Origin of the sequence: Sulfitobacter sp. 1A13421 (assembly GCF_043557285.1) — a bacterium.
GTDB classification, from domain to species: Bacteria; Pseudomonadota; Alphaproteobacteria; order Rhodobacterales; family Rhodobacteraceae; genus Sulfitobacter; species Sulfitobacter faviae.
In genome coordinates this window covers 1-215423 of record NZ_JBIFFQ010000003.1, presented here as the reverse complement: position 1 = coordinate 215423, position 215423 = coordinate 1, and the positions used below count along the sequence as shown (strand labels likewise).

The following is a 215423-nucleotide window of genomic DNA, read 5'->3' as shown; positions in this document are numbered from 1 at the left end:
AACGGCTGCCGCGCGAGAATGAGGTGATCTGCACCCTGCGCGACCCCTCGGTGCCGGATTTGGCCGCGAAGATGAGCAACACACGCTCTGCCGCCGCGCTGGAACTGTGGCGGCCCCATCTGCAAGGTGCTGTGGTGGCCATCGGCAATGCGCCCACGGCGCTGTTTCACCTGCTCAACATGCTCGAAGACCCCGATTGCCCGCGCCCGGCGGCGATCATCGGCTGTCCGGTGGGCTTCATCGGCGCGGCGGAATCGAAAGAAGCCTTGATGCAAGATTTGCCCGTGCCTTCGATGATTGTGCAGGGGCGTTTGGGCGGCTCGGCGATCACCGTGGCGGCGGTGAACGCGCTGGCAAGCAGGGTGGAATGACGATGGGCAAGGTAATCTGCGCGGGCCTTGGCCCCGGCGACCCCGAGCTGATGAGCGTGAAATCCGACCGTGCCATTCGCGGCGCGCGGCATCTGGCCTATTTTCGCAAGAAAGGCCGCGCGGGCCAAGCACGCCGGATCGTTGAGGGGATGCTGCGCGACGACGTCATCGAATATGCGATGGAATATCCCGTCACCACCGAGTTGCGCTTTGATTCGCCCGAGTATCGCGCCCAGATGGTCGCATTTTACGAGGAATGGGCCGACCGGCTAGAAGCCTTGGCGCAGGATCACGAGGTCGTCGTGCTCTGCGAAGGTGATCCTTTCTTCTACGGCTCTTTCATGCATCTGCACACCCGGCTTCAGGGCCGCGCCGAGGTTGAGGTGCTGCCCGCGATCCCCGGCATGGTGGGCTGCTGGAACGCGCTGGATACCCCCTTCACTTGGGGCGATGACGTGGTGACCGTGCTGATGGGCACGCTGCCCGAGGCCGAGTTGACCGACCACATGAAACGCGCCGATGCGCTGGTGGTGATGAAGACGGGCCGCAACCTGCCCAGCGTGCGCCGCGCGCTGGCGGCGGCGGGCAAGTTGGAGGACGCTTGGCTGGTCGAACGCGGCACCATGCCCGACCAGCGGGTGGCGAGGCTTTCTGACGTGGCGGATGACGACTGCCCCTATTTCGCGATCGTCTTGGTCCATGGTCAAGGCCGCAGACCGGAGGCGGAGACATGAGCGGCATCCTTCATATCGCGGGCCTCGGCCCCGGCGACGATGCGCTTGTCACGCCCGAGGTGACCGAGGCCTTGGCGCAGGCCACTGACGTTATCGGCTATATCCCTTACGTCGCCCGCGTTGCCCCGCGCGACGGGCTGACCCTGCACCCCAGCGACAACCGGGTGGAGTTGGACCGGGCGACCCATGCGCTGCAACTGGCGCAGGCGGGCGCGCGGGTGGTGGTGGTGTCTTCGGGCGATCCGGGTGTCTTTGCCATGGCCTCAGCCGTGTTCGAGGCGGTGGAGCGGGATCCGGCGTTTGAAAGCGTCGACATCCGCGTGCTGCCCGGCATCACGGCGATGCTGGCGGCGGCGGCGCGGCTTGGGGCGCCCTTGGGCCATGATTTCTGCGCGATCAACCTCAGCGACAACCTTAAGCCCTGGGCGATGGTGGAGCACCGTTTGCGGATGGCCGCGCGGGCGGATTTCGCCATGGCCTTCTACAACCCCCGCAGCAAATCCCGCCTGCACCAATTCGCCGAGGCGTTGGACATCCTGCGCGCCGAATGCGGGCCGGACCGGCTGATCACCTTCGCCCGCGCCGTGACCACATCCGAAGAGGCGTTCAACACCGTCACATTGGGCGAGGCGACGCCCGAGATGGCAGATATGCGCACCGTGGTGATCGTCGGCAATTCCGCGACGCGGCGGGTCGGGCGCTATGTCTATACGCCGCGCAGCGCGGTATGATGTAGCCAATGCATCACCTCGGTCACATCATTGGCGGCCACCTCGCCCGGCAGTTTCGGCCGCTCGGCCAAGATCACCGGCAGGCCAAGGCTGCGGGCTGCATCCAGCTTGGCCCGCGCGCCGGAGCCTCCGGCGTTCTTGGCGACCACATGGGTGATCGCATGGGTCTGCATCAGCGCGGTATCGCCCGCCACGTCGAAGGGCCCGCGCGCCAACACGACCGTCGCCCGCGGCAGCGGCAGCGGGCCGCGTGGCGGATCGACGAGGCGCAGGAGGTAGCGGTGCTGCGGTTTCGCGGCGAAAAGCGCCAGTTGCTGCTTGCCGATGGCCAGAAACACCCGCGCCGGGCTGTCGGGCAGGGCGGCGGGCAGCGCGGTGAGGTCGGGCACGAAGGTCCAGTTGTCCCCCTCCTGCGGCTCCCACGCGGGGCGCTCGAACCGCACCAGCGGCAGGTCCTGCCGGGCGCAGGCGACAAAGGCATTGTTGCTCATCCCCGCGGCGAAGGGATGGGTGGCGTCGACGACATGGGTGATCGCTTCGGCTTCGAGATAGGCCACCAGCCCCGCCACGCCCCCGAAGCCGCCGACGCGGGTGGGCAGGGGCTGGGCCACGGGGCTGTCGGTGCGTCCGGCATAGGAAAACACCGCGTCGATTCCAGCTTTGGCCAAGGCGCGGGCCAAGGCGCTGGCTTCGGTGGTGCCACCCAAAAGAAGGACGCGCATGATGGGTGATCCTTGGCTCAGCATCATCGGAATGCCCGACGATAGCGCGGATGCCTTGCCCGCGGCAAGCCGCGCGGCGCTGGCAGAGGCCGAGGTGATCTTTGGCGGGCCGCGTCATCTGGAGCGGGCAGGCGCAGGCGCGCGCGGGCGGGCTTGGCCGGTGCCTTTCTCGGTCGAGCCGGTGTTGGCCGAGCGCGGCAAGCGCGTGGTGATGCTGGTGTCGGGCGATCCCTTCTGGTTCGGCGCGGGCGGCAGCATCGTCGGCGCGTTGCAGCCCGACGAATGGCACAGCCTGCCCGCGCCCTCGACCTTCTCGCTGGTGGCCAATGCGCTTGGCTGGCGGTTGGAGGAGGTCACCTGCCATGGGCTTCACGCCGCACCGCTGGCGCAGTTGCGCGGTGCCCTGCGTCCCAAGGGGCGGATGATCTGTCTGCTGCGCGATGGGGAGGCCCCGGCGACGCTGGCGGAGTTTCTTTGCACACAGGGCGCAGGCGCGGCCACGCTGTATGTGGCCGAACGGCTGGGCGGCCCCGATGCGCGGGTGCGGGCGGTGCGGGCGGATGGCTTTGATCTGACGGATGTGCAAGCGCCGGTGGCGGTCGGGGTGGAATTGCCCAAGGGCATCGGCCTGCCGCGCACCCCCGGCCTGTCGGATGACCATTTTGCCAGCGACGGCCAAATCACCAAGGCGCCGGTGCGGGCGCTGACGCTGTCGGCCCTCGCCCCCCGGCCCGGCGAGTTGCTGTGGGACATCGGCGCGGGCAGCGGCTCGGTCTCGGTCGAGTTCTGTCTCGCCGGTGGGCGCGCCATCGCCTTTGAGCAACACGCGGCGCGGATCGAGAATATCACCCGTAACATCGCAGATTTCGGCCTGAACGCGCGTATGCAAACAATTCATGGCCGCGCGCCGGAGGGCTGGGCGGGGCACCCTCTGCCTGACGTGGTCTTTGTCGGCGGCGGCGGGAACGCGGCGCTTTACGATGCCCTCCTGCCTGCGCTACCAGCGGGCACGCGGCTGGTCGCCAACGGTGTGACGCTGGAAACCGAAGCGCTTTTGGCGCAGTTGCAAGCGGAGCATGGCGGTAACCTGTTGCGGATCGAACTGGCGCAGGCCGCACCTTTGGGCCGGATGCGCGGCTGGCAGCCGCTGCGGCCCGTGGTACAATGGAGCGTGACACTATGAGGATGGCCGGGATCGGATTTCGGGGCGCGGCAAGCGTGGCGTCATTGCGCGACGCGCTGGAGCGGGCCAACCCCGATGGCACCAAGATCGACGCGTTGGTGACCGAAGCCGCCAAGGCCCGCGCCACCGTCTTCCGCGAGTTCGCGCAAGAGTTGGGCGTGCCGGGGCTGGGCATCACCACCGAAGACTTGGCCCGCATGATAACCCCCACGCAATCGGCCCGGATCGAAGACCGTTTCGGCACCGGCTCCCTGTCCGAGGCCGCCGCATTGGCCGCCGCCGGGCCGGGGGCGGTATTGGTTGCCGAACGCGTCGTTTCGGGCGATGCCATGGCCACCGCGGCGATTGCCGAGAGGAAAGGATAGATACCGTGACTGTACATTTCATCGGGGCCGGGCCGGGGGCGGCGGATCTCATCACCCTGCGCGGACGCGACCTGATCGCGGCCTGCCCGGTCTGCCTCTATGCCGGGTCGCTGGTGCCCGAGGCGTTGCTGAGCCACTGCCCCGAAGGGGCGCGGATCGTCAACACCGCGCGGCTGTCGTTGGATGACATCATGGAGGAAATCGCCGCCGCCGATGCCGCAGGCCATGACGTGGCGCGGCTGCATTCGGGCGACCTGTCGGTCTGGTCGGCGATGGGCGAACAGCTGCGCCGCTTGCGCGAGATGGGCATCGCCTATGACGTGACGCCCGGGGTGCCATCCTTTGCCGCCGCCGCCGCGGAACTGGGGGCCGAGTTGACCCTGCCGGGCGTGGCGCAATCGGTGATCCTGACCCGCACCTCGGGCCGCGCCACGGCGATGCCCGAAGGCGAGACGCTGGCCAATTTCGCCCGCACCGGGGCGACGCTGGCCATCCACCTGTCGGTGCATGTGCTTGATAAAGTCGTCGAAGAACTGACCCCGCATTACGGTGCCGATTGCCCCGTCGCCGTGGTCTGGCGTGCAAGCTGGCCCGATCAGCGCATCGTCAAGGCAACGCTTGCGACCCTGCGCACCGAGGTGGGCGAAGAGATGGCCCGCACCGCGTTGATCCTCGTAGGCCATGCCATTGGCGCCGAAGATTTCGGTGAAAGCCGCCTGTACGCCGCCGACTATGACCGCCGTTTCCGCCCCGTCGGGGCCGAGCCGCGCTTTCCGGAGACTTCCTCATGATCCCGCCCGGCCTGCTGATCTCCGCCCCGGCCTCCGGCACCGGCAAGACAACCCTCATGCTGGGGCTGTTGGCCGCGCTGCGCGCCGAAGGTGTCGCGGTGCAGCCGTTCAAAAGCGGCCCTGATTACATCGACCCTGCCTTTCACACGGCGGCCTCGGGCCGGGCGTCTTTCAACCTCGACAGTTGGTCGATGGACCGCGCGCGGATCGAAGGGCTGGTCGGCAATGCCGATGGGGCCGAGTTGATCCTCGGCGAAGGGTCGATGGGGCTGTTTGACGGGGTGGCCAAACCGGGGGCCTGCGGCAATGGCGCCAGCGCCGATGTCGCGGCGCTGATGGGCTGGCCGGTGGTGCTGGTGCTCGACGTATCGGGGGCGGCGCAATCGGTGGCGGCCACGGCGCTCGGCTTTCGCGAGATGCGGCCCGATGTGGAACTGGCGGGCGTGGTGTTGAACCGCGTCGCCTCCCCCCGGCATGAGACGCTGGTGCGCGCGGGGATGGAGGCTGTCGGGATCAAAGTCTTCGGCGCGCTGCCGCGCCGGGTGGAGATCGAAATGCCCGAGCGTCACCTCGGGCTGGTGCAGGCCGGAGAGCAGGAAAACCTGCCCGATCTGTTGGGGCAGGCGGCGGCATTCGTCGCGGCCCATGTCGATGTCCCCGCCCTGCGGGCCGCCGCGCGGGGCACGTTGCAGAACCCACCCGCACCGGCGCAGATCACCCCGCCCGGACAGCACATTGCGCTGGCGCAGGACAACGCGTTTGCCTTTGTCTATCCGCACCTTTTAGCCGGATGGCGCGCAGCAGGGGCCGAGATTTTGCCCTTCTCCCCGCTGGCGGATGAAGCCCCCGATGACAGCGCCGATTGCTGCTGGCTGCCCGGCGGCTATCCTGAGCTTCATGCGGGCAAACTCGCCGCCGCCGCGCATTTCCGCAAAGGATTGCGCGCCTTTGCCGAGACCCGCCCCGTGCACGGCGAATGCGGGGGCTATATGGCGATGGGCGCGGGCCTCATCGACAAAGAGGGCGCCCGGCACGAGATGGCGGGGCTTTTGGGGCTGGAGACCTCTTTCGCCAAACGCAAGATGCATCTGGGCTACCGTCAAGCCGATCTCAACGCGCCGATCCCCGGCCATTCCGCACGGGCCGAATTGCGCGGGCATGAGTTCCACTATGCCACGATCCTTGCAGAGCCGGATGCTCCGCTGGCCCGGATCACCGATGCCAATGATCTTGAAGTGCCCGAGACCGGCTCGGTCCGCGATTTCGCGGGGGGCGGGCGTGCCACGGGCACCTTCTTTCACATGATCGCGGCGCTGTGATGGGGGGCTTTGTTTCCTTCGTCTCCTCCGGCCCCGGCGACCCGGAGCTCTTGACCGTCAAGGCCGTGGCGCGGTTGCAGGCGGCGGATGTGGTGCTCTTCGATGACCTCAGCGCAGGCCCGATTTTAGAGCACGCGCGGCCCGATGCGGACCTGATCGGGGTCGGCAAACGGGCCGGGCGCGCCTCGCCCAAGCAAGACCATGTAAGCCGGGTTCTGGTCGATCATGCGGAAGCCGGGCTGAAGGTCGTGCGGTTGAAATCCGGTGACAGCGGCATGTTCGGACGGCTGGAGGAAGAGATCATCGCCCTGCGCGCGGCGGATATCCCTTTCGAGATCGTGCCGGGTGTGACCGCCGCCTCTGCCGCCGCCGCCACCGCGGGCATCCCGCTGACCCGCCGCATGACGGCGCGGCGGGTGCAATTCATCACCGGCGCGGATGTGACCGGCGAATTGCCGCGCGACGTGAACATGGCCGCCTTGGCCGATCCGATGGCGACCACCGTGGTCTATATGGGCAAACGCACCTTTGCGGGCCTTGCCGCACGATTGGTCGAACACGGGCTCCCCGGCAGCACGCCCGCGCTGCTGGCCGAGGCGGTCTCGACCCCGGCGGAGAAGGTGCAGCGCTTCACGATCGAAACGTTGGCACGCCATCTGGAAAGCACCAGCAGCACCACGCCCGCGCTGATCTTTTACGGACCATTGGCCGAGTTCGAGACGTGAAGGCGTTTGTCTGCACCTCCTGCACCGCCGATGGCGGCTTTCTGGATGTGGTCCGCGCGGGTCTGTCCGAGGTGGAGGTCGGAGGCATCGACTGTATGTCAGGCTGCACGCGGGCGCAGACCATCGCCTTTCGCGCGCCGGGCAAGGTGGCCTATCTGTTTGGAGAGATCACCGAGGCGGATATGGATGACCTGCGCCGTTTCGTGATGCTCTACCGCGCGTCGCCGGATGGCAAATTTCCTGATGCGCGGGTGCTCGGCGGGCTGCGGTTGAAAGCGATTGCGAGGATACCGGGATGAGCGCGCTTGAACTCACTTTGATCGGCATCGGCACCGGCAACCCTGAGCATCTGACCCTGCAAGCGATCCGGGCGATGAACGCGCAAGACCTGATCTTGATCCCGCAAAAGGGCGCGGGCAAGGATGATCTGGCGGGGCTGCGGCGGAGCATCTGCGACGAGGTGTTGACCAATGAGGCGGTGCAGGTCGTCGGCTTCGATCTGCCCGTGCGCGACCCGGCGATCGAGGATTACCGCGCCCGTGTCGACCACTGGCATGATGCGATTGCCGAGGCATGGCGCGGGGCGATGGCCCAGCATCCGACCGCCCGGCGGGTGGCGCTGCTGGTCTGGGGCGACCCGTCGCTTTATGACAGCACCCTGCGCATCGCCGCGCGGCTGGAACCTGCGCCCCGCATCACCGTGATCCCCGGCATCACCTCATTGCAAGGGCTGACGGCGGCTCATGCGATACCGCTGAATGAAATCGGCGCGCCCTTCATGGTGACCACCGGGCGGCAGTTGCGCGATCACGGCTGGCCGGAAGGGGTCGATACGCTGGTGATCATGCTTGATGGCGATTGCGCCTTTCAGACCTTGCCGCCTGCGGGGGTGACGATCTGGTGGGGCGCCTACGTTGGCATGGCCGAAGAGATCATCCGCCATGGCCCGTTGGCCGAGGTGGCCGAAGACATCATTGCCACCCGTGCCGCCGCCCGCGCGGCGCATGGTTGGATCATGGACATCTACCTTCTGCGGCGCGGCTGATCCTTAACCGTCGGGATCGACCTTGCCGCGCATCGCCTTGACCTCGCCGCGCACCTTTTTGGCCTTGAGACGGCGCTTTTTCGACCCCAGCGTCGGGCGGGTGGCGATGCGGCGTTTCGGCGGGGTGAGGGCGCGGCGGATCAACTCGGCCAGACGCTCGCGCACCAACTCGCGGTTGCGGGCCTGACTGCGGGTCTCGTCACATTGCAGCACCAATGCGCCTTCGGTCGTCCAGCGCCGCCCGGCCAGACGGCGCAGGCGATTTTTCACCGGTTGCGGCAGGGAGGGCGAGGTGGCGGCCTCGAACCGCAATTCCACCGCCGAGGAGACCTTGTTCACATTCTGCCCGCCGGGGCCGGAGGCACGCATGAAGCTTTCCGTCAGCTCCCAATCCTGAATGGCGATGTCATCGTTGATGTGCAGCATGGGCTCTCCTTGCCCCGCAACATGCCAGCCCGCGTCCTGAGGGTGAAGGGGGAATGCGAAATGGGCCGCCCCTTGCGGAGCGGCCCAATCGAATGGTTTCAGGAGGGGGATCGGTTAGACCGACGTCCACCAGGTGGTTGCATTGCCAGGGGCTGCCCTAGCAGGAAACCCCGCTGGCTGTTCCAACACCTCGCTCCAATACCTTTCTTGACACTGGATCACCTCCTTTACATTTGTTGAACTCACCCTGAGCGTTGCACAGGTTTTGAAATTCGCAAAGCGTTTTTTTTAAGGGGCGCGGCGGCAGGGGGTGGCCCCCTGCGCCGGTATCACGCGCGGGCGGTCAGCCGTGCGGTCAGCAGCCGGAAGGGGATCAGCGCGATCAGCGCGATGGCCAGTTTGACCGACCAATCCGCCACGGCGAGCGAGACCCAAAGCGGCGCGAGCGGGCCCGTGCCCAAAAGCGGCAGCGTCTCGGCGGCCCAAGCCACATCGGTGGCGGGGTGGATGAACGACAGGCTGGCCGAAAAGGCGATGGAGAAAAACAGCGCCGTGTCGATCGCGCTGCTGATCAAGGTGCTGACCAAGGGCGCGCGCCACCATGCGCCATCGCGGAAACGGTTAAAGATCGTCACGTCCAACAGCTGCGCGACGAGGAAGGCGGTGCCCGAAGCCACGGCGATGCGGATCGTCACCAGCGGGCCGAACTCGCCCATGATCTGCGACCCAATGAGCGAGCAGATCAGGCCCACGACAAAGCCCACCAACACGACCCGGCGCGCGGCAGAGGCGCCGTAGAGACGGTTCATCACATCGGTGACGAGGAAGGCGAGCGGATAGGTGAAAGCCCCCCATGTCAGCCATTGGCCAAAGAGAAACTGAACAAGGATATTCGAGGCCACGACGATGGCGGCCATGGCAAGAATGCCGGGAAGATAGGTGCGTGTCATATGTGAACCGTTTTGTGCAAGGGTGCGGCGACTTGGCCTGCGGGGATCGCAGACGGGATGGCTTTAGTCGCCGGAACCCGGTTTGGCAAGGATCAGCTCGACCACCTCATTGCGCTGCATGACGAAGAAGTTGTCGTCCGACAGCAGGGTCAGCCGGGTTTGCCCCGCCGCATCCTGCCAAGTGCTGAGCGCTTCGAGGTTGTCATATTGACCGGGGCCGGAGGTCAGCAGTGTCTCTTCGCCAAGCCCGGGCGCGGTGAGGTCGAAGCTGCGGATGCGGCTGCGAAACCCCAGCGGCGTGATCGTCCGCTCCAGCAGATAGAGCGTACCGTCTTGGGCAAAATCGGCATCCACTGGCAGGAACGGCCCCCGGCGCGGGATCTCTGCGGTGATCGTCCAACTGCTGCCGTCAAAGGCATAGAGCGGGAAATCACCCGAGGCCGGGCCGCCGCCTTCGGGGGTCGCAAAGAGCCGCCCATCGGGGTGGGCGGCCAAAGTCTCCATCCCCGCGTTTGGCTCGAACTTGGCGAAGTCGTCGTGTCTGGGCAGCGGGGTGGTGACGCCGCTCTTGGGCGACAGCCGCGCGACATGGTGGTCGTGTTCGAATGAGACGTAGAGTTGCCCGCTGTCGTCACGCGCCAGCGCTTCGGCATCGCGCATCTTGTCGCGCAGGGGCTTGCCATCGGCATCTTTGAGCGGCGCATCCTCCTCAATCTCAAGCGACACCAGACGGCCCGCCTCGCGCAGCATGCGCGCTTGCACGACGCGGCCCCGGTCCGACACCGCCGTGAGGCGGGTGCCATCGGCATTCACCTCAACCCCGGAAAAGCCGCCGAACCACGGCGCCGGATGGCGCCATGTCAGCACGCTGTCCACTTGCACCACCGGCCCTGTCTGCGCGGCGGGGGCCACGCAGGCGATGAGCAGGAAGAACGGGAGGCAGGCGCGGATCAGTTTGCGTTCAGAACGGCGTTGCATTGGGCAGGCAGGTCCGCAAGCAGGATGTCGCGCTTGGGCTTGGGTTTTACTTTGGGCGCATTCGGGTCGGGCTTTGGCGGGTTCAGGATATTGGCCTGCCACTGGCGCGCATCGGCGCAGCCGTCACCGGGCGGGGGCGGGGCCTGATCCACGCAGCCGCGCGCGCCCTTGGGGCAGCTGATGCGGATGTGGAAATGGTAGTGATGCCCGTACCAAGGCCGGATTTTGCGCAGATAGCTGCGGTCGCCTTTCTCATCGGCGCACATCTGCACCTTGGCGCCGGGGAAGACGAAGATACGCGCGGTGCGGGGGTCTTGGGCCGCAGCCTTGATCACCTCGTGATGCGCAGGTGTCCAAGAGGAATTCACATAGGCCCCGCTCGCCCGGCGCATGGAGATCGACGAGATGTTCTCGCGCTGCGCCCGGCTGAGGTTCAGGGATTTGGGCGGCAGCATCCAGATGTCGGCATCAAGCCCGATCTGGTGGCTGGCGTGGCCGGTCAACATTGGCCCGCCGCGCGGCTGGCTCATATCGCCGACATAGACGCCTTCCCAACCGGGCTGCTGCGCGGCCTTGCGGCTGAGCTTTTTAACCATGTCGATCATCTCGGGATGGGCCCAGTTGCGGTTGCGCGATAGGCGCATGGCCTGCCATGTCGGACCTGTCTCGGGCAATTGCTCGGCCCCGGCAAGGCAGCCTTTGGAATAGCTGCCGAAAGCCGCCGGAGATTGCGCGGAGGCAAAGTTCTTGGCGCCGAAAAGCCGCTTGGCCTCAACCGTGCTCAATGCGCCGCCCGAAGAGCCGATGGTCGGCAGGGCGACCTTCTCATCGCTGATGTCGGTCTCGGTCCGACCGCCCCCGCAAGAGGCAAGCGCAAAGGCCAGCGCCACGGAGGTGAGGGTGCGAAGCAGCGTCATGTGGCGAAATCTCCCTTGGGTTTGACCCAGGCTAACAGGATCAAGCCGACGATGAAAAGCCCCACGACGGGGGTGATCCCCAGCCTTTGGCTGCCGGTGAGGTCGCTGGTCAGGGCAATCAGCGCCGGTGCGAGGAACGAGGTGGCCTTGCCCGAGAGGGCGTAAAGGCCAAACGCCTCGGTCATCCGATCGGGGTTTCCCTGCCGGGTCAGCATGTTACGCGATGACGCCTGTAGCGCCCCGCCCGCCGCGCCGATAGAGGCCCCGGCGACGTAGAACAGGATATCCGGCAGGGCGGAGCCTTCGGGCAAAGAAACGCCCATGACGGAATTCGGCCCCAGAGAGACGATCAGGCAGGCGGTGGCGATGAGGATGACGCAGCAGGCCACGATCACCGGCATCGGGCCGATGCGCCGGTCGATCCGCCCGCCCAGCACGCAGAACACCGCGCCCGAGATGGCGGCGAGGATGCCGAAGATTCCGATCTCTTGGATCGACCAATCCAGCACCCCAAGCGCATAGACCCCGCCAAAGGTATACATCCCGTTCAGCGCGTCGCGGTAGAACATCGACGAGCCGAGATAGGCCAGAAGCGACGGGTGTTTCGGCAGCCCCCGCAGGGTGCGCACCAAATCCGCAAGACCCGCGCCCACGCGATAGCGCACGGCGCCGGGTTTCGGCCTGTCGCGCACATAGAGGAAGAAGGGGATCATAAAAACCGCGTACCAGATGGCCGTCAGCGGCCCGACGATGCGGGTGTCGGCCTTTGTCGCCGGGTCCAGCCCGAAAAGCGGCGTCAGCCCCGCCATGGTGCGCCCATTCGCGCCGCTTTGAAACAGGGCGATCATCGCGATCAGCGCCAGCACCCCGCCCGCATAGCCAAAGGCCCAGCCATCGCCGGAAATGCGCCCCCGCTCATCCGCGTCGGGGTGCAACTCGGGCAGGTAGGCATTGGTAAAGATCGTCGCGAACTCCATCCCGACCAAGCCGATGCCGAAGAAGAAAAGCGCCCAAAGCAGCGAGAAATCTCCCGGGGCCGTCCACCACAGCGCGCCCGCGCCGACCACATACATGGCCGAGAACAGCCAGATCCAAGGCATCCGCCGCCCCGAGGAATCCGCCACCGCGCCCAAGATCGGGGCCAATATGGCAATCGCAACGCCCGCGAGGGCCAGACCATAGCCCCAGTATGCCTGCGCTTGGGCTTTGGCGGCGGAAAGCTCCATCCCGCCCTCGACCAGCGCATTGGTCGCGGTCTGGGCGAAATAGGGGCCAAAGATGAAGGTCAGTAGCAGGGTGTTGTAAGGCTGGCTGGCCCAGTCGAAGAAATACCATCCCCAGATGCGCTTGCGCCCGCCTGTCTGTGCCATGTTGCGCCCTTTCGCGGCCTGCCCTTTTTCAAGTTAGAGCAGGGCAGGGCGCAAGGCGCAAGCGTCTGTAAGGGCGGGGGTGAGGCAGAGGAGGGCGGTCGGCTCAGGCCGAAAGCGGCCCTGCCGCAGCGGGGGCCGGGGCCGCGTCCTGCATCGGCGGCCAGGTGCGGTGCGCATCGGCGCGGATCCATTCGGCCACCCAGCCCGGCACCTCAGGCGAAGCTTGCTGCCGCCCCATCGCTTGCAAGACCTTTTCCGGCGGGATCAGCCCGTTACGATCGGTGACGGCGGAACGGTAGAGCACATGGCTCGCGCATTCGCCGTTCTTCTTCCACATGGATTGCTCAAGGTAGATGAACTTGTCGTCCCAACACAGGGTCCGGCTGCGCATCTCGAACTTTTCGAACATGCGGATGCGGCGGCGGAACCGCGTGCTGGAGCCCGCGATGGTGATCGCCCATTTGTTCTGCCGCAGCAGCGTGATCAGCCCGGCCCGCTGCGCCATGGCGGTGCGGCCCAGATCATAAAGCGACAGCGCCCGCCCGTTGTTCAACTCCATCCAGATATCGAGGTCATGCGGCCAGCAGATGTGGTGGCTGACATGGGTATCGGTCAGATTGTCCAGCGGCGCCTGCCGCGCGGCGACGATGACGTCTTTGGCCATGCGGATGATCGGGAACATGAGGCTTTCCTTTGTCGTGACGCCGCGGATCTGCGGCGGAAGCGGTGCGTGGTCAAGCATATACGTCGCGGCACTCTTGCCCTTTGAGGGCGGGGCGCTTAACTGTCTTGCGTCAAACCAAGGGGATATTCCATGACGTCGCTGTTCCAGATCCTGATGCTGCTTTTGAACATCGTTTGGTTCATCGTCATCGCTCATGTCATTATGTCTTGGTTGATCAACTTTCAGGTGCTGAACCTGCGCCAACCGCTGGTGGCGCAGATCTGGGACGGGCTGAACCGCATTCTTGAGCCGGTCTATAGCCGCGTGCGCAATGTGATCCCGCCGATGGGCGGTCTGGACCTCGCCCCCCTGATCGTGCTGATCGCCGTAGCCATGGCGCGGATCGTGCTGACCAACAACGCAGCGGCCTTCTACTGACGCGTGGCTCGGCCCGCCCGCGCGCCGATGTCGCGGGCATCTGGCCTTGTTCACGCTTTGTTAGTGTGGGAGTCTGCATAAAAAGAGCAGACAATCTTACAGGTTCTCCATGACAGGCGCTGCCACGCTTCTTCGTGATGTTTTCGGTTTCGACGGGTTCCGCCCCGGCCAGCAAGAGATTGTTGAGGCCGTGACCGAGGGCGAAAACGTGCTGGCCATCATGCCCACAGGCGGCGGCAAATCCCTGTGTTTCCAATTGCCTGCGCTGATGCGCGAGGGCGTGACGGTGGTCATCTCGCCGCTGATCGCCCTGATGCGTGATCAGGTCCGCAGCCTGCAAGAAGCAGGCGTCGCGGCAGGCGCGCTCACCTCAGGCAACACGCCCGAAGAGACCGATGCGGTTTGGGAGGCGCTGGAAGCTGGCACGCTCAAACTGCTCTACATGGCGCCGGAACGGCTGGCGGCAGGCTCCGCCATGGGGATGCTGCGGCGCGTTGGCGTCAATCTCATCGCCGTGGACGAGGCGCATTGCGTCAGCCAATGGGGCCATGACTTCCGCCCCGATTACCTGCGCATCGGTGAGCTGCGCCGCACGCTCGACGTGCCACTGGCGGCCTTCACCGCCACGGCGGATGCCGAGACTCAGGCCGAGATTGTCGAGAAGCTCTTCGACGGTACCCCGCCGCGCGCCTTCCTGCGCGGTTTCGACCGGCCCAACATCCACCTCGCCTTCGCCGCAAAGAACAAGCCGCGCGACCAGATCCTCGCCTTTGCAGGGGCGCGGCGCGGCCAGTCGGGCATCGTCTATTGCGGCACCCGCGCCAAGACCGAGGGGCTGGCCAAGGCGCTGCGCGATCAGGGGCAGGAGGCGCTGCATTACCACGGCGGGATGGAGGCAGAGGACCGCCGCATCGCCGAGCGCCGCTTTCAGCAAGAGGACGGGCTGATCGTCTGCGCCACCGTGGCCTTTGGCATGGGCGTCGACAAGCCCGACATTCGATGGGTCGCCCATGCCGATCTGCCCAAGTCGATCGAGGCTTACTACCAAGAGATCGGCCGCGCCGGGCGCGACGGGGCACCTGCCGAGACGCTGACGCTTTTCGGCCCCGATGACATCCGTCTGCGCCGCGCCCAGATCGACGAAGGCCTCGCCCCGCCCGAACGCCGTGCCGCCGATCACGGGCGGCTGAACGCGCTTTTGGGTCTGGCCGAAGCGCTGGAGTGTCGTCGCAAGACGCTTCTGGGATATTTCGACGAGGCCGAAGTCACCTGCGGACGTTGCGACCTTTGCGATAGTCCGGCGGAGGTGTTCGACGGCACCACGGCGGTGCGCAAGGCGCTTTCGGCCATGCTGCGCACCGACGAATGGTTTGGCGCGGGCCATCTCATCGACATCCTCTTGGGCAACGAGACCGAGAAGGTCCGCCAGCGCGGCCACCAGTCGCTGCCGACCTATGGCGTGGGCGGGGAATACAGTCGCAACGAATGGCAGGCGGTGTTCCGGCAGATGATGGGCCATGACCTCGTGCGCCCGGATGCCGAGCGCCACGGCGCGCTGCGCATGACCGACGCGGCCCTGCCGATCCTGCGTGGCGAGGCCAGCATCAACCTGCGCCGCGACACGATCAAGGCGGCGGCGGCCAACCGGCGGCCCGCGGTCAAGGCGATGGTCAGCGACGAGGATGCGCCGCTCCTCTCGGCGCTCAAGGCCAAGCGCCGCGCACTGGCCGAGGCGGCGCGCGTGCCCGCCTATATCATCTTCACCGACCGGACATTGATCGAGATGGCCGAGGCGCGCCCGCAAAACCTCGACGCCATGGCGCGGATCGGCGGCGTGGGGGCCAAGAAGCTGGAAAATTACGGTGCGGCCTTCCTCGAAGTCATCAACGGCGAGGCGCAGCCGATGCATAAGGCGCGGCGCAAGCTGGCGGGGCGCGAGGCGGGCAATGTCTATGACCAGCTGTTGCAGGTGCAGGCCGATCTGGCGCGCGGCGAACAGGGGACCGAAAAGCCGCTGAGCTGTTCTGCCGCGATGCTTGCGAAAGTGGCCCAACTGCGCAGCGCCGACCCTTCGGCCATCGAACGATTGCTCGGCGACAAACGCGCCGAACGCTTTGGCCCCGCCTTTCTGGACGTTCTGCGCGACGCGGGCTAGATCACCCCGAAACGCCCCCAAGGAGACTGCCATGCTCGTCGTTATTTCCCCCGCCAAACGCCTTGATTGGGCCGAGCGCAATGTCGCCGTCACCCAGCCTGATTTTCAGGAAGACGCCGTGCGGCTGGCGACGACTGCGCGCAATCTCAGCTTGGGCGATCTTAAAAGCCTGATGGGGCTGAGTGACGATCTGGCGCGGCTTAACCGCGACCGCTTCCAGGCGTTCGAGGCTGAGCCCTCAGCCGAGGTCACCCGCCCCGCCGCGCTGGCCTTCGCCGGCGACACCTATCAGGGGCTGGAGGCCACGAGCCTTGATGCCGATGAGATGACCTATGCCCAAGATTACCTGCGCATCCTGTCGGGCCTTTACGGCGTGCTGCGCCCGCTCGACGCGATCCAAGCCTACCGGCTAGAGATGGGCAGCAAGCTGAAAACCCGCCGGGGCGGCAACCTTTATGACTATTGGCGCGACAGCCTGTCAAAGGCGTTGAACGCACAGGCCGAGGCGACCGGAAGCGATGTTCTGGTGAACTGCGCCAGTCAGGAATACTTTGGCGCGGTGGACCTCAAGGCGCTGAAACTGCGGGTGATCACCCCGCAGTTCATGGAAGATAAGGGCGATGGCAAGGGGCCGAAGATCGTCAGCTTCTTCGCCAAGAAAGCCCGCGGTGCCATGGCCCGCTACATCGTGCAGCACCGGGTGAACGACCCGGAAGGCTTGCAGGATTTCGACAGCGGCGGCTATGCCTATCAGCCCGACGCCTCCACGCCCGAGCGTCCGGTCTTTGTCCGGCCCTACCCGTCGAACTGACCTGCTGGCGGGGCGGCGATGCGCGCCTTCCCGCCGTGCGCCGCCCGCCGGGCGATTGCCGCGCTTGCCGAAGGCGCGTAGACCTAGCGCCATGAAATACCCGCTTGTCACCGCCGCTCTCCTCGCCTGCGCCACACCGCTTGGCGCGCATCCGCATATCTTCGTCGATACCGGGTTCGAGGTGATCGTTGATGCCAAGGGTCGGTTGACCCATCTGCAGATCACATGGGCCTATGACGAATTCTACTCTCTCTTGGTGACCGAGGATCGCGGGCTCGACCCCGACTACGACGGCGTGTTGACCGAGGCGGAGGTCGCCTCTCTCAACGGGTTCGACATGCAGTGGATCGAAGGGTTCAACGGCGATACGGTCTTGCTGGACGGGGGCGAAGAGCTCGCGCTCTCGGGTCCGCAGGACGTGGAAACCCGCTTTGCCGAAGGCCGCATCATCTCCAGCCATCTGCGCGCGGTTGAAGGCCCGGCGCCGGATGCCGATGGACTGGTCATCAAACCCTATGATCCGACCTATTACACCGCCTATGAGGTGACCCAGAAAGTGACCATCCAGGGCAGTGACACCTGCCGCGCGCGGGTCAAGATGCCGGATATGAATGCCGATCTGCGCGCCCTTCAGCAGGATCTGAGCGCGCTGGACGCCAATACCGATCCAAGCGATGTGGGCCTGCCGGAGATCGGCGAAGCCTTGGCCAATGAAGTGGTGATCACATGCGACGCATCATAGCGCTGGCGGCATTGGCGACCCTGTTGGCGCTGGCGGCACTGTGGTGGTCGGGCGGGTTCAACGCCCTTGCCCATTGGGCCGCGGGGCAGCAGCGCGGGTTTCAAAACAGCATCGCCAGCGGGCTGCGCGCCACGCGGGGCGGCGATACGGCGGCGTTCTGGACGGTGCTTTTGGCGTCTTTTGCCTATGGCGTCGTCCATGCGGCGGGGCCGGGGCACGGCAAGATCGTGATCGGCGGCTATGGGTTGGCGCGCGCGGTGCCGGTGCTGCGGCTCACGCTGATCGCGCTCGCGGCATCTTTGGGCCAAGCGGTGACCGCCGTGGTTCTGGTCTATGCGGGGATCCTCCTCCTAGGTCTTGGGCGGGAGGCGCTGGTCGGCGTGACCGAAGACATCATGGCCCCGGCAAGCTATGGCGCGATTGCCCTCATCGGGTTTTGGCTGATCTGGCGCGGGCTGCGCCATGCGCGGCAGGACAGATCGGCGCATTCCGGTGAAGTATGCAGCCATTGCGGCCATGCCCATGGGCCCAGTCTGGCGCAGGTTCAGCGCGCGGGCAGGCTGCGCGACGCGCTGCTTTTGATCGGTGGGATCGCCATACGGCCCTGCACCGGCGCGCTTTTCGTGTTGGTGATCACTTGGCATATGGGGATCGGCGGGGTCGGCATCTTGGGGGCCTTTGCCATGGCGCTCGGCACCGGCTTGATCACCATCGCCACCGGCTTGGCCGCCACGGGTCTGCGCGCCGGGGTCTTGGGCGGCCTCGCCGGATCGCCGAGGCTGGCCCAAGCCGCAGCGGTGGCCGAGTTGACAGCGGGCTTGGTCGTGGTGACGCTGGCGGGCGGCTTGCTGCTGCGGGCGCTTTAGCGGCGGCCCTCGCGCAGCCATGCGGCAATGATGAAGAGCGCCGAAAGCAAGAGCACCAGCCACCCCGGCAGCAGCGGCGTTTGTCGCACATCGCGCGTCTCGTAAGCGCCGCGCGGGGTCAGCCCCAGCCAGCCGCGCCCGGCGGCAGGGCGGCCAAGGCGCACGTCGCGCAGACGGGGGAGCCCATCCTCCACCCGTGCCACCCCACCGCGCAGGCTGTCGATCGCCGGGCGCAGGGCCGCGTCGCTGGCGATGGTCTCGACAAACTCGCGCGGGGCGGCGGGGCCGAGGCCGATGACGGTGACCTCATCGCCGTTCTCCAGCCGGTAGAGGCCGATCTCTTCGCCGGTATATTCCGCCTCGAACCGGCCCGGCTCGGCGGGGGCGAGGGGCAGCTCGGTCGTGCTGCCATCGGGGGCGGTGATCGTGACGGGGGGCACGGTCTCGTCCAAGGTGCGGCGGGTGATGCGCATGGTCCGGCCTTGGGCAGAGGCCATCAGCGCCTCTTCCTCAAGCTCGGGTTCCTTCATCATCCAATGGGCCAGACGACGCAGCAATTCCAACTGCGGGCCGCCGCCCTCATAGCCGCGGTTCCACAGCCATGCGTGGTCAGAGGCGAGCAGCGCCACGCGCCCCTCATCCACCCGGTCCAGCACCAGAAGCGGGCGGTCGTCCGCGCCGGTCATCACCACGTCGCCGCTGTCAGCGGTCACGTCGATCTGGCGCAGCCAGCGGCCCCAGTCGCCCTTGCCGGGCAGGTCTGAGGTGACGGGATGGCGCTGGCCGATGTCGGTGACGACCGGGGGGAAGGCTTCCTCCAACACCCGCGCGGTGGGGGTGGCTGGCAGCACCGTGCCGAGCGGCGACCGGTAGAGGCTGTCGGCACTGGCAAAATCCGGCCCGGCGGCGACCAGCACCGCCCCGCCCTTGCGCACATATTGCGCCACATTATCAAGGTAAAGCGCAGGCAGGATGCCGCGCCGTTGGTAGCGGTCAAAGATGATGAGATCGAAGTCGTCGATCTTTTCCATGAACAATTCGCGCGTCGGAAAGGCGATAAGCGACAGCTCGTTCACCGGCACCCCATCCTGTTTGTCGGGCGGGCGCAGAATAGTGAAATGCACCAGATCGACCGCGCTGTCGGACTTCAGCAAGTTGCGCCAAGTGCGCCCGCCGGGATGCGGCTCGCCTGAGACCAAGAGCACGCTGAGCCGGTCGCGCACGCCGTTCATCTGGATCAGCGCGGCATTGTTGCGGTCGGTCAACTCCCCCTCGGCTTCGGGCAGGGAGAAGCGGATCACGTTGCGCCCGCCGTGGGGCAGGGCCACGGGCAGTTCAAGGTCTTGGCCAATCGGCACGTTGAAGCTTTGCGGTTCTTCCCCATCGACAGAGATATCAAGCTGAGTCAGCCCGCCGCTCTCGGGCGCGGCCCCCAGATCGTCGATGCGCAGGGTCAGGGTCACCGGCTCTCCGATGATGGCAAAAGCCGGGGCGTTGCGCACGGTCAGGCGGCGGTCCCAATCCTCGGCCCGGCCGGTCTGCAGCAGATGCAGCGGCGCGGGCAGGTCGAGCGGCAGATCGGCGTCATGCACCCGGCCATCGCTGAGCGCCAGAATGCCCGCGATCCGCGCGCGTGGCTCTTCGGCTAGCGCATCGGCCAGCGTGGTCATCAGCCGGGTGCCGGCATCCTCGGCCCCGTCGGGCACGGTGATCCGGCGCAGCTCCGTATTGGGGCGGGCGGCGATGCGGGCAGAGAGCGCCTCTGCCGCCGCGTCGGTCTGTGCGGCGCGGTCGGAGAGCCCCTGGCTGGCGCTTTCGTCTTCCAAAAGCAGCACGATGTCCGACAGCGGCGCGCGGTCTTCGGTCTGGTAGGATGGCCCGGCGAGCGCGGCCAGAACCACCGCCGCCGCCAAGCCCCGCAGGGCCCAGCCCGACAGGCCGCGCCACAGCGCCAGCAGAAGGCCGAGCGCGGCCAGCACCGCAAGGCCGATCAGCAGCGGCAGGGGGATCAGCGGGTCGAAAAGCACGGTTCCGGTCATTGGCCCAACCTATCCAGCAGCGCAGGCACATGGACCTGATCGGATTTGTAGTTGCCGGTCAGCACATGCATGACAAGGTTCACGCCAAAGCGATAGGCCAGTTCGCGCTGCCGCTCTCCGGCAAAGCCGCGCCCGATGGGCAAAAGCGGCGCGCCATCGCGGCGCACGGCCCAAGCGGCGGCCCAGTCGTTGCCTCCGATCACCACCGGCGTCACCCCGTCATTGAGGTTGCGAAAGGGCATCCCCTCAATCCGTTCCGCATCGGGCGGCGCAGCCTCGACCCAGACATCGCGGCTGCTGTAGCGGCCCGGGTAGTCTTGCAACAGGTAGAAGGTGCGCGTCAGAACGTGATCGCCGGGCAGCGGCTCCAGCGGCGGAATGTCGAGCGGCGCGGCCAGTTCTTGCAGCTTGCGCCCGTTTGGGCTGGCGGCACCGTAGCTGGCGATATCCGCGTCCCGCGTATCGAACAGGATCAGCCCGCCCGAGCGGAGGTAGTCGTTCAGCTTGCCATAAGCCTCGGACGAGGGCTGCGGTTGGTCGGGGGTCACCGGCCAATAGAGGATCGGAAAGAAGGCCAGTTCGTCCTGCTCAAGATCAACGCCGGTGGGCAGGTCAGGCTCCACCGTGGTGCGGAAGTAAAGCGTGTCCGACAGGCCGATCAGCCCGGCGCGGGCGATCTCGTCAACGTCGCTGTTGCCGGTCAGCACATGGGCCAGCGTCACCTCCGAGGCCGAGCGTATGGCAAAGTTTTCGGGGTCATTCTCTTGCGCGTCGCCCATCTGGGGGGCGATGGCCAGCCCCAAGGCCAGCGCCAAGCTGCCGGTGGAGCGGCGCAGCAGCAGCCCCGAAAGGGCGAGGGAAGCCAGTACATCGGCCACCAACAGCAGGATAGCGAGGCTCAGAAGCGCCCCGGCGAGTGGTTGTTCTGGTGGCAGAGCGAGACCGCGCAGTGGCACATCGGCGGGCCATGTGGCGGGGGTAAGGGCAGTCTCGGTGGTCAGCACATTGCGCGCAAGCCGCCGATCTTCGGCGCCGTAGATTCCGGGCGGCAGGGCGGGGCCTGCGGGGGCCGAGATCAGGTCAGGCCCCGCGACTCCGGGCAGATTGCCCGCGTCCGACAGGATGCCGAAACCGTCCATCACCCGCAGGGGCGTCCATGTGGTGCCCTCAAGGCTCTCGGCCTCGGGGGCGCTGGCACCCGATGACACGGCCAGCCGTTCCATCATCTGCACGAAAAGACCCGACAGAGGCAGGGTGGACCATTCCGCCGTGGCGGTGACGTGGAACAGCACGATCTGCCCCTGACCCACCGCTTTGCGCGTGACCAGCGGGGTGCCATCGCTCAGCGCGGCGATCACCCGGTCGGCCAACGTTGGGTCGGGTTGGGCCACGACTTGGGCCGAAACGGTCACGTCATCGGGCACCGTCAGCCCGAAGAAAGGCGACCCGTTGCGGAAGGGGGCCAGCGCCTTGGGCTCCCCCCAAGACATCGCGCCGCCGACACTGCGGCCCCCGGCGCGCAGGCGCACGGGCATCAGCGGGTCTTCGTCGATACGGCTGACATCGCTTGCCGCCACGCGCGGCCCGGCGAAACGGATGAGCATGCCGCCCGCGTCGATCCACTCTTGCATCGGCTCGGCCTCGGCGGGGGCGAGGGTGGCCACATCCGCCAGCACGATCACATCGGGGTTGGCGGGCAGCACCTCGGTCAGGGTGCCGTCGATCAGATCTGCACTCGGGGCCAGCGCCTGTTCGATGTAATGCAGCGGCGAGAGCAGTTGCAGCCCCTCCTGCGCCCCGCGCCCCCGGATCAGCGCGACTTCGCGGCGGCGCAGCCCGTCATCGACCAAGCTGCGCGCCCCGGCGGAGCGTTGGCCCGCAATGTCGAAAGAGGTCAGCCGCGCGCGCATTTCGGCAGGCAGCGAGAGGGAGGTGCGGGCCTCGGTCGCGCCCGCCTCGAATGTCGCATTGGCGGTGGCGAGCACGCGGGCGTTGCCCGCCGGATCGCGGCCATGGGCCTGCACCACCGCCGCTCGTTCCGGTCCGGGCGCGGCGCGGCGCAGGGTCAGGTCGATCACGCCATCTTGGTAGACTGCGGGCGCGATGCCGATGACATTGCCCGCGGATTGATGCACCTCGACCGCACCTTTGGATTGCAGCGCGGCAAGCAGGGCAGCGCGGCCCGGATAGTCTAGCCCGTCGCTGAACCACAGGGTGTCGAAGGCGGGCAGGGCCGCCACGATCTCGGCCGCGCGGGTCAGCTCTGTCGGGGCCGGTTGCCACGGCGCGGGGGTGAACCCGGCCAGACGGCTGCGCCACGCATCGGCGGATTGGAAGGTCGGCACCTGCGGGTCGGTGAGGCTGAGGATGCCCACCGTCCGCTCGGCCCGCCCGGCGCGGGTGAGTTGCGCGTCAACGGCGGCCATCTGTCGGTCCCAGCCGCTGGCCCCGGCCCATGAGCCGTCCAGCAGGATCAGCAGCGGACCGCTGCCTTCTTCGGTTTCCGCCTGAGGGTTCAACACCGGCCCGGCAAGGCCGATGATGATCGCGGCGACGGCGAACATCCGCAACAGGAGCAGCCACCACGGCGTGCGGTCGCTGGTGCTGTCGTCATCCGCCAACCCCAGAAGCAGCGCCACGCCGGGAAAGCGGCGGCGAACCGGCGCGGGCGGCACGGCCCGCAGGATCAGCCAAAGGATCGGCAGCGCCAGCAGGGCCAGCAGCAGCCAAGGCGCGGTGAAACCGATGCCGCCGAAAACGCTCATGCCGCACTCCCCTGCCGCGCGTCCAACGCGCCATAGAGCCAGAGCAGCGCCGACTGCGCCGTGGCATCGGTGTGGTGCAGCCCATAGCGCCAGCCGGTCCGGGCGCAGAGTTGCTGCAAGGCGTCTTTGCGCGCCGCCAGCCGGTCGAGGTAGCGGTCACGCAGGTCATTTGCCTTGAGCGTCTCATGCCGCAGGCTGCCGCCGACGCTTTCGAAAATGGTTCGACCCGCGAAGGGGAAAGCCTCCTCCGCCGGGTCCAGCAGGTGATAGAGCACGCCGCGCACGCCACGGTCGGCGGCCTTGGTCAGCGCGGTCTGTACCGGGTCGAGATCGCCCATGAAGTCCGAGATGAAGACCGCCCGCGCATGGGGGATCATGCCGCGATGTTCTGGCGGGGCGTAGTCTTGGCCATCGTCTTGGCAGAGCAATTCGGCCAGTCGCAGCACCTGCGGATTGCCGCGCCGTGGGGGCAGGGCGGTGCCGGTCAGGCCCACACGCTCCCCCCCGCGCAGCAGCAGGATTGCCAGCGCGAGGCCCAAAAGGCGGGCGCGGTCGGCCTTGTCAGGCAGCGCCTTGTCCGAGGCAAAGCGCATCGAGGCCCCCTGATCCACCCAGAGCATGACGGACTGCGCGATCTGCCATTCGCGCTCGCGCACGAACTCCTGATCGCCACGGGCCGAGCGGCGGTGGTCGACCATGCGGCGGCTGTCACCGATTTGCGCCGGGCGGTATTGCCAGAAATCATCCCCCGTCCCTGCGCGGCGGCGGCCATGGGCGCCGGGCAGAACGGCACCGGCCAAATGCTCGGCCCGCGCCAGCAGGGCGGGCAGCCGGGCCGCTTCGCCCTCGGCGCTGGCTCTGAGGGACAGGGGGCTATGGGTCACGCGGCGGCCTTTTTCCCGATCAATTGACCGGCGGTGGCGTCGATCAGGTTTTGCAGGCTTTCGCCCCTTGCGCGGGCGGCAAAGTTCAGCGCCATCCGGTGGCTCAGCACCGGGCGGGCCATGGCGAGCACATCTTCGGCGGAGGGGGCCAACCGCCCCTCCAGCAGCGCACGGGCGCGCACGGTCAGCATCAGCGCCTGCGCGGCACGGGGGCCGGGGCCCCAAGCGACGCTGTCGCGCACGGGCTGGGTTGCCTCAGGCTCATCGGGGCGGAAGGCGCGGACAAGGTCGAGGATCAGTTCCACCACGCTGTCGCCCACCGGCATCCGCCGCAGCAGGGTCTGGGCAGAGAGCAGGCCTTCGGTGGTGAAGACCGGGCGCACCGCGCCCTCTTCGACGCCGGTGGTGGCCAGCAGAATGTCCCGCTCTGTCGCGCGGTCGGGGTAGGCCACGTCGATCTGCACGAGGAAACGGTCAAGCTGCGCTTCGGGCAGGGGGTAGGTGCCTTCCTGTTCGATCGGGTTTTGCGTGGCCAGCACATGGAAGGGCTGGCCAAGCGCGCGGTCCTGCCCCGCGACGGTCACAGTCTTCTCCTGCATCGCCTGCAACAGCGCGGATTGCGTGCGCGGGCTGGCGCGGTTGATCTCATCGGCCATCAGAAGCTGGCAAAAGATCGGCCCTTCGACAAAGCGGAAGGCGCGGCTGCCGTCTGGCGCGGTGTCGAGCACTTCGGAACCCAGAATATCGGCGGGCATGAGGTCGGGGGTGAATTGCACCCGGTTGCCATGCAGGCCCATGACCGTGCTCAATGTCTCAACCAGCCGCGTTTTGCCTAAGCCCGGCAGCCCGATCAGCAGGCCGTGCCCGCCACAGAGCAGCGCCGTCAGCGCAAGGTCGACGACCTGCTCTTGCCCGACGAAACGCCCGGTGATCGACTGTTTCGCCGCGGCGAGCTTTTCGGTCAGCGCTTCGATTTGCGCGATCAGATCATCCGCTTCGGCCATGACATTTCTTTCCCCGGAGTTATATCTTTCAGGTGTAAGTGTATCGCGACCAAAGGGAATGGCAAAACCAATGAGCGGACAAAATACCGTGACACCCACGGCAGACAGTTTGATCGAAGCCGCCAAGGCCGCAAAGGCGCGCGGAACCCCGCCGCTTGAGAAGTGGAACCCGGAATTTTGCGGCGATCTGGACATGCAGGTCAAACGCGACGGGACGTGGTTCTATCAAGGCACACCCATTGGCCGGATCGAAATGGTTAGGTTGTTCGCATCGATTCTCTGGCGCGAGGGGGATGATTATTTCCTCAAAACCCCGGTGGAGAAGGTCGGCATCACCGTCGAAGATGCACCATTCGTCGCCGTGGACTTCGAGGCCGAGGGCGCAGGCGAGGCGCAGCAGTTGCGGTTTTTGACCAATCTGGGCGACGTGGCCGAGGCGGGCGCGGCGCATCCGATCCGCGTGGTCTGCGATGAAGAGACGGGCGAGCCTGCGCCCTATGTGCTGGTGCGCCGCAATCTGGAGGCGCTGATCGACCGCAAGAGCTTTTATCGCTTGGTCGATCTGGGCCAGCACCGCGATGGCTGGTTTGGTGTCTGGTCGGGTGGGGAATTCTTTGGCATCATCCCTTCGGAAGACCTGCCGTAAGTTGACCGAAAGACCCGAATGCCGATTACCCCTGCCGCCAATCTGTCGCTGCTTTGGTCCGAACTGCCCTATCTGGACCGGTTCGACGCGGCGGCGGGGGCGGGGTTTGGCGCGGTCGAGGTCTTGTTCCCCTATGACATGCCCGCGAAAGAGACGCAGCGCGCCTTGCTGCGCAATGGCTTAACGCTCGCCCTGATCAACGCGCCGCCGCCGAATTACACGGGCGGTCCGCCCGGTTTCGCCGCCCTGCCGGGAGGGGAGGCGCGTTTCGCCCATGATATGCGCCGGGTCTGGCGCTATGTGGAGGCGCTGCGGCCCCAGATGGTGCATGTCATGGCCGGGGAGGCCGAAGGGCCAGCGGCGGCAAAGGCTTTCGTGGCGAACCTGCGCCATGCCGCGGCAGAGGCGCCGCCAGGGGTCACCTTGATGATCGAACCGCTCTGCCCGCAGGCCAAACCGGGGTATTTTTTGAACGACTACGCGCAGGCGGCGGAGCTGCTGGCGGCGGTGGATGCGCCCAATGTAGCGCTGCAATTCGACAGTTTTCACGCGCAGATGATCCATGGCGATGCCGTGGCGGTTTTCGAGGAATATCGCCCCCTGATCCGCCATGTGCAGCTAGGTGACACGCCAAAGCGCGGCGCGCCGGGCAGCGGTGATGTCGATTTCGGCGGGCTCTTTGCCGCGCTGCGGGCGGGCTATGACGGTTTTGTCAGCGGGGAGTATATTCCGGGCGGCCCGACCGAGCGGTCCTTGGGGTGGGTGACCGCCTTAGGGGAATGACACCGGCGTATCTCCGGGCTGCCACTGGGGGTATTTGTCCATCACGCTTTCGAAGCGGTGCGAGGCGAGGAAGCGGTCGAGCCAGCCGCGCAGGGCGGGGCAGTCCTGCGCGTCGAACCAAGCGCGGTCGATAAAGGCGAACTGCCGGACGAAGGGCAGGATTGCGTAATCCGCCAGCGTAGGGCGGTCAAAGATCCAGTCCCCCAGTTGCGCGTCGAGGTCATGGAGGAAGGTTGCCGCCTTGGCGCGTTGCTCTTCGGGGTCCGCCTCGGGGTAGCGGGTGGCGTATTTGGTGCGGTCCAGCGCGTCTTTGAACGGGCCGTCGGCGCGGGCGATCCAGTCGTGGCCTTCGGGCGGCATGTCGCGCCAGCCCTCGGGATCGTTCTGGGCCAGCGCCCATTTCATGATGTCGAGGCTTTCGTCGATGGGGCCGGTTTCGGTGACGAGGCAGGGCACGGTGGCGGTGGGTGAGGCGTCAAGGAAAGCTTGCGGTTTGTCCCGGAGGACGACTTCGCGGAGGTGGACGGGGGTTTGCGCGGCCGCAAGGGCGAGACGCGCGCGCATGGCATAGGGGCAGCGGCGGAAGGAGTAGAGGATTGGGGTCATGCTAGATGATCTAGCGCATAGGGGACGCGTGTACAAAGGGCCATCGCCCGAGAATGGGGCCGGCCCGGAATCAAGCCGGAGGCGCCGGCCATCGCCTGCCCGCTCCACCGGGTAGGCGATTTGGTGAGGCTGGGCGTAACCTTGAGGCCGCACATCATGGCTGAGAGATTAAGTGGCAGGAACTGAGCTTGGATCGCCAACCCGCGGGCAGGCGATGGCCCTCCACCCTACTGAAACGGCGTCGGCGGCAGCCCCTTGCCGGCAAAGCGCGCCACGTCATCCACCCGCTTTGACCGCGCCGTCGTGGTCCGTGCCGCGTCGATCCACGCCAGTGCATCGGCGCGCAATTCGGCATTGTAGCTGTCCCAGCCCGCCTGCGCGCCGGTCTCTTCCAACGCTTGGGCAAGGTCTTCGGGAAGGGCCGCGTCTTCCATCAATGCGCCTCCGCCCAATTGGCACCCACACCGGCGTCGACGATCAGCTTCACATCCAGCTTCACCACCGGATCATTGGCATTCTCCATCACCTCACGTGCGGCGGCGATCAGTGCGTCTTCGGCACCCTTTTCCACCTCGAACAGCAGTTCATCGTGCACCTGCAACAGCATGGTCGCGGGCAGATCGGCGATCGCCTCGGGCATCCGCACCATGGCGCGGCGGATCACGTCGGCAGCGGTGCCTTGGATCGGCGCGTTGATCGCGGCGCGGGCGGCGAAACCGGCCTGCGGCCCCTTGGCGCCGATGTTGGGCGTGTTGATCTTGCGGCCAAAGAGCGTCTGCACATAGCCATGCTCTTTCGCAAAGGCTTTGGTTTCATCCATGTAAGTGCGGATGCCGGGGAAGCGCTCGAAATAGCGGTCGATGAAGCCCTGCGCCTCGGCCCGTGGAATGCGCAGGTTGCGCGCAAGTCCGAAGCCCGAGATGCCGTAGATCACGCCGAAGTTGATCGCCTTGGCGTTGCGGCGAATTTCCGGCGTCATCTGATCCATCGGCACGTCGAACATCTCGGAAGCGGTCATGGCGTGGATGTCATCGCCGCGTTGGAAGGCTTCCTTGAGCGCGTCGATCTGGGCGATATGCGCCAGAATCCGCAGCTCGATCTGGCTGTAGTCCAGCGCCACCAGCACCTTGCCCTCGGGGGCGACGAAAGCCTCGCGGATGCGGCGGCCTTCCTCGGAACGGATCGGGATGTTCTGCAAGTTCGGATCGGTCGAGGCGAGCCGCCCCGTCGCCGCCCCGGCGATGGAATAGCAGGTGTGCACGCGACCCGTCTCGGCGTTCACATGGTCTTGCAGCGCATCGGTATAGGTCGATTTCAGCTTGGACAGCTGCCGCCAGTCCAGCACCCGGCGGGCGAGGTCATGTTCGGTTGCCAAATCCTCCAGCACATCCGCGCCAGTAGAGTATTTCCCGGTCTTGCCCTTCTTGCCGCCGGGCAGCCCCATTTTGCCAAAGAGGATTTCACCAAGCTGGGCGGGGGAGCCGACGTTGAAGCTCTCGCCCGCCAACGCGTGAATATCCGCCTCCAGCCCGGCCATTTTCTGGGCAAAGGCGTTGGACATGCGGCTGAGCGTATCGCGGTCAACCTCGATGCCCGCCCGCTCCATCTGCGCCAGTACTGGCACCAGCGGGCGCTCCAGCGTTTCATAAACCTTGGTCACTTCGGCGCGGTGCAGCTGCGGTTTGAACAGCAGCCACAGGCGCAGGGTGACATCGGCATCCTCGGCCGCATAGGGTCCGGCGTCTGCCAGCGGTACCTTATCAAAGGTCACGGCAGATTTGCCGCTGCCCAAGAGCGGTTTGATCGGCAGGGGCGTGTGGCCGAGGTAGCGTTCGGAAAGCGTGTCCATTCCGTGCCCGTGCAGACCTGCGTGCATGGCGTAGGACATCAGCATGGTGTCGTCGATGGGGGCGACCGCGATGCCCAGTTGAGCGAATATCTTGCTGTCGTATTTCATGTTCTGCCCGATCTTGAGGATCGCGGGATCCTCAAGCATCGGGGTCAACAGTTGCAGCGCCTCTTCGACCGGCATCTGACCGGGGGCTAGCCCCTCTCCGCCGAAGAGGTCATCGTCGCGGCTGGCTTTGTGGGTCAGCGGGATGTAGCAGGCCTGCCCGGGCTCTACGGCCAGTGAAACGCCGACCAGTTCCGCGGTCATCTCATTGAGGCCGGTGGTCTCGGTATCGACCGCGACATAGCCCCGCTCGTAAATCCGATTGAGCCAGACGCGCAGCGCTTCGGCGTCGCCGACCTGTTCGTATTTGCCGTGGTCAAAGGCCACCTCGGCCACCTGCGGCGCATCGGCCACGGCGGGGGCGGGCGCTTCGGGGATGGTGGGGGCCTCGCGGCCCAGCACCTCGGCCACGCGTTTCGACAGGGTGCGGAACTCCATCTCGGACAAGAACCCCAGCAGGCGGTCCGCATCGGGGTCGCGCACTTCGAGGTCGTCGATGGTGAAGTCGAGCGGCGTGTTCTCATCCAGCAGGACAAGATTGCGGCTCAGGCGGATTTGCTCGGCATGGTCGATCAGGGTCTGGCGGCGCTTGGGTTGTTTAATCTCGCCCGCCCGTTCAAGCAGCGCATCCAGATCGCCGTATTCATTGATCAAAAGCGCCGCCGTCTTAATCCCGATGCCGGGCGCACCGGGGACGTTGTCGACCGAATCGCCCGCCAGCGCTTGCACGTCGACGACGCGTTCGGGATAGACGCCGAACTTCTCGAACACCCCATCACGGTCGATGGTCTTGTTCTTCATCGCGTCGAGCATTTCCACCCCGTCGCCTACAAGCTGCATCAGGTCCTTGTCGGAGCTGATGATGGTGCAACGCCCCCCGGCAGCGCGGGCCTGTACGGCGAGGGTGGCGATGATGTCATCGGCCTCATAGCCCTCAAGCTCTTTGCAGGCGATGTTGAAGGCTTCGGTCGCGGTGCGGGTCAGCGGGATCTGCGGGCGCAGGTCTTCGGGCATCGCATCGCGGTTGGCCTTGTACTGGTCGTACATGTCGTTGCGGAAGGTGTGGCTGCCCTTGTCAAAGATCACGGCGACATGGGTGGGCGCGTTGGGGCCGGTGTTGCCCTCTACATAGCGGTGCAGCATGTTGCAGAAGCCCGCCACGGCGCCAATCGGCAAGCCATCGGATTTGCGCGTCAGCGGCGGCAGGGCGTGATAGGCGCGAAAGATGAAGGCAGAGCCGTCGATCAGATGCAGGTGGTGGCCTTTGCCGAATGTCATAGGAATGCTCCGCTGGGTTGGCGACCCTTTTGCCACGAAGCATGGCCCACGGCCAGACGCCAATGCGCCGCGCGGGCAGGTTCGTGCCGTCGGTTCAGATGTTCAGTTGTGGGCCGGAAAGGCTCAGACTTTGCCTTCGAAATCCGCATGCACGAATTTACAGTCGCAATAGCCGCATTCGACCCAGCCGCGATCTTGGGGGATTTGCAGCCAGACGCGCGGGTGGCCAAGCGCGCCTTCACTGCCGTCGCAGGCCACGCGCCAAGTGTTCACGATGCGGGTTTCGGGCGCTTGCAGGGTCATGGAGTTGGTCCTCGGCTCAGGCGAAAGTTGCCACTCGTTATGACCAAAGCAGCCGCGCGGGGCAAGGGCTCTGCGCGGGAATGGGGGGCTTGTGCACAAAGTGGTTCAAGTGCCAGCCCACAAGGGGTAAAAGGCGCTGAACAGCCACCAAGCCGGAGCAACAGTCTGATGAGCGCCCCCAAACCTGTCGTATTGTGCATCCTTGACGGTTGGGGCCTGAGCGAGGTGCGGGAAGGCAACGCGCCCTTGCTGGCCAAGACGCCGAATTTCGACCGGATCATGCAGGCGGGGCCGAAGGCGCAGTTGATCACCCATGGCCCCGATGTGGGTCTGCCGCGCGGGCAGATGGGCAATTCCGAGGTCGGGCACACCAATATTGGCGCGGGCCGGGTGGTGGCGATGGATCTGGGGCAGATCGATCTGGCCATCGAAGAGGGCAGCTTTGCCGAGAATGAGCGCCTGCAAGATTTCATCGCCAAGCTCAAGGAAACCGGCGGCACCGCGCATCTGATGGGCGTCGTCTCGGACGGGGGGGTGCATGGGCATCTCAGCCATATGATTGCCGCCGCCCGCGCGCTGGATGTGGCGGGGCTGCCGGTGGTGATCCACGCGGTGACAGATGGGCGCGACGTGGCGCCGTCCTCTGCCCTTGGCTATTTCGAGACGCTAGAGGCGGCGCTGCCCGAGGCCGTGAAGATCGTCACCGTGACGGGGCGCTATTTCGCGATGGACCGCGACAACCGTTGGGACCGGGTCGGCAAGGCTTCGGCGGCGATCCTGCATGGCGAAGGGGAGGGGTTTCCCGATCCCCGCGCGGCGGTTGAGGCGGCCTATGGGCGGGGCGAGACGGATGAATTCATCACCGCCAGCGTGATCGAGGGCTACGCGGGGGCGGCTTCTGGCGACGGATTCTTCTGCCTCAACTTCCGCGCCGATCGCGCGCGAGAAATCATGGCGGCTTTGGGCGAGCCGGGCTTTGACGCCTATGACACCGGCGCGCGCCCCGATTGGGCGGCGCTGATGGGCATGGCGGAATATTCCAAGGACCACGCCGCCTATATGACCACGATGTATCCCAAGCCGGACATCAAGAACACGCTGGGCGATTGGGTGGCGCAGCAGGGGCTGCGGCAGTTCCGGCTGGCCGAGACCGAGAAATATCCTCATGTGACCTTCTTCCTCAACGGCGGGGTAGAGACCCCGGCCACGGGGGAGGACCGCAACATGCCCAAATCGCCTAATGTGGCGACCTATGACATGCAGCCCGAGATGTCCTCCGCCGAGGTGACGGATCAATTCGTGCAGGCGATCGAGGCGGGCTATGACCTGATCGTGGTGAACTACGCCAATCCCGATATGGTCGGCCATACCGGCGATCTTGAGGCGGCGATTGCGGCTTGTGAGGCGGTGGATGCGGGGCTGGGCCGGGTGCTCAAGGCGCTGGAGGCCGCAGGCGGCGCGATGATCGTCACCGCGGATCACGGCAATTGCGAGATGATGATCGACCCCGAGACCGGCGGCGCGCATACGGCCCATACGCTCAACCCCGTGCCGGTGGTGGCGGTGGGCGCGCCCGAAGGGGCGGCGCTGCGCGACGGGCGGCTGGCTGATCTGGCGCCCACGGTGCTTGATTTGATGGGCCTGCCGCAGCCTGAAGAAATGACCGGGAAAAGCCTGCTTTCATGAAACATCTTGCCGCGGCTGTCCTTTTTGCCTGTCTGCCCCTGATGGCACAGGCGCAGGCCGATGAGGCCGCCGCGGAGGCGCGCGCGGCGGCGACCGCCTTGGAGGTGGCATCGGCGCGGCTGGACCAAGCCGATGGCGCGCGCGACCGGGTCAAGGCGCTGACCGAGACGATTCAGGCGTTTGAGGCAGGTCTCGCGGCGATGCGGGCCGGGCTGCGGCAGGCCGCGATCAACGAGGCGCAGCTCAGCCGCAAGCTTCAGGCGCGCGAGGGTGAGGTGGCGCAGTTCTTGGGCGTCTTGCAAAGCATCGGCGGCGATCCGTCGCCCGTGGTGCTGCTGCACCCCGACGGCCCGATGGGCACCGCCCGCGCAGGCATGTTGCTGGCTGAATTGACGCCTGCGCTCAACGCCCGCGCCGATGCGCTGCGGCAGGACTATGAGGACATCAAGACCCTGCGCGCGCTCCAAACCGATGCGGCGCAGCGCCTGCAAGACGGGCTGACCGAGCTTCAGGCCGCGCGCACCGCGCTCAATCAGGCCATGGCCAACCGCACCGATCTGCCGATGCGCTTTACCGAAGACCCGGTGCGCACTGCGATCCTTATCGCCTCGACCGAGACGTTGGACGGCTTTGCCAGCGGCCTGTCCGAGATCACCACCGGTGCGGTTGAGCCTGCGCCGGTGAACCTCGACGGGCAGGTGGGCGATCTGCCCTTACCCGCGCAGGGGTTGGTGATCCGCAAGGCCGGAGAGACGGATTCGGCGGGCGTAACGCGGCCCGGCATGATCCTTGCCACCCGCCCGCGCGCCATCGTGACCAGCCCTTCGGCAGCGACGATCCGTTATGTCGGGCCGCTGCTTGATCTGGGCAATGTCGTGATCCTTGAGCCGCAGGTCGACACGCTTTTCGTGCTGGCGGGGCTGGATGTGGTTTACGGCCAAGCCGGGCAGGTGATTGCCGGTGGCACCCCCATCGGGTTGATGGGCGGGCCGGAAAGCGGCACAACATCTCAGATGTCACCAAATGGTGAAGCCACTGGCACTGACCGGACGGAAACGCTCTATATAGAAGTCAGGCAAGACAACACACCTCAGGATCCGGCAGACTGGTTCCGCACCGACAAGGATGGATAGCAGATGAAGAAATTCGTGATGGCAGCCGTTGCAGGCACGGTGGCGGGGGTGGTCGCCACCACTCAGATCGCCGGGCCGCTGCTGGCGCAAGAGGCCGAGAAGACGACCAATGTTTACGAACAGCTTGATCTTTTCGGTGATATTTTCGAACGCATCCGCGCCCAATATGTCGAAGATGTCGATCCCGGTGATCTGATTGAGGCGGCCATCAACGGCATGCTCACCTCGCTTGATCCGCATTCGTCCTACCTCTCGCCGAAAGACGCCGAGAAAATGCGCGAGCAGACGCGTGGCGAGTTTGGCGGGCTTGGCATTGAGGTCACCCAAGAAGAAGGTTTCGTCAAAGTCGTCTCCCCCATCGACGGCACGCCCGCCGCCGAAGCGGGGATCGAAGCGGGGGATTTCATCACCCATGTCGATGGCGAAAGCCTGCTGGGCCTCGGCCTCGACGACGCGGTTGAGATGATGCGCGGGCCGGTGGGGTCCGAGATCCTGATCACCGTGGTGCGGGAAGGGGAGCCTGAGCCCTTTGACGTCTCCATCGTGCGCGACACGATCCAATTGACCGCCGTGCGGGCCCGCACCGTGGGCGATACCGCCGTGCTGCGCCTGACCACCTTTAACGAGCAGACCTATCCGAAGATGAAGGAAGGGCTGGAGCAGCAGATCGAAGAGGCGGGCGGCATTGATAATCTCAACGGCATCGTCATCGACATGCGCAACAACCCCGGTGGCCTGCTCAATCAGGCAATTGCCGTGTCAGATGCCTTTCTTGAGGAAGGCGAGATCGTCAGTACCCGGGGCCGCGACATCGAAGACGGCGACCGGGTGAACGCCACGCCGGGTGATCTGGCGATGGGCAAGCCGATCGTCGTGCTAATCAACGGCGGTTCGGCCTCGGCTTCCGAGATTGTCGCCGGCGCTTTGCAGGACCACCGCCGCGCCATCGTCATCGGCACCAAAAGCTTTGGCAAAGGGTCTGTTCAGACCGTCATGCCGCTGCGCGGGGACGGGGCCATGCGTCTGACCACGGCGCGCTATTACACGCCCTCGGGGCGGTCGATCCAAGCGCTTGGCGTATCCCCCGACATCGTCGTGGCGCAGCCCCCGGCGGCACCCGAGACCGAGGAAGACGATGCATTGTCGGCACGCCCCCTCCGCTCCGAAGCCGATCTGCGGGGCCGGTTGAACAACGACAGCCTGACCGACGATCAGATCAAACAGATCGAAGACGACCGCGAAAAGGCCCGCAAAGCGGCGGAGCTGCGCGAAGAGGATTACCAGCTGGCCTATGCCATCGACATCCTCAAAGGGCTGTCGGCTCTGGGTCCGAACGAGTGATCTCTTTCACATAGATGCACAAAGCCCCGCTGGAGACAGCGGGGCTTTTTGTTGGGCGCAGCCCTGCGGGACGGCGTTTCGCTTATTCCGTCTCGCGGCAGTGCCGCCGAAAGGCGCGTTTCAGCATGTCGAGTTCGGCGCGCAGCAGGTCCATCTCGGCCCGTATGTCATCGCCGAGCGCTTCATCCGCGATCAGGGTCACATGACCCAAGAGCGCCCCGCTGGCCATTTCGGTAATGACGAGGGTCTGGACCCCATCGGCAATCGCCTCTGCCGGGACGGGGAAGGAAAGATGCCAGCGCCCCTCGGACCCTTCGGCCTCTAACGTGATACCCGTCACCTCCTTGCCCTCATGGGTCACGCTTATCTGCGACGTTTCTGCACCCTCTTTGGCGGTCAGCACGCCGTGCCAGACGCCTTGGCGCAGCACGGTTTTGGTCAGGTCATATCGGCTCATCACGGGGTCCTAGATCTGGGCGCGGGGGGAGCGGGAAAAAGTGAGGTCGCGCAGCACGACTTGGTTCATCTCCGGGCCTTCAAAGATCAGGTCGATCCATGCCGCCTCGATCCGCTTTTCGTTGAGTTTGCTATAGGCCAGATCGAATTCGACGCTGATGCTTTCCTGACCGACAGGCAGTTCGTGGACGATCTGTTCGGTGTTCGGCCCGTGGCGGATGTTGAGCCGGGCAAAGATCTCTAGCGGGTGCTCCAATTCCACAATCGTGTCCATGCGGATCAGGTGACGGCGTTTCAATCCGGTGATCGCCTCGGGCGGCAGATCGACCACCAGCGACAGGAATGACCCGTCGAATTTGAACACGTCGAGTTGCAGGCCAAAGGGGGCCAGGTCGGCTTCGCGCAGGTTGCGCAATTGGCGCAGGGTCAGTTCCGACCGCGCGCAATCGTGGAACAGGGTCACCTCTTCGCCCAGTTTGGATTTGGTCGCGACCGAGGACAGCCCCGGCGTGGCAAGCGGGCCGCGCCACAACTCGGGCCGCCATGCCCAATCGGCGTTATGTGGTTTCGGAAAGCCGCTGGCCCCGATGGCAGGCAGGGCAAGACGGTCTTCGGCGCGGTGGATCAGCCGGTCTAATTGGGTGCGCAGCAGCCGGGCGCGGCTGCGTTGGCGGCGCAGGGTGGCAAGGTCAGCCGTGGCCGCTTTGCGGGCCGCAACCGCCCAGCGTTGCAGCGCGCGGGCAAAGAGCTTGCCCTCAAGATAACCGCTGCGGAAGTTGACCATGGCCCTGCGCCTCTCGTTTGCTCGCAGTCTATGCAAGGCGGGGATTTCGTTCAAATGAATAGCCCCCGTGATTGTTTCCGGCCCCGGGCAGTGTTGCTGATTTGGAAACAAAGGCTGGTCAACTGCCGGGGGCGGTGGGCGTTGCGCTTTTGCTGCGGCTTTGCTGGATCAGCTCTGCCACCAGCGCGCGGCCCTCTTCGGAAATGGCGCGGCTTTGCGGCGCGCCGTAGAGGGTGACGCTGGCCACATGGCCGCCGATCCGCGCCATGCCGCGCCAGTGGCGGGGCGACATGCCTTCGGCGGGCGCCGGCCCTTGGGCGACAAAGATCGACGCGCCCTCGACGCGACCGGCCTCTTGCAACTGGCTCAGCCCTGCCGCTTCGGCCACCTGTTGCGGCGTGGGCAGGGGCGCGTCGGCCTCGGCTTCGATCAGCGCGAGGGTGAGAATGCCGCGCGGCGCAGCGCTGACCACATCAGGCAAGCCAAGCGCATCGCAACGCGCCATCAGCGCAAAGCGACGTTTGAGGCTTTTGGGGTCGATGCAATAGCCCTGCGGCGGCACAACCTGCACCGCGCCCCCGGCCAAAGCGGTTTGCAGCAGCGGTTTCTCAGGCGTGGCGGGGCTGCCGCCAAAGGAAAAACCCTGACCGCCTTCGCAGGCGGACAGGGTGAGCATTGCAAGCGCCGCGAGGGGGCTTTTAGAGGTCCATGTAATCATGGGTCTCCGCCTTGGCGCCGGGATGTGTTACCGCGCCAAGGTAGGTGGGGCCGACGAGTTTCGCGTATTTCCACAGCGCGCCGCTTTCGTAGTTGGTGGCACGCGGGCCAGCCCATGCCTTGCGGCGCTCGGCCAGTTCCTCGTCCGACAGATCCACGGTGATGCTGCCCTTGACCGCGTCGAGGGTGATCATGTCGCCGTTCTTCAGCAGTGCGATGGGGCCGCCATGCGCCGCTTCGGGGCCGACGTGGCCAACGCAGAAACCGCGGGTCGCGCCTGAGAAGCGTCCGTCGGTGATCAGCGCCACCTTCTTGCCCATGCCCTGACCCGAGAGCGCCGCCGTGGTCGCCAGCATCTCGCGCATGCCGGGGCCGCCAGCGGGGCCTTCGTTGCGGATCACGAAAACGTCGCCTTCCTTATAGGCGCGGTTCTGCACCGCCTCGAAGGCGTCCTGTTCGCATTCGAACACCAGCGCCGGACCGGTGAAGACGATGTCTTCCTCGGCCATGCCCGCGATCTTCACGATGGCGCCTTCGGGGGCGAGGTTGCCTTTCAGGCCCACGACGCCGCCGGTCTTGCTGATCGGGGTCGCGACCGAGTGGATCACCTTGCCGTCGGCCTCGCGGTCGATGCGGTCCAGTTCTTCGCCGATAGAACGGCCGGTGGCGGTCAGACAGTCGGTGTGCAAAAGCCCCGCCTTGCGCAGCTCCTTCATCACCACCGGCACGCCGCCCGCGTCGTAGAGGTCCTTGGCGACGTACTGACCGCCCGGCTTCATGTCGACGAAGTAAGGTGTGTCGCGGAAGATCTCGCAGACGTCTTCGAGGAAGAAATCGATCCCGGCCTCATGGGCCATCGCCGGAAGGTGCAGGCCCGCGTTGGTCGACCCGCCGGTGCAGGCCACGATGCGCGCCGCGTTTTCAAAGGCTTCGCGGGTGCAGATGTCGCGGGCGCGGATGTTCTTCTCGATCAGGTTCATCACCGCAGCACCCGAGGCCTCGGCATAGGCGTCGCGGCTCTCGTAAGGGGCGGGCATGCCGGAGGAGTTCGGCAGCGCAAGCCCGATCGCCTCGGAGACGCAGGCCATGGTGTTGGCGGTGAACTGGCCGCCGCAGGCCCCGGCAGAGGGGCAGGCGACGCGTTCGAGCACATCGAGCGCGGCTTGCGACATGGAGCCGTTCTGGAAGCGGCCCACGGCCTCGAACATGTCCTGCACAGTGAGATCGCGGGTGGCGAAATCTTCGGGAACGTCGGCGCCCGCAGGTGCTTTGCCTGGCAGGATCGACCCGCCGTAGAGGAAGACCGATGGCACGTTCAGCCGCAGCATCGCCATCATCATCCCCGGCAGCGACTTGTCGCAGCCCGCCAGCCCGACAATGGCGTCATAGCAATGGCCGCGCATGGTCAGTTCCACCGTGTCGGCAATCGCCTCACGCGAAGCCAGCGAGGAGCGCATGCCCTCATGCCCCATGGCGATGCCGTCGGTGACGGTGATGGTGGTGAACTCGCGCGGGGTGCCCTGTTCGGAATGCACACCTACTTTCACCGCCTGCGCCTGACGGTTCAGCGCGATGTTACAGGGGGCGGCTTCGTTCCAGCAGGTGGCGACGCCCACCAGCGGCTGGTGAATCTCTTCCTCGGTCATGCCCATGGCATAGTAGTAGGACCGGTGCGGCGCGCGGGCCGGGCCTTCGGTCACATGGCGGCTGGGCAGCCGGGATTTGTCGAAGCGGGGCGTGGTGGACATCGGTGGGCTCCTTGAAACGTCTTGAATGGAATAGTCGGGCGGCGGCTATGCTGCAAGGCTTTGGCGCGTATGAGGCGGGGGAACTGTTGTATTGCAGCGTGTTAGGGCATAGGTTCTGACCTTCTGGCGCGGTCGGTTCGGCCCGCCCGCAAGCGTGAAGGCCCGGCTTATGCTCTGCAAGCACCACCTCCGATTTGAACGGCGCCGCTGATGAACTGGCGGCCCGATTACAGCGCCCACGCGGCCTTTGTCGCGCCCGCGCGCAGCACCTCGGCACTGTGGCGGTTTTTTCTGGGGCTGTTCGTGGCGGTGGTGGCCTATGTCGCGCTGAACGAGCTTTACTTTCAAACGGTCTATAGGCTGGCGGGATCGGCTGCCCCGTCGCTGCATGGCGATCTTCTGAAAGGGGCCACGCCGCAGGCGATGTATCTGCTGCTGTTCAGCTTTGGCACCATGGCGATGGCCGTCGCCGTGACCGTGCGGATCGTGCACCGGCGCAGCGCGGGGAGCCTTTTCGGCCTGCCGGGGCGGCTCTGGCCGCATTTTCGCGCGGTGTCCCTTGCCATGCTGGCCCTTGGGGGTGCGCTGGCGGTCCTGCCGCCATGGGACATGGGTGGCGAGTTGACGCCGAACCTGCCGCTGGGCCGTTGGCTGCTGCTTTTGCCGCTGTCGCTGCTGGCCGTGCTGGTGCAGGTCAGCGCCGAAGAGATCGTCTTTCGCGGCTATGTGCAACAGCAACTCGCGGCGCGGTTCAACGCGCCGCTGATCTGGATGGTGCTGCCGTCGGCGCTGTTCGCAGCGGGCCATTACCTGCCTGCCGAGGCGGGGGAGAATGCGCTGATGGTGGCGCTTTGGGCGGGGGTTTTCGGCATCCTGATGGCGGACCTTACCGCGCGCTCCGGCTCGCTTGGGCCCGCGATCGCGGTGCATCTGTGGAACAATGTCTCAGCCATTCTCATTGTCTCTCTGCCGGATGATCTTTCGGGGCTGGCGCTCTATCTGACGCCCTTTTCAATGGATGACGCGGCGGCGTTGCGTTCATGGCTGCCGGTTGATTTCGCCTTGATGCTGGTCTCATGGCTGGCGGCGCGGCTGGCGATACGCCGCTGATTGCAATTTCCCCATGCGGGGATTATCTGGGACGGAACCACAGCAGAGGCCTGCCAATGAACTGGATCACGAACTACGTCCGCCCGCGAATCAACTCGATCTTCTCGCGCCGCGAGACGCCGGACAATCTGTGGACCAAGTGTAACGAATGCGGCACCATGCTGTTTCACCGTGAGTTGGCGGACAATCTGAACGTCTGCACCAATTGCGGCCACCACATGCACATCAGCCCCCGCGCGCGTTTCAAGGCGCTGTTCGACGGTGGCATCTTTACCGAGGTGAAGGTTCCGGCGCCCACACCCGACCCGCTGCATTTCAAAGACCAGAAGCGCTATCCCGACCGGATGAAGGCCGCGCAAAAGCAGACCGGTGAGCATGAGGCGATGCTGGTCGTGACCGGCGATATTGGTCGCACGCCGATCGTCGCCTGCGCGCAGGACTTCTCTTTCATGGGCGGCTCCATGGGCATGTATGTCGGCAATGCGATCATTGCCGCCGCCGAGGAAGCCGTGAAGCTGAAGCGCCCGCTGGTGCTGTTCTCCGCCGCCGGTGGCGCGCGCATGCAGGAGGGTATCCTCAGCCTGATGCAGATGCCGCGCACCACCGTCGCCGTGCAGATGCTGAAAGAGGCGGGGCTTCCTTACATCGTCGTGCTGACCCATCCCACCACCGGGGGCGTCACCGCGTCCTACGCAATGCTGGGCGACGTGCAGATCGCCGAGCCGAACGCGCTGATCTGTTTTGCCGGGCCGCGCGTGATCGAACAGACCATTCGCGAGAAACTGCCCGAAGGCTTCCAGCGCGCGGAATATCTGCTCGACCACGGGATGCTCGACCGGGTGACCAAACGCACCGAGATGCGTGATGAGTTGATCACCATCACCCGCATGCTGATGGGCCTGCCCCCTGCCGTGCGCGGCGACCTGCCCGCCCCCGAAGAGCTTGAGGTGGCCGAGGCCGCCGCCGCCGTTCAGGCCGCAGCGGATTTGCCCGCCGACACGCCAGAGAAGAAATGAGCACGCCTTCATCCGACGTCATCCTTGAACGGATGATGGCGCTGCACCCCAAGATCATCGACCTGACGCTCGACCGGATGTGGCGGCTGCTGGCGGCTTTGGGCAATCCGCAGAACGACCTGCCGCCGGTGATCCATATTGCGGGCACCAATGGCAAAGGCTCGACCCAAGCGATGATCCGCGCCGGGTTGGAGGCGGCGGGCAAGACAGTGCACGCCTATACCTCGCCGCATCTGGCGCGGTTTCACGAGCGTATTCGGGTGGCTGGCGAGTTGATCTCGGAGCCGGACCTCGCCGCCGTGCTGGACGAATGCCATGCTGCCAATGGCGGCGAAGAGATCACCTATTTTGAGATCACGACCTGTGCCGCGATCCTCGCTTTTTCGCGGGTGCCTGCCGATTATACGCTGCTTGAAGTCGGCCTTGGCGGGCGGCTCGACGCGACGAATGTGGTCGATCCCGCCTTGACCGTGATCACCCCGGTGTCGGTCGATCATCAGCAGTATCTTGGCGAAACACTGGCCGAGATCGCCGGCGAAAAGGCGGGTATCATCAAGCGGCTTGTCCCTTGCGTGGTCGGCCCGCAGGAAGACCCCGCGCTTGAGGTGATCGAAGACCGCGCTGCGAAACTCGGCGCGCCGCTTTTGGCCTATGGTCAGCAGTGGCATGTCGCGCCCGAAGCCGGGCGCGTGGTCTATCAGGATGAGCGCGGCCTGCTTGACCTCCCGCGCCCCAATCTGCCCGGCGACCATCAGCTCATGAACGCGGGGGCCGCGCTGGTCGCGCTGCGCCAGCTTGGCGTCGATGCAGAGGCCTGTGAGGCTGCCGTGACGCAGGCGCAATGGCCCGCGCGAATGCAGCGGCTGTCAGATGGGCCGCTTGCCCGTATGGCGCCCGAAGGCGAGTTGTGGCTCGATGGGGGCCATAATCCCGCGGCGGGGGCGGCATTGGCGGCCACGTTGGCGGCCTTGCCGAAACGCCCGACGCATCTGATTTGCGGCATGTTGAACACCAAGGATATCGCCGGATACCTGCGCCCGCTGGCAGCAGAGGCGGCAAGCCTCACCGCCGTGTCGATCCCCGGCGAGGCGGCGACCCTGCCTGCCGAGACGACGGCGAAAGTGGCGCGCGATGTAGGGTTCGAGACCGCAGAGGCCGAGACCGTCACGGCGGCGCTCAAGGCGATCATCGCCCGCGAACCCCATGCGCGTGTGCTGATCTGCGGCTCGCTCTACCTTGCCGGTAGCGTGTTGCGTGAAAACGTCTAATTAACCATATTTGGGTGTACCGCTGCTGCGAGGTGCAGATGTGGTATATCTTGGTCCATGGAAGTCTCCCCTTTCGAATTTGACCGAGGTGTCCCCATGCGCAATTTCAGCCGGTCCGCGCGTCACGATCAGGACGATGCACGGAAATTTCAATTTATCTTTATGGCCGTAGGCCTCGCAATTATCGCGGGCGGCCTGTGGTGGCTTTATGAGGTCGAACGGCCTTACCACCCTTTCCTGCAGGGCAATGACCTGCATATGCAGCCGGTCAGTGATTCCTGAATGGTTGGCCGGGGGCGGTCAGCGCCCCCAATCTTCCCCCTGCATCTCCCGCAGGCGGGAGGCTGTACGCTCAAATTCGAAAGTGCCTTCACCTTCGAGATAGAGCATTTCCGGGGCGGCGGCGGCGGAACAGATCAGCCGCACCTTCGCCTCATAAAGCGCGTCGATCAGGGTGACGAAACGCTTCGCCTCGTTAAAATTCGACCGGCCAAGAGTGGGGATGTTGTCCAGCAGCAGCACGCGCACAGCCTGCGCCAGCGCGAGGTAATCCGCCGCGCCCAAGGGCTGGCCGCAAAGCGCGTGAAAACCGGCGCGTGCCATGCCGTTGTGATATCGCGGAATGGTCACTTCGCGGCCCTTGACGTGTAGGGTCAGCGGTTCGCCCTCGGTGCCCGCCAGATCGTCCCAGACCGCGTCCATCGCGGCGCGGCTTTCGGCGTTGACGGGGGTAAAATAGACCTGGGACCCAGCCAGCCGGTCTTGGCGGTAGTCGGTCGGGCTAGCGAGTTCATGGACCACCATCCGCTCTTTAATGAGGTCGATGAAGGGGACGAAGACTTCGCGGTTGATACCGTTTTTATAAAGGTCATCGGGCAGGCGGTTCGAAGTGGTGACCACCACGACGCCCGCGGCGAAGAGCGCTTCGAACAGACGGCCCACGATCATCGCGTCGGTGATGTCGGTGATCTGCATTTCATCAAAGGCAAGCAAGCGGACGCTTTCCGCCACGTCGCGGGCCACGGGGGCGATGGCATCGTCCACGCCGGTCTTGCGGACCTCATGCATGGCGTTGTGGATTTCCTGCATGAAGGCGTGGAAATGCACGCGGCGCGCAGGCACGTCGGGCAGATGCGCCACGAACATGTCCATCAGCATGGATTTACCGCGCCCGACACCGCCCCAAAGGTACAGGCCCTTGGGAGGCTCTGGGGCTTTGCGGAAAAAGCTTTTCTTCGGCGGGTTGGCCAGCGCATCGCGGATGCGGTCGAACTCGGCCATGACGGTTTCTTGGGCCGGGTCGGCCTGTAGTTTGCCCTCGGCGACAAGCCGGGCGTAGGTTTCGCGCATGTTGCTCATGGCGGGAGAGATAGCGTGCTGGTGGGGGAGAGGAAAGCATTTCGCGAGGAGGGCCGTCGCCTGCCCGCGGGGCGGCGATCAGGCGGTATGGCGTCGCCACTTTATGGCTCAACCATTGTGTGCGTTCGCAAGGTCGTACCCAGCCTCGCTAAATCGCCTACCCGTCCGGGCGGGCAGGCGATGGCCCGGCGCCTACGGCTTGATTCCGGGCCAGATGGCAATATCGGCCGGGGGGCAGTCATGCGATGGCCCGGCGACCGCCACTCGTTCCGGCCAAGCGACATTCCCAACCCTTACCAGTCCGCTGGCCCCTTCTCGGCGAACTCATGCACCAGAAAGTCGATAAACGCCCGCACCTTCGGCTGCGTGAAACGGCCCGGCGGATAGACGGCGTAGATGCCCTGAGTCTCCAGCGGCAGATCGGGGATCGCGTCCTCGACCAGACCTTTCTCCATCGCCTCGGCGTAGAGGAAGCTTGGCAGATAGGCGATGCCCAACCCCGAGATCGCGGCGTTCAAAAGGCTCTGCCCATCATTGACCGAAAGCCAGCCCGCCGTGCGCACCTGCCGCTTCTCGCCCGAGGGCGCGGTCAGTTTCCACACGTTGCCCGAAGACTGGTTCGAATAATGCAGCAGCTTGTGATTGTTCAGATCGTCGATCTTTTCCGGCCGCCCGTATTGCTCGAAATACTTCGGGCTGGCGATCATGCGTTTGGTGGTCTCGGTCAATTTGCGCGCGCGCAGGGTGCTGTCTTCCAACTCCCCGATCCGCACGGCCATGTCGAAGCCTTCCGAGATCAACTCGACGTAGCGGTTGTTCAGCACCATGTTCACGGTGATATCGGGAAAGTCTTGCAAGAACTCCGACAGCGCGGGGGAGAGGTGGTTCACCCCAAAGTCCGTCGCGACCGAGATCCGCAGCAGCCCCGAAGGCGCGGATTGCATCGAGGTGACCAGCGCATCGGCCTCGCCCGCGTCGTTCAGCACCCGGCGGGCGCGGTCGTAGTAAGCAAGGCCAATCTCGGTGGGCGAGACGCGGCGGGTGGTGCGGTTCAGCAATCGTGCGCCCAAGCGCGCCTCGAGCGAGGAGACATGCTTTGAAACGGCGGATTTCGAGATCCCCATCTTCTTGGCAGCATCTGTAAAGCCGCCTTGATCCACCACAGTGGCAAACGCTTCCATTTCCGTAAGGCGGTCCATTGCCTGTCCCTTCGCATTGATCTTGTTGCGGTCAGGTATGGGCGTCAATTCGGGCAGGATCGGGGCGGAGGCAAGACAGTCCCGTGGTCTTTGCGGGGATCGTTCATGGCATGGAAACGGCAGAACAATCCGTTTCCCCGCCCGTCACAGCCAGCGCAGCCATTTCAACACGGCCAGCATGATGGCAGCGAGGCCGACCATGGCAAGACAAAGGATCGCGAAGGCGCGCGGATCATCCACGCCCGGCATCCCGCCCACGTTCACGCCGAAAAGTCCCGTTAGGAACCCTAGCGGCAAGAAGACCGCGGCGGCGATGGAGAGCATGTAGCTGTGCCGCGCCTGTCGCTGCGCGACCTGGTTGTCGTGTTCATCCTGCACCGTGACGATGCGTTCTTGCAGCGCGTCCAATTCCTCGACCACGATGGCGGTGCGGTTGGCCAGTTCGCGCAGCTTCATCGCGTCCACGTCGGGCACCAGCGGCAGGTTCAGCGTGGCTAGCCGCTCCAGCGCATGGCGCTGCGGGGCGAGGTAACGTTCCAGCCGGATCGCGCTGCGGCGGGTCACCGGCAGTTCCTTCGGCGGCGGTGTGCTGTGGTCCTCCAGATCGGCCTCGTAGAAGGCCGTCCGATCCGCCAGCCGCGCCACTTCGACCTGCACCCGCGCAGTCAGCCGAGAGACCAGCGCCTCGACAAAGGCCGAAGGCCGGGGTGGCGCGTTGTTCTCGGCGGCCAGCGCGCGCAGCTCATCTATGGCAAAGACCCGGCGCATCCGCACGGTGATCACCACCGCATCCGTCACCCACATCCGGACCGAAACCATTTGGTCGGCCTGTTGACCTTCGTTGAGGTTGATGCCGCGCAGGTTCAGGATCAGCCCGTCGTCATATTCGTCACAGCGCGGGCGGGTTTCGGGCTGTAGCAATGCGCCCGCCGGGATCTCGGGCAGGTGTTCGGCCAGCCACGGTGCCAGCGCCGGATCAGCCATGTCGTAGTGCCACCAGCGGTAGCGCCCCGGCCCGGTGAGGTTGTCGTCGGAGGGCACCTGCGCGGTGCCATCCTCATAGATGTCGAAGACGCAGAGGGGCATGGAGACCTTGGATCGTTTTGGCAATCCTGCGGCGATCTAGGGCGGGGCGCAAGGGGGCCAAGCGCCCGCCCCTCGCTTACAGCCCGGCGGCCAGCCGTGTGCCTTGGTTGATGGCGCGTTTCGCGTCCAGTTCCGCCGCCACATCCGCGCCGCCGATCACATGGCAGGTCTGCCCCCTCGCTTCCAGCGCATCGGCAAGGCTGCGCTCGGACAATTGCCCGGCGCAGAGCACGATGGTGTCGGCCTTGATCACCGTGGGGTTCTCGCGCGCTTCGCCAAAGGAGATATGCAGGCCCGCATCGTCGATCTGTTCGTAGTTCACACCCGCGATCATCTTCACGTCGCGCATGGTGAGCGAGGCGCGGTGAATCCAACCCGTGGTCTTGCCCAGACCCTTGCCGGGCTTGCTGGTTTTGCGTTGCAGCATGGTGATCTGGCGCGCAGGTGCTGGCGGTTGCGGCCCTTCGGGGGCGAGGCCGCTGCGGTGTTCGCCCGGGTCCGTGACACCCCATTCGCGCATCCATTCGGGCAGGTTCATCGTGCTGCTCTCGCCATCGTGCACCAGATGCTCCGACACGTCGAAGCCGATGCCGCCCGCGCCGATCACGGCGACCCGTTGGCCGACCTTCGCAGTGCCGTTCAGCACATCGATGTAGCTGACCACGTTGTCGCGGTTTTGCCCGGGGATCTGCGGATCGCGCGGCACAACGCCGGTGGCGATGATGACCTCGTCGAAGCCGCTGAGCGCCTCGCTCGTGGCTTCGGTCTCAAGCTGCACGGTCACGCCGTGCACGTCCAGCATGGTGCGGTACCAATCGACGAGGCCCCAGAACTCCTCCTTCCCCGCGACTTGTTTGGCGAGGTTGAGTTGCCCGCCGATCTCGCTTGCGCGGTCCATCAGGGTGACCTTGTGGCCCCGCTCCGCCGCCGTGATGGCCCCCGAGAGGCCGGCAGGCCCGGCGCCGACAACGGCAATGGATTTCGGGTTTGCGGCGGGTTCGATCCGCAATTCCGTCTCGTAACAGGCGCGAGGGTTTACAAGACAGGTGGATATCTTGCCGCCGAAGGTATGGTCGAGGCAGGCTTGGTTGCAGGCGATGCAGGGGGCGATGCGCTCGGCCTGACCGGCCTTCGCCTTGGCGAGGAAATCGGCATCTGCCAGCATTGGACGCGCGAGGCTGACCATGTCGGCGCAGCCCTCCGCCAGCACCTCTTCGGCCACTTGCGGCGTGTTGATCCGGTTCGAGGTGATCAGAGGGATACCCACCTTGCCCATCAGCTTTTTCGTGACCCATGCAAAGGCCGCGCGCGGCACCGAGGTGGCGATCGTGGGGATGCGCGCCTCGTGCCAGCCGATGCCGGTGTTGATGATATTGGCACCGGCCTTCTCGACCTCTTGCGCCAGTTGCACGACCTCTTCGAAGGTCGAGCCGTTGGGCACGAGGTCGATCATCGACAGGCGGTAGATCAGGATGAAATCCTCGCCCACCGTCTCGCGCACGCGGCGCACGACTTCCAGCGGCAGGCGCATCCGGTTCTCGTAGGAACCGCCCCAGCGGTCTTCGCGCTTGTTGGTATGGGTGACGAGGAACTGGTTCAGGAAATACCCCTCGGAGCCCATGATCTCGACCCCGTCATAGCCCGCCTCCCGCGCACGCAGGGCACAGGCGGCGATGTCGCTGATCTGTTTCTCGATGCCTTCTTCGTCCAACTCCTTGGGGGCGAACATGGAGATCGGCGATTTGATCGCGCTTGGTGCCACGCATTCAGGGGTGAAGGCATAGCGGCCCGCGTGCAGGATCTGCATGGCAATCTTGCCGCCCGCCTCATGCACCCGCTGGGTGATGATGCTGTGGTTGTCCACGTCCTTCTGGCTGACCATCATCGCCGCGCCATGGGCCACCGCGCCTTCGCGGTTCGGCCCGATGCCGCCCGTGACCATCAGCCCCGCATCGCCCCGCGCCCGTGCCGCGTAGAACTCCGCCACGCGGTTCCAATCGCCTGTCTCCTCCAGCCCGGTGTGCATCGAGCCCATCAGCAGCCGGTTCTTCAGCGTAGTGAAACCAAGGTCGAGCGGGGCAAGCAGGTGGGGATAGTCGGACATGGCTTTACCTTTCTGGGTGGGCTGGGTCACTGTGACACCATCGGAAACGGCAGGGCAAGTCACGCGAAACGCCGCGTCATCTGCCCGGCTCACGGCAGGTCAAGACGGGGTGCGGGATGGCGCGGGCAGAGGTGGCGTTGCGTGATGCGGCGATGGCGGATCATGACGCTTTGGGGCGGGTGATGTTCGACGCGATCCACCATGGCGCAAGCGCCTATAGCGCGGCGGAGCGTGCCGCGTGGCTCCCCGCTCGACCACGGGGGCCGCAGTGGACGGCCAAATTGGGCGGGCAGCAGGTGGTGCTGGCCGAACGGGCGGGGCAGGTGATCGGTTTCATGACGCGGGAGCGGGGCTATATCGATCTGGCGTTCATTGCCGCGACGGCGCAGGGCAGGGTGTCTTTCGCGCGCTCTATGGGCGGGTCGAACAGGCAGCGGTCGCCGGGGGCGAGAGCCGGTTGCACACCCATGCCAGCGTGATGGCGCGGCCCGCCTTTGAGGCTATGGGCTTTCGTGTTATCGCGGCAGAGCGCATCGCACGGTCGGGTGAATATCTGGACCGCTTTGAAATGGAGAAGATACTGACATGACCCCCGAAGAGATTGCCAAACTGCCCTACCGACCTTGCGTCGGCGTGATGCTGGTGAATGCCGAGGGCGAGGTTTTTGTTGGCCAGCGGCGCGACCGGGATCAGGACGCTTGGCAGATGCCCCAAGGCGGGGTCGACAAGGGCGAGGCCGCCCGCGATGCGGCCCTGCGTGAGCTAGAGGAAGAGACCGGCATCCCCAGCAATCTGGTGCGGATCGAAGCCGAGACGACAAGCTGGCTGCCCTATGATCTGCCCCATGAACTGGTGCCCAACATCTGGAAGGGCCGCTACCGGGGGCAGGAACAGAAGTGGTTTCTCATGCGTTTTCTGGGGCAGGACGATCAGGTCAACATCCAGACGGCTGAGCCTGAATTCTCGGAATGGCGCTGGATGCCCGCAGATCAACTGGTCGCGAATATCGTGCCGTTCAAACGTGCGGTCTATGCGGCGGTTCTTGAAGAGTTTGAGGAGAAGTTATGACACGGATCATCGCCTGCGCTCTTGTCACTTTGGCCCCGCTGCCCGCGCTTGCGCTCAGTTGCCTGCCCCATTCGGTCGAGGCGACCTATCAACGCGCGGCCAAGGCCGAGGAAAGCTATGTCGTGGTGCAGGGGCGTCTGACCTTTGACGCCAGCGCCCTGCCGAAGGGTGGCACCATCGGGATCAACCCACCCGAAGAGACGCCGATCCGGGCACAGATCAGTGGCAAGGCGCTGTCGGAAGGGGGCTTTGACGTGCCCTTTGACCAGCCTCTGACGCTCAATGTTCAGTGCTTTGGCCCGTGGTGCGGCTCTGCCGAGGAAGGGGATGTTCTGGCCTTTCTCGAACGCAAACCGGATGGGGCCTATGCACTGGAAAGCAACCCCTGCGGCGGCGACCTCTTTGGTTCGCCGAAGCCTGCGATGGTCGACAAGGTGATCGCCTGTTTCCAAGGCGCGGAGTGCACGCCGGTTCGATGATCCGGCGGCGGTCTTATGCCACGATAAGCGGCACTTGCGGTGCGGCATCGCGGGGCAGCAGCCCTGAGAGACGCGGATCGTCGTCGATCTCGACCTGACGGCGCACCGGGGTGAAACCTGACCGCACATAAAAGCCAAGGGCCTGCGGACTGTCGTTGGTGCAGGTGTGCAAGTGCAGCCGGGTGATCGGCTTTTCCCATGCCAGCGTGATCGCTTGGTTCATCAGATACCGCCCCGCGCCGCTGCCGATCAGCGCAGAGGTCAGCCCGAAATAGGCCAGCTCGCAGCTGCCGTCTTCGGGGAAGTTCAACTCAAGCAGCGCCTCGTCCTTGCCATCGCGGGTCAGCGTATAAAAGTCCCGCGCCGGGTCTTGCAGCAGCGCAGAGAGGGCCGCGTCATCCAGCTTGAGCCGCCCGTACCAGAGCCAATCCATCCCGACACGCCGGAAAATGTCCCGAAACCAGTCGGGCGTCGGTGTGACCTTTCGAAAGGTGACACCCTCAGACAGGGGCACCTCCCGCAGGCTGGGTTTGGCGTCCATCTCAAGATGGGTCACCACCACGGCGAGTTTGCCGGGGGGGACATCGTGAAAACCGTTCTCGATCATGGTCAGACCAGCCCTTCGGCCTTGAACAGGGCCATGATGTCAGTCTCGGGGCGGGGGCCGATGTGGCGGATCACTTCGCCCGCGCAGATGTTGCCCATGCGGCCACAGGTCTCAAGATCGCGGCCCGTGGCAAGGCCATAGAGGAAGCCCGCCGCGAATTGATCGCCTGCGCCCGTGGCATCCACCGGCACGACCTTTTCGACCGGCACGTCGACCCGTTCCTCGCCCCGCACCAGCGTGACACCGTCGCCCGACCGGGTGCAGACCACCAGCGGGCAAATCTCGGCGGTCTTGGCCAGCGCGGCTTCGGTGTCGTCGGTTTCCCAAAGGGCGCGAATCTCAGCTTCGTTGCCGATGACATAGCCCAGATCGTTTTCGATCAGCGCGAGGAAGTCGTCGCGGTGACGCTCCACGCAGAAGGGGTCGGAGATGGCGATGCCTGCCATGCCGCCGCCCGCCGTCGCTGCCCGCGCGGCTTCGCGAAAGGCGGTTTTGCCCGCCTCATGGTCAAAGAGGTAGCCTTCGAGGAACATCAGCTTGGCCTTCTCCGTCACCGCCTGCGGCACATCGGCCGAGGTCAGCCCGGTTGAGATGCCGAGGTAGGTGTTCAGTGACCGCTCCCCATCGGGGGTGACGAAGATCATGCAACGCGAGGTCGGGTTCTCGCCCTCGGCCACGGGGGCGTTGACGAAATCGATGCCGATATCGGTCATCGCCTTGGCATAGAACTGGCCCAACTCATCATCGCGCACCCGCCCGATAAAGGCGGTCTTGAGGCCCAGCGCGCCCGCGCCCGCGACGGTATTGGCGACCGAGCCGCCCGGCGTCTGCACCCGGTCTTGCATTGCGGCATAGAGGTCTTCGGCGCGGTCACGCTCGATCAACTGCATGATGCCTTTCTCGATACCGTTGTCGGCAAGAAAATTGTCATCGGCATGGGAGATCACGTCGACGACGGCGTTGCCGATGCCAACCACTTCGTATTGGGTCATTCTGTCTTGTCCTCGTATTGGCACAGGTCACGGATGATGCAGGTGCGGCACAGGGGTTTGCGGGCTTTACAGTGATAGCGGCCATGCAGGATCAGCCAGTGATGGGCATGGCGCTGGAAATCGGCGGGAATGTTGTCTTCGATAGCGCGCTCGACCGCGTCGACCGTCTTGCCCGGTGCGATCCCGGTGCGGTTGCCAACGCGGAAGATATGGGTGTCCACCGCCTGCGCGGGCTGGCCCCACCACATATTGAGCACGACATTCGCGGTCTTGCGCCCGACACCCGGCAGCGATTGCAGCGCGGCGCGGGAATTGGGCACCTCGCCGTCGTAATCGTCGACAAGGATTTGGCTTAGCTTGATGACGTTCTTGGCCTTCTGACGGTAGAGGCCGATGGTCTTGATATGGTCGATCAGCCCCTCAAGCCCCAGATCAAGCATCTTTTGCGGCGTGTCGGCGATTTTGAACAGCTCGCGCGTCGCCTTATTGACACCCGCGTCGGTCGATTGCGCGCTCAGCGCCACGGCCACAACCAGCGTATAGACGTTCACATGTTCCAACTCGCCCTCGGGCTCAGGCTCTGCCTGTTGGAAGCGGGCGAAGATCTCGCGGATGGTATGATAATCAAGTTGGCGGGCCATGGCTCAGGGTATGCGATGAATGGCGCGGCAGGGCAAGCGGGGGCGAGGCGTGGGGTGCGATGGCGCAAGAAACGGGTCGCACGGGGGCAGGGGCGCGGCTAATCTGGTGGCATGACACAGATCGCAAAGCTCTCTCCCGCGCCCGAAGATCAGGGGTACCACTATCAGGTGATGCGCCGCGCCATCGCCCTGATTGACGAGGCCGAGGACCCCAAGCAACTCGATTGGATCGCGGGCGAGATGGGCATGTCCGCCGCGCATTTCCAGCGGCTGTTCTCACGCTGGGTGGGGGTCTCGCCGAAGCGATACCAGCAGTATCTGATGCTGGATCAGGCCAAAGTCATGCTGCGCGACCGTTTCACCACGCTGGCGGCGGCGCATGAATTGGGGCTGTCGGGCAGCGGGCGGTTGCATGACCTTTTCCTGCGCTGGGAGGCGATGAGCCCCGGTGAGTTTGCCCGCAAGGGCGCGGGGCTGACGATCTACTGGGGTTGGTTTGACAGCCCCTTCGGCCCGACACTGGTGATGGGCACCGACAAGGGCATCTGCGGGCTCGCCCTGTCGTCGGAAGTGGGGGAGGATGCGGCGATGGCGGATCTTTGTGGCCGCTGGCCGCTCGCCGATTTCGTGGAGGCCCCCGCGCGGTTGCAGGCATGGGTCGACGCGGCCTTTGGGAGACGGAAGGAGCCCGAGGCGAAGGCGCCGCTCTACCTCATCGGTGCGCCCTTTCAGATCAAGGTCTGGGAGGCGCTGCTGAGCATCCCTTCGGGGCAGGTGACCACCTATTCCGAAATCGCACAGAGCATCGGCAGCCCCCGCGCCGTGCGTGCCGTGGGCACAGCAGTAGGGCGCAATCCGGTGAGTTGGCTGATCCCCTGTCACCGGGCGCTGCGCAAAAGCGGGGGCTTGGGCGGCTACCACTGGGGGCTGCCGGTGAAACGCGCAATGCTCGCCTTCGAGGCGGCGCGGGCAGAGGCGCAAACAGCCCCCTCTGGGCGGGTTTCTGCCGAATAGCGGTTATATGTAATGTTTTTGGGAACTTTGCGTGCCTATATTGCGTTCACGTCAAGATGCCCCGCCCGAACGGGGCCGCAAACATGAAGGCAGTAGACATGATTTCTTCGAAGATGACTTTGGCCGCCGCTCTGGCTGGCGCGATGACACTGGGTGCCTGTACGCAGCCGATGCAGCCGGGCAATGGCGATCCGAACCAGCGGACCAAGAATGGCGCTTTGATTGGTGCGGGCGTCGGGGCCCTTGCCGGTGCGATTTCCGAAGGTGACGGCAAAGGCGCGCTGAAAGGCGCATTGATCGGCGGCACGATCGGCGCAGGCGTGGGTTACTCGCTTGATAAGCAAGAAGCCGAGTTGCGCGCCGCGATGGACAGCCGTGTGGTCATTACCAACACCGGCGACCGTCTGATCGTGACCCTGCCGCAAGACATCCTCTTTGCGACCGACAGCACCAGCGTATCGCCCGCCCTGCGCGACGATCTGGCCGCGCTGGCGCAGAACGTGAACATCTATCAGAATTCCACCCTGCAAGTCGTGGGCCACACCGACAGCGATGGCGAAGCGGCCTATAACCAGCAGCTTTCCGAGCGTCGCGCGCAGGCCGTGGGCAATATCCTTCTGTCCAACGGCGTGCCACAGCAGCGTTTGCAGACATTCGGCCGTGGCGAAAGCCAGCCCGTGGCAAGCAACCTGAGCGCCGCCGGCAAAGCGCAAAACCGCCGGGTCGAGATCGTGATCCTGCCCAACGCGCGCTAAACGGCAGGTTGAGAGTGACAGAGAACCCCGGCCAGTGGCCGGGGTTTTTTGTTGGTCTAGAGGTTGTCCTCGACCCTGAAACCCTTGGGGATGGCATCGCGCCCTTCGAGCAGAAGATCGGCCATGACCTCTGCCACTTTGGGGGCCATGCCGAAGCCGATTTTGAAGCCGCCGTTGGCGATGTAATGCCCCGGTCTGCCCGGCCACGGGCCCAGCATCGGCGCGCGGCTACGGCTGCGCGGGCGCAGCCCGGGCCAGCGTTCGACAACCGGCGCGTCTTGCAACGCAGGCACCGCCGCGCGGGCCTTGGCGATCACCGCGTCGAGCTGTGCATCGGTGCCGTCAGGGCTGTCATATTCTCGCTCAGTGGTGCCGCCCACAGCCACCGTGCCATCTAGATGCGGGATCACATGGACCCCATCGGCAAAAAGCTGCGCCGCGCCGCCCCGGTCCAGCCGCAAGAGCGCGGCCTGCCCTTTGATGCCCGCGCCAACCAAACGCGGATGGCCCGCATTCAGCGCCTCCAGCCCCGCGACCCCAGTGGCCCAGAGGGTCAGGCCCGTATCGGGCGCCTCGGCCACGATCTCAACGCCTTTGGCCGCCAGCGCCGCGACCAGTGCCGCGCAGGCGTGGCGCGGGTGGACGAGGGCGCTTAGCGTATCGCGGATCAGCCAGCCCGTGGGGCTCTGCGGGGCCCAGTCGCTGCCCTCGGCGCGGATCAGCTCCCACCGGGCGCGGCCTTGCCAAAGTTCGGCTGCCGTGTCCTGCCGCTGCCGCGCCAGCGCGAGGGCTGCGTCATCTGCCACCGGCTGCACCCGCCCGCTGCGGATATAGCCGGGCGCGCGACCGCCCTCGGCCTCGACCTCGGCCCAGAAGGCTTCGGCGCTGAGCAGGCTCTCAAGCTGAAAGGCTTTCTTGGCGTTCCAATTCTCTGGCACATGCGGCGCCAGCGCGCCCACGATCCCGCCCGAAGCCCCCGCCGCCGGTCCTGCCGGATCGACCACACGGACCACCGCCCCGCGCCGGACGCAGGCCCAAGCCACCGATAGGCCAAAAATCCCGGCCCCTCTTATGGTTACATCCACCATTGCCATTCCCCGCCAGCTTGCGCAGTGTCTGCGCGACTTCTTCCCCTCTAGCAGGACGTGCCGTGCCAGACCAGAATGCCCAGATCACTTGGCGCGCGGGCCAAGTGCCCGTCTCGACCCAGTTCGATGATCCGTACTTCAGCTTAGAGGATGGCGCGGCAGAGACGGCCTATGTCTTTCTGGCGGGCAACGACCTGCCCGAGCGCTTCCGCCCCGGCTTTCACATCGCCGAGCTTGGCTTTGGCACCGGGCTGAACCTGCTGCTGGCATGGGACGCTTGGATGCGGGCGGGCCATGACGGGCCGCTGCATTTTACCAGTTTCGAAGCCTACCCGATGCGGCCTGAGGATATGGCGCGGGCCCATGCGGCTTTTCCCGCGCTCGACGGGCGGCGCGATGCGCTGACAGCGGCGTGGGATGGCGCGGGTGGCGTGTTGGAACTGCCCGGCCTGCAGGCCGAGATCATTATCGGGGACGCGCGCGAAACCCTGCCCGCGTGGCAGGGGCAGGCCGATGCTTGGTTCCTTGATGGGTTTTCACCGGCCAAGAACCCCGAGCTTTGGGGCGATGATCTGATGGCCGAGGTGGCCCGCCATACCGCACCGGGCGGCAGTGCGGCGACCTATACCGCCGCGGGCTTCGTGCGCCGGGCGCTCGCCGCGGGCGGTTTTGAGGTTGCCCGCATCCCCGGCTATGGCCGCAAACGCCACATGACCTGCGCACGGATGCCCGCATGAGCCAGTCCAACAATATCCCGCTCGGCATCATGCTGATGATCGCCACGACGATGGTCTTCGCCGTCCAAGACGGGCTGTCGCGCCATCTGGCCGAGAACTACAACGTGCTAATGGTGGTGATGATCCGCTATTGGTTTTTCGCGGCCTTCGTGATCGCGCTGGCATTGCGCAAGGCGGGCGGCATCCGCCGCGCCGCCGCCACGACACAGCCCGCGGTGCAAATCCTGCGGGGGGTGCTGCTCTCGGCGCAGATTTGCACGATGGTGCTGGGCTTCACTATTCTGGGGTTGGTGGAGAGCCATGCGGTCTTTACCTGCTACCCGCTTTTGGTGGCGGCGCTCTCCGGACCGATCTTGGGGGAGAAAGTCGGCTGGCGGCGGTGGGCCGCGATTGGTGTGGGCTTTGTCGGGGTGTTGGTCATCTTGCAACCCGGGCTTCGGGTGGTGGACCCTGCCGCCGCGATCCCGCTGGCGGGGGCGGCGATGTTCGCGGTCTATGGCCTGCTGACTCGCTATGTCGCGCGGCGCGACACGACGGCGACGAGTTTCTTCTGGACGGGCGTGACCGGTGCGGCGGTCATGACGGCAGTCGGCATCTGGTTTTGGGAGCCGATGACGCCGGGCAACTGGCTGTTGATGGGCACGCTTTGCATCACCGGGGTCACGGGCCATTGGCTGCTGATCCGTTGCTACGAGGTGGCCGAGGCCAGCGCGGTGCAGCCCTTCGCCTATACGCAGTTGATCTTTACCGTGATCATCGGCCTGTCTGTCTTTAACGAAGTGCTGCGCCCCAGCGTGGTGCTGGGCGCGGGCATGATCGTGGCGGCGGGGTTGTTCACCCTATGGCGCGAACGCCTTCAACGTCGATCCGGTTAACTCTTCGCTAAAGGGGATCGGCAGCGGGTCTTTTCCCAGACGCGCGCGATAGACGGGCAGGCTTTCGGTCACCCGCATGACGTAGTTCTGCGTCTCACGAAAGGGGATCATCTCGATCCAATCGACGATGTCGATCTCGCCCTTGCGCGGGTCGCCATAGGTCGCCATCCAGCGCCGCGGGCGGCTGGGGCCTGCGTTATAGGCCGCCGACATCATGGAGACATTGCCGTCGAAAAGCCCCGCCATCTGCGACAGATAGGTCGCGCCGAGCCGCGCGTTGTAATCGGGGTCGGCGGTCAGCCTGTCCGTCGTGTGCTGGCCTGAGATGCCCAGATCGCGTGCCACGTCCCGCGCCGTGGCGGGCATGATCTGCATCAAACCGCGCGCGCCGACGCCGCTTTGCACGTTCGGGTCGAACTCGCTTTCACGCCGCGCGATGGCGAGGGTCATCTCGGTCGCCATCGACAGGTCTTTCTCGACCAAGCTGTGCAGCGCGTAATAGGGGGCGGGCACCTCCAGCCCCCGCTGCGCCGCGCGTTTGCCGATCATGACCGCGATATGCGGCTGGCCCACGTCGATCGCGGCTTGCCCCAGCAGGGCGATGTCTTCGGGGACGAGTTGTTCGGCCAAATGGGTCCAGAACCGCTCGGCGGTGGACAGCTCGCCCGAGGCTTGCAGCAGCAGTCCGGCCTCAAACAGGGGCGCACGGGCCAGTGGAGAGCTGCGCCAGTCTTGATCAGGTGCGGCGCCTGCGAGCTTTTCATCAAAGGGGAGGCCGCCCCGTTCGGCGGCCAGCAGCCCGTAGAAGGAGGTTTGGTACTTCGCCCCCATGGCATAGGCTTTCGCCGCGCCTTCCGCATCGCCCATCGCCTCTAACGCGCGGCCCTGCCAATAGCCCGCGCGGCCTTGGCTGATGGGGGATTCCACGGCGTTGTCGTGGTTCTGGAAATGGCCCAGAGCGGTGGTGGGATCGTCCAAGAATCGCAGCGCGATATAGCCGGAGAGCCATTCGAGATCGGCATAGTTCGAGCCATCGGTCAAAAAATGCTGCGACGCCAGTCGGTAGGCCCTTTGCGCATCACCATTGCGCATTTCATCCCGTGCCAAGGCGCGACGGCGGTTGGCCCATTTGGGGGGCTGACCGAGCGCCACAGCCGAGGTCGAGCGCGCCAGCATCAAATCCTTGGCATCTTCGCGCAGCCCCTTGCGGATACGCCATTCAAAGCGGTCATGCGCCAGCCCCGGCGCATCGGATTTGGAGGAGGGGAGCGCGTCGATCTTGGCGTTCACGTCGCTTTCCAGCTTTTGCAGGGCGATGCGGGTTTCCGCCAGCGCCCTGTCGGGGCTTGAGACCAGATCGAACATTTGCCGCGCTTCGGAATGTTCGCGCTGCCAGAGCATCTCTTCGAGCCGCGCCGCGTGATGGGGGGCCAGAAGGCTGCCATGCGCCTCGACAAATAGCGCCTGACTGGTGGCGTTCATCGGCATGGTCCGCCACGCCAGTACGAGGTTCGCCTCGGCCTCACCGCGCTGCCCGCTGTTGATCAGCGCCTCGGCATGAGCCAGCACGCCGCGTGGGGTCTGCGGGGCCATGGCCGAGAAGAAATCCAGTATCTCGCTCTCACCCTGTCTGATGACCGCCGCTTCGCTCTGCCTGCGCAGATAAGCCTCACCGGGCCAGTCGGGTCTGCGGTTCAGGAAATCGCGCGTGTCGGCATAGGTGCCGCGCCCGGCGCGCAGCCGGTGCCATTCGATCACATCGGCGGCGACCTGCCCGTCGCGGGCCGCCAGCGCCGCGGCGGCGTCCCAATTGCCGCTGCGCATCGCATCCATCGCCCAGCCCAAAGGCCGTGGCCGCTGCGCCTCCGCAGGCACGGTCAGGACAAAAACACTCATGAGGATCGCCATCAGGCGCGTCATCGCTTGCATTTCCTACGTCTCCGAGGCTAGAGCCTTGCAACATATGGCTCGGGCGCCGTTTATCAAACCGTAGCGCCCGCAAAAGCCCTCATCCAGTCCGGTTTTCCACCGGCCAGCACTTAAGGAGCGTGCACATGTTCAAAGGCTCTCTGCCTGCCCTCGTCACGCCGTTTCGCAACGGCGCGCTGGATCTGGATACGCTCAAGAAACTTATCGAATGGCACATCGGCGAAGGGTCGAGCGGGCTTGTCCCCGTCGGCACCACCGGCGAATCCCCGACGCTGAGCCATGCCGAGCATGAGACCGTCGTCGAAGAGGTGGTCAAAGCCGTCGCGGGCCGCATTCCGGTCATCGCGGGTGCCGGGTCGAACAACACGGTCGAAAGCATCCGCCTTGCCCGTCACGCCGAAAAGGTCGGCGCGGATGCGCTGCTGGTGGTGACGCCCTATTACAACAAGCCCACGCAGCGCGGGTTGGTGGCGCATTTCACCGCCGTGCATGACTGCTGTGAGTTGCCGATCATCATCTACAACATCCCCGGCCGTTCGGTGGTGGATATGATGCCCGAAACGATGGGCGAACTGGCCCAGTTGCCGCGCATCGTCGGCGTCAAGGACGCCACCGGCGATCTGGCGCGCGTCTGCGATCAGCGCATCACCTGCGGCCCGGATTTCTGCCAGCTCTCCGGCGAAGACGCCACGGCGCATGGGTTCAACGCCCAAGGCGGCGTCGGCTGTATCTCGGTCACCGCCAATGTCGCGCCGCGCCTTGTGGCGCAGATGCAGGCCGCCTGTCTTGAGGGCGATTATGCCAAGGCGCTGGAGTTGCAGGACCGTCTGATGCCGCTGCACAAGGCGATCTTTACCGAGCCGGGGCTCGTGGGCGTGAAATACGCCATGTCGCGTCTCGACCTCTGCTCGGACGAGGTGCGTCTGCCGCTCACGGAACTGACCGACCCGACCAAGGAACTGGTCGATGCGGCCCTGCGCCACGCGGGGCTGATGAACTAAGCCTAGTGTAAACAGGTTGGCCGATACGAAGAGGGGGTGGAGACACCCCCTCTTTTGCGTTCAGCGTTTGCCGTAATAGAAGCCGACCACATGTTCGGCTTGGGCAAAGAACAGCCAGCGCGCGGTCAGCACCCCTGCCGCATGGCTGAGCACCGCGAGACCGGCGGCAAGGTGGTGAAACACAGGCGAGAGCAACAGCAGCAGCGGCAGCAGCACCATCAGCGCAATCGCGATCACCCGCAGTTTCAGCGCATGTTTGCGCCCGATCTGATAGACGAATTCCCGTAGCAGATAGTTGCTGCCAGTATGGGGTGGCTCAAAGGCGCGGACACTGCCCTGCGGCCCCAACCGCGTCGCGCTCGCGATATCGCTGTTTGAGGCCGCAAGCGCCCGATCCCCGCGCCACCATGTGGCGATCTGCACCGCCCCGGCCAGCGCCAGCAGGATCATCGCCGCCGTCACCTGCCCCGCCAGCAGGGCACCGCCCGCGATGCTGAGCGACAGGAAATTCAGCGGCGTCATCACGCTGTGCCAGCGCGGCACGGTTTTCATCTGGGTATAGATCATCGCCGTGGTCAGCACCGTCAGCAGCGACAGCGCCGCACCGATCACCCCCAAGGGCCAAAGCCGCGTGTCGTAAAACACCAACCCCGCGCCATAGGCGGCCATGACCAGCAGCGCCGCAACCGAGGCCCAAGCCTCGCGGCTGAGCCAAGAGCTGCGCCATTGGGTGAAGGCTTTGAGCGCACGCTCCGGGTGGCCGAGGTGGAAGGTCGAGGCGATGAGCCCGCCCACGGCCAAGAGATAGGCCAGCGCGAAGAAGACGAAAGCGACCCAGCCGGTCACGGCAGGCATGCCGATGCCGAGCCATGCCAATAGACCGAACCCCATGCCCGACAGGCTGCTGAACAGAATAACGGAAGGCGCCGGATGCATCAGAGCTTCTCCAAAGTGCGGTCGAGCCAGCCGAGGAAGCCCTTCGGCCCCTCGTCCACCGGGGCGAGGAAGGGGGCGAGCACGTCGATCTCGCCCTCGGGAGGGCCAAGCGTGTCACGCGGGCGCGGCGGCAGGTATTTGTTGACCGGTTTGGTGCCCTGTTCGGGCATCAGGTCCACGCCACCACGCTCTGCCACCAACTGGCTGACCGCGCTGTCCGGATCGCCCAGATCGCCGAAATGCCGCGCGCCCGCGGGGCAGGTGCGCACGCAGGCGGGCTGGCGGTCTTCCTCGGGCAGGTTCTCGTTGTAGATCCGGTCGACGCAGAGGGTGCATTTCTTCATCACGCCGGCTGCCTGATCCATCTCGCGCGCGCCGTAGGGGCAGGCCCAAGCGCAGAGGCCGCAGCCGATGCAATCGCTTTCGTTGACCAGCACGATGCCGTCCTCGACCCGCTTGTAGCTGGCCCCCGTCGGACAGACGGTGACGCAGGGCGCGTCCTCGCAATGCAGGCAGGATTTCGGGAAGTGGACCAGTTGAGCGGCACCGGCCTCGGGCTGGACCTCGTAGCTGTGCACCCGGTTGAGGAAGGTGCCCGAGGGGGCGCTGCCGTAGGCGTCTTGGTCCGACAGCGGCGCGCCGTAGTTTTCGGTGTTCCAGCCTTTGCAGGAGATCACGCAGGCATGACAGCCGACGCAGGTATCAAGGTCGATCACGAGGCCGAGTTTGCGGTCGGTCTGTTGCGGGAGCATGGTCATGTCTGGCGGTCCTGAAGGGTCGTTCTCGCGGCGCGGGGGGCGAAGGGGGTCATTTGCCCACCTTCCACGCGATGTCGCGCGGCGCGGGCGGGACAGGCGAGCGTTGCGGCGGGATCTCCGGTTGTGCCTCGGCAGGGGCCGCGGTCTTTTCAATATGGACCTTGAGGTCAAACCACGCGGCCTGTCCGGTGATCGGGTCGGAGTTGGACCAGCGCAGGCCGTCGCCTTTGGGCGGGAGAAGCTCGTGGATCAGGTGGTTGAGCAGGAAGCCCTTCGTCGCCTCTGGCGCGTCGCGGTCCAGCGCCCATGCGCCTTTGCGCTTGCCGATGGCGTTCCATGTCCAGACGGTATGGGGGTTCAGCGCGGCCATCTCCATCACTGGCACGGTGATCCCGCCATGGGGCGAGGTCACGCGCGCCCAATCGCCGTCCTTCAAACCCTTTGCCCGCATGATCGCGGTGGGCAGGTAGAGCGGGTTGCGCCCATGCAGCTGCCGCAGCCATGCGTTCTGGCTGCCCCAGGAGTGGTACATCGCCATGGGGCGTTGGGTGAGGGCGTGGACATCGTAGCCCTGCGTGCCCTCGGGGTCGCTCTCGTACCAATGCGGCAGCGGTGTCATGAACTGCTTGATGCGCTCGCGCAGATGGTCGGGGGGCTGGCGGTCGCCGTGGCCCTCGGCGGCCAGTTGGAAGCGGCGCAGCGGCTCCACGTAGAGCGAGAAGAGATAGGGTTGCGGTGCGTCGTAAATCCCCATGCCCACGGCCCAGTCCTGATAGGCGGCGTTCCACGGTTTGTAGTACTGCGCCTCGGCGGGAATGTGGTGGGCCGAGAAGCCGCCGTTCTTGATGTAGCGGGCGATCTGGTCGGGGTTCGGGGCGCCGCGGCCGCTTTGGGTGCCGTCCTCTCCGCGGAACCCGGCCAGCGGGCCGATGCCGGGGCGGCGTTCGTGGTTGGTGATGTAATCGGCGTAGTCGCGGTATTTCTGACTGCCGTCGTCATTCACGAAGCCGGGCAGCTCCAGCCGCGCGCCGAGATCGCAGAGCACCGATTGGAAGCCGCGCACGTCGCGGTTGGGTTCCACCACAGGCCAGCGGATCGCGTCGGCGGCGGCGTCGGCCTCGCTGATCGGCCGGTCGAGGAGCGAGATGCAATCGTGACGCTCCAGATAGGTCGTGTCGGGCAGGATCAGATCGGCATAGACCACCATTTCGGACGAATAGGCGTCGGAATAGATGATACGCGGGATCACGTAGTCGCCATTCTCATCCGTATCGGTCAGCATCTCCATCACCCCGCCGGGGTTCATGGATGAGTTCCACGACATATTCGCCATATAAAGAAACAGCGTGTCGATCTTGTAGGGATCGCCCGCATGGGCGTTTGAGATCACCATATGCATCAGCCCATGGGCCGACATCGGGTTTTCCCAAGTAAAGGCTTTGTCGATCCGCGCGGGGCTGCCATCAGGGCACAGCGCCAGATCGTCGGGGCCTTGCACGAAACCCAGATGCGGCCCGTCGAGCGGCCCGCCCGGCGTGGCCTTGCAATGGGGTTTGGGATGCGCCGTGGCGGGCTTGGGGTAGGGCGGTTTGAACCGGAAGCCGCCGGGCACTTCCACGGTGCCGAGGATGATCTGCAGCACATGCAGCGCACGGCAGGTCTGGAAGCCGTTGGCATGGGCCGAGATGCCGCGCATGGCGTGGAAGGACACCGGGCGGCCGGTCATCTTCTCGTGACGTTCGCCGCGGAAATCGGTCCAGGGCTGGTCGATCTCGAAGGCCTCGTCGAAAGCCACCCGCGCCAGTTCGGCGGCGATGGCGCGGATGCGCGGCGCCGGGATGCCGCAGCGCTCGGCCACGGCCTCGGGGGTGTAGTCCTCGCCAAGGTATTCTTCGGCCATCTTGTGGAACACCGGGCGGTGTGTGATCCCGCCCGCGCGGTAGGTCGCGGAGAGGTCGGGGCGGACGCCGGGTTGGTCGAAGGGGGTGAGCTTGCGGGTCTTGCGGTCGATCACCAGCGCCTTGCCGTCCGCGTCGCGCAGTTGCAGGCCGAATTCGGGCGACTTCGGGTCGCCGTTCAGCAGCACCGGCGCGTCGGTATAGCGCGCGAGGTAGTCCAGATCGATGCGCCCGGCCTTCATCAGGCAGTGGATCAGCGACAGGATGAACAGCCCGTCGGTCCCGGGCGTGATGCCGACCCAATCGTCGGCGATGGCGTTGTAGCCGGTGCGGATGGGGTTCACCCCGATCACCCGCGCGCCGCGTTTCTTCAGCTTGCCCAGTCCCATCTTGATCGGGTTGCTGTCGTGATCCTCGGCCACGCCGAAAAGCATGAAGAGCTTGGTGTGGTCCCAATCAGGCTGGCCGAACTCCCAGAAGGCGCCGCCCATGGTGTAGATCCCTGCCGTGGCCATGTTGACCGAGCAAAAGCCGCCATGTGCCGCGTAGTTCGGGGTGCCGAAAGCCTGCGCCCAGAGGGAGGTGAAGCTTTGCGACTGGTCACGCCCGGTGAAAAAGGCGAGCTTTTCCGGCGCCTCATTGCGTAGCGGCTCCAGCCAGCCGGTGGCGATCTCAAGCGCCTCAGCCCAGCTGATGTCCTCGAATTCGCCCGAGCCGCGGGGGCCCACGCGTTTCATCGGGTTGCGTAGGCGCGCGGGGGAATTGTGCTGCATGATCCCCGCCGAGCCCTTGGCGCAGAGCACGCCGCGATTCACGGGGTGGTCGCGGTTGCCCTCGATATAGGCGACCTTGCCCTTCTTCATATGCACGTTGATGCCGCAGCGGCAGGCGCACATGTAGCAGGTCGTGCGGCGGACCTCGTCCGAGACCTTGGGCGACAGATCGAGCGGCGGCTGGGAATGCGTCATGAGGGGGCGGGGGCTTTCAGCAGGGCAAGCGCTTGGCGCGCGATATGTTTCTCTTCGGCGGCGGGGATGACCCATGAGGGAATATTTCCCGCCCAGCGGAGGTTTGCAAGAACCTTTTCCCTTACTGCGGAATCGTTCTCGCCAATCCCGCCGGTGAAGGCGATGCCGTCGATCCCGCCCATGGCGGCGATCATCGACCCGGCCTGACGTGTGATCCAATAGCAAAAGTGGTCGCGGGCAAAGCTGTCGCTTTCGCTGCCGCTTTCCGCCAATTGCCGCATGTCGGCGGTCTGGCCCGACAGGCCGAGCAACCCGCTCTCGTGGTGCAGCAATCTCTGCGCGGCTTCCAGTCCGAGATCGCCCACCAGATGCAGCACCGCGCCCGCGTCGATCTCTCCCGCGCGGGTGCCCATGGTCAGCCCGCCCAAGGGTGAGAAGCCCATGGTGGTGGCGACCGAGCGGCCCTTGCGGATCGCGCAGAGCGATGCGCCATTGCCCAGATGCAGCGCCAGCAGGCGGTCGGGCAGGGGGGCGCCGGTTTGGGCGGTGAAATTCCGCACGAGGCTTTCGTAGCTGATGCCGTGGAAACCGTAGCGGCGCAGGGCGGCGGTCTCGGGCTTCTCGGGCAGCGCGTAGCGGCGCGCCACGTCCGGGTTGGTGCGGTGAAAGCCGGTGTCGAAAGCGGCGAATTGCGGCAACTCCGGCATCAGCGCTGCAAGGGCGTCGATTGCGTTAAGGTGATGCGGATTGTGCAGCGGGGCCAGCGGTTGCGCCGCGGCGATGGCGGCGCGCACGGCGGGGGTGACTTCCGTTGTCTCGGCCAAATCCGGGCCGCCGTGCACCACGCGATGCGCGGCGGCGCTGAGGTCAGCGGTTGCGATCCCCGCGTCACGCAGCCCTGCCAGAATGGCGGTGAAGGCGGTGCGGTGATCGGGCAGGGCAAGCGGCCGCGCCGGAGCTTTTCCTACCCGCAGGGCGCCGGACTGGCCGATGCCCTGCGCTTCGATCCGCAGGGTTTCAGACAGCCCGCCGTCGAAGACCGCCACCTTGATCGATGACGAGCCTGCATTGACGACGAGCACCAGCGCCATGGCTCAGACCCGTTGCGGGCGCATGTCATCCCGGCTGATCCCGGCGACGGAGACGGGTTTTTTCATCGCGTCGCGGCGGAAGGGCTCGCCCAGTTCCTGGTTCAGCAGCACTTCGATAAAGGTGGTCTTGCCCTCCTCCATCTGTGCCTTGATCGCGCGGTCGAGCGCCTCGGTCAGTTCTTCCATTGACGAGACTTGGACCCCTTCGACGCCACAAGCCTTGGCGATCCCGGCATAGCTCACGTCCTGCGCCAGTTCGGTGCCGACGAAGTTGTCGTCGAACCAAAGCGTCGTGTTCCGCTTCTCCGCGCCCCATTGGTAGTTGCGGAAGATTACCATGGTCACGGCGGGCCAGTCGTCGCGGTTCACGCTCACCATCTCATTCATGGAAATGCCAAAGGCCCCGTCGCCGGCAAAGCCCACCACGGGCGTGTCCGGGCAGGCGATCTTGGCGCCGCAGATCGCCGGGAAACCGTAACCGCAGGGGCCGAAAAGCCCGGGGGCGAGGTATTTGCGCCCCGCCTCAAAGGTCGGGTAGGCGTTGCCGATGGCGCAGTTGTTGCCGATGTCGGAGCTGATGATCGCCTCAGTGGGCAGGGCCTTCTGGATCGCGCGCCACGCCATGCGGGGCGAAATCTTTTCCGGCTCGCGGCTGCGCGCGCGTTCGTTCCAAGTCGTGCCGGGATCGTCGTCTTCGTGGTCCATCGAAGTCAGCTCCTGCGCCCATGCCGACTTGGTCTGGGCAATCAGGTTGCGGCGTTCCTCGCGGCCTGCGTCACCGGCGCTCTCGCTCAGCCGGTCGAGAAGGCTGCGCGCCACCTTGCCCGCATCGCCCAGGATGCCGACGCTCACCGGTTTGGTCAGGCCGATGCGGTCGGGGTTGATGTCGACCTGAATGATCTTGGCCTCCCGGGGCCAATAGTCGATGCCGTAGCCCGGCAGGGTCGAGAAGGGGTTCAGACGCGTGCCGAGCGCCAGCACCACATCGGCCTTGGCAATCAGCTCCATCGCCGCCTTGGACCCGTTGTAGCCCAGTGGCCCGACCGAGAGCGGATGCGAGCCGGGGAAGGCGTCGTTGTGTTGGTAGCCGCAGCAGACCGGCGCATCCAGCCGCTCGGCCAACTGCCGCGCGTCGTCGATGGCCCCGCCGATCACCACGCCCGCGCCGTTGAGGATCACCGGGAATTTCGCCTCCGAGAGCAGTTCCGCCGCCTCGGCGATGGCGGTCTCCCCGCCCGAGGGGCGTTCGAATTCAACGATGGCGGGCAACTCGATGTCGATCACCTGCGTCCAGAAATCGCGGGGGATGTTGATCTGCGCAGGGGCGGAGTGGCGCTTGGCTTGCAGGATCACGCGGTTCAGCGTCTCGGCGATGCGGCTGGGGTCGCGGACCTCCTCCTGATAGGCGACCATGTCGCGGAAGAGCGCCATCTGCTCGACCTCCTGAAAGCCGCCCTGACCGATGGTCTTGTTCGCCGCCTGCGGGGTCACCAGCAAAAGCGGCGTGTGGTTCCAGTAGGCGGTTTTCACCGGGGTCACGAAGTTGGTGATGCCCGGCCCGTTCTGGGCCACCATCATCGACATCCGCCCCGAGGCGCGGGTGTAGCCATCGGCCATCATGCCCGAATTGCACTCATGCGCGCCGTCATAAAAGGTGATCCCGGCGGCGGGGAAAAGGTCGGAAATCGGCATCATGGCCGAGCCGATAATGCCAAAGGCCGTGTCGATCCCATGCATCTGAAGGGTTTTGACGAAGGCTTCTTCGGTGGTCATTTTCATCGCGCGATCCTTTGGGCATGGGGCAAAGCTATCGGCAAATTACGAGCAGGTGCAGGCCGGGGTTAGGGCCAGAATTGCGCCAGCCCTAGGGCCAGATCAGCGCAGGTGGTCAATCTCTTGCGCGATCAGCCCGACGCCCTCTTCGATCCGCGCGGCGGGGATCGAAGAATAGGCCAGTCGGTAGTAATTCGTGGCCCTTTCAGCCCCGGCGAAAAAGGCATGGCCCGGCTCCAGCAGCACATCCTGCGCGCGCAGGTTTTCGGCCAGTTCCGCCGTGTCCACGCCTTCTGGTGCGCGCATCCAGAAGGACGAGCCGCCATAGGCCCCCCGGCCCGACACGCGCAGGCCATGGGTCTCTAGCGCCGCGTCCATGACCCGGCGGCGTTCGTGCAGCGCTAGCCCCATGCGGCGGATCTGGGCGTCGTAATGGCCAAGCGACAGGAAATAGGCGGCGGTGCGCTGGATATGCCCCGGCGGGTGCCGCAGGACCGAGGCGCGCAGCGCGCGGGCCTCCCGGATGAAGGGTTCGGACCCCACCAGATACCCCAGTCGCAGCCCCGGAAAGAGCGATTTGGAGAAACTGCCGACATAGATCACCCGCCCCTCGTCATCGAGCGATTTGAGCGCGGGCGAGGCGGGTTTGAGAAAGGACATCTCGAACTCATAGTCATCCTCGACGATCAGCGCCTCCAGCGCGCGGGCGCGGGACAGCAGTGCGCGGCGGCGGTCCATCGGCATGGTCGCATTGGTCGGGCATTGGTGGCTGGGGGTTGCGAAAATCACATCCGTATCGGGGGGGATCGCCTCGGGCGGGAGGCCGTCTTGATCCACCCGTACGGGCGTAATGTGGCAACGGGACTGGCTGAGAATACCGCTCAGCGCCGGATAGCACGGGTCTTCGAGCACGGCGCGGCGGCGTTGGGTCAGCAGCACCTGCGCGGTAAGCCAGAGCGCGTTCTGCGCGCCGAGGGTGATGAGGATCTGCTCGGGCCGGGCCGAGACGCCGCGCCGGGGCAGGATGTGGCGGGCGATGAACTCGATCAGCTGCGGGTCGTCCTGATCGTAGTAATCGGTCGTCATCGAGGTAAAGTCGCGCTGGCCGAGGGCTTGCAAGGCGCAAAGCCGCCAGTTGGCGTGATCAAAGAGCGTTGGGTCGGCTTGGCCATAGATGAACGGGTAGCGGTAGCTGGCCCAATCCTGCGGTTTGGCGGCCAACCCATTGGCGCTGAACCGCTGCCCGATGGCGCGGGTCCAGTCGATGGCGTCATCCGCCTCGGCCCGGGGGGCGAAGGCGGGCGGGGCGGGCGCGTTGTCCGAGACGAAATACCCCGACCGCCCGCGCGAGGTGAGGTAGTCATTCGCCAAAAGCTCGGTATAGGCGATGGTCACGGTGATCCGGCTGACGTCGAGATGCGCGGCGAGCCTGCGGGTCGAGGGCAGCTTCTCCCCCCGCTGGAACCGGCCCGAGAGGATGCCTTGGGCGATCATCTGCTGGATCTGCTGTTGCAGGGTGCCTTGCGCATCGGGGCGCAGGAAAAAGGTTTCGACGGGCAGGGCCATGGGGCGAAGGTTAGGCTGGCCTTAGGGGGAGTTCAATCTGGCATTACGGCTGGCCGAATTTATCCTCGGGGCCGCGCCCGCACTTCCGTTCGCCCGGCCCCTCGCCTAGAACGATCGCATGAGCATTTCCGCCCCCCTTTTGATCGCCGTGGACGGCGGTGGCACCGGTTGCCGTGCGGCCATCGGCACGCAGCGCGACGGTATCCTTGGCCGGGCCTGTGGCGGGCGGGCCAATATCGGCAATGACCCGGACCAGACCCTCATCAATATCCGCGCCACGGTCGAATCGGCGGCGGCCTCGGCGGGGCTGCCGGCCGCGGCGCTTGCCGGTGCCACTGCCTTTCTCGGCCTCGCCGGTATGAACGTCGTCCGCGACGCAGCGCGGCTGCGCGCGGCGCTGCCCTATGGCCGGATCATCGCGGAGGATGACCGCCCCGCCTGCGTGGTCGGCGCGCTTGGCGAAGGTGCGGCGGGCTGGGTCTTGGCCATTGGCACCGGCACGATCGTGGCCGCCACGGATGGCGCGGCGTTTCGCTATGTCGGCAGCTGGGGGTTCCATCTGGCGGATCAGGGATCGGGCGCTTGGCTGGGCCGCGGCGCGCTGGATCTGGCGCTGCAATGTCATGATGGGGTGTTGCCCCACAGCGACCTGACCCGCGCTTTGTTGGCGGATTTCGGAGATGATCCTGAGGCTTTCGTGGCCTTCAGCCTGACGGCGCAGCCGGGGGATTACGCGGCATTCGCGCCCAAGGTCATCGCGGCGGCTGAGGCCGGGGACCATCACGCGCAGGCGTTGATGCGGGAGGGCGCGGCCTATTACACCCGCGCGTTGAAGGCGCTGGATTTCGCGCCCGGCGATCCGCTCTGTCTGCTTGGCGGGGTCGGCCCGCATTATGCGCCTTTCCTGCCGGAAGACCATTTGGCAGGACGGATCTCGGCGCGGGGCACGGCGCTGGATGGGGCGTTTCATCTGGCCTGCAAGGCCGCAGCGGGGGAGGTTCTGTGATGAGCGAGATCGCAAAGGTTTTCACCGGGGCGCAGATCCACGACAGCACGCGGTTGCACCGCGGCATGGTGCTGGCGCAGATGCAGGACGGCAGCCGCCGCATCCTCACCGCCGAAGAGGTGCCGCAGGGCGTCGTGGCGGAGCCTATGGCGGGCGGCGTGCTTTGCCCCGGCTTCGTCGATCTTCAGGTCAACGGCGGCGGCGGGGTGATGTTCAATGACAGCCCCGATGTGGCGACCCTGCGGCGCATGGCCGACGCGCATCGCAGCACCGGTGTCGCGGCGCTCTTGCCCACATTGATCACCGACACGCCCGACAAGACCGAAGCCGCCATCGAGGCCGCTGTCGACGCTATCGCAGAAGGGGTGCCGGGCATTCTCGGGCTGCATCTGGAGGGACCGCATCTGGCGCTTTCGCGCAAGGGCGCGCATGACGGGGCGCTGATCCGCCCGATGCGTGAGGCCGACCTCGCCCTGATCCTACGTGCCGCCGGGCGTCTGCCGAATCTCATGGTCACCGTCGCGCCAGAGAACACCAGCACCGCGCAGATCTCCGCGATGGCCGAGGCGGGGGTCGTGGTCTCGCTCGGCCATAGCGATGCGGATTACGAGACCTGTATGGCGGCCTTCGACGCGGGCGCGTCCTGCGTCACCCATTTGTTCAACGCGATGAGCCAGATGGGCAACCGCGCGCCAGGGCTGGTCGGGGCGGCATTGGCGCGGGATGGGGTTCATGCCGGGCTGATCGCCGATGGCATCCATGTGCATCCCGCCTCCATGCGCAACGCGCTGGCGGCCAAGCCCGAGGGTATCTTCCTCGTGAGCGATGCCATGGCGACGGCTGGGTCGGATATCACGGGCTTCACCCTCAATGGGCGGGAGGTTTACCGCGCCGAGGGGCGGTTGACCTTGGCGGATGGCACGCTGGCGGGGGCGGATCTGGAAATGGGCCGCGCGGTGCATACGCTGACCCATGCGGTGGGGGAGCCGCTGGAGGTGGCCCTCGCGCGGGCGATCTCGGGGCCGGTTGCGCTGTTGCGCGATGACATGGGGCTGGGCCGGATCGAAAGCGCGGACCACGCCTTGGTGCTTTTTGATCCCGAAACCGGCGCGGCGCGGGTGGTGGACTAGCCCGTCACGAGCCGCCAGAAAAACACCGCGCTCATGCCGAACCCGATGGCGGCGATCAGCCAGCGCACGGTCTCTTTCGGCAAGGCCCGCGCCAAGGGCGCCCCGGCATAGCCGCCCGCCGTGGCCGCCAGCATCATCAGCAGCGCCTGCGGCCATGCAACCAGATCGGCCAAGGCAAAGACCGCCACAGAGATTGAGGAGAGCACGAAGCTCAGCCCGGTCTTGAGGCCGTTCATCCCGTGCAGATCGGTCATTCCCCAAAGCGCGAAAAGGGCCAGCAGAACGATGCCCAAGCCCCCGTTGAAATAGCCGCCATAGACACTGACCGCAAAGAGGCCGAGCGCGCCTTGGGGTGTCACGGCGCGGGCATGGGCGGCGGCGAAGGCGCGGATGCGGTCGCCCAGCAGAAACACCAGCGTCGCCGCAAGCAATAGGAAAGGCACGACAACGGAAAAGGCCGCGTTGGAAGAGATCAGAAGCAAGCCCGAGCCGACCACACCGCCCGCCAGCGTGATAAGGCACAGCCGCAGCAAGGCGCGGCGGTCGAAGTGGCCAAGCTCGTTGCGAAAGCCAAGAGCGCCTGCAAGGTAGCCCGGAAACACCGCCACGGCGCTGGTCGCATTGGCGGCCACCGGGGGCATGCCGGTAAAGACCAGCGCGGGAAAGGTCAGAAAGGTGCCGCCCCCGGCGATGGTGTTCAACACCCCCGCGCCGAAGGCCGCGATCAGCAAGATCGCGATATCGCTTAAAGTCGTCATGGTTCCTCCCCGCGCCCTTGGGGCGCTTGATCCCTGTTAGGATCAAATCATGCCGGTGCCAAGGTGAGGGGAGAGGCGGAAACGAAAAAGGGCTCCGACCGATGGTCGAAGCCCCGATAACGCGAAATCGCGCGATGTCAGCCGTTTATGGGCAAGCCGCGACGTAGCGCTGGCCGTTGGCGTTCTGGTACACGCATTTGCCGGACTGTGTCTGGCCGATGTAGTTGCCAGCTGCCGCACCTGCGAGACCGCCGATGATTGCGCCTTGAACCTTGTCGTCACCGCCTGAAACGGCAGCACCGGTGGCAGCTCCGAGAGCCGCGCCAGTCAGAGCACCTTGGTTGGAAGTGGTGCCGTCACAAGCGGCGAGACCGGCGATCATCGGAATTGCGATAAGAAACTTCTTCATGTCTTTCTCCCAGTTTACTCATTTGCCAACGCGGGGGGATTGGAAGAGGTTCCCACGAAGGCGCTACATTTTCAGAAAAATCCCGCGGGTTTCGACCTGCGGCGATCTTTCGGTGCGATGTCATGTTCGGGCAAGACAGGGGTTTAGATAGACGAAGGCGGCACCGGGTCAACCGATGCCGCCTGTCGCATGCCGCAAGACGCGGTTTTACGCCGAAGTGAAGACCCGGCCCAAGGCGCCATCGACCGCCGTGATGATCTCATCAATATCATCGCGGGTGGCGATCAGCGCGGGCGAGAAACACAGCGTGTTGTTCTTGCCGGGCAGGGAGCGGTTGGTGGCGCCGATGATCACGCCTTGGGCCATGCAATCGCCCACCACGGCCTGAATGCGCTTTTCCTCAACGGGGTCGCGGCTGTCGCGGTCAGTGACCAGTTCGGCGCCCAAGAACAGCCCCTTGCCGCGCACGTCGCCGATCACAGCGTGTTTGTCGGCCAGCGCGTGCAGCTGCTCCACCATGTAGTTGCCCATGTTGGTGGTGTTTTCCAACAGGTTCTCACGCTCGATGATGTTCATGTTTTCGATGCCCGCCGTCGGCCCTGCGGTGCAGCCGCCGAAGGTCGAGATGTCGCGGAAGTAGTTCAGCGGATCGCTGGCATCGTCCTTGAACATGTCGAAGACGGCGTCGGTCGTGACCAGACAGGCGATGGCGGCATAGCCCGAGGCGACACCCTTGGCCATGGTCACCATGTCGGGCTGGATGCCGTAGTGCTGATAGCCGAACCATGTGCCGGTGCGGCCCACGCCGCAGACGACCTCATCGATGTGCAGCAGGATGTCGTATTTGCGGCAAATCTCCTGCACGCGCTCCCAATAGCCCTCGGGCGGGCAGATCACGCCGCCGCCTGCTGTGACCGGTTCGAGACAGAGCGCGCCCACGGTTTCGGGGCCTTCGGCGAGGATCACCTTTTCGATCTGATCGGCGGCCCAGACACCGTAGTTTTCCTGTGGCGCGCCGTCCTGTTCGAAGCTGCGGTATTCAAGGCAATGCGGTACCCGCACGAACCCCGGTGCGAAGGGGCCGTATTGCGCGTTGCGCTCGTCCTGACCGCCTGCCGAGAGACAGCCAAGCGTGGTGCCATGGTAGTCGCGGTCGCGGTAGAGGATCTTGTGCTTCTTGCCGCCGTAGCGCTTGTGTGCGATCTGGCGGACCATTTTGAAGGCTTTCTCATTCGCCTCGGAGCCGGAGTTGCAATAGTAGACGCGGTCGAGCCCGGGCATCTTGTCGAGCAGCTTCTCGGCGAAATGGGAGCCGGGGATCGAGCCTGCGGAACCGGCGAAATAGTTTAGCTTGATCAATTGGTCGCGCACCGCATTGGCGATGCTTTCGCGGCCATAGCCGACGTTGACCGTCCAGACCCCGCCCGAGACGGCGTCGAGGTGTTCCTTGCCCTTCTGGTCCCAGACCCGGAGTCCTTTGCCTTCGACGATGATGCGCGGGTCGGTGGTTTCATAGGGTTTGTGCTGGCTCAGGTGGTGCCAGATATGCGCGCGGTCGGCTGCGACAACGCGGGAGATGTCGTTCTCGTTGAAATTGCCGTCCATGGGGCAAACCTTTCTTTACGGGTGGGCGAGCCCACGAATGAAGCCCGCGCAAAGGCGGGATAAACTGTTCCAAGAACACCGCGAATAGGCAAGATCCAGTAGTGCCAGTTTATCCCCTTCGGTGAGGCCAGAGGGGGCGATTTCTTTAAAGAAATGGCGCCGGATGCAAAAACGCCGGGGTGAGGCCCCGGCGTTTGGTCTTACTTCGATTTCGGGCCACCCTTGCCGCCCTGTTTGCCGATCTTATTCGGCGGGGTGAAGCGTTTGGACGGGTCGGAGGCCCGCTTGTAGGACTTCTCTCCGCCCGGCGTGGTGGCCGAGGTGGTCGGTTTGCCCTTGCCCTTGCGCGGGGCGTCGCCCGCGGGCTTTTCCTTTTTCCAAACGGCCTTTGCCTTGGGCTTGCCGCTCGCGTCGCCGCCCGATTTGGGCTTGGGCGTCGCGCCGGGTTTCATTGGGCTACGCTCGGTCTTATGCGACTTCGGCGGGCGCTCGCCCTTGGGCGCGCGGGGTTTGTCGAATTTCGGCTTGTCGAAAGACGCAGCACCGGGGCCGTCGCTGGATTTCGCGCGGGGTTTGCGCGGGGCGGGGGCGGCATCCGGGTCATAATCGCCGCGCGGTTTGCGCGGGCCGCGGTCGCCTTTGAAACCGCCCGGTTTCGGGCCGCGTTTGCCGCCGGGTTTGGGGCCGCGCGGCAGGTCCGGGGCCTTGTCCAACTTGGTCAGCACCACGCCGTCTTCCAGCGTCATTTCGCCGCCGAGCGTGTCGAGCAGGCCGGGCACCGAGGCTTCGGCCACCTCCACGAAACTATGGCTGTCTTGCACGCGAATCGCGCCGATGTCGTCCTTGGTCAGGTCGCCGCGGCGGCAGAGCATCGGCAGCAACATGCGCGGCTCGGCCCCGTCTTTGCGCCCGGTGGAGACCGAGAACCAGACCGATGGGCCAAAGTCGCGGCGCGGCTTGTCCTCGCCCGGCGCGCCGGGGTCGCTCAGCTCTTCCGGGGCGGACTGGCGCTTGCGGTAGAGGTTGACGAAAGCGGTGGCCAATTGCTCGGCGCTGAATTTCTCGACCAGCGAGGTGACGAATTCCGCCGCATCCTCGGGCGCAGGCTCCACCCATGCGGAATCGGCCAGCAGGCGGGCTTCGTCAGCGGCGTTGACCTCGGCGGCGGAGGGCGGTGCGGCCCATTCCACTTTCAGCTTGGCCCAGCCCAGAAGCCGGTTCGCCTTGCTGCGCATCTTGGGCGGCACGATCAGGGCCGAGACCCCCTTGCGCCCGGCGCGGCCTGTGCGGCCCGAACGGTGCAGCAGCGTGTCAGAGTTGCTGGGCAGGTCGGCGTGGATCACCAGTTCGAGGTTCGGCAGGTCGATGCCGCGTGCGGCCACATCCGTCGCGATACAGACCCGCGCGCGCCCGTCGCGCAGCGCTTGCAACGCGTTGGTGCGCTCGGACTGCGTCAGCTCACCCGAAAGCGCCACGACCGAAAAGCCGCGGTTGGTGAACCGCGTGGTTAGCCGCGCCACAGCGGCGCGGGTGTTGCAGAAGACGATGGCGTTCTTGGCCTCGTAGAAACGCAGCACGTTGATGATCGCGTTCTCGGTGTCGCGCGGATGCACGTTCAGCGCGCGATATTCGATGTCGCTGTGTTGCTTGGCTTCGCCCACAGTGGTGATGCGCTGCGCATCGCGCTGGTAGGATTGCGCCAGTTTGGCAATCGCCGCAGGTACGGTGGCCGAGAACAGCAGCGTGCGGCGCTCTTCGGGGGATTCCGACAGGATGAACTCAAGGTCTTCGCGGAAGCCGAGGTCAAGCATCTCATCCGCTTCGTCCAGCACCACGGCGCGGATCGCGTCGAGGTTGATGTTGTTGCGTTTGATGTGGTCGCAGAGGCGGCCCGGTGTGGCGACGACGATATGTGCGCCCCGGTCCAGTGCACGACGCTCGGTCCGGGTGTCCATGCCGCCGACGCAGGTGGTGACCACCGCGCCCGCTTTGCCGTAAAGCCAGGTCAACTCGCGGCTGACCTGCATGGCCAATTCGCGCGTCGGCGCGATGATCAGCGCCAGCGGCGCGCCCGCTTGGCCGAAATGCGTGTCCTCGCCCAGAAGCGTCGGCGCGATGGCAAGGCCGAAGCCCACCGTCTTGCCCGACCCGGTTTGGGCCGAAACCAGAAGGTCTTGATCGTTCAGCGCAGGGTCTGTGACGGCCTCCTGTACGGCGGTAAGTGTTTCATAACCCTGTTGGGCAAGGGCATCGGCAATAGTCTGGATCACGAAGGCTGTCCTGTCTTGAACGTTGTGCGGGGGGCGGGCACGTGGGGTGCTACCAGCCACGGCAAAGGAATCCGACCGTCGGTAGAGGGTCGGGGATGGAATGTACATGGGGGTTTTGTGGCGAATTGTCACCCTTTTTACCGGTTTGGCGGCTTTCCGGGCCTGAATGGGCGGGGAAGCGCCATTTCCGCTCTGATCCGGCCCGCTCACATCTCGGTCAGGCCGATGGCGCGGGCGGGTGGCTTGGGGTAGCTATGATCCAAAGCGGAAAGAGAGAGTGAGGCTATCTGGTGCAAAGCGATCTGCCCCTGACGCGGGATCTGGTGCTGGTGGGGGGCGGGCACGCCCATGCGCTGGTGCTGCGCAAATGGGGGATGGACCCGCTGCCCGGCGCACGGCTGACCGTCATCAACCCCGGCCCTACCGCGCCCTATACCGGCATGCTGCCCGGTCATATCGCCGGGCATTACGACCGCGATGCATTGGAGATCGACCTGATGCGCCTCTGCCGCCACGCCGGGGCTCGGTTGATCCTTGGGGCGGCAACGGGGATCGACCGCGCGGCGCGGGAGATCACGGTCGAAGGGCGCGGGGCCGTGGCCTATGACGTGGCGTCGATCGACATAGGTATCACGGCCAAGATGGACCTGCCGGGATTTGCCGCGCAGGCGGTCGGGGCCAAGCCGCTCGATCTCTATGCCGCGCGTTGGCGGGAGTTTCTCGCGGCGGTCAAGGCCGGGGAGCAGCCGCCCGAGGTGGCGGTGATCGGCGGCGGTGTGGCGGGCTGCGAGCTTGCCATGGCGATGGCCTTTGCCCTGCGCGACGCGGGGGGGCAGCCTGCGGTGACGGTGGTGGAACATGGGCCGCAGCTTTCCGGCATGGCCCCCCGGACCGAGGCGATGGTGCGGCGGCAGATGGCAGAGCTTGGGGTGACCGTGGCGCTTGAGGCCAAGGTCACGCAGATCACCGACCGGCAGGTGCTCTTGGCGGATGGTGCGCCGATCTCTGCGGCGCTTTGCGTGGGGGCTGCGGGGGCGGTGCCGCAGGGCTGGCTTGCCCAGACCGATCTGCCGCTGCACGCGGGGTTCATCCGCGTGGGGGCCGATCTGGGGGTGGTAGATGATGACAGGCTCTTCGCCGTTGGCGATTGCGCGCATATGGAGGCCAGCCCGCGCCCCAAGGCCGGTGTCTTTGCCGTGCGGGCGGCGCCGGTGCTGCACGACAACCTGCGCGCGGCGCTCAGCGGCGGGGCACGGCGGGCGTTCAAGCCGCAGCGGCATTATCTCAAGCTGATCTCACTCGGCGGGAAAGCCGCCGTGGCGGAGCGGAACGGGCTGGCCCTCGGCGGTGCGCTGCTGTGGCAATGGAAGGACCGGATCGACCGGAAGTTTATGGACGGGCTCGATGACCTGCCCGCGATGAAGACCGATGCGCTGGCGGGCCCGGTGGCCTCGGGCGTGCAGGAGGCGCTGGCGGGCAAGCCGCTCTGTGGTGGATGCGGGGCCAAGGTGGGCGGCGCGGTGCTGGGCGATCTCTTGGCCGAGGTGCAGCCGCCCGTCTCGGGCGATGTGCTCACCGGGGCGGGCGATGATGCGGCGGTGCTGCGCCGCCCCGGCGGCGGCTTTCAGGTGATGAGCACGGATCATTTGCGCGGCTTCATCGAAGACCCGGCCCTGATGACGCGGATCGCGGCGGTGCATGCCTTGGGCGACATCTGGGCGATGGGGGCCACACCGCAGGCGGCGCTGAGTTCGATCATCCTGCCTCGCATGTCGCCCGCATTGCAGGCCCGGACCCTGCGCGAAATCGCGGTGGCCGCGCAGGAGGTGATGGCGGGCGCAGGTGCGCAGATCGTGGGTGGCCATACGACCATGGGCGCGGAACTGACCATCGGCTTTACGGTCACCGGTACGCGGAACGTGATGCCCCTTGGCCACGGTGGCGCGCAGCCGGGCGATGTGCTGATGCTGACCCGGCCCATCGGGTCGGGGGTGATCCTTGCAGGCCATATGGCAGGGACCGCGCCGGGGCGGGTGGTGGCCGAAGCGCTCGGCGTCATGGCCACCCCGCAGGCGCGGGAGGCGGAGATTTTGAGCAAGGCCCATGCGATGACGGATGTAACGGGCTTTGGCCTTGCCGGACATGTGCAAGCGATCTGCCGCGCCTCGGGATTGGCGGCGGAGCTTTGGGGAGAGGCGGTGCCGATCTACCCCGGGGCGCAGACGCTGTCGGATAAGGGGGTGGCCTCTTCCTTGCTGGCTGTTAATCAGGCGGACGCCCCGATTGCGGCGGCAGACCCGGTGAACCCGCTTTTCCACGATCCGCAAACCGCCGGGGGGCTGCTGGCAGCCCTGCCCGAGGATGCGGCGAAAGCGGCGCAGACGCGGTTAAAGGCCGAAGGTTTGGCGGGCCATATCATCGGGCGGCTTGAGGCGGGGGTGCCCTCTATCCGCCTGCGGTGAAACGGCTGTGCAGCGCGGCGGCGGTTTCGGCCAATGTGCTGTCATCAAGCCGGTCGAGCGTCAGCCGGGCGCGCGGGGCGGGGTTGCGGCTGGCGGCCTTGGCATAGCGCGGATCGTAATGCTGGCCGATCAGCCCTTCGGCGAGGCTGGCCCAATCACCCGCGCGGGCTTGGGTCTGCCACTGGGTGATCGTCTCTCCGCTATGATAGGGCCGCAGCTTGTCGATGCGGTTTTCGAGCATGGCGGGGTCGGTGGTCAGGTCATCATAGGCCCGGCACAGAAAATCCGCCCGCGCGGCCAAGGGGGCGGCGATCTCAACCCGCGCGGCGTCGCGCATCGCGGCCCAAAGCGCAGGCGGAAGGGTGATGTCGCCGATCTTGCTGCTCTCGGCTTCGACCCATGTCACCTGCGCGGGGTCGAGCGGCAAAAGCGCTTGGGCGAGCCGGGATTCGAACATCTTTTGATGCGGCTGCCCGCCGTCCACCGCACCGAAAAGCGAGCCGCGGTGCTGCGCCAGCCCTTCGAGGTCAAGCACCTGCGCGCCTGCCTTGGCCAGATGGTGCAACAGCCGTGTCTTGGCCGTGCCGGTGCCGCCCTCGATCAGCATCAGCCGATGCGGCAGTGGCGTGTCGTAGAGCGTCGCGACCACGAGCCGCCGGTAGCTGCGATAACCGCCGCGCAGAAGTTGCACGCGCCAGCCGACCTGATCGAGGATCGTCGAAAAGGCCCCCGACCGCTGCCCGCCGCGCCAGCAATAGACCAGCGGCTGCCAGCTACCGTCTTTATCCGCCAGTGCCGTTTGCAAATGGTGGCCCGTGTTCTGCGCCACCAGCGCCCCGCCGATCTTGCGCGCGTCAAAGGGGCTGACCTGCTTGTAGATCGTGCCCACTTCGGCGCGCTCCGCGTCCGACAGCACGGGCAGGTTGATGGCACCGGGCAGATGATCCTCGGCAAACTCCATTGGCGCGCGCACGTCGATGATTGTGTCGACGTTGAGCGTGGCGAGGTCCGACAGGGCGGTGAGGGTGCAGGGGGTCATCTGGGAGGCCGACAAAGCCCCGCGCCCCGTAACAGGGCGCGGGGGGGATGGCTCAGGCTTTGGCGGCGATCACCAGCACTTCGACCAGATATTCCGGCGTGGCGAGTTTGGATTCGCCGCAGGCGCGGGCGGGGGCTTGGCCCTCGGGCACCCATGCGTCCCAGACGGCGTTCATGGCTTCGAAATCGGCCATGTCGGCCAGCCAGATGGTCGATTGCAGGATGTGGGTCTTGTCGCTGCCGACCTCTGCCAGCAGGGCGTCGACCTTATCGAGGCAATCTTGGGTCTGCTGGGCCACATCCGCGCCCGCCGTGCCGACCTGCCCGGCAAGGTAGATCACATCGCCATGCTCGACGATCTGGCTCATGCGGGTGTTGGTGTGGTGGCGTTTGATCTCGGTCATTCTGTCTCTCCTTTGACGTTGCAAAACTTGTGGCAGCTTTACGTGGGGGAGGCCAGATCAAAGCCTGCGCTTCAGGACCTCTCGATCGGGCCGCCCGCTTTTTCCCAGCCGCCGAAACCGTCCTTCAGGTGGGCCGCGTCAAAGCCCATGTCTTGCAACGTCGCGACCGAGATGGCCGAGCGCCAGCCAGAGGCGCAGTGAAAGACGAACTTCTTGTCTTGGGCAAAGACCTCTTTGAAATAGGGGCTGTCTGGGTCGATCCAGAACTCCAACATGCCGCGCGGGCAGTGGAAGGCACCGGGGATGAACCCGGTGCGTTCGCGTTCGCGGGGGTCACGCAGGTCGACGAATTGCACGTTTTCGTCCTCCAGCATGGCGATGGCCTCAGTGCTGTCGATCTCTTCGATCCGGGCGCGGGCTTCGGCGACCATTTGCGCGGCGGTTTTCTTGAGGGCCATCGGTCTTCTCCTTACAGTTTGTTCAGCAACTCAGGCGTGGGCCAGCCATCGACGGGCATGCCGAGACGTTCCTGCTCGGCCCGCACCGCACCGCGGGTGCCAGAGCCGAGGATGCCATCCACATCGCCCACGTCATAGCCCTTGGCTTGGAGTTTGCGTTGCAGCGTTTTCATCGCCTCGCCGCCCAGACCGGGGGCCGGGTTGCCCGCATCATAGACCTGCGCGCCTTCCAGCCGTGTGGCGAAATAGGCAGCGGTCATGACGTAGGTAAAGCTCTGGTTCCACTCGAAATAAACCCGAAAGTTCGGATAGGCGATGAAAGCAGGCCCGCCGCGCCCCTGCGGCAGCAGGACAGAGGCGGTTAGCCCCTCGGCCAACGGGCCGTTGCGGGGGGAGACACCCATCGCCTGCCATTCGCTGACGGGTTTTGTGGTCTCCAGCCCGGTTTGCGACCAGTCGAAATCCTGCGGCAGGGTGACCTCGGCCAACCAAGGCTCGCCCGCGCGCCAGCCGAGGCTTTGCAGCATCTTGGCACCCGACAGCAGCGCATCGGGGGCAGATGTCTTGAGCGAGACCGCGCCGTCGCCGTCGCCATCCATCCCGTTCTCTAGGATGTCGCGCGGCAGCATTTGCACCATGCCGATCTCACCGGCCCAAGCGCCGGTGGTGGTGGCCGGGTCGAACTCACCGCGCTCGAAAAGCTCCAGAGCAGCGAAAAGCTGCGGGCGGAACAGTTCGGGGCGCCGGCAGTCATGGGAAAGGGTCGCCAGCGCATTGGCAGTGTTAAAGTCGCCTTGGAACGCGCCGTAATCCGTTTCAAACGCCCAGAAGGCCAAAAGCACCCCACGGCTGACGCCGTATTCCGCCTCGATCCGGTCGAAGATGGCGTCGTATTTCTCGGCCATGGCGCGGCCCCGGTTGATCCGGTTTTCCGAGATTAGGCGACGCGAGAATTCGATGAAGGGCTTTTGAAACACCCCTTGGGCCTGATCGGCGCGCAGCACGGCGGGGTCTTGGCGCAGGCCGGCAAAGAAACGCTCGGCCTTGGCGGGATCGGCGCCGTTCGCCACGGCCTCGGCTTTGGCATCGGCGATGAAGCTAGCGAAATTCCCGCCGCATTTGGCTTGGGCATAGGCGCTGGCGGGAAGGGTGAGCGCCGCGAGTGCGGCAGCGAGAAACGTGGGGCGCATGGTTACCTCTTTGTCACAGACAGGCCAGAACTAGGGCGATTGCCCACATCACCAACCATGCCTGCCAGAGGCGGGTGATGGCCGCATCGATCTCCGCAGGTCCGATGACGCGCGCCCCCGCGCCATGCACCCAAGGAAACTGCTGCACCTGCCCATCATAACTGCGCGGACCGGCGAGGGCCACACCTATGGCCCGCGCCATGGCGGCTTCTGGCCAACCGGCGTTGGGCGAGCGGTGCAGCGCCGCGTCGCCCTTGATGTCGCGCCAGCGGTGCAGCACCCCACCGGGCAAGGCAATCAGCAGCGCGGTGAGCCGTGCGGGGGCGAGGTTCAGAAGGTCATCCATCCGCGCCGCGGCCCAGCCGAAATCGGCATAGCGCGGGGTCCGGTAGCCGATCATACTGTCGGCGGTGTTGACGATTTTATAGACCAGCAGCCCCGGCAGACCGCCCAGCAGGAACCAAAAGGCAGGGGCGATGATCCCGTCGCTGAGGTTCTCCGCCCCGCTTTCGATTGCCGAGCGGGCGACCGCATCTGCGGGCATCTCGCCAGTATCGCGGCTGACGATCATCGCCACGGCGCGGCGCCCTGCGGGCAAGGATTGGCGCAGCCCGTCGGCCACGGCGCGCAGGTGCTCAACGAGGGAGCGCTGCGCCAGCAGGATGGCGGCGAGGATGATCTCGATTAGGGGGCCAAACAGGCTGAGCGCCCAGCCGAGCAGCGCGGCCCCGATCATCAGCGCCAGCAGCAACGCCACGCCCTTGGCGCGGCGGGCTTGGCCGCGGTTCAACCGACGGTCCCCCCAGCCGATCAGCCGCCCCATCAGCACCGACGGATGCGGCATGCGACGCCAGAGCCAGTCCGGCTCACCAAGCGCGGCGTCCAGCAGCATGGCCAGCGCGAGGATCGCCGCCGTGCTCATGCCAGCGCCTGCTCCAACCGCGCCCAACCTATCGAGGGCGGCAGGCCAAGGCGCAGCCAGCGCGGATTGTAGGGGAAGACGCGGCTCCAGATCTGGTGCCGGGCAAGGCGGGTTTGCCAAGCCTGCGCGTCTTCGACCTCATAGAGCCGGAAAAGCGGTGTGCCGCCGACGATCTCTGCGCCTGCTGTGGTCATCAGCCCGTCGAGGCGCGTGGCCTCGGCCCCCAGCCGCGCCCGCGTGGCCTCGGCCCATGGTTGATCCCGAAGCGCCGCTGCACCGATATGCAGCGCGGGGCCACTGACCGGCCACGGCCCAAGCAACTGTTCAAGCCGTGCCACCAAGGCCGGATCGCCGATCACGAACCCCAGCCGCAGCCCGGCCAGCCCCCAGAATTTGCCAAAGCTCTTGAGGATCAGCGTGCCGGGCACCGTGGCCTGCGCCATCAGGGTGGCGTTGGGCGTGATGTCGCAAAAGCTCTCATCAATGATGCTGAGCGGGGCTGTCGTCTCTGCCAAAGGCCACAGGCGCCCGTCGGGGTTGTTGGGATGGACGTGAACGGCGGCTTCGGTCTCGCCCGTCTCGACCACTTGCCAGCCATTCTCGGCGAAGCTGGCGGCATGTTCGTTATAGGTCGGCCCGGGGATGCGCACGCGGCCTTTCGGGGCCAGCGCCGGGATTCGCGCGATGGCCGAGGAGGCCCCCGGCACGGCAAGGATCGCGGCGCCTTCGGGTACCTTCCAAAAGCCGCGGGCGGCGGTCAGCAGCGCGTCTTGCGCCGCGGCGTCGGGGAGGGCAGCCCATGCGCCCGCAGGCAGGGCAGGTATTGGGTAGGGCGCGGGGTTGATCCCAGTGGAAAGGTCGATCCAATCCGACCGCTCTCCGCCGAAACGCGCCGCTGCCGCATCGACACCGCCGCCGTGGTCGCGCTGGTCTGGCTTTTGCATGATCATCCCCCTGCCGTCGTCGCTGCGGTGAAAGCGCAAAAGCGCTGCGCGATCAAGCGCCTTCCACGCGGCAGGGGGAGGGGAGGTCAGCCGCGCCCGTGCGGCGCGTCGAAGTCCAGCACCGGATTGATCGGGATGATGCGGTGCGGGTTAATCGTATCATGGCTGTAGTGATAGTGCCGCACGATATGGTCGAAGTTCACCGTCTCGGCCACGCCCGGCACCTGATAGAGCTCGCGCGTATAGGCCCAGATGTTCGGGTAATCGACGATCCGGTGGCGGTTACATTTGAAGTGCAGGTGATAGACCTTGTCGAAGCGCACCAGCGTGGTGAAAAGCCGCCAGTCCGCCTCGGTCATCCGGTCGCCCGCGAGGTAGCGGTTCTGCGACAGGATGTCTTCGATCCAATCCAGCGTGTCGAAGAGCGGATGCACGGCGGCGTCATAGGCCTCTTGCGTGGTGGCGAAGCCGGCTTTGTAGACGCCGTTGTTCAGCGTGTCATAAACGCGGGCGTTCACCTCTTCGATGCGGTCGTGCAGGGGGGCGGGGTAATAGTCATCACTGTTGCCGGTGATCGCGTTGAAGGCGCTGTTGAACATGCGGATGATCTCGGCGCTCTCATTGCTGACGATGGTCTCGCGCTCTTTGTCCCAGAGGATCGGCACGGTGACGCGGCCCGTGAAATCGGGATCGGCGCGGGTGTAGATGTCGCGGGCATAGGGCAGGCCGAAGAGCGTGTCGCCCGTGGCGCCGGGGAAATCCGTGTCAAAGGTCCAGCCCTCGCCCAGCATATCGGGATGCACGACAGAGACACCGATGTGATCCTCAAGCCCCTTCAACTGGCGGAAGATCAGCGCGCGATGCGCCCATGGGCAGGCATAGCTGACGTAGAGGTGATAGCGCCCCGATTCTGCCTTGAACCCGCCTTCGCCGCTGGGTCCGGCGCTGCCGTCGGCGGCCACCCAGTTGCGAAACTTGGCCTCGCTGCGCTCGAATTTGCCGCCCGAGGATTTGGTGTCATACCATTTGTCTTGCCATTTACCATCGACCAATAGGCCCATCTTGTTCTCCTTTCCGCGTTTGAGGGTATATCTAGGGCAGGGCGCGGGGGCCGCCCATCTTCATAGGCGCGCAGCCGCTCTGCGCTGATGCAGACTGCCCAAACGTCACCAATTCTTAACTTGAATTTTCTACGCTTTCCGCCAGCTTAGAGGCATCAGCGGGGGGATTGCGCATGGAAGAATTTCTGTCGAAAGAAATACAGGCGGGGCTGGATGCCGCGCGTATGGCAAGCCTGCGCAAGGGCGCGCGCCTGCGGCTTGAGGCGGGCGGTGATGTCTACCGCGTGCTGCGCATGTGGAAGACCGGTTTCTCCGTCGATTTGGAGGATGCGCCGAAGCTGCGCGGGCTGGTCGATCTCTATGACGGCAGCCTGCATCTGTTCCAATGTCTGATCGTGGCGAGCGAGGAAGAAGCGGGCGAAATGCGCTATGAGTTCAAACGCGCGACTGCCGTGGCAGACCGTCCGCCGCTTGATTTCGAACGCCCCGCCGATGCGCCGCTGGGGCTGATCGAAGACGGCCGCACCTGATAGGGCGGCACGGCGGGGCTGCCCCGCCGCGCCGTTTCGTTACTGCAAATCACTGAAGGCTTTGGCGAGCCGGTCGCAGGCTTCCTCGACCCGTGCGCGCGGGGTGGCGAGGTTGAAGCGCATGAAGCTTTCGCCGCCGGTGCCAAAGGTGGCGCCGTGGTTGGCGGCGATGGCGGCGCTCTTCTCGACACGGTCCTGAAACTCCGCGGGCTCCATGCCGGTGCCCGAAAAGTCCACCCAAGCCAGATAGGTCGATTCCAGCGGCATTGAGTTTAGCCCCGGGATCGCGTTCACCGCCTCGTCGAAGAGCTGCCGGTTGCCGTCGAGATAGGCGGTCAACTCATCCACCCAAGCGGCCCCTTCGGGCGAATAGGCGGCGGTCGCCATGATCAGCCCGAAGGAGTTGGCCGAAACGCCCAAGGCCGCCATGCGCCGGGCAAAGCGCTCGCGCAGCTTAGGATCGTGGATGATGACGTTTCCGGTATGGCCGCCCGCGATGTTGAAGGTCTTGGTCGTGGCGGTCATCATCACCAGTCGGTCTTCGATCCCGTCGATCTGGGCCATGGGGATATGCTTGTGCCCCGGCATCACCAGATCGTGGTGGATCTCATCCGAGACCAGCACCAGATCGTGCCGCTTGGCGAAGTCGGCCACGCCTTGCAGTTCCTCACGGCTCCAGACCCGCCCGCCGGGGTTATGCGGCGAGCAGAGGATCACCATCTTCTCATCCCCGGTCATCAGGGCGTCATAGGCGTCAAAATCCATCTCGTAACGGCCCGAGGCATTGGTCAGCGGGCATTCCACCACCCGACGCTCGGCGGCGTTAATCACGCGGGCAAAGGCGTGATAGACCGGGGTGAACAGCACCACCCCATCGCCGGGCTGGGTGAAAGCGTCGACGCACATGGCGGTGCCGTTCACCAAGCCATGCGTGGTGAAGATCGCCTGCGGATCGACCTTCCAGCCGTGGCGGTTTTCCATCCACCATTGGATCGCGGCAAGGTATTTGCTGTCATCGCCGAAATACCCGTGCACCCCGTGATCAATCTGGGCCTGAAGCGCGTCCTGCACCACTTGCGGGGGGCGGAAATCCATGTCTGCCACCCACATGGCGATGCCACTATCCGCAGGCACGCCATAGATCGCTTCCATCTTGTCCCATTTCGCACAATGGGTGCCGCGCCGGTCGATGATGTCGTCAAAGCTCATGCTGGTCTCTCCTGATATTGCGGCCAAGCTAACGGCTGCCGCAGGCGCTGCAAGCCCCCGGTTGCGCGATGCACGGGCATGGCCTAAATGAGCGGGATGAAACGCCCGATCCTTTTGCACCCCGATCCACGGCTCAAGAAAGCCGCAGCCCCCGTCGCCGATCTCAGCGACGAGCTGCGCGTGCTGGGCGATGATATGTTGACCACCATGTATGATGCGCCGGGCATCGGCCTTGCCGCGCCGCAAATCGGCGTGTTGAGCCGGGTGATTGTGCTGGATTGCGTCAAGGAAGAGGGCGAAGCGCCCCGGCCCTTGCTGATGTTCAACCCCGAAATCGTGGCCTCTTCGGACGCGGTCAACACCTATGAAGAAGGCTGTCTCAGCATCCCCGACCAATATGCCGAGGTGACCCGCCCGGCGGAGGTTGAGGTGCGCTGGCTCGACCGCGATGGGAAAGAGCAGCAGGAGGCCTTTGACGGGCTTTGGGCGACCTGCGTGCAGCATGAGATCGACCACCTCGACGGCAAGCTTTTCATCGACTACCTCAAGCCGCTGAAGCGTCAGATGATCACCCGCAAGATGGTCAAGCTCAAGCGCGAGCTGGCGCGCGGATGAGCGTGCTGGAGGTTCTCCGCTGGCCCGACCCGCGACTGGCCGAGATCTGCGCCCCGGTCGAAGAGATCACGCCGGAGATTGAACGCCTTGCCGCCGATATGCTGGAAACGATGTATGCCGCACCGGGGCGTGGCCTTGCCGGGCCACAGGTGGGCGCGATGCTGCGGATCTTCGTGATGGATGCGGGCTGGAAAGAGGATAAGTCCGATCCGCTGGTCTGCATCAACCCGATGTTTCAAGAGATCGGCGAAGAGCGCGTGACCAATACCGAGGGCTGTCTTAGCATTCCCGGCATCAGCACCGACATCTCGCGCCCGTCGCAGGTGCAGATGGTCTGGACCGGGCTGAACGGGGGGCGCTATGTCCAAAGCCTTGAGGGCGCCGCGGCGCTGATCGCGCAGCATGAGCTGGATCACCTTGATGGCGTGGTGACCTTCGATCACCTCGACGCGGAGACCCGCGCCGCCAAGATTGCGGAGTTCAACGCACAATGACCCTACGCCGCTATGTTCCATGGCCCGACAAACGCCTGCGCAGCCCCGCCGAACCCATCGATGCGGTGACGGATGAAATCCGCACCCTCTGGGACGACATGATCGAGACGATGGACGCCATGCCCGGCGTCGGCCTTGCCGCGCCGCAGATCGGTGTGATGTTGCAGGTGGCGGTGGTCGATGCCTCGGAAGCGCGCAACAAGCGCATCCGGCTGGCGAACCCGGTGATCGTCGATGCCTCTGCCGTGTTGCATCCTTACGAGGAGGCCAGCCCCAATCTGCCCGGTTTCAGCGCCGTGATCCGCCGCCCGCGTGGGGTGAAGGTACGCTTTCTGGATGAGACGGGGGCCGAGGTGGAGCGTGATTTCGTCGGGCTGGAAGCGGTGAGCGTGCAGCACCAGATCGACCATTTGGCGGGCAAGATGTATTTCGACAACCTCAGCAAAACCAAGCGCGACATGCTGTTGCGCAAGGCACGCAAACAGAACGGCTGACGGCGCTCTCCAAGGCGCTGTCCGGCAGGAGTGAACAGATGCGACTGATCTTCATGGGCACGCCCGATTTCTCGGTGCCGATCCTCGATGCGCTGGTGCAGGGTGGGCATGAGATCTGTGCGGTCTATTGCCAACCGCCCCGCCCCGCCGGGCGCGGCAAGAAGCCCCGCCCCAGCCCGGTGCAGCAACGCGCCGAAGCGCTTGGACTGCTGGTGCGCCATCCGGTATCGCTCAAACATCCCGAGCCGCAGGAAGAGTTCGCCGCGCTTGAGGCCGATGCGGCGGTGGTCGTGGCCTACGGTCTGATCCTGCCGCAGCCCATTCTCGACGCGCCGAAACATGGCTGTTTGAACATCCACGCCAGCCTGCTGCCGCGCTGGCGCGGCGCGGCGCCCATTCACCGTGCGATCATGGCGGGCGACGAAAAGACCGGCGTGTGCATCATGCAGATGGAAGCGGGGCTTGATACCGGTCCGGTGCTGCTGTGCGAAGAGACCAAGATCGGCAGCGATGAGACGACGGCACAATTGCATGACCGGTTGAGCACCATGGGCGCGGTGGCGATCAACAAGGCGCTGTCGCAACTGGCCGATCTGACACCGCAGACCCAGCCCGAAGAGGGTGTCACCTATGCCGCCAAGATCGACAAGGCCGAAGCGCGCATCGACTGGACCCGCCCCGCGGTTGAGGTGGACCGGCTGATCCGCGGGCTTTCGCCCTTTCCAGGCGCGTGGTTCGAGATTGACGGCCAGCGGGTGAAAGTCCTCGGCTCGGTGCTGGACGAGGGCACCGGCGCGCCGGGTGAGGTGCTGTCGGACGCGCTGCGCATTGCCTGTGGCGAGGGGGCGGTGCGGCTGACGCGGCTACAGCGCGCGGGCAAGGGCGTGCAGGAGGCGGATGTGTTTCAACGCGGTGCGCAGATCGCAGTGGGCGCGCGTCTTAGCTGAGGCCGGGGTTCAGCTTTTGGGCGGGGTGCTTTTGTAAACCGGCAGGTGCCAGCCGAAATAAAGCGACCCTGCGCGCAGCACCCAAGTCGTCGCGGCGCAGGCCAGCAGCGGGTAGAGCGTGCCATCGAAATAGGGCGCCAGCAGCACGGCGACGGCGGCACCGGAGAGCGCCGCGGTGGCGTAAAGCTCGCCTTGGGTCAGCACCAACGGCAATTGCCCCACCACCACATCGCGCATCAGCCCGCCCATACAGCCGGTGATCATGCCCATGACGATGATGATCGGGGCGGATTGCTCTTGCGCCATGGCGACACCAACCCCCGCCGCCACGGCAACGGCAAGGGCCAGACTGTCGAGCCAGATCAGCGTGCGAAAGCGACTTTCGAGCAGGTGAGCGGTGAAAAACACCACCAGCGCCGCGACGATGGCCACGCCCAACATGCTGGGGGTCTCGATCCAGAAAATCGGGTTGCGGTCGAGCAGGAGGTCACGGATCGTGCCGCCGCCAACGGCGGTCAGGCAGGCGATAAAGGCAAAGCCCACGATATCAAGCTGCGCCCGGCTGGCAACAAGCGCGCCGGTGATGGCAAAGACCAGCACGGCGGCATAGTCCAGCAGGGCCAGCAGGCTCACTTCTTGCCGCCCGGTTTGAAGGGGGCCATGCCCGCGCGGGCCAGTTCATCGGCGCGCTCGTTCTCGGGGTGGCCGGCGTGGCCCTTGACCCATTTCCACGTCACATTGTGCCGCGCATTCGCGGCGTCCAGCCGTTGCCAAAGCTCGGCATTCTTGACCGGCTTCTTGGCCGCGTTCTTCCAACCGTTCTTTTTCCAGCCGAAGATCCAGCCGGTGATGCCGTTTTTGACGTAGTTGCTATCGGTCACCAGCGTGATCTCGGTCGGGCGGCTGAGCGATTCCAGGGCCGAGATCGCGGCCATCAACTCCATGCGGTTGTTCGTGGTCTGCGCCTCGCCGCCCTTCAACTCGCGTTCCTTGACGATCTTATCGCCGTCCATCGCGCGCATCAGCACGCCCCAGCCGCCGGGGCCGGGATTGCCCGAACAGGCACCGTCAGTATAGGCGTAGAGGTCGGGCATGGATATCTCCGATAGTTTCCAGCGCGGTTTAGGCGGCTGGCGCGCGGCGGTCAATCAGGCGGGTTGGCGCAGAACGCGCGGCACCTTGAATTCCACGTTCTCCTGCGCGGTCTCGACCAGATCGGTGGTCACGTCATAGCGCGCTTTGAAGGCGTCGATCACCTCATTGATGAGCACTTCGGGGGCCGATGCGCCCGCCGTGATGCCGATGCTGCCGATGCCCTCCAGCGCGCGCCAATCGATGTCGTCCGCACGTTGCACCAGTTGCGCATAGGCGCAGCCCGCGCGGGCGCCGACTTCGACCAGCCGTTTGGAGTTCGAGGAATTCGGCGCGCCCACCACCAGCATCGCGTCGCATTTCGGCGCCATGGCTTTGACCGCTTCCTGCCGGTTGGTGGTGGCGTAGCAGATGTCTTCTTTATGCGGGCCGATAATGGCGGGGAAGCGCGCCTGTAGGGCGGCCACGATATCGGCGGTATCATCGACGCTAAGCGTGGTCTGGGTGACATAGGCCAAATGCGCGTCATCGCGCACGGCGACTGTGGCCACATTCTCAGGCGTTTCGACGAGCAGCACATCGCCCTCGGGCAGTTGGCCCATGGTGCCGATCGTCTCGGGGTGGCCCGCGTGGCCGATCATGATGATCTGAAGGCCGGCATCCGCATGGCGCTGCGCCTCGATATGCACTTTGGAGACCAGCGGGCAGGTCGCGTCGACATAGATCATGTTGCGCGCTTGCGCCGCCGAAGGCACGGATTTCGGCACGCCATGGGCCGAGAAGATCACCGGGCGGTCGTCGGGGCATTCGCTGAGTTCTTCGACAAAGACCGCGCCCTTGTCGCGCAGCCCATCGACGACGAATTTGTTGTGCACGATCTCATGGCGCACATAGACCGGCGCGCCCCATTTCTCGATCGCCATTTCGACGATCTTGATCGCCCGGTCCACGCCCGCACAGAATCCGCGCGGCGCGGCGAGGTAGAGGGTAAGAGGCGGTTTGGTCATGGCGAAATCTCCGGACGGTTGGCGCAGAGGTAAGGGCTTGGGCCCGCTTCGTCTAGCCCGTCAGTCCGACTTGGGCGCAGGCTCGCCCGCCGTGGCGTGCACCAGCGCGGCGGCTTGTGCCCGGTTGCGGATGCCGAGCTTGCGGTAGCCGGATTTCGCATAGTCCGACACGGTGTGGATAGAGAGGTTGCAGCGGTGCGCGGTCTGCTGGCGGGTGTAGCCATGGGCCAGCAGGTTCACCACTTCGGCTTCGCGCGGGCTGAGTTTGTCGAAGGCCGAAGGGTTTTCGGGCAGGGGCAGCGGCGCGGTGCCGGTCAGGTCTTCGATCCGGCGGTGCATCAGCAGGCAGAAGAGGCGCAGATCCTCGGCGATGTCGCTGAAGGCGCGCTCGAACTCTTCGGCCTCCATCCCGTTGCCGACGATGAAACCGCCAAAACGTTCGGAGCCCTTCAGCCGCATCGGCACGGCAAAGGCAGCATGCAGACCTTCGCGCCCCGCGCGGGCGATCAGCGAATGCTCAGACGGGGTGACATCGGGGTAGAGGTGGACGAAGGCTTGGCCGATCGTCAGCACATCATAACTGTTGCACGAGTGGTGCAGGAATGGATCATCCTCGGGCGGGAGGTCATCGTAAAGGTCGGGGATGGTCGACAGAAACTGAGCGTCTTTGAAATCCGCACCCACGCTGATGTGGATGGCGTGGGTAAAACCGGTCTTTCGAAATGTCTTTACGATCCCATCCCAAAGCGCGCTAACATCTTGCAGCTTTTCCAAACGTACAGCGGCATCGAACAGCATCTTCCCTCACTTTTACCCCCCTTTTTCGGGGGGTCGTCTACTTCTACGGGAGCAGGTAGTGTGGGATCAAGGGGAACGCATGGGTTCATGTGCTGTATTGTATCTTCCCTGGGGTATTTTAGAAATTTCACAGGCCAGTGACGCCACAGTCGCTGGCCTGGTATTCGTTTGCCCATCATCCAGACGCCACGCGCAGTAAGGCCGCTGCCGCACGGGGGCGGCATGGTTCTGCGCGAAACGGAGATGCGTCTTTTATTCGTGCGGTGCGGGGTCGCGCGGCGGGCGGCCGATCACATCACGCAGATCGTCAAGCTCGATAAAGTTGTCGGCTTGGCGGCGCAGGTCATCCGAGATCATCGGCGGCTGGCTGCGGATCGTGGAGACGACGGAGACGCGCACGCCTTGGCGTTGCAGGCTTTCCACCAGCGGGCGGAAATCACCATCGCCAGAGAAGATCACGATATGATCGACACGCGGGGCCAGTTCCATCGCATCGACGGCCAGCTCGATGTCCATGTCGCCTTTGACTTTGCGGCGGCCCATGCTGTCGGTGTATTCCTTGGCCGGTTTGGTGACCATGGAGAAGCCGTTGTAGTTCAACCAGTCGACGAGCGGGCGGATCGGCGAATATTCATCGTTTTCCAAAAGCGCGGTATAGTAGAAGGCGCGCAGCAGCTTGCCGCGGCGCATGAACTCTTGCCGCAGCAGCTTGTAGTCGATGTCGAAGCCCAGCGTCTTTGCCGCGGCGTAGAGGTTGGAGCCATCTATAAAAAGCGCCAACCGCTCATCTTTGTAGAACATTAAACTATCCTTTCGGCAGGCTTCGCCGTATTCCCGGTTTGAACTGTAATCGCCGCGGATTAATAAATCCGTGACCTCTGGCGATGCCCCCACATCAGGGTGCATAACTAAGGCTTTTTAACGATGTCGCAAGACCCCGAGGGTATGGAATTAAGCAGTAGAGACCCTATACGAAAGTATAGTCTTCTGGTTGCACTCGGCGGTAACCTTGCATCTTCTGTGGGTAAACCTCAGGAAACGCTAAAATCGGCTTTAAAGCTATTGCAGACGTCCGGCGCGGTGATTCGCGCCACAAGTGCATTCTATCACACTCCGGCCTTTCCCGCAGGGGCGGGGCCGGACTATGTGAATGCCGCCGCCTGGCTCGAAGCGCCATGGGATCCGCAGACCGCTCTTGGCGTCTTGCACCGGATCGAGGCGCAGATGGGCCGCGAGCGGGTGCAACGCTGGGGGCAGCGGACCTTGGATTTGGATCTTTTGGCCTGTGATGATATCGTGTTGCCAGACCGTCAGACCCACAAGATATGGCGCGAGTTGCCTTTGGAAGCACAGATTGGCCGCACGCCGGATCAATTGATTCTGCCGCATCCCCGGCTACAGGATCGGGCTTTTGTCTTGGTGCCGCTGGCCGATGTGGCCCCAGATTGGGTGCATCCGCTGCTTGGAAAGCCCGTGCGCGCCCTGCTTGAGGCTCTGCCTGAGCGGGATCGTGCCGAGGTGCGGCGGCTGCAATAACGGCTTGTAAATCTGCCCGAGGCGGCTTAAATACGGCACTTCTGGCAGCAAATGAGATATTGGAGGCTTCATGGCCCGCGTCACCGTCGAAGATTGTGTGGATAAGGTTCCGAACCGTTTCGAACTCGTCATGCTGGCCGCACATCGTGCCCGCGAGATCTCTGCCGGATCGCAGCTGACCGTTGACCGTGACAACGACAAGAACCCCGTCGTGTCCTTGCGCGAAATCGCCGAAGAAACACAGTCGGCCGATGATCTGCGCGAGCGTCTGATCGAAAGCAACCAGAGCCAGATCGAAGTCGACGAGCCCGAAGAAGACGCCATGGCGCTTTTGATGGGTGCCGAAGAGGACAAGCCCGAAGAAGACAGCATGTCCGAAGAAATGTTGCTGCGCCAGTTGATGGCCGCACAGGGGCAGGGCTGACCCCCGCGCCCCGGCCGGGGCTATGAGGCAGATGGCATGAACAGCGCCGACATCACTGCCGACGACCTGATCGCTCTCGTTCAAGGCTACAATCCGCGTACCAACGAACCCCTGATCCGCGCCGCTTTCGACTATGGGGCGCGGATGCATGAGGGGCAGTTTCGCCATTCCGGTGAGCCCTATTTCACCCATCCCGTCGCTGTCGCTGCGATCCTCACGGAACAGCAGCTGGACGATGCGACGATCATCACCGCCCTTCTGCACGACACGATCGAAGACACCAAAGCGTCTTATGCCGAGGTGCAAAGCCTCTTTGGCGGCGAAGTGGCAGAATTGGTCGATGGTGTCACTAAGCTGACCAACCTTCAGCTGAACTCGACCGAGACCAAACAGGCCGAGAATTTCCGCAAGCTTTTCATGGCGATGTCCAAGGACTTGCGCGTCATACTCGTCAAGCTCGCCGACCGTCTGCACAACATGCGCACGATCAAATCCATGCGCCCGGACAAGCAGATCAAAAAGGCGCGGGAGACGATGGACATCTATGCGCCGCTGGCGGGCCGCATGGGCATGCAGTGGATGCGCGAAGAGCTTGAAGACCTCGCCTTTCGGGTGCTCAACCCCGAGGCGCGCGCTTCGATCATTCGCCGGTTCATCACACTGCAACGCGACACCGGCGATGTGATCCAGCGCATCACCGGCGATATGCGGGTAGAGTTGGAAAAGGCGGATATCGAAGCCGAGGTCTTTGGCCGGGCCAAGAAACCCTATTCGATCTGGCGCAAGATGGAGGAGAAGGAGCAAAGCTTCTCCCGCCTGTCCGACATCTACGGCTTTCGCGTCATCACCGCGTCCGAGGAGGATTGCTATCGCACGCTCGGCGCGATCCACCGGCGCTGGCGCGCGGTGCCGGGGCGGTTCAAGGATTACATCAGCCAGCCCAAGACCAACGGTTACCGGTCGATCCACACAACCGTCTCGGGCCGCGATGGCAAACGGGTGGAGGTGCAGATCCGCACCCGCCAGATGCATGACGTGGCCGAGACCGGCGTCGCCGCCCATTGGTCCTACCGCGACGGTGTGCGCAGCCGGAACCCCTTTGCCGTCGATCCCGCCAAGTGGATCAGCCAGCTGACCGAGCAGTTCGACGCCGAGACCGATCACGAGGATTTCCTCGAAGCGGTGAAGCTTGAAATGTACGCCGATCAGGTCTTCTGCTTCACGCCCAAAGGCGATGTGGTAAAACTGCCGCGCGGCGCCACGCCGATTGATTTCGCCTATGCGATCCACACCCGTATCGGCAACGCCTGTGTGGGAGCCAAGGTCGACGGGATGCGCGTGCCGCTGTGGACCCGGATCAAAAACGGCCAGTCGATTGAGATCACCACCGCGCAGGGCCAGACGCCGCAGGTGACATGGCTCGACATTGCCACCACGGGTAAAGCCAAGTCGGCGATCCGGCGCTCCCTGCGTGAGGTCGACCGCGAGCGCTTTATCAAACTGGGCCGTGAATTGGCGCGTTCGGCCTTTGCGCAGGTCGGTAAAAAGGCCACCGATAAGGTGCTGCATACCGTGGCCAAGAACATGCGGCTGAATGGTCCTGATGAGGTGCTCGCCCGGCTTGGCAGTTCGGAGCTCACGGGCCGCGAAGTGGTGGAATGCGTCTATCCCGACCTTGCCCCGCAAAAGGGCGAACAGATCGACGTGCGCCGCGCGGTCGTGGGGCTGGAGCCGGGGCAGAGCTTTGACCGCGCGCCCTGCTGTACCCCGCTGCCCGGTGAGCGGATCGTCGGCATCACCTTCCGGGGCAAGGGCGTGACTGTCCATGCCATCGACTGTGACCGCCTCTCGGAATATGAGGACCAGCCCGAACGCTGGCTCGATCTGCGTTGGCATGATGGCAGCCATCCAGCGGTCTATACCTGCGCGCTGGACATCACCATCGGCAATGGCGCGGGCGTTCTGGGGCGGGTCTGCACTTTGATCGGCGAAGCCTCGGCCAATATTTCGGATCTGGAGTTTGTGGAGCGCAAGCCTGACTTTTACCGGCTGGTGGTCTATGTGGATCTCCGAGACGTGAGTCACCTGCATTCGCTGATGTCCACGCTCGAAGCCGAGAGTGAGGTCGCCGATGTCAGCAGGCACCGCAATATGAGCACGGGAAAGACTGTCGAAAAAACGACCTGACCCCGCGCAGACGAAACGCCGATACTGGACCTGAGACTTGATTTTCAAACGCCGCGATCCGAAACCGACCCTGCGCGCGCTGGCCGAGTTTCTGTGGCCGCGCGGTGGTTGGACGCGGGCGTTCCACTATGTCAAACACCGGATGCGGCGGCTGCCCGACAGCCCCGAGCGCATTGCGCGCGGCATCTGGGCCGGGGTCTTTACCACCTTTACGCCCTTCTACGGCCTGCATTTCATCGTGGCCGCGCTGATCGGGCGGGTGATGCGGGCCAATATCCTTGCTGCGCTGATGGCGACTTTCTTTGGCAACCCGCTGACCTATGTGCCCATCGGCATCGCGGCCCTGCAAACCGGGCATTGGATCCTCGGCGCGCCTGTGGCGCCGACGGCGCACCGCTCTTTCGGGGGTAAGTTTCTCGACGCCGGGCGCGATCTGAAAGAGAATTTCGTCGCGATCTTTACCGATACCCAGATGGATTGGACCGGGCTGACGGTGTTCTTCCATCAGGTCTTCTACCCCTATCTGATCGGGGGCATCCTGCCTGGGATGATCTGCGCCTCTATCGCCTATTACATCTCGGTCCCGGTGCTGCGCGCCTATCAAAAGCGGCGGCGCGGCATGATCAAAGCCAAGTTCGAGGCGCTCAAACATAAGGCGGCGCAAAAGGCCGACGCCAAGCGCCACGCGGACTGATCCTGTCGCGCCATCAATTTTCGGGAAAAATCGCTTCTCCCTATGGGGTTGGCGAAAGTTCCGACCTATGGTCGGGGCAAGTGATGCAAGGGGAATCGAGATGGCGGATCAACCAAAGCTGAGATTGGGCGTGAACATTGACCATGTGGCGACGGTGCGCAACGCACGGGGCGGCGCCTATCCCGACCCGCTGCGCGCGGCCAAGATCGCGGAAAAGGCCGGGGCCGATGGCATCACCGCGCATCTGCGCGAAGACCGGCGGCATATCTCCGACGCCGATATCGAAGGCTTGATGGAGGTGCTGTCGGTCCCGCTCAACTTCGAGATGGCCGCGACGGATGAGATGCAAAAGATCGCCCTGCGCCATAAGCCCCACGCGGTCTGCATTGTGCCCGAAAAGCGTGAAGAGCGGACCACCGAAGGCGGGCTGGAAGTCGCCCGGGAAGAGAACAAATTGGCCCATTTCATCGCGCCCCTGCGCGAGGCAGGCAGCCGGGTGTCGATCTTCATCGCAGCCGAGCGCGCGCAGATCGAAGCCGCCAACCGCATCGGCGCAGAGGTGATCGAACTGCACACCGGTGCCTATTGCGATGCCTTCGCCGAGGGCCGTTGGGATGAGGCGGATGTCGAACTCAACAAGCTGCGCGAGATGTCGCGTTTCGCCGACTCTCTCGGGCTTGAGGTGCACGCGGGCCACGGGCTGACCTATGACACCGTCACCCCGATCGCCGCTTTCCCCGAGGTGCGTGAGCTTAACATCGGGCATTTCCTGATTGGAGAGGCGATCTTCCTCGGGTTGGAACCCGCGATTGCCGAGATGCGCCGCCTGATGGATGAGGCCCGCGAGGGCTGAACCTGCCGCCCGCCGGTGGCGGAAAATCTCTCAAAGGGTGCCTCCCTTCGGACCTAAAGCGGCCTTGGCCGCGTTGGGCCGCCAGACTGGTTAACGAACCTAAGGAGGCACCAATGAGCGACCATATCGACACGCTGAAGAAACTGCACACCCGCCTGATCGACAGCCGCGACGGCTATCGTGAATCACGCAAGCAGGTCTCGGATGAAGCGGCATTTGTCGGCTTCTTCGACCAGCGCATCGCGGAACGTGAGAAGTTCCACACAGAACTGCACCGCCAGCTTGGCGTCGACGGTGTGGATGTATCCGAAGAAGGCTCTGCCGCCGCATCGGCTCACCGCGGTTGGCTGAAGCTGCGCGACGCGGTGACCGGCGACAACGAAGCTCTCTATGACGAGATCATCAACGGCGAATCCGCATTGGTCGAAAACTACGACGATGCGATCAAAGCCACTGCTGGCCGCCCCGGCTATGAATTCCTGACCGAGCAGCGCGCCGCCGTTCAGCGCGCAATTGACGAGGCAAAAGCCGAGAAGGCGCGCCACGTCGCAGCCTAAGCGCAGCGCCCTGTGGTAAATTCAACGCCGTCCCGTTCCCGCGGGGCGGCGTTTTCGCGTCGGATTGCCGCTTTTCCTCGCTTTCGCCGCGTGATCTATTGAGGGCAAAGGGCCACCGGCCCCGTCACGCGGCAAGAATGGCACTCAATGATCCTCGGCATCGGCACTGATCTGGCAAATATCGAGCGTATCCAAGGCACGCTGGACCGTTTTGGCGACCGGTTTCGCAACCGCGTTTTCACGGAAGTCGAGCAACACAAGGCCGAGCGTCGTCGCGATGTGGCGGGGACCTATGCCAAACGCTGGGCCGCGAAAGAGGCGTGCTCAAAGGCGCTTGGCACCGGACTGCGCATGGGCATCGCTTGGCGCGACATGGCCGTCAGCAACCTGCGCACCGGCCAGCCGGTGATGGAGGTCACGGGCTGGGCCGCGGACCGTCTCGCCGCGATGACCCCGCCGGGGCATGAGGCGATCATCCATGTGACCCTGACCGACGATCACCCTTGGGCGCAGGCTTTCGTGGTGATCGAAGCGCGCCCTCTTGCCGATCCGGCCTCTTAGACTGGCGCGCCCCGCCGTTTCGCGTCATATGCACGCGGGGCAGGCCGATCCGGCCCCGCGTCACTTGACTTGGCCCGCACGGCCCCGCATGTAACCCCAAACCTATATGTCAGGAGCGCCGCATGGCCGCTAAGGAAAAAACCGGCAACGCCTTTGTCGAAACCATCAAGACAATCTTTTGGGCGCTGCTGATCGCCGGTGTCTTTCGGACCCTGTTCTTCCAGCCCTTCTGGATTCCCTCCGGCTCCATGAAAGAGACGCTGCTGATCGGTGATTTCCTCTTCGTGAACAAGATGGCCTACGGCTATTCCTACGCCTCTTGCCCCAGCCTGATGCTGCCCGGTGTCGGGATCGAGATTGACGCCAAGGATGTCTGCGGTGTCTTTGATGGCGATAACGAGCGCCTCTTCGGTTCTGAGCCTGAGCGCGGCGATGTGGTCGTCTTCCGTCATCCTGTCTCGGGCCGCGACTATATCAAGCGCCTGATTGGCCTGCCGGGTGACAAGGTGCAAATTAGAAATGGTGTCATCAGCCTGAACGGCACCCCGGTCGAGGTCGAAGATGCGGGCACGTTTGAAGAGGTCATGGCCCCCCAAGGCCCGCAACAACTGCGCCCGCGCTGCGAAAACGGCCCCGTGGGCCAAGGGGCGACCTGCGTGAAAAGCCGCCAGATCGAAACCCTGCCCAATGGCGTGTCCTACCCGACCCTGAACATCACCAATCAGCAGTCGGACAACACGGGCGTCTATACCGTGCCCGAGGGGCATTACTTCTTCATGGGCGACAACCGCGACAACTCTGCCGACAGCCGGTTGGCGCAGCGCGCCGGGGGCGTGGGTTTTGTGCCCTTCGAAAACCTCATTGGCCGCGCGGATCGCATCATGTTCAGCTCTGCCGGGCGTTCGATGCTGTTCTTCTGGACATGGCGCGGCGACCGCTTCTTCGAAGCTGTCAGATGAAACTGAGCGGAGACCTCAAAGCCTTCGAGACCCGGATTGGTCATCACTTTGCCAAGCCGGAGCTGCTGGTGCGCGCGGTGACGCACGCCTCCATGTCCTCGGCCAATCGTGACGATAACCAGCGGTTGGAGTTTCTGGGCGACCGGGTGCTGGGCCTCGTCATGGCCGAGGCGCTGCTGGCGCTTGATCCCGGTGCTAGCGAAGGCCAGTTGGCCCCCCGTTTCAACGCATTGGTACGCAAGGAAACCTGCGCCGATGTGGCGCGTGAGATTGATCTGGGCAAGGTGCTCAAGCTCGGTCGGTCCGAGATGATCTCGGGCGGGCGGCGCAAACAGGCGCTTCTGGGCGACGCCATCGAGGCGGTGATTGCCGCGGTCTATCTGGACGGTGGTTTTGACGCCGCCAAAGACCTCGTGCTGCGGCTTTGGGGCGACCGCCTGAAAACCGTCAAGGAAGACGCGCGCGACGCCAAGACCGCTTTGCAGGAATGGGCGCAGGCCCGCGGGCTGAACCCGCCACGCTATGTGCAGACCGGGCGCAGCGGCCCGGATCACGCGCCCGTCTTTACCATTACCGCGCGGCTGGACAACGGGGCCGAGGCCGCCGCCACCGCGCCGTCGAAACGCGCCGCCGAACAGGCCGCCGCCAGCACGCTGCTGCGGCAATTGGAGAGCAACACATGACCACCCGTGCCGGATTCGTCGCCCTGATCGGAGAGCCCAACGCGGGCAAATCCACCCTGCTGAACCGCATGGTCGGGGCCAAGGTCTCGATCGTGACACATAAGGTCCAGACCACCCGCGCCCGCATCCGCGGCGTGGCGATGGAGGGCGATGCGCAGTTGGTCTTCGTCGACACGCCGGGCCTCTTCCAGCCGCGCCGCCGTCTGGACCGCGCCATGGTCGCCGCCGCTTGGGGCGGGGCCGCGGATGCCGATGTGATCGTGCTGCTGATCGAGGCGCACCGCGGCGTGACCGAGGGCGTGGAACGCATCCTCGAAGAGCTCGGCAACATCGCCAAGGGCCGCCGCGTGGCGCTGGCGATCAACAAGATCGACCGCGTCGAGGCGCCGGTGCTGCTGGGGTTGGCCGAAAAGATGAACGAGCGGTTTGAGTTTGCCGAAACCTTCATGATCTCCGCCGAACGTGGGCACGGCACTGACACCCTGCGCGAATGGCTGGCGGGCGAGGTGCCGGAAGGGCCGTGGCTCTACCCCGAGGACCAGATCGCCGACCTGCCGATGCGCAACATCGCCGCCGAGATCACGCGCGAGAAGCTGACCCTGCGCCTGCATCAGGAACTGCCCTACCAGCTCACCGTCGAGACCGAGAATTGGGAAGAGCGCAAGGACGGCTCGGCCCGGATCGACCAGTTGGTCTATGTCGTGCGCGACGGCCATAAGGGCATCGTGCTAGGCAATAAGGGCGAGACGATCAAGGCCGTGGGCAAGGCGGCGCGTGAGGAACTCGAAGAGTTCCTTGGCCGCAAGGTGCATCTGTTCTTGCAAGTGAAAGTCCGCGCCAACTGGCTGGAAGAGGCCGAGCGCTATTCCGAGATGGGCTTGGATTTCAAAGATGGCAACGACTGACCGTAAAGGCCAGCCATGCCCCGCCTGACCGCGCGTTTCTGGGTCGATGCCTATCTCGCGCGGCTCCGGCTGCAGGACATTCCGGCTTTCGTCGTGGCCCATGGCGATGATACCGGCGGCGCGGTGCTGGTGAAGCTGGCAACGCTTGATGGCCGCGCCGTGCTGTTTCAGCGTTCTTTTGACTTGATGAGTGGCGAGCGGAAGTGGGTCGAGCTTGCCTCGGGCGACGAGCGTGAAGTCGACGCTACCGTCACCCGCCAACGCAGCTTCGACCCTGATCTTTGGGTGATCGAGGTCGAGGATCGCGCCGGGCGGCACCTTCTGGACGAACCGGGGTTGGCCTGATGGAATGGCGCGATCACGGCATCCTGCTGAGCGCGCGGCGACATGGCGAGACCTCCGCCATCATCGAGGTCTTCACCCCCGCCCAAGGCCGCCACGCGGGCATCGTCCGTGGCGGCACCAGCCGCAAGATCGCCCCCAGCCTGCAACCCGGCGCGCAGCTTGATCTGGCGTGGCGCGCGCGGTTGGAGGACCACATAGGGGCCTTCACTGTCGAGCCTTTGCGCAGCCGTGCCGCCGTGGCGATGCAGGACCGTCTGGCGCTGGCGGGGCTGAACGCGGTCACCGCGCTCTTGGCCTTCTGTCTGCCCGAACGCGAGCCGCATCCGGCGCTTTACCGCCGCACCGAGGCGCTGTTGGATATGCTGGGGCAGGGCGATGTCTGGCCGCTGGCCTACCTCAAGTGGGAACTGCGCCTGTTGGAAGAGATGGGCTATGCGCTTGACCTCGATGCCTGCGCGGTGACCGGCGCGACCGAAGGGCTGATCTATGTCTCGCCCAAGACCGGGCGCGCGGTCTCGGCCAAGGGGGCGGGGGACTGGGCGGATCGGCTTTTGCCCCTGCCGCCCGTGCTGCGCGGCGGCGCAGGCAGCGATGCCGAAGTGGCGCAGGGCCTGCGGACCACGGGGCATTTCCTGACCGTGCATCTGGCGCGGGACTTGGGCGGCAAACCCCTGCCGGAAGCCCGCGCGCGCTTTGTCGATGCCTTTAGTCGGCGGCTTTGAAAACCAGACGTTCGCCGCTGTCGTCCGATAGGATCATCGTGTCGCCGAGCACGTCCGAAATGGTCACCTCTGTCAGCGCATCCAAGAACGCCGTCTCGCCCGCAAGGTCGGGGCAGGCGCGGCGGGTGACGGCGATATGGCCGGTGTCGAACCACGGGTAGGGCACCGTCATCGCGGCGCTATAGGCGTTGCAGGGGGCCTGCCCGGCGATCTTGCCGGTCTCTGGGAAGGTTAGGGTCGCGCGGGCATCGAAGGGCTTGCCGTCCAACTCCACCAGATGCCAGGTCTTGTCGCCCGCGCCATAGGCGCGGACGGTTTCATCGCCTTGGCATTGCGGCAGGGCGCTGAGGGCGGCGAGGATCAGAAAGCTGCGCATGGGCTGTCCTTTGGGTTGCAAGCGCCGCCTATGTCTCTGACATCCGCGGCGCTTGCAACCCCGGCAGATCAGCCCAAGAGACGGCGGGCGATAACCTGCGCCTGAATCTCGGCAGCCCCTTCGAAGATGTTAAGAATCCGCGCATCGCAGAGGATTCGGCTGATCTTATACTCCAGTGCGAAGCCGTTGCCGCCGTGGATCTGCAAGCCGTTGTCGGCTGCCGCCCAAGCGACACGGGCGCCGAGCAGTTTCGCCATGCCCGCCTCCACGTCACAGCGGCGTCCCGCGTCCTTCTCGAAAGCGCTGTAGTAGGTCAGCTGCCGCGCGACCATCAGTTCCACCGCCATCATCGCCAGCTTGCCGGAGACGCGGGGGAAGTTGATCAGCGATTTGCCGAACTGCTTGCGGTCTTGGGCGTATTGCATCGAGATATCCAGCGCCGATTGCGCCACGCCGATGGCGCGGGCGGCGGTCTGGATGCGGGCGCTCTCGAAGGTCTCCATCAACTGTTTAAAGCCGCGCCCCTCTTCGCCGCCGAGGAGGTTCTCGCCCTTCACCTCGAAACCGTCGAAGCCAAGCTCATATTCCTTCATCCCACGGTAGCCCAGCACCTCGATCTCACCGCCAGTCATGCCGGGGGTGGGGAAGGGGTTGGCATCATCGCCGGGGGTCTTTTCGGCGAGGAACATCGACAACCCACGGTGATCGCTGGTTTCGGGATCAGTGCGCGCCAGCAGGGTCATCACATGGGTGCGCGCGGCATGGGTGATCCATGTCTTGTTGCCGGTCACCTTGTAATCATCCCCGTCCTTAACCGCGCGGGTGCGCAGACTGCCAAGGTCTGAGCCGGTGTTGGGCTCGGTAAAGACCGCCGTCGGCAGGGTTTCGGCGCTGGCGATGCGGGGCAGCCATTTCTCTTTCTGCGCGTCGGTGCCGCCGCAGAGGATCAGTTCGGCGGCAATTTCCGAGCGGGTGCCGAGCGAACCGACCCCGATATAGCCGCGCGACAGTTCCTCGCTGACCACGCACATCGAGGCTTTGGTCAGGCCCAGCCCGCCGTATTCTTCGGGGATGGTCAGGCCGAAAACGCCCATCTCGGCCAGTTCCTCGATCACCTCCATCGGGATCAGTTCGTCCTTGAGGTGCCAGTCATGGGCGTGCGGCTCGACCTTTTCCACCGCGTAGCGGCGGAACTGGTCGCGGATCATCTCAAGCTCTTCGTCCAGTCCGCTGACGCCAAAGGTCACATCGGCGCTGCGTTCCTGCATCAGTTCGACCAAACGGCTGCGCGCGGCTTGGGTGTTGCCCGCGCGGGTCAGGGTAGTGATCGCAGGATTATCGAGCGCGGCCTCATCCTCGGCGCTCAGCCCCAGATCTTGCAGGCGCAGCATCTCCCCTTGGTTCATCTGGATGCCGCCGCGGATCTGGCAGAGGTATTCGCCAAAGGCGATCTGGTGCAGCAGTTGCTCCACCTCGCCAAAGCGCCCCTCACTTTGTAGCCGCTCGGCCCAAAGCTGCATCTGACGCAGGGCTTGGACATAGGTGGCGAGCCAAGCAAGCCCGTGGGCAGCGGTCTGATCGGCCTCGATCAGCTTGGCCGAAACCCGGTCGCTATCGCTCACCTGCGCGCGGACCGCGGCGGTGGCGGTTTCGAGCAACTGGTCGAGCGGGGGCACGGCCCCCCCGGTCTGCCCGATCAGATCGTCGAGAATTACGCGATGCATCGTCATGTCCTGACCGTCATGTGCCATGGGCTGTCCTTTCTTGCTTGGGACAGGCATAGACCTTTCGCAGTCGCAGCACAACAAAGATACGTTTCGCTGCGGCATTTTGTTCTAATCTTGCGCGGCCATTTTTGACGTGCGGCCCCGGAGGAGGGTGCTATGTAACGGTATGAACAGTATTTTCCCCTTTCTCACCCCGTTCGAATTTTATGCTGCACTTGCAATCGGACTTTGCGGTGGCTTCGTCAAAGGCGTGGTGGGCTTTGCCCTGCCGCTGGTGCTGATTTCCGGTCTCACGACCTTCATGGCGCCCGATCTGGCCTTGGCGGGGCTGATTCTGCCCACGGTGCTGGCCAACGCTTTCCAAGCCCTGCGGCAGGGGCCGCAGGCCGCGATGCGGTCGATCAAGCTGTTTTGGGTGTTCCTGCTCTGCGGCGGCGTGATGCTGGTGCTTTCCGCCCAGATGGTGCGGCTGGTGCCGGCAACGGTGATGCTGCTGATGATCGGCGTGCCGGTGGTGCTGTTTGCGCTGCTGCAACTGTCGAAACATCAGTTTCATCTGGCCCAGCGGTCGACGAAGGTCGAGGCACTGGTGGGCGGGTTTGCCGGGGCCGTCGGGGGGATTTCCGGCATCTGGGGGCCGCCCACGGTGGCCTATCTCACCGCGCTCGGGACCGCGAAACATGATCAGATGCGGATCCAAGGGGTGATTTACGGGCTGGGCGCGGTGGCGCTGCTTGTCGCGCATATCGGCTCGGGCGTTCTGAACGCGCAGACTTGGCCCTTCTCGGCGCTGTTGATTCTACCGGTGATGCTGGGGGTTTGGCTCGGCAGCAAGGTGATGGACCGTGTCGATCCGGTGCTGTTTCGCAAGATGACTTTGGTGGTCTTGATGGTGGCGGGGTTGAACCTGATCCGGCGGGCGATTTTTTAGGCGATTTCAGTGGTTGCCACCCCGGCCCGGACTCAAGCCGCAGGCGCCGGGTCATCGCCTGCCCGCCCGGACGGGTAGGCGATTTGGTGAGGCTGGTAGTGACTTTGCGAACGCATATCTCGGCTGCGCCATAAAGTGGCATAAGGCGCCGTCGGATCGCCCACCCGCGGGCAGGGGATGGCCCTCACCGTGGCCACGCAGATGCGCGCGGGCGAAGTCTTTTGTAAGTTGTGTCGGAGGATGATGGTGGAGCCTAGCGGGATCGAACCGCTGACCTCCTGCATGCCATGCAGGCGCTCTCCCAGCTGAGCTAAGGCCCCATCGTGGATCGTGATCGTGTGATCCGGGTCGTTCTGTGGCGCTGTCTAGGCGCTGGCGGAGGCGGGATCAAGCGGAAAATTGACCCCGCCGCCGATTAATTAATCTTCGTCGTCCGACGCCACATCGGCGAGGTCGTCGAGCGGTACTGTATCGTCATCATCGTCGTCATCGTCGAGGATGTCGTCGTCCAGATCCACATCGACCGCGTCATCGTCATCCACCAGGGATTCTTCATCAGCTTTGTCGCCCTTCTTGGCTTTGGCTGTGACCGCATCCTCGGCATCCGCCGCGATCATGCGCGACTTGGAATTGTCGACCTCGACCTCTTCGCCCGTGTAGGGGCTGATGATCGGATTCTTGTTGAGGTCATAGAAGCGCTTGCCCGTAGTGGGGCACAGGCGCTTGGTTCCCCATTCTTCGTTGGGCATGAAACACCCCTTTATAATATTGCTGTTGCGTGTAGATGATTCCGGCCAAGTGCCATATGAGGGGGGCACTGTCAAAGGCTTTGGCCTCTATCTAGGGACGTTGCTCCGGTAATGAAAGACCCTGTATTGCCCGGCAACCCGCCGATTCCGCTGATCCTGCGTCGTTCGGCCCGTGCGCGGCGCATCTCTCTGCGTATCTCGCAATTGGACGGACGGGTGACCCTGACCATGCCAAAACGGCTGGCGGAACGTGAGGCGCTGGCCTTTGCCGAAAGCAAACAGGACTGGATTCGCCAACACCTCGCCGCGCGGGGCGAGGATGTGATCGTGGCCCCGGGGGCCGAACTCCCGGTAGGCGGCAAGCTGCTTCGGGTGCGCGGCGGGCAGGGGAGGGGCGTGCGGATCGGCCCCGAAGAGATCCTCGTGCCCGGCCCTGAGGAGAGGGTCGGTAAACGTCTGGCCGCCCACCTGCGCGAAGTGGCGCGCGACCGCCTTGCCGGGGCTTGCGACGACTATGCCGCGCTACTGGGCAAGCCCTATGCCCGCATCACTCTGCGCGATACGCGCTCTCGCTGGGGGTCTTGTTCCAGCGACGGGGCGCTAATGTTCTCTTGGCGGTTGATCATGACCCCGCCCGAGGTGCTCGACTACGTCGCCGCCCATGAGGTCGCGCATCTGGCGCAGATGAACCACTCCCCCGCCTTCTGGGCCGAGGTTGCGCGAATTTACGGTGATTATCAGGCGCCGCGCCAATGGCTGCGCGACCATGGCGGCGGACTGCACCGCTATCGCTTCTAGTCCAGCGTGGCGAAACGCGCCTTCAGCAGCGCTTCGGCATATTCATCCTCGGCCGTGCTGTCATGCACGACACCGCCACCGACATTCAGCCGCAACCGCCCATCCGGGTGACAGGTCGCGGTGCGGATCGCCACGTTGAATTGCATCGCGCCAGAGGGAGCGATCCAGCCCACCGCGCCGCAATAGGCATCGCGCGGGGCCGGCTCCAAGGCGCGCAGGATCTGCATCGCGCGAATCTTGGGGGCCCCGGTGATCGAGCCGCAGGGAAAGAGCGCGTGAAAAAGGTCAGTCAGCCGTTTGCCCGGCAAGACCTGCGCCGTGATGCGCGAGGTCATCTGGTGCAGGGTCTCATAGGTCTCGATCTCGAACAGTTTCGGCACCTCGACGCTGCCCACCTCGGCGATCCGGCTGATGTCGTTGCGCAAAAGGTCCACGATCATCAGGTTCTCGGCCATGTTCTTTTCCGAGGCCGCAAGCTCTCCGCGCAGCTTCGCGTCCTCCTCAGCGTCCCGCCCGCGCCGCGCCGTGCCCTTCATCGGGCGGGCGGTGAGCTGCCCCTCGGCGGTGAGCGCAAAAAACAGCTCCGGCGAGCGCGACAACAGCACAGGGCCGCCAAGATCGACGAAAGCCCCATGTGCCACGCTTTGCCGCTGGCGCAGCCGGGCATAAAGCGCCGCTGGCGTCCCGGTATAGCGCCCCTCCATCCCGAAGGTCAGATTGGCCTGATAGATGTCCCCCGCGCTGATGAAGTCCTGCACCTCGGCAAAGGCGGCCTGATACTGGGCAAAATCCCAATCCGGCGTGAGCGCCGACAGGCTGGCATCATCCGCATCTTCGGCAAAACCATAGGCCTCGGGCGCATCAAAAACGCCGAAACGTAGCAGGGGCAGCCCGCGCGCCGCAGGCATCAACTCACGTAGCTTGTGCGAGCCGAGATAGCCCAACTCATAACTCGCATAGCCTGCCAACCAGGCGCCGCTTTCCTGCGCCGCTTCAAGTGCTGCAAAGGCCGCAGGCACCTCAGCCGGGGTATCGGCACTGATGATCTGCCGCGGCGCGGTGAAGGCCGTGCCGTACCCCAGCGGGCCAGTGTCGAAAAGAACGCGCGGGCCAGCCATAGCGCGCCTTAAAAGTCCGCAGGCACGCGCATATCGCGCAGTGGCCGCACGATATCGATGGATTCCTGGTAGAGCGGATGCGCCTTATAGGCGGCCAGCGCCTCGGCATCCGGGAATTCGGCATAGACGACCACATCCACATCCCCCGACAGCGCATCAACACGGGTGTTTTCGCAGATCTCGAAAGTCGTCGAATGCGGAATGTCGGCCAATTTCCAAAGCCCCGCCACGATCGTCGGAATGTCCTTGGGGTCCTTGGCCGAGAAAAAGACCACATGACGGATGAAGTTTCGTTTGGTCACGGCGCGTCTCCTTAAGGCAGTTTGACCTCCGATAAATCGCCGCAAGGCCCGCGACAACGGGTGATCGCGTCTTGGCTGCAAAATGCCGCGCTTGACGGGTGGCTGGTTTGTGATCACAACCGCATCATGAATCTTACCCCGCGCCCTGTCGAGGCCACGCCGCTGGCCCATGATCGTGTCTACCGCCGCCTGCGCGCGCGGATCATGCATGGCGATCTACCGCCCGGCCACGCCCTCACCCTGCGCGGCATCGGTAAGGAATATGAGGTCTCGATGACCCCGGCCCGCGAAGCGGTGCGGCGGCTGGCGGCAGAGGGGGCGCTGACCATGTCGACCTCCGGGCGCATCTCCACCCCCGAGCTCAGTAACGAGCGGATCGAGGAGTTGGCCGCCCTTCGCGCGCTCTTGGAGGTCGAGCTTGCCTCTCGCGCCCTGCCACGCGCCCATATGGCGCTGATTGAGCGGATGCAGACGATCAACACCAATATTGCCGAGGCCGTGGCCCACCGCGATGCGGTCAGTTATATCCGCACCAATCTCGAATTTCATCGCACGCTCTACCTGCGCGCCCAAGCGCCCGCCATGCTCGCCATGGCAGAGACGGTCTGGCTGCAACTCGGCCCGACCATGCGCGCGCTCTATGGCCGCCTGCGCCGGACCGAGCCGCCGCATTTCCACCGTCTGATCATCGCGGCCCTGCGCGCCGGCGATGAGCCGGGGCTGCGGCTGGCAGTGCGTTCGGATGTGACACAAGGTCTGCGCATGCTGGCCAGCTGATCCCGCCCATGGCTTGACAGCCGGGCAGCAGCGGCGCATCAAAGGCATATGGAAAAGACCATCTTCACATCTGTCTATTACCCCCGTTCCTGATCGGCGCGGCACCCATTCCCATATCCACAAGCCGCCACAGCGCGGCTCTGCTTGTCTCCCTGTGGTGATCACAGAAAGAGACGACATGCCCCCCATTCGACCCGCCGTGAAATCCGACCTGCCGATGGTGCTTGATCTCGCCCACGCGCTGGCCGCCTACCACGGCGACACTGCCACCGTGACCCTCGCCGCGCTGGAACGTGACTGCTTCGGCCCCACGCCTTGGGTCACCCTTCTGGTGGCCGAAGGCGCTACCGGCCTGCATGGCTATGCCGCGCTCTGCCCGCAGATGCAGTTGCAATTCGGCGCAAGAGGGATGGTCCTGCACCACCTCTTCGTCTGCGACACGGCCCGCGGTCGCGGCATTGGCCGCGCGCTGGTCGAAGCGGCGCTGGACCACGCCCAGAGCCAAGGATGCAGCTATGTAACCGTGGGCACGGATACAAAAAGCCGGCGCGCGCAGGGTTTCTACCGCGCCGCCGGTTTCGATCAAATCACGCCCGATCCGCGTTTTCGGCGGCGGCTGGCTTAGGCCGCCAGCCCCTTGCGCCCCATCTCAAGGAACTTGGTCCGGCGTTCCTGAACCAGCGTCTTGCCGTCCTTGCCGTCAAGCTCCTTGAGCATCGCTTCGATCGACTTGCCCACGGCCTTGATCGATTCCTCGGCATGGCGATGCGCACCCCCCATCGGCTCAGGGATGATCTGGTCGATCACGCCAAGCGTCTTGAGCTCATCCGCCGTCAAACGCATTTGCTCGGCGGCTTCGCGCATCTTCTCGCTGTCTTTCCACAGGATTGAGGCACAGCCTTCGGGCGTAATCACGGAGTAAACCGAATGCTCCAGCATAGCGACACGGTTCGCCGTGGCGAATGCCACCGCCCCGCCAGAGCCGCCTTCGCCCACAATCACGCTGACCAAAGGCACGCCGATCTGCAGACATTTCTCCGTCGAACGGGCAATCGCCTCGGACTGGCCGCGCTCTTCGGCTCCCTTGCCGGGATAGGCGCCGGGCGTGTCGACGATGGTAACCACCGGCAGGTTGAACTTGTCGGCCAGTTCCATCAACCGCACCGCCTTGCGATAGCCCTCAGGCCGCGCCATGCCGAAATTACGCTCGATCCGGCTCTTGGTGTCATTGCCCTTCTCATGGCCAATCACCACGACAGGCGTATCATTGAACCGCGCCAACCCGCCCATGACGGCCAGATCATCGGCAAAGTTTCGATCCCCCGCCAAAGGCGTAAACTCGGTGAAAAGCGCTTCGATATAATCCTTGCAATGGGGCCGCTCCGGATGGCGCGCCACCTGACATTTCCGCCAAGGCGTCAGAGAGCCATAGAGGTCTTCGAGCATCCCGGCGGCTTTCTTATCCAGCGCGCGGGCCTCATCGGTGATGTCCATCTCTTCATTGGACCGGGCCAACGCCCGCAGCTCTTCCGCCTTGCCTTCGATCTCGGCCAGGGGTTTTTCGAAATCCAGATATTGGGTCATTGCATGCTCCGGCTTGTTGCCTGTGTATATGGAGCGCCGCGCGCCGGTTTGCAACGCGGGTTTGCAAGGCAGGCAAGCCCACGCCCCTCCCTCTTCATCCTTTTTCAAATACCCTCGGGGGTCCGGGGGCAGAGCCCCCGGCGGCTTGCCAAAAGCGCTTAACCCCCGGCGATCATTTCAGATTGACGCACGATCACCTCGGCCTGTTTGATGCTGGCGATGTCCACCAAACGCCCCTTATAGACGGTGGCCCCTTCGCCCTTGGCCTTGGCCTCTTCCATCGCCGCGAGGATTTCGCGCGCCTCGGCCACAGCCTCTTCCGACGGGGTGAACACCTCGTTGCTCAGCGCCACCTGCTTGGGGTGGATCGCCCATTTGCCGACCATGCCCAAGGTGGCCGAGCGGCGCGCCTGTGCGCGGAAACCCTCGTCGTCCGAGAAATCGCCGAAAGGCCCGTCGACGGGCAGCACACCATGCGTGCGGCAGGCGGCAACGATGGCGGCCTGTGCCCAGTGCCACGGGTCCGACCAATGCTTCTGCTCGCCGCGCTGCATATAGTAGTTCTCTTGCGTGCCGCCGATGCCGGTGGTCTGCATGCCCATGGAGGCGGCGAAATCCGCGGCCCCCAGCGACATGGCCTGCAAGCGGGGGGAGGAGGCGGCGATCTCTTCCACATGGGCGATACCGGCGGCGGACTCGATGATGACCTCAAAGCTGATTTTCTTCTCGCGGCCCTTGGCGGTCTCAACCGCGGTCACCAGCGCATCGACGGCATAGACATCCGCCGCGCAGCCCACCTTGGGGATCATAATCTGATCAAGCCGCGGCCCGGCCTGCTCCAGCAGTTCCACCACGTCACGATACCAATAGGGTGTGTCGAGCCCGTTGATCCGCACCGAAAGCGTTTTGTTGCCCCAGTCGATCTCGGAAATCGCCTTGATGATATTGGCGCGCGCGCTGTCCTTGTCCGAAGGTGCCACGCTGTCCTCAAGGTCGAGGTTGATCACATCGGCATCCGACGCTGCCATCTTTTCAAAGATCGCCGGGCGGGAGCCGGGGCCGAACAATTGGCAGCGGTTCGGGCGGGCAGGGGCGGCAGGCTGAATGCGGAAGCTCATGGGGTACCTATGGGTAATATTGTTTCATCGTGCATCTTCATTCTGGTATGAAATTGCGCCACTAATCGCAAGAAGGTTTTCGCAGTCGCAGCATTTCGAGGGGTTTGCCTGCAGAGCCAAGCTGCGCACGAATTTTGCGCAGACAGTGGTAATTTGCGGGAAATACAGCGCATTTGCATGCAGATGCGTCGACAACGCCACGCACTTGCGTATTCTCGCGCGCAATATGCGGACAAATTCAATGCCGGAGGCTTGCCATGATCAAAACCCCCTATCTGCTCTTTCTGGGCGACGCACCTGACTCTCTGTCCGCCAAGGTCGCCCAAGGCATCAAGGATTGGCGGCCCGACAATGCGGTCGGCCAGTTCCGCATGGAGGGCTGCAAGGCCGATCTCGGTCTGCAAGACATGACGCTGGCCGAAGCGCGTGAGGCGGGGGCCGAGACATTGGTCATCGGTGTCGCCAACCGTGGCGGTAAAATCAGCGCGGCATGGAAAGAGGTGCTGATTGAGGCGCTGAACATGGGCTTCGACATCGCTTCGGGCCTGCACAACCTGCTGCGCAACGAAGCCGATCTGGTGGCGGCTGCCGAGGCAAACGGCACCACATTGCATGACGTGCGCGTGCCCAGCGTCGAATACCCCATCGCCGACGGCAAGAAGCGCAGCGGCAAGCGGGTTCTGGCCGTGGGCACCGATTGCTCGGTCGGGAAAATGTACACCGCCCTCGCGCTGGACGAGGCGATGCGCGAGAAGGGCATGAAAAGCACCTTCCGCGCCACCGGCCAGACCGGCATCCTGATCACCGGCGAAGGTGTGCCGCTGGATGCCGTGATCGCCGATTTCATGGCCGGGTCGGTGGAATATCTCACCCCCGCCAATGACGATGACCATTGGGACATCATCGAAGGGCAGGGCAGCCTGTTCCACGTCTCTTATTCCGGGGTGACCATGGCGCTGATCCACGGCGGCCAGCCCGATGCGCTGATCCTGTGCCATGAGCCGACCCGGACCCATATGCGGGGCCTGCCGGAATACAGCCTGCCCAGCCTTGAAGCGGTGCGCGACATGGCGCTGACACTGGCGCAGGTGCCGAACCCCGACTGCAAGGTCGTCGGTATCTCGGTCAACACCTACCACATGTCCGAGGCCGAGGCGGATGCCTATCTGGCCGAGGTTGAAGAGCGTCTTGGCCTGCCTGCGGTCGATCCCTTCCGTCAGGGTGCTGCCCGACTGGCCGACGCGCTGGCGGCGCTGTGACCATGCAGATCGATGTTACCGCAGATACCTTCAAACTGGCGCAGGTCTTTACCATCAGCCGCGGCTCGCGGACCGAAGCCAAGGTGCTGACCGTCCGTGTGACTGAAGGCGGCGTGACCGGCTGGGGCGAATGCGTGCCCTACGCGCGCTATGACGAGACCCTCGAATCGGTCACGGCTGAGATCAACGGCCTGCCGGGCGATATCACCCGCCAAGCGCTCTATGATCTGCTGCCTGCCGGGGCCGCACGCAACGCGGTCGACTGCGCGCTATGGGATCTAGAGGCCAAACGCGCAGGCAAGCGGGTGTGGGAACTGGCCGGGCTGAGCGTGCCGGGGCCAGAGATCACGGCCTATACCCTCTCGCTGGACGAACCCGAGGCAATGCGCGCGCAGGCGGCGAAACACAGCTACCGGCCACTGCTGAAAATCAAGCTCGGCACGCCTGACGACATGCCGCGGCTCGAAGCGGTGCGCGCCGGGGCGCCCGATGCCACCATCATCATCGACGCCAATGAAGGCTGGTCGGCTGAGGTCTATGCCGACCTCGCCCCGCATCTGCTCCGTCTGGGTGTGGCGCTGGTCGAACAGCCTCTGCCCGCTGGCGAAGACGACGCGCTTTTGGGGATGGACCGCCCCGTGCCCGTCTGCGCGGATGAAAGCTGCCACGACCGCGCCAGCCTGCCGGGCCTCAAGGGCAAATACGACGTGGTGAACATCAAACTCGACAAGACCGGCGGGCTGACCGAAGCGCTTTCCTTGCGCGATGCGGCGCGGGCGGAAGGCTTCGAGGTCATGGTCGGCTGTATGGTCGGCTCGTCGCTGGCCATGGCCCCGGCGACACTGGTCGCGCAAGGGGCAAAGGTGGTGGACCTTGACGGCCCGCTGCTTCTGGCCGAAGACCGCGACAATGCTTTGAAATTCGACGGCGCGGGCGTGCATCCCCCCGCCGCAGCGCTCTGGGGGTGACCATGCGAACTGTCTATGTAAACGGTGAATATCTGCCCGAGGATCAGGCCAAGGTCTCGATCTTTGACCGGGGTTTCCTGATGGCCGATGGGGTCTATGAGGTGACGAGCGTGCTGGATGGCAAGCTCATCGCCTTTGACGGCCATGCCGAGCGTCTGACCCGCTCGATGAACGAGCTTGACATGCGCGCGCCTGCGACGACCGAAGAACTGCTGGAAATCCACCGCGAGTTGGTGCGGCTGAACGAGATCAAAGACGGGTTGATCTATCTTCAGGTCACGCGCGGGTCGGATGGCGACCGCGATTTCGCCTTCCCCGACCCCGAGACCACCGCGCCCTCGCTGGTGCTGTTCACCCAATCCAAGCCGGGGTTGGCCGACAACCCCGCCGCCCGTGACGGCATCCGCGTGATCAGCATCGAAGACATCCGTTGGGGCCGCCGCGATATCAAAACGGTGCAGCTGCTCTACCCGTCAATGGGCAAGATGATGGCCAAGAAAGCCGGTGTCGAAGACGCGTGGATGGTCGAAGAGGGTTTCGTGACCGAGGGCACCTCGAACAACGCCTATATCGTCAAGGACGGCAAGATCGTCACCCGCGAAACCTCCAGCGACATTCTGCACGGCATCACCCGCAAGGCGGTGCTGGAACTGGCCCGCGAGGCGCAGATGCAGGTGGAGGAGCGCAACTTCACCATCGAAGAGGCGCAGCAGGCGGATGAGGCTTTCGTCACCTCGGCCAGCGCTTTCGTGACGCCGGTGGTTGAGATCGACGGCGCCAAGATCGGCGGCGGCACGCCGGGCAAGCTTGCGCCCCGTTTGCGTGAAATCTATCTCGAAGAGATGCGCAAAACCGCGATCTGAGCTTTAGAACCGCGATAAAACCAGCCCCGCCGCCACCAGCGCGGCGGCGGCAATGCGGGTGGGGGTGATGGCCTGCACCGACAGCCCCAAGAGCCCCGTGGCATCGATCACCAGCGCAGCGCTCAACTGGCCAAGGATCAGCGCCGAGATCACCGTCAGCGCCCCCAGCGTCGGGATCGCCCAAAGCACCGACCAGACGTAGAAGGCCCCCAACACCCCGCCCAGCAGCAAAACGGGAGAGGCCGAGGCCGCGCGGGGCAGGGCGCTCAACTCGCCGCGCAGCAGCAAGACCCCCAACAGGATCGCAAAGCCGACGCCAAAGGACACCGCCGCCGCAGCGACGCCGCTGCCGATGTTGCGCCCCAAGGCGGCATTGATTGGGGTTTGCAGGGCCACGGCGGCCCCGGCGATGGCGACGGTGATAAGGGCGAGGATGGGGGTGTTCATGGCGGCTCCGCTCTGCTTGGCCCCAGCATGAGAGATGTCCCGCCGGGTGCAAGGGCTTTCGCAGCGAGCGCCCGCGCGGCTAGACTGGCGCAAAGAGGAGGCCGCGATGCGCAGAGAGATTGACCGGGCAGAAATGGAAGCCGCCGTGGGCCGTGAATTGGGCGTCTCGCCGTGGTTCGTGATGGATCAGGCGCGGATCGACGCCTTTGCTGATGTGACCGAGGATCATCAGTTCATCCATGTCGACCCGCTCCGCGCGGCCAAGACGGATTTTGGCGGCACCGTGGCGCATGGGATGCTCACCCTGTCGATGATGTCGGGCATGGCTTACGGCGCGCTGCCGGTGGTGGCGGGCACGAAGGCGTCGATCAACTACGGGTTCGACAGCGTGCGCTTCGTGGCACCTGTGCATTCCGGCAAGCGGATTCGGGGGCGGTTCACGCTGGCCGAGGCGCAGAGGCGCGGGCGGGGTGACCTGATGACCCGCTTTGCCGCAACGGTAGAGATCGAAGGCGCCGCGCGGCCTGCGCTCAAGGCGGATTGGCTTGTGCTCTATCAGTTCTAGCGAAGCCCTTGAGCACGCTTGGCCAAGGCAAAGGCGGGCGCACAGGGATGCGCGCCCGCTTTGTGGGTTCATTCAAGCGGGTTGCTCAACCCTTTCCGACATTCTTTTCAAAAGCCGTTTTGAACGCCTCTTTCTGGCTGTCGTTCGCATCGGTCTGATAGTTGGCTTTCCATTCGTCCATCGTCATTCCGTAGAACAGCTCGCGCGCCTCGTCCTTGCCCATCTCGATCCCGCGTTCGTTGGCGGCCTCTTGATACCAGCGCGACAGGCAGTTGCGGCAAAAACCGGCGAGGTTCATCATGTCGATGTTCTGCACATCCGTCCGATCTTCCATCAGGTGTTTCTGCAACCGACGAAAGGCGGCGGCTTGCAGTTCGATCTCTTGTTGGCTGGGCATGACAGCTTCCTTCTCATATCACTGGACGGGACCGCGATGGACCGTCATTCTGATGAAACCTTTGACAGGCACTCATGGGGGCGCTAGGCCACCGGATAGGCGATGTTATCGTTAACATTCGCTCTGGGGACATAGGACACGAAGGAACAGATATGAGACGTTTGCGCAATGTAAAGATCGTGGCCACGCTTGGGCCAGCCTCCGAAACCCGAGAGGTGATCGCGGCATTGCACAACGCCGGGGCGGATGTTTTCCGCCTGAACATGAGCCACGGAAGCCACGAAGAGATCCGGGAAAAGCACCGGATCATCCGCGATATCGAGAAAGAAACTGGCGGCGCGATCGGCATTCTGGCGGACCTTCAGGGGCCGAAGCTGCGCGTTGGCGTGTTCGAGGGCGACGGGCCAACCTTGGAAGAGGGGGCGTCTTTCCGGCTTGATCTTGACGAGACGCCGGGCGATGCGACCCGCGTCTGCCTGCCCCATCCTGAGATTTTCGCGGCGCTTGAGCCGGGCGCGAGCCTGTTGGTCAATGACGGCAAGATCCGCCTCAAGGTGCGCGACTGCGGCCCGGATTTCGCCGATTGCGAAGTGGTCACAGGCGGTGTCATCTCAAACCGCAAGGGCGTGAACGTGCCCGATGTGCTGCTGCCGCTGGCCGCGCTTTCCGAGAAAGACCGCGCCGATCTGGAGTTCGTCTGCGAATTGGGGGTCGACTGGCTCGCCCTCAGTTTTGTCCAGCGTCCCGAGGATGTGACCGAGGCGCGCGATCTGGTCAAAGGCCGGGCGGCGGTGCTGTCGAAGATCGAGAAGCCTGCGGCGGTCGAACGGTTCGAGGCGATCTTGGATGTCAGCGATGGCATCATGGTGGCGCGGGGCGATCTGGGCGTGGAACTGCCCGTCCAGAACGTGCCGCCGATCCAGAAACGTCTGGTGCGCAAATGCCGCGCGGCGGCCAAGCCGGTGATCGTGGCGACACAGATGCTCGAATCGATGATCGAAAGCCCGATGCCGACCCGCGCCGAAGTCTCGGACGTGGCCACCGCGATTTACGAAGGCGCCGACGCCGTGATGCTGAGCGCCGAATCCGCCGCCGGGGATTACCCGCTACAGGCCGTGGCGACGATGGACAACGTGGCCCAAGAGGTCGAAGCCGATGCGACCTATACGCAGATCATCGAATCCTCGCGCACGGCGGATCGCACCACCGTGGCCGATGGCATCGTCGCCGCCGCGCGTGAGATTGCCGAGACGACGGACATCAAGGCGATCTGCTGCTTTACCCAATCGGGCACCACCGCCCTGCTGACCGCCCGCGAACGGCCCCGCGTGCCGATCATCGCCCTGTCGCCGCTGGTCAACACCGCGCGCCGTCTGGCGTTGAGCTGGGGCACGAATTGCATCATCACCGATGGGCATGACCGGTTTAAACTGGCCGTGCTGAGCGCCGCGCGGGCCGCCTTGTCAGAGGGGTATGCCGGGCCGGAGGATCATATCGTCGTCACCGCCGGGGTGCCCTTCAACGTGCCGGGCAGCACCAATATTCTGCGCGTCGCGCCCTGTGACGAACGTTTGATTTACGCCTCCGATCCGGAGTAGCCTTTCCCCAGATAGGGGGATGTTGCGTGGACTCTGACTTGGCAATGGTGGTGGGCATCGTTCTGGCGGTGCTGTCGATCCCCTCGATCCTGTCTGCGGTGACCGACCGTCGGTCGCCGCGCGCCTCGGCCATCACGATCTTGATCGCGGGCGGGCTGATCGTCTTTGCGCTGCGCGAAAATCCGGGGCGCTATTCCTTTGAGAACCTGCCGGAGGTCTTCGTCTCGGTCGCGGCGGACTTCTTGCCCTGAGGGGCCGTGCGAAACCTCTTGCATCCCCGACCGAGCGCGCCTATACGGCGCATCTTAGCCTGCACGACCGGCCTCAAGTGGCATGCCGAGTCGTGTTTATACCGAACTCAAAAGACGGAGACGGAAATGCCCAAGATGAAGACGAAATCGAGCGCCAAGAAGCGCTTCAAGGTCTCGGCGACCGGCAAGGTCATCGCCAGCCAAGCCGGCAAACAGCACGGCATGATCAAGCGGACCAACAAGTTCATCCGTAACGCACGCGGCACGACAACCCTGTCGGAAGCCGATGCAAAGATCGTCAAGGGCTTCATGCCCTACGCCCGCTGATTAAGGAGAGCCGAGATGTCCCGAGTTAAAGGTGGTACAGTCACCCACGCGCGTCACAAGAAGATCATCAAAGCCGCAAAAGGCTACTATGGTCGGCGCAAGAACGTCTTCAAGGTCGCCACGCAGGCGGTCGACAAGGCCAATCAATATGCAACGCGTGACCGCAAGAATCGCAAGCGCAACTTCCGCGCGCTGTGGATCCAGCGGATCAACGCCGCCGTGCGCAGCCACGACGAGGCGCTGACATACAGCCGCTTCATCAACGGTCTGACGCTGGCCGGCATTGAAGTGGACCGGAAGGTTCTGGCCGATCTGGCCGTGCACGAGCCCGAAGCCTTCGGTGCGATCGTCAAGCAAGCGCAGGACGCGCTGGCGGCCTAAGCCGAGATTGCTTTGAATTTGCGAAAGCCCTGCCGGATGGCGGGGCTTTTTGCGTTTGGGGGATCTGCGTTTCGGGCCGTCGTGCGGGCCTTGCCACAATCTTGCCCCGAGAATCCCTTGCCACGGCCTTGCCTGCTCCTCACCCCCCATGGACAATCTGCCCCAACGACAGGTCACTGTGCAGCCTATCTGCACCGGTGCCGCAGCAATTGGCGCTGTTTGTCGGCATGTTATTTGTAAAAGGTGGGGACGTTTATGCCCGGAATTGTAATCAACAGGTTGGACGAAGACCCCCATGAGACGGTCTATGGTATTCGCGATGATACCAGTTCGCGCGGCGTCGATCTTGAGGGCGCGCGGATCACGCTGACCTATGCCGATGGCTCGGTCGAGACGCTGACGTGGCACGCAACGGATCCCTATACGAATGGCGCGGCGGTGGGCGAGGATACGCAGATGTCCTTCGGCTATGACTGGCACCATCTTGAGACGACCAAGCCGCTCGCCACGATGGAGATTGACCTTCAGCCCGCCAGTTCCGTTTTCGACACCACCACCACGGCGGATGACGACCCCAATGGCGGCTCGACCCCCACTTCGCTTGAGGGTTTTCCTTTTCGCGTGGAGTCCGGTTCGCGTGATTTGGCCGGTGATCTTGAGGTGACCTATTCCGGCATCGTCAATCTGGCGGGCAGCCCAGCTGCGGGGGATCTGTTCACCACCATGACCGTCGATTTCTCAGACCTGCCCGAAGGCGGGTTGCTGGGCAATTTGGCGTGGAAGTCCGACATCGACACGATGCGCGAGGAGGGCGATCTGGTCTCGACCGGTGTGGCCTGTTTCGCGCGCGGCACGCTGATCACCACCGAGGCGGGCGATCTTCCGGTCGAGGCTTTGGCCCCCGGCGTGCGCGTGCTGACCCAAGGCCACGGCTATCAGGAGCTTGTCGCAGCGCTGCGCCGTTCGGTCGGGGCGGGGGAGTTGGCGAAGAACCCCAAGCTTTACCCCATCCGTATCCGTGCCGGAGCCTTGGGCGCAGGGCTGCCGAAGCGTGACCTCATGGTCTCAAGGCAGCATCGCATGGTCGCGCGTTCAGGCATCGTCAAGCGGATCTGCGGCGCGATGGCCGTGCTCGTCGCCGCGATCCGGTTGACCGAACTGCCGGGGGTGCATGTGGATGAAAGCGTCGCACAGGTGGACTATTTCCACTTGGTCTTTGAAAAGCACCAGATCGTCTATGCCGAAGGCGCGCCGAGCGAGAGTTTCTTGCTGAATGCCGAAACGGTGAAAACCCTCGGTCAGGCGCAGCGCAAGGAGTTCGCGACGCTCTTCCCCGCCTTGGTTGAGAGCGACGGCTTCGGCACCCCCGCGCATCAGATCCCAGCGGGGCCCGTGCAAAAGCGATTGGTCGCAAAGCACAAGAAAAATGGGCGCGCCCTGTTATCGGTTTAGGGTGTCGGGGTCATAGGGATTGTGGCTGGCGGCGGATAGATTGATCCCATCCTGTGACGCGCGGTGCGCAATCGCCTCTTCGCTGCGGTTCAGTTGCACCGCGATCACGCTGGTCGCCGTGCCCTCTGCCGCAAGAATGCGAAGCTGTTCGAGGTCTTCGGCGCTCCATGGGGCGCCGGTGTGCTGCGGTCACAATCTGCCATGTCGGAGGCTCCTTTCACGGGCAAAACACGGCGCGGCCTGTGGCGGTTCCTCCCATGGGGAGAGGGGGCGCGGTCTTGCGCCCCCTCCTGCCGTCACTTCAAAAGCGCCAGCATCTCTTTCGCCGCTTCTTCGGAAGAGGCGGGGTTCTGGCCGGTGACCAGCTTACCGTCGACCAACACGTAAGACGCCCAATCGTCGCCCTTGCTGTAGTCGCCGCCGTTTTTCTTCAGCATGTCTTCGACCAAGAAAGGCACCACATCGGTCAGGCCAACACCCTCTTCCTCGGTGTTGGTGAAACCGGTGACGCGCTTGCCGGAAACCAGCGGCTTGCCGTCGGCTTGGGTATCTTTGAACACGGCAGGCGCGTGGCAGACGGCACCCACGGGGCGGTCGGAGGCCCAGAAGGTTTCGATCAGGCGCTTGCTGTCGGCGTCATTCGCGAGATCCCACAGGGGGCCGTGGCCGCCGGGATAGAAGATTGCGTCGAAACCATCGGCGTCCACATCGCCCAGCACTTTGGTCGAGGCGAGCGCTTGTTGCGCGGCATCGTCGTCCTTGAAGCGGCGGGTGGCGTCGGTCTGCGCGTCTTCGCTGTCGCTGTTGGGGTCAAGCGGCGGCTGCCCGCCTTTGGGCGAGGCGAGGGTCACATCCGCGCCCGCGTCTTTGAAAACGTAATAGGGGGCGGCGAATTCTTCGAGCCAGAAGCCGGTCTTGTTGCCGGTGTCGCCCAATTCGTCATGCGATGTCAGAACCATCAGGATTTTCATAGGTCTCTCCTTTCGGGGGAGGTTGGGCGCGCCGCTGAAGCAGGGCGCGCCGAGGGGATGCGGCCTAACGCTTTGCAGAGGTGGTGGTTCCCCCATGGCGCCACAACCCCTACGGCTTGCATTCGAGGGGCGGGAGGGCTAGCAGGACGGGGTATTATTCCAAGGGCCTGTCATGGACGATCTGAAGCAAAAGTACCTGAGCCAAATCGCCGATGCTGGCGACGAATCCGCGCTGGAAGACATCCGGCTGGCCGCCGTGGGCAAAAAGGGCGAAGTGGCGCTGAAAATGCGCGAGCTTGGCAAGATGACCCCCGAAGAGCGGCAGGTCGCTGGCCCCGCGCTGAACGCGCTGAAGGATGAGATCAACTCGGCCCTCGCCGCCAAGAAGGCCGGCCTTGCCGATGCCGCACTGGACGAGCGCCTGCGCAGCGAATGGCTCGACGTGACCCTGCCCACGCGGCACCAGCGTCAGGGCAGCATCCATCCGGTCAGCCAAGTGACCGAAGAACTGACCGCGATCTTTGCCGAGATGGGCTTTTCCGTCGCCGAAGGCCCGCGCATCGACACCGATTGGTACAACTTCGACGCGCTGAACATCCCCGGCCACCACCCCGCGCGGGCCGAGATGGACACCTTCTATATGGCGCGTGCCGAGGGCGACGAGCGCGCGCCCCATGTGCTGCGCACCCACACCTCCCCGGTGCAGATCCGCACGATGGAGGCCGAAGGCGCGCCCCTGCGCATTATCTGCCCCGGCGGTGTGTATCGTGCCGATTACGACCAGACCCACACGCCGATGTTCCATCAGGTCGAAGGTCTGGCGATCGACAAGGATATCTCCATGGCGAACCTCAAGTGGACGCTGGAGGAATTCTTTGCCGCCTTCTTCGAGATCGACGGCATTAAGACCCGCTTCCGCGCCTCGCACTTTCCGTTCACCGAGCCTTCGGCCGAGGTCGACATTCAGTGTTCCTGGGTCGACGGCCAGCTGCGCATCGGCGAGGGTGATGGCTGGTTGGAAGTGCTCGGTTCCGGCATGGTGCACCCCAAGGTGTTGCAGGCGGGCGGGATCGACCCGAACGAATGGCAGGGCTTTGCCTTTGGCATGGGGATCGACCGGATCGCGATGCTGAAATACGGCATCCCGGATCTGCGGGCGTTCTTTGATTCAGACCTACGCTGGCTGCGGCATTATGGGTTCGCGAGCTTGGATCAGCCGAATTTGCATGGTGGGTTGTCGCGCTAAACTGCGCATGGAGCCTGCGACGACCGCCGCAGAAACATCAAAATGCACCGCGTGAGGCATGTCTGATATGAAACTCTTTCGACACGAGAACCGCGAGAACAACGCCCGATCTCGCGCGCTTTATGCGAAGTTCGAGATCGCCTACACGCTTATCGATTTCTGCGCGGCTGTCTGTTTCGTTGTCGGCTCCGTGCTGTTTTTCTTCGAAAGCACGCAGACCAGCGCGACATGGCTCTTTTTGATCGGGTCGATCTTCTTTGCGGCCAAGCCTTGTCTGCGGGTGGTCCGCGAAATCAAACTTTATCGGATGGGCGACATGGCCGATCTGGCCAAACGTTACGAGAATTAGGGAACGATCATGAAATTCACCCTCTCCTGGCTCAAGGACCATCTCGACACCACGGCGTCGATTGATGAGATCACCTATGCCCTGACCGACCTCGGCCTCGAAGTCGAAGGCGTCGAAAACCCGGCGGCGAAGCTTGCCGATTTCACCCTCGGCTATGTGCAATCGGCCGAGAAACACCCCGATGCGGACCGGCTGAACGTCTGTCAGGTGGAAACCGACGAGGGCGTCATGCAGATCATCTGCGGCGCGCCGAACGCGCGGGTGGGGATTACCGTCGTTGTGGCCAAGCCGGGCGTTTATGTGCCGGGGATCGACACGACCATCGGCGTGGGCAAAATTCGCGGTGTCGAGAGCTTCGGCATGATGGCCTCCGAACGCGAGATGGAGTTGAGCGAAGAGCACGACGGCATTATTGAGCTGCCCTCGGGCAAGCCCGGCGACCGGTTCATCGACTGGCTGGCCGAGAATGATCCCGCGAAGGTCGACCCGGTGATCGAGATCGCGATTACGCCTAACCGCCCCGATGCGCTCGGCGTGCGCGGCATTGCGCGCGATCTGGCAGCGCGGGGCTTGGGCAAGCTGAGGCCCCGTGATTGCGATGCGGTCGAAGGCAGCTTTGCCTCGCCCGTCTCCGTCAGCATTGACGAAGATACGCGGGATGGTTGCCCGGTGTTCTACGGTCGCCTGATCAAGGGCGTGAAGAACGGCCCCAGCCCGCAGTGGTTGCAGGATTGCCTGCGCGCCATTGGGCTGCGTCCGATCTCCTTCCTTGTGGATGTGACCAACTTCTTCACATTCGACCGCAACCGCCCGCTGCACGTCTTTGACGCCGACAAGGTCAAAGGCAACCTGCGCGTTCACCGCGCCAAGGGCGGCGAAGAGATCGTGGCGCTGGATGAAAAGACCTACACCCTGCAAGCGGGGCAGATGGTCATCTCTGACGATAGCGGCGTGGAAAGCATCGCGGGCATCATGGGCGGTGAGGCAACAGGTGTGACCGAAGGCACGGTCAACGTCTTTGTCGAAAGCGCCTATTGGGATCCGGTGCAGATCGCCTATGCGGGCCGCGCGCTGAAGATCAATTCGGACGCACGTTATCGTTTCGAACGTGGCGTCGACCCGGCCTTTACGCCTGAGGGGCTCGAGCATGCCACGCGGATGATCCTTGATCACGCGGGCGGCGAGGCTTCCGAGGTTGTGGTCGCGGGGCAGGTGCCGGATACCGCGCGCGCCTACAAGCTCGATACCGCCCGCGTTCAATCGCTGGTCGGCATGACGATCCCCGAGAGTGACCAGCGCCAGACGCTGACCGCGCTTGGCTTCGAACTCGACGGTGACATGGCGCAGGTGCCAAGCTGGCGGCCCGATGTGCAGGGCGAAGCTGATCTGGTCGAAGAGGTCGCACGGATTGCCTCGCTGACGCAGCTTCAGGGCAAACCCCTGCCGCGTCTGACCACAGGCGTGCCGCGCCCCGTTCTCTCGCCCATGCAGCGCCGCGTGGTGACCGCACGGCGCACGGCGGCGGCGCTTGGCTACAACGAATGCGTGAGCTACAGCTTCATCGACCAAGCCTCGGCGGCACTCTTCGGCGGTGGCACCGATGCGACGCGGCTGGAGAACCCGATCTCCTCGGACATGAGCCACATGCGCCCCGACCTGCTGCCCGGCCTGCTGCAAGCTGCCGCCCGCAATCAGGCGCGCGGCTTTGCCGACATGGCGCTTTTTGAGGTTGGCCCCGCCTTCTCCGGCGGCGAGCCGGGCGAGGAGCAGGTCATGGTTTCCGGTCTTCTGGTGGGTCGCACCGGCCCGCGGGATGTGCATGGCGCGGCGCGCGCGGTGGACGTCTATGACGTGAAGGCCGATGCCGAGGCGGTGCTGGCCGCCATCGGCGCGCCCGCCAAGGTGCAGATCCTGCGCGGGGCTGATGAATGGTGGCACCCGGGCCGTCACGGCAAGATCTGCCTCGGCCCGAAAAAGGTGCTCGGCGTCTTTGGCGAAGTGCACCCGCGGGTGCTGGCGGCGATGGACGTCAAAGGCCCGGCGATGGCCTTCACCCTCTATCCCGCCGAAGTGCCGCTGCCGCGCAAATCCGGCGCCACGCGCCCGGCGTTGCAGATCAGCGACTTGCAGGCGGTCGAGCGTGACTTCGCCTTTGTCGTGGATGCCGATGTGGAGGCGCTGGCGCTGGTCAATGCCGCTAAGGGTGCCGACAAGGCCCTGATCGAAGATGTCCGCGTTTTCGACGAGTTCATCGGCGGCAGCCTTGGCAAGGGTAAGAAATCCCTCGCCATCACCGTGCGCCTGCAACCCAGCGACAAGACGCTGAAGGATGCAGACATCGAAGCGGTGGGTGCTAAGGTGGTCGAGAAGGTGACCAAGGCCACCGGCGGCGTGCTGCGCGGCTGAACCAAGGAAGGACGGAAGCGATGAAAGTCTATCTCTCCGGTGAAATTCACACCGACTGGCGCGAACAGATCACCGAAGGGGCCAAGGGTCTCGACGTGACCTTTACCGCACCCGTCACCGACCACGCCGCCAGCGACGATTGCGGCGTGGCGATCCTCGGCGCGGAGGACGACAAGTTCTGGCACGACCGCAAGGGCGCACAGATCAACGCGATCCGCACCCGCAAGGCGATCGCCGAGGCGGATGTCGTCGTGGTGCGCTTCGGTGACCAGTACAAGCAATGGAACGCGGCCTTCGACGCGGGCTATGCCGCAGCACTTGGCAAATCGCTGATCATCCTGCACGGCCCCGACCACGCCCATGCGCTGAAAGAGGTCGACGCGGCGGCGCTCGCCGTGGCCTTCGAGCCTGCGCAGGTGGTTGAGATTCTGCGCTATGTCTTGGCCGGTACGCTGCCGGGGTGACACGGCAGCGGGGCTAGCCGCGTTAAAATTGAACATCTATCAAGGGTTGAGCGCGAATCGATTCGGTAGCATGCTGGACGCCGCTGCTTTGCGGACTAAACCTTCACTAGCTGGAGGTTCATCAGCCGTGATCTGCCCCCCGAAAGGCAGGCCATATCCGACCCCCGCTGCCGTGCCATAGTCGCGCGGCGGGTTAACTTTGGAAGGAGAAGGTCCATTTTAGCCGACACGCCCGCAGAGCAGGACGAGCGTCTAGAGACGCTCTATTCCTATGATGTTCTTGATACCGAAGCCGAAGCGGATTTCGACGATATTGTCGAGCTTGCGTCCAAAATCTGCGAAACGCCCGTCTCTCTGATCAGTCTGGTTGATGAAAAGCGCCAATGGTTCAAGGCGCGCGTCGGGTTCGAGCCGCATGAGACGGCCCTTGATCAATCGGTCTGCTCTCATGCCATTCTCGATGAGGGCTATACCGAGATTGCGGATATGGGGGCGGATCCGCGCACCTCGGACAATCCGCTCTATGTTGGCGACCCTCGGGTGAAATTCTATGCCGGTGCCAATCTTGTCGCGCCGAACGGCCAGCCGATTGGCACGCTTTGCGTGCTGGATACCAAGCCGCGGACCTTGAACGATTTCCAGCGCCAAGCGCTGCAAACCCTGTCGCGCCATGTGATGATGCAGTTGGAATTGCGCAAGAAGATCCGCATCGAAGCGGCGCTGCGCGCCGAGATGGACCACCGGGTGAAGAACTCGTTCCAGACCATCGCCTCATTGCTGCGCATGGCGACACGCAAGGTGCAAGACCCCGACGCCAAGGATGTGCTGGCCCTTGTCGAGCGCCGTTTCGGCGCGGTGGCATCGCTGCACAGCGAGTTGATGGGGCAGGGTGGCCGAAGCAAGGTGCAAACCACCTCCTATCTCGAACAACTGAACAAGCTTCTCGCCGCCAGCGCGCCGGACCACGTTACTATCTTTTGTGCGGCTGAGCCGGGCGAGTTGCAGGCCGTGCAGGCCTCAGCCCTCGGCATGATCGTGAGCGAATTCGTGGCCAATTCGATCAAACACGCCTTCGCCGGGGACCGGGCAGGGGAGATCAAAATTTCCCTACGGCGGCAGGAGGGGGCCGAAGGCTGGCTTTTGGAATGCCGTGACAATGGCTGCGGCCATGCCGGTGCCGTCTCGGGGGCCGATAGCACGGGGCTGGGGCGGATGTTGATGGCCACGGCAGCCGAGCAGTTGAACGGGCGTCTGACGACCGATTTCAGCTCAGAGGGCGCGCTTTTGCGGGTCTGTTTTCGGGATTGAACGGGCGCGGGCCGTAAAACGCGCGATTTACCGTAAAACTTTATTGACCGTTCTATGTGCCAGTCCGCACTATCGACCGTGATGGCGGGGTTTTCGGCGCGCCTTAGAATAGGGACAGAACTGTGATTCAAGAATTCAAGGATTTCATCGCCAAGGGCAATGTCATGGACATGGCCGTTGGTATCATCATCGGCGCGGCCTTCACGGCGATCGTGTCGTCACTGGTGGCCGATCTGATCAATCCGATCGTCGGGCTTTTCACCGGCGGGGTGGATTTCACCAACAACTATGCCGTGCTGTCGGGCGATGTGCCTGCGACCGCTTCGCTAGAGCAGGCGCGGGAGGCGGGGGCGTCGGTCTTTGCCTATGGCTCGTTCCTGATGGCCGTGATCAACTTTTTCATCATCGCCTTCGTGGTCTTCATCCTGGTGAAGATGGTGAACCGGGTGAAGGCGGCTGCGGAAAAGCCGGATGAGGTGGCGCCAGAGGTCAAGACCGGCCCATCGCAGCTCGATGTATTGTTGGAAATTCGAGACGCTTTGAAGACGCGCTGAGCGCTGCTTTCGAAATGGAAAGGCCCGCCAATCTGGCGGGCCTTTTGTTTGGCCGCTGTCGTTCAGCTCGCGATGGCCTGATCCGCGGTGATGCTGTCGAGCCCAAGCGCTTCGCCCACGGCGGCATAGGTCAGCTTGCCCGCGTGGACGTTCAGCCCGGCCTTGATGTGCGGGTCATCCGCGCAGGCCTGTTTCCAGCCCTTGTCGGCCAGTGCCAGCATGAAGGGCATGGTGGCGTTGCCAAGCGCGATGGTCGAGGTGCGCGCCACCGCGCCGGGCATATTGGCCACACAGTAGTGCATGATGCCGTCGACCTCATAAACCGGGTCTTGGTGAGTCGTCGCCTTGGAAGTCTCGAAGCAGCCGCCTTGGTCGATGGCCACGTCGACCAGCGCCGCGCCGGGTTTAAGTTCGGACAGTTGCGCGCGGCTGATCAGCTTGGGTGCCGCCGCACCGGGGATCAGCACCGCGCCGATGATCATATCGGCCTCACGCGCCAGTTCGATGGTGTTGCCCGCGCTGGCATAGGCGGTCTTGAAGGTGCCGCCATAGATGTCATCGAGATAGCGCATCCGGGGCAGGGAGCGGTCGAGCACGGTCACATCCGCGCCCATGCCCGCGGCGATGCGGGCCGCATGGGTGCCGACGACGCCGCCGCCGATGACCATAACCTTAGCCGGGCCGACACCGGGCACGCCGCCCATCAGCACGCCGCGCCCGCCATTGGCCTTTTGCAGCGTCCATGCCCCGACCTGCGGGGCCAAACGGCCCGCGACCTCGGACATTGGGGCCAGAAGGGGCAGGCCGCCATTGCGGTCGGTCACGGTTTCATAGGCAATCGCCGTACAGCCCGAGGCCAGCAGATCGTGGGTTTGATCCGGGTCGGGCGCGAGGTGCAGATAGGTAAAGAGCAATTGCCCTTCGCGCAGCATCTTGCGTTCGCCCGCCTGCGGCTCCTTCACCTTGACGATCATGTCGGCTGTGGCAAAGATCTCCTCGGCCGTGTCGATTATGGTGGCGCCTGCGGCGGTGTAGTCAGCGTCTTCGAAACCCGCGCCGACCCCGGCCCCCGCCTGCACGATAACCTCATGCCCATGGGCGATGGCTTCTTGTGCGGCATTGGGCGTCAGGCCGACGCGGAATTCCTGCGGTTTAATTTCTGTCGGGCATCCGATTTTCATGGGGGTTCCTCCTCCTCCGTAGTGGGACAGGATTATCATATCCGCCGTGCATATCGCTGCGAAATTGGGGTCGCCAAGGGGCGCATCCTTCGAATATAATCGCGCTGGATTGCTTCCTCACGCGAAAGTATTGCGCATATGGCCTTGGATGAGATTGATCGGCGTGTTCTGCGGGCTTTGCAGCGCAATGGGCGGATGTCCAATGCCGAACTGTCAGAGGTGGTGCATCTGTCGCCCTCGGCCTGTCATCGCCGTGTGCAGCGGTTGGAGAAGGAAGGGTATATTCGCGATTATGTGGCCCTTTTGGACCCGCGCAAGCTGGATATGCCGACGACGGTCTTTGTTGAGATCACTTTGCAGGCTCAGGCCGAAGAGGTGTTGGAGGCTTTCGAGAAGTCGGTCTCGCGCATTCCCGATGTCTTGGAGTGTCACCTGATGGCCGGGACGGCGGATTACCTGCTGAAGATCGTGGCGGAGAATACCGAGGATTTCGCCCGGATTCATCGCCAGCATTTGGCGCGGCTGCCCGGCGTGGCGCAGATGCAGTCGAGTTTCGCGCTCAGGACGGTGTGCAAGACCACGGCGCTGCCGGTGTAGTTGGAAAGCCCGGAATCAAGGCCGAAGGCCGCCGGGCAGCGCCAGACCGCCCGGACGGGCTGGCGCTTTTGCTGAGGTCGTGCCGTCCTGAGGTGTTTCTCAAGCGCAGCTACCATAAACTGCCTAATTGAAGGGATTTCGAGCGCCATTCCGCGGTCTGGCGCTGCCCGGCTCCGCTGCGCTCCCCCACAAAACAAAACCCCCGCTGCCATGGGCACCGGGGGTTCTATATCTGTCGCGTGTCGCGGGAATGATTTACATCATACCTTCGCGTTGCGCTTTTTTGCGTGCCAGTTTACGGGCACGACGGATCGCTTCAGCTTTCTCGCGCGCCTTTTTCTCGGACGGTTTCTCGAAATGTTGCTTGAGCTTCATTTCACGGAAAACGCCTTCGCGCTGGAGCTTTTTCTTCAGAGCCCGGAGGGCCTGATCGACGTTGTTGTCGCGAACACTAACCTGCATGTGGTTGTCACCACCTTTCTAGGATAAAGTTGCAAGGAATTGCAGGAAATGGGCCTATAACAGCCTATATCACGTTTGTCCACCCCATCACGCCCCGATAGGAGCCCGCCATGACACCGCCCAAGGCCGACCCAAAGGACCAATTGCTGGATGCCGCATTGATGCATGTGCCGTTTGACGGCTGGTCGCCCGCGACCTTCAACGCTGCGATCAAGGACAGCGGTCTGGACCCGGCGCTGGCCCGTGCAGTGTGTCCACGCGGGGCGGTCGATCTGGCGGTGGCCTATCACCGGCGCGGCGATGCCAAGATGGTCGATGGCTTGGCGCAGGCCGATCTGTCGGCGCTTCGCTTCAGGGACCGTATCGCCAAGGCGGTGCGCCTGCGGCTCGAAGCCGGGGATCGTGAGGCGATCCGCCGGGGCAGCACGCTTTTCGCCCTGCCGCATCACGCCCCCGAAGGGGCCGGGCTGATCTGGGAGACCAGCGATAAGATTTGGACCGCGCTTGGCGATACCTCGGAGGATGTGAATTGGTATAGCAAACGGGCCACGCTGTCGGGGGTCTATTCGGCCACGCTGCTCTATTGGCTGGGGGATGCCAGTGAGGGGCATCAGGCGACATGGTCGTTCCTCGACCGGCGCATCGACGATGTGATGCAGATCGAAAAGCTCAAATCCCATGTGCGCGAAAGCCCGACGCTGAGCCGTCTGATGGCCGGGCCGAACTGGCTGTTGAGCCATGTCAAGGCCCCGCGCGGGCAACGTGACCCCGATCTGCCGGGCCGTTGGACGCCGCCAAGCTGAGGCGCGCTGCGGGCTTCCCCGCCCGCGCGGCAGGTGGTAGGGCGGGGCACCCGGTTTTACCACAGGCGCCCGATGACCAACGCGACCCTTCCGCTCATCGATATCGACAGCATCAGCTACACCCCCGGCGGCACGCCGGTGCTGCAGGGCGTGAGCCTGAGCTCCGATGCCGCCCGGATTGGAATCGTGGGCCGCAACGGGTCGGGCAAGACCTCTTTCGCGCGGGTTCTGTCGGGGCTGGTCCCCGCCGATGAGGGGCAGGTGCGGATTGCCGGGGTCGACGTGGCCCGTGACCGCCGCCGTGCGATTGGCGCGGTCGGTATCCTGTTTCAGAACCCTGACCACCAGATCATCTTCCCCACGGTAGAAGAGGAAATCGCCTTTGGCCTACGGCAAATGGGCCAATCCAAAGCGGAGGCCGCGCGGGGCGTGGCGGCGATCCTCGGGCAATTTGACAAGCGCCATTGGGCGCAGGCATCGATTCACCAACTCTCCCAAGGGCAGCGGCAGTTGGTTTGCCTGATGGCGGTCTTGGCGATGCAGCCGCGGGTGGTGGTGTTGGACGAACCCTTTGCCGGGCTCGACATCCCCACGCGGTTGCACCTCGAACGGGTTTTGGCGGGGCTGGACCTGACGCTGGTCCATATCACCCACGATCCGGCGGCGGTGGCGGCATACGATCACGTCCTCTGGCTAGAGCGCGGCGAGGTCGTCCAGCAAGGCAGCGCCCGCCCGGTGCTACGCGCCTTTGAGACGCGGATGAAGGAATTGGGGGCGAGTGATGATCTCTCTGACCTCGCCGGTTGAGACCCGCGCCCATGGCTGGCCCGCCGGGGCCAAACTGGGGGCGCTCTGCGTGGCCACGCTGCTGCTCTTCGGGGTGGAGGAGCCGGTTTGGCAAATCCTCTTCTGTGCCGGGATGCTGCTGCTCTATGTCCTGCCGGGGCGTGCCTTCCTGCGGGCCGGGTTGGGGCGTCTGTGGATGCTTTGGCCTTTTGTCGGGCTGATCTTGCTGTGGCATGTCTTGACCGACGATGGGGAGGCGGGGCTTGTGATCGCGCTGCGGATGGTCACCGCCGTGGGGCTTGCGAACCTCGTCACCATGACCACCAAGCTCAGCGATATGATGGGGGTGGTGCACTGGCTCGCCGCTCCGCTGCGCCGTTTCGGGCTGCGCACGCGCAGCCTTGAGTTGGCCGTGGCGCTGGTGGTGCGCTTTACCCCCGTGCTGGCGGCCAAGGGGCAGATGCTGTCACTGGCGTGGCGCGCGCGGTCGCGCAGGCGGGCGGGCTGGCGCGTGGTGATGCCCTTCACTGTTCTGGCCATCGATGACGCCGAACATGTGGCCGAGGCGCTGCGCGCGCGGGGTGGTCTGTAATGCTTGACCGGGGCAGGGGGGTGGCCTAGGCAATGGAAAATTCAACCCAAGGATCCTTCCAATGGAACGCAATCTGACCATGATCGCCCTCTTTGCCGCGTTGATCGCGGCGCTGGGCCTGATTCCGAAATTCACGCTTGGCTTCGGCGTGCCGATCACGGCGCAGTCGCTGGGTGTCATGCTCTGCGGCACGGTGCTGGGCGCATGGCGCGGTGGCCTTGCGGCGCTTTTGTTTGTGGCGCTGGTGGCGCTGGGTCTGCCGCTTCTGGCCGGGGGCCGTGGCGGTCTGGGCGTGTTTGCCTCGCCGACCGTGGGTTTCCTCGTCGGCTTCCCGATCGGGGCCTTCGTGACCGGCTTTATCATGGACCAGTGGCGCAGCGCGCCGGTGGGCCTCGCAGCTGGGGTGTCGGCGGTCTTGGGCGGCATCCTCGTGGTCTATGCCTTCGGCATCTTCGGCATGATGATGACGCTGAACAAAACGCTGGTCGAGGCGACCCTGCTGGTCCAAGCCTTCATCCCCGGTGACCTGATCAAAGCCGTGCTGGCGGGGTTCATCACCTCCGGTCTGGCCAAGGCGCGCCCGGCGAGCCTGCTGTCGCGCAGCTAAACGATTTGGCCCGCTCCCCAAGGGCGGGCCGCTACAGCCGCATCAGCGCGGCAGAGCCGATCCCCCCGGCGGCGGCAATCGCCGCCAAGCCGGTGCCCGATCCCCGCGCCACCAACTCATGCCACAGCCGCACCGCATTGATCGCGCCTGATGCGCCAATCGGATGCCCGCGCGCCAAAGCGCCGCCGCCCCTGTTGACGATCCGCGGCGCGATCCCCGCGCCGGTGACGCAGGCGATGGCCTGCACGGCATAGGCCTCCATGATCTCGGCGCGGTGCAAGCCGCTGGCTTTCAATCCGCTTTGACGAAAGACTTCTCCGATGGCCACCAATGGGGCCAGTCCTGGCTCTTCGGGGCGGCTGCCCTTCGTCGCCGCTGAGATAAGTTCTACTTTCGGCGCGGCGAGGTCCGCCGCCACCCGTTCTGACACGACGACGCAAAAGGCCGCGGCATCGGCGGCGACGGCGGCATTGGCAGCGGTGATGTCGACGGAAAGCACCTTGGCCCGGCTGCATAGCGCGGGGGTGAGGCGGCGGGTGAAGGCATCGGTTGAGACGCCTGCGAGCGGCACCAGTTCCGCTTCGGTTGGGGGCTGTGCGCGGGCCTTCGCATGGCTTTCCACGGCCCAGCCATCCTGTGCTGCGCGGGAAATGCCTTGGGACCGACCAAGCGCCGCGGCGGCCTCCGCCATGTCGGGGTCGCGGTCGGGCCATGGGGTGAAGGGCGCTTGGGCATAGGCCTCAGCCGGGCGGCCATCGGCGAAAGTGCGGTAGCGCAGCGGCTGGCGAGAGTAGCTTTCGGCCCCGCCCGCCACGACGATATCGGCGGCCCCGGAAAGGACCATCTGCCGCGCCAGCGCCAGCGCATCCAATCCCCCCGCGCATTGCCGGTCGATGCTAAGCCCCGCCACCTGTTCGGGCAGCCCCGTGGCCAAAGCGATGCTGCGCGCGGGGTTGCCGCCGGGGCCGAGGGCGGTGCTGCAAATCACCTCATCGATCTGCGCAGGGTCCAGCCCCGCGCGGCTGAGGGCAGCAGAAAGGACCGGCGCGGCAAGCTCGGGTAGGGAGAGATGGGCCAGCGCCCCGCCGCGCGGGGCGACCGGGCTGCGGCAGGCCGAGACGATATAGGCGCGGGTCACCTTTGGCCCTCCACCCAGTCCGAGAGGGCGCGCAGGTCGGGCTTGCCCGAGGGCAGCAGGGGCAGGTCGGGGCAGAAGTAGACGCGCCGGGGGGAGGTCAGGGGCCCGAGCGTCGCGCGGCAATGGGCAATGATCTCTTCAGCGGGCGGGTCTCCTGCCGGGGCTTCGATCACCGCGACCAGATGCTGCCCTCGCAGCGCATCGTCCCGGGGCAGAACCGCGCAGGGCAGGCCGGTTTGGGCGCTGATCACGGCCTCCACCGTTTCGGGGAAAACCATCTGGTCGGCGATCTGCACCATGCGCTGCCGCCGCCCCCTGATCCAGAGGTTGCCCTTGGCATCCAGCGCCCCCATCTCACCCACGGTCACGAAGCCCTCCCGCCAGCGGGTCTCATCGCTGGGGCCCAGGGCGTAGCCATCGAAGAGGTAGGGGCTGCGCACCCAGATCTCACCAACATCAGTTGTGGGTTCACCCTCAGCATTCATCAGACGCAGCTCGACACCGGGGTAGGGGCGGCCCACCGCGCCTTCGGGCGTATTGGCATCGGCCAGCGTGATAAAGCTCGTCTCTGCCGCGCCGTAGAAAACATGCACCGCCGCTTGGGGGCAGAGCCGCCCCACCGCCGCCCGGGTCGCCGGATCGAGCGCGCCACCGCCGCAAAGGACCAAGCGCAGCGATGGCAGCGGGGCTACGGCAGCGCGGGCAAGCAGGCGCAGCTGGGTCGGCGTGGCGTAGAGGATCGTCGCCCCGGCCTCGGCGATCCGCTCTGCCTGCCGCCGGGGGGCGCGATCCGCCAGTACATGCGCGTCGAGGCCAAGATGCAGCGCTTCCAGCACGGCATAGAGCGATAGGGAATGGCTGAGCTGCCCCAACACGGCGACGCTGTCGCGGGGGGTAAGGGCGAAACGGTCAGCATTGACCTCAAAACTGGCGATCCAAGAGGCTTGGCTGCGGCGGACCGCCTTGGGCCGCCCCGACGCGCCGCCGGTCAGGGTGAGAAAGGCCGCGGGCGGGCAGGAGATGTCATCGGGCAGGGGGCGGTTGCTGAGGCAAAAGGGGGCCTGCTGGGTGATCGCGGTGGTTAGGGCCGCCAGTGCGTCGAAGGCCGGAGTGGCGGGCAGGGCGCAGTAGCTGTCGTGGCCTTCGGGCGCGCGGGGCAATTCCCGCTCCCCTGCATAAAGCCGCGCGGCCTCATGCCATTTGAACCTGTCTTGCCCGCGCATCCGCCTCTCCCTCTTCCGTGGGGTCTCAAATTCCGGGTGCACGCCCCGGGGTCGCCCGTTAGGCTGCGGCGAAACCAGACCCGAGGATACTTCAGACATGACAGAGACCATGCGTGCAATCGAAATCACCGAACCCGGCGGTCCGGACGTTCTGCAAGGCACCACCCGCCCGCGGCCCCAGCCGAAACACGGTCAGGTCATCATCAAGGTCGCCTATGCCGGGGTGAACCGCCCCGATGCGCTGCAACGCGCGGGCCGCTACGCGCCGCCCGCCACCGCCAGCGATCTGCCGGGGTTGGAGGCCTCGGGCGAGGTGGTCGAAGTCGGGCCGGGGGTGACAACGCTGGCCCCGGGCGATCTGGTCTGCGCCCTGCTGCCCGGCGGCGGCTATGCTGAATATGTCGCCACCCCCGCGGCGCATTGCCTGCCCATTCCCGAAGGCATGGGGCTGAAAGAAGCCGCTTGCCTGCCTGAGACCTTCTTTACCGTCTGGTCGAACCTTTTCATGCGCGGTGGGCTGAAGGCCGGAGAGAAAGTGCTGATTCACGGCGGCTCTTCCGGCATTGGCACCACGGCGATCCAACTGGCGCGCATCTTGGGCGCGCGGGTTTTCGTGACTGCGGGCACCGATAGCAAATGCGCGGCCTGTATGAAGCTGGGGGCCGAGGTGGCGATCAACTACCGGGACACGGATTTCGTCGATGTCGTGCAGGCCGAGGGCGGCGCGGATGTGATCCTCGACATGGTGGGCGGCAGCTATATCAACCGCAACCTCAAGGCCTTGGCCGAGGACGGCAGGCTGGTGCAAATCGCGTTTCTGCAAGGGGCCAAGCAAGAGGTGAACTTCGTCACGCTGATGACCCGCCGCCTGACCATGACCGGATCGACCCTGCGCCCACAGAGCGATCTGGCCAAGGCCCGGATTGCAGAGGAGCTTTTGCAGAATGTCTGGCCCCTGTTGGAACAGGGCCGCGTCGCGCCGGTGATGGACAGCACCTATGACCTGTCCGAAGCGAATGACGCCCACCGCCGGATGGAAGCCAGCGGCCATATCGGCAAAATCGTCCTGAAGGTGGTCGGTGAACTGCAAGGCGGAGAAGATCAGTAAAACTTGAGACAGTAACGAATTGTTAACCAGTAATTCGTTTACTGGAGGCACGGGTGGCCGGGACGCTGACCACCCGTGTTGGAGAGAGCCGAAAGGCATTGAATGCGGGGGAGGAAATTACGCCTCTCCCGCTTTCGCCAGACTATAGGCCCGGATGGGTCTAGCGCAGAGGGGTGAACAGCGCGTTATCAAGCGTGCAGTCCCGCCGAACGTCCGGCCCGCAGGGGATGAACTCAAGCTCGCGGGACAGGCAGATGCGCGCCTCTTGGATGTGCCCTTGCTTGCAGGTGATGGTGATCCCCCGCGCGGTCAGGTCCGGGTTCGCTTTGAGGAAGGCCTCTTCCACCACCGCGGCGGGGAGGGACACGGTACGGTCGAGCTTGCGAAAGACCTCGGGGCGCTTGATGCGGGCGTAGGCCTCCCGCGAGAGGGCGAAGTAATCCGCCGGGTCCAACCCGCTGCAAGAACCGTGTTTCTTCCACTGGTGCCATGCCAAGCCACCGGTGCCCATGATATCGGCCATCGCCCCGGTCTGGGCGCGGCTGGGCGGGCGGCGGCCGCTTTGGCAATAGGACGGGTATCCCCGTGTGAACTGGGGCCAGAGACCATGCAGGGTCCAACCGTGGTCTTTCGCGGCATCGCATTGCGGAGATTGCCGCGCATCGCCGGTCAATTCGCACCAATTGGGCGACCATGACAGGGACATGACATAGTAGTCGAATTCGCCCGAACGCTCCCCTTCGGCCAGCGTGGCGGTGGGGGCGATCAGCCCGAGGATCAGCAGACAGGCGCGCAGTGGCCGCATTGGGTCTTCCCTTATGACGTTTGAGCCAGTATACAGCCGCCAACTTCCCCGACAATGGAGACCGTTCTGCCAAGCAGGACAGCCTTTCAGGCGACGGGAAAATTGCGTTTTTAGGAGAGTGAAATGGCAAAACCGATTATGGCCAAAGCCACCGCCGTCTGGCTCGTGGACAACACCACCATCAGCTTCAAGCAGATCGCCGATTTCGTCGGCATGCACGAACTCGAAGTGCAGGGCATCGCCGATGGCGACGTGGCGCAGGGGGTGAAGGGGTTTGATCCGGTTGCCAACAACCAGCTGACGCAGGAAGAGATCGACGCGGCGCAGGACAATCCGCTGCACAAGCTGAAGCTCAAGTTCAACGCCGCCGCCGAGGGCGAAGAGAAACGCCGCGGCCCGCGCTACACCCCGCTCAGCAAACGTCAGGACCGTCCGGCGTCGATCCTGTGGCTGGTCAAATTCCACCCCGAACTGTCCGACGGTCAGGTCAGCAAACTGGTGGGCACCACAAAGCCAACGATCCAAGCGATTCGCGAGCGCACGCATTGGAACATCGCCAACATCCAACCGATCGACCCGGTCGCGCTGGGCCTGTGCAAACAGTCCGAGCTTGACGCCGCCGTGCAAAAGGCTGCCGCGAAAAAGGCCGCCGCGGGCGAAGTGATGAACGACGACGAACGCCGCAAGCTGGTTTCGACCGAGCAGAGCCTCGGGATGGACAGCGAGCCGAAAATCCCCACGGCCATTGAAGGGCTGGAAACCTTCACCCTCTCCGGCAACACCACGGATGACGAGGAAGAAGAGAGCCACACCAAGGGCGATTACTCTGACGCCGACAGCTTCTTCTCGCTGCCCGACAGCACCGATGAAGACGATGAGGACGAAGACAAAGCCAAGGGCTAAGCACCTTCAAGGCGGTGTGGCGAAAGGAACTTTCGCCGTAAAGATGTGTTAGAATGACAGGGCGTCGGGTATTCCGGCGCCCTGTTTTGCTTTGTAGAAAAGGCGCAACGCGCCGGGGGATGGATTTGGAAACGGCATTGGACTGGGTGATCTGGGGACTGGCGGGGGTGCTAATACTGGGCAGCCTGCTGCCGCTGAGCAAATTGCCCTTCGGGGCGATCCGCGGGCTGGCCTTTCCTCGGGAACAATTCCTCGGCTTGGCACTGTTGCTGGCAATCGGGTTCGCCCTGTCGCAGGGGGTGACGACACCCTCGGGCATGGCCGGGATCGCGTTGATGCTGGGGGTCGCCGCGCTTCACGCACTTTACATCACCAAGTTCACCCCGCTGTGGCGCAAGCAATCTTTGGCGGCCTCGCCCGAGTTGCGCCGCGCGACGGACCGGCATTTCAGCCTGCTGGCCGCCAATGTCAAAATGTCCAACCGCGACTATGGCAAGCTGATCGCATTGGCCGAGGCGCGGGTGCCAGATATCTTCATGGCGATCGAGGTGGATCAGGCCTGGATCGACGCGCTGGATGACGGTCTGGGCAAGAACTACGAGCATCGCGTCGACGTGCCGCTCGACAATGGCTATGGGCTTTGCCTCATGTCGAAACTGCCGCTGTCGGAGGTCGAGGTGCGCGAGTTGGTCACCGAAGAGGTGCCCTCCATCCGCGCTCGGGTGCACCTGCCGGTGGGGGAGGATTTCCGCCTCTACGTCGTCCACCCCGAACCGCCCGTGATCGAACATGACACTAAAGGGCGCGATAGTGAGATCGCCTTGGTCGGTATCGAGGCTGAGAAGGACCCGTTGCCCGCCGTGGTCTCGGGCGATCTGAACGATGTGGCTTGGTCGACCACGACCCGGCGCTTTCAGCGGCTTTCGGGTCTTTTGGACCCGCGGGTGGGGCGCGGCATGTACAACACATTCAGTGCAACAATGCCTTGGATGCGCTGGCCTTTGGACCACCTTTTCCACGATCCGCAGTTTCGTCTGCTAGAGATGGACCGCTTGGACAAGATCGGGTCGGACCACTTCCCGATGTGGTTCGTCCTCGCCATGGCCGAGACCGAAGCCGCCGAGAGCGACCCCGAAGAAACCGACCCCGAAGAAGAGCGGGAAGCCAAGAATATGATCAAAGAAGAACGGAAAAGAGACCGCGACCCCATCGGCAGCGATTGGGAAGACGAGGAAAACTAACAATTTGCCGTAGGGGCAATTTTACCCCTTGTACGAATCCAAAAACGGCGTATGTGGCGCCTTACAGACGCCAACGCACGCGCCTCTGGCCGGTCAGTTCCCACTCTGACTGACCCGCGTTTATGTAGCGACGGTAACGTCTCTTGAAACGACACGCGGGGAACCAGCCCCACCTGCTCTTTGGAGATGACCATGAATGCTACAGTCCCCGGCGCCCTTCGCGCCGCACCGTCTTTTCACGCCGATCCGGCTGCGGCCTATATCGCCGCCAACAGCTTTGACAAACCCACGCTGGTGATCAGTCGCGACCGTGTGGCCGCGCAATATGACGCGCTGCACAAGGGCTTGGGCGACGCGCATATCCACTACGCGGTCAAGGCGAACCCGGCCCCCGAGATCATTCGTCTGCTGGTCAAGAAAGGCTCCGGCTTCGACGCGGCCTCGCGGGCCGAGATCGAACTGTGCCTGAGCCAAGGGGCGAAGCCCGAAAACATCTCTTTCGGCAACACCATCAAACGCGCTTCGGACATCGCCTTCGCCCATTCGGCGGGGGTGACCCTGTTCGCAGCCGACAGCGAAGCGGAGCTCGATAAGATCGCCGCCCATGCGCCCGGCGCGCGGGTCTACCTGCGCTTGATCGTTGAAAACTCCATGGCCGACTGGCCGCTCAGCCGGAAGTTCGGCTGTGCCGGTTCGGCGCTGCCCGCGCTTCTGAACCATGCGGTTGCCGTGGGTCTTGTGCCCTTCGGCCTGTCCTTTCACGTCGGCTCTCAGACCCGCAAAGCGGAGTTCTGGAACCCGGTGCTCGATCAGGTGGCGCCGCTGTGGCACGCCGCCCGCGCGGATGGCCATGACCTGCAACTGCTGAACCTCGGCGGCGGTTTCCCCGCGTTCTACGGCGAAAACATCGAAGCGCCGCGCGCCTATGCCGCGGCCGTGATGCGCGCTGTCAAAGCCCGCTTTGGCGATGTGCCGCAGGTGATGGCAGAGCCGGGCCGCGGTCTGGTGGCCGAAGCCGGGCATATCGCTGCCGAGGTTATGCTGGTCAGCCGCAAGTCTGCGGATGATCTGCATCGCTGGGTCTATCTGGATATCGGTCGTTTCTCCGGTCTGGCCGAGACTGAGGGCGAAGCGATTCGCTATCAGATCGTCACACCGCATGACGGGGAAGAGACCGGACCCTGCGTTTTGGCCGGCCCGTCCTGCGATTCGGCGGATATTCTCTACGAGAAACGCCCGATCCACCTGCCTTTGGCCCTGCGCGATGGCGATAAAGTGATGATTCGTGCTTGCGGAGCCTACACAAGCTCGTACAGTTCGGTTGGGTTCAATGGATTTCCGCCGCTTGATGTGATCGTGCTCTGACAGCACGATCTGCGTCGCCCCGGAAAAGGGCCGTCTGCTTTGGGAGGAGCGGGCGGCCCGCTTTGATTCTGGGGGTTAAAGCGACTTGCGGGCCTGCATCGCGGCAGTGATCGTCCCGTCGTCGAGGTAATCCAACTCTCCGCCGATCGGCACGCCTTGGGCGAGCGACGTCAGCCGCACGCGGTCTTCCAATTGATCCGCGATGTAATGCGCCGTGGTCTGCCCGTCGATCGTGGCGTTGAGCGCGAGGATCACTTCGGTCACCCCTTCGGTATCGATCCGGTCCAACAAACGGGGGATGCGCAATTCCTGCGGGCCGATGGCGTCCAGCGCCGAAAGCGTGCCGCCCAGCACATGATAGCGCCCTTTGAACACGCCGGAGCGTTCCATCGCCCAGAGGTCGGCCACGTCTTCGACCACGCAAAGCTCGCCATTGGCGCGTTTCTCGGAGGTGCAGATGTCACAGACATCAGAGGTGCCGACGTTGCCGCAGTTCAGACATTCGCGCGCCGTAGCGGCGACGGTCTGCATCAGGTCGGACAGGGGGGTCAGCAAAAGCGCGCGTTTGCGGATCAGGTGCAGCACTGCCCGCCGGGCCGAGCGGGGGCCAAGGCCGGGCAGTTTCGCCATCAGCTCGATCAGGGCGTCAATATCGCGGGTAGAGCTCAAGAATGGCACCTATGGGCGTTGAAAGAGGGGCGGGACCGGCTCGCCCCACCGGGATCAGAAGGGCAGTTTCATGCCCGCGGGAAGGCCCATGCCTTCGGTCAGCTTGCTCATCTCGGCCTGCGCGCGTTCCGAGGCTTTGCTCTGCGCATCTTTGATGGCGGCGAGGATCAGGTCTTCGACCACTTCCTTTTCGTCTTTGTTGAAGATCGACGGGTCGATATCCAGCCCCTTCAACTCACCCTTGGCGCTACAGGTCGCTTTGACGAGGCCCGCACCGGATTCACCTTCGACGGTGATGTTGTGCATCTCCTCTTGCAGTTCGGCCATCTTGCCCTGCATTTCCTGCGCTTTTTTCATCATCCCGGCCATATCGCCGAGGCCGCCTAATCCCTTGAGCATCTGGGTCTCCTTGTTGCGTTATCGTTTATATGTGGCGCGGGGGCCGGGGTATCAACCGTCCTCGAACGGATCCCATTCGTCTTCGACCTCGGGCAGCGCCTCAGCCGTGGCAGCAGCGGCGATGTCTTCTGGGGTGCGGATCGCGGTGATCCGGGCTTTGGGAAACTGCGCCAGCACCGCCTGCATCATCGGATGGTCCTGCGCCTGTTTCTTCAACGCCAGTTCACGCGCGTCGCGGACCTGCGCGATGGTCTCGGCCCCGCCCTCGTTGACCAGCGAGACGGCCCAGCGGTTGCCGGTCCAGAGTTGCAGTTTCTGCCCCAGCCGCTGCGCCAGATCGCGCGGCGCGTCGTCGGTGGGGACAAACTCGATGCGGCCCGGCTGGTAGGCGGCAAGTTGCACGCAGGTTTCCACCTCAACCAGCAGTTTCACGTCGCGGTTCACGCGGATCAACTCGACGACATGTTCGAATGTCGGAAAGCGGGCCAGCGCAGCGTTGAGGTCTTGCGCCAGTGCCGTGGTCTGCCCCTGCGGGCCGGGGTTGGAGGCCATGCGCTGCTGCGCCTGTTGCACGGCCTGCGCGCCGCTGCTGCCTTGCGTGGCACCATTGCCACCGCCGCCGCCGCCGACCGGACCGGGGGCAGGGGGCGGGCTGCTGTTTTGCAGCTTGCGCACCAGTTCCTCGGGCGAGGGCAGATCGGCCACATGGGTGAGGCGGATCACGGCCATTTCGGCGGCCATCATCGCGTTGGGCGCGGCTGCGACCTCGTCCAGCGCCTTCAGCAGCATCTGCCAGAGCCGCGTCAGCACCCGCATCGGCAGGGTCTCAGCCATCTGTTGGCCGCGGGCACGTTCTTCAGGGGCGATGGTGGGGTCTTCGGCGGCATCGGGCGTGATCTTCACGACCGAGACCCAATGGGTGATCTCGGCCAGATCGCGCAGCACCGCCATCGGGTCGGCCCCATCGGCATATTGCGCCGAAAGTTCGGTCAGCGCGGCACCTGCATCGCCGCGCAGCACCATGTCAAAGAGGTCCAGCACCCGGCCACGGTCGGCCAGCCCCAGCATGGCGCGCACCTGTTCGGCCCCGGTCTCGCCCGCGCCATGGCTGATCGCCTGATCCAGTAGCGAGGTGGCATCGCGGGCCGAGCCTTCGGCGGCGCGGGTGATCAGCGCCAGCGCGTCATCGGTGATCTCGGCACTCTCGGCGGTGGCGATCTTGCGCAGGAGCGCGATCATCACCTCGGGCTCGATCCGGCGCAGGTCGAACCGCTGGCAGCGCGACAGCACCGTCACCGGCACCTTGCGGATCTCGGTGGTGGCGAAGATGAATTTGACGTGTTCCGGCGGCTCTTCCAGCGTTTTCAGCAGCGCGTTGAACGCCCCGGTCGAGAGCATGTGCACTTCGTCGATGATATAAACTTTGTACCGGGCCGAGGCGGCGCGATAATGCACCGAATCGATGATCTCGCGGATGTTGGCGACGCCGGTGTTCGATGCCGCGTCCATCTCCATCACGTCGACATGGCGGCCTTCCATGATGGCGGTGCAATGTTCGCAAACGCCGCAGGGGTCGGTCGTCGGCCCGCCGTTGCCGTCCGGCCCGATGCAGTTCATCCCCTTGGCGATGATCCGCGCCGTCGTCGTCTTGCCGGTGCCGCGAATGCCCGTCATCACAAAAGCCTGCGCGATCCGGTCGGCGGCGAAGGCGTTCTTCAGCGTGCGCACCATGGCGTCTTGGCCAACGAGATCGGCAAAGGTTTCGGGCCGGTATTTGCGGGCCAGAACGCGGTAGGCGGATGTATCTGTCATGGTGCCCCAGATCGGATTCGGTCAAGGCCGTAAACTATGCGCTCCGCGCCGTGGCGTCTACCGTGCTTGCGGAACGCTCAGAGCATCCAGAGGATCGCGCCGACCCCGGCTGAGGCAAAGGCGAGGATCGCCGCCAGAACCTTCATGCGGCGGTTGGGCTGGGCATTGGCGTGATGGTCGCTCAGCCGCCTTTGGGTTTTCGCCGCCGACGCCTGCGCGGCCCAGTAGACGTAAAGTGCGGCAAGAATGAAGACCGAGGCCACGGCTTTCGCCACCCAAGTCGGCTCGAACTCCCCAAACACGGCGCGCAGACCTATCGCCACGGCGACAGCGGCCATGCCGGTGCGCATCCAGCCCGCAAAGGTGCGTTCATTGGCAAGGATCGTGCGATCCTCGGCCCAGTCGGTGCGGTCTTCGGCCAGGTCATTCTTATCACTCATTGAACCAAACTGCGCCTTGCGCGTTCATGTGGCAATAGGCTTTGACAAGACGAGGGACGGTTCATGCGGTTGGGTGGAATTGGGCGGAGCAAGAATGTCATCCGCCGCAGCGGACGGGCCGGCAAGGCCGGGGGTCTTGGATTGGTCGGCGTTCTGGCAGTCATGGCCATCGGCTATTTCACCGGCATCGACGTGACCCCGCTGTTGACCGGCCAAGGCGGCGGTCAGGTCCAACAGTCCCGCCCGTTGAGCGACAGCGAAGACCCGCAGGTCGATTTCGCCGCCCGCGTGCTCACCACGACCGAGCAGGTCTGGAGCCGTATTTTCCAAGAACAACTGGGTGAAACCTATACGCCGCCCAAGCTTGTGGTGTTCGAGAACGTCACCCAAAGCGCCTGTGGAGGTGCCTCGGGAGCGACGGGGCCGTTCTACTGTCCGGCGGACAATATGGCTTATCTTGATACCGCCTTTTTCCGCACGCTGGACCAACGTCTTGGTGCTGGGGGTGATTTTGCGGCGGCCTATGTGATTGCGCATGAGGTCGCGCACCATGTCCAGAACGAAATCGGCGTTCTGCCGCAGGTCGCCCGGATGCGGCAGCAGTCTTCCGAGGTTGAGGCGAATGCCCTGACCGTGCGGCTTGAACTGATGGCCGATTGTTTCTCGGGCATCTGGGCCTCGAACGTCGAAGGCTTGATGGAGAAAGGCGACCTCGAAGAGGCGCTGAATGCTGCGCGGATGATCGGGGATGATCATTTGCAGCGACAGGCCGGTCAGGTGCCGCAGCCGCATACTTTCACCCATGGCACATCCGAGCAGCGCGCGCGTTGGTTCGAGCGGGGGTTTGAGAGTGGCCAGATTGCGGCCTGCGATACGTTTGAGGCGGATCGGTTGTGAGGCGATGCCCGTGGTGCCCACGGGCGGGGCATCTCGCCTCTCGAATGCATCATTTATTAAGAGAAGCTACCCCTCTCATCGCTTCTGCGAAGCGACTGCCGGGGCGTTGCATTGCTGCGCAATGCAACGGTGGTGAGAGGCTGATAACGACCCAAGCGGGGCTCGTTACGGCTGCTTCCTTCCGGATCTGACCGGGTTGGCGAGGCGCTTGCCCGCACCAACCTCTCAAGGCCCATATAGGAGGGCATGGAACGAAGTGCAAGCCTCACAAGCGGATCGCGATTTGGGCGAAGCCCGAGGCGGTCATGCCGCGCGGGGTGGGCGACAGATGGGCGATGTCTTGTAAAAAGGGCAGGGCCTCGGGAGAGGTATAGAGAACCGCCTGCGCCCCCGCCGCATCAAAGCGCCATGGCGACGCGTCGGACCACGGGCACGCCTGCGGCGTAGCGAGAGCGGCAATCAGCGCGTCGGACAGCGGAAGCGGGCTGCGCAGGGCGACGTCATCCTTCGCCGCGCGGTCAAACCCGCCGCCGCCCGCCGCGCGGAACTGGTTGGTCGCGAGTAGAAACTTCTGGTCTGGCCTCACCGGTGCCCCTTGCCATGACAGCGCAGTGACCCGTCTGCCGCGGGGGCGGCAGGGGTCAATGGCATAGGTGACGCCGAAAATCGTGTCGCAGTGAAACGGTGGGCGGCAGGGGTCGAGTAGCGGGCCGGGGGTGCTGCCGAGCGGAGCAAACACCTCTGCCGCTTTTTCCAAACGCCGTCGCAGGTCGGCACCGGTGAGGCGTAGCGCCCAGACCGCGTTTTGATAGGGAAGCAGCCCGGCGATATGGCGGCGTTGCACCGCGCCGGGCGGGATATGCAGGAAATGCCCCGGCCCGCCGCGCCCGCCTGCCGTATGCGCCGCCGTGGCGGCGAGGATCGGGAGCTCGCTATCCGCCGTGCCCGCGACCCCTTGGCGGATCACCTCGGCCTGCGCGCGGGCGCTCAGCGCGTCGATGGGGGTGGGCATGGCGAGGGCAAAGTAGTTGTGCAGCGCGGTGTCGGTATGGCCGACCTCCTCCTCCAGATGTCTGCGCACGCCAATGTGGCTGACCCGTGCCGCGCTCAGCACCGTGGGATCGGCCAGCGTTTGTGTGCTGTTGTCGCGCAGGTGGCTTTGATGGCCCGAGACCGTCCAGCGCCCCTGCGCATCCCGTTCAAGCGCCAGATCCAGCACCGCCAAATCGGACCCGCCAAAGCCCGGCATCGCCGCCGGACGGTCGGACAGTGTGCCCGCCTGCGTGTCGACCCCCTCGCGCGGACCGTGGTCCTCTCCGGGAAAACGAAGATGGGTGTGGCCGGTGATCACCGCGTCGATCCCATCGATCTTGGCCAAAGTGCAGATGTCTTCTTCGGTGGTGATTTCACCTTCATGGGCGATGCCCAAATGGGCCAGCAGCACGGTCAGATCGGCCCCCTCTGCCCGCAGCGTCAGGGCGGCGCTGCGCAGGCTTTCGAGGGGGCAGATGATCTCGGCCTCGTTCTCCAAAACTTCGCGGTTCCAGATCGCGGTTCGGCCCGGCAGGACCGAAAGCAGGCCCACCCGCAGCCGAGAAGAGGGATGCCCCGCAACGGCAGGCAGCAGACACGAGACGACGGCCCAACGGCGCAGCGGGCCGGGGTCGGTCAGATGCAGATTGGTCGAGATCAGCGGCATGTCCAGCGCCCCGGCCACAGCGCGCAGATAAGGCAGCCCATGGTCGAGGTCGTGATTGCCAAGGCCCAGACCGTCATAATGCAGATGGTTCACACAGGCGACGAGCGGATGCGTATGGGTGACCGGCATCTGCGCCAGTTGGTCGCCCAAGGCATTGCCCTGCAACAGATCGCCATTGTCGAGCAGGATACAGGCGGCCCCCTGTTCCGCCGCCTCCGCCCGGGCGGTGCGGATCAAGGTGGCGATTCCGGCCAGCCCGTGATGGCCCACCGAACGGTCGCCCACATAGTCATGCCCCACGATCTGCATATGCAGGTCCGTCGTGGCCAGTATGCGCAGACGTGCCTCGGCCGGGATGCCACCCTCAGGGGGAACGACACCGGTCGAGGCATATGTGCTGCGCCTGTTCACCGAAAAGGTAAGTACTCGTTAAATTTTGCAACTTAAAGATGTTTTGATATGACCAGATTTCAACCGATCTGGCAAGGGGGCTTGGGATTGCCATTCTCGCATGCGCCGTGGCATGGCTGGGCAAAACGCCAAAAGCCTGTATCGGGCCTGTATCGGGAGAGCGCCATGCGTCACGCGGAGACGGTAACCTTTGGAGGCTCGGCCCTTGATCGGGCGGGGGAGATACGTGGCAATCCGGAAGCCTTGGCGCAGTTGCGTGCCGACCCGGCGGCGCGGGCGGTGGTCTTTTGGCGCGGCAAGCCGCTGATCGCGCCCGAACGCCCCGCCGCTTTGGCGCGATTGGCGATGGATCACCCCGTCTTGCAAGAGGCCGAAGGCACGGCGATCTTGCTGGGGCGCGAGGATGGGGCGCCGCGCTTTGCGGTCGATATCTCCGGCTGGGAACCCCCCGATCTGGATCAATCGCAACTGGGCGCGTTCCTTGACCCCAGCGAACAGCGCCATCCGCTTTTGGGCGATGACATGGCCTTTGCCGAATTGCGGCGGGTGATGACATGGCTTGATCCACGCGATGCCGAACTGGCGGCCAGCGGCAAGGCGATCCTCGGCTGGCACGAGACCCACCGCCATTGCGCGCGCTGCGGCAGCGCCACCGATCTGGCACAGGGTGGCTGGCAACGGGTCTGCCCTGACTGCGGCGGCGCGCATTTCCCGCGCACCGATCCGGTGGTCATCATGCTGATCACCCACGGCAACTCGGTCCTCATGGGGCGCTCCCCCGGTTGGCCCGAGGGGATGTATTCCCTGTTGGCGGGCTTTGTCGAACCGGGAGAGACGGTAGAGGCCGCCGTGCGGCGGGAGGTCTTTGAGGAGGCGGGCGTGCAGGTCGGCGCGGTGCGCTACCTCTCCAGCCAGCCATGGCCCTTTCCGGCGTCCCTCATGCTGGGTTGTGCGGGGCAGGCGTTGAGCCGGGAGTTGACCATCGACCCGGTTGAGATCGAAGACGCGCTTTGGGTCACCCGCGAAGAGATGATGGAGGTCTTTGCCGAAAGCCACCCGCGGCTTCTGCCCGCTCGCCGCGGGGCCATCGCGCATTTCTTGCTGGAAAACTGGCTTGCGGATAGACTGACCTGATACACCGCGCTGACGGGCCCGGACAAAGCGGCGCGGGTGGCAAATGCGAGCAGAAGAATTGGAACGGACCGAATGAAATTCTCCACCAAAGAAGACATCGAAGCGCCGATTGAGGCTGTCTTTGACATGTTGTGCGATTTTGAGAGCTTTGAGCGGGCGGCGATGCGGCGCGGGGCCGAGGTGCAGCGCGCCGATGCCCTGCATCAGCCCGGCGTCGGGATGACATGGAAGGCGGTCTTTCCCCTGCGCGGCAAGCGGCGCGAGTTGACGCTAGAGATGGTGACCTTCGACCGGCCCAACGAGATGGTGATCGACAGCATGTCGCAGGGGTTGGCGGGGCAGATGTCCTTTGAATTGATGCCCTTGTCGCGCAACAGCACGCGTGTCTTGGTGGCGCTTGAGGTCAAGCCGCTGACCCTGTCGGCGCGGCTTTGGGTGCAATCGCTCAAACTGGCCAAGTCCACGCTGACCCAGAAATACAAGGACCGCGTAGCGGAATATGCCCGCGGGATGGAAGAACGCTACGCGGGCGGCGTCAAGGTCTAAGCCCGCGCGGCCAGACTTACATCCCGGTCGGCGCGCCCCGGCCGGGATGGGCGGGGTAGGCGCCGAGAATCTCCAGCTTGTTGGTGAAATACCCCAGTTCATCCAGCGCGCGTTTCACCGCCGGGTCTTCGGGATGGCCTTCGATATCGGCGTAGAACTGCGTCGCGGTGAAGGAGCCGCCGACCATATAGCTTTCCAGTTTGGTCATGTTGACGCCATTGGTCGCAAAGCCCCCCATCGCCTTGTAAAGCGCGGCGGGAATGTTGCGCACCTCGAAGACGAAGGTGGTCAGCATCCGCTCGGCCCGGCGCGAAAGGTCGATCTTAGGCGCCATCAGCAAAAAGCGAGTGGTGTTATGGTCCATATCCTCAATATCGCGGGCCAGCACGGTGAGGCCGTTGATCTCTGCCGCGACCTCGCCTGCGAGAACGCCATCGGTGCTGCCTTCGGTCGCGGCCAGTTCGGCGGCGGCCCCGGCGGAATCGGCGGCGGGTTCAGAGGTGATGCCATGTTGCTGCAAAAAGTTGCGCGCCTGCGGCAAAAGCACCAGATGCGCGCGGACATGTTTGATGTCTTCCAATGCCACGCCGGGGCGGGCCATCAGAGCGATGCGCACCCGCACAAAGGCTTCGCCGATGATATGCAGCCCGCTTTCCGGCAGCAGGCGGTGAATGTCGGCCACCCGGCCATAGGTCGTGTTCTCGACCGGCAGCATGGCCAGTTCGGCGCGGCCTTCGTTCACGGCCCGGATCACGCCTTCGAACGATTGGCAGGGCACCGGTTCCATGTCGGGGCAGGCCTGAAGGCAGGCCTCGTGACTATAGGCGCCAAGGGCCCCTTGGAAGGCGATGCGCGGCGTGGTCTGGGCGGTCATGGATCGTATCCTGCTGCAAAAGGCGCGGAGAAGGGCAATTGGTCGCGGTAACTACACCTTGCCTGCGCCAAGGGAAAGCAATAGATACGCGGGCAACGATGCCAAGAACCATGGCCCGCCCATGGTGCCAATACCAAGTGATGGACCCTGACGCATGTTCGATACAATGACCCTGACCAAAATCGCAGCCGGTGTATTCGGCGCCTGGTTGGTACTTCTGCTGGGCAAATGGGCGGGTGAAGAGATTTACCACGCCGATGCACATGGGGAAGCGTCCTATGTCATCGAAGTGGCCGACGCCGGTGGTGACGATGGCGGCGAAGAGATCGATTTTGCAGCCGTGATGGCCGAAGCCGATGCCGACAGCGGGTCGAAAGTGTTCCGCAAATGCGCCGCCTGCCACAAGGTCGACGGGTCCAACGCTGTTGGTCCGCACCTCGACGGTGTCGTTGGCCGCGATATCGCCTCGGTTGACGGTTTCGGCTATTCCGGCGCGCTGACCTCGCTCGAAGGCGATTGGACCCCGGAAGAGCTGAGCGCTTTCTTGGAAAGCCCCAAAGGCTACGCGCCCGGCACCACCATGGGCTTCGCCGGTCTGCGTAAGGTCGAAGACCGCGCCGACGTGATCGCTTACCTGCAAAGCGTTTCCAACTGATATCCCGCGCCATCGCGTGAGAGAAAGCCGCCCTCCGGGGCGGCTTTTGCGTTTGGGCGGGGCGGAACGTCTTATCCCTGGAGGTGTTGGGCCATGAAACGTCCACACCGAAAGGAGACGCGCCATGCAAAGCCACAAAACCACGGTCGATGGAATCGAAATGCGTTGGGAAGAGACGGGGGCGGGGGAACCCGTGATCCTGCTTCACGGCATTCCCACCTGTCCCGCGCTTTGGCGGGATGTCGCGCCCAAGATCACGGGTCGTCGGGTGCTCGCTTGGGAGATGCCGGGCTATGGGGCCTCAATCCCGCAGGGCGAGGGCCGCGATATCTCGGTCGCCAAACAGGCGGACTATCTGGTCGCTTGGATGCGCGATCTGGGCATCACGCGCGCGATCCTCGCGGCGCATGACCTCGGCGGCGGGGTCGCGCAGATCGCGGCGGTGCGTCACCCTGAGATGGTCAGCGGGCTGCTTTTGACCAATGCGATCAGTTATGATTCGTGGCCCGTTCCGCTGGTCAGCGCGGTGGCCAAGACCGGCGGCGTGGCGAAACATGCGCCCGATGGCTCATTCCACCAGTTGCTGAAGATGATGTTCTCGAAGGGGCATGAGACCGACGCCGCCGCCGAAGCGGCCTTTGACGCCCACGCCCCGCATTACGCGCAACACGGGGAGGCCGACGCCTTTGTCAGGCAGGCGCAGTCGCTGGACGTGGGAGACACGAAAGCCATCGCGGACAAGCTGCCCACCCTCAACATCCCCGCGCGGATCGTCTGGGGCGCTGCGGATGATTTTCAAAAGATTGAGTATGGGGAGCGTCTGGCAAAAGACCTGGAAGCGCCCCTGCGCCGGATCGAAGGGGGTAAGCACTTCACGCCCGAGGATCACCCAGAGATTCTGGCCGAAGAGACCAACGCGCTGATCCGCACGGTTGACGGGCAGTGATTGGACGCGGGGCGCGCCCCGTTTCGCCTTTACTGAGCGGCGATCACCGGGGCGGTGGCATTCGCGGCGGCAATCCCGCCGATGTCGCAGCGCCAAGCGGGCAGGCGGATCACGGCGCGGCTTTGGCCTGCTTCCACATGCACCTCGAAATCCCCGCCGTGCATTTCGATCAGCTTGCGGGTCAGCGGCAGGCCAAGACCCAGCCCACCTTTGGTGCTGCGATGATCCATCATGCCGCCGACGACGAAGGGTCTGTAAAGCTCGGCCAGATCGACGTGATCATCGAAAGAGCCATTGTCGACGATGGAGATCTCGATATTGCCCTCGGCGTCCTTGAACGTCTCCAGAGCGATCTCACTGCCGCCATGCAGGACGGAGTTCAGCACAAGCGCCGTCACCGCCAATTCGATCTGGTCGCCGTCGATATGCATTTCCTCAAGCGGGAGACTGTCGCGCAGCGTGATGGTCTTGGCCGTCGCATCCGTGGTGGCGAAATGCAGGGCAGAAACCGATTGCAGCAGGTCGCTCAGGTTGCATTTCCGCTCGTTCAGGCGCAGCTCGCCGGTGCTGACATTGCTGTAGGAAATGATCGTCTCGATCAGGGCGCTCAGATGGTCGACGGACCGGCGGGCCGAGCGGATCAGGAGCGGATTGACCCCCTGTTCGGCCTTGGCCTCCAACATGCGCAGACTGCCGAAAAGAACCGTCAGCGGGGTGCGGAGTTCGTGGCCCACCAGCGTCAGGAAAGTGGCTTCGGCGCTGTTGTCGGCCTTTTGCTCGGACGCGTCCGGCTGGCAGCGTTCAAGGGCCGCGACCACCATGCGGCCCATATCTTCCAATAGGGCGATCTGCTTCTCAGAAGGCGCCTCATGCGGTTGCAGGTCCAGCGCGCATAGGCTGCCAAAGCGGTGGCCCGACGACAGGATCAGCGGCACACCGCAGTAATAGCGCGCCTCGGGGCCGCCCTCGGCGACCATGGGGTGACGCGCGAACCGGGGGTCTTTGCTGAGGTCGGGAACCACCAGCGGCGCGTCCGACATGATTGTATGGCTGCAGAACCCGGTATCTTTCGGCATCGGCCCCAACGGGTAGCCGACCACGGATTTGTACCATTGGGTATCTGCCTCCACGACGCTGATATGTGCGATCGGACAGTCAAGCAGGCGGCGCGTAGCCTCGCAAATGGTGTCGAACAGTGCTTCGTTCTCGGCCGTAAGGCCGGGCACATCGAAAACGGCGCGCAGACGGGCTTCTTCGTTAAAGGGAATCGGGTAGGTTCTCATCGTCAGCTCCAGTTTACGCATCGTTAACCTGAGTGAAGAATCTGTTAACTTTAGGGCGAGAAACGGGCTGGGCCGCGAAGATACAGGGGCGGCGGGCTACACATTGTCGCGAGTGGGGGCGGGGGAAACCGCCAATCCGCGGGGCATGCTTTGCGGTGGACCGCCCGTGCGGGGCAACCTTACATATTCGCAACTTGTATCTTGGCGTCGCACAGCGTTAGCCTAGATGACGCCTATCCGGACTACGCCACGCCAAGGAGTGACCTATGCCCCGTGCCCAGACCCGCGCCGCGACCCGTCCTTCGGTCATTGATGACCTGCCGCTCTGGCTCGCGACGCTGACGCTGATGGTGGCGGCCCTGCTGGCCGGTGCCGCTGCGGCACAGGAGCAGAAGATCATCAAAAGCCACGGTTATTCCTTTTACGGCGATCTGACCTATCCGGCGGATTTCGAGCATTTCGCCTATGTGAACCCGGATGCCCCCAAGGGCGGGGAAATCTCGATCCCCTTCGTCGGCACGCTGGATTCGATGAACCCCTATTCCGGCAAGGGCCGCGCGCATCTGTTCTCGATCTTCGGTTTCGAGAGCTTGTTGGGAGAGGCCCCCTCGGGCGAGCCGCTGCCGGCGGATGTCTATGGCGAGAGCTACTGCCTGCTCTGCGAGAGCCTCGAATACCCCGAGGACAAGTCTTGGGTGACCTTCCACATGCGCCCCGAGGCGCGTTTCTCGGACGGCACGCCGGTGACGGCGCATGACATCGTGTTTTCGCATAACCTGCTGTTGGATGAGGGGCTGAAATCCTACGCTGACGCGGTGCGCAAGCGCATCCCGAAGGTCGAGGCGCTGGATGATCACACGGTGAAGTTCTACTTCGCCGACGGCATCTCGCGCCGCAGCTTGATCGAGACGGTGGGCGGCGTGCCCGCATGGCCGAAACATTGGTTCGAGGAGACCGGTAATACCCTCAAGGACAGCTGGATGGACCCGCCCCCCGGATCGGGCGCCTATATGGTCGAGAGCGTCGACCTAACCAAGCGCATCGTGTTGAAACGCAACCCCGACTACTGGGGCCGCGACCTGCCGATCAACCGTGGCCGCATGAACTTCGACCGTATCCGGTTGGAGATCTTCAGCGACGACACCTCGGCTTTCGAGGCCTTCAAGGCCGGCGAATACACCTTCCGTGCCGAGGGGGATTCCAAGAAATGGGCCACAGGCTATGACTTCTCCAAGGTGAGTGACGGTGCCATCGTGAAGGCCGAACTGCCCGACGGCTCGCCGCCCACGCCCTCGGGCATCATCTTCAACCTTGGTCGCGAGACGCTGCAGGACCGCCGCGTGCGCGAGGCCGTGGCGCTGATGTTTAATTTCGAGTGGACCAACGAGTCGCTGCAATACGGGCTGTTCAGCCACCGCGCCTCCTTCACGCAGGACACGCCGCTGATGGCGCAGGGCGCGCCCGAGGGGGCCGAGTTGGCGCTTCTGGAAAGCCTCGGCGATCTGGTGCCGGAGGAGTTGCTGAGCGAGCCCGCCGTGGTGCCGCATAGCTCCGACCCCGCGCGCCTGTTGGACCGCCGCAACGCGCGCCGCGCTTCCAAGCTGCTGGAAGAGGCGGGCTGGACCGTGCAGAACGGGATGCGCGTCAACGAGGCCGGTGAGCCGCTACGGCTGAACTTCCTGATGAATTCCGCAGGCTCGCCGACGATCTCGGCGGTGATCGAGAATTTCGTCGGCAACCTCACGTCCATCGGCATCGACGCCCGGCTCGAGAAGGTGGACAGTTCGCAATACACCGCCCGTGAGCGCGACCGCGACTACGACATGATTTACGACGCCTATGCCGCCTTCCTCGGCACCGGCACGGGCCTCACGCAGCGCTACGGGTCCGAGGCTGCGGAGTTCTCGCTGTTCAACCCGGCGGGTCTTGCCAGCCCGCTGGTCGACACGATCATCGAAGCTTCCTTGAATGCGGAGACAGCCGAGGAAGAAGACGCCGCCCTCATGGCCCTCGACCGGGCGCTGCGGCACGAGTTCTTCATGATCCCGACGTGGTACAACGACAGCTACTGGGTGGCCTATTACGACCAGTACGACCACCCCGAGATCCCGCCCTACGCCTTGGGATACCTCGATTTCTGGTGGTACGACGAAGAGGCCGCCCAGCAGTTGCGCGCCTCGGGCGCCTTGCGGTAAGGCGACCAAATGGGAGCCTATATCCTCAGACGGCTTTTGCTGGTGATCCCGACATTGTTCGGCATCATGCTGGTCAACTTCGCGCTGGTGCAATTCGTGCCCGGGGGCCCGGTGGAACAGGCCATCGCCCGGATTCAGGGCGGCGGTGACGTCTTCGGCGGTTTCGCCGGGGGCAACAATGACGCCGGTGTCGATACCATGGCCCGCGGGTCCGACAGCACCTATGTCGGCGCGCGCGGGTTGCCGCCCGAGTTGATCGAGGAGTTGGAGAAGGAATTCGGCTTCGACAAGCCGCCCGTGGAGCGGTTCTTTCACATGCTGTGGAACTACATGCGGCTGGATTTCGGCGAAAGTTACTTCCGCGCCATCAGCGTGATCGACCTAATCAAGGAAAAGCTGCCGGTGTCGATCACGCTGGGCCTGTGGTCCACGCTGATCGCGCATCTGGTCTCGATCCCGCTGGGCATCCGCAAGGCGGTGCGCGACGGCTCGCGCTTTGATACATGGACCTCGGGCGCGATCATCGCAGCCTACGCGATCCCCGGATTCCTTTTTGCCATCCTGTTGCTGGTGCTCTTCGCTGGCGGCTCATACTGGCAGATCTTCCCGCTGCGGGGCCTGACCTCGGACAATTTCGACAGCCTCAGCCCCTTGGGCAAGGTGGCCGATTATTTCTGGCACATCACTCTGCCGGTGCTGGCCTCCACGATCTCGGCCTTTGCCACGCTGACGCTGCTGACCAAGAACAGCTTTCTGGACGAGATCAAGAAACAATATGTCATCACCGCCCGCGCCAAGGGCCTGTCGGAGAGCAAGGTTCTTTACGGCCATGTCTTCCGCAACGCGATGCTGATCGTGATCGCGAGTTTCCCGGCGGTCTTCATCTCGGTTTTCTTCGGCGGGTCGATCATCATCGAGACGATCTTCAGCCTCGACGGGTTGGGTCGCTTGGGCTTCGAGGCCGCCGTGGCGCGGGACTATCCGATCGTCTTCGGCACGCTCTTCATCTTCGGCCTCATCGGCCTTGTGGTCGGCATCCTGTCTGACCTGATGTATGTGCTCGTGGACCCGCGCATCGACTTCGAGAAGAGGGAAGGCTGATGGCGTTGTCGCCGCTGAACCAGCGCCGCTGGCGCAATTTCACCGCGAACCGGCGCGCCTATTGGTCGCTGTGGATCTTCGCCATCCTGTTCGGGATTTCGCTGCTGGCCGAGTTCGTGGCGAACGACAAACCGATCCTCGTCAGCTACCGCGGCGAATATTACACGCCGATCTTCAACTTCTACCCCGAGACCGCCTTCGGCGGCGACTTCCAGACCGAGGCCGCCTACCGCGATCCGGAGGTGCAATGCCTCATCGCCACCGGCGGGCTGGACCTCTGTTTCGACGATCCTGAGGGCTACATCCTCGACGCCGAGGATGGCGAGGTCGAAGGCGAGGCGATCGAGACAGGCTGGGCGCTCTGGCCCGTCATTCCCTATTCCTACGACACCGCCGTGGACCGCCCCGGCGCCGCACCCCTGCCGCCCAACGGGCAGAACTGGCTGGGGACCGATGGCACCAAGCGCGACGTCATGGCCCGCGTGATCCACGGCTTCCGCCTGTCGGTGGTCTTTACCCTGATCGTGACCGGGGCGGCCTCGCTTATCGGTATCCTCGCGGGCGCGGTGCAGGGGTTCTTTGGCGGCTGGCTCGACCTGATCTTTCAGCGCATTATCGAGATCTGGTCTTCGACCCCGTCGCTCTACGTCATCATCATCATGTTCGCCATTCTGGGCCGAAGTTTCTGGCTTCTGGTCGTGCTGCTGGTACTGTTCTCATGGACTGCATTGGTGGGCGTGGTGCGGGCCGAGTTCCTGCGCGCGCGCAACCTTGAGTACGTCCGCGCGGCCCGGGCGCTTGGCGTGGGCAACGGCACGATCATGCTGCGCCACATGCTGCCAAATGCCATGGTGGCGACGCTGACCATGCTGCCCTTCATCATCACAGGCACGATCTCCACGCTGGCGACGCTCGACTTCCTCGGCTTCGGCCTGCCGTCCTCGGCGCCCTCGCTGGGTGAGTTGACGCTGCAGGCCAAGCAGAACCTGCAGGCGCCGTGGCTCGCCTTCTCGGCCTTCTTCACCTTTGCCATCATGCTGTCGCTCCTGGTATTCATCTTCGAGGGCATCCGCGACGCATTCGACCCCAGAAAGACCTTCTCGTGACCGCGCTTTTGGACGTCAAAGACCTGCAAGTCTCCTTTCGGCAGGACGGGCAGCTGATCCCCGCCGTGCGCGGCGTCAGCTTTGCCGTGAACCGGGGCGAGACGGTGGCGCTGGTGGGCGAAAGCGGCTCGGGCAAGTCGGTCTCGGCGCTCTCCACCGTGTCGCTGCTGGGCGAAAGCGCCGAGGTCAGCGGATCGGTCACTTACGACGGCCAGCAGATGATCGGCGCCGACGACAAGCTGCTGCGCGACGTGCGCGGCAACGACATTTCCTTCATCTTCCAAGAGCCGATGACCTCGCTCAACCCGCTGCACACGATCGAGAAGCAACTGGCGGAATCGCTGGCTTTGCATCAGGGGCTGCAAGGTCAGGCGGCGCGGGCGCGGGTGCTGGAACTGCTCCAGCAAGTCGGCATCAACGACGCCGAAAGCCGCATGGATGCCTATCCGCACCAGCTTTCGGGGGGGCAGCGGCAGCGGGTGATGATCGCCATGGCACTGGCCAACAAGCCCGACATCCTGATCGCGGACGAGCCGACGACGGCGCTCGACGTGACCATTCAGGCCCAAATCCTCGACCTGTTGAAGGATCTGAAAGACGAGATGGGCATGGGGCTTTTGTTCATCACCCATGACCTCGGCATCGTGCGGCGCATCGCCGACCGGGTTTTCGTCATGCAGAAGGGGCTGGTGGTCGAGGAAGGCCCGACGGCGGAGATTTTCGACAACCCGCAGCACCCCTACACGCGCAAACTGCTCGGCGCAGAGCCCACGGGTGCGCCCGCGCCCGTGGCCGAGGATGCGCCCGAAGTGCTGCGCACCGACAACCTAAAGGTCTGGTTCCCGATCCAGAAGGGCCTGCTGCGCCACACCGTGGGCCATGTGAAGGCCGTCAACGACACCAGCCTCTCGATCCGCGCCGGCGAGACCCTGGGCATCGTCGGCGAAAGCGGCTCGGGCAAGACCACGGCGGCGCTGGCGATCATGCGGCTCATCGGCTCGGAAGGGGAGGTGACTTTTCGCGGCGAGGACCTGCGCAAATGGTCGACCAAGAAGCTGCGCCGGCTGCGTGCCGACATGCAGATCGTCTTTCAGGACCCCTTCGGCTCGCTCAGCCCGCGGATGACCTGTTTCCAGATCATCAGTGAGGGGCTGGCGATCCACAAGATCGACAAGGGGCGCGACAAGCGCGAGTTGGTCGCCGAGGTGATGACCGAGGTCGGGCTCGACCCCGCGACGATGGACCGCTACCCGCATGAGTTTTCCGGCGGTCAACGCCAGCGCATCGCCATCGCCCGCGCCATGGTGCTGCGGCCGAAACTGCTGGTGCTGGACGAGCCGACCTCGGCGCTGGACATGACGGTGCAAGTTCAGATCGTTGATTTGCTGCGGGATTTGCAGGCGAAATACGGGCTGGCCTATCTGTTTATCAGCCACGACCTGAAGGTCGTGCGGGCGATGTCGCATAAGGTGATGGTGATGAAGCGGGGTGATGTGGTGGAATACGGGCCGGTTGATGCGCTTTATGACAATCCGCAGACGGAATACACGCGGAACCTGTTGCAGGCGGCTGGTTAAGCGGGCGTCACTCTTCTGGAAAGGGGAGGGGGGCGCTGCCCCCATCGCGCCGGGGGCGCGATTCCCCCGCGGTATTTTTAAAAGGATGAAGATGAAGGGGCGGCGCGGGTTGCGCGTTTAGCCTTCGCTCGGGCCGATCATGAAGCAGCTGACGTTGCGCGCGGCGAGGCGGCGGCAGGCGAGGTCGGCGCTTTCGCGGGACATGCCGAGGAAATTTGCGTCAAAGCCTTGCGGGCGGCGGACCACTTTGCGCAGCGTGCCATCGAGGGTCGACATTTCGGCCAGTGCGGTTTTCAGCAGGACCTTCTCGGCGGCGTAGCGGCTGGGGAAACGGCCCACGTTCACGCCCCAGTGGCGCCCGCCGGAGGTGGAGACGCGGGTCACGATCTCTTGCTCTACCGCCTGTTGTACCGCCAGCGTCACGTCCTTGGGGCGCGGTTCGGGGCGGGGGGAAGCTTTGGCGGCGGCGATGACGACCTCGGCCTCATTGGCCTCTGGGATGGGCGCGGCGGCGGGCGGGGTTGGTGCCGTTTCAACCGCTTCGCGCAGCGCTGCGGTGATATCGCTGTTGGAGACCACGCTGGTTGCTTCGGGCGCGGCGGCGGTGGCCACGACCACGACATCGCTGCGGGGCCGCAGTTGCGGGCGTTTGGAGGTGGTGACGGCGCCGACGAGGCGGATCGTTTTGCCTGCGGCGCCGGGGGCGGTTTCCTCATCGGCGTAGACGGGCGGGACCGGTTTGCGCAGCGGCGCGGAGGAGGGCGCGCGGCGGAAGCCAAGGTCCATAAGCTCGGCCACTTTGGCGTTGCGCGAGGCGGTGGATTTACCGCCGAAGACGGTCACGATGATGCGCTCATTGCCCCGTTCGGCCGAGGCGGTGAGGTTGAAGCCGGCGGCGCGGGTGTAGCCGGTCTTGATGCCGTCCGCCCCTTTGTAGGACCCCAGAAACCGGCGGTTTGTATGGGAGACCTTGCGCACGCCTGCGTCGGCGGTGATGCGCGAGAAGAGGTTGTAATATTGCGGGTAATCATAGAGCAGGTGGCGGCCCATCCGGGTCATGTCGCGGGCGGTGGAGAGGTGGCCGCTCTCGGTCAGCCCGTGCATGTTTTTGAACGTGGTGCGCGTCATGCCAAGCTGTTTGGCAGTGCGGTTCATCCGGCGGGCGAAGGCGGCCTCAGAACCGCCGATGGCCTCGCCGATCGCGGTGGCGGCATCATTGGCGGATTTCACGGCGGCGGCGCGGATCAGATAGCGTAGGGCGATCTTTTGGCCCGGGCGCATGCCCAATTTGCTGGGCGGCTCGGAGGCCGCGTTTTTCGAGATCGTCACTTGGGTATCGAGAGAGATTTCCCCCCGTTCGACCGCTTGGAAGGCGATGTAGAGGGTCATCATCTTGGTCAGGGAAGCCGGGTGCAGGCGGGTATCGGCATTCTCCGCGTGGATTTCTTTGCCGGTGCGGGCGTCGATGACATAGGCGGCGTAGGGGGCAGCGATCGCGCTGAGGGGCAGGAGAACCAGAACCCAGAGTGCTGCGAATAGAAATAGCCCGTAACGGGCCGGCTGAATGCGCCGAGCCTTCATATTTGCCTGCCTTTTACTGCCTCAGGTCGCCGATTTCTGGCTGACCATTTATTAATTGGTTCAAGGCTAGCATAGGACGCCGCATCGCGGAAGCCGTCGAATCCAGTGAACAGGGGAAAAAGGGGCGGATCTCTCCTCCAATATGTAGAGGCTTGCACACATCAACCCACTATAAGCGCGAATAAGGCAAGAATTGGGCGGAAATTGGCCCGCAGTGCGGCATTTTCGGCGATGTGTCAGAACGACTCAGGCGCGGGGGCGAGTCACCCCGACACGATCTTTTCGATCGTTTCTGGGAGGCCTGAGAGGTCGCTGATCTCGGCGAAACGGGGGGAATTGGTTGGCGCTTCGGCATGTTCCATTGCCCATGTGAGGTCGTGAGGCACATAGACGTCCCAGCCGCCTGCCGCGATCATCGGGCGCACGTCGGAGGCCATCGAGTTGCCAACCATCAGCCCCCGTTCGGCACCTTGGCCATGCTGCTCAAAAATGTGGCGATAGGCGGCTTCGGTCTTGTGAGAGACGATTTCGACCGCGTCGAACCTGTCGCGCAGGCCCGATTGTGCCAGTTTGCGCTCTTGGTCCAGCAGGTCGCCTTTGGTCACCACGATGAGCCGGTAGTTGCCGCGCAGGTTTTCCAGCACGTCCTCGACATGGGGCAGCAATTCGATGGGATGGTCCAGCATCTCGCGCGGGGCGGCGAGCAGATCGTTGATCACCTCGGCGGGGCTTTGCCCTCGGTCACCTCGATTGCGGTCTCGATCATCGACAGGGTGAAGCCTTTGATCCCATAGCCGTAATGCGGCAGATTGCGCCGTTCGGCCTCCAGCAGCCGGGCCATCAGGTGGTCGCGTTCACTATGTTCGGCGAGAAGGGCTGCAAAACGGTCGTGAGAGAGTGCAAAGTAGCGTTCATTATGCCACAATGTGTCATCCGCATCGAAACCGATGGTGGTGAGTGCCCCGCCCATATGTGCTGCCTCTTTCCTAAATTGGTTCAGGGGTTATATAGACGGCTGCACGACGAACAAGCTCTACCCCCAGCCGCAGGAGCAGCAATGCACCGTGACGACGTGAAAGCAGATTGGACGATCCAGCCCTCAGGCCGGTCCGCGCCGGGCGCGTGGATGATGGCCGACGGCCCCAAGGATGACGACGACAGCGAGTTGCTGACCAAGACCCGCCCCAAGACCAAACGCCCGCCGCTCTACAAGGTGATGTTGCTGAACGACGATTTCACCCCGATGGAATTCGTGGTGCATGTCTTGGAACGTTTCTTTGGCCTGAACCACGCGCAGGCGTTCGAGATTATGTTGACGGTTCACAAGAAGGGGCTCGCCGTGGTTGGCGTCTTTAGCCACGAGATCGCGGAGACGAAAGTGGCGCAGGTGATGGACTTCGCCCGGCGTCACCAGCATCCGCTGCAATGCACCATGGAAAAAGAAGAATAACACGTGATTGATCCGCGACTGGAACTGGCCCTGAACGGCGGTGGGCTAGACCTGCCCGAAACTGGGGTGATCGCTGTCTTTCAGCCCCCCGTGGATGCGGATTTGGCCGGTCTTCCGCCCGAGCGTTGCAAGATCATTCACGATTTCAAACCTGCTTATGACGCATGGACAGCGCGGGGCTATGAGGCGGCGCATTCGATCGAGGGGCGCTATGCTGCGGCCATCGTCTGTCTGCCGCGCGCCAAACATGAGGCCCGCGCTTTGGTGGCCCAAGCTTGTGCCGTAAGCGATGGGCCGGTGGTGGTCGATGGGCAAAAGACCGATGGCGCGGATTCCATCCTGCGCGAGATGCGGGCGCGGGTGACGGTGCAGGGGCCGATCTCCAAGGCGCATGGCAAGCTTTACTGGATCGACGCGGGCGCGAGCGATTTTTTCACCGATTGGGAGGCTGGCCCGGCCCAGACCGAAGGCGGCTTTTGGACCGCGCCGGGGGTGTTCTCAGCCGATGGGGTCGATCTGGCCTCGGCGCTTTTGGTGGACGTGCTGCCCGATAACCTCGGGGCTGAAGTGGCCGATCTGGGCGCAGGCTGGGGGTTCCTTTCCGCGCATGTTTTGACGCGGCCCAAGGTGAAGACGGTGCATTTGGTCGAGGCCGGGCATATGGCGTTGGAATGTGCGCGCCATAACGTCACCGATGACCGCGCCGTGTTCCATTGGGAGGATGCCACCGAATGGCAGCCCCCGCACCGGATGGATACCGTGGTGATGAACCCGCCTTTCCACACAGGCCGCGCTGCCGAGCCGCAGATCGGTCAGGCCTTTGTCGCCGCCGCCGCGCGCATTCTTTCGGGGCAGGGCGATCTGTGGATGGTGGCCAACCGGCATCTGCCCTATGAGGCGGAACTGAAGAAACGCTTTGCTCAGGTGGCCGAGCTTGGAGGCGATGCGCGGTTCAAAATGTTCCACGCCACACGCCCGCTGACCCGGCGCCGCTGAGCCAAAAGGGGGTATCCCGATGTCATTCTCGATCTCTGGTAAAACAGCCATCATCACCGGCGCGGCGGACGGGATCGGCCTTGCCATCGCGCGGCATCTGGCCGACCGAGGCGCCAATGTGATGTGCGCCGATTCCAACGAGAAAAAGCTGATGGAAGAGCTGGGCGACACGCCGGACGACGGCAATATCCGCGTTTTCGCCGGTGATCTGCGCCAGCGACTGACCATCGCCAACCTCGTCTCGGCCACGATCGACGCTTACGATCAGGTCGATATCCTCGTGAATGCCTCGCGGCAGGTGATGCCGACTGATCCGCTGGATGTGGAAGACGGCTCGGTCGAGACGCTATTGCAGCAAAACCTGATGACGGCGCTGCAATTGTCGCAGCAGGTGGCGCGGCGGATGATCAAACAGGCCGAGGGCCAGACCGAGGGGCAGGTGGGGTCGATCATCAACCTCAGCTCTATCGCGGCACAGCGCCACCAGCCGGATATGATGGGCTATGCCATCGCCTCGGCGGCGGTGCAGCAGATGACCCGCTCTCTGGCGCTGGTGCTCGCGCCGCATCGGATACGGGTGAATGCAATCTCTTTCGGTTCGGTGATGAGCGCGTCCCTCCGCGCCGCCGTGGCTGAAAACCGCGATTGGCGCGATGACATCCGCGCGCATACGCCGCTTGGCCGGATCGCCGGGCCGAACGAGCTATGCGAGGCGGTGCAATTCCTCGCCGCTGAAAGTTCGGGCTTCATGACCGGCGAAATCATGACCATCGACGGCGGGCGCACCCTGCTTGATGTGGTCTCGGCCCCCGCGCATTGAGGGCGGGCGGCAGTTTTCTGCGGCAAAAGTGAAATCCATCCAGATTTCGCCCTTGACCCCAATGCCAAGCTGCCTTATCCGACGCGCCACGGCGTTATAGCTCAGTTGGTTAGAGCGAACGACTCATAATCGTTAGGTCCCTGGTTCAAATCCAGGTAACGCCACCATCCTCCCCCTTTGTTTCAGATGAACATCCGGCGTCAGCGCTGCTGCGTGTGCTCCGCGCTTGGGTTGCGCATGGGGCTGGAAGGGATAGAAGATAGCCCATGCCCCGCGCGGGTTTGAGCAGAATGAAAGCAGCCTTATGACCACGGAAAACTTCGTTCACGAGATCAACGTCACTTGGGGCGATTGTGACCCGGCGCAGATCGCCTATACCGCGCGGCTGCCCTATTTCGCGCTGGATGCGATCAACGCGTGGTGGGAGGCGCATTTCGACGGTGATGGCTGGTTTCAGCTTCAGATCGACCGCAATATCGGCACGCCTTTCGTCAACCTGTCGATGGATTTCCGCAGCCCGGTCACCCCGCGGCACAAGCTGATGTGCGAAACCTATCCGACGCGGCTTGGCAATAAATCCATCACCTTCGGCATGAAGGCGCGGCAGAATGGGGTGCTGTGTTTCGAAGGGTCTTTCACCTGCGTCTTTACCATCGCGGATGTGTTCAAAAGCCAATCCGCGCCCGAAGAATTGGCCCGCGTAGTCAAACCACTGGTCCGCGCCGACCTTGCCTGAAGCAATCGCGCCGTGAGCAGTTGAAGTTCCCCTGATTGCAGCGTCTTATCGCGCTGCAAATTGAGGGAGACAGAGATGACGATCAGGACTGCGGTAATCGGATTGGGGATCATGGGGCGGCGCATGGCCGAGAACATGGTGCTGCACCCTGACTTCACGGTCACCACCATGTGGGATCCCGACCCCGCGGCCTGCGCCGCCGCGCAAGAGGTCGCGCCGGAGGCGGTTGTCTCCGCCACGGCGTCCGAAGCGATGGCCGATGTCGATCTCGTCTATCTCGCCTGCCCCCCGGTGCCGCGCAAAGCCTATGCGCTTGAAGCCGCGGCGGCGGGCAAGGCGATCTTCCTTGAGAAACCGCTTGGCGTGGATATCGCTGAGAGCCGCGCTTTGGTCGCCGAGTTGCAGGCCGCAGGCGTTCCGGCGGCGGTCAACTTTACCCAAGCGGCGGGGGCGGCGCTGACCGATCTGACGCGGTCGATCAAAGAGGGCGTGCTTGGCGATCTTTGCGGCATCGACATCATCGTGACCTATCCGGCATGGCCCCGCGCGTGGCAGGTGGATGCCGATTGGCTGCGCTTTGCCGCTGAGGGGGGCATGACGCGCGAGGTGATCTCGCATTTCCTGTTCCTGAGCGAGCGGGTGTTGGGGCCGCTGACCCTGCAATGGGCCCATGCGGAATACCCTGACGACAAGCTCTGCGAGACCCATGTGGCGGCGCGGCTGGTCAATTCGGAGGGCTTGCCGGTTTCGATCCTCGGTTCTGTCGGCGGCGCGCAGCCGGACCGGCAGGAGGTGACGGTGAAAGGCGCGAAGGCCAGCCGCCGCATCTCGGAATTCTCCATCGACACCGTCTCGACCGGGGAGGATTTCGCGCCGACCAGCGACGCCCCCGCCGACACCCGCGCCACCAGCCTCAAGGCGCAGCTTGACGACATGGCGCTGCTGATGGCGGGCAAGGCCAGCCGTCTGGCCACGCCAGAGGAAGCGCTGCGGGTGCAAGAACTGATCGAAGGCATCTTGGCCAACCGGGGGGCGCAGTCATGACTGCCACGCTGCAATCTTCGCCCGAGACCTGCCATTGGGGCTATTTCGAGGCCCGCCGCCCGCCTGCGCTGACCATTCAGAGCGGCGAAGAGGTGATCATCAACACCGTCTCTGGCGCGCCCAATTGCCTGCCGCCCGAGGGCTTCCACGTCCCACCCGAACTCTACGACATCCACAAAGCAGGCCCGCCGCCGATGCCGGGCCATATCCTGACCGGGCCGGTCGCCATCGAAGGCGCGATGCCCGGCGATGTGCTGAAGGTCGAAATCCTTGATGTCGCGCTGCGGCAGGACTGGGGGTATAATTTTATCCGCCCCTTGGCAGGCACGCTGCCGCAGGATTTCCCCGAGACCTATCACAGCAATATCCCGCTGGATGCAGAGCGGGGCGTCGCCCGGCTGCCTTGGGGGCTGGAACTGCCCTTGGCCCCGTTCTTTGGCGTGATGGCCGTGGCGCCGCCGCCCGAATGGGGCCGGATCGCCACCATTGAGCCGCGCAAACATGGGGGCAATCTGGACAACAAGGAACTGGGGGCGGGCAGCACGCTTTACCTGCCGGTCTTCAACGAAGGGGCGCTGTTTTCCTGCGGGGACGGGCATGGCGCGCAGGGCGATGGGGAGGTCTGTGTCACGGCGATTGAGACGGCGCTACAGGGGCGTTTCTGTCTGACCGTGTTGAAGGACCGCACACTCAGCTATCCGCAGGCCGAAACGCTGAGCCATGTGATCACCATGGGCATGGCCCCCGACCTCGACCGCTGCGCGGAGATGGCCCTGCGCGAGATGATCGCATTGGTGTCTGCACGCGCGGGGATCAGCCGCGAGGATGCCTATGTGCTCTGTTCGCTGGCGGGCGATCTGCGGATCACCCAGACGGTGAACCGCGAGAAGGGCGTGCATATGATGATGGCGAAAGAGTTGATCGGCGGTTAACCGCGCCGCCTCGCCAAGAAAAAGGGCCGCATCGCTGCGGCCCTTTCGCGTGTCTAGCTAGCGGCAGATCATTCTTCCGCCCAAGCCATCCGCGCCGGGTGGTATTCGAACCCGATGTGATGCGCGGCACCCACCAGCCCCTCGCGGGTGTGGTTGTAAAGCGAACGCCAGTAGGGCTGGATCGTGACGCCATCGTCTTGCAGCATCTTCTCACCCTTCGCCATGATCTCGCGGCGCGCTTCGACATCCGCCGTGGCCAGCGCCTCTGACAGCAGGGCGTCGAACTCAGGGTTGGCATAGCCGAACTCGTTCCATGCCTCGCCCGAGCGATAGGCCAGCGCCCAGATTTGCACGCCCAGAGGCCGCGCGTTCCAGTTGGTGGAGGAGAAGGGATATTTCACCCAGTCGTTCCAGAAGGTGGAGCCGGGCAGGATGGTGCGTTTGACCTTGATGCCCGCGTCACGCAGCTGGGCTGCCACGGCATCGGTGGTGTCTTTGCGCCATGCATCGTCGATCGAGAAGAGCTCATGCTCGTAATCCGCCATGCCCGCCTCTTCCATCAGCGCGCGGGCGGCTTCGGGGTCGGTCTTGGGCGGCTCGACTTCGGCGTATTCGGGGTGCATCGGGCCGACGTGGTGGTTCTCGGCGACGAGGCCGCGCCCGGCGTAGCCCAGTTCCAGCAGAACCGCATTGTCGACCGCGAGTTGCAGCGCGTTGCGCACGCGCTTGTCTTCATAGGGTTTCATGCCGTCGACTTCGGCCAGTTGGTTGGGGCGGATCACGATGGTCGCCGCCGTGGCGATCTCATTCTCGACCCAGCCGTCAAGCGTGCTCATCACGTCGATATATTCGCCTTCCATGGAGTAGAAAGCGTCCACCTCTTCAGCCTCGGCGGCGGCGATCCAAGCGGAGGGGTCGGTGCCGTAGTCGATGTATTCCAAGCGATCAATGTAGGGCCCGCCGAAGACTTCGGTGCCCCACCAGGTGTGATCGGGGTTCTTGACCAGTACGCTTTTCACGCCAACTTCGAGCGACTCGGGCAGGTAGGGGCCGGTGCCTTTCGGGTTTTCCAGCATCGTGTCGGGGTCGAACCCTTCGGGCGTGATGGCGGCGGGGTAGTCGGCCATGCCGGGGATCAGCGTGATGTCGGATTTGGGCAGCGTGAGCTTGACGGTGTGGTCATCCACCACCTCGATTGCGCCTTCGATGGCCTTGCCGGTTTCCTCATCCACCAGCGTGGCGAAACGGCCCGCCATGGAGTTGCCTTCGAGCGACTTGTCGCACCAGCCTTCGATGTTGCGTGCCACGTCCTGCGCGGTGAAGGCGGTGCCGTCGTTCCATGCCACGCCCTTGCGGACGTTCAGCGTGTATTCGGTGGCGTCGTCGTTGATCTCCCAGCTTTCCAACAGGCCGGGGGTGAAGGTGCCGTCATTCTCCCAGATGGCGAGGTATTCCAGCCAGCCGCGGCTGAAGTTGGCGATCTGCGACCAGTCATAGGTGCGCGGGTCTTTCAGGGCACGCACCTCCATCTGCATCCGCACGGTGCCGCCTTCCTTGAGGTTGGCATGGGCCGCCGCACGCGCGGGCGCGGCCATGCCGAGCATCCCGTAGGCTGTGGCGGACGTGGCCCCGAAGGCGCTGGCAATCGCCAGAAACTCGCGTCTGCTGACGGGGTCTTTCTTGGCGTTTTCGGCTGATGTCAGCACGGATTGCGGCAGCGGTTTTCCGGTGCGTGTCAAAAATTCCATGATTTTCCTCTCTGTTGGTGCGTTGGCCGGGCCATCGCGGGTCCCCACTTTTCACGGTGGGGCAGGTGATGCAGTTGACCTGCTTTCGTCGCCTCTTGAGGTGGGCGCGGGGTGTTTAGTCTGCCGATCAGGCGCGTTGCGTCAAGCCTGTCGCGGGAAGTTGAGCAGCAAGCTAGCGCAGGAAAGCGGCCCGGCAAGCGCGGGCATGGGGGAAAAGCGCTGTGAGGCTGGCGGGTTAGGCCAGATCGCGCGCGGCTTTGAAAAGCGCCGCAAGCCGGGCCGGGTCGCCGAGTTCATTGGTCAGCATCAGAACCAATCGGGCATTTAGGGCGTGGCTTTCCGCCTCGCTCAGCCCTTCGTGGGCGGCCATGAGGGCGGCATAGACGCTGTCACCCTCGGCGCCGAGGTTGTCTTCGAGGATCATGCGGTGGCTCCTTTCGCACGGTCATAGGCGCGGGCAATCGCGGCGCTGTCGGGCTGGTCGAAGACGGCGCAAACATGGCCATCGGGGCGCAGCAGATAGAGGAAACCGCTGCCATAGCGCCTTTGCGCGTGGCCGTCCTTGCCCTGAAAACAGGGGTAAGCATCATGGGACTGATTGATGCCGATCCGGGCAAGGCCGGGAAGGTCGGGGGGGGTGATCTCGCCCACGGCGAGCAGGGTGAACTGGCCCTGAACCGCGCCCAGCAGCCAGCAATCCCCCGCAGGCCCGGCCAACGGCGCGTCGATCAATGCGCTGCCGGGGCGCAGGGGCGCGTCGCCTGCGGTTTGCAGCGGGCTATGGGCCAGCGTACAGGGCTGCGATAACCGGCCTGAGTTGATCAGTTTGCGCGCGAAAGGGTGCTTTGCTGCGAGGGTCAGCACCTCGTTGCGAAACAGGGTCTCGATGGGGGATTTCGGCGTCATGAAATTGGTCGCGCGGGCGGAGTTGCGCATGTTCTCATTCGCGCCATGGCCGCGTTCGATGTCATAGCTCTCGATCAGGCTGATGGGCGCTTCACCCTGCACCACGGCGGCGAGTTTCCAGCCGAGGTTGTCGACATCCTGCACCCCGCCATTGCCACCTCTCGCGCCAAAGGGGCTGACCACATGGGCGCTGTCGCCGACAAAGACGACGCGATCATGCACGAACCTCTCCAGTCGTGCGCAGCGGAATTTATAGACGCTCATCCAATCCAGCCGGAACGGCGCATCGCCCAGCATCTGTTTCAGGCGGGGCACGACCTTCTCTTCGGTCGCCTCGGCCTTCGGGTCGGTCTCTGGCCCCAGTTGCAAGTCGATGCGGTAGATGTTGTCGGGCTGTTTGTGCAGCAGCGCGGACTGGCCGTTGTGAAAGGGCGGGGCGAACCAGAACCACCGCTCGGGCGTGTCATGGTCGCCGAAGGGGGAGGTCTCCATCTCCACATCGGCGATGAGGAAATGTTCGTCAAAGCTCTGCCCCTCGAAGGGCAGGTTCATCCGTTTGCGCGTGGCCGAGCCTGCGCCATCGCAGGCGATGTACCAGTCGGTTTCCAGTTGGTAGGGGCCATCCGGCGTCTCGACCGTCAGCTCAACATGGTCGGCGTGGCCCTTGTGATCGGTGACCTTGTTGAGAAAACGCAGGTCGATCAGATCGGGGAACTCCTGCGCGCGTTCAATGAGATACTCTTCGACGTAATATTGTTGAAGGTTCACGAATGCCGGGTATTTATGCCCCGGCTCTGGCAGCAGGTCGAAGTTATAAACCTCCTGTTCCCCGTGAAACTGGCGGCCCACTTTCCATGTCACGCCCTTTTCCAGCATCCGCTCGCCGATGCCGAGCCTGTCGAAAATCTCCAGCGTCCGTTTCGCCCAGCAGATCGCGCGCGAGCCGAGGGAGACGACGTTGTTGTCATCCAGCACGACCGATTTGACCCCGCGCAGGGCCAAGTCCACGGCCATCGACAGGCCGATAGGGCCAGCACCTACGATCACCACCGGGTGCCGCGGCTCGGGCGCGGTCAGGCCGGGCGGGGGGCTGTAGGGGAAGGGGGTGTAGGCATAGGCCATGGCGGTATCCTCAGAGAAAGGCGCGCAGGAGCAGCAGGGCCAGCAAGACCAGCGACACCAACGCCACCCGTCGGCGCGCACCGCGGTATTCGGGCGCGCGCAGCATCTTTGACCAAACCTGCGCCGCATCGCGCAGCCCGGCGTAGGGCTGCCCACTTCGGCGTGCCGCATGGCGGCGGTGCTCCATCACCAGCGCGAAGACCAGATAGAACCAGAGTGCCAGCGCCAAGACGATCAGGGCGGGAAGAAGCGCGGGCAGGGACATCAGTCCGACAGCGCCTCCCACATCTCTTTGTCGCGCGCCGCCGTCCAGATGCGCGGCGTGTCGATGTCGAGCGCTTCGTCATAGGCGCGGGCGACGTTGAAGGGCAGGCAGTGCTCATAGATCGCATAGTCGCCGAATTTGGGGTCGCATTCGGCGCGCACGGCGTCCCATGCCTCTTTCAAGGTGCCGCCACGCAGGGCCACGCGGGCCGCCGGGCGGTAGGTGGAGCGGACGAAGTCGGCGGTGCTGTCAATCGCGGCATTGACCATCTCGCGCCCCACCAGCGCGTCGCCCCGGCCCGGCGCGATGGCGTCGAGGTCGAAGGCGCGGATGCGTTCCAGCGTGTCGGGCCAGTCGTGGAAATGCCCGTCGCCGCAGTAGCAGGCGGAGTGATATTCGACGATGTCACCGGTGAACATGACGTTCTGATCGGGCACGTAGATCACCGCGTCACCCGCCGTATGGGCGCGACCTAACTGCATGATATCGACCCGGCGTTTGCCGAGATAGACGCTCATCCGCCCGTTGAAGGTGGTGGTGGGCCACGTCAGCCCGGGGATGCTCTCATGACCTTCGAAGAGACGGGGAAACCGCTCGAATTCGCTGTCCCAATCCTCTTGCCCGCGTTCGGCGACCATGGCGCGGGCCTTCTCAGACATGATGATCTGCGGCGCACCGAAGGCAGAGGCCCCGAGCACGCGCACGGCGTGGTAATGGGTCAGCACCAGATGGCTGATCGGTTTGTCGGTGACCGAGCGGACGCATTCGATGACCTTATTCGCCAGTCGCGGTGTCGCCTGTGCTTCGATGATCATCACGCTGTCGTCGCCGATGATCACGCCGGAGTTCGGATCGCCCTCGGCGGTGAAGGCGTAGAGGCCATCGCCCACCTCGGTAAAAGAGATCTCTTTTTCGGTCATATCGCCTTGGGATGCGAATTGCTTGGCCATGTGTTGTCCTTCTGTCTTGCTTCGCCAGCGCGGATGCGCGGCCTGTTCAGGAAAAGTCGATTGCCGGGCGGACCTTGCCGGTGCAACTGCCAAAGCCCACGCGAAAGCCATCGCCCTGCGCGTGGCCGGTGAGGGTCAGCGTGTCGCCGTCTTCGACAAAACTGCGGGTGCTGCCGTCTGCGAGGGTGATCGGCTCCTTGCCGCCCCATGACAGTTCCAGCAGCGACCCGCGCTGCGATTTTTCGGGGCCGGAGATCGTGCCGGAACCGAGCAGATCGCCCGCGTTCATCGCACAGCCCGAAGAGGCATGATGCGTCAACTGCTGCGCGGCGGAGTAATACATCTCGCGATAATTGGTGCGGGCGATTTCCTCGGCCTCGCCGCCCTCGGGCTGGAGCATCACCGACAGGTCGATGTCATAAAGGCCGGGTTTGCTCTCGCGCAGATAGGGCAGCAGGTCTTTCTCCCGCGCGGGTGTCGGGGTGCGGAAGGGCTCCAACGCATCGCGGGTCACGATCCAAGGGGAGATCGAGGTGGCGAATGCTTTGGCCTGAAACGGGCCGAGGGGTTGGTATTCCCACGCCTGAATGTCCCGCGCTGACCAGTCGTTGAGCAGAACGTAGCCAAAGATCATCTCATCCGCCTCAATGATGCTGACGGGCTGGCCCATCTCGGTCGAGGTGCCGACGATCGCGCCCATCTCCAACTCGATATCGAGTTTCTGGCAGGGGCCGAAATGCGGCGCTTCGGCCTCGGGGGCTTTCAACTGGCCATTGGGCCGCGTGATCTCAGTCCCCGAGACGACGACGGTGGAGGCGCGGCCATTATAGCCGATGGGGATGTGCAGCCAATTCGGCGGCAGCGCGTTCTCGGCCCCGCGAAACATAGTGCCGACATTCGTGGCGTGATGCTTGCCCGCGTAGAAATCCGTATATTCGGAAACCATCATCGGCATGTGCAACTGCGCGGCCTCCATCGGCACAATATGGGGCGCCCCGGCTGCCTGATCTGGCGCATCAGCGCAGAGCAGTTCGATCAACCGGGAGCGCAAGGAAGCCCAAGCCGTGGGGCCAAGGTCCATCACATCGTTCCAATAGGGCACATCGAACACCGGCTCCTCGGCGAGGGTGATCAGCCCCTCTTCCTCCAGCGCGGCCATGTCCACGATCTGATCGCCGATGGCCACGCCGCAGCGCGCCTCTAGCTGATTGGTCGAAAAGACGCCGTAGGGGAGGTTGTTCAGCGGGAAATCGGTGGTGGCCGAATTGGCGCTTTCCACCCAAGAGGTCATCAGGGTCATATTGGTCCTTTCGCGGACAGCGGTCACTTCTTGCCCGGGGTGCCGTCGAATTTCTTCTCAAGGCTTTCCCAGCAGTCGATGTAATCGTCCTGCAATGGCGCTTCGCGGGCGGCGAATTCGGTCAGATGCTGCGGAAAGCGGGTCTCGAACATGAAGGACATCGTGTTGTCGAGCTTATGGGGTGCCAACTCGGCATTCGACGCGCCCTCGAAGGCGTTCCGGTCCGGCCCATGCGGCAGCATCATATTGTGCAGGCTCATGCCCCCGGGAACGAAGCCCTTGGGCTTGGCGTCGTACTGGCCGTGGATATTGCCCATCAGCTCGGACATGATGTTCTTGTGATACCATGGCGGACGGAAGGTATCCTCGGCCACCATCCAGCGGTCGCGGAACAGCACGAAGTCGATATTGGCAGTGCCTTCGACGCCCGAGGGCGCGGTCAGCACGGTGAAAATCGACGGGTCTGGGTGATCGAACAGCACCGCGCCCACGGGGCAATAGGTGTTCAGGTCGTATTTCACCGGCGCATAATTGCCGTGCCATGCAACCACGTCGAGCGGCGAATGCCCGATATGGGTTTCGTGGAACTGGCCGCACCACTTGATGGTGACGGTGGAGGGCGCCTCGCGGTCCTCAAAAGCCGCCACGGGGGTTTTGAAATCACGCGGGTTCGCCATGCAGTTGGCGCCGATCGGGCCGCGTGCGGGCAGGTGGAACTTTTGGCCGTAGTTCTCGCAGACAAAGCCGCGCGCGGGGCCGTCCAGCACCTCCACCCGGTAGACCAACCCGCGCGGAATGATGGCGATCTCCTGCGGGGCGACGTCCATGACGCCCAGCTCGGTGCAAAAGCGCAAGCAGCCCTCCTGCGGGACGATCAAAAGCTCGCTGTCGGCAGAGTAGAAATAGCTGTCCACCATGCTCTCGGTCACCAGATAGATATGGCTCGCCATGCCGACTTGGGTGTTCACATCCCCCGCCGTGGTCATCGTGCGCATGCCGGTCAGCCAAGTCAGCGGTGTGTCGGAATGCGGCACCGGATCCCAACGGTATTGGCCAAGGCTGGTCACATCCTGCGGCTGATGCGGTGCGGACTTCCAATAGGGCAGGTCGATCCGCGTGTAGCGCGACGAATGTTTGACCGAAGGCCGGATGCGGTAGCACCACGTACGCTCGTTCTGATGAGAGGGCGCGGTAAAAGCCGTGCCGGACAGCTGTTCGCCATAGAGACCGTAGTTGCATTTCTGCGGGGAGTTCATGCCCTGCGGCAGGGCGCCGGGCAGGGCTTCGGTTTCGAAATCATTGCCGAAACCCGGCATATAGCCCGGATGCGTGCCCGATGTGGTGGCCGCGGTTGTCATCGTCGCTGGCTTGGACTGGCTGGTCATCTGTGCCCCCTTGCAGAATCTGTTACAAGCGTAATAGTTGGATTTGTAACTAACAAGCGGCGCAGCATGGCGGACGGTGACTTTCAGCTTCAGCATTTCCTGCCCTACCTGCTGAACCAAGCGGCGGAGGCGTCATCGCTTGAGTTTCAGCAGATCTACAAAAGCCGCTATGGCATGCTGCGCACCGAATGGCGGGTCTTGTTCCACCTCGGTCTATACGGGCAACTCACGGCGAGCGAGATCGGCCAGCGCGCGCGGATGCATAAGACCAAGATCAGCCGCGCCGTGCACCGCCTGACCGAGCGCCGCTTCGTCACCCGCAGCCGCGATCCAGAGGATCGGCGGGTGGAGCATCTGTCGCTGACGCGGCAGGGCCAAGCGGCCTATGACGATCTGCGCGCCGTGGCGCAGCGCTACAATGCCGCGCTGATGGATGCGCTCGACCCTGCCGAGGCGGCGGTGCTGCGGCGGGCGCTGCTCAAGCTGTCGGATGTGGGGCAGGGGGGCTTTACTTAACCCGTGGAAACCGCCACCGATGGCGCATGACCGATCAGACCAAAGGCCTCTTGCTCACCTTTCTTGGGGTGATGTGCATCGTTCCCGAAGCGCTTTTCGTGCGCGTCATCGACGCGCCGATGCTGACGCTCGCCTTTTGGAAGGTGACCCTCGTGGGCATGGCGATTGGCGCGGGCCTGCTGCTGGCCCAAGGCACCGCCCCCTTCCGCGCCCTCAGCCGCGCCGGATGGGCGAGCGCTATCTACATCGGCGGCGTGGCCTGCGCCGGGGTTGGCTTCGTGCTGGCCGTGCGCCTGACCTCGGTCGCGAATGTGGTCTTCATCCTCGCCTCGCTGCCGGTCTTTGCCGCGATCTATAGCCGGGTCTTTCTGGGCGAGCCGATCAGCCGGCGCATGTTCTTTACCATCGCGGCGGTGCTCGCTGGCTTGGCCGTGATCGCCTTCGGCTCGGGCGAGACCGAGAATGCCTCGCGCGCGGGCGATCTGCTGGCCCTGTCGATCTCGGCCATCTTCGCCGGAGCGCTGACAGCGGCGCGCCACGCGCGTGCAGTGTCGATGGTGCCAGCGGTGGCATTGGCCTATCTGCTGGCCGGGGCGGTGCTGCTGCCCGTGGCGCAGCCGCTGCACATGCCCACCGCAGAACTGCCGCAAATGCTGCTCTACGCGGCGTTCATGGCCGCCAGCGCCGGGCTCATCGCGCTTGGCCCGCGCTATATCTCAAGCGCCGAAGTGGGCCTGCTCGTTTTGTTGGAATCCGTGTTGGCGCCGCTGCTGGTCTGGGCGGTGCTGGGCGAAGACCCCGGGATCTATGCGTTGATCGGCGGGGGGATCGTCGTGGGCGCGCTGTTCCTGTCGAACCTCATCGCCCTGTCGCGCCGCCGCCGGGTCGTGCCCCCGCTGCCGCGCCACTAGGATCAAAAGTCGGGGCTGACGCCCGGCAACTCCAACGCCTTGATCAGCTCACGCAACTCCTGCCGCGCGGCGATGTTCGAGATATTGAGCTGTTTCACCCCGATATCCTTGAGGTCCAGCAAGGTCAGACCGCGCGGGAATAGCTCCCGAAAGATCACCCGCTCATTGAACCCCGGCGCGGTGCGAAAGCCGATCCGCTTGCTGAGGTTGTTGATCGCGCGCTCCATCTTCTCCTTGTTGACCATGCGCTGCGCGCCCAAACGGTTGCGCACCACGATCCAATCGATCGCCGACAACCCGGCCTGCGCCCTGAGCTGCCGCGCGTTCCAAACCATCTCGGAATAGACGGAGGGGCCGGTGATCTTTTCGCCATTGGCATCGATATGGGCCAAAAGATCAAAGTCGATGAAACTGTCGTTCAGCGGCGTGATCAATGTGTCCGCCAGCGAATGGGCCACCTGACTGAGCCGCGTGTGCGATCCGGGGCAGTCGATCAGAATGAAATCATTGTCCGGCTCCAGCGCCGCCACCGCCGCGCTCAGGCGATGGTCATACATGTTCTCGCCGGGGCGCAGGCTGCTGGCCTCCACATCCGGCAATTCGCAAAGCGTCGGACTGGCCAGCGTCAGGCCGGACTCGCGCATGAAGGCCCGGCGGTTCTCGATATAGCGCCCAAAGGTCCGTTGCCGCAGGTCGAGGTCCAGCCCGCTGACCTTATGGCCAAGCCGCGCCAGCGCCGTCGCCACATGCATGGAAACGGTCGATTTGCCCGCGCCGCCTTTTTCGTTACCGACGACGATAATATGCGCCATACTGCTGTCCCTTCGCGCCTGCCCTTCAAGACAGGATATTGTTGAACCGCACTATATGTAGGGTTCACGCCTTTGGAAAGTGGCGAGGCCGCTTGTTCAGCCCGACCGTGGCAGCCCTGCCGCGTTTGGACATCGCGCACATTTGCGCTATTTTCACCGGTTAAGGTGCCGTGTAACACCGCGCCTTACCGCGCGCCGCGCACCCCAATGAACCGCTCAAGCAAGGCCTCCCCATGCCAGATCACCACCCCACCACATCGAAACAGACAACAGTCCGCGGCGTGCTGCCGTCTCTGGGCATGGTGATCGCGGAATTCGCGCTGGTTTGCCTGCTGGTGGCGCTGGTGCCGGTGACGGTCTACCTCGATACGGCCGTTCTGGGCGAGGGCGTCACCGAAGACTCGCTGACCGAACATATGCACAACACCCTGCTGGCCATCGCGGCTGGGATTTTCATGATGGGCGCTTATCAACATGCGGGCATGCGGGGGTATCTGACACTGGCGGCCACGCTCTTCGCCTGTATGTTCCTGCGCGAATATGACGCCGCGCTGGACCGTATCCAACACGGGTTCTGGATCTACCCCGCCCTTGTGACACTGGCAGTGGGCAGCTTCATCGCATGGCGCAATCGCGGCACCACGCTGCTGCCCATGCTGCACCACCTACAAACCCGCTCCGCCACCTTCGTCTATATCGGCGTGGTGCTGCTGCTCTTCTTCTCGCGGATTTTCGGCACCGGCGCCCTGTGGGAGGCCGTCATGGGCGCGGCCTATGACCCGCAAATCAAAACCACCGTCCAAGAGGGCACGGAACTGCTCGCCTATCTGCTGATCGCCTATGGCGCGGTGCTGTCCCACCTGCACGGCTACGGCGCCCAAGCCGCCCTACAAGAGCGCCGCCTCTAACCCGGCCGCCCCCATGCGCGCCGGCCCCCACCGGCACGCATACCCCCTTAACTTCATCCTTTTAAAAATACCTCCACACCGCTTGCCGCACACACCCGGCCCCATCCACTGCCCCATCCCCCAAACGCAAAAGGCGCGACCCCCGAGGGGCCGCGCCTTTGTTTCGCACTGTCGGTAAGGCTTAGAAGCCCAGACCTGCGTATTTGTTCTTGAACTTCGACACGCGGCCGCCGGTGTCCATGATGCGGCCAGTGCCGCCGGTCCAGGCAGGGTGCACGGAGGGGTCGATGTCGAGCGACAGCTGGTCGCCTTCTTTGCCCCATGTCGATTTCATTTCCACAACAGTGCCGTCGGTCATTTTGACGTTGATGATGTGGTATTCGGGATGTGTATCGGTTTTCATCGACCAGTCCTTTATGCGTTCGCGCCGGAAAGCGGCTTGTAGTGGACGTTTTCGGCGATCCGTGCGGATTTGCCGCGACGGCTGCGCAGGTAGTACAGCTTGGCACGACGGACGCGACCACGGCGCACGACGGTGATGCTGTCGATGTTGGTCGAATGCAGCGGGAACACACGCTCCACGCCTTCGCCAAAGGAAATCTTGCGCACAGTGAAGGACCCGGCGATGCCGTGGCCGTTCTTGCGCGAAATGCAGACGCCTTCGTAGTTCTGCACACGGGTGCGGGTGCCTTCGGTGACTTTAAAGCCAACACGAACGGTATCACCGGCACGGAAGTCGGGGATCTCTTTCCCCAGTTCGGCGACTTGTTCCGCCTCGATCTCTGCGATCAGGTTCATCTGACCATTCTCCTATGATGTTCGCGGTATTCCACGAAATTATGTCGCGACCCAGAGCTTCGGGTTCTATCGGGCAGCGCCGCAATCGTTTCCGATCAAGGCCCCCCGCCGGAGGTGTCGTCGTCATTACTTAGTTTTCTGCGTTAAACGCAAAGCACCGGAGCCGCCAAAGCGATTCCGGATGCGCGGGGTATAGGGGGCAAAAGCGATAGGATCAAGGGGGCTGTGGCCGCCTTGATCCTCAGTGTTTCAGACCTCTGCGCGCTGTCGCGTCAGGCCAGTGCGATCACGCCCAAGACAACGAGCAGGAACAGCACCAGCACGATGCCGATCAGCACTTTCGCCCCGGTCATCGCGGCACCCGATACGCGGCCAAAGCCCAAGAGGGCAGCAACGGCGGCGACGATCAACAGAATAAGAATAAGTTCAAGCATTTGGATTCTCCCTCCGATATGGGAGATCAACGCGCCGCGCAGGGGCGGGTTCCGTATCGGGGCGCGAGCTCAGGCCTTGCTCTCGAACGCGGCCCACATGTCAGGGCGGCGCTTGCGGGTCAGCTCTTCGGCCTGCGCCTGCCGCCATTTCGCAATCTCGCCATGGTTGCCCGACATCAAAACGGGCGGGATCTCGCGCCCTTCCCATTCGGCGGGGCGGGTATATTGCGGATGTTCCAACAGGCCCGAGGCGTGGCTTTCCTCTTCGATGCTCTCGGCATTGCCCAGCACGCCGGGCAAGAGGCGCACGGTGGCGTCGATCATCGCTTGGGCGGCCAACTCGCCCCCCGTCATGACAAAATCGCCCAGACTAACCTCGGTGATGCCGAAATGCTCGATCACCCGCTCGTCGACGCCCTCGAATCGCCCGCAGAGCATTGTCACGCCCGCGCAGCTTGCCAGATCGCGCGCCATGGCCTGATCGAACCGTCGCCCGCGCGGCGACATGTAGAGGATCGGCCAGCGCCCATGGGCGTGGCTTTGCGCGCGCGCCAGCGCCGGGCCGACCACATCGGCGCGCATGACCATGCCCGCCCCGCCGCCTGCGGGGGTGTCATCGACATTGCGGTGCTTGCCGATGCCAAAGTCGCGCAGGTCATGGGTGTGCAATTGCCAACGCCCTTCGTGCAGCGCTTTTCCGGTCAGGCTGGCGCCCAGCACCCCGGGGAAGAGATCGGGAAACAGCGTGACGATCCGGGCCTGCCAGACATCAGCGTAATCGGGCGCGTCTTGCATCAGGGCGCGGGGTTTGAGGCTGGGCCGTGCGCTTTGACGTCCGTGAGAGCGGGTGGGTTTCATGCGGTTCCTGCCTGTTGCAATAGAGCGGTCTTGGCGCGGCGGCGCGCCTCGGGGTCATCGGCGTGTTGACGGTTGGCGTCAAGCAGAGCCTGCAAAAGTTCCGCGGGTAAGCGCTGGTTCTCGGGCGGGGGCACGGTCATCTGCGCCAAGACCTCAGGCGGCAATGCGCAAAGGTCTAGAAGGGGCGTCGCGGGTCCAAGCGGCAGGTCACGGCAGGCCTCCAGCCGCGCGTGATGCACCTGGCAGGGTAGGCGGTGGGCAATCGTTTCGGCCACCGCATCCAAATCTGCCGCTGGGGCGTAGCGGGATGTGAACTCCGCAAGGTCGAGCGTCATGGAGGAGGCTTTGACATGCTCCCAATAGGCCGAAGTGATCCACTCCGCCGGGTCGCGGGTCGAGAGGTAAACCATGATCTCCGCCCGGGGGAAACGGCGGCGCAGGCTGCGGGTAAAGGTCTCTAGCAGTTCGGGCGCGGCGCTGTAATCGGCCAGATCGCCACGTCCGGGCATGTGACCGGCCAGTTCCTCGGCCGAGAGGACCAGCGTTCGGCGCGGCATCCGGGGCAGGGCATCGAGAAGGGCGTCGAAGCGGTATTCGGCCTTGAGTAACGTGAGCGGGTCGCGCCAAGTGGCGTAGCCGCGCGCGGCATGCAGCAGGTCTTTCATCTGCCAGCGCAGGCGCAGGGCAACATGGGGTTTCAGCAGGGCGCGATTGACGCGCAGGGTGGCTTGCAGGGAACTGGTCCCGGTCTTGTGAAAGCCGGGATGCAGGATGATCCGACGGGGCATCATCCGGCTCCGGTCTCAGTCATCCTTGCCTTCCGGCAGCACGCCCAAAGGCGGGTCGGCGATGATCCGGCCCGAGGCGAGATCGACTGTCGGCACCGCGGCCTTGGTGAAGGGCAGGAAGGTGGTGGCCGATGTGCCCGCCAGTTGCAGTTCCAGCAGATCGTCCGCCCCGTGGTTCTGCACCGTTTTCACGCGGCCCAGCAGCACGCCGCCGGTGTCATAGACCTCAAGCTCGATGAGATCGGCGTGGTAGAATTCGTCATCCGGCAGGCCCGGCAATTGATCCCGCGCGGCAAAGAGCGAGACACCGCGCAGATCGTCAGCCTCTTCCTTGGTGGTGATTTCGGCGATGCGCGCGGCAAAGCCGTTTTTGACCGGGTGCAGCAGGGCGAGGGTGAACTGGCGGCTGCCGTCCTCGGTGCTCAGCGGGCGGTAGTTCTCGATGTCTTCGGGCACGGCGCAGTAGCTTTTCACGCGCACTTCGCCGCGCACGCCATAGGCGCCCGCGATGGCGCCGACGCAGATCAGGTCTTGGTCACTCATTGCAACAACTCCGAATTCACGCAGATCGTCCCGGTCCATTCACCGGCCCCGGCTTTGCATTCATCCTGCATTAACTGCCGATCATAGCGGATGCCAAGTACAAAGCCGAGCACGAGCACGGACAGAAGGAACAGTAGCTTTCTCATTAGCGGGTCTCGACCTTGAGGCGGGGGGCGCGGGTCTCCCAACCCTTGGTTTCCAGTTCCGGCGTCAGGCTGTTTTCCTCGGGCCAGCCCATACAAAGATAGGCCACCAGCGACCAGTCCTCTGGCACCGCAAGGTCACGGTTCAGCCGGGCGGGGTCAAGCACCGAGACCCAGCCCAGCCCGAGGCCATGAGCGCGGGCGGTGAGCCATAGGTGGGTGATCGCCCCCACCACCGAATAGCGCCGCATCTCGGGCATGGTGCCCGCGCCGAGGCCGCTGCCCTTTTCGGTGCTCTCATCACAGTAGATCGCCAATTGCTCGGGCGCATCGCTCATCCCTGAGAGTTTGAGCCCGGCATAGAGCGCGGCCTTTTCACCCTCGTATCCGGCGAGGGCGCGGGCATTGGCGGATTGGAAATTCTCAAGCGCGGCTTGGCGCGCGGTGTCGGAGGCAACGCGGATGATCCGCCAGGGTTCCGACAGGCCCACAGAGGGGGCGAGGTTAAAACTGTCGAGGCAGCTTTGCACCAGCGCCTCGTCCAGCGGGTCTGTGCGAAAGCGGCGCACGTCGCGCCGCCATCGCATCAGGTCGTGCAGCCCGGCACGGAAGTCATCAGAGAATGTATCCATGCCGGGCGCTCGAAGCTTATTCTGCGGAAGCTTCTTCGGCAGGGGCGTTGGCAGCTTCGGCAGCGGCAGCGGCCTTGTCGGCTTTCTCCTGCGCGCGCTCTTGGGCTTTCTTGCCCGGTGCGCCCTTCTTGGGGTTGTTACGCTCGGTCTTTTCGCGGATGCCAGCGGCTTCCAGCATGCGGACCACGCGCTCGGTCGGCTGGGCGCCTTTGGCGATCCATTCCTGAACCTTTTCAACGTCCATTTTCACGCGGTCTTCGCTGTCTTTGGGCAGCAGCGGGTTGTAGGTGCCCAGCTTCTCGATGAAGCGGCCATCGCGCGGCATGCGGCTGTCGGCAGCCACGATGCGGTAGAAGGGGCGCTTTTTGGAGCCGCCGCGGGCGAGACGAATTTTCATTGCCATGGTATTTAATCCTTTAGGTTGGTTGGGGGGACGGGAGGCCGTCCTATTCTTGGTGGGTTTTGTGGTGCCGAATGACTTCGGCGATGATGAAGTTCAAGAACTTCTTGGCGAAGACAGGGTCGAGGTCCGCTGCTTCCGCCAAATCTTCGAGCCGCTCGATCTGGGCCGCTTCGCGGGCCGGATCGGAGGGGGGAAGGTCGTGCGTGGCCTTGAGTTTCCCCACGGCCTGCGTGTGTTTGAACCGCTCGCCCAGCGTATAGACGAGGATCGCGTCGAGCCGGTCGATCGAGGCGCGATGCTCTTTCAGCAGCTCGGCGGCGCGGGCGGCGGTATCTGTGGTGGTGTCGGTCATTTCTTCTTCCCGAAACCGCTGAGGCCGCCGGGCAGGCCCATGCCGCCGCCGAGGCCACCGCCCATGCCACCCAGACCGCCGGGCAGCTTGCCGCCCATTTGCTTGGCCGCCGCTTCCAGCGCCTTGGGGTCCATCTGGGAGGGGTCCATGCCGCCGGGCATGCCGCCCTTGCCCATCATGCCCTTCATGGCCTGCTTGAGCATACCGCCTTTGCCCATCTTGCCCATCTTCTTCATCATGTCGGACATCTGGCGGTGCATCTTCATCAGCTTGTTGAGGTCAGAGACCTCCATGCCGGCACCTTTGGCGATACGCTTCTTGCGGCTGGCCTGCAGCAGGGCAGGGTTGGCGCGCTCTTTCTTGGTCATGGACTGAATGAGGGCGATCTGCTGCTTGAGGATCTTGTCGTCGAAACCGGCGTCTTCGACCTGTTTCGCCATTTTCCCCATGCCGGGCATCATGCCCATCATGCCCTGCATGCCGCCCATCTTGATCATCTGTTCAAGCTGCATCTTGAGGTCGTTCATATTGAACTGACCCTTCGCCATGCGCTTCATCATCTTCTCGGCCTGTTCGGCCTCGATGGTTTCTTGGGCCTTCTCGACCAGCGCGACGATGTCGCCCATGCCGAGGATACGGCCCGCGATGCGCTCGGGCTCAAAGGTCTCAAGCGCGTCCATCTTCTCGCCCAGACCGACGAATTTGATCGGCTTTCCGGTCACGGCCCGCATCGACAGCGCCGCACCGCCACGGCCATCGCCGTCCATCCGGGTCAGCACTACGCCGGAGATGCCGATACGCGCGTCAAAGTTCTCAGCCGTGTGCACGGCATCCTGACCGGTCAGGCCGTCGACAACCAGCAATGTTTCACGGGGGTTGGCCACGTCGCGCACGGCTTCGACTTGGCTCATCAACTCTTCGTCGATGGACAGGCGGCCCGCGGTGTCGAGCATATAGACGTCATAACCGCCCAAACCCGCCTGCGTTTTAGCGCGTTTGGCGATCTGCACCGGGCTTTCGCCCTTGACGATCGGCAGCGTGTCGACGCCGATCTGCGTGCCGAGGATCGCCAATTGCTCCATCGCCGCGGGGCGGTTCACGTCGAGCGAGGCCATCAACACGCGCTTGCCGTCGCGGTCTTTCATGCGCTTGGCGAGTTTTGCGGTGGTGGTCGTCTTACCGCCGCCCTGCAGGCCGACCATCAGGATCGGCGCGGGCGGGCTGTCGATCTTGAGCGAACCGGGTTCGCCTTCGCCTTTCAGCACGTCGATCAGCGCGTCATGGACAATCTTGACGACCTGCTGGCCCGGTGTCACCGATTTGGTCACCGCTTGGCCTGTGGCCTTTTCCTGCACCGTCTTGACGAATTCACGCGCCACGGGCAGCGAAACGTCCGCTTCCAACAGGGCGACGCGCACTTCGCGCAGGGCGGTCTTGACGTCCTCGTCGCTGAGCGCGCCTTGTTTGGTCAGGCGGTCAAAGACACCAGAGAGCCGTTCGCTAAGATTTTCAAACATGGGCACAGGGCCTTTCGGGTCGGTTGCACTTGCCCCTATCTAAGGACGCGCGCGAAAATGCACAAACGCCCCAGTGGGCGCAACGCGCTGACTGGGGGCGATCCCGACGACAAGCCGGGACCGGAAGGCAATGCTTCCGGAGATTGGGTGGCGTTTACGCGCTGCGGGGCTGTGAGTCAAGCCGCGTGGGGTGGCTGGCGAAAGGCCGCCACGCAAAAGCCGCGCCCCCGGTGTGGGGACGCGGCCGATTTGGAGGAGAGGGCGGGGCGCTTAGGCCGCGTCGCGCAGCGCGTCGATCTGCGCATGGGCGCGGGCGATGGTGCCTTCGGCGTCCACGGCCAGCTGGTCCGCTGCGACGAAGGTCACATCAGTGATGCCCAAAAAGCCCAGCACAAAGCGGAGGTAGCCGCTGGCGAAATCGGCGGCGGAATCGATGCCTGTCCCGCCCGAGGCGAAGGCCACGATGACGCGTTTGTTCTCCAGCAGCCCTTGGGGGCCGTCTTCGGTGTAGCGGAAGGTCACGCCGACGCGGGCGATCAGGTCAATCCAGGCTTTGAGCGAGGCGGGAATGGTGAAGTTGTAGATGGGCGCGCTGATCACGATCGTATCGGCGGCCTGCACTTCGGCGACCAGCGCGTCGGAGAGGGCGAGGGCTTCTTGATCCAGCTCGGTGCGCTCTTCGGCGGGTTTCACCCGGGCGCTGGCCCATGTCGAATCGATCAGCGGTAAGGGTTCGCTGGCGATGTCACGGGTGATGACGTCGCTGTCGCCCAGCGTTGTGATGATCCGGTCCGTCAGTTGGCGGGTGACGGAGTTTTCGCGGTTCACCGAGGTTTCGATGCGCAATGTGGCCATGGTGTTGATCCTTGTTCCAAGGGTAAATCTGATGGCATGGAATTGGCCATTGTGCTCGCGAACGCAACTGCCAGAATGAGCGTGACCATGTTCGTAAATGCACAAGTCGGGAAGGCGAGGTGAACAATGGACAATTGGGACGAGATCAGGACCGCCTATCAGGTCGCCCAGCTTGGCACCGTCAGCGGCGCGGCAGAGGTGTTGGGCGTGCACCATGCCACCGTGATCCGTCATATCGACGCGCTGGAAGGGCGGCTTGGCGTGAAGCTGTTTCAGCGCCATGCGCGCGGCTACACGGCCACCGAAGCGGGGGAGGACCTGCTGCGAGTGGCGCGGGCGACGGACGATCAGTTCAGCCAATTGGCGGGGCGGATCAAAGGGCGCGGCAGCGATGTTTCGGGGGAGTTGGTGATCACCTCGCTTGATTTCCTCGCCCCGCAGCTTGCGCCTTTGCTGACCGAGTTCCAGCGCCAGAACCCCGAACTGGTGGTGCGCTATCTGATCGGAGACCGCTTGTTCCGGCTGGAATATGGCGAGGCGCATGTCGCCATCCGTGCCGGGGCCGCGCCGGATCAGCCCGACAATGTGGTGCAGCCCTATGCGCAGCTGGCGGTGGGGGCCTATGCCAGCCGGGACTATGTGGCGCAGTACGGCATCCCGAAGGGGCCGGAGGATTACCACAAACACCGTTTCATCGCCGCCGACAACCGCGACAGCCGCGCGCCCTATCACAAGTGGCTCTGGGCCACGGTGCCGGAGGAAAGCGTGACATGGCGCAGCACCAGCGGTGCGGCGCTGGAGGCGGCGCTGCGGGCCGGGGCGGGGATCGGCGGTTTGCCCGCTGCCATGGGGCGCAATGATCCGCAATTGGTCGAGATCCACGCGCCGCGTCCCGATTGGGGCAGTGCGCTGTGGTTGGTCACCCATGTCGATCTGCACCGCACCAGCAAGGTGCAGGCGGTGCTGCGGTTCCTCAAGGAACATGCCGAGGATGCTGTCGCATGTCCCGAATAACCGCCGCGGCGCAGGGGCATCTGGCGATGCTTTGCTTCTCGGCTCTGGTGGCCGGGTCATTCTCGCTCGGGGCGCAGGTGGCGAATGAGATCACGCCGACGGCGCTGAACGCCGTGCGTTTTGCCTTGGCGACGGCCTTGGTCGGGGCCTTGGCATGGGGGCGGGGCGATATCTGCCGGGCGGGCTTTGCAGCACCTTGGCGCTACTTCGTGCTGGCGGGGCTCTTCACGCTCTACTTCGTTTTGATGTTCGAAGGGTTGAAGACCGCGCCCCCGGTGGCTGCGGCGGCGGTCTTTACCCTCGTGCCGGTGATGGCGGCGGGGTTCGCCTGGCTGCTGATGCGGCAGGTCATGACACCGCGCATGGCGCTGGCGCTGGCCATCGGCGGGGCCGGGGCGCTTTGGGTGATCTTTCGCGGCGACCTTTCGGCGCTTCTGGCCTTCGACATCGGGCGGGGGGAGGCGATTTATTTCGTCGGCTGCATCAGCCACGCGCTCTATACCCCCATGGTAAGGCGGCTGAACCGTGGCGAAAGCGCGGTGATGTTCACCTTTGGCACCCTGTTGGCGGGCACGGTGCTCTTGGGGCCTTACGGCTGGCAAGACCTCCGCGCGACCGATTGGAGCGCCCTGCGCCCCTTGGTCTGGATCACCATCCTCTATGTCGCGGTCTTCGCCACGGCGGCCACGGTGGTTCTGCTGCAATTTGCGGCGCTGCGGCTGCCTTCGGCCAAGGTCATGGCCTATACCTATCTCACGCCCAGCTGGGTAATCCTGTGGGAGTTGGGCTTTGGCAATGCCCTGCCGGGGGCGCTGGTCTGGGGCGGGGTGCTGCTGACGATCCTCGCGCTTTCGCTGCTGCTGCGCGCGGATGGCGAAGAAAAGTCATAAAAATTCAAAAAGTTGCGGAATCGGCGGAACCTAAGCGCGACGCCTGGCGTTGGGGCGTGAATTAACAGTGAAGGACACCACCATGCGTAGTATTATTTACCTGATCGGGTTGATCGTCGTGGTTTTGGCTATTTTGCGTTTCGCATTCGGCGTCATCTGACCGTCGATTGATCCTCCCCTTGTCTTATTTACCTCGTGGCAAGGGGGGATCACTCTATCTATATAATCTTCACCTACTCTGACCCTGAGCGCATCTCGCGTTCGCCGCCCTCAGGCAGTTCGATCTCCAAGAAACGTTCGAAGGCATCAAGGTTCACCGGCTCGAATTGCCCGAACCCCTGCATCCAGACCGACGCATCGCGCAGCGCATCCGGTTCCAGTTTGCACCATTTCACCCGCCCCCGCTTTTCCTGACTGATCAGCCCCGCCGCTGTCAGCACGCCCAAATGTTTCGAGATCGCGGCGAGCGACATCTCGAAGGGGTCTGCGACATCGGTCACGGCCATATCATCCTCCAGCAGCATGGCGAGGATGGCACGGCGCGTGGGGTCGGCAAGGGCGGCAAACACCTGATCTAGGTCTTGGGTCATGTCTCTGAATAGCGCGGGGCGCGCGGGTACGGAAGCGGGCATTGCGGCTAACTTAACCGTTGAGTTGAATAAGCCTTCAGGCCGGTTTCACTGGGATTTGCCCGGCGTTTTTCAAGTGCGGCAGGCTCGCGCTCATCCTAACCCATTGTAAAAGCTTGAAAAGCTCCGGCGGCCAAGGTTGTTGACTCTAACCCGTCCTGACAGTAGCACCGCAGCAGATATTCCTAAGGGGATTTTGGTGTGACCAGCCCGGACCAACGGCAGCAGATGGAGCAGCTTGAGGCCAGACTGGCGGCTGCGAAAGAGCGCGGCGCACCCAAGCCCCGAGCGGATGAGCATTATTCTCAGGCCAATATGGCATGGCGGATGGTGATCGAACTTGTGGCCGGTCTTGGGATCGGTTTCGGCATCGGATACGGGCTTGATGTGCTCTTTGGCACGCTGCCCATCTTCATGGTGCTATTTGTAATGCTGGGCCTTGCGGCGGGGGTGAAGACGATGCTCCGCACCGCTGAGGAAATCCAGGGTAAACAACAGGCCGAACCGGCCGAACAGGATACGCCCCATTCGGGCAAGGACGAGGGAGCCTGAGATGGCAACAGAGACACACGGCGCTGAAACAGGCGGTCTGGAATTCCACCCGATGGACCAGTTCATCGTATCGCCGCTCTTTGGCGACGATGCTTCCGTTGCTTGGTACACCATCACCAACGCGACCTTCTGGATGGCGCTGGCGGTTCTCGCCACTTTCGCGATGCTCGTTCTGGGCAGCGCGCGCCGCTCGGTCGTTCCGGGCCGCATGCAATCGGTCGCCGAACTGGCCTATGGCTTCATCCACAAGATGGTCGAAGACATCTGCGGCAAAGAGGGGCTGAAGTTCTTCCCCTATATCATGACCCTGTTCATGTTCATCGTCATGGCCAACTTCCTCGGCCTGATCCCGACAGCCTTCACCCCCACCGCGCATTTCTCGGTGACCGTGGTGCTGGCGCTGGCGGTGTTCATCACCGTGACCGTCGTCGGCTTCGTCAAGAATGGCGCGGCGTTCCTGAGCCTCTTCTGGGTGTCCTCGGCGCCTCTGGCCCTGCGCCCCGTGCTAGCGATCATCGAGCTGATCAGCTATTTCGTGCGCCCGGTCAGCCACTCCATTCGTCTGGCGGGCAACGTCATGGCGGGCCACGCGGTGATCAAGGTTTTCGCCGGTTTCGCCGCCATCGCCGTCATCTCGCCCGTTTCGGTCGTCGCGATCACCGCGATGTACGGTCTCGAAGTGCTGGTGGCCTTCATTCAGGCCTATGTCTTCACCATCCTGACATGCGTGTACCTCAAAGACGCGCTGCACCCGGCACACTAACAACCCCAACAACGGCGGGACTTCCCGTCAAAGTTTTAACTTCCAATCGTAAGGAGATACCCCAATGGAAGGTCAACTCGCACATATCGGCGCAGGCATCGCAGGTCTCGGCACAGGCATCGCAGCCCTGGGTGTCGGCAACGTTGCCGCCAACTTCCTGTCCGGCGCACTGCGCAACCCCTCGGCAGCCGCAAGCCAGACAGCGACCCTGTTCATCGGCATCGCTTTCGCAGAAGCTCTGGGGATCTTCTCGTTCCTTGTCGCTCTGCTGCTGATGTTCGCTGTCTAAGCTCTCGGAACTGTAATCCTTACGAGCGGGCAGGCGCGCATCGCCGTGTCTGCCCGGCTGTAACGGCAAAGTTTCCAAGGAGAAGCCACGATGGCAACTGTAACAACCAGCGACGGGCTGGCCGACGCGACCGGCATTGCGACCCATGCTGCCGAAACGCCGGGCATGCCGCAGCTGAACTTCGATCACTGGGGCAACCAGATTTTCTGGCTGATCCTGGCGCTGATCGCCACCTACCTGATCCTGTCGCGCGTGGCTCTGCCCCGTATCGGTGCGGTTCTGGCGGAACGCCAAGGGACCATCACCAATGACATCGCGGCTGCCGAAGACCTCAAGGTCAAGGCGCAGGAAGCCGAAGCCGCCTATGACAAGGCCCTGATCGACGCCCGTGCCGAGGCACAGCAGATCGTGGCTCAGGCAAAAGCGGACATGCAGGCTGATCTGGATGCCGAAATGGCCAAGGCCGATGCCGAGATTGCCGCACAAGTGGCGGAATCGGAAAAAGCCATCGCCGAAATTCGCGCGGGCGCCATGGACAACGTACAAGCCGTTGCCAAGGACACCGCCGAGGCCCTCGTCGCCGCTCTGGGTGGCACGGCCGATACCGCAACCGTCAGCGCTGCCGTCGACGCGCGGATGAAAGGATAAGCCATGACCAGATACATGCGCCTGACACTTTCGACCCTGCTCGCCGGTCTCGCCGCTTCCCCGGCGCTTGCCGCCACGGGGCCTTTCTTTTCGCTGCGCAACACCGATTTCATCGTGTTGCTGGCCTTCCTGCTGTTCCTTGGGATCCTGATTTACTTCAAGGTGCCAACGCTTTTGATCGGCATGCTCGACAAACGCGCCGACGGCATCAAGACCGAGCTGGAAGAAGCCCGCGCCCTGCGTGAAGAAGCGCAAACCCTGCTGGCCTCTTACGAGCGCAAGCAGAAAGAGGTGCAGGACCAAGCGGACCGGATCGTGTCTTCTGCCAAGGAAGACGCCCGTCTCGCCGCCGAACAGGCGCGGGCGGATATGGCCAAGTCGCTTGAGCGTCGCATGGCCGCCGCGAAAGACCAGATCAGCTCGGCCGAGGCCGCCGCTGTGAAGGAAGTCCGCGACCAAGCCGTTACCATCGCCGTGGCCGCCGCGCGCGACGTGATCGCCAAGCAGATGACCGCCGCACAGGGCAACAAGCTGATCGACAATGGCATCGCCCAAGTCGAAGCCAAGCTGCACTAAGCCAGCGCCTTATAGATTTTTGAAAGCCCCGGCCTCGCCGGGGCTTTTTCTTTTGCGTTAGGCTTTTGTTAACTCTGCCGGGGCAGGGTTGAACCATGCGGTTGCTCGTTATCATTGCAATGTTGATTGGCCTAGCGGCCTGTACGGCGCCCAGTCGGGAGTTCCGGGGGCTGCCGGCGCAGCGGATCACCGTGGAGGGGTCGGTGTTCGATGTGCGCGTACGGGGCGAGCGGGCAGAGGCGGTGCGCGTGAACACCCAATACGCGCCGCGCTTTGGCCCCATCCGCGCGCGGGCCGGGCGCGCGATGGCACTGGTTAGCGGCTGTGAGGTGAAGGAGGTTCTGGGCGATCAGGCGCTGGCGCTTGGGGTGTTGGACTGTGACTAGGCGGGAGCCTTGTTGTTTGGCATTGCTTGAGGCGTGGGCCGAGGGGCGGTGAATACGCCAAGCGTGCTATCGACCCGCTCCAACCGCGTGCCCGACAGGGCAATCGCGCCGATCAAGACAATATCTTGTGGATAACCGCCGACCGCCCCCTCTCCCTTGGGGCTTTTGATTGACTCGGACCCATGCCAAACGGCAAGTTCGCCGCTCAGGCGAGAATCAATCACGGCAGGGCTAACTTGCGCTTTTCCAAACTCAGATTAACCGGCTTCAAAAGCTTTGTGGACCCGACCGACCTTGTCATTTCCGACGGGTTGACCGGGGTCGTGGGGCCGAATGGCTGTGGCAAATCCAACCTGCTCGAAGCGCTGCGGTGGGTGATGGGCGAAAACCGCCCGACCGCCATGCGCGGCGGCGGCATGGAAGATGTGATCTTCGCCGGAGCCTCCTCCCGGCCCGCACGCAACTTCGCCGAAGTGGCGCTGCACCTCGACAACAGTGACCGGTTGGCGCCTGCGGGGTTTAACGAGCAAGACGCGCTTGAAATCGTCCGCCGGATCACCCGCGACGTGGGCAGTGCCTATAAGGTGAACGGCAAGGATGTGCGCGCCCGCGATGTGCAGATGCTTTTCGCCGATGCCTCGACCGGGGCGCATAGCCCCGCTTTGGTACGGCAGGGCCAGATTGCCGAGTTGATCAACGCCAAGCCGAAAAGCCGCCGTCGCATTTTGGAAGAGGCCGCTGGCATCTCGGGCCTGTATCAGCGTCGCCATGAGGCCGAGTTGAAACTCAACGGGGCGGAACAAAACCTAGCCCGCGTAGATGATGTGGTCGAACAACTGGCCGCGCAATTGGCCACGCTGGCCCGGCAAGCCCGGCAGGCGGCGCGGTATCGTGAGATTGGCGAAGCATTGCGCCATGCCGAGGGCTTGTTGCTGTATCGCCGCTGGCGCGAAGCCGATGAGGCGCGTGCGAAGGCCGAGGGGGAACTGCGTGCCCGCGTCGCCGCCACGGCAGAGGCCGAAGCGCAGGTGCGCCGCGTGGCCGAAGGGCGGGCAGAGGCCGAAGCCGCCTTGCCACCCCTGCGCGAGGAAGAGGCGATTGCGACTGCGATCCTGCAACGTCTCACCACGCAGCGCGACACGCTGACCGAGGAAGAGGCGCGGGCGGCCTCGCTGATCGAAGCCCTGACAGGCCGCATTGCTCAGCTGACCCGCGACATCGAACGCGAAGGCGGGCTGAACCGCGACGCGGAAGAAACGATCGCGCGCCTCGAAGAAGAAGCGGAAGACCTCGCCAAGGCGGACAAGGGGCACGACAGCGCGGTTGAGGCGGCGGAACAGGCCGCGCGGGAGGCAGCCGAAGTCTTGCAAACCCGCGAGGCCGATCTTTCGCAGCAGACCGAAGACGTGGCCCGTTTGGCGGCGCGCCACAGTTCGGCGGAACGCCTGCTTCAGGACAGCCGCAAGACGTTGGAAAAGTCGGAAGCCGAGGCCCGCAAGGCCCGCGATGCGGTGGCGCAAAGCCAAGCGACCCTCGACAAGGCCGGGCTAGATTTCGCGGCGGCTGAGAAGGCCGAAGCCGCTGCCGTCACCGCCTCGGCGGCGGCGGATGCCGCCCTTTTGGCTGCCGAAGAGACCCGCGCCGACACGCAGTCGCGCGAGGCTGAGGCCCGCGCGGAGCGCTCTGAGGCGGAGGGCGAGGCCAAGGCTCTGCGCGCCGAGGTTGGCGCGCTGGCAAAGCTGGTGGAGCGTGACAGCGCCGAAGGCGGGCAGATTCTCGACCGGTTGCAGGTGGAACAGGGCTTTGAGAAAGCGCTCGGCGCGGCCTTGGCCGATGACCTGCGCGCGCCTGAGGTAGAGGCCGATCGCCCCTCAGGCTGGGCGCATTTGCCGAGCTATCCAGAGCCGCAGCCGCTACCCGCCGGGGCGACCCCGCTCACGCAGCATGTCACCGTGCCGCAGGTGCTAGAGCGCCGAATGGCCCAAGTCGGGCTCGTTAACGCCGACGCGGGCGCAGAGCTTCAGGCGCAGTTGCAGCCGGGGCAGCGCTTGGTGTCGAAGGAAGGCGATCTTTGGCGGTGGGACGGTTTCCGCGCCATGGCCGAAGATGCGCCCTCGGCGGCCGCGCTGCGCTTGCAGCAGTTGAACCGGCTGGAAGTCCTGAAACAGACGCTGGAACAGGCGAGCACCCGTGCCGATGCCGCGCGGGCGGCGCATGAGACCCTCCAGCAGCAATTGGCCGAACAGGCGGAGGCCGACAAACGGGCCCGCGAGGCGCGGCGCGATGCCGACAGGCAGGTCGCCGAGGCGGGCCGCGCCCTGAGCCGGGCAGAGGCGGATCGCAACCTCGCCCAAAGCCGGTTGGAATCCCTCGGCCTAGCCGTGAAACGCCATGAGGAAGCCGCGATCACCGCGCGGGCCGAGGTGATGGACGCCGAGCGCACGCTGGCGGGCTTGGATGACCTTTCCGCCGCCCGTGCGACTGTCGAGGATGTCCGCATGACGGTCGAGGCGTCGCGGATCACCATGATGTCGCGCCGCTCGGCCCATGACGAATTGCGCCGCGAGGGCGAGGCGCGCAGACGGCGGCTGCAAGAGGTCGCGAAAGAGGTCAGCGGCTGGCGGAATCGCTTGGAAACGGCGGGCAAGCGCAGCGCTGAATTGATCGAGCGCAAGACCGCGTCGGAGGCCGAATTGACTGAGGCGAGCGCTGTCCCGGCGGAGATCGCGGCGAAGCGGGAAGACCTGTTGGGCGCGATCACCTCTGCCGAGGCCCGCCGCGCCCATGCCACGGAAACGCTGGCCGCCGCGGAAGCCGCATTGAAAGCCGCGACGGATGCCGAGCGCGACGCGGAGCGGGAGGCATCGGATGCGCGGGAGGCCCGTGCCCGGGCCGAGGCCCGCAGCGATGCCGCCCGTGAAACGGTGACCCATGCGGCAGAGCGCATTCAGGATGAACGGCAAAGCACGCCCGAGGCGCTGCGCGATGCGCTTGATGTCGAGACAGATCAGATCCCACCTGTGGAGACGCTTGAAGAGGACGTGAACCGGTACAAGCGGCAGCGGGATTCCTTGGGCGCGGTGAACCTGCGCGCCGAGGATGATGCGAAAGAAATACGCGAAGAGCACGAAGCGCTGCTGACCGAGAAGGCCGATCTGGAAGAGGCGATCAAAACCCTGCGCAGCGGCATTGCGGGCCTCAACCGCGAGGGGCGGGAGCGGCTGCTGACCGCCTTTGATCAGGTGAACGCGAATTTCTCGATGCTGTTCACCCATCTCTTCGGCGGCGGTGAGGCGAACCTTGTGATGGTCGAAAGCGACGATCCCTTGGAAGCCGGGCTTGAGATCATGTGCCAGCCGCCGGGCAAGAAGCTGAGCACCCTCAGCCTGCTGTCGGGTGGGGAGCAGACGTTGACCGCGATGGCGCTGATCTTTGCCGTCTTCCTCGCCAATCCGGCGCCGATCTGTGTGCTGGATGAGGTCGACGCGCCGCTTGATGACGCAAATGTGACCAGGTTCTGTGATCTGCTGGATGAGATGTGCCGTCAGACCGACACGCGCTTTCTGATCATCACGCACCATGCGGTGACGATGGCCCGGATGGACCGGCTCTTTGGCGTCACCATGGCGGAGCAGGGGGTGAGCCAGTTGGTTTCTGTCGATTTGAAAAAGGCGGAAACGCTGGTCGCGTAAAGGTGGGAGACGCCGGTTCCTTTAACCGGCCCTTAAAGCGGGTGCGCATCAGTTTGCCGCGGGCTGTATTGGCCGCTGGTCAGTTGTTATGAGCCGTATGTTTGTTATCGGTATGTGCGTAAACGAACTTCTGCGTTCAGCCTTTCCGCGACACGGTGACGCCGGAAACATCCTCAATAAACGTTAAAATTCGGGCCTTTACGGCATCGTCCTTGATAGAGCCGATGGCGCTTACGATGTCGAGAGAAGGGTCGTTTCTGCTCTCGGGGGTGTCATCGTCAAGCCCTTCGAAGAAATAGCCAGGGGTGACATCCAGTATACGGGCCAGCTCATGCAAACGGCTGGCGGCGATCCGGTTGGAGCCGATTTCATACTTCTGGATCTGCTGAAAGGACAGTTTGAGTTCGCGTGCCACATCGGTCTGGGATTGCCGTCGCAGGGTGCGTGCCTGCTTGAGCCGGCGACCGACGTGAACGTCTACGGGGTGGGACATGGTTCAATACCTCAGGTTGAGTACAATATATTCACTACCCGCAATGTATTGAGGATCAATTGCCTAGATCTGGCCTCTTTGCGTTAACCAATTCACCCTAGCTGTATGGATTATGTTGCGTTACCGGGTGATTCATGTACCATCCCTTGCCTATGAACCAGCATATGTCCGATATTGAGCGGGTCGCACCCGTGCCCCAAGCCTTGCAGAAGGACCCCGCTCCGGCGCTTCTGTTCGAGATGATGCGCTCTTTCGTGACGCTGGCGCATACTTTGAACCTCAGCCATGCGGTGGCCGAATTGGCCAGCACACGGCAGACGGTCCGGCGACATATCCAGCAGTTGGAAGAGGCGATGGGCGCGCCGCTGTTTACCATCGAGAACCGCCGCTATTCCCTGACCAAAGCAGGCGTCGAGGCCCTGCCCGAAGCGCGCGATATTATCGACCGGGGCAAGCTCTGGCTGGATGGCAAGACCCGCCATGCCGACGGTATGCTGCGTCTTTCCCATGAAGAGCCGAACGGCTGGTGTTTTCACCAACAACAGCAGCCGCTGTCGCTGATCTGGGATGGCGGCTCTGCCATGCTTCAGGCCGTGCTACAGGCGTGGAGCCTGAGCCGGGGTGAGTTGGAGAGCGAGGCCTTTCGCGCCATGCGCCCCTATGTGCTGGTTTACCGCGACTCGCCCAACGGCTGGATCTGTACCGAGGTAGGCGAGAAATCCTTTTACACGCAATGGTGGGGCTGGACCAATGCGCGCAGCAGCATCGGGCGGCCCATCAAACTCTTCCCCGGCGGTCCTGAGTTCGAGAATATGCTGAACTACCCCTTTCGGGAGGTCGAAGCGACCTGTGGCGTTCGCTTGGACGAGGTGGTCACCGAAATCCCGCGGGAGGAGGGGGGCGCGCCGGTGCCTCTGGCCTATAAACGTTTGCTGATGGCCGGGCGCTATCCAGATAAGAGCTTTGCCCTGATCGCGGCGGTCGATCGGTCGACCTCGGTCAATATCGTCGGCGTGGATGACAGTTTCCTGCGCGAAATGCCTTTGGATGCGAAGGTGACTTTCGCAGGCTAAGGGTCACGGAGCGTGAGATGCGAAAAGGGCCGCCCAATAAGGGCGGCCCTTTCTGTTTCGTCCTTGGCGACAGGCTTAGCTGATCGCCGCGGCTTTCACGTCGTCGTCGATATGGGGCAGGTACTGCTCGAAGTTGTCCGAGAACATCTTGACCAGTTTTGCCGCCTGACGGTCATATGCGTCGGGGTCGTCCCAAGTGCGGCGCGGATCGAGCAGGATGTCGGCGACGCCGTTCACCTCGACAGGGACATCGAAGCCGAAATTCGGGTCTTTACGGAACTCGGCATCCGCCAGACGGCCTTCGAGCGCGGCGCTAAGCAGGGCGCGGGTCGCCTTGATCGGCATCCGCGAACCGGTGCCGTAAGCGCCGCCGGTCCAGCCGGTGTTCACCAGCCAGCAGGTGGCGCCGTGTTGGGCGATCTTTTCGCGCAGCAGGTTGCCGTAAACCTCGGGCCGGCGCGGCATGAAGGGGGCGCCGAAACAGGTAGAGAATGTGGGCTCCGGCTCGGTCACGCCACGCTCGGTGCCCGCCACCTTGGAGGTGAAGCCCGACAGGAAGTGATACATCGCCTGCGCCGGGCTCAGCCGTGCGATCGGGGGCAGCACGCCGAAGGCATCACAGGTCAGCATGATGATGTTTTTCGGGTGGCCGCCGACGGCCTTCTCACTTGCGTTCGAGATGTAGTGCAGCGGGTAGGCGGCACGCATGTTGGCGGTGAGCGAGCCGTCGTCGAAGTCGAGTTCAAAAGTATCGGGATCGAAGACCATATTCTCGATCACCGTGCCGAATTTGGAGGTCGTCGCGTAGATCTCCGGCTCCGCTTCGGGGTTGAGGTTGATGGTCTTGGCATAGCAGCCGCCTTCGAAGTTGAAGGTGCCATTGTCGGACCAACCGTGCTCGTCATCGCCGATCAGCGTGCGCTCGGGATCGGCGGAGAGGGTGGTCTTACCGGTGCCCGAGAGGCCGAAGAAAACCGCGGTATCGACCGGGTTGCCGTTGGCGTGGTTGGCCGAGCAGTGCATCGGCATGATGCCTTTTTCGGGAAGCAGGTAGTTCAGCAGGGTGAAGACAGATTTCTTGTTCTCGCCCGCGTATTCGGTGCCGCCGATGAGGATCATCTTACGGTCGAAGTTCATCGCGATCACGGTCTCGCTGCGGCAGTCATGCTTGGCCGGATCGGCTTGGAAGCTGGGGCAGTTGATCACGGTGAAATCGGCGATAAAGTCCTTCAACGCTTCGGCATCGGGGCGGCGCAGCATGGTGCGGATGAAGAGCCCGTGCCATGCCAGTTCGGTCACCATGCGCACGTTGATCGCATGTTTGGGGTCCGCCCCGCCGACGAGGTCTTGGACGAAGTAGTCCTTGCCCTGCATATGTGTGAGCATGTCTTCGTAAAGCGCGTCGAAGCCCTCGGGCGACATCTCGGCGTTGTTTTCCCACCAGATGCTGTCGGCCACGCTGTCGGTCTTGACCACATGTTTGTCCTTGGGCGAGCGGCCCGTGAACTTGCCGGTGGTCACGAGGAAGGCCCCGCCTTTGCCAAGGCTGCCTTCGCCCCGTTTCAATGCCGCCTCGACCAGCGCAGGCTCGGTCAGGTTGTAATAGACATCGCCAAGCCCGCTGATCTTTTGATCCTCAAGGCTGAACTGCGGGTTTACCCGTCCAAATGTCATATGATGTCTCCTGTGGTAGCGCGTGAGCAGCGCAGAACGTGTCCGAGCGGGCGCAATTGCCCTGGGCGTCGGGGGCCTTGAGAGCCTCTTAACACGGGCGTTTTCGGGTTGAACAGGCAGCTTTGTCACAGTTAGCGCCATCATCTAAAACTTTGTTTCCGAGCGCTTAGAACCCGGCCCAATGCGGCGCGCGGGGCACCGGCGCCCTCCGGGACCGGGCCGGTCAAAGTGCGGCAATTTAGCCATTCCTAACCAAATTATGACGGAATTGGTGCATCTCAGAGGCACGATTCGCACTTAAGGATTGATTCGATCTGTAATATTGGAGATCACTGACTCCAAAAATAAGAACGAATTGAGCAGCATAAGGAAGCAGGCAATGTCAAAGATCGCATTGGTAGACGATGACAGGAACATCCTGACATCCGTTTCGATGACTCTTGAAGCTGAAGGTTTCGAAGTGGAAACCTATAACGATGGCCAAGCGGCGCTGGACGCCTTCAACAAGAAACTGCCCGATATGGCGGTGCTGGACATCAAGATGCCCCGTATGGATGGCATGGATCTGCTCCAACGTCTGCGCCAGAAAACCGCGATGCCGGTGATTTTCTTGACCTCCAAAGATGATGAGATCGACGAGGTGCTGGGTCTGCGCATGGGCGCTGACGATTACGTCAAAAAGCCCTTTAGCCAGCGCCTGTTGGTCGAGCGTATCCGCGCCCTTCTGCGCCGCCAAGACGCGGTCGAGACCAATGAGGTCGGCGATACCGAAGAGACCAAGGTGATGGAACGCGGCGATCTGCGGATGGACCCGCTGCGCCACGCGGTAAGCTGGAAGGGTAAGGATGTGTCGCTGACCGTGACCGAATTCCTGCTGTTGCAAGCCCTCGCGCAGCGCCCCGGTTTCGTGAAATCGCGCGACCAGCTGATGGATGTGGCCTATGATGATCAGGTCTATGTAGATGACCGCACCATCGACAGCCACATCAAGCGGCTGCGCAAGAAGATGCGCAGCGCAGATGATGAATTCTCGGCGATCGAGACGCTTTACGGCATCGGCTATAGATATAACGAAGAGTAAACCCGTCGGTTAACGCGGGTCGAAAGGAAGCTTGTGCGGGACATGGCTGCTGGCAGGGACGGTGATGTTGTATTGGGGGACGATTGGGTCACCCCCGACAGTGCCGCGCCGGATGAAATTCGGGTCAAGCGCGAACGGCGGGGGCTGTTCTCGCTCCGCTCCTCGCCGCTGACGCGCAAGATCATTACCTTCAACCTGATCGCGCTGAGCGTTTTGGTGGCGGGGATCCTCTACCTCAATTCCTCGCGCGACAGTCTGGCGCTGCAACGCGCCGCGGCGCTGGTCTCTGAGACCGAGCTGATCGCTGATGTGATCGAAGCGCAACTACCTGCGGGCGCGCCGGTGAACCTGACCACCGGCGATGGCGTCGATGTGGCTGCCACGCTCGACGGGCTGGACCTGCGCGGCGGCATCGAAGTCTTTGTCTATGATCCGGCGGAAACCTTGGTCGCCCGCACCGCAGGCAGCCTCACCGTGGCCGAGGCCCTCGCCGCGTCCGAGGCGGGTGAGCGGACCTTGCTGAACGACGGGTTGAACTGGCTTTGGGACCGGGTTTCGGCCCCCTTCAGCACCGATGAAGTCACTGCCACCCCGCCGCTCGAAGAGCAATTGCGCGGCATGGTTGGCACCAGCGTGACCAGCGGCACCCGGCTGGAAGGCACGCTCGCCATCGAAGGCGGCACGCTTTTCAGCGTGGTGACCCCCATCATGCAGGGCGAGACCCCCGTCGGCGTGGTCGCCGTGGCCAGTGCGGCGGGAGAGATCGACCGCCTTGTGCGCAGCGAACGCGAGCGCGTCTTGCAGATCTTCGTCATCGCGACCCTCGTCTCCATCGGCCTCAGCCTCGTTCTGGCCTCGACCATCGCCAATCCGCTGGCCGACCTCTCTGCCGCCGCCGAATTGGGCCGTGACAAGGACGCGCGCAAGATGAACCCCGGCCGCATCCGCATCCCCGATCTGACCGCGCGGCCCGATGAGATTGGCCGCCTCTCGGGCGCCCTGCGCGGCATGGTCTCGGCGCTTTACAACCGGATCGACGGCAACGAACAATTCGCCGCCGATGTTGCGCATGAGATCAAGAACCCGCTCGCCTCTCTCCGCTCTGCCGTGGGCACGCTGCGGATGGTTAAGCGCGACGACCAGCGCGAGAAACTGCTGGATGTGATCGAACATGACGTGCGCCGCCTCGACCGTTTGGTGAGCGACATTTCCAATGCCTCGCGGCTCGATTCCGAACTGGTCAAGGAAGAGGAAGAGCCCTTCGACCTGCTGCAAATGCTGGGCAATCTGGGCCAGTACCTCGGCGAAGACGCGAAATCCAAAGGCATCGATTTCATCACTGATCTCCCCGCTGCGCCGATCACCGTGCATGGGCTGGAAGCCCGTTTGGCGCAGGTCTTTGTGAACCTGATCACCAACGCGATTTCCTTTTGCGAAGACGGCGACGCGATCCGGGTCTGGGCCCGCAAACGTGCCAATCGCGTGTTGATCGTGGTCGAGGACACCGGCCCCGGCATCCCCGAACAGGCGCTCGGCAAAATCTTCAAACGTTTTTACTCGCAACGCCCCGAAGAGCATTTCGGCAACAACTCCGGCCTCGGCCTCGCAATCTCCAAGCAGATCGTCGAAGCCCATGGCGGCGTGATCTGGGCCGAGAACATCCGCCCGACCGAAGCCGACATTACCTCCGAACCCTTGGGCGCGCGTTTTGTCGTGGGGCTGCCCACCTAAATCCCGGGCGCGGGGCCTGATATGACTATCGAGCGCGAAAACCTCCACGCCAGCTGCGTGGCGATCAATGGGCGCGGGGTGCTGATCCTTGGCCCGTCCGGTGCGGGCAAATCGGCGCTCGCCCTGCAACTGATCGCCCTTGGCGCCAAGCTGGTGGCCGATGATCGTACCGATATCATGCGCGAGGGGGGTCAGGTGATCGCCAGCGTCCCCGAGCCGATCCGTGGCCTGATCGAGGCACGCTATGTGGGCATTCTGCGGGCGAAAGATCACGGCCCTGTGCCGCTGGCCCTCGTCGTCGATCTGGCCCGTACCGAAGACCGGCGCCTTCCCGAAGGGCACAGCCATATGCTACGGGGTGTCACGTTGCCCTGTTTTCACAAATGCGATAGCGCTCATTTTGCGGCAGCAATTCATCTGTATATGTCAGGTGTGGAAAAACCGAATTGATCAGTCAGACCTCATCAACAGACCCCGCCCCCCGGCGGTTGGTTCTTGTCACCGGCCCTTCGGGCGCCGGGCGGTCCTCTGCGCTCAACGTGCTTGAAGATGCGGGGTTCGAGGCGATCGACAATCTGCCGCTGCGGCTGCTGCCCGCGCTGCTTGACCGCCCCGGCGATGCGCAATCGGTGGCTCTGGGGATCGACGCCCGCAACCGGGACTTTTCCACCGAAGGCGTGCTTGAGCTGATGGGCCGCCTGACGGCTGAACCGGGATGGCGCGCGGAACTGCTCTATCTCGACTGCGCGCCCGATGTGCTGCTGCAACGCTTTTCCGAAACCCGCCGCCGCCATCCGCTGGCCCCGGCTGACCGCCCAGTCGACGGGATCGCACGCGAGCAGGAACTGCTCCACCCGATCCGCGCCCGTGCCGACGTGCTGATCGATACGACAACGCTGAACGTTCACGAGCTGCGCGCCGAGGTCGAGCAATGGTTCGCCCCCGGCGGGCAACGCCAACTCACGGTCTCGGTACAAAGCTTTTCCTACAAGCGGGGCCTCCCGCGTGGCGTGGATGTGGTGCACGACTGCCGCTTTCTGAACAATCCCTATTGGGTGGCCGAATTGCGCAGCAGCGACGGGCGCGACCCTTCCGTCGCGGCCCATGTGGCGGGGGACAAACGCTACGCGGATTTCGCCGACAAGGTGCTCGACCTCAGCCTCCTGCTCCTGCCCGCCTACCGCGAAGAGGGCAAATCCCATATCTCCATCGCCTTTGGCTGCACGGGCGGGCAACATCGCTCTGTCGCCATGGCCGAAGATCACGCTTTGCGCCTTGCAGAGCAGGGCTGGCAGGTGTCAATTAGGCACCGAGAGCTGGACCGTCAGCATCGTGAAGGAAGCAAGCCGTGATCGGGATCGTCATCGTCGCACATGGGGGGCTGGCGCAAGAATATCTTGCCGCCATCGAACATGTCGTTGGATCCCAATTCGGCGTGCGCGCCATCGCCATCGAAGCCGACCATGACCGCGCCGACAAAGAACGCGAGATTTGCGGCGCCGCCGATGCGGTGGACCAAGGCGCCGGTGTGGTGGTTGTCACCGATCTTTTCGGCGGCTCCCCCTCGAACCTCAGCCTCTTGGCCTGCCGCCCGGAAAACCGCCGGATCATCTACGGCGCGAACCTGCCCATGCTGATCAAACTCGCCAAATCGCGGCATATGGATGTGCCCGATGCCGTGCGTGCCGCGCTCGAAGCTGGTAAGAAGTATATCGACAGCCAGAATGTCAGCGCAGGTTAGAAGGCCCCAAGACGTCATGCCCGAATTTTCTTTAAAGATCGTTAACGAAAAAGGCCTGCACGCGCGCGCCTCCGCCAAATTGGTCGAGGTGGTCGAGGCGTTTGATGCCCGCGCCGAAGTCAGTAAGGATGGCATGTCGGCCTCGGGCGACAGTATCATGGGGCTGTTGATGCTCGGCGCGTCGCGCGGCACCACCATCGATGTCCAAACCTCCGGCCCCGATGCCGAGGCCTTGGCCGAAGCTTTGACCGCCCTCGTGGCGGATAAGTTCGGCGAAGGGTTTTAGGCCCGCCAAGCGGGAAAAAGGATCCGCCGACCCCATGGAAGACGTGCAAAACATCGCGGCCGAGCCGGCCCAGACAGGCGACGGCACGGTGACCTTCACCAAATACGACCGCCGCAGCCTGTCCTATGCCTCGACCTTCGATGACCCATGGAAGGCGCGGGTGATCTCCGCGATGGAGCTTTTCACCGGCAAGCTTAAAATCCTGCGTCTGATCCGTAAGTTCGAACAACGCGGCACCCCCTCAGGCCAGGCCTTCTGGCGCGCGGCGCTCGACACGATGGGCATCGACCTCACCACGCCCCAAGAGCAGCTGGACCGCATCCCGAAAGAAGGGCCCGTCGTGGTCGTGGCAAACCACCCCCACGGCATGGTCGACGGTATGATCTTCGCCGATCTCATCGGCCGCGTACGCCCCGATTACCGTATCCTTACCCGGTCATTGCTCACCTCCATCGACGAGGTGGCGGGCAGCTACATGATCCCGGTGCCCTTCCCACATGACCCGGATGCGCAGCGCAAAGGCGTGGAAATGCGCGCCAAGGCCATGGCCCATCTCAAGGAAGGCGGCGTCGTGGCGCTCTTCCCCTCCGGCGTCGTTGCTGCTTCGGAAAGCTGGTGGGGCCCGGCGGTCGAAGCGGAATGGAACGTCTTCACCGCCAAGATGATCCGCCGCTCCGGTGCGCAGGTGGTGCCGATGCGCTTCCCGGGCCAGAACAGCCGCGCCTATCAGATCGCCAACAGGCTCAGCCCGATGCTGCGCCAAGGGCTTTTGCTGCATGAAATCGCTCACGCCTGCGGCAAACCCCAAGGTCCCATCGTCGGCCATCCACTCGCCCGCGAAGAGATCGACCGCTGGGCCGACGACCCGCGCGGCTTCATGGCCTGGCTGCGCGCCCATACTCTGGCGCTCACCAACTAAACTTCATCCTTTTAAAAATACCCTCGGGGGAATCGCGCCTCGGGCGCGATGGGGGCAGAGCCCCCAACACCCTCGCAACTCAGCGCGTCGGAACGGGCTTTTCGCCCCGGTAATCATAGAACCCGCGCTGCGTCTTGCGGCCCAACCAACCGGCTTCGACATATTTGGTCAGCAGCGGGCAGGGGCGATATTTCGTATCCGCCAACCCGTCATGCAGAACGTTCATAATGGCAAGGCAGGTGTCCAGACCGATGAAATCCGCAAGCTCCAATGGCCCCATCGGATGGTTTGCCCCCAGCTTCATCGAACTGTCGATCGACTCGACGTTGCCGACCCCTTCATAGAGCGTATAGACCGCCTCGTTGATCATCGGCATCAGGATGCGGTTCACGATAAAGGCTGGGAAATCCTCGGCCGAGGCGGCGGTCTTGCCCAAACGGTCCACCACGGCTTTGCAAGCGTCATAGGTCTCGCTGTCCGTGGCGATGCCGCGGATCAATTCGACCAGTTGCATCACCGGCACGGGGTTCATGAAGTGAAAGCCCATGAATTTCTCGGGCCGGTCGGTGCGGCTGGCAAGGCGGGTGATCGAGATCGAGGAAGTGTTCGAGGTCAGGATCGTCGTCGGTTTCAAATGCGGGATCAGGTCTTCAAAGATCGCCTGTTTCACCGTTTCGCGCTCGGTCGCGGCTTCGATCACCAGATCGCTTTGGCCCAGATCGCTTAGCGTCTGCGTCGTGGTGATCCGCGCCATGGCGGCGTCCCGGTCGGCGGCGGTGATCTTCTCGCGGCTGACTTGGCGGTCCATATTGCCGGTCACGGTTTTCATCGCTTTGGCCAGCGCATCGGCGCTGACATCGTTCAGCAGCACGTCGTAGCCTGCCAGCGCCATGACATGGGCGATCCCATTGCCCATTTGCCCCGCTCCCACGATACCGATTGTCTGGATGTCCATGGCCTGTCCTTTGCTTGAGTTCGGCGCACAATAGGGCGCGTAGCGGGGGTGCCGCAAGGGCAGCTGTTTACGAAATCTCACGACAAATTCGCCCGTTAACAGAATCGCAGCCCCTGCTGTGCAATCTGGCTTTGGGTGAACAAAAAGGTGGGTTCGATGACCTATGATGCAGTGGGGCCAGCGCCTCTGGACTATTTGCCATGCCGCCATGGCACGTCAAAGCTGATGTTTCGCGGCCCGCGCCGCAGGTTGGAGGCGCCCTATATCGCCTTTCTTGGCGGGACGGAGACCTATGGCAAATTCATTGAAGAGCCGTTTCCCGCACGGGTCGAGGCCGAGATCGGCAAGACCTGCGTGAACTTCGGCTTTCCCAACGCGGGGATCGACGCTTTTGCCCATGACCCTTTCGTCGCGCAGGCCGCCTCGCAGGCAGATGTGACGGTGGTTCAGGTCATGGGGGCGCAGAATATGACTAACCGTTTCTATTCCGTGCACCGGCGTCGGAACGACCGTTTCGTCGGGGCCTCCGCGCTGTTGCAGACGATCTACCGCGAGGTCGATTTCTCGCAGTTCCACTTCAACCGGCACATGCTGACCCATCTCATGCAGGTCTCGCCCGAACGGTTCGAAGCGGTGCGCGCGGAGCTTCAGCAGGCGTGGATGGCGCGCATGCGTTTGATGTTGGGGCAGATACAGGGGCGCACGCTGCTGCTTTGGCTGGCTGACCGCCCGCCGGTCGCAACAGCAGCGCAGCCGCTGGGAGAGTTGGGCCATGATCCGCTTTTCGTGACACGCGAAATGTTGGACGCAGTGGCCCAACATGCCACGGCGAAGATCGAGGTCGTTACCCCCAAAGACCCCTCCGCGGGGCCAACCGCTGGCATGGTGGTCAGCGAATTCGAGGTGCAGGCCGCGTCGGAAATGCTGGGCCCGATGGCCCATGCCTCTGCCGCCGCCGCTTTGACCGATGCGCTGCAAAGCATGTCGTGACGCTCCCGGTAGGGACATGCACGAAAAAGGCCCGCCGAGAACGGCGGGCCTTTGGTGTCTCATATGAGAAGCCTTACAGCTTTTCGATCAGTTCCGGCACCGCGTCGAAGAGGTCTGCCACAAGGCCATAGTCGGCAACTTGGAAGATCGGCGATTCTTCGTCTTTGTTGATCGCGACGATGATCTTGGAGTCTTTCATCCCGGCAAGGTGCTGGATCGCACCCGAGATGCCAACCGCGACATAGAGGTCGGGGGCGACCACTTTGCCGGTCTGGCCCACCTGCCAGTCGTTCGGGGCATAGCCCGAATCGACCGCCGCGCGGGAGGCGCCAACGGCGGCGCCCAGTTTGTCGGCGAGCTTCTCGATCAGGGCGAAGTCCTCTTCGGAGCCGACACCGCGACCACCGGAAACCACTACGCCCGCGCTTGTCAGCTCGGGGCGGTCCGATTCGGCGACCTTGTCTTCGACCCATGTGGACAGGCCGGGGTTCTCGGCTGCCGAAATTGTCTCGACCGAGGCGGACCCGCCGTCACCGGCGGCATCGAAGGTCGATGTGCGGAAGGTGATGACTTTCTTGGCGTCGTTGGACTTCACGGTCTGCACCGCGTTGCCCGCGTAGATCGGGCGCTCGAAGGTGTCGGCATCGACAACGCCGGAAGCGTCCGAGATCACCATGACGTCGAGCAGGGCCGCGACGCGGGGCATGATGTTCTTGGCATCCGTGGTGGCGGGCGCGACGATGTGGTCGTAGTCACCGGCAAGGCTGACGATCAGCGCCGCGGTGGCTTCGGCCAGACGGTGGCCCAGCATCTCGTCCTCGGCGACCAGCACCTTGGAGACGCCATCGATCTTGGCCGCCGCTTCGCCTGCCGCCGCAGCAGAGCTGCCCGCCGCCAGAATGGTCACGTCGCCCAGTTGCTTGGCCGCGGTCACCGCCTTGGCGGTTGCGTCCATCGACAGTTCGCCGTCGGAAATCTCTGCAATCAGAAGAACAGCCATTACACAGCCCCCGCTTCTTTGAGTTTCGCCACAAGCTCGTCAACCGAACCGACCTTGATGCCAGCGGCACGCTCGGCGGGTTCTACGGTTTTGACGATTTCCAAGCGGTTGGAGACGTCGACGCCGTAGTCCTCGGCGGTCTTCTCATCCAGCGGCTTTTTCTTGGCTTTCATGATGTTGGGCAGCGAGGCATAGCGCGGCTCGTTGAGGCGTAGGTCCACGGTGACCACGGTCGGCATGGTGACTTCGATGGTCTGCAAACCGCCATCGACTTCGCGGGTGACTTTCGCCTTGTCGCCTTCGATGGCGATGTCGGAAGCAAAGGTGGCTTGCGACCAGCCCATCAGTGCCGAGAGCATTTGCCCGGTGGCGTTCATGTCGTTGTCGATCGCCTGCTTGCCGCAGAGCACGAGGCTCGGCTGCTCTTCGTCGACCACGGCTTTGAGGATCTTGGCCACGGCCAGCGGTTCAATGTCCTTGTGCACATCGTCCGAGGCCACCACGAGGATCGCGCGGTCGGCACCCATGGCGAGGGCGGTGCGCAGCGTTTCCTGCGCTTGCTTCACACCGATGGAGACGGCGACGACCTCTTCAGCCTGACCGGCTTCCTTCAGACGAATCGCCTGTTCGACGGCGATTTCGTCGAAGGGGTTCATCGACATTTTCACATTGGCAAGATCAACACCCGATCCGTCCGCTTTCACACGAACTTTCACGTTATAGTCGATCACGCGTTTGACAGGCACCAGTACCTTCATGAGCGGTCTCTCTCCTCAGTTTGCGACGCGGGCTGGTGGCCCGGTCTCCCTAATTCTCCAGACGGGTGTAACGAAGCGGATCGGATCAAAACAGGCCAAAATCGGCAGGTTGGCAGTTTTGAACGCGGCGTTTTCCCGGTTTTTCGTCTGTTAGCGCTATTTTACGCCCGGTTCGCCCCCGGCACCCAAAGCACGTCTTCCTTGCCCGCGTTATTGGCCATCCGTGCGGCGACGAAGAACCAATCGCTGAGCCGGTTCAGATAGGTCACGCAGGCGGGGTTCACCGCCGTTTGCTCAGCCAGCAGCACCGCCAGCCGCTCGGCGCGGCGCGCCACGGTGCGGCAGACATGCAAATGCGCCGCCAGCGCGCGCCCGCCGGGCAGGATGAAGCTGCGCAGCGGCTCCAACTCGGAATTCATCACGTCGATCTCACGCTCCAGCCGGTCGACCTGTTCTTGGGTGACCCGCAGGGGCGGGTATTCCGCATCCTTATCGGCTTCCATATCGGGGCGGCAGAGGTCGGCGCCCAGATCGAAAAGGTCGTTCTGAATGCGCGCCAGCGCTTCATCCGTGGCGCCCTTAGCCTCAAGCCGGGCCACCCCCACGAAGCAGTTCAACTCATCCGAAGTGCCATAGGCCTCGACCCGCGCGTCATGTTTGGCGACACGGTCGCCATTGCCAAGGGCGGTGGTGCCCTTGTCCCCGGTGCGGGTGTAAATCTTGTTCAGTACAACCATCAGATCGTGCCCCCTCGGAAATAGACATAGGCAAGGATCAGCAGCACGGCGATGAACTGCGCGATGATCCGCCAGCGCATCAGCTTATTGGCGTTGCGTTTGTTGAATTTGCCCCCGGTGGCAAAGCCGCCCAGCCCCATCAGGAGCACAACGGCGACCGCCACGACAGAGATCAGGACGATCACGAAAAACGGATCATTTGGCATGGGCTGTCCTTTCGTTGGCCTGAGATGTAGCGGCACCGTGCAGCCGCGCAACCAAAATCAGCGGCTGGTGACCCAGTCCAGCGCGCGCGTCGGCAGGATACGCCGTAAAACACCGCCGATATGCGTTGGGGTTGTGACGAAATAGCGCGGGCGGGGCCGGGGGGATTCGACGGCATGGGCCAGCTTCTCGACCACCGCCTCGGGCGGGAGTTCGAAGCGGTCCTTCTTGCCGCTGTCGTCATAAAGCCGGGGGCGCATGGTGCTTTCATACTCCGCCGCGCGGGGGCTGCTTTGCCAGTCGATCCAGCGCTCGAAACGCGGAATGGCCTTGGTCCGCAGTTTCGAGGTGACGGGGCCGGGTTCGATCAGGATCACCGCAACCCCGGTGCCGCGCATCTCAAGCCGTAGGGTATCGGTCAGCCCTTCAAGGGCGAATTTCGTGGAATTATACGCCCCGCGCCACGGCATCGCCACCATGCCAAGCACCGAGGAACATTGCACGATCCGCCCATGCCCCTGCTTGCGCATCACCGGGATCACCGCGCGGGTCAGGCTGTGCCAGCCAAAGAAATTCGCCTCGAATATCTCGCGCAGGGCATCGGTGGGGAGGTCTTCGACCAACCCGGGCGTGGCGTGGGCACCGTTGTTGAACAGCGCGTCCAGCGTGCCGCCGGTTTGGTCCAACACATGGGCGAGCGCCGCTTGGATGCTGGCCTCATCGGTGTAATCGAGGCGGGGCGCGTCGAAGCCTTCGGCTTGCAGCCGGTCGCAATCCGCTTGTTGGCGGCAGGCAGCGAAAACGCGCCAGCCACGGGCGCGCATACCCTGCGCGGCGGCATAGCCGATGCCGCTGGAACAGCCGGTAATGAGGATGGAGCGGGTCGCAGACATGCAAAGGGCCCTTCGTTTGAAAGGCCCTTCATCGCGCGATGCTATGGGATTGGCAAGTTAGCCGTTGCTGAGCAGGAAGTCGGCCATCCAGCCGGATTCGCTGCCGTCGACGCTGCGGAAACGCACCCAGCCTGCGCCATTGTCTTCGATCACTTCGACTGCGTCGCCTTTGCCGAGCTTGCCGACCACGCCGAAGTTGGTGCCCGGACCGCCGCGGACATTAACGCGGGTGCCGTTGACTTCGCGGATGTCGGCCTGGGTCGTGCTGACAAAGGTCGCGCCGTTGTCAGCGCCTTCGATCAGGCTCGGGATGACAGCGGGCGCATTGGCGCTTGTCGTCGTGTAAGCGGCCTTTTCCACTTTGGGGGTGCTGACGGCCTTGGCCTTCACCACTTTCGCCCCGGCGCGGTCCGCAGGGGTGGCCACGGCCTTTTGCACCATTCCGTCATTGGCCTGCGGCAGGTCGCTCAGCGTCGTGAGGTTCAGCGCCACGCGGGTCGCTGTGGCATCACGCGCAGGGGTCCGTTCGGCGAAGGGGGTGATCGGGCTTTCCGCCTTGCGGGCCGCGTTTGCGGCGATGGCGGTAACAAGGTTGGAAGAGGGGTTTGCGCTGGCGATCAGGGCCGCCTCAGCCGCTTCGGCACTGGCCGTTTGCGGGCCTGCGGGCACGAAGTCGGCCCCGCCGCTCATCTCGTAGAATGCCCAGCCCATGAAACCAAATGTCAAAAAGATGAACCGTTTCATTTTGCTGTTCCTCGTCCCGTGTCAAACCATGTTGCTGTTGAGAGACCAACGCGAAACTTCGCGAATGGTTCATTTCCCATTGGCAAGAATTCGCATAGCCGAAAAGTATTGCTTTTTTCTCACTTGAAACCGTGCCAGCGGCCCTTTTGCCGAGTCGGTTGCGGGTAATCTGTCGCTTGCCCGCTCTGGCGTGCTTGGCTAAAAGACCCGTCATGTCAGACATAAGCACACCCCCAGAACTCGACCCGAATGACCTGTCCGAGCCGCTGCGCCGCGCCTTGGGGGATCGTTACCTGACCTATGCGCTGAGCACGATCATGCACCGGGCGCTGCCCGATGCGCGCGACGGGCTGAAGCCGGTGCACCGCCGCATCCTCTACGCGATGCGCGAGTTGCGGCTGTCGTCCACCGGGGGCTTCCGCAAATCGGCCAAGATCTCGGGCGACGTGATGGGTAACTACCACCCGCACGGCGATGCCGCGATCTACGACGCGATGGCGCGTCTGGCGCAGGATTTCAACGTGCGCTACCCGCTGGTCGACGGGCAGGGCAACTTCGGCAACATCGATGGCGACAACCCGGCGGCCTCGCGCTACACCGAGGCGCGGATGACCGCCGTGGCCGAGGCCATGCTCGAAGGGCTGAACGAGAACGCCGTCGACTTCCGCGAGAATTACGATGGCACGCTGACCGAGCCTGCGGTGCTGCCCGCGCAGTTCCCGAACCTTCTGGCCAACGGGTCCTCGGGCATCGCCGTGGGCATGGCCACGAACATCCCGCCGCATAACATCGCCGAGCTTTGCGATGCCTGTATTCACCTGATCAAGACCCCGGACGCGCGTGACGACACACTTTTGAATTATGTCCCCGGCCCGGATTTCCCAACCGGTGGCATCATTGTCGAGCCGCCCGAGAACATCGCCAATGCCTATCGCACAGGCCGTGGCTCCTTCCGGCTGCGCTGTCGTTGGGAGGTCGAGGATCTGGGCCGTGGCGCGTGGCAGATTGTCGTCACCGAGATTCCCTATCAGGTCCAGAAGTCCAAGCTGATCGAGAAGATCGCCGAACTGATCCAGACCAAGAAGATCCCGATTCTCGCCGACATCCGCGACGAATCCGCCGAAGACATCCGCATGATCATTGAGCCGCGCTCGAAGAACGTCGACCCGAACGTGTTGATGGGCATGCTGTTCCGCAACTCGGACCTCGAGGTGCGCTTCTCGCTCAACATGAACGTGCTGATCGACGGCCAGACGCCCAAGGTCTGCTCGCTCAAGGAAGTGCTGCGCGCCTTCCTCGACCACCGACGCGAGGTGCTGCAACGCCGTTCTCGGCACCGGATGGACAAGATCGACCACCGGCTCGAAGTGTTGCAGGGCCTGATCACGGCCTTTTTGAACCTCGACCGGGTGATCGAGATCATCCGCTATGACGATGATCCCAAAGCCGCGTTGATGTACGAAGACTGGAGTCGTGCACATCAGGACACGCTGAGCCGCGCCATGGATGAGGGGGCTTACGTCTCGCCGTTGGCGGGCGTCGACGTGTCGAAACTTGCGGTGATTGCGGATGCCGAAGCGCAGGCGACAGGCGTTCTGGCCGAAAGCGGCGACACCCGCGCGATCCCGCACAGCTATGCGGGCCGTGAGAACGGTCTATCGGATGTGCAGGCCGAGGCGATTCTCAACATGCGGCTGCGGTCCTTGCGGCGTCTGGAAGAAGACGCGCTGGTGGCCGAGCGTGACGCGCTGATGACCGAACGCGCGGGCCTCGAAGATCTGCTGGACAGCGAAGACATGCAATGGTCGACCATCGCCGATCAGCTTCGCGCGACGAAAAAGCAGTTCGGCAAAGACTGGGTGATCGACGGCGTGAAACGCGGCCAACGCCTGACCGAATTCGACACCGCCGGAGAGGTCGAGGACGTGCCGATCGAGGCGATGATCGACCGCGAGCCGATCACTGTGGTCTGCAGCCAGATGGGCTGGATTCGCGCCATGACCGGCCATATCGACCTGAAGCGCGAGTTGAAGTTCAAGGACGGCGACGGCCCGCGCTTCATCTTCCATGCCGAGACGACAGATCGTCTGCTGGTCTTTGGCTCCAACGGGCGGTTCTACACCGTCTCTGCCGCCAACCTGCCCGGCGGGCGCGGCATGGGCGAGCCCTTGCGTCTGATGGTCGACCTGCCCAACGAGGTGCAGATCGTGTCGCTGTTCATCCATCGGCCCGGCCGCAAGCTTCTGGTTGCCTCCACGGCGGGGGACGGCTTCGTGGTCTCCGAGGACGAGGTCGTGGCCCAGACCCGCAGCGGCAAACAGGTGCTGAACGTGCGTGGCGAGGGGGTCTCTGCGCTGGTCTGCCGTCCCGTGACTGGCGACAGCGTCGCCACCGTGGGCGAGAACCGCAAGGTGCTGGTCTTCGGCTTGGATGAGCTGCCCGAGATGGGTCGGGGCAAGGGCGTGCGCCTGCAGAAGTTCAAGGACGGCGGCCTGTCGGACGCCATCACCTTCGAGCGCGCCGCAGGCCTCAGCTGGCAGGACCCGGCGGGCCGCACCCGGACCGAGTCCGATCTGGCCGAATGGACCGGCAAACGCGCAAGCTCAGGCCGTATGGCTCCCCGCGGCTTCCCGCGCGACAACAAGTTCACGTGAAACACCCGCGCCCTTAGGGCACGGTCAGTCCAGCGGTTCGGCCGTCATCCAGACGCCGCCCTCGGGGCGTAGGGTCAGGATCATCACCGGCTCGGGGTCTTTGCCCGGCACGGGGGTGAACTTGAACCGCCCCAGCAGCGTGGCAAGGATGATCACCGCCTCCTGCAGGGCAAAGCTCGCCCCGATGCAGATGCGGGGACCGTCCCCAAAGGGCAGATAGGCGTAGCGGTCGATCGCCTTGCGATCGGCAAAGCGTTCGGGGCGAAAGGCATTCGGGTCGTCCCAAAGCAATTCGTTCCGGCCAAGCGCGTAGATCGGGATCATCACCGTGTCGCCGGGGCGTATTTCGCGGTCGCAAAGCGTGTCGTGCTTCTGCGCCGTACGCGAAATGATCCCGGCAGCGGGGTAAAGGCGCAGCGCCTCGTGGATGATCATCCGCACCAAGGGCAATTGGTCCACATCTTCGCCGGTGCAGGGGCGGCCTTGCAGCACATTGCGCACCTCGGCCCGGGCGCGCGCCTGCATTTCTTGGTCGAACCCCATCAGGTACATCGACCAGGCCAGCGTCAGCGCCGTGGTTTCATGGCCGGCGACGATGAAGGTCAGCAGGTTGTCGCGCAGCTCACCGGTGTTCATCTGGCGCTTGGTCTTGGGGTCTTCGCCTTCCAAAAGCAGGTCTAGCAGGTCGGGCGTGCCGTCATGGCCGCGCGCGACCCGCGCCTCGATCGCCTGATCGGCCATGGCCTTCATCTGCTTCAGCGCTTGGCCCGACATCATCCGCCCCGGGCGCGGCAGCCAGTCGGGCAGGCCGAGGATGTCGAACAGGCTGATCTTGCCGGCCTCGGCGATATAGTCGTCGATGGCGCCATGCACCTTGTCGCGGTCGAAGGTGCCGTCGCCGGAAAAGGTCACGTCGCCGATCACCTCGAAAGTCGTGGTCACCATCTCGTCGAGCATGTTGACCGCGCGCGGCCCGGCGGCGGCGATGCGCTCGCCCGAACGTGCGGCGGCGGCGCTCATGACAGGGGCGAGGTTGCGCACGTTGCGCTGCGAAAAGACGGGGGCGGCGGCGCGGCGCTGCCAGCGCCAATGCGCGCCCTCGGCGATGAAGAGCGACTCACCGATGGCCGGGCGGAGCAGGTTCTTGGTGACGTCGGACTTGGGGTAATCCTCCAACCGATCAAGCAGGATCTGCCGGATCGCGCCGGGGTCCATCACCATATGCCAGCGCTTGCCGGTCTTGCCCGAGACCATGGGCTGCGTCGTGGCGATCTTGGGAATGATGCTGAGCACGTTGCGACGCGCCATCTGAAGGCTGCCGAGCATGCCGACAGGCTCGGTAACGAGCGGCACGCGAACGGGCAGGGGGCGGGCTTGGGTCATCTTGCTGTCCTCACTCTCAGTCCAAGATAGACCGGCCCGGGGGCTGCGCAACTGCGGCAAATGATTGCGCCCCTTGGGCCCATCGGCTACCCCTTTTCGAAACCTTAACACCCCTGAGGGATCGCCCATGCTGAGAGTTCTTGCCCTGTTGACCTTCGTCGCGACGCTTGCCGCCTGCAACGGGGCATCCGACCTCGACAAGGCGCCGACCCCGCTGGGGGATTTCAACCTGCACCACAATATCGTGGTGGCGCCTAAGGCGCAGAAGGGGCCGCTCAGCCGCGAGGTGAGCAAGGAAGAACTGGCCGAGGCCGTGCGCGCCGCCACCGCCGAACGCTTTGATCGCTACGAGGGCGAGCGGCTTTATCACTTCGGCATCAGCGTCGAGGGCTACGTGCTGGCCCAGCCGGGCATCCCGCTGGTCTTTGCGCCCAAATCGATCCTGATCCTCAACCTGACGGTCTGGGACGACGCCAAGAACAAGAAGCTGAACCCCGAGCCGCATCAGATCACTGTCTTCGAATCCCTCGATCAAGGGCCGGTGGTGGGCTCGGGCTATACCAAATCCGCCGAAGAGCAGTTGAAGAACCTGAGCCAGAACGCCGCCAAGGCGATTGAGACCTATCTGGTCAAGCAAAACCGCGAAGAAGGTTGGTTCAACGGCGGCACAGCGCTGTCCCCCGCCGGGGAGCCGGAGGACAAATAGCCCATAGCCGGGGCGCGCCCGACCGATGCGGCAGGCCCACGGTGGGCTTTAAGTGGCGCCAAGACGCAACTCCCGCTTGATTTTACCGCTCGAACCCAATACATCGCCCGCCAGATAGGGTTCGGGTCCCCGTTGGGGCCCCTCAATTAAAAGGGCGCCACCATGGCAAAGGCAAAGTTTGAACGCACCAAACCGCACGTCAACATCGGCACGATCGGCCACGTTGACCACGGCAAGACCACGCTGACCGCGGCGATCACCAAGTACTTCGGTGACTTCCAGGCGTATGACCAGATCGACGGCGCGCCCGAAGAGAAGGCCCGCGGCATCACCATCTCGACCGCGCACGTCGAGTATGAGACCGAGAACCGTCACTACGCCCACGTCGACTGCCCCGGCCACGCTGACTATGTGAAGAACATGATCACCGGTGCGGCGCAGATGGACGGCGCGATCCTGGTTGTGAACGCGGCCGACGGCCCGATGCCCCAGACCCGCGAGCACATCCTGCTCGGCCGTCAGGTTGGCATCCCCGCTATGGTCGTCTTCATGAACAAGGTTGACCAGGTCGACGACGAAGAGCTGCTCGAGCTGGTCGAGATGGAAATCCGCGAACTGCTGTCCTCCTACGACTACCCCGGCGACGACATCCCTGTTGTTGCAGGTTCCGCTCTGGCGGCGATGGAAGGCAACAAGCCCGAGATCGGCGAAGAGTCCATCAAGAAGCTGATGGCCGAAGTTGACGCCTACATCCCGACACCTGAGCGTGCCGTGGACCAGCCCTTCCTGATGCCGGTCGAAGACGTCTTTTCGATCTCCGGCCGTGGTACCGTTGTGACTGGCCGTGTCGAGCGTGGCGTGATCAACGTTGGCGACGAAATCGAAATCGTCGGCATCCGCGACACCAAGAAAACCACCTGCACCGGCGTGGAAATGTTCCGCAAGCTGCTGGACCGTGGTGAAGCTGGCGACAACATCGGCGCCCTGCTGCGCGGCGTTGAGCGTGACGGCGTTGAGCGTGGTCAGGTTCTGTGCAAGCCCGGCTCCGTGACACCGCACACCAAGTTCGAAGCCGAAGCCTACATCCTCACCAAAGAGGAAGGTGGCCGTCACACGCCGTTCTTCGCGAACTACCGTCCGCAGTTCTACTTCCGTACAACTGACGTGACCGGCACCGTTCAGCTGGCAGAAGGCACCGAGATGGTCATGCCCGGCGACAACGTGTCCTTCGGCGTTGAGCTGATCGCACCGATCGCCATGGAAAACGGCCTGCGCTTCGCGATCCGCGAAGGTGGCCGGACTGTTGGTGCGGGCGTCGTTTCCAAAATCACTGAGTGATTTTGAAACGGACCCGGTGGGCGGCAGTCGCTCCGCAGGAGCGATGAGAGCCCACCCCCTGGCCTGACCGGGGACCACGGTTCAGATATTCGGAAGGCCGCAGCGTTTGCTGCGGCCTTTTGCTTTGGCAGGGTGTGCGACCCCGTTGAAACAAAAAAACCGGCCCCCATAAGAGCCGGCTCTGATCATTCTAATTCAACTGCAATCAAGCGGCGTCAGCGTTCACGCCACCTTTGGTCGCGATCTCTGTCATGCGGCGGTCGCCATCATAGGTGTGATCAAGCTGCTCTTGCAGTTGTGCACCATCTTCATTCTCGCCCAGCCGATTGGCAAAAGCGACCACGCAGCCGTAGCCCGCAAGAGCATAGTGCACCATCCGCTGATACTGCGTGATGATCATCGCATCGCGGGCATCGCTGTCGCCAAAGTCTTCTTCCAGCACATGTTTATGCGCCTCTTTCACGAGGCCTTCCATCCCGTGACAGTGCTCGCCTTCCGGGTCGAGGTCATGTTTGGCGCAGATGGACTTCAGCACATCCATGCCCTTGGCGATTCCATTGCTGCCGTCGATCAGCGCTTCGCTCAACTCCTTGTCCTTGGCTGCGCGGCCCAGAGCGTTGGTCGCTTCGAGCGATTGCTTGCAGGCAGAATAGAGGTCTTGCAGTTGGTCGGTGTAGACGTCTTTGAGATTGTTCATAGTCATCGGTCGTCCTCCAATTTCGGGCTTGGTTCGACGGGAAAACGTAAGCTGAGCGCTCAATGTTCCCCAAAGAAGAGAATATCGGCGGAAAGGTCAGATCTGCTCTTGATCCGCCGCCCGTTTGCGACTACCCAAGCCACCGGCATAGGGGTTTAGCTCAGTTGGTAGAGCATCGGTCTCCAAAACCGAGGGTCGTGGGTTCGAGTCCCTCAGCCCCTGCCACATTTCCTTAAATTAACGACGAAGCCGCGCGACGTATCGTTCTTCGCGGAAACCTGCATCCGTGAGGGGCAGGGCCGTGCCTTTGAGTCAATGGCGGTCTGCGGCAATCTATTCTATATAAGTTTACCCACCCTAGGCCCGTCACCGCGCAAGTGTTCAGAGGGTCGCGCTGCCTCGGGGCGATTCACTCAGCATCCCCTCTATGGCGCTCCACTCGGAGATGATTCACGCGGTCATGGAGGGTTCTACCAGTGTCATGCTGCCATCGCGGCGACGCGCAGGGCCAGTTCCTATGGAAATTAGCACGCCATTTCAGCATCTTGCCGAAAAGTTCCCCGAAATCTCATCTTTTCTCAAATTTCTGCTTGCGGCTTTGTCCCACTAACCTTAGAACCCCCTCTACCGGCGGCGCTGAGACGCACCGCTGGGGCGCCAGACGGGGCGGGCGGCAGCGGAGACGCGGTGGTTCGGATCACGAGGCGGATAAGAATTCGAGGTATTGGAGGCGGGGCGCGCCAAGAAGTTAGGGCGCATCTCAGTTTCTTTTGTCTCAACGCTGTTTGAAAATTTGATATCTGAAGAGATATGTGGGCGGTTTGGTTCATTCGATGGATCAACGTCTGTATATCGCGCTCTTAGGCTTCGGTCGATGATAGAGTGTCAGCTTCACTGTTTGGACGGCTTTCGCTACTTTGTAGCTGAAGCACAACAAACAGAGAATGGTCTGCATCTTTCAGTAATGGATGCAGGTCGATGTGCAGAGGTTCGACGTCAAGGATAAGCTAGTAATAGCTTTTCAACTTGAGAGTTTGATCCTGGCTCAGAACGAACGCTGGCGGCAGGCCTAACACATGCAAGTCGAGCGAGACCTTCGGGTCTAGCGGCGGACGGGTTAGTAACGCGTGGGAACGTGCCCTTCTCTGCGGAATAGCCACTGGAAACGGTGAGTAATACCGCATACGCCCTTCGGGGGAAAGATTTATCGGAGAAGGATCGGCCCGCGTTAGATTAGATAGTTGGTGGGGTAACGGCCTACCAAGTCTACGATCTATAGCTGGTTTTAGAGGATGATCAGCAACACTGGGACTGAGACACGGCCCAGACTCCTACGGGAGGCAGCAGTGGGGAATCTTAGACAA

227 protein-coding genes, 3 tRNA genes, 1 rRNA gene, 1 other RNA gene and 1 pseudogene (1 of these 233 running past the window's edge) are annotated in these 215423 nt (G+C 64.1%); 122 read left to right on the top strand and 111 right to left on the bottom strand.

From position 1 onward, the window contains the following. The 3 genes in view from ACGYLI_RS07825 to cobJ are tightly spaced (at most 2 nt apart) and all read left to right on the top strand, a layout consistent with a single transcriptional unit that may run on beyond the window. A protein-coding gene (locus ACGYLI_RS07825; protein ID WP_271688492.1) for a precorrin-8X methylmutase crosses the window boundary here: on the top strand, positions 1-371 show its 3' portion. The gene continues 259 nt to the left of window position 1, outside the view; the window shows 371 of its 630 coding nt (coding positions 260-630); its start codon lies off the left edge, out of view; its stop codon occupies positions 369-371. A gap of 2 nt (positions 372-373) precedes the next feature. Next, the gene (gene cobI, locus ACGYLI_RS07820; protein WP_394418905.1) at positions 374-1105 is read left to right on the top strand and encodes a precorrin-2 C(20)-methyltransferase; all 732 of its coding nucleotides are present in this window, start codon (positions 374-376) and stop codon (positions 1103-1105) included. Further along, on the top strand, positions 1102-1836 hold the full coding sequence (cobJ, locus tag ACGYLI_RS07815) for a precorrin-3B C(17)-methyltransferase (RefSeq protein ID WP_394418590.1): 735 nt from the start codon (positions 1102-1104) through the stop codon (positions 1834-1836). The genes cobI and cobJ overlap by 4 nt, the downstream gene beginning before the upstream one ends. Here cobJ and ACGYLI_RS07810 read toward each other — a convergent pair. Further along, a complete protein-coding gene (locus tag ACGYLI_RS07810) occupies positions 1812-2561 on the bottom strand; it encodes a cobalt-precorrin-6A reductase (RefSeq protein WP_394418903.1) in 750 nt (249 codons plus the stop codon). The two genes, cobJ and ACGYLI_RS07810, sit on opposite strands and share 25 nt — an antisense overlap. Between ACGYLI_RS07810 and cbiT the strand changes: the two genes are divergently transcribed. From cbiT to cobF, 7 genes are read left to right on the top strand one after another with little or no spacing between them, the layout of a single operon-like run. After that, on the top strand, positions 2560-3741 hold the full coding sequence (gene cbiT, locus ACGYLI_RS07805; protein ID WP_394418588.1) for a precorrin-6Y C5,15-methyltransferase (decarboxylating) subunit CbiT: 1182 nt from the start codon (positions 2560-2562) through the stop codon (positions 3739-3741). The two genes, ACGYLI_RS07810 and cbiT, sit on opposite strands and share 2 nt — an antisense overlap. Then, positions 3738-4106 (top strand): cobalamin biosynthesis protein, encoded by a 369-nt coding sequence (locus ACGYLI_RS07800; protein WP_271688487.1) that lies wholly within the window; start codon positions 3738-3740, stop codon positions 4104-4106. Before cbiT ends, ACGYLI_RS07800 begins: the two co-directional genes overlap by 4 nt. A gap of 5 nt (positions 4107-4111) precedes the next feature. After that, positions 4112-4897: a precorrin-4 C(11)-methyltransferase gene (gene cobM / locus ACGYLI_RS07795; protein WP_322328778.1), complete on the top strand. Its 786-nt coding sequence runs from the start codon at positions 4112-4114 to the stop codon at positions 4895-4897. Next, entirely contained in the window at positions 4894-6216 is a 1323-nt protein-coding gene (locus tag ACGYLI_RS07790) for a cobyrinate a,c-diamide synthase (RefSeq protein WP_394418586.1), read from the top strand. The genes cobM and ACGYLI_RS07790 overlap by 4 nt, the downstream gene beginning before the upstream one ends. Next, positions 6216-6941, top strand: coding sequence for a uroporphyrinogen-III C-methyltransferase (cobA, locus tag ACGYLI_RS07785; RefSeq protein WP_394418584.1), 726 nt, complete (start codon positions 6216-6218; stop codon positions 6939-6941). Before ACGYLI_RS07790 ends, cobA begins: the two co-directional genes overlap by 1 nt. Then, complete coding sequence (locus ACGYLI_RS07780) at positions 6938-7240, top strand: DUF1636 family protein (protein ID WP_394418582.1); 303 nt, start codon at positions 6938-6940, stop codon at positions 7238-7240. The genes cobA and ACGYLI_RS07780 overlap by 4 nt, the downstream gene beginning before the upstream one ends. After that, positions 7237-7986, top strand: coding sequence for a precorrin-6A synthase (deacetylating) (gene cobF / locus ACGYLI_RS07775; protein WP_394418580.1), 750 nt, complete (start codon positions 7237-7239; stop codon positions 7984-7986). Before ACGYLI_RS07780 ends, cobF begins: the two co-directional genes overlap by 4 nt. 3 nt (positions 7987-7989) lie before the next feature. Here cobF and arfB read toward each other — a convergent pair whose 3' ends face one another. The 6 genes from arfB to ACGYLI_RS07745 all read right to left on the bottom strand — a co-directional run bounded on the left by arfB (position 7990) and on the right by ACGYLI_RS07745 (position 13309). After that, positions 7990-8412 carry an alternative ribosome rescue aminoacyl-tRNA hydrolase ArfB gene (gene arfB / locus ACGYLI_RS07770; RefSeq protein WP_067267837.1) on the bottom strand — a complete coding sequence of 141 codons (423 nt, stop codon included), beginning with the start codon at positions 8410-8412 and terminating at the stop codon, positions 7990-7992. A gap of 329 nt (positions 8413-8741) precedes the next feature. Continuing rightward, a complete protein-coding gene (locus ACGYLI_RS07765) occupies positions 8742-9362 on the bottom strand; it encodes a queuosine precursor transporter (RefSeq protein WP_394418578.1) in 621 nt (206 codons plus the stop codon). A gap of 63 nt (positions 9363-9425) precedes the next feature. Further along, entirely contained in the window at positions 9426-10340 is a 915-nt protein-coding gene (locus ACGYLI_RS07760; RefSeq protein ID WP_394418576.1) for an esterase-like activity of phytase family protein, read from the bottom strand. After that, positions 10313-11257 carry a penicillin-insensitive murein endopeptidase gene (mepA, locus tag ACGYLI_RS07755; protein ID WP_394418574.1) on the bottom strand — a complete coding sequence of 315 codons (945 nt, stop codon included), beginning with the start codon at positions 11255-11257 and terminating at the stop codon, positions 10313-10315. The genes ACGYLI_RS07760 and mepA overlap by 28 nt, the downstream gene beginning before the upstream one ends. Beyond that, the gene (locus tag ACGYLI_RS07750; RefSeq protein ID WP_394418572.1) at positions 11254-12627 is read right to left on the bottom strand and encodes an MFS transporter; all 1374 of its coding nucleotides are present in this window, start codon (positions 12625-12627) and stop codon (positions 11254-11256) included. Before ACGYLI_RS07750 ends, mepA begins: the two co-directional genes overlap by 4 nt. Positions 12628-12730: 103 nt before the next feature. Beyond that, on the bottom strand, positions 12731-13309 hold the full coding sequence (locus tag ACGYLI_RS07745) for an acyl-CoA thioesterase (protein WP_394418570.1): 579 nt from the start codon (positions 13307-13309) through the stop codon (positions 12731-12733). A gap of 132 nt (positions 13310-13441) precedes the next feature. On the opposite strand from ACGYLI_RS07745, the gene ACGYLI_RS07740 reads away from it, so the two are divergent. The 5 genes from ACGYLI_RS07740 (at position 13442) to ACGYLI_RS07720 (ending at position 18303) form a co-directional block, all read left to right on the top strand. Then, positions 13442-13729 carry a YggT family protein gene (locus ACGYLI_RS07740; RefSeq protein ID WP_067267829.1) on the top strand — a complete coding sequence of 96 codons (288 nt, stop codon included), beginning with the start codon at positions 13442-13444 and terminating at the stop codon, positions 13727-13729. Between the two features lie 109 nt (positions 13730-13838). Further along, positions 13839-15884 carry a DNA helicase RecQ gene (recQ, locus tag ACGYLI_RS07735; protein ID WP_394418568.1) on the top strand — a complete coding sequence of 682 codons (2046 nt, stop codon included), beginning with the start codon at positions 13839-13841 and terminating at the stop codon, positions 15882-15884. Between the two features lie 31 nt (positions 15885-15915). Then, complete coding sequence (gene yaaA, locus ACGYLI_RS07730) at positions 15916-16695, top strand: peroxide stress protein YaaA (protein WP_394418566.1); 780 nt, start codon at positions 15916-15918, stop codon at positions 16693-16695. A gap of 91 nt (positions 16696-16786) precedes the next feature. Next, a complete protein-coding gene (locus tag ACGYLI_RS07725; RefSeq protein ID WP_394418564.1) occupies positions 16787-17437 on the top strand; it encodes a DUF1007 family protein in 651 nt (216 codons plus the stop codon). Further along, positions 17422-18303: a nickel/cobalt transporter gene (locus ACGYLI_RS07720; RefSeq protein WP_271688470.1), complete on the top strand. Its 882-nt coding sequence runs from the start codon at positions 17422-17424 to the stop codon at positions 18301-18303. Before ACGYLI_RS07725 ends, ACGYLI_RS07720 begins: the two co-directional genes overlap by 16 nt. Here the strand turns inward: ACGYLI_RS07720 and ACGYLI_RS07715 are convergent. Genes ACGYLI_RS07715 through ACGYLI_RS07700 form a run of 4 tightly spaced genes read right to left on the bottom strand, consistent with a single transcriptional unit; the run spans position 18300 to position 24995 of the window. Beyond that, the gene (locus tag ACGYLI_RS07715; protein ID WP_394418562.1) at positions 18300-20342 is read right to left on the bottom strand and encodes a hypothetical protein; all 2043 of its coding nucleotides are present in this window, start codon (positions 20340-20342) and stop codon (positions 18300-18302) included. The two genes, ACGYLI_RS07720 and ACGYLI_RS07715, sit on opposite strands and share 4 nt — an antisense overlap. Further along, positions 20339-23107, bottom strand: coding sequence for a DUF4159 domain-containing protein (locus ACGYLI_RS07710; RefSeq protein ID WP_394418560.1), 2769 nt, complete (start codon positions 23105-23107; stop codon positions 20339-20341). The genes ACGYLI_RS07715 and ACGYLI_RS07710 overlap by 4 nt, the downstream gene beginning before the upstream one ends. Further along, positions 23104-23991: a DUF58 domain-containing protein gene (locus ACGYLI_RS07705; RefSeq protein ID WP_394410965.1), complete on the bottom strand. Its 888-nt coding sequence runs from the start codon at positions 23989-23991 to the stop codon at positions 23104-23106. Before ACGYLI_RS07705 ends, ACGYLI_RS07710 begins: the two co-directional genes overlap by 4 nt. Further along, positions 23988-24995 carry an AAA family ATPase gene (locus ACGYLI_RS07700; RefSeq protein WP_394418558.1) on the bottom strand — a complete coding sequence of 336 codons (1008 nt, stop codon included), beginning with the start codon at positions 24993-24995 and terminating at the stop codon, positions 23988-23990. Before ACGYLI_RS07700 ends, ACGYLI_RS07705 begins: the two co-directional genes overlap by 4 nt. A 70-nt stretch (positions 24996-25065) precedes the next feature. Between ACGYLI_RS07700 and ACGYLI_RS07695 the strand changes: the two genes are divergently transcribed. Together ACGYLI_RS07695 and ACGYLI_RS07690 are read left to right on the top strand one after the other, a co-directional pair. Then, complete coding sequence (locus tag ACGYLI_RS07695; RefSeq protein ID WP_394418556.1) at positions 25066-25641, top strand: DUF1285 domain-containing protein; 576 nt, start codon at positions 25066-25068, stop codon at positions 25639-25641. An 18-nt stretch (positions 25642-25659) separates the two neighbouring features. Further along, the gene (locus ACGYLI_RS07690) at positions 25660-26424 is read left to right on the top strand and encodes a hydroxypyruvate isomerase family protein (protein ID WP_394418554.1); all 765 of its coding nucleotides are present in this window, start codon (positions 25660-25662) and stop codon (positions 26422-26424) included. Here ACGYLI_RS07690 and ACGYLI_RS07685 read toward each other — a convergent pair. The 4 genes from ACGYLI_RS07685 to ACGYLI_RS07670 all read right to left on the bottom strand — a co-directional run bounded on the left by ACGYLI_RS07685 (position 26413) and on the right by ACGYLI_RS07670 (position 30565). Continuing rightward, on the bottom strand, positions 26413-27030 hold the full coding sequence (locus ACGYLI_RS07685) for a glutathione S-transferase (RefSeq protein WP_394418552.1): 618 nt from the start codon (positions 27028-27030) through the stop codon (positions 26413-26415). The genes ACGYLI_RS07690 and ACGYLI_RS07685 overlap by 12 nt on opposite strands. Positions 27031-27257: 227 nt before the next feature. After that, a complete protein-coding gene (locus tag ACGYLI_RS07680; protein WP_394418550.1) occupies positions 27258-27464 on the bottom strand; it encodes a YdeI/OmpD-associated family protein in 207 nt (68 codons plus the stop codon). Then, positions 27464-30262, bottom strand: coding sequence for a DNA polymerase I (polA, locus tag ACGYLI_RS07675; protein WP_394418548.1), 2799 nt, complete (start codon positions 30260-30262; stop codon positions 27464-27466). The genes ACGYLI_RS07680 and polA overlap by 1 nt, the downstream gene beginning before the upstream one ends. A 123-nt stretch (positions 30263-30385) precedes the next feature. Further along, on the bottom strand, positions 30386-30565 hold the full coding sequence (locus tag ACGYLI_RS07670; RefSeq protein ID WP_067263007.1) for a zinc-finger domain-containing protein: 180 nt from the start codon (positions 30563-30565) through the stop codon (positions 30386-30388). 168 nt (positions 30566-30733) lie between these two features. Here ACGYLI_RS07670 and gpmI point away from each other — a divergent pair, with 168 nt between their 5' ends. The 3 genes from gpmI to ACGYLI_RS07655 are packed head-to-tail and all read left to right on the top strand — an operon-like array spanning position 30734 to position 34725. Beyond that, complete coding sequence (gpmI, locus tag ACGYLI_RS07665) at positions 30734-32251, top strand: 2,3-bisphosphoglycerate-independent phosphoglycerate mutase (RefSeq protein ID WP_394418546.1); 1518 nt, start codon at positions 30734-30736, stop codon at positions 32249-32251. Beyond that, a complete protein-coding gene (locus ACGYLI_RS07660) occupies positions 32248-33384 on the top strand; it encodes a murein hydrolase activator EnvC family protein (RefSeq protein ID WP_394418544.1) in 1137 nt (378 codons plus the stop codon). Before gpmI ends, ACGYLI_RS07660 begins: the two co-directional genes overlap by 4 nt. Before the next feature lie 3 nt (positions 33385-33387). Then, a complete protein-coding gene (locus tag ACGYLI_RS07655) occupies positions 33388-34725 on the top strand; it encodes a S41 family peptidase (RefSeq protein WP_394418542.1) in 1338 nt (445 codons plus the stop codon). A gap of 82 nt (positions 34726-34807) precedes the next feature. Here ACGYLI_RS07655 and ACGYLI_RS07650 read toward each other — a convergent pair whose 3' ends face one another. From ACGYLI_RS07650 to ilvD, 4 genes are all read right to left on the bottom strand, one after another. Further along, entirely contained in the window at positions 34808-35182 is a 375-nt protein-coding gene (locus tag ACGYLI_RS07650) for a hypothetical protein (RefSeq protein WP_394418541.1), read from the bottom strand. A 9-nt stretch (positions 35183-35191) separates the two neighbouring features. After that, positions 35192-35965: a DUF6478 family protein gene (locus ACGYLI_RS07645; RefSeq protein WP_394418539.1), complete on the bottom strand. Its 774-nt coding sequence runs from the start codon at positions 35963-35965 to the stop codon at positions 35192-35194. Positions 35966-36083: 118 nt separating this feature from the next. Then, on the bottom strand, positions 36084-36683 hold the full coding sequence (locus ACGYLI_RS07640) for a hypothetical protein (RefSeq protein ID WP_394418537.1): 600 nt from the start codon (positions 36681-36683) through the stop codon (positions 36084-36086). Continuing rightward, entirely contained in the window at positions 36664-38430 is a 1767-nt protein-coding gene (ilvD, locus tag ACGYLI_RS07635) for a dihydroxy-acid dehydratase (protein WP_394418535.1), read from the bottom strand. The genes ACGYLI_RS07640 and ilvD overlap by 20 nt, the downstream gene beginning before the upstream one ends. 210 nt (positions 38431-38640) lie before the next feature. Here ilvD and ACGYLI_RS07630 point away from each other — a divergent pair, with 210 nt between their 5' ends. From ACGYLI_RS07630 to ACGYLI_RS07615, 4 genes are all read left to right on the top strand, one after another. Next, positions 38641-39540 carry a CPBP family intramembrane glutamic endopeptidase gene (locus ACGYLI_RS07630; protein WP_394418533.1) on the top strand — a complete coding sequence of 300 codons (900 nt, stop codon included), beginning with the start codon at positions 38641-38643 and terminating at the stop codon, positions 39538-39540. Positions 39541-39596: 56 nt separating this feature from the next. Continuing rightward, positions 39597-40556 (top strand): acetyl-CoA carboxylase, carboxyltransferase subunit beta, encoded by a 960-nt coding sequence (accD, locus tag ACGYLI_RS07625; RefSeq protein WP_136720227.1) that lies wholly within the window; start codon positions 39597-39599, stop codon positions 40554-40556. Then, a complete protein-coding gene (locus ACGYLI_RS07620; RefSeq protein ID WP_394418531.1) occupies positions 40553-41824 on the top strand; it encodes a bifunctional folylpolyglutamate synthase/dihydrofolate synthase in 1272 nt (423 codons plus the stop codon). The genes accD and ACGYLI_RS07620 overlap by 4 nt, the downstream gene beginning before the upstream one ends. A gap of 96 nt (positions 41825-41920) precedes the next feature. Further along, positions 41921-42106, top strand: a complete 186-nt coding sequence (locus tag ACGYLI_RS07615; protein ID WP_271688452.1) for a hypothetical protein — start codon at positions 41921-41923, stop codon at positions 42104-42106. Between the two features lie 18 nt (positions 42107-42124). On the opposite strand, the gene zapE is transcribed toward ACGYLI_RS07615, so the two are convergent. The 4 genes from zapE to ACGYLI_RS07595 all read right to left on the bottom strand — a co-directional run bounded on the left by zapE (position 42125) and on the right by ACGYLI_RS07595 (position 47572). Then, the gene (gene zapE / locus ACGYLI_RS07610; protein ID WP_394418529.1) at positions 42125-43183 is read right to left on the bottom strand and encodes a cell division protein ZapE; all 1059 of its coding nucleotides are present in this window, start codon (positions 43181-43183) and stop codon (positions 42125-42127) included. Positions 43184-43476: 293 nt separating this feature from the next. Continuing rightward, the gene (locus ACGYLI_RS07605; protein WP_067261147.1) at positions 43477-44382 is read right to left on the bottom strand and encodes a LysR family transcriptional regulator; all 906 of its coding nucleotides are present in this window, start codon (positions 44380-44382) and stop codon (positions 43477-43479) included. Positions 44383-44526: 144 nt separating this feature from the next. Next, positions 44527-45492: a zinc transporter ZntB gene (locus ACGYLI_RS07600; RefSeq protein WP_394418527.1), complete on the bottom strand. Its 966-nt coding sequence runs from the start codon at positions 45490-45492 to the stop codon at positions 44527-44529. Between the two features lie 52 nt (positions 45493-45544). Next, the gene (locus ACGYLI_RS07595) at positions 45545-47572 is read right to left on the bottom strand and encodes an FAD-dependent oxidoreductase (protein WP_394418525.1); all 2028 of its coding nucleotides are present in this window, start codon (positions 47570-47572) and stop codon (positions 45545-45547) included. Positions 47573-47688: 116 nt separating this feature from the next. Here ACGYLI_RS07595 and ACGYLI_RS07590 point away from each other — a divergent pair, with 116 nt between their 5' ends. From ACGYLI_RS07590 to ACGYLI_RS07580, 3 genes are all read left to right on the top strand, one after another. Further along, positions 47689-48051: a hypothetical protein gene (locus ACGYLI_RS07590; RefSeq protein WP_394418523.1), complete on the top strand. Its 363-nt coding sequence runs from the start codon at positions 47689-47691 to the stop codon at positions 48049-48051. A 106-nt stretch (positions 48052-48157) separates the two neighbouring features. After that, complete coding sequence (locus tag ACGYLI_RS07585) at positions 48158-48640, top strand: RNA pyrophosphohydrolase (RefSeq protein WP_394418521.1); 483 nt, start codon at positions 48158-48160, stop codon at positions 48638-48640. Continuing rightward, the gene (locus ACGYLI_RS07580; protein ID WP_394418519.1) at positions 48637-49119 is read left to right on the top strand and encodes a hypothetical protein; all 483 of its coding nucleotides are present in this window, start codon (positions 48637-48639) and stop codon (positions 49117-49119) included. The genes ACGYLI_RS07585 and ACGYLI_RS07580 overlap by 4 nt, the downstream gene beginning before the upstream one ends. A 13-nt stretch (positions 49120-49132) precedes the next feature. Here the strand turns inward: ACGYLI_RS07580 and ACGYLI_RS07575 are convergent, their stop codons facing one another. Genes ACGYLI_RS07575 through nth form a run of 3 tightly spaced genes read right to left on the bottom strand, consistent with a single transcriptional unit; the run spans position 49133 to position 51359 of the window. Further along, a complete protein-coding gene (locus ACGYLI_RS07575; protein WP_394418517.1) occupies positions 49133-49726 on the bottom strand; it encodes a GNAT family N-acetyltransferase in 594 nt (197 codons plus the stop codon). A 2-nt stretch (positions 49727-49728) separates the two neighbouring features. Further along, complete coding sequence (locus ACGYLI_RS07570; protein WP_394418515.1) at positions 49729-50718, bottom strand: adenosine kinase; 990 nt, start codon at positions 50716-50718, stop codon at positions 49729-49731. Continuing rightward, complete coding sequence (nth, locus tag ACGYLI_RS07565; protein ID WP_209216671.1) at positions 50715-51359, bottom strand: endonuclease III; 645 nt, start codon at positions 51357-51359, stop codon at positions 50715-50717. Before nth ends, ACGYLI_RS07570 begins: the two co-directional genes overlap by 4 nt. Before the next feature lie 111 nt (positions 51360-51470). Between nth and ACGYLI_RS07560 the strand changes: the two genes are divergently transcribed. Both ACGYLI_RS07560 and ACGYLI_RS07555 read left to right on the top strand, forming a co-directional pair. Next, positions 51471-52373: a methylated-DNA--[protein]-cysteine S-methyltransferase gene (locus ACGYLI_RS07560; RefSeq protein WP_394418513.1), complete on the top strand. Its 903-nt coding sequence runs from the start codon at positions 51471-51473 to the stop codon at positions 52371-52373. A 98-nt stretch (positions 52374-52471) separates the two neighbouring features. Further along, positions 52472-53128: an OmpA family protein gene (locus tag ACGYLI_RS07555; protein WP_067265672.1), complete on the top strand. Its 657-nt coding sequence runs from the start codon at positions 52472-52474 to the stop codon at positions 53126-53128. A 56-nt stretch (positions 53129-53184) separates the two neighbouring features. Here the strand turns inward: ACGYLI_RS07555 and ACGYLI_RS07550 are convergent, their stop codons facing one another. Then, positions 53185-54222 (bottom strand): NAD(P)/FAD-dependent oxidoreductase, encoded by a 1038-nt coding sequence (locus ACGYLI_RS07550; RefSeq protein WP_394418512.1) that lies wholly within the window; start codon positions 54220-54222, stop codon positions 53185-53187. A gap of 56 nt (positions 54223-54278) precedes the next feature. Between ACGYLI_RS07550 and mnmD the strand changes: the two genes are divergently transcribed. Then, positions 54279-54953, top strand: a complete 675-nt coding sequence (gene mnmD / locus ACGYLI_RS07545; RefSeq protein WP_394418510.1) for a tRNA (5-methylaminomethyl-2-thiouridine)(34)-methyltransferase MnmD — start codon at positions 54279-54281, stop codon at positions 54951-54953. Beyond that, a complete protein-coding gene (locus ACGYLI_RS07540) occupies positions 54950-55828 on the top strand; it encodes a DMT family transporter (RefSeq protein WP_271688438.1) in 879 nt (292 codons plus the stop codon). Before mnmD ends, ACGYLI_RS07540 begins: the two co-directional genes overlap by 4 nt. Here the strand turns inward: ACGYLI_RS07540 and ACGYLI_RS07535 are convergent. Beyond that, complete coding sequence (locus ACGYLI_RS07535; RefSeq protein WP_394418508.1) at positions 55793-57757, bottom strand: transglycosylase SLT domain-containing protein; 1965 nt, start codon at positions 57755-57757, stop codon at positions 55793-55795. The genes ACGYLI_RS07540 and ACGYLI_RS07535 overlap by 36 nt on opposite strands. Before the next feature lie 125 nt (positions 57758-57882). Between ACGYLI_RS07535 and dapA the strand changes: the two genes are divergently transcribed. Then, on the top strand, positions 57883-58758 hold the full coding sequence (gene dapA / locus ACGYLI_RS07530; RefSeq protein ID WP_067265665.1) for a 4-hydroxy-tetrahydrodipicolinate synthase: 876 nt from the start codon (positions 57883-57885) through the stop codon (positions 58756-58758). Positions 58759-58818: 60 nt separating this feature from the next. Here dapA and ACGYLI_RS07525 read toward each other — a convergent pair whose 3' ends face one another. From ACGYLI_RS07525 to ACGYLI_RS07500, 6 genes are all read right to left on the bottom strand, one after another. Then, positions 58819-59694, bottom strand: coding sequence for a dimethyl sulfoxide reductase anchor subunit family protein (locus ACGYLI_RS07525; RefSeq protein WP_394418507.1), 876 nt, complete (start codon positions 59692-59694; stop codon positions 58819-58821). Further along, positions 59694-60452 carry a 4Fe-4S dicluster domain-containing protein gene (locus ACGYLI_RS07520; protein WP_394418505.1) on the bottom strand — a complete coding sequence of 253 codons (759 nt, stop codon included), beginning with the start codon at positions 60450-60452 and terminating at the stop codon, positions 59694-59696. Before ACGYLI_RS07520 ends, ACGYLI_RS07525 begins: the two co-directional genes overlap by 1 nt. Positions 60453-60501: 49 nt before the next feature. Then, entirely contained in the window at positions 60502-63318 is a 2817-nt protein-coding gene (locus ACGYLI_RS07515; RefSeq protein ID WP_394418504.1) for a molybdopterin oxidoreductase family protein, read from the bottom strand. Next, complete coding sequence (locus ACGYLI_RS07510; protein WP_394418503.1) at positions 63315-64409, bottom strand: acetate/propionate family kinase; 1095 nt, start codon at positions 64407-64409, stop codon at positions 63315-63317. Before ACGYLI_RS07510 ends, ACGYLI_RS07515 begins: the two co-directional genes overlap by 4 nt. Positions 64410-64412: 3 nt before the next feature. Further along, on the bottom strand, positions 64413-66188 hold the full coding sequence (gene xsc, locus ACGYLI_RS07505) for a sulfoacetaldehyde acetyltransferase (RefSeq protein ID WP_394418501.1): 1776 nt from the start codon (positions 66186-66188) through the stop codon (positions 64413-64415). Between the two features lie 96 nt (positions 66189-66284). Beyond that, positions 66285-67748, bottom strand: a complete 1464-nt coding sequence (locus ACGYLI_RS07500; RefSeq protein ID WP_394418500.1) for a PLP-dependent aminotransferase family protein — start codon at positions 67746-67748, stop codon at positions 66285-66287. Positions 67749-67866: 118 nt separating this feature from the next. Here ACGYLI_RS07500 and ACGYLI_RS07495 point away from each other — a divergent pair, with 118 nt between their 5' ends. Both ACGYLI_RS07495 and nagA read left to right on the top strand, forming a co-directional pair. Continuing rightward, entirely contained in the window at positions 67867-68754 is an 888-nt protein-coding gene (locus ACGYLI_RS07495) for a BadF/BadG/BcrA/BcrD ATPase family protein (protein ID WP_394418499.1), read from the top strand. Then, positions 68754-69884, top strand: coding sequence for an N-acetylglucosamine-6-phosphate deacetylase (nagA, locus tag ACGYLI_RS07490; RefSeq protein ID WP_394418497.1), 1131 nt, complete (start codon positions 68754-68756; stop codon positions 69882-69884). The genes ACGYLI_RS07495 and nagA overlap by 1 nt, the downstream gene beginning before the upstream one ends. Here nagA and ACGYLI_RS07485 read toward each other — a convergent pair. The 4 genes from ACGYLI_RS07485 to ACGYLI_RS07470 form a co-directional block, all read right to left on the bottom strand. Beyond that, positions 69881-70642 carry a sulfite exporter TauE/SafE family protein gene (locus tag ACGYLI_RS07485; protein ID WP_394418495.1) on the bottom strand — a complete coding sequence of 254 codons (762 nt, stop codon included), beginning with the start codon at positions 70640-70642 and terminating at the stop codon, positions 69881-69883. The genes nagA and ACGYLI_RS07485 overlap by 4 nt on opposite strands. 145 nt (positions 70643-70787) lie before the next feature. Further along, the gene (locus ACGYLI_RS07480; RefSeq protein ID WP_209216644.1) at positions 70788-71051 is read right to left on the bottom strand and encodes a glycine zipper 2TM domain-containing protein; all 264 of its coding nucleotides are present in this window, start codon (positions 71049-71051) and stop codon (positions 70788-70790) included. Positions 71052-71258: 207 nt separating this feature from the next. Continuing rightward, positions 71259-72656, bottom strand: coding sequence for an aspartate aminotransferase family protein (locus ACGYLI_RS07475; protein ID WP_394418493.1), 1398 nt, complete (start codon positions 72654-72656; stop codon positions 71259-71261). A gap of 200 nt (positions 72657-72856) precedes the next feature. Then, the gene (locus ACGYLI_RS07470; RefSeq protein WP_394418491.1) at positions 72857-74926 is read right to left on the bottom strand and encodes a DEAD/DEAH box helicase; all 2070 of its coding nucleotides are present in this window, start codon (positions 74924-74926) and stop codon (positions 72857-72859) included. Positions 74927-75216: 290 nt separating this feature from the next. Here ACGYLI_RS07470 and selD point away from each other — a divergent pair, with 290 nt between their 5' ends. Continuing rightward, complete coding sequence (gene selD / locus ACGYLI_RS07465; RefSeq protein WP_394418489.1) at positions 75217-77388, top strand: selenide, water dikinase SelD; 2172 nt, start codon at positions 75217-75219, stop codon at positions 77386-77388. Here the strand turns inward: selD and mnmH are convergent. The 7 genes from mnmH to ACGYLI_RS07430 all read right to left on the bottom strand — a co-directional run bounded on the left by mnmH (position 77372) and on the right by ACGYLI_RS07430 (position 83405). Then, the gene (gene mnmH / locus ACGYLI_RS07460; protein WP_394418487.1) at positions 77372-78427 is read right to left on the bottom strand and encodes a tRNA 2-selenouridine(34) synthase MnmH; all 1056 of its coding nucleotides are present in this window, start codon (positions 78425-78427) and stop codon (positions 77372-77374) included. The genes selD and mnmH overlap by 17 nt on opposite strands. A 52-nt stretch (positions 78428-78479) precedes the next feature. Then, positions 78480-78830: a RidA family protein gene (locus tag ACGYLI_RS07455; protein WP_394418485.1), complete on the bottom strand. Its 351-nt coding sequence runs from the start codon at positions 78828-78830 to the stop codon at positions 78480-78482. Positions 78831-78901: 71 nt separating this feature from the next. Continuing rightward, positions 78902-79288: a rhodanese-like domain-containing protein gene (locus ACGYLI_RS07450; protein WP_394418483.1), complete on the bottom strand. Its 387-nt coding sequence runs from the start codon at positions 79286-79288 to the stop codon at positions 78902-78904. 11 nt (positions 79289-79299) lie between these two features. After that, positions 79300-80478, bottom strand: coding sequence for a lytic murein transglycosylase (locus ACGYLI_RS07445; protein ID WP_394418481.1), 1179 nt, complete (start codon positions 80476-80478; stop codon positions 79300-79302). A gap of 13 nt (positions 80479-80491) precedes the next feature. Continuing rightward, positions 80492-81400, bottom strand: coding sequence for an adenosylcobinamide-phosphate synthase CbiB (gene cbiB, locus ACGYLI_RS07440; protein ID WP_394418479.1), 909 nt, complete (start codon positions 81398-81400; stop codon positions 80492-80494). Next, on the bottom strand, positions 81397-82350 hold the full coding sequence (cobD, locus tag ACGYLI_RS07435) for a threonine-phosphate decarboxylase CobD (RefSeq protein WP_394418477.1): 954 nt from the start codon (positions 82348-82350) through the stop codon (positions 81397-81399). The genes cbiB and cobD overlap by 4 nt, the downstream gene beginning before the upstream one ends. Before the next feature lie 80 nt (positions 82351-82430). Beyond that, the gene (locus ACGYLI_RS07430) at positions 82431-83405 is read right to left on the bottom strand and encodes a glutathione S-transferase family protein (protein ID WP_394418475.1); all 975 of its coding nucleotides are present in this window, start codon (positions 83403-83405) and stop codon (positions 82431-82433) included. A gap of 173 nt (positions 83406-83578) precedes the next feature. On the opposite strand from ACGYLI_RS07430, the gene ACGYLI_RS07425 reads away from it, so the two are divergent. Further along, a complete protein-coding gene (locus ACGYLI_RS07425; RefSeq protein WP_271692497.1) occupies positions 83579-83935 on the top strand; it encodes a hypothetical protein in 357 nt (118 codons plus the stop codon). Positions 83936-83974: 39 nt separating this feature from the next. Here ACGYLI_RS07425 and ACGYLI_RS07420 read toward each other — a convergent pair whose 3' ends face one another. Then, positions 83975-85144, bottom strand: coding sequence for a MalY/PatB family protein (locus ACGYLI_RS07420; protein WP_394418472.1), 1170 nt, complete (start codon positions 85142-85144; stop codon positions 83975-83977). A 96-nt stretch (positions 85145-85240) separates the two neighbouring features. Between ACGYLI_RS07420 and def (ACGYLI_RS07415) the strand changes: the two genes are divergently transcribed. From def (ACGYLI_RS07415) to fmt, 4 genes are read left to right on the top strand one after another with little or no spacing between them, the layout of a single operon-like run. Continuing rightward, positions 85241-85759 carry a peptide deformylase gene (gene def / locus ACGYLI_RS07415; protein WP_394418470.1) on the top strand — a complete coding sequence of 173 codons (519 nt, stop codon included), beginning with the start codon at positions 85241-85243 and terminating at the stop codon, positions 85757-85759. Further along, positions 85756-86253 (top strand): peptide deformylase, encoded by a 498-nt coding sequence (def, locus tag ACGYLI_RS07410; RefSeq protein WP_394418468.1) that lies wholly within the window; start codon positions 85756-85758, stop codon positions 86251-86253. The genes def (ACGYLI_RS07415) and def (ACGYLI_RS07410) overlap by 4 nt, the downstream gene beginning before the upstream one ends. Then, positions 86250-86747, top strand: coding sequence for a peptide deformylase (gene def / locus ACGYLI_RS07405; protein ID WP_168612657.1), 498 nt, complete (start codon positions 86250-86252; stop codon positions 86745-86747). Before def (ACGYLI_RS07410) ends, def (ACGYLI_RS07405) begins: the two co-directional genes overlap by 4 nt. A gap of 38 nt (positions 86748-86785) precedes the next feature. After that, entirely contained in the window at positions 86786-87694 is a 909-nt protein-coding gene (gene fmt / locus ACGYLI_RS07400; protein ID WP_394418466.1) for a methionyl-tRNA formyltransferase, read from the top strand. 9 nt (positions 87695-87703) lie between these two features. Here the strand turns inward: fmt and ACGYLI_RS07395 are convergent, their stop codons facing one another. The 5 genes from ACGYLI_RS07395 to ACGYLI_RS07375 all read right to left on the bottom strand — a co-directional run bounded on the left by ACGYLI_RS07395 (position 87704) and on the right by ACGYLI_RS07375 (position 91392). Next, the gene (locus tag ACGYLI_RS07395) at positions 87704-88327 is read right to left on the bottom strand and encodes a trimeric intracellular cation channel family protein (RefSeq protein WP_394418464.1); all 624 of its coding nucleotides are present in this window, start codon (positions 88325-88327) and stop codon (positions 87704-87706) included. Beyond that, entirely contained in the window at positions 88324-88788 is a 465-nt protein-coding gene (gene rnhA, locus ACGYLI_RS07390; protein ID WP_271692491.1) for a ribonuclease HI, read from the bottom strand. Before rnhA ends, ACGYLI_RS07395 begins: the two co-directional genes overlap by 4 nt. A gap of 54 nt (positions 88789-88842) precedes the next feature. Further along, positions 88843-89793 carry a 4-hydroxy-3-methylbut-2-enyl diphosphate reductase gene (ispH, locus tag ACGYLI_RS07385; RefSeq protein WP_394418461.1) on the bottom strand — a complete coding sequence of 317 codons (951 nt, stop codon included), beginning with the start codon at positions 89791-89793 and terminating at the stop codon, positions 88843-88845. A gap of 60 nt (positions 89794-89853) precedes the next feature. Next, complete coding sequence (locus tag ACGYLI_RS07380) at positions 89854-90591, bottom strand: LuxR family transcriptional regulator (protein WP_209216623.1); 738 nt, start codon at positions 90589-90591, stop codon at positions 89854-89856. 252 nt (positions 90592-90843) lie between these two features. After that, complete coding sequence (locus ACGYLI_RS07375) at positions 90844-91392, bottom strand: NYN domain-containing protein (protein ID WP_394403362.1); 549 nt, start codon at positions 91390-91392, stop codon at positions 90844-90846. Between the two features lie 123 nt (positions 91393-91515). Here ACGYLI_RS07375 and folK point away from each other — a divergent pair, with 123 nt between their 5' ends. The 12 genes from folK (at position 91516) to recO (ending at position 101017) form a co-directional block, all read left to right on the top strand. Beyond that, complete coding sequence (gene folK, locus ACGYLI_RS07370; protein ID WP_394418459.1) at positions 91516-92127, top strand: 2-amino-4-hydroxy-6-hydroxymethyldihydropteridine diphosphokinase; 612 nt, start codon at positions 91516-91518, stop codon at positions 92125-92127. 70 nt (positions 92128-92197) lie between these two features. After that, the gene (rpoZ, locus tag ACGYLI_RS07365; RefSeq protein WP_067264606.1) at positions 92198-92551 is read left to right on the top strand and encodes a DNA-directed RNA polymerase subunit omega; all 354 of its coding nucleotides are present in this window, start codon (positions 92198-92200) and stop codon (positions 92549-92551) included. A gap of 36 nt (positions 92552-92587) precedes the next feature. After that, on the top strand, positions 92588-94738 hold the full coding sequence (locus ACGYLI_RS07360; protein WP_394418457.1) for a RelA/SpoT family protein: 2151 nt from the start codon (positions 92588-92590) through the stop codon (positions 94736-94738). Between the two features lie 37 nt (positions 94739-94775). Further along, positions 94776-95432 carry a DUF2062 domain-containing protein gene (locus tag ACGYLI_RS07355; RefSeq protein ID WP_067264597.1) on the top strand — a complete coding sequence of 219 codons (657 nt, stop codon included), beginning with the start codon at positions 94776-94778 and terminating at the stop codon, positions 95430-95432. A 100-nt stretch (positions 95433-95532) separates the two neighbouring features. Next, positions 95533-96285 (top strand): pyridoxine 5'-phosphate synthase, encoded by a 753-nt coding sequence (locus ACGYLI_RS07350; protein WP_209216617.1) that lies wholly within the window; start codon positions 95533-95535, stop codon positions 96283-96285. Positions 96286-96398: 113 nt separating this feature from the next. Continuing rightward, positions 96399-96842 carry a PA2169 family four-helix-bundle protein gene (locus ACGYLI_RS07345; protein ID WP_394418455.1) on the top strand — a complete coding sequence of 148 codons (444 nt, stop codon included), beginning with the start codon at positions 96399-96401 and terminating at the stop codon, positions 96840-96842. 147 nt (positions 96843-96989) lie between these two features. Beyond that, the gene (acpS, locus tag ACGYLI_RS07340) at positions 96990-97403 is read left to right on the top strand and encodes a holo-ACP synthase (RefSeq protein WP_394418453.1); all 414 of its coding nucleotides are present in this window, start codon (positions 96990-96992) and stop codon (positions 97401-97403) included. 122 nt (positions 97404-97525) lie between these two features. After that, on the top strand, positions 97526-98362 hold the full coding sequence (lepB, locus tag ACGYLI_RS07335; protein WP_394418451.1) for a signal peptidase I: 837 nt from the start codon (positions 97526-97528) through the stop codon (positions 98360-98362). Then, positions 98359-99045, top strand: coding sequence for a ribonuclease III (gene rnc / locus ACGYLI_RS07330; protein ID WP_067264583.1), 687 nt, complete (start codon positions 98359-98361; stop codon positions 99043-99045). The genes lepB and rnc overlap by 4 nt, the downstream gene beginning before the upstream one ends. Further along, positions 99042-99950, top strand: a complete 909-nt coding sequence (gene era, locus ACGYLI_RS07325; protein ID WP_067264580.1) for a GTPase Era — start codon at positions 99042-99044, stop codon at positions 99948-99950. Before rnc ends, era begins: the two co-directional genes overlap by 4 nt. A 15-nt stretch (positions 99951-99965) precedes the next feature. Further along, positions 99966-100295, top strand: a complete 330-nt coding sequence (locus tag ACGYLI_RS07320; RefSeq protein WP_394418448.1) for a DUF1491 family protein — start codon at positions 99966-99968, stop codon at positions 100293-100295. Then, the gene (gene recO / locus ACGYLI_RS07315; RefSeq protein ID WP_394418446.1) at positions 100295-101017 is read left to right on the top strand and encodes a DNA repair protein RecO; all 723 of its coding nucleotides are present in this window, start codon (positions 100295-100297) and stop codon (positions 101015-101017) included. Before ACGYLI_RS07320 ends, recO begins: the two co-directional genes overlap by 1 nt. Here the strand turns inward: recO and ACGYLI_RS07310 are convergent. Continuing rightward, positions 101001-101393 (bottom strand): META domain-containing protein, encoded by a 393-nt coding sequence (locus ACGYLI_RS07310; RefSeq protein WP_209216607.1) that lies wholly within the window; start codon positions 101391-101393, stop codon positions 101001-101003. The two genes, recO and ACGYLI_RS07310, sit on opposite strands and share 17 nt — an antisense overlap. Positions 101394-101461: 68 nt before the next feature. Further along, positions 101462-103144, bottom strand: coding sequence for an acyl-CoA dehydrogenase family protein (locus tag ACGYLI_RS07305; RefSeq protein ID WP_394418444.1), 1683 nt, complete (start codon positions 103142-103144; stop codon positions 101462-101464). A gap of 142 nt (positions 103145-103286) precedes the next feature. On the opposite strand from ACGYLI_RS07305, the gene ACGYLI_RS07300 reads away from it, so the two are divergent. Then, on the top strand, positions 103287-104051 hold the full coding sequence (locus ACGYLI_RS07300) for a sulfite exporter TauE/SafE family protein (protein WP_394418442.1): 765 nt from the start codon (positions 103287-103289) through the stop codon (positions 104049-104051). 244 nt (positions 104052-104295) lie between these two features. Here ACGYLI_RS07300 and ACGYLI_RS07295 read toward each other — a convergent pair. Continuing rightward, a tRNA-Ala gene (locus ACGYLI_RS07295) sits at positions 104296-104371 on the bottom strand. Between the two features lie 99 nt (positions 104372-104470). Next, positions 104471-104800, bottom strand: a complete 330-nt coding sequence (locus tag ACGYLI_RS07290) for a TIGR02300 family protein (RefSeq protein WP_168613575.1) — start codon at positions 104798-104800, stop codon at positions 104471-104473. 111 nt (positions 104801-104911) lie between these two features. Between ACGYLI_RS07290 and ACGYLI_RS07285 the strand changes: the two genes are divergently transcribed. Next, positions 104912-105598 carry a M48 family metallopeptidase gene (locus ACGYLI_RS07285; protein WP_394418440.1) on the top strand — a complete coding sequence of 229 codons (687 nt, stop codon included), beginning with the start codon at positions 104912-104914 and terminating at the stop codon, positions 105596-105598. On the opposite strand, the gene ACGYLI_RS07280 is transcribed toward ACGYLI_RS07285, so the two are convergent. After that, positions 105595-106716, bottom strand: coding sequence for an aminodeoxychorismate synthase component I (locus tag ACGYLI_RS07280; RefSeq protein ID WP_394418438.1), 1122 nt, complete (start codon positions 106714-106716; stop codon positions 105595-105597). The two genes, ACGYLI_RS07285 and ACGYLI_RS07280, sit on opposite strands and share 4 nt — an antisense overlap. 8 nt (positions 106717-106724) lie before the next feature. Next, positions 106725-107018 (bottom strand): Dabb family protein, encoded by a 294-nt coding sequence (locus tag ACGYLI_RS07275; RefSeq protein ID WP_271688393.1) that lies wholly within the window; start codon positions 107016-107018, stop codon positions 106725-106727. 126 nt (positions 107019-107144) lie between these two features. Here ACGYLI_RS07275 and ACGYLI_RS07270 point away from each other — a divergent pair, with 126 nt between their 5' ends. Both ACGYLI_RS07270 and ACGYLI_RS07265 read left to right on the top strand, forming a co-directional pair. Further along, positions 107145-107795 carry a GntR family transcriptional regulator gene (locus ACGYLI_RS07270; protein ID WP_067264652.1) on the top strand — a complete coding sequence of 217 codons (651 nt, stop codon included), beginning with the start codon at positions 107145-107147 and terminating at the stop codon, positions 107793-107795. A 178-nt stretch (positions 107796-107973) separates the two neighbouring features. Then, the gene (locus tag ACGYLI_RS07265) at positions 107974-108420 is read left to right on the top strand and encodes a GNAT family N-acetyltransferase (RefSeq protein WP_394418436.1); all 447 of its coding nucleotides are present in this window, start codon (positions 107974-107976) and stop codon (positions 108418-108420) included. Here the strand turns inward: ACGYLI_RS07265 and ACGYLI_RS07260 are convergent. Both ACGYLI_RS07260 and ACGYLI_RS07255 read right to left on the bottom strand, forming a co-directional pair. Then, positions 108417-109379 (bottom strand): acetyl-CoA carboxylase carboxyltransferase subunit alpha, encoded by a 963-nt coding sequence (locus ACGYLI_RS07260; protein WP_394411162.1) that lies wholly within the window; start codon positions 109377-109379, stop codon positions 108417-108419. The two genes, ACGYLI_RS07265 and ACGYLI_RS07260, sit on opposite strands and share 4 nt — an antisense overlap. A 158-nt stretch (positions 109380-109537) precedes the next feature. Beyond that, the gene (locus tag ACGYLI_RS07255) at positions 109538-110497 is read right to left on the bottom strand and encodes an L-malyl-CoA/beta-methylmalyl-CoA lyase (RefSeq protein WP_067264541.1); all 960 of its coding nucleotides are present in this window, start codon (positions 110495-110497) and stop codon (positions 109538-109540) included. Positions 110498-110754: 257 nt separating this feature from the next. Between ACGYLI_RS07255 and dgcN the strand changes: the two genes are divergently transcribed. From dgcN to ACGYLI_RS07240, 3 genes are read left to right on the top strand one after another with little or no spacing between them, the layout of a single operon-like run. Next, positions 110755-111756, top strand: a complete 1002-nt coding sequence (gene dgcN, locus ACGYLI_RS07250) for an N-acetyltransferase DgcN (RefSeq protein WP_067264538.1) — start codon at positions 110755-110757, stop codon at positions 111754-111756. 2 nt (positions 111757-111758) lie between these two features. Beyond that, the gene (dgcA, locus tag ACGYLI_RS07245; RefSeq protein ID WP_394418434.1) at positions 111759-112724 is read left to right on the top strand and encodes an N-acetyl-D-Glu racemase DgcA; all 966 of its coding nucleotides are present in this window, start codon (positions 111759-111761) and stop codon (positions 112722-112724) included. A gap of 2 nt (positions 112725-112726) precedes the next feature. Continuing rightward, positions 112727-113587, top strand: coding sequence for a D-amino-acid transaminase (locus tag ACGYLI_RS07240; protein ID WP_394418432.1), 861 nt, complete (start codon positions 112727-112729; stop codon positions 113585-113587). Positions 113588-113590: 3 nt separating this feature from the next. Here the strand turns inward: ACGYLI_RS07240 and ACGYLI_RS07235 are convergent, their stop codons facing one another. Beyond that, complete coding sequence (locus tag ACGYLI_RS07235; RefSeq protein WP_209216582.1) at positions 113591-114034, bottom strand: DMT family transporter; 444 nt, start codon at positions 114032-114034, stop codon at positions 113591-113593. A 106-nt stretch (positions 114035-114140) separates the two neighbouring features. Between ACGYLI_RS07235 and ACGYLI_RS07230 the strand changes: the two genes are divergently transcribed. Then, positions 114141-114599: a MaoC family dehydratase gene (locus ACGYLI_RS07230; RefSeq protein WP_394418430.1), complete on the top strand. Its 459-nt coding sequence runs from the start codon at positions 114141-114143 to the stop codon at positions 114597-114599. Between the two features lie 85 nt (positions 114600-114684). Here the strand turns inward: ACGYLI_RS07230 and ACGYLI_RS07225 are convergent, their stop codons facing one another. Further along, positions 114685-114996 (bottom strand): DUF1244 domain-containing protein, encoded by a 312-nt coding sequence (locus ACGYLI_RS07225; protein ID WP_394418428.1) that lies wholly within the window; start codon positions 114994-114996, stop codon positions 114685-114687. Between the two features lie 152 nt (positions 114997-115148). Here ACGYLI_RS07225 and pyk point away from each other — a divergent pair, with 152 nt between their 5' ends. The 5 genes from pyk to ACGYLI_RS07200 all read left to right on the top strand — a co-directional run bounded on the left by pyk (position 115149) and on the right by ACGYLI_RS07200 (position 119005). Then, the gene (pyk, locus tag ACGYLI_RS07220) at positions 115149-116594 is read left to right on the top strand and encodes a pyruvate kinase (protein ID WP_394418426.1); all 1446 of its coding nucleotides are present in this window, start codon (positions 115149-115151) and stop codon (positions 116592-116594) included. 26 nt (positions 116595-116620) lie between these two features. After that, positions 116621-116845 carry a hypothetical protein gene (locus tag ACGYLI_RS07215; protein WP_067264509.1) on the top strand — a complete coding sequence of 75 codons (225 nt, stop codon included), beginning with the start codon at positions 116621-116623 and terminating at the stop codon, positions 116843-116845. Positions 116846-116971: 126 nt separating this feature from the next. Beyond that, positions 116972-117172 carry a 50S ribosomal protein L35 gene (gene rpmI / locus ACGYLI_RS07210; RefSeq protein ID WP_067264506.1) on the top strand — a complete coding sequence of 67 codons (201 nt, stop codon included), beginning with the start codon at positions 116972-116974 and terminating at the stop codon, positions 117170-117172. Between the two features lie 15 nt (positions 117173-117187). Beyond that, entirely contained in the window at positions 117188-117553 is a 366-nt protein-coding gene (gene rplT, locus ACGYLI_RS07205; protein ID WP_067264504.1) for a 50S ribosomal protein L20, read from the top strand. Positions 117554-117808: 255 nt separating this feature from the next. Further along, positions 117809-119005, top strand: a complete 1197-nt coding sequence (locus ACGYLI_RS07200; RefSeq protein WP_394418424.1) for a Hint domain-containing protein — start codon at positions 117809-117811, stop codon at positions 119003-119005. Positions 119006-119301: 296 nt separating this feature from the next. Here ACGYLI_RS07200 and ACGYLI_RS07195 read toward each other — a convergent pair whose 3' ends face one another. After that, the gene (locus ACGYLI_RS07195; protein WP_394418422.1) at positions 119302-119976 is read right to left on the bottom strand and encodes a type 1 glutamine amidotransferase domain-containing protein; all 675 of its coding nucleotides are present in this window, start codon (positions 119974-119976) and stop codon (positions 119302-119304) included. Between the two features lie 172 nt (positions 119977-120148). Between ACGYLI_RS07195 and pheS the strand changes: the two genes are divergently transcribed. The 4 genes from pheS (at position 120149) to ACGYLI_RS07175 (ending at position 124441) form a co-directional block, all read left to right on the top strand. Beyond that, entirely contained in the window at positions 120149-121222 is a 1074-nt protein-coding gene (gene pheS / locus ACGYLI_RS07190) for a phenylalanine--tRNA ligase subunit alpha (RefSeq protein ID WP_394411191.1), read from the top strand. Between the two features lie 67 nt (positions 121223-121289). Further along, complete coding sequence (locus ACGYLI_RS07185; RefSeq protein ID WP_271693862.1) at positions 121290-121571, top strand: YrhK family protein; 282 nt, start codon at positions 121290-121292, stop codon at positions 121569-121571. Between the two features lie 9 nt (positions 121572-121580). Beyond that, positions 121581-123977 (top strand): phenylalanine--tRNA ligase subunit beta, encoded by a 2397-nt coding sequence (pheT, locus tag ACGYLI_RS07180; protein WP_394418420.1) that lies wholly within the window; start codon positions 121581-121583, stop codon positions 123975-123977. 20 nt (positions 123978-123997) lie between these two features. Then, entirely contained in the window at positions 123998-124441 is a 444-nt protein-coding gene (locus ACGYLI_RS07175; RefSeq protein WP_394418419.1) for a YtoQ family protein, read from the top strand. A gap of 252 nt (positions 124442-124693) precedes the next feature. On the opposite strand, the gene ACGYLI_RS07170 is transcribed toward ACGYLI_RS07175, so the two are convergent. Further along, entirely contained in the window at positions 124694-124858 is a 165-nt protein-coding gene (locus tag ACGYLI_RS07170; protein ID WP_394418417.1) for a hypothetical protein, read from the bottom strand. On the opposite strand from ACGYLI_RS07170, the gene ACGYLI_RS07165 reads away from it, so the two are divergent. Next, on the top strand, positions 124796-125749 hold the full coding sequence (locus tag ACGYLI_RS07165) for a histidine kinase dimerization/phosphoacceptor domain -containing protein (RefSeq protein WP_394418901.1): 954 nt from the start codon (positions 124796-124798) through the stop codon (positions 125747-125749). The two genes, ACGYLI_RS07170 and ACGYLI_RS07165, sit on opposite strands and share 63 nt — an antisense overlap. Positions 125750-125871: 122 nt before the next feature. Then, a complete protein-coding gene (gene mscL / locus ACGYLI_RS07160) occupies positions 125872-126303 on the top strand; it encodes a large conductance mechanosensitive channel protein MscL (protein ID WP_271688378.1) in 432 nt (143 codons plus the stop codon). 62 nt (positions 126304-126365) lie between these two features. On the opposite strand, the gene ald is transcribed toward mscL, so the two are convergent. Then, on the bottom strand, positions 126366-127484 hold the full coding sequence (gene ald / locus ACGYLI_RS07155; RefSeq protein ID WP_394418416.1) for an alanine dehydrogenase: 1119 nt from the start codon (positions 127482-127484) through the stop codon (positions 126366-126368). Positions 127485-127622: 138 nt separating this feature from the next. Here ald and ACGYLI_RS07150 point away from each other — a divergent pair, with 138 nt between their 5' ends. Further along, a complete protein-coding gene (locus ACGYLI_RS07150) occupies positions 127623-128081 on the top strand; it encodes an Lrp/AsnC family transcriptional regulator (RefSeq protein ID WP_120351940.1) in 459 nt (152 codons plus the stop codon). Between the two features lie 255 nt (positions 128082-128336). On the opposite strand, the gene rpsU is transcribed toward ACGYLI_RS07150, so the two are convergent. Further along, entirely contained in the window at positions 128337-128543 is a 207-nt protein-coding gene (gene rpsU, locus ACGYLI_RS07145; RefSeq protein WP_007118112.1) for a 30S ribosomal protein S21, read from the bottom strand. A gap of 110 nt (positions 128544-128653) precedes the next feature. Here rpsU and ACGYLI_RS07140 point away from each other — a divergent pair, with 110 nt between their 5' ends. From ACGYLI_RS07140 to ACGYLI_RS07125, 4 genes are all read left to right on the top strand, one after another. Next, positions 128654-129346, top strand: a complete 693-nt coding sequence (locus tag ACGYLI_RS07140) for a COQ9 family protein (RefSeq protein WP_394418414.1) — start codon at positions 128654-128656, stop codon at positions 129344-129346. 72 nt (positions 129347-129418) lie between these two features. Further along, on the top strand, positions 129419-130153 hold the full coding sequence (locus ACGYLI_RS07135) for an energy-coupling factor ABC transporter ATP-binding protein (RefSeq protein WP_394418412.1): 735 nt from the start codon (positions 129419-129421) through the stop codon (positions 130151-130153). After that, a complete protein-coding gene (locus ACGYLI_RS07130) occupies positions 130128-130724 on the top strand; it encodes a CbiQ family ECF transporter T component (protein WP_394418410.1) in 597 nt (198 codons plus the stop codon). Before ACGYLI_RS07135 ends, ACGYLI_RS07130 begins: the two co-directional genes overlap by 26 nt. Before the next feature lie 61 nt (positions 130725-130785). Next, the gene (locus ACGYLI_RS07125; RefSeq protein WP_209216564.1) at positions 130786-131331 is read left to right on the top strand and encodes a biotin transporter BioY; all 546 of its coding nucleotides are present in this window, start codon (positions 130786-130788) and stop codon (positions 131329-131331) included. Positions 131332-131362: 31 nt separating this feature from the next. On the opposite strand, the gene ACGYLI_RS07120 is transcribed toward ACGYLI_RS07125, so the two are convergent. Both ACGYLI_RS07120 and ACGYLI_RS07115 read right to left on the bottom strand, forming a co-directional pair. Continuing rightward, a complete protein-coding gene (locus ACGYLI_RS07120; RefSeq protein WP_394418408.1) occupies positions 131363-132469 on the bottom strand; it encodes an acetyl-CoA C-acyltransferase in 1107 nt (368 codons plus the stop codon). Continuing rightward, complete coding sequence (locus tag ACGYLI_RS07115) at positions 132466-133692, bottom strand: fatty acid--CoA ligase family protein (protein ID WP_394418406.1); 1227 nt, start codon at positions 133690-133692, stop codon at positions 132466-132468. The genes ACGYLI_RS07120 and ACGYLI_RS07115 overlap by 4 nt, the downstream gene beginning before the upstream one ends. Positions 133693-133789: 97 nt before the next feature. Between ACGYLI_RS07115 and ACGYLI_RS07110 the strand changes: the two genes are divergently transcribed. After that, entirely contained in the window at positions 133790-134800 is a 1011-nt protein-coding gene (locus ACGYLI_RS07110; protein ID WP_394418404.1) for an NAD(P)H-quinone oxidoreductase, read from the top strand. 160 nt (positions 134801-134960) lie between these two features. On the opposite strand, the gene ACGYLI_RS07105 is transcribed toward ACGYLI_RS07110, so the two are convergent. Beyond that, positions 134961-135605 carry a ribonuclease T gene (locus tag ACGYLI_RS07105; RefSeq protein WP_394411218.1) on the bottom strand — a complete coding sequence of 215 codons (645 nt, stop codon included), beginning with the start codon at positions 135603-135605 and terminating at the stop codon, positions 134961-134963. A 123-nt stretch (positions 135606-135728) separates the two neighbouring features. Between ACGYLI_RS07105 and ACGYLI_RS07100 the strand changes: the two genes are divergently transcribed. The 3 genes from ACGYLI_RS07100 (at position 135729) to ACGYLI_RS07090 (ending at position 139114) form a co-directional block, all read left to right on the top strand. After that, on the top strand, positions 135729-136508 hold the full coding sequence (locus ACGYLI_RS07100) for a DUF1013 domain-containing protein (protein WP_394418402.1): 780 nt from the start codon (positions 135729-135731) through the stop codon (positions 136506-136508). A 119-nt stretch (positions 136509-136627) separates the two neighbouring features. Then, positions 136628-137749, top strand: a complete 1122-nt coding sequence (locus ACGYLI_RS07095; protein WP_394411221.1) for an endonuclease/exonuclease/phosphatase family protein — start codon at positions 136628-136630, stop codon at positions 137747-137749. Positions 137750-137935: 186 nt separating this feature from the next. Beyond that, complete coding sequence (locus ACGYLI_RS07090; protein WP_394418400.1) at positions 137936-139114, top strand: type III PLP-dependent enzyme; 1179 nt, start codon at positions 137936-137938, stop codon at positions 139112-139114. A 75-nt stretch (positions 139115-139189) separates the two neighbouring features. Here ACGYLI_RS07090 and recR read toward each other — a convergent pair whose 3' ends face one another. The 4 genes from recR to ACGYLI_RS07070 all read right to left on the bottom strand — a co-directional run bounded on the left by recR (position 139190) and on the right by ACGYLI_RS07070 (position 142434). After that, positions 139190-139783 (bottom strand): recombination mediator RecR, encoded by a 594-nt coding sequence (gene recR / locus ACGYLI_RS07085; protein ID WP_394418398.1) that lies wholly within the window; start codon positions 139781-139783, stop codon positions 139190-139192. 54 nt (positions 139784-139837) lie between these two features. Then, the gene (locus tag ACGYLI_RS07080; RefSeq protein ID WP_007118099.1) at positions 139838-140182 is read right to left on the bottom strand and encodes a YbaB/EbfC family nucleoid-associated protein; all 345 of its coding nucleotides are present in this window, start codon (positions 140180-140182) and stop codon (positions 139838-139840) included. Between the two features lie 51 nt (positions 140183-140233). Further along, positions 140234-141994, bottom strand: coding sequence for a DNA polymerase III subunit gamma/tau (locus ACGYLI_RS07075; protein ID WP_394418396.1), 1761 nt, complete (start codon positions 141992-141994; stop codon positions 140234-140236). A 77-nt stretch (positions 141995-142071) separates the two neighbouring features. Then, positions 142072-142434, bottom strand: a complete 363-nt coding sequence (locus ACGYLI_RS07070) for a YidH family protein (RefSeq protein ID WP_394418394.1) — start codon at positions 142432-142434, stop codon at positions 142072-142074. Positions 142435-142497: 63 nt separating this feature from the next. On the opposite strand from ACGYLI_RS07070, the gene ACGYLI_RS07065 reads away from it, so the two are divergent. Further along, entirely contained in the window at positions 142498-143331 is an 834-nt protein-coding gene (locus tag ACGYLI_RS07065; protein ID WP_209216555.1) for a neutral zinc metallopeptidase, read from the top strand. A gap of 130 nt (positions 143332-143461) precedes the next feature. Here the strand turns inward: ACGYLI_RS07065 and ffs are convergent. Both ffs and ACGYLI_RS07055 read right to left on the bottom strand, forming a co-directional pair. Further along, positions 143462-143559, bottom strand: an RNA gene (gene ffs / locus ACGYLI_RS07060) — signal recognition particle sRNA small type. A 37-nt stretch (positions 143560-143596) separates the two neighbouring features. After that, positions 143597-145441 (bottom strand): 5'-nucleotidase C-terminal domain-containing protein, encoded by a 1845-nt coding sequence (locus tag ACGYLI_RS07055; protein ID WP_394418392.1) that lies wholly within the window; start codon positions 145439-145441, stop codon positions 143597-143599. A 165-nt stretch (positions 145442-145606) separates the two neighbouring features. Here ACGYLI_RS07055 and nudC point away from each other — a divergent pair, with 165 nt between their 5' ends. Both nudC and ACGYLI_RS07045 read left to right on the top strand, forming a co-directional pair. Then, positions 145607-146575 (top strand): NAD(+) diphosphatase, encoded by a 969-nt coding sequence (gene nudC, locus ACGYLI_RS07050; RefSeq protein ID WP_394418390.1) that lies wholly within the window; start codon positions 145607-145609, stop codon positions 146573-146575. A 72-nt stretch (positions 146576-146647) separates the two neighbouring features. Beyond that, positions 146648-147121 carry an SRPBCC family protein gene (locus tag ACGYLI_RS07045; RefSeq protein ID WP_394418388.1) on the top strand — a complete coding sequence of 158 codons (474 nt, stop codon included), beginning with the start codon at positions 146648-146650 and terminating at the stop codon, positions 147119-147121. Positions 147122-147137: 16 nt separating this feature from the next. Here the strand turns inward: ACGYLI_RS07045 and ACGYLI_RS07040 are convergent, their stop codons facing one another. Then, positions 147138-147995, bottom strand: a complete 858-nt coding sequence (locus tag ACGYLI_RS07040) for a prephenate dehydratase (RefSeq protein WP_394418386.1) — start codon at positions 147993-147995, stop codon at positions 147138-147140. Positions 147996-148149: 154 nt separating this feature from the next. On the opposite strand from ACGYLI_RS07040, the gene ACGYLI_RS07035 reads away from it, so the two are divergent. Together ACGYLI_RS07035 and ACGYLI_RS07030 are read left to right on the top strand one after the other, a co-directional pair. Further along, positions 148150-148650, top strand: a complete 501-nt coding sequence (locus ACGYLI_RS07035) for a cytochrome c family protein (protein ID WP_271688362.1) — start codon at positions 148150-148152, stop codon at positions 148648-148650. Between the two features lie 124 nt (positions 148651-148774). Beyond that, entirely contained in the window at positions 148775-149596 is an 822-nt protein-coding gene (locus ACGYLI_RS07030) for an alpha/beta fold hydrolase (protein WP_394418384.1), read from the top strand. 29 nt (positions 149597-149625) lie between these two features. On the opposite strand, the gene ACGYLI_RS07025 is transcribed toward ACGYLI_RS07030, so the two are convergent. Beyond that, complete coding sequence (locus ACGYLI_RS07025; RefSeq protein ID WP_394418382.1) at positions 149626-150879, bottom strand: GAF domain-containing protein; 1254 nt, start codon at positions 150877-150879, stop codon at positions 149626-149628. A 266-nt stretch (positions 150880-151145) separates the two neighbouring features. On the opposite strand from ACGYLI_RS07025, the gene ACGYLI_RS07020 reads away from it, so the two are divergent. The 4 genes from ACGYLI_RS07020 to ACGYLI_RS07005 are packed head-to-tail and all read left to right on the top strand — an operon-like array spanning position 151146 to position 156858. Continuing rightward, the gene (locus tag ACGYLI_RS07020) at positions 151146-153074 is read left to right on the top strand and encodes an extracellular solute-binding protein (RefSeq protein WP_394418380.1); all 1929 of its coding nucleotides are present in this window, start codon (positions 151146-151148) and stop codon (positions 153072-153074) included. Between the two features lie 9 nt (positions 153075-153083). Continuing rightward, positions 153084-154175, top strand: a complete 1092-nt coding sequence (locus tag ACGYLI_RS07015; RefSeq protein ID WP_067268603.1) for a microcin C ABC transporter permease YejB — start codon at positions 153084-153086, stop codon at positions 154173-154175. Continuing rightward, complete coding sequence (locus ACGYLI_RS07010) at positions 154175-155281, top strand: ABC transporter permease (RefSeq protein WP_271688359.1); 1107 nt, start codon at positions 154175-154177, stop codon at positions 155279-155281. The genes ACGYLI_RS07015 and ACGYLI_RS07010 overlap by 1 nt, the downstream gene beginning before the upstream one ends. Next, positions 155278-156858 carry an ABC transporter ATP-binding protein gene (locus tag ACGYLI_RS07005; RefSeq protein WP_394418378.1) on the top strand — a complete coding sequence of 527 codons (1581 nt, stop codon included), beginning with the start codon at positions 155278-155280 and terminating at the stop codon, positions 156856-156858. Before ACGYLI_RS07010 ends, ACGYLI_RS07005 begins: the two co-directional genes overlap by 4 nt. Positions 156859-156975: 117 nt before the next feature. Here the strand turns inward: ACGYLI_RS07005 and ACGYLI_RS07000 are convergent, their stop codons facing one another. The 3 genes and pseudogenes from ACGYLI_RS07000 to ACGYLI_RS06990 all read right to left on the bottom strand — a co-directional run bounded on the left by ACGYLI_RS07000 (position 156976) and on the right by ACGYLI_RS06990 (position 159409). Beyond that, positions 156976-158439: a D-alanyl-D-alanine carboxypeptidase family protein gene (locus ACGYLI_RS07000; RefSeq protein WP_394418376.1), complete on the bottom strand. Its 1464-nt coding sequence runs from the start codon at positions 158437-158439 to the stop codon at positions 156976-156978. Positions 158440-158702: 263 nt separating this feature from the next. After that, positions 158703-159173 (bottom strand): annotated as a pseudogene (locus ACGYLI_RS06995) (HAD family hydrolase); the annotation flags it as partial. After that, complete coding sequence (locus tag ACGYLI_RS06990) at positions 159155-159409, bottom strand: hypothetical protein (RefSeq protein ID WP_394418374.1); 255 nt, start codon at positions 159407-159409, stop codon at positions 159155-159157. The pseudogene ACGYLI_RS06995 and the gene ACGYLI_RS06990, both read right to left, overlap by 19 nt. Positions 159410-159565: 156 nt before the next feature. Here ACGYLI_RS06990 and clpS point away from each other — a divergent pair, with 156 nt between their 5' ends. The 7 genes from clpS to ACGYLI_RS06955 all read left to right on the top strand — a co-directional run bounded on the left by clpS (position 159566) and on the right by ACGYLI_RS06955 (position 164417). After that, the gene (clpS, locus tag ACGYLI_RS06985) at positions 159566-159889 is read left to right on the top strand and encodes an ATP-dependent Clp protease adapter ClpS (protein WP_067268646.1); all 324 of its coding nucleotides are present in this window, start codon (positions 159566-159568) and stop codon (positions 159887-159889) included. A 3-nt stretch (positions 159890-159892) separates the two neighbouring features. Continuing rightward, entirely contained in the window at positions 159893-160885 is a 993-nt protein-coding gene (locus ACGYLI_RS06980) for a class I SAM-dependent methyltransferase (RefSeq protein WP_394418372.1), read from the top strand. 19 nt (positions 160886-160904) lie between these two features. Then, a complete protein-coding gene (locus ACGYLI_RS06975; protein ID WP_067268615.1) occupies positions 160905-161705 on the top strand; it encodes an SDR family NAD(P)-dependent oxidoreductase in 801 nt (266 codons plus the stop codon). A gap of 90 nt (positions 161706-161795) precedes the next feature. Beyond that, a tRNA-Met gene (locus tag ACGYLI_RS06970) sits at positions 161796-161872 on the top strand. 137 nt (positions 161873-162009) lie between these two features. Next, a complete protein-coding gene (locus tag ACGYLI_RS06965; protein WP_394418370.1) occupies positions 162010-162441 on the top strand; it encodes an acyl-CoA thioesterase in 432 nt (143 codons plus the stop codon). A gap of 75 nt (positions 162442-162516) precedes the next feature. Next, on the top strand, positions 162517-163485 hold the full coding sequence (locus ACGYLI_RS06960; RefSeq protein WP_394418368.1) for a Gfo/Idh/MocA family protein: 969 nt from the start codon (positions 162517-162519) through the stop codon (positions 163483-163485). Beyond that, positions 163482-164417 (top strand): acetamidase/formamidase family protein, encoded by a 936-nt coding sequence (locus tag ACGYLI_RS06955; RefSeq protein ID WP_394418366.1) that lies wholly within the window; start codon positions 163482-163484, stop codon positions 164415-164417. The genes ACGYLI_RS06960 and ACGYLI_RS06955 overlap by 4 nt, the downstream gene beginning before the upstream one ends. A gap of 68 nt (positions 164418-164485) precedes the next feature. Here ACGYLI_RS06955 and ACGYLI_RS06950 read toward each other — a convergent pair whose 3' ends face one another. The 7 genes from ACGYLI_RS06950 to hmgA all read right to left on the bottom strand — a co-directional run bounded on the left by ACGYLI_RS06950 (position 164486) and on the right by hmgA (position 172093). Beyond that, positions 164486-166165, bottom strand: coding sequence for an ABC transporter substrate-binding protein (locus tag ACGYLI_RS06950; RefSeq protein ID WP_394418364.1), 1680 nt, complete (start codon positions 166163-166165; stop codon positions 164486-164488). A 235-nt stretch (positions 166166-166400) separates the two neighbouring features. Beyond that, complete coding sequence (locus ACGYLI_RS06945) at positions 166401-166589, bottom strand: DUF2783 domain-containing protein (RefSeq protein ID WP_394418362.1); 189 nt, start codon at positions 166587-166589, stop codon at positions 166401-166403. Beyond that, positions 166586-168193 (bottom strand): FAD-dependent oxidoreductase, encoded by a 1608-nt coding sequence (locus ACGYLI_RS06940; RefSeq protein ID WP_394418360.1) that lies wholly within the window; start codon positions 168191-168193, stop codon positions 166586-166588. The genes ACGYLI_RS06945 and ACGYLI_RS06940 overlap by 4 nt, the downstream gene beginning before the upstream one ends. Positions 168194-168203: 10 nt before the next feature. Continuing rightward, a complete protein-coding gene (locus ACGYLI_RS06935; RefSeq protein ID WP_394412291.1) occupies positions 168204-168458 on the bottom strand; it encodes a hypothetical protein in 255 nt (84 codons plus the stop codon). Then, complete coding sequence (locus ACGYLI_RS06930) at positions 168458-169408, bottom strand: MBL fold metallo-hydrolase (protein ID WP_394418356.1); 951 nt, start codon at positions 169406-169408, stop codon at positions 168458-168460. Before ACGYLI_RS06930 ends, ACGYLI_RS06935 begins: the two co-directional genes overlap by 1 nt. A 46-nt stretch (positions 169409-169454) precedes the next feature. Then, a complete protein-coding gene (fahA, locus tag ACGYLI_RS06925) occupies positions 169455-170708 on the bottom strand; it encodes a fumarylacetoacetase (protein ID WP_394418354.1) in 1254 nt (417 codons plus the stop codon). A 23-nt stretch (positions 170709-170731) separates the two neighbouring features. Next, complete coding sequence (gene hmgA / locus ACGYLI_RS06920; RefSeq protein ID WP_394418352.1) at positions 170732-172093, bottom strand: homogentisate 1,2-dioxygenase; 1362 nt, start codon at positions 172091-172093, stop codon at positions 170732-170734. Positions 172094-172159: 66 nt separating this feature from the next. Between hmgA and ACGYLI_RS06915 the strand changes: the two genes are divergently transcribed. Continuing rightward, positions 172160-172609: a MarR family winged helix-turn-helix transcriptional regulator gene (locus ACGYLI_RS06915; protein ID WP_394412303.1), complete on the top strand. Its 450-nt coding sequence runs from the start codon at positions 172160-172162 to the stop codon at positions 172607-172609. Positions 172610-172635: 26 nt separating this feature from the next. Beyond that, on the top strand, positions 172636-173520 hold the full coding sequence (locus ACGYLI_RS06910; protein ID WP_394411303.1) for a DMT family transporter: 885 nt from the start codon (positions 172636-172638) through the stop codon (positions 173518-173520). A 2-nt stretch (positions 173521-173522) separates the two neighbouring features. Here ACGYLI_RS06910 and ACGYLI_RS06905 read toward each other — a convergent pair whose 3' ends face one another. Continuing rightward, positions 173523-174332 carry a division plane positioning ATPase MipZ gene (locus tag ACGYLI_RS06905; RefSeq protein WP_271688345.1) on the bottom strand — a complete coding sequence of 270 codons (810 nt, stop codon included), beginning with the start codon at positions 174330-174332 and terminating at the stop codon, positions 173523-173525. A 233-nt stretch (positions 174333-174565) separates the two neighbouring features. Here ACGYLI_RS06905 and ACGYLI_RS06900 point away from each other — a divergent pair, with 233 nt between their 5' ends. Next, entirely contained in the window at positions 174566-175240 is a 675-nt protein-coding gene (locus tag ACGYLI_RS06900; RefSeq protein ID WP_394418350.1) for a hypothetical protein, read from the top strand. Between the two features lie 181 nt (positions 175241-175421). Here the strand turns inward: ACGYLI_RS06900 and rpmE are convergent, their stop codons facing one another. The 12 genes from rpmE to ACGYLI_RS06840 all read right to left on the bottom strand — a co-directional run bounded on the left by rpmE (position 175422) and on the right by ACGYLI_RS06840 (position 182563). Continuing rightward, entirely contained in the window at positions 175422-175643 is a 222-nt protein-coding gene (gene rpmE / locus ACGYLI_RS06895; protein ID WP_067262252.1) for a 50S ribosomal protein L31, read from the bottom strand. Positions 175644-175654: 11 nt separating this feature from the next. Beyond that, positions 175655-176038, bottom strand: a complete 384-nt coding sequence (rplS, locus tag ACGYLI_RS06890) for a 50S ribosomal protein L19 (protein WP_067262249.1) — start codon at positions 176036-176038, stop codon at positions 175655-175657. Positions 176039-176310: 272 nt separating this feature from the next. Further along, positions 176311-176472, bottom strand: a complete 162-nt coding sequence (locus tag ACGYLI_RS06885) for a DUF1328 family protein (protein WP_082849512.1) — start codon at positions 176470-176472, stop codon at positions 176311-176313. Between the two features lie 69 nt (positions 176473-176541). After that, positions 176542-177330: a tRNA (guanosine(37)-N1)-methyltransferase TrmD gene (gene trmD / locus ACGYLI_RS06880; protein ID WP_394418348.1), complete on the bottom strand. Its 789-nt coding sequence runs from the start codon at positions 177328-177330 to the stop codon at positions 176542-176544. Then, complete coding sequence (locus ACGYLI_RS06875) at positions 177327-178118, bottom strand: hypothetical protein (protein WP_394418346.1); 792 nt, start codon at positions 178116-178118, stop codon at positions 177327-177329. The genes trmD and ACGYLI_RS06875 overlap by 4 nt, the downstream gene beginning before the upstream one ends. A 15-nt stretch (positions 178119-178133) precedes the next feature. After that, positions 178134-178661, bottom strand: a complete 528-nt coding sequence (rimM, locus tag ACGYLI_RS06870; RefSeq protein WP_394418345.1) for a ribosome maturation factor RimM — start codon at positions 178659-178661, stop codon at positions 178134-178136. Further along, complete coding sequence (locus ACGYLI_RS06865) at positions 178658-178807, bottom strand: hypothetical protein (RefSeq protein WP_169306052.1); 150 nt, start codon at positions 178805-178807, stop codon at positions 178658-178660. Before ACGYLI_RS06865 ends, rimM begins: the two co-directional genes overlap by 4 nt. Next, on the bottom strand, positions 178807-179436 hold the full coding sequence (gene bluB / locus ACGYLI_RS06860) for a 5,6-dimethylbenzimidazole synthase (protein ID WP_067262242.1): 630 nt from the start codon (positions 179434-179436) through the stop codon (positions 178807-178809). Before bluB ends, ACGYLI_RS06865 begins: the two co-directional genes overlap by 1 nt. 16 nt (positions 179437-179452) lie before the next feature. Beyond that, the gene (gene rpsP, locus ACGYLI_RS06855) at positions 179453-179839 is read right to left on the bottom strand and encodes a 30S ribosomal protein S16 (protein ID WP_067262240.1); all 387 of its coding nucleotides are present in this window, start codon (positions 179837-179839) and stop codon (positions 179453-179455) included. 43 nt (positions 179840-179882) lie between these two features. Further along, the gene (locus ACGYLI_RS06850; RefSeq protein WP_174860573.1) at positions 179883-180191 is read right to left on the bottom strand and encodes a chorismate mutase; all 309 of its coding nucleotides are present in this window, start codon (positions 180189-180191) and stop codon (positions 179883-179885) included. Further along, on the bottom strand, positions 180188-181708 hold the full coding sequence (gene ffh, locus ACGYLI_RS06845) for a signal recognition particle protein (protein WP_067262238.1): 1521 nt from the start codon (positions 181706-181708) through the stop codon (positions 180188-180190). The genes ACGYLI_RS06850 and ffh overlap by 4 nt, the downstream gene beginning before the upstream one ends. Positions 181709-181978: 270 nt before the next feature. Then, a complete protein-coding gene (locus ACGYLI_RS06840) occupies positions 181979-182563 on the bottom strand; it encodes an FMN-dependent NADH-azoreductase (RefSeq protein ID WP_394418342.1) in 585 nt (194 codons plus the stop codon). A 126-nt stretch (positions 182564-182689) separates the two neighbouring features. On the opposite strand from ACGYLI_RS06840, the gene ACGYLI_RS06835 reads away from it, so the two are divergent. Further along, on the top strand, positions 182690-183577 hold the full coding sequence (locus ACGYLI_RS06835; RefSeq protein WP_394418340.1) for a LysR family transcriptional regulator: 888 nt from the start codon (positions 182690-182692) through the stop codon (positions 183575-183577). Then, complete coding sequence (locus ACGYLI_RS06830; RefSeq protein WP_394418338.1) at positions 183565-184467, top strand: DMT family transporter; 903 nt, start codon at positions 183565-183567, stop codon at positions 184465-184467. The genes ACGYLI_RS06835 and ACGYLI_RS06830 overlap by 13 nt, the downstream gene beginning before the upstream one ends. Positions 184468-184700: 233 nt before the next feature. Here the strand turns inward: ACGYLI_RS06830 and ACGYLI_RS06825 are convergent, their stop codons facing one another. After that, positions 184701-185057 carry an ArsR/SmtB family transcription factor gene (locus tag ACGYLI_RS06825; protein WP_394418336.1) on the bottom strand — a complete coding sequence of 119 codons (357 nt, stop codon included), beginning with the start codon at positions 185055-185057 and terminating at the stop codon, positions 184701-184703. A gap of 240 nt (positions 185058-185297) precedes the next feature. On the opposite strand from ACGYLI_RS06825, the gene ACGYLI_RS06820 reads away from it, so the two are divergent. From ACGYLI_RS06820 to smc, 7 genes are all read left to right on the top strand, one after another. Continuing rightward, positions 185298-185648: an AtpZ/AtpI family protein gene (locus tag ACGYLI_RS06820; RefSeq protein ID WP_067260640.1), complete on the top strand. Its 351-nt coding sequence runs from the start codon at positions 185298-185300 to the stop codon at positions 185646-185648. Between the two features lies 1 nt (position 185649). Continuing rightward, positions 185650-186411, top strand: a complete 762-nt coding sequence (locus tag ACGYLI_RS06815) for a F0F1 ATP synthase subunit A (protein WP_067260637.1) — start codon at positions 185650-185652, stop codon at positions 186409-186411. A 64-nt stretch (positions 186412-186475) separates the two neighbouring features. Beyond that, positions 186476-186700, top strand: coding sequence for a F0F1 ATP synthase subunit C (locus ACGYLI_RS06810; protein ID WP_007118046.1), 225 nt, complete (start codon positions 186476-186478; stop codon positions 186698-186700). 90 nt (positions 186701-186790) lie between these two features. Then, positions 186791-187348 carry a F0F1 ATP synthase subunit B' gene (locus tag ACGYLI_RS06805; protein WP_136720208.1) on the top strand — a complete coding sequence of 186 codons (558 nt, stop codon included), beginning with the start codon at positions 186791-186793 and terminating at the stop codon, positions 187346-187348. Between the two features lie 15 nt (positions 187349-187363). Next, complete coding sequence (locus ACGYLI_RS06800; protein WP_209216985.1) at positions 187364-187924, top strand: F0F1 ATP synthase subunit B; 561 nt, start codon at positions 187364-187366, stop codon at positions 187922-187924. A 95-nt stretch (positions 187925-188019) separates the two neighbouring features. Beyond that, positions 188020-188310 (top strand): hypothetical protein, encoded by a 291-nt coding sequence (locus ACGYLI_RS06795; RefSeq protein WP_209216521.1) that lies wholly within the window; start codon positions 188020-188022, stop codon positions 188308-188310. A gap of 236 nt (positions 188311-188546) precedes the next feature. Beyond that, positions 188547-192002 carry a chromosome segregation protein SMC gene (gene smc, locus ACGYLI_RS06790; protein WP_394418333.1) on the top strand — a complete coding sequence of 1152 codons (3456 nt, stop codon included), beginning with the start codon at positions 188547-188549 and terminating at the stop codon, positions 192000-192002. Positions 192003-192138: 136 nt separating this feature from the next. On the opposite strand, the gene ACGYLI_RS06785 is transcribed toward smc, so the two are convergent. Continuing rightward, positions 192139-192495 (bottom strand): helix-turn-helix domain-containing protein, encoded by a 357-nt coding sequence (locus ACGYLI_RS06785; RefSeq protein ID WP_394401368.1) that lies wholly within the window; start codon positions 192493-192495, stop codon positions 192139-192141. Between the two features lie 164 nt (positions 192496-192659). On the opposite strand from ACGYLI_RS06785, the gene ACGYLI_RS06780 reads away from it, so the two are divergent. Beyond that, a complete protein-coding gene (locus ACGYLI_RS06780; protein WP_394418330.1) occupies positions 192660-193568 on the top strand; it encodes a LysR family transcriptional regulator in 909 nt (302 codons plus the stop codon). A 75-nt stretch (positions 193569-193643) separates the two neighbouring features. Here the strand turns inward: ACGYLI_RS06780 and ACGYLI_RS06775 are convergent, their stop codons facing one another. Further along, entirely contained in the window at positions 193644-195242 is a 1599-nt protein-coding gene (locus ACGYLI_RS06775; RefSeq protein WP_394418328.1) for a phosphoenolpyruvate carboxykinase, read from the bottom strand. Positions 195243-195621: 379 nt separating this feature from the next. On the opposite strand from ACGYLI_RS06775, the gene ACGYLI_RS06770 reads away from it, so the two are divergent. Genes ACGYLI_RS06770 through ACGYLI_RS06740 form a run of 7 tightly spaced genes read left to right on the top strand, consistent with a single transcriptional unit; the run spans position 195622 to position 201000 of the window. Further along, positions 195622-196323 carry a response regulator transcription factor gene (locus ACGYLI_RS06770; RefSeq protein ID WP_067260621.1) on the top strand — a complete coding sequence of 234 codons (702 nt, stop codon included), beginning with the start codon at positions 195622-195624 and terminating at the stop codon, positions 196321-196323. A 42-nt stretch (positions 196324-196365) separates the two neighbouring features. Further along, a complete protein-coding gene (locus tag ACGYLI_RS06765; protein ID WP_322328913.1) occupies positions 196366-198054 on the top strand; it encodes a sensor histidine kinase in 1689 nt (562 codons plus the stop codon). 21 nt (positions 198055-198075) lie between these two features. Continuing rightward, positions 198076-198504: an HPr kinase/phosphorylase gene (locus tag ACGYLI_RS06760; protein ID WP_394418326.1), complete on the top strand. Its 429-nt coding sequence runs from the start codon at positions 198076-198078 to the stop codon at positions 198502-198504. Beyond that, entirely contained in the window at positions 198501-199406 is a 906-nt protein-coding gene (gene rapZ / locus ACGYLI_RS06755) for an RNase adapter RapZ (protein WP_394418324.1), read from the top strand. The genes ACGYLI_RS06760 and rapZ overlap by 4 nt, the downstream gene beginning before the upstream one ends. Continuing rightward, positions 199403-199795, top strand: coding sequence for a PTS sugar transporter subunit IIA (locus ACGYLI_RS06750; protein WP_067260606.1), 393 nt, complete (start codon positions 199403-199405; stop codon positions 199793-199795). Before rapZ ends, ACGYLI_RS06750 begins: the two co-directional genes overlap by 4 nt. A 16-nt stretch (positions 199796-199811) precedes the next feature. After that, the gene (locus ACGYLI_RS06745) at positions 199812-200081 is read left to right on the top strand and encodes an HPr family phosphocarrier protein (RefSeq protein ID WP_067260603.1); all 270 of its coding nucleotides are present in this window, start codon (positions 199812-199814) and stop codon (positions 200079-200081) included. A gap of 34 nt (positions 200082-200115) precedes the next feature. Continuing rightward, positions 200116-201000 (top strand): lysophospholipid acyltransferase family protein, encoded by an 885-nt coding sequence (locus ACGYLI_RS06740; protein WP_394418322.1) that lies wholly within the window; start codon positions 200116-200118, stop codon positions 200998-201000. Between the two features lie 79 nt (positions 201001-201079). Here ACGYLI_RS06740 and ACGYLI_RS06735 read toward each other — a convergent pair whose 3' ends face one another. Further along, complete coding sequence (locus ACGYLI_RS06735) at positions 201080-201955, bottom strand: 3-hydroxybutyryl-CoA dehydrogenase (protein ID WP_168612495.1); 876 nt, start codon at positions 201953-201955, stop codon at positions 201080-201082. A 156-nt stretch (positions 201956-202111) separates the two neighbouring features. On the opposite strand from ACGYLI_RS06735, the gene ACGYLI_RS06730 reads away from it, so the two are divergent. Then, complete coding sequence (locus ACGYLI_RS06730; RefSeq protein ID WP_394418320.1) at positions 202112-202945, top strand: DUF6473 family protein; 834 nt, start codon at positions 202112-202114, stop codon at positions 202943-202945. A 73-nt stretch (positions 202946-203018) separates the two neighbouring features. Here the strand turns inward: ACGYLI_RS06730 and ACGYLI_RS06725 are convergent, their stop codons facing one another. The 6 genes from ACGYLI_RS06725 to ACGYLI_RS06700 all read right to left on the bottom strand — a co-directional run bounded on the left by ACGYLI_RS06725 (position 203019) and on the right by ACGYLI_RS06700 (position 207281). After that, positions 203019-203945: an electron transfer flavoprotein subunit alpha/FixB family protein gene (locus ACGYLI_RS06725; RefSeq protein WP_067260593.1), complete on the bottom strand. Its 927-nt coding sequence runs from the start codon at positions 203943-203945 to the stop codon at positions 203019-203021. Further along, on the bottom strand, positions 203945-204703 hold the full coding sequence (locus tag ACGYLI_RS06720) for an electron transfer flavoprotein subunit beta/FixA family protein (protein WP_394418318.1): 759 nt from the start codon (positions 204701-204703) through the stop codon (positions 203945-203947). The genes ACGYLI_RS06725 and ACGYLI_RS06720 overlap by 1 nt, the downstream gene beginning before the upstream one ends. Positions 204704-204864: 161 nt before the next feature. Further along, positions 204865-205440: a cob(I)yrinic acid a,c-diamide adenosyltransferase gene (locus tag ACGYLI_RS06715; RefSeq protein ID WP_067260588.1), complete on the bottom strand. Its 576-nt coding sequence runs from the start codon at positions 205438-205440 to the stop codon at positions 204865-204867. Then, positions 205440-205646: a twin transmembrane helix small protein gene (locus ACGYLI_RS06710; RefSeq protein WP_067260586.1), complete on the bottom strand. Its 207-nt coding sequence runs from the start codon at positions 205644-205646 to the stop codon at positions 205440-205442. The genes ACGYLI_RS06715 and ACGYLI_RS06710 overlap by 1 nt, the downstream gene beginning before the upstream one ends. Before the next feature lie 57 nt (positions 205647-205703). Continuing rightward, positions 205704-206537, bottom strand: a complete 834-nt coding sequence (locus tag ACGYLI_RS06705; protein WP_394418316.1) for an SDR family oxidoreductase — start codon at positions 206535-206537, stop codon at positions 205704-205706. Positions 206538-206594: 57 nt separating this feature from the next. Then, complete coding sequence (locus ACGYLI_RS06700; protein ID WP_394418314.1) at positions 206595-207281, bottom strand: SH3 domain-containing protein; 687 nt, start codon at positions 207279-207281, stop codon at positions 206595-206597. A 212-nt stretch (positions 207282-207493) separates the two neighbouring features. On the opposite strand from ACGYLI_RS06700, the gene ACGYLI_RS06695 reads away from it, so the two are divergent. After that, positions 207494-209935, top strand: a complete 2442-nt coding sequence (locus tag ACGYLI_RS06695) for a DNA topoisomerase IV subunit A (protein ID WP_394418312.1) — start codon at positions 207494-207496, stop codon at positions 209933-209935. Between the two features lie 24 nt (positions 209936-209959). Here the strand turns inward: ACGYLI_RS06695 and ACGYLI_RS06690 are convergent, their stop codons facing one another. Then, on the bottom strand, positions 209960-211318 hold the full coding sequence (locus ACGYLI_RS06690; protein WP_394418310.1) for a cytochrome P450: 1359 nt from the start codon (positions 211316-211318) through the stop codon (positions 209960-209962). Positions 211319-211445: 127 nt separating this feature from the next. Between ACGYLI_RS06690 and ACGYLI_RS06685 the strand changes: the two genes are divergently transcribed. Together ACGYLI_RS06685 and tuf are read left to right on the top strand one after the other, a co-directional pair. Beyond that, on the top strand, positions 211446-212024 hold the full coding sequence (locus ACGYLI_RS06685) for a hypothetical protein (protein WP_067260571.1): 579 nt from the start codon (positions 211446-211448) through the stop codon (positions 212022-212024). Positions 212025-212186: 162 nt separating this feature from the next. Beyond that, positions 212187-213362, top strand: coding sequence for an elongation factor Tu (gene tuf, locus ACGYLI_RS06680; RefSeq protein ID WP_067260569.1), 1176 nt, complete (start codon positions 212187-212189; stop codon positions 213360-213362). Positions 213363-213567: 205 nt separating this feature from the next. On the opposite strand, the gene ACGYLI_RS06675 is transcribed toward tuf, so the two are convergent. Continuing rightward, entirely contained in the window at positions 213568-214065 is a 498-nt protein-coding gene (locus ACGYLI_RS06675; RefSeq protein WP_394418308.1) for a DUF892 family protein, read from the bottom strand. Between the two features lie 143 nt (positions 214066-214208). Between ACGYLI_RS06675 and ACGYLI_RS06670 the strand changes: the two genes are divergently transcribed. Together ACGYLI_RS06670 and ACGYLI_RS06665 are read left to right on the top strand one after the other, a co-directional pair. Further along, positions 214209-214284, top strand: a tRNA-Trp gene (locus ACGYLI_RS06670). A 797-nt stretch (positions 214285-215081) separates the two neighbouring features. After that, positions 215082-215423, top strand: a 16S ribosomal RNA gene (locus ACGYLI_RS06665); the annotation flags it as partial.

What these genes read in the sequence shown, in the direction of transcription:
- ACGYLI_RS06915 (WP_394412303.1), top strand. Translation starts at nt 172,160, where the DNA reads ATGGCGGACGGTGACTTTCAGCTTCAGCATTTCCTGCCCTACCTGCTG.
- ACGYLI_RS07630 (WP_394418533.1), top strand. Translation starts at nt 38,641, where the DNA reads ATGAACTGGCGGCCCGATTACAGCGCCCACGCGGCCTTTGTCGCGCCC.
- mnmH (WP_394418487.1), bottom strand. Translation starts at nt 78,427, where the DNA reads ATGACCCCCTGCACCCTCACCGCCCTGTCGGACCTCGCCACGCTCAAC.
- ACGYLI_RS07375 (WP_394403362.1), bottom strand. Translation starts at nt 91,392, where the DNA reads ATGTTCTACAAAGATGAGCGGTTGGCGCTTTTTATAGATGGCTCCAAC.
- ACGYLI_RS06810 (WP_007118046.1), top strand. Translation starts at nt 186,476, where the DNA reads ATGGAAGGTCAACTCGCACATATCGGCGCAGGCATCGCAGGTCTCGGC.
- ACGYLI_RS06935 (WP_394412291.1), bottom strand. Translation starts at nt 168,458, where the DNA reads ATGTCCCTGCCCGCGCTTCTTCCCGCCCTGATCGTCTTGGCGCTGGCA.
- ACGYLI_RS07595 (WP_394418525.1), bottom strand. Translation starts at nt 47,572, where the DNA reads ATGTCCGACTATCCCCACCTGCTTGCCCCGCTCGACCTTGGTTTCACT.
- ACGYLI_RS07590 (WP_394418523.1), top strand. Translation starts at nt 47,689, where the DNA reads ATGGCGCGGGCAGAGGTGGCGTTGCGTGATGCGGCGATGGCGGATCAT.
- dgcN (WP_067264538.1), top strand. Translation starts at nt 110,755, where the DNA reads ATGATCAAAACCCCCTATCTGCTCTTTCTGGGCGACGCACCTGACTCT.
- recQ (WP_394418568.1), top strand. Translation starts at nt 13,839, where the DNA reads ATGACAGGCGCTGCCACGCTTCTTCGTGATGTTTTCGGTTTCGACGGG.
- ACGYLI_RS06875 (WP_394418346.1), bottom strand. Translation starts at nt 178,118, where the DNA reads ATGCCCCGTCGGATCATCCTGCATCCCGGCTTTCACAAGACCGGGACC.
- ACGYLI_RS06775 (WP_394418328.1), bottom strand. Translation starts at nt 195,242, where the DNA reads ATGACATTTGGACGGGTAAACCCGCAGTTCAGCCTTGAGGATCAAAAG.
- ACGYLI_RS07140 (WP_394418414.1), top strand. Translation starts at nt 128,654, where the DNA reads ATGACACCGCCCAAGGCCGACCCAAAGGACCAATTGCTGGATGCCGCA.
- ACGYLI_RS06740 (WP_394418322.1), top strand. Translation starts at nt 200,116, where the DNA reads ATGGAAGACGTGCAAAACATCGCGGCCGAGCCGGCCCAGACAGGCGAC.
- ACGYLI_RS06695 (WP_394418312.1), top strand. Translation starts at nt 207,494, where the DNA reads ATGTCAGACATAAGCACACCCCCAGAACTCGACCCGAATGACCTGTCC.
- pheS (WP_394411191.1), top strand. Translation starts at nt 120,149, where the DNA reads ATGGACGATCTGAAGCAAAAGTACCTGAGCCAAATCGCCGATGCTGGC.
- hmgA (WP_394418352.1), bottom strand. Translation starts at nt 172,093, where the DNA reads ATGACCAGCCAGTCCAAGCCAGCGACGATGACAACCGCGGCCACCACA.
- dapA (WP_067265665.1), top strand. Translation starts at nt 57,883, where the DNA reads ATGTTCAAAGGCTCTCTGCCTGCCCTCGTCACGCCGTTTCGCAACGGC.
- ACGYLI_RS06900 (WP_394418350.1), top strand. Translation starts at nt 174,566, where the DNA reads ATGCCAGATCACCACCCCACCACATCGAAACAGACAACAGTCCGCGGC.
- ACGYLI_RS07255 (WP_067264541.1), bottom strand. Translation starts at nt 110,497, where the DNA reads ATGAGCTTCCGCATTCAGCCTGCCGCCCCTGCCCGCCCGAACCGCTGC.
- ACGYLI_RS07115 (WP_394418406.1), bottom strand. Translation starts at nt 133,692, where the DNA reads ATGCGCGGGCAAGACAGGTTCAAATGGCATGAGGCCGCGCGGCTTTAT.
- ACGYLI_RS07570 (WP_394418515.1), bottom strand. Translation starts at nt 50,718, where the DNA reads ATGACCCAATACGAAGTGGTTGGCATCGGCAACGCCGTCGTCGACGTG.
- ACGYLI_RS07525 (WP_394418507.1), bottom strand. Translation starts at nt 59,694, where the DNA reads ATGCATCCGGCGCCTTCCGTTATTCTGTTCAGCAGCCTGTCGGGCATG.
- ACGYLI_RS06805 (WP_136720208.1), top strand. Translation starts at nt 186,791, where the DNA reads ATGGCAACTGTAACAACCAGCGACGGGCTGGCCGACGCGACCGGCATT.
- ACGYLI_RS07090 (WP_394418400.1), top strand. Translation starts at nt 137,936, where the DNA reads ATGACCATGAATGCTACAGTCCCCGGCGCCCTTCGCGCCGCACCGTCT.
- folK (WP_394418459.1), top strand. Translation starts at nt 91,516, where the DNA reads ATGTCGCAAGACCCCGAGGGTATGGAATTAAGCAGTAGAGACCCTATA.
- ACGYLI_RS06945 (WP_394418362.1), bottom strand. Translation starts at nt 166,589, where the DNA reads ATGATCCTCGAAGACAACCTCGGCGCCGAGGGTGACAGCGTCTATGCC.
- nth (WP_209216671.1), bottom strand. Translation starts at nt 51,359, where the DNA reads ATGGCCCGCCAACTTGATTATCATACCATCCGCGAGATCTTCGCCCGC.
- ACGYLI_RS06730 (WP_394418320.1), top strand. Translation starts at nt 202,112, where the DNA reads ATGACCTATGATGCAGTGGGGCCAGCGCCTCTGGACTATTTGCCATGC.
- ACGYLI_RS07640 (WP_394418537.1), bottom strand. Translation starts at nt 36,683, where the DNA reads ATGATTACATGGACCTCTAAAAGCCCCCTCGCGGCGCTTGCAATGCTC.
- rplT (WP_067264504.1), top strand. Translation starts at nt 117,188, where the DNA reads ATGTCCCGAGTTAAAGGTGGTACAGTCACCCACGCGCGTCACAAGAAG.
- cbiT (WP_394418588.1), top strand. Translation starts at nt 2,560, where the DNA reads ATGGGTGATCCTTGGCTCAGCATCATCGGAATGCCCGACGATAGCGCG.
- ACGYLI_RS06850 (WP_174860573.1), bottom strand. Translation starts at nt 180,191, where the DNA reads ATGACCGACACCACCACAGATACCGCCGCCCGCGCCGCCGAGCTGCTG.
- ACGYLI_RS06770 (WP_067260621.1), top strand. Translation starts at nt 195,622, where the DNA reads ATGTCAAAGATCGCATTGGTAGACGATGACAGGAACATCCTGACATCC.
- ACGYLI_RS07175 (WP_394418419.1), top strand. Translation starts at nt 123,998, where the DNA reads ATGAAAGTCTATCTCTCCGGTGAAATTCACACCGACTGGCGCGAACAG.
- ACGYLI_RS07300 (WP_394418442.1), top strand. Translation starts at nt 103,287, where the DNA reads ATGAACAGTATTTTCCCCTTTCTCACCCCGTTCGAATTTTATGCTGCA.
- ACGYLI_RS06955 (WP_394418366.1), top strand. Translation starts at nt 163,482, where the DNA reads ATGACTGCCACGCTGCAATCTTCGCCCGAGACCTGCCATTGGGGCTAT.
- ACGYLI_RS07745 (WP_394418570.1), bottom strand. Translation starts at nt 13,309, where the DNA reads ATGTTCCCGATCATCCGCATGGCCAAAGACGTCATCGTCGCCGCGCGG.
- ACGYLI_RS07740 (WP_067267829.1), top strand. Translation starts at nt 13,442, where the DNA reads ATGACGTCGCTGTTCCAGATCCTGATGCTGCTTTTGAACATCGTTTGG.
- rnhA (WP_271692491.1), bottom strand. Translation starts at nt 88,788, where the DNA reads ATGCCCGACCTCTACGCCTATACTGACGGTGCCTGTTCGGGCAATCCC.
- ACGYLI_RS07305 (WP_394418444.1), bottom strand. Translation starts at nt 103,144, where the DNA reads ATGGCACATGACGGTCAGGACATGACGATGCATCGCGTAATTCTCGAC.
- ACGYLI_RS07480 (WP_209216644.1), bottom strand. Translation starts at nt 71,051, where the DNA reads ATGAAGAAGTTTCTTATCGCAATTCCGATGATCGCCGGTCTCGCCGCT.
- yaaA (WP_394418566.1), top strand. Translation starts at nt 15,916, where the DNA reads ATGCTCGTCGTTATTTCCCCCGCCAAACGCCTTGATTGGGCCGAGCGC.
- fmt (WP_394418466.1), top strand. Translation starts at nt 86,786, where the DNA reads ATGCGACTGATCTTCATGGGCACGCCCGATTTCTCGGTGCCGATCCTC.
- ACGYLI_RS07500 (WP_394418500.1), bottom strand. Translation starts at nt 67,748, where the DNA reads ATGGCCCTGCCCGTCGAAACCTTTTTCCTGCGCCCCGATGCGCAAGGC.
- dgcA (WP_394418434.1), top strand. Translation starts at nt 111,759, where the DNA reads ATGCAGATCGATGTTACCGCAGATACCTTCAAACTGGCGCAGGTCTTT.
- ACGYLI_RS07100 (WP_394418402.1), top strand. Translation starts at nt 135,729, where the DNA reads ATGGCAAAACCGATTATGGCCAAAGCCACCGCCGTCTGGCTCGTGGAC.
- ACGYLI_RS06990 (WP_394418374.1), bottom strand. Translation starts at nt 159,409, where the DNA reads ATGGGCGGGGCACTCACCACCATCGGTTTCGATGCGGATGACACATTG.
- ACGYLI_RS07670 (WP_067263007.1), bottom strand. Translation starts at nt 30,565, where the DNA reads ATGACCCTGCAAGCGCCCGAAACCCGCATCGTGAACACTTGGCGCGTG.
- tuf (WP_067260569.1), top strand. Translation starts at nt 212,187, where the DNA reads ATGGCAAAGGCAAAGTTTGAACGCACCAAACCGCACGTCAACATCGGC.
- ilvD (WP_394418535.1), bottom strand. Translation starts at nt 38,430, where the DNA reads ATGTCCACCACGCCCCGCTTCGACAAATCCCGGCTGCCCAGCCGCCAT.
- ACGYLI_RS06745 (WP_067260603.1), top strand. Translation starts at nt 199,812, where the DNA reads ATGCCCGAATTTTCTTTAAAGATCGTTAACGAAAAAGGCCTGCACGCG.
- ACGYLI_RS07015 (WP_067268603.1), top strand. Translation starts at nt 153,084, where the DNA reads ATGGGAGCCTATATCCTCAGACGGCTTTTGCTGGTGATCCCGACATTG.
- cobF (WP_394418580.1), top strand. Translation starts at nt 7,237, where the DNA reads ATGAGCGCGCTTGAACTCACTTTGATCGGCATCGGCACCGGCAACCCT.
- ACGYLI_RS07720 (WP_271688470.1), top strand. Translation starts at nt 17,422, where the DNA reads ATGCGACGCATCATAGCGCTGGCGGCATTGGCGACCCTGTTGGCGCTG.
- ACGYLI_RS07765 (WP_394418578.1), bottom strand. Translation starts at nt 9,362, where the DNA reads ATGACACGCACCTATCTTCCCGGCATTCTTGCCATGGCCGCCATCGTC.
- ACGYLI_RS07035 (WP_271688362.1), top strand. Translation starts at nt 148,150, where the DNA reads ATGTTCGATACAATGACCCTGACCAAAATCGCAGCCGGTGTATTCGGC.
- ACGYLI_RS07550 (WP_394418512.1), bottom strand. Translation starts at nt 54,222, where the DNA reads ATGGCAATGGTGGATGTAACCATAAGAGGGGCCGGGATTTTTGGCCTA.
- ACGYLI_RS07790 (WP_394418586.1), top strand. Translation starts at nt 4,894, where the DNA reads ATGATCCCGCCCGGCCTGCTGATCTCCGCCCCGGCCTCCGGCACCGGC.
- ACGYLI_RS07800 (WP_271688487.1), top strand. Translation starts at nt 3,738, where the DNA reads ATGAGGATGGCCGGGATCGGATTTCGGGGCGCGGCAAGCGTGGCGTCA.
- ACGYLI_RS07310 (WP_209216607.1), bottom strand. Translation starts at nt 101,393, where the DNA reads ATGCGCAGCTTTCTGATCCTCGCCGCCCTCAGCGCCCTGCCGCAATGC.
- recO (WP_394418446.1), top strand. Translation starts at nt 100,295, where the DNA reads ATGGAATGGCGCGATCACGGCATCCTGCTGAGCGCGCGGCGACATGGC.
- ACGYLI_RS07520 (WP_394418505.1), bottom strand. Translation starts at nt 60,452, where the DNA reads ATGACCATGCTCCCGCAACAGACCGACCGCAAACTCGGCCTCGTGATC.
- ACGYLI_RS06710 (WP_067260586.1), bottom strand. Translation starts at nt 205,646, where the DNA reads ATGCCAAATGATCCGTTTTTCGTGATCGTCCTGATCTCTGTCGTGGCG.
- ACGYLI_RS06705 (WP_394418316.1), bottom strand. Translation starts at nt 206,537, where the DNA reads ATGTCTGCGACCCGCTCCATCCTCATTACCGGCTGTTCCAGCGGCATC.
- ACGYLI_RS07075 (WP_394418396.1), bottom strand. Translation starts at nt 141,994, where the DNA reads ATGACAGATACATCCGCCTACCGCGTTCTGGCCCGCAAATACCGGCCC.
- ACGYLI_RS06830 (WP_394418338.1), top strand. Translation starts at nt 183,565, where the DNA reads ATGTCCCGAATAACCGCCGCGGCGCAGGGGCATCTGGCGATGCTTTGC.
- ACGYLI_RS06715 (WP_067260588.1), bottom strand. Translation starts at nt 205,440, where the DNA reads ATGGTTGTACTGAACAAGATTTACACCCGCACCGGGGACAAGGGCACC.
- ACGYLI_RS07660 (WP_394418544.1), top strand. Translation starts at nt 32,248, where the DNA reads ATGAAACATCTTGCCGCGGCTGTCCTTTTTGCCTGTCTGCCCCTGATG.
- cbiB (WP_394418479.1), bottom strand. Translation starts at nt 81,400, where the DNA reads ATGAGCACGGCGGCGATCCTCGCGCTGGCCATGCTGCTGGACGCCGCG.
- ACGYLI_RS07685 (WP_394418552.1), bottom strand. Translation starts at nt 27,030, where the DNA reads ATGACCCCAATCCTCTACTCCTTCCGCCGCTGCCCCTATGCCATGCGC.
- ACGYLI_RS07195 (WP_394418422.1), bottom strand. Translation starts at nt 119,976, where the DNA reads ATGAAAATCCTGATGGTTCTGACATCGCATGACGAATTGGGCGACACC.
- ACGYLI_RS06720 (WP_394418318.1), bottom strand. Translation starts at nt 204,703, where the DNA reads ATGAAGGTACTGGTGCCTGTCAAACGCGTGATCGACTATAACGTGAAA.
- def (WP_394418468.1), top strand. Translation starts at nt 85,756, where the DNA reads ATGAGCGTGCTGGAGGTTCTCCGCTGGCCCGACCCGCGACTGGCCGAG.
- zapE (WP_394418529.1), bottom strand. Translation starts at nt 43,183, where the DNA reads ATGAGCAACATGCGCGAAACCTACGCCCGGCTTGTCGCCGAGGGCAAA.
- ACGYLI_RS07095 (WP_394411221.1), top strand. Translation starts at nt 136,628, where the DNA reads ATGGATTTGGAAACGGCATTGGACTGGGTGATCTGGGGACTGGCGGGG.
- ACGYLI_RS06795 (WP_209216521.1), top strand. Translation starts at nt 188,020, where the DNA reads ATGCGGTTGCTCGTTATCATTGCAATGTTGATTGGCCTAGCGGCCTGT.
- ACGYLI_RS07580 (WP_394418519.1), top strand. Translation starts at nt 48,637, where the DNA reads ATGACACGGATCATCGCCTGCGCTCTTGTCACTTTGGCCCCGCTGCCC.
- ACGYLI_RS06910 (WP_394411303.1), top strand. Translation starts at nt 172,636, where the DNA reads ATGACCGATCAGACCAAAGGCCTCTTGCTCACCTTTCTTGGGGTGATG.
- trmD (WP_394418348.1), bottom strand. Translation starts at nt 177,330, where the DNA reads ATGAAACCCACCCGCTCTCACGGACGTCAAAGCGCACGGCCCAGCCTC.
- ACGYLI_RS06725 (WP_067260593.1), bottom strand. Translation starts at nt 203,945, where the DNA reads ATGGCTGTTCTTCTGATTGCAGAGATTTCCGACGGCGAACTGTCGATG.
- rpoZ (WP_067264606.1), top strand. Translation starts at nt 92,198, where the DNA reads ATGGCCCGCGTCACCGTCGAAGATTGTGTGGATAAGGTTCCGAACCGT.
- ACGYLI_RS06825 (WP_394418336.1), bottom strand. Translation starts at nt 185,057, where the DNA reads ATGACCCAAGACCTAGATCAGGTGTTTGCCGCCCTTGCCGACCCCACG.
- ACGYLI_RS07710 (WP_394418560.1), bottom strand. Translation starts at nt 23,107, where the DNA reads ATGAGCGTTTTCGGCGGCATCGGTTTCACCGCGCCTTGGCTGCTGCTG.
- rnc (WP_067264583.1), top strand. Translation starts at nt 98,359, where the DNA reads ATGAAACTGAGCGGAGACCTCAAAGCCTTCGAGACCCGGATTGGTCAT.
- ACGYLI_RS06780 (WP_394418330.1), top strand. Translation starts at nt 192,660, where the DNA reads ATGTCCGATATTGAGCGGGTCGCACCCGTGCCCCAAGCCTTGCAGAAG.
- clpS (WP_067268646.1), top strand. Translation starts at nt 159,566, where the DNA reads ATGATGGCCGACGGCCCCAAGGATGACGACGACAGCGAGTTGCTGACC.
- nagA (WP_394418497.1), top strand. Translation starts at nt 68,754, where the DNA reads ATGAGCGAGATCGCAAAGGTTTTCACCGGGGCGCAGATCCACGACAGC.
- ACGYLI_RS07080 (WP_007118099.1), bottom strand. Translation starts at nt 140,182, where the DNA reads ATGCTCAAGGGATTAGGCGGCCTCGGCGATATGGCCGGGATGATGAAA.
- ACGYLI_RS06865 (WP_169306052.1), bottom strand. Translation starts at nt 178,807, where the DNA reads ATGAGAAAGCTACTGTTCCTTCTGTCCGTGCTCGTGCTCGGCTTTGTA.
- ACGYLI_RS07575 (WP_394418517.1), bottom strand. Translation starts at nt 49,726, where the DNA reads ATGATCGAGAACGGTTTTCACGATGTCCCCCCCGGCAAACTCGCCGTG.
- lepB (WP_394418451.1), top strand. Translation starts at nt 97,526, where the DNA reads ATGGCCGCTAAGGAAAAAACCGGCAACGCCTTTGTCGAAACCATCAAG.
- ACGYLI_RS06735 (WP_168612495.1), bottom strand. Translation starts at nt 201,955, where the DNA reads ATGGACATCCAGACAATCGGTATCGTGGGAGCGGGGCAAATGGGCAAT.
- ACGYLI_RS06940 (WP_394418360.1), bottom strand. Translation starts at nt 168,193, where the DNA reads ATGGCCTATGCCTACACCCCCTTCCCCTACAGCCCCCCGCCCGGCCTG.
- ACGYLI_RS07045 (WP_394418388.1), top strand. Translation starts at nt 146,648, where the DNA reads ATGAAATTCTCCACCAAAGAAGACATCGAAGCGCCGATTGAGGCTGTC.
- ACGYLI_RS06800 (WP_209216985.1), top strand. Translation starts at nt 187,364, where the DNA reads ATGCGCCTGACACTTTCGACCCTGCTCGCCGGTCTCGCCGCTTCCCCG.
- ACGYLI_RS07650 (WP_394418541.1), bottom strand. Translation starts at nt 35,182, where the DNA reads ATGAGCCGATATGACCTGACCAAAACCGTGCTGCGCCAAGGCGTCTGG.
- cobA (WP_394418584.1), top strand. Translation starts at nt 6,216, where the DNA reads ATGGGGGGCTTTGTTTCCTTCGTCTCCTCCGGCCCCGGCGACCCGGAG.
- ACGYLI_RS07425 (WP_271692497.1), top strand. Translation starts at nt 83,579, where the DNA reads ATGGAAGAATTTCTGTCGAAAGAAATACAGGCGGGGCTGGATGCCGCG.
- era (WP_067264580.1), top strand. Translation starts at nt 99,042, where the DNA reads ATGACCACCCGTGCCGGATTCGTCGCCCTGATCGGAGAGCCCAACGCG.
- ACGYLI_RS07150 (WP_120351940.1), top strand. Translation starts at nt 127,623, where the DNA reads ATGGCCTTGGATGAGATTGATCGGCGTGTTCTGCGGGCTTTGCAGCGC.
- ACGYLI_RS07540 (WP_271688438.1), top strand. Translation starts at nt 54,950, where the DNA reads ATGAGCCAGTCCAACAATATCCCGCTCGGCATCATGCTGATGATCGCC.
- ACGYLI_RS06685 (WP_067260571.1), top strand. Translation starts at nt 211,446, where the DNA reads ATGCTGAGAGTTCTTGCCCTGTTGACCTTCGTCGCGACGCTTGCCGCC.
- ACGYLI_RS06675 (WP_394418308.1), bottom strand. Translation starts at nt 214,065, where the DNA reads ATGACTATGAACAATCTCAAAGACGTCTACACCGACCAACTGCAAGAC.
- ffh (WP_067262238.1), bottom strand. Translation starts at nt 181,708, where the DNA reads ATGTTTGAAAATCTTAGCGAACGGCTCTCTGGTGTCTTTGACCGCCTG.
- ACGYLI_RS06965 (WP_394418370.1), top strand. Translation starts at nt 162,010, where the DNA reads ATGACCACGGAAAACTTCGTTCACGAGATCAACGTCACTTGGGGCGAT.
- ACGYLI_RS07000 (WP_394418376.1), bottom strand. Translation starts at nt 158,439, where the DNA reads ATGAAGGCTCGGCGCATTCAGCCGGCCCGTTACGGGCTATTTCTATTC.
- ACGYLI_RS07725 (WP_394418564.1), top strand. Translation starts at nt 16,787, where the DNA reads ATGAAATACCCGCTTGTCACCGCCGCTCTCCTCGCCTGCGCCACACCG.
- ACGYLI_RS07655 (WP_394418542.1), top strand. Translation starts at nt 33,388, where the DNA reads ATGAAGAAATTCGTGATGGCAGCCGTTGCAGGCACGGTGGCGGGGGTG.
- pyk (WP_394418426.1), top strand. Translation starts at nt 115,149, where the DNA reads ATGAGACGTTTGCGCAATGTAAAGATCGTGGCCACGCTTGGGCCAGCC.
- ald (WP_394418416.1), bottom strand. Translation starts at nt 127,484, where the DNA reads ATGAAAATCGGATGCCCGACAGAAATTAAACCGCAGGAATTCCGCGTC.
- ACGYLI_RS07240 (WP_394418432.1), top strand. Translation starts at nt 112,727, where the DNA reads ATGCGAACTGTCTATGTAAACGGTGAATATCTGCCCGAGGATCAGGCC.
- ACGYLI_RS07290 (WP_168613575.1), bottom strand. Translation starts at nt 104,800, where the DNA reads ATGCCCAACGAAGAATGGGGAACCAAGCGCCTGTGCCCCACTACGGGC.
- rpsP (WP_067262240.1), bottom strand. Translation starts at nt 179,839, where the DNA reads ATGGCAATGAAAATTCGTCTCGCCCGCGGCGGCTCCAAAAAGCGCCCC.
- ACGYLI_RS07270 (WP_067264652.1), top strand. Translation starts at nt 107,145, where the DNA reads ATGAATCTTACCCCGCGCCCTGTCGAGGCCACGCCGCTGGCCCATGAT.
- ACGYLI_RS07495 (WP_394418499.1), top strand. Translation starts at nt 67,867, where the DNA reads ATGAGCATTTCCGCCCCCCTTTTGATCGCCGTGGACGGCGGTGGCACC.
- ACGYLI_RS07065 (WP_209216555.1), top strand. Translation starts at nt 142,498, where the DNA reads ATGCGGTTGGGTGGAATTGGGCGGAGCAAGAATGTCATCCGCCGCAGC.
- ACGYLI_RS06690 (WP_394418310.1), bottom strand. Translation starts at nt 211,318, where the DNA reads ATGACCCAAGCCCGCCCCCTGCCCGTTCGCGTGCCGCTCGTTACCGAG.
- ACGYLI_RS07030 (WP_394418384.1), top strand. Translation starts at nt 148,775, where the DNA reads ATGCAAAGCCACAAAACCACGGTCGATGGAATCGAAATGCGTTGGGAA.
- rplS (WP_067262249.1), bottom strand. Translation starts at nt 176,038, where the DNA reads ATGAACCTGATCGCAGAGATCGAGGCGGAACAAGTCGCCGAACTGGGG.
- ACGYLI_RS06760 (WP_394418326.1), top strand. Translation starts at nt 198,076, where the DNA reads ATGACTATCGAGCGCGAAAACCTCCACGCCAGCTGCGTGGCGATCAAT.
- cobI (WP_394418905.1), top strand. Translation starts at nt 374, where the DNA reads ATGGGCAAGGTAATCTGCGCGGGCCTTGGCCCCGGCGACCCCGAGCTG.
- pheT (WP_394418420.1), top strand. Translation starts at nt 121,581, where the DNA reads ATGAAATTCACCCTCTCCTGGCTCAAGGACCATCTCGACACCACGGCG.
- ACGYLI_RS07585 (WP_394418521.1), top strand. Translation starts at nt 48,158, where the DNA reads ATGACCCCCGAAGAGATTGCCAAACTGCCCTACCGACCTTGCGTCGGC.
- ispH (WP_394418461.1), bottom strand. Translation starts at nt 89,793, where the DNA reads ATGACCAAACCGCCTCTTACCCTCTACCTCGCCGCGCCGCGCGGATTC.
- rimM (WP_394418345.1), bottom strand. Translation starts at nt 178,661, where the DNA reads ATGAGTGACCAAGACCTGATCTGCGTCGGCGCCATCGCGGGCGCCTAT.
- ACGYLI_RS07130 (WP_394418410.1), top strand. Translation starts at nt 130,128, where the DNA reads ATGATCTCTCTGACCTCGCCGGTTGAGACCCGCGCCCATGGCTGGCCC.
- ACGYLI_RS07135 (WP_394418412.1), top strand. Translation starts at nt 129,419, where the DNA reads ATGACCAACGCGACCCTTCCGCTCATCGATATCGACAGCATCAGCTAC.
- ACGYLI_RS07420 (WP_394418472.1), bottom strand. Translation starts at nt 85,144, where the DNA reads ATGAGCTTTGACGACATCATCGACCGGCGCGGCACCCATTGTGCGAAA.
- ACGYLI_RS07475 (WP_394418493.1), bottom strand. Translation starts at nt 72,656, where the DNA reads ATGGACGGCAATTTCAACGAGAACGACATCTCCCGCGTTGTCGCAGCC.
- ACGYLI_RS07750 (WP_394418572.1), bottom strand. Translation starts at nt 12,627, where the DNA reads ATGGCACAGACAGGCGGGCGCAAGCGCATCTGGGGATGGTATTTCTTC.
- ACGYLI_RS07620 (WP_394418531.1), top strand. Translation starts at nt 40,553, where the DNA reads ATGAGCACGCCTTCATCCGACGTCATCCTTGAACGGATGATGGCGCTG.
- ACGYLI_RS07455 (WP_394418485.1), bottom strand. Translation starts at nt 78,830, where the DNA reads ATGACCGAGATCAAACGCCACCACACCAACACCCGCATGAGCCAGATC.
- ACGYLI_RS07105 (WP_394411218.1), bottom strand. Translation starts at nt 135,605, where the DNA reads ATGCGGCCACTGCGCGCCTGTCTGCTGATCCTCGGGCTGATCGCCCCC.
- ACGYLI_RS07700 (WP_394418558.1), bottom strand. Translation starts at nt 24,995, where the DNA reads ATGGCCGAAGCGGATGATCTGATCGCGCAAATCGAAGCGCTGACCGAA.
- ACGYLI_RS06975 (WP_067268615.1), top strand. Translation starts at nt 160,905, where the DNA reads ATGTCATTCTCGATCTCTGGTAAAACAGCCATCATCACCGGCGCGGCG.
- ACGYLI_RS07070 (WP_394418394.1), bottom strand. Translation starts at nt 142,434, where the DNA reads ATGAGTGATAAGAATGACCTGGCCGAAGACCGCACCGACTGGGCCGAG.
- ACGYLI_RS07200 (WP_394418424.1), top strand. Translation starts at nt 117,809, where the DNA reads ATGCCCGGAATTGTAATCAACAGGTTGGACGAAGACCCCCATGAGACG.
- ACGYLI_RS07760 (WP_394418576.1), bottom strand. Translation starts at nt 10,340, where the DNA reads ATGCAACGCCGTTCTGAACGCAAACTGATCCGCGCCTGCCTCCCGTTC.
- ACGYLI_RS07040 (WP_394418386.1), bottom strand. Translation starts at nt 147,995, where the DNA reads ATGACCGCCCAGACCACGCCGCGCATCGCCTTCCAAGGGGCCCTTGGC.
- ACGYLI_RS07360 (WP_394418457.1), top strand. Translation starts at nt 92,588, where the DNA reads ATGAACAGCGCCGACATCACTGCCGACGACCTGATCGCTCTCGTTCAA.
- rpmE (WP_067262252.1), bottom strand. Translation starts at nt 175,643, where the DNA reads ATGAAAACCGATACACATCCCGAATACCACATCATCAACGTCAAAATG.
- ACGYLI_RS07715 (WP_394418562.1), bottom strand. Translation starts at nt 20,342, where the DNA reads ATGACCGGAACCGTGCTTTTCGACCCGCTGATCCCCCTGCCGCTGCTG.
- ACGYLI_RS07110 (WP_394418404.1), top strand. Translation starts at nt 133,790, where the DNA reads ATGACAGAGACCATGCGTGCAATCGAAATCACCGAACCCGGCGGTCCG.
- rpmI (WP_067264506.1), top strand. Translation starts at nt 116,972, where the DNA reads ATGCCCAAGATGAAGACGAAATCGAGCGCCAAGAAGCGCTTCAAGGTC.
- nudC (WP_394418390.1), top strand. Translation starts at nt 145,607, where the DNA reads ATGCGTCACGCGGAGACGGTAACCTTTGGAGGCTCGGCCCTTGATCGG.
- ACGYLI_RS06785 (WP_394401368.1), bottom strand. Translation starts at nt 192,495, where the DNA reads ATGTCCCACCCCGTAGACGTTCACGTCGGTCGCCGGCTCAAGCAGGCA.
- ACGYLI_RS07605 (WP_067261147.1), bottom strand. Translation starts at nt 44,382, where the DNA reads ATGGACCGCCTTACGGAAATGGAAGCGTTTGCCACTGTGGTGGATCAA.
- ACGYLI_RS07280 (WP_394418438.1), bottom strand. Translation starts at nt 106,716, where the DNA reads ATGGCTGGCCCGCGCGTTCTTTTCGACACTGGCCCGCTGGGGTACGGC.
- bluB (WP_067262242.1), bottom strand. Translation starts at nt 179,436, where the DNA reads ATGGATACATTCTCTGATGACTTCCGTGCCGGGCTGCACGACCTGATG.
- ACGYLI_RS06815 (WP_067260637.1), top strand. Translation starts at nt 185,650, where the DNA reads ATGGCAACAGAGACACACGGCGCTGAAACAGGCGGTCTGGAATTCCAC.
- ACGYLI_RS06765 (WP_322328913.1), top strand. Translation starts at nt 196,366, where the DNA reads ATGGCTGCTGGCAGGGACGGTGATGTTGTATTGGGGGACGATTGGGTC.
- ACGYLI_RS07690 (WP_394418554.1), top strand. Translation starts at nt 25,660, where the DNA reads ATGCCGATTACCCCTGCCGCCAATCTGTCGCTGCTTTGGTCCGAACTG.
- ACGYLI_RS07260 (WP_394411162.1), bottom strand. Translation starts at nt 109,379, where the DNA reads ATGACCCAATATCTGGATTTCGAAAAACCCCTGGCCGAGATCGAAGGC.
- ACGYLI_RS07350 (WP_209216617.1), top strand. Translation starts at nt 95,533, where the DNA reads ATGGCGGATCAACCAAAGCTGAGATTGGGCGTGAACATTGACCATGTG.
- gpmI (WP_394418546.1), top strand. Translation starts at nt 30,734, where the DNA reads ATGAGCGCCCCCAAACCTGTCGTATTGTGCATCCTTGACGGTTGGGGC.
- ACGYLI_RS07285 (WP_394418440.1), top strand. Translation starts at nt 104,912, where the DNA reads ATGAAAGACCCTGTATTGCCCGGCAACCCGCCGATTCCGCTGATCCTG.
- ACGYLI_RS07450 (WP_394418483.1), bottom strand. Translation starts at nt 79,288, where the DNA reads ATGGCCCTCAAGAAAACCGCCGCGCAAATGGTCGCCGAAGCCCGCGCC.
- accD (WP_136720227.1), top strand. Translation starts at nt 39,597, where the DNA reads ATGAACTGGATCACGAACTACGTCCGCCCGCGAATCAACTCGATCTTC.
- ACGYLI_RS07125 (WP_209216564.1), top strand. Translation starts at nt 130,786, where the DNA reads ATGGAACGCAATCTGACCATGATCGCCCTCTTTGCCGCGTTGATCGCG.
- ACGYLI_RS07010 (WP_271688359.1), top strand. Translation starts at nt 154,175, where the DNA reads ATGGCGTTGTCGCCGCTGAACCAGCGCCGCTGGCGCAATTTCACCGCG.
- ACGYLI_RS07555 (WP_067265672.1), top strand. Translation starts at nt 52,472, where the DNA reads ATGATTTCTTCGAAGATGACTTTGGCCGCCGCTCTGGCTGGCGCGATG.
- ACGYLI_RS07380 (WP_209216623.1), bottom strand. Translation starts at nt 90,591, where the DNA reads ATGCTGTTCGATGCCGCTGTACGTTTGGAAAAGCTGCAAGATGTTAGC.
- mepA (WP_394418574.1), bottom strand. Translation starts at nt 11,257, where the DNA reads ATGACGCTGCTTCGCACCCTCACCTCCGTGGCGCTGGCCTTTGCGCTT.
- def (WP_168612657.1), top strand. Translation starts at nt 86,250, where the DNA reads ATGACCCTACGCCGCTATGTTCCATGGCCCGACAAACGCCTGCGCAGC.
- ACGYLI_RS06905 (WP_271688345.1), bottom strand. Translation starts at nt 174,332, where the DNA reads ATGGCGCATATTATCGTCGTCGGTAACGAAAAAGGCGGCGCGGGCAAA.
- ACGYLI_RS06700 (WP_394418314.1), bottom strand. Translation starts at nt 207,281, where the DNA reads ATGAAACGGTTCATCTTTTTGACATTTGGTTTCATGGGCTGGGCATTC.
- ACGYLI_RS07695 (WP_394418556.1), top strand. Translation starts at nt 25,066, where the DNA reads ATGAGCGGACAAAATACCGTGACACCCACGGCAGACAGTTTGATCGAA.
- ACGYLI_RS07680 (WP_394418550.1), bottom strand. Translation starts at nt 27,464, where the DNA reads ATGGAAGACGCGGCCCTTCCCGAAGACCTTGCCCAAGCGTTGGAAGAG.
- ACGYLI_RS07345 (WP_394418455.1), top strand. Translation starts at nt 96,399, where the DNA reads ATGAGCGACCATATCGACACGCTGAAGAAACTGCACACCCGCCTGATC.
- arfB (WP_067267837.1), bottom strand. Translation starts at nt 8,412, where the DNA reads ATGCTGCACATCAACGATGACATCGCCATTCAGGATTGGGAGCTGACG.
- ACGYLI_RS07430 (WP_394418475.1), bottom strand. Translation starts at nt 83,405, where the DNA reads ATGGGCCTATTGGTCGATGGTAAATGGCAAGACAAATGGTATGACACC.
- ACGYLI_RS07235 (WP_209216582.1), bottom strand. Translation starts at nt 114,034, where the DNA reads ATGAACACCCCCATCCTCGCCCTTATCACCGTCGCCATCGCCGGGGCC.
- ACGYLI_RS07485 (WP_394418495.1), bottom strand. Translation starts at nt 70,642, where the DNA reads ATGACGACTTTAAGCGATATCGCGATCTTGCTGATCGCGGCCTTCGGC.
- acpS (WP_394418453.1), top strand. Translation starts at nt 96,990, where the DNA reads ATGATCCTCGGCATCGGCACTGATCTGGCAAATATCGAGCGTATCCAA.
- ACGYLI_RS07445 (WP_394418481.1), bottom strand. Translation starts at nt 80,478, where the DNA reads ATGCGCCCCACGTTTCTCGCTGCCGCACTCGCGGCGCTCACCCTTCCC.
- ACGYLI_RS06840 (WP_394418342.1), bottom strand. Translation starts at nt 182,563, where the DNA reads ATGGCCACATTGCGCATCGAAACCTCGGTGAACCGCGAAAACTCCGTC.
- def (WP_394418470.1), top strand. Translation starts at nt 85,241, where the DNA reads ATGAAACGCCCGATCCTTTTGCACCCCGATCCACGGCTCAAGAAAGCC.
- fahA (WP_394418354.1), bottom strand. Translation starts at nt 170,708, where the DNA reads ATGACCCTGATGACCTCTTGGGTGGAAAGCGCCAATTCGGCCACCACC.
- ACGYLI_RS07320 (WP_394418448.1), top strand. Translation starts at nt 99,966, where the DNA reads ATGCCCCGCCTGACCGCGCGTTTCTGGGTCGATGCCTATCTCGCGCGG.
- ACGYLI_RS07185 (WP_271693862.1), top strand. Translation starts at nt 121,290, where the DNA reads ATGAAACTCTTTCGACACGAGAACCGCGAGAACAACGCCCGATCTCGC.
- ACGYLI_RS07615 (WP_271688452.1), top strand. Translation starts at nt 41,921, where the DNA reads ATGCGCAATTTCAGCCGGTCCGCGCGTCACGATCAGGACGATGCACGG.
- ACGYLI_RS07515 (WP_394418504.1), bottom strand. Translation starts at nt 63,318, where the DNA reads ATGACGCATTCCCAGCCGCCGCTCGATCTGTCGCCCAAGGTCTCGGAC.
- rpsU (WP_007118112.1), bottom strand. Translation starts at nt 128,543, where the DNA reads ATGCAGGTTAGTGTTCGCGACAACAACGTCGATCAGGCCCTCCGGGCT.
- ACGYLI_RS07265 (WP_394418436.1), top strand. Translation starts at nt 107,974, where the DNA reads ATGCCCCCCATTCGACCCGCCGTGAAATCCGACCTGCCGATGGTGCTT.
- ACGYLI_RS07645 (WP_394418539.1), bottom strand. Translation starts at nt 35,965, where the DNA reads ATGGTCAACTTCCGCAGCGGTTATCTTGAGGGCAAGCTCTTTGCCCGC.
- ACGYLI_RS06885 (WP_082849512.1), bottom strand. Translation starts at nt 176,472, where the DNA reads ATGCTTGAACTTATTCTTATTCTGTTGATCGTCGCCGCCGTTGCTGCC.
- ACGYLI_RS06835 (WP_394418340.1), top strand. Translation starts at nt 182,690, where the DNA reads ATGGACAATTGGGACGAGATCAGGACCGCCTATCAGGTCGCCCAGCTT.
- ACGYLI_RS07230 (WP_394418430.1), top strand. Translation starts at nt 114,141, where the DNA reads ATGCGCAGAGAGATTGACCGGGCAGAAATGGAAGCCGCCGTGGGCCGT.
- ACGYLI_RS07170 (WP_394418417.1), bottom strand. Translation starts at nt 124,858, where the DNA reads ATGCGGCTCGAACCCGACGCGCGCCTTGAACCATTGGCGCTTTTCATC.
- ACGYLI_RS06950 (WP_394418364.1), bottom strand. Translation starts at nt 166,165, where the DNA reads ATGGAATTTTTGACACGCACCGGAAAACCGCTGCCGCAATCCGTGCTG.
- ACGYLI_RS06960 (WP_394418368.1), top strand. Translation starts at nt 162,517, where the DNA reads ATGACGATCAGGACTGCGGTAATCGGATTGGGGATCATGGGGCGGCGC.
- cobJ (WP_394418590.1), top strand. Translation starts at nt 1,102, where the DNA reads ATGAGCGGCATCCTTCATATCGCGGGCCTCGGCCCCGGCGACGATGCG.
- ACGYLI_RS07560 (WP_394418513.1), top strand. Translation starts at nt 51,471, where the DNA reads ATGACACAGATCGCAAAGCTCTCTCCCGCGCCCGAAGATCAGGGGTAC.
- ACGYLI_RS07510 (WP_394418503.1), bottom strand. Translation starts at nt 64,409, where the DNA reads ATGGCGCTGGTGCTCGTCGTCAATGCAGGCTCGTCATCGATCAAGGTG.
- polA (WP_394418548.1), bottom strand. Translation starts at nt 30,262, where the DNA reads ATGACATTCGGCAAAGGCCACCACCTGCATCTGATCGACGGCTCTGCC.
- ACGYLI_RS07535 (WP_394418508.1), bottom strand. Translation starts at nt 57,757, where the DNA reads ATGCAAGCGATGACGCGCCTGATGGCGATCCTCATGAGTGTTTTTGTC.
- ACGYLI_RS07020 (WP_394418380.1), top strand. Translation starts at nt 151,146, where the DNA reads ATGCCCCGTGCCCAGACCCGCGCCGCGACCCGTCCTTCGGTCATTGAT.
- ACGYLI_RS07025 (WP_394418382.1), bottom strand. Translation starts at nt 150,879, where the DNA reads ATGAGAACCTACCCGATTCCCTTTAACGAAGAAGCCCGTCTGCGCGCC.
- ACGYLI_RS06930 (WP_394418356.1), bottom strand. Translation starts at nt 169,408, where the DNA reads ATGGCCAAGCAATTCGCATCCCAAGGCGATATGACCGAAAAAGAGATC.
- xsc (WP_394418501.1), bottom strand. Translation starts at nt 66,188, where the DNA reads ATGAAAATGACCACCGAAGAAGCCTTCGTCAAAACCCTTCAGATGCAT.
- ACGYLI_RS07225 (WP_394418428.1), bottom strand. Translation starts at nt 114,996, where the DNA reads ATGCCCAGCCAACAAGAGATCGAACTGCAAGCCGCCGCCTTTCGTCGG.
- cobD (WP_394418477.1), bottom strand. Translation starts at nt 82,350, where the DNA reads ATGATCATGCAAAAGCCAGACCAGCGCGACCACGGCGGCGGTGTCGAT.